Here is a 224,324-nt window from a genome sequence, read left to right as displayed (position 1 = left end):
CCATCCATCTCGCCAGCCAGGCCGGCGCCAGGGCGGAATGGAACGCAGCCCGGCAGGCCTTCCTGCCGCCGAAGCCCACACAGAAGGGGCCGACACAACAATGGCCAACACAGCAATGGATTGGTGCCGGCGCCTTTACCGGCAGTTTTTCGACGGCCGAAGCCATCGCCGAAGGCCGCGCTGCCGGGTTCACGGCGGCCGGTGGAACAGCCACGCCGCCGGCGTTGCCCACCGTTGGAGCCGCACCTGGCGATCCCGATCCGGCGCCGGTTTTCGAGATCAGGGCCAAGGGCAAGGGCTTCGTCGATTTCCAACACGACGTGACAGCGGAGGATGTGCGGCTTGCGCATCGCGAAGGCTTCGTCTCGGTCGAGCACCTCAAGCGCTACACCACGCTTGGCATGGCCACCGACCAGGGCAAGAGCTCCAACGTCCCCGGGCTCGCCATCATGGCCGAGGCGCTCGGCAAGCCTATCCCGGAAGTCGGCACGACACGCTTCCGGCCGCCCTTCGCGCCGGTGTCGATCGGCTCGCTGGCGGCCGAGCGTTTCGGCGACCTGAAGCCTGAACGGCTGACGCCGATGCATGACTGGCACCTCGCCAACGGCGCGACGATGTATTCCGCCGGCCTCTGGTACCGGCCGATGATCTACGGCCATGCCGGCGAGACGGTCGAGCAGGCCTATGTACGCGAAGCCAAGGCGACGCGCGAAAGCGCCGGCATCGTCGATGTCTCGACGCTGGGCAAGATCGCCGTGCAAGGTCCCGATGCAGCCGCTTTCCTCGACCGCGTCTATACCAACATGTTTTCGACGCTCGCCGTCGGCAAGGCGCGCTACGGGCTGATGCTGCGCGAGGACGGCTTTGCCTTCGACGACGGCACCACCTGGCGGCTTGCCGAGCAGGATTTCCTGATGACCACCACCACGGCCAATGCCGGCAAGGTGATGCAGCATCTGGAATATTTCCTCGACGTGGTCTGGCCGGAGCTGAAAGTGCACGTCACCTCGGTGACCGATGAATGGGCTGGCGCCGCGATCGGCGGGCCGAAGGCCAGGCAGATCCTTGCGGCTTGCGTCACCGGCACCGCCGTCGACAATGCGACGCTGCCCTTCATGGGCATCGTGCGTGGCGAGATCGCCGGCGTCCCGGTGATGATCTGCCGGCTGTCCTTCTCCGGCGAAATGGCCTTCGAGGTCTATTGCGGCGCCGGCCATGGCACGCATGTCTGGGAAGCGCTGATCGAGGCCGGCAAGCCGTTCGAGCTAGTCACCTACGGGCTCGAGGCGCTGGGCACGATGCGCATCGAAAAGGGCCATGTCACCGGCGCCGAGATCGACGGCCGCACCACGGCGCGCGATCTGCATCTAGACTGGATGCTGTCGAAGAAGAAGCCCTTCATCGGCTCGGCCATGATGGACCGCGAAGGCCTGATCGCGGCCGACCGGCTGGAACTAGTCGGCCTGATCGCGCTGGACAACCGGCCGCTCAACGGCGGTGCGCACATCGTCGAGGAGGTTGACGAAGCCAATCCGCACGGCTCGATCGGCCACATCACCGCCTGCTGCTACTCACCGGCGCTCGGCAAGCATATCGCGCTGGCGCTGGTCAAGGGCGGCAAGGCAAGGCACGGCACGCGTGCCCATGTCTCCGATCCGCTACGCAATCGCTTCGGACCGGTCGAGATCGTCTCCAACCATTTCTACGATCCGGAAGGGACCCGCATGCATGGTTGAGCGCAAATCTCCCCTTGAGCCGGCGTTTCATGTCGGCTCGCACGGCAATTTCGAGCACGGCGTCGAGATCCTCCTGACCGAGACAAGGCCGGGCTCGATCGTGCAGCTCGCGGCATGGCCAGGCGAGGAGAAGAAGCTGATCGCTGCCATCCGCACGGTCACCGGCCTTGCGTTGCCCGACGGTGCCGGCGGCGGCCTGAGCGACGGCGTGAAGTCGGTGTTCGGCTTCGCGCCGGGAAAATTCACCGTGGCCGACGAGGCCGAAGGCCTGGCCGCCGCCTTCGCCAAGGCGGTGACACCGGCTATCGGCACGGTGACGGACCTGTCGCATGGCCGCACCGCGATCCGCATCGCCGGGCCGAAAGCCGAATGGGTGCTGGCGAAATTCTTCGCCATCGACTTCGCGCTGCCGGCTTTTCCCATAGGCGCCGGCCGCTCGACCGCACATCACGATGTCTTCGCCCAGATCCAGCGCACCGGCGCCGACGAGTTCGACATCTACGTCTTTCGCTCGTTCGCCCGCTCGTTCTGGAAGGCGCTCTGCCATGCCAGCGAGGAAGTCGGCTACGAGGTGCAATAGAGCAATTGCTTCTGGCATCAACGCCAGCCGGTTCTGCCGCTAGAGAATCCTGCCCCGGGCGTCCATGGTGGAAAAAAACGGCCGCCCAACCGGTCCGAGGGGCATAAAAATCCCGTCTTCAAGAGTCGGCGCATTCGTTTGGTTCGAACATACCCATGACCGCAGAACTATCCGCCGGCGCCACGGATCGCGCCGATGTGTCGGCCCGAGCCTTGCTCCTGCTGCCGCTGACGGTCGCCTGCGGCGTTTTCATGACCAGCCTCGACCAGAATGTCGTGGTGACGGCACTGCCCGGCATCGGCGAAAGCCTCGGTCGTCCACCGAGCCAGCTCGGCCTGCTGATCACTGTCTATGTCGCCAGCCTGATCATCTCCATGCCGCTCGGCGGCTGGGCCGCCGACCGCTTCGGCCTGCGCAACGTCTACTGCTTTGCCCTGCTTGTGTTCGCCGCCTCATCGGCCTTGTGTGGACTGTCCGATGATATCTGGACACTGGTCGGCGCCCGCGCGCTGCAAGGCTTCGGCGGTGCGCTGATGGGCACGCTCGGCCAGGTCGTCATCCTGTCGAGCTTTCCGCGCAGCCGCACGCTCAAGATCAACATGTACATTTCGCTGGCCAGCCAGTCCGGGCCATTGGTCGGCCCGCTCGTCGGCGGCGCGCTGACCACCTACATCTCCTGGCGCTGGATTTTCTTCATCAATGTGCCGTTCGCCCTGGCGGCGGCGATCCTTGCCGCCTCGCTGTTCCCGACGGTGACCAAGCCCGTTCGCACGCGGTTCGATTTTCCCGGCTTTCTGCTGGTCGGCAGCGGCATGATCCTGCTTGTCTTCGGCATGGACTCGCTTGCCGCCAAGGATGCCGCCGGCGGCATGATTGCCGGCGAACTGGTGCTGGCGGTCATCATCGTGTCGATCGCCTCGCTCTACTGCCTGCGCGTGCCCAATCCCCTGCTCGACCTCAAGCTGCTGCGCATCCGCACCTTCCGCATCTCGTTTCTCACCGGCGGCGGCCTGGACACGATCGGCCTCAGTTCCGTCGCCTTCCTGCTGCCGCTGATGTTCCAGCTCGGCTTCGGCATGAGCGCGGTGCAGGCGGGATCGCTGACCTTCGTTGCCGCGCTCGGCTCCGTGGTCATGCGTTTCTTCATGCCGCGCGTCCTCAACCGCTTCGGCTTCCGCCGCGTGCTGGTCGTCAACACGCCGATCGTCGCCGCGATGGTTGCGGGCTTCGCCCTGATGCAGGCGGCGACGCCGGTCTGGATCGTGCTTGGCTACATCTTCGTTTTCGGCGTCTTCCGCTCGGTGCAATGGGCCTCGACCGGAAACCTCGCCTATTCCGACATCGCTCCCGACCAACTCGCCCGCTTCAGCGCGCTCTATTACATCCTCTGGCAGTTGGCGGTGGCGATCAGCGTCGGCCTTGCGGCGGCCATGCTGTCGTTCCTTGCCAGCGGCGGGCCTGCCGTGACCGGCGATTTCCGGATTCTGTTCGCGATCGAGGGCGTCATCACGCTCTGCGCACTATCAGCCTATCTCAAGCTGACGCCACAGGACGGCGCCCATGTCAGCGGTCATGGCGCGCAGATGAATACGGAATAGTGCCGCAGCCCGTCGCGGCCGCCTATTCGCTGAACGTAACCCATTCCTCGAGCGGCACGCGGTCGGTGCGGAAGGCGTTTTCGGGCTTGGAAATGTCTTCATAGCCCAGCGCCATGCCGCAGACGACGATCTCCTCGTCGGGAATGTTGAGCACGGGCCGGATCTGCCGGTGATAGGGCGCGAAGGCCGCCTGCGGGCACGTGTGCAGACCCCTGCCCCGTGCCGCCACCATGATGTTCTGCAGGAACATGCCGTAATCGATCCACGAGCCCTGGTTGAGCCGGCGGTCGATGGTGAAGATCATGCCGACCGGCGCGTCGAAGAAGACGAAGTTGCGGTCGTGCTGGGCACGCATCTTGTCGACCTCGCGGCGACCGATCCCGAGCGCGCCATAAAGGCCGAACCCGTTGGCGCGTCGGCGGGTGAGATACGGTTCGAAGAACTGCGTGGGATAGTAGCGGTACTCGTCCCAGTCGGCCTTCTCGGCGCGGATGCCGGAATTCAGGATGGCATCCGATATCTGTTGCTTGGTCTCGCCCTTGGTGACGTAGACCCGCCATGGCTGCATGTTGGTGCCGGATGGAGCACGTGCCGCAACCGTCAGTATGTCCCGGATCGTCTCGTCGTCGATCATGTCGGGCAAAAATGCACGCACCGAACGGCGCGATAGGATCGCGTCGTCGACGATCTCGGCCTCAACCGCGATTCGAGCCTTCTTTTCCAGCATGGGCCGTCCCTTAGCTATCGCGATCGGACGTCCCCACTCGCCGCTCGCGGCGGAGCCTTTGCATGAACCGTCAAAGTCCTGCAAGCAAATCTTGAGCATTGGTGAAAATCTACTTGATTTTTTCATGAGCTTGATTTCTCCTGAAATTCGGATGGGAATTTTCATGAAGAGTGTTTTGCCGCCGACGACCGCACGAACACTGCAGGGGTCCGACGAACGCGTGCTGGCCAGCGACATCAGAGCCTTGCGCCGCGTTCGCGGGCTGACGCTGGCCGAGATCGCGCTGAAACTCGGCCGTTCGGTTGGCTGGGTCAGCCAGGTCGAACGTGGCCTCTCGACGCCATCGGTCGGCGACCTCAGGGCTTTCGCCGAATTGTTCGGCGTGCCGATCAGCCTATTCTTCAGCCATGAGGTGCCTGTCGAGAGCGAGCGCGGCGTGGTGGTGCGTGCCGGCAGGCGCCGCTCGCTTGGCACCAGCGAATCCGGCCTGGTGGAAGAACTCCTGTCGCCCGATCTCAGTGGTAGTTTTGAAATGGTGCGCTCGATCTTCGCGGCGGGCGCGGAGATGAAGACCGAGCAGCTGCGGCCGACCGAGGAGGCCGGCTATATCGCCTCGGGCATTTTCGAGATCGAGATAGCGGGTGTCTGGCATCGGCTCGGCGAAGGCGATTCCTTCCGCTTCGAAGGCAAGCCCTATCGCTGGCGCAATCCAGGCACCGAGCCGGCGGTTGTCATCTGGGTGGTTTCGCCACCGGTCTATTAAGTTTCAAGTTGGGAGAAGAACATGGCGGGTTTGCCGAGCACGGCGCGCGTGGTGATCATCGGAGGTGGCGTGGTCGGCACTTCCGCGCTCTATCATCTCGCCAAGGCTGGCTGGACCGACTGCGTGCTCCTGGAGAAGAACGAGCTGACCTCCGGTTCGACGTGGCACGCGGCCGGCAATGTGCCGACGTTCTCCTCGTCCTGGTCGCTGATGAACATGCAGCGCTATTCGACCGAGCTTTACCGGGGCCTGGCCGACGCGGTCGACTACCCCATGAACTATCACGTCACCGGCTCGCTGCGCCTCGCCCATTCGAAGGAGCGCATGCAGGAGTTCCAGCGCGCCAAGGGCATGGGCCGCTATCAGGGCATGGACATCGACGTGGTCGGCGTCGACGAGATCAAGCGCCGCTATCCCTTTATCGAAACGCATGATTTGAAGGGTGCGCTCTATGATCCGAGCGACGGCGACATCGACCCGGCGCAGTTGACCCAGGCGCTGGCCAAGGGCGCGCGCGACATGGGTGCCAAGATCATCCGTTTCTGCCCCGTCACCGGCGTCCGCCGTGAGAACGACGAATGGGTGGTCGCCACGGCGCAAGGCGATATCCGTTGCGAAATCGTCGTCAATGCCGCCGGTTACCGCGCCGCCGAAGTGGGCCGGATGTTCGGGCGCGAGGTGCCGATGATGGTGATGAGCCACCAATACATCCTGTTCGAGGAAATCCCCGAACTCGCCGCATGGTCCAAGGAACAGGGCAAGAAGCTGCCGCTGCTGCGCGATGTCGACACGTCCTACTATCTGCGCCAAGAAAAGGCCGGCATGAATCTCGGCCCCTATGAGCGCAATTGCCGCGCGCATTGGGCTGATCACAACGATCCGATGCCGGACGATTTCTCCTTCCAGCTCTTCCCCGACGATCTCGACCGGCTGGAACATTATCTGGCCGATGCCGTCGCCCGCGTGCCGATCCTGGGCACCGCCGGCCTGTCCAAGGTCATCAACGGACCGATCCCCTACGCGCCGGACGGCAACCCGCTGATCGGCCCGATGCCAGGCGTTCCCAATGCCTTCGAAGCCTGCGTCTTCACCTTCGGCATTGCCCAGGGCGGCGGCGCCGGCAAGGTGCTCGCCGAATGGGTCACGCAAGGCCAGACCGAATGGGACATGTGGTCGTGCGATCCGCGCCGCTTCACCTCTTTCGCTTCGGCACCGGACTATTGCGTCGCCAAGGGCATGGAAATCTATGGCAACGAATACGCCATCCAGTTTCCACGCTATGCGTGGCCCGAAGGGCGCGATCGCAAGCTGTCGCCGATCCACGATCGCATCAAGGCGCTGGGTGCCCGCTTCGACGCTTATAATGGCTGGGAGCGCGCCACATGGTACGCGCAGGACGGCGACGACATCTCCGAGGAAGCCACGCTGACCTTCCGCCGCGACGGGCCGTGGCAGCATCGCGTGCGCGAAGAGTGCCTCGCCGTGCGAGACGCCGCCGGCATCCTCGACCTGCCTGGGTTCTCGCGCTTCAACCTCGATGGGCCGGGAGCGGCAGAATGGCTCGGTCTGCAGGTCACCGGGCTGGTGCCGAAACCCGGCCGCATCGGCCTCGTCTATTTCGCCGACGACAAGGGCCGCATCGTCACCGAAATGTCCGTGGTGCGCCACGAGGAAAATCTGATGACGCTGATCACGGCGGCGGTCGCGCAGTGGCACGATTTCGAGTGGCTGAAATCGCGCATGCCTGAAGACGCGACCTTCAAGCTGATCGACCGTACCGAGGAATTCTCCACCCAGATCCTGGCCGGACCCAATTCGCGAAAAATTCTCGCTGAAGTTTGCGACGCCGACCTGACGCTGCCATGGCTGACGCATCAGGAAACCAAGATCGCCGGCCGCTGGGCGAAGCTCGTGCGCGTCTCCTTCGCCGGCGAACTCGGCTGGGAAATCCACACCAGGGTCGACGACACCGCCGCCATCTTCGACGCCCTCTGCGCGGCAGGACAAAACCATGGGCTGAAACCGTTCGGCATGTACGCGCTGGATTCGCTCAGGCTCGAAAAAGGCTACCGCACCTGGAAGGGTGACCTGTCGACCGACTATTCCATCCTGCAGGGCGGGCTTGAGCGCTTCGTCAAATGGGAAAAGCCCGACTTCCGTGGCAAGGCCGCACTGCAGAACGAGAAGCAGCAAGGCGTGAAGAAGCGCTTCGTCACGCTGGTCGTCGAAAGCCCCGGCGATTGCGACGCACCCTACATGTCGACGCTGTGGCACGATGGCCAGATCGTCGGCGAGACTACATCCGGCGGCTGGGGCCATCGCATCGACAAATCGATCGCGCTCGGCATGCTGCGCGCCGATTTGACCGAACCCGGCACCGCCGTCGAAGTCGAAATCTTCGGCGATCGCTTCAAGGCGATCGTGCAAAAGGACGAACCCCTGTGGGATCCGAAGAACGAGAGGCTGCGCGTATGAAGACGGTCATTCTCACCGATGGCGGCATGGGCCAGGAACTGGTGCGGCGCAGCAAGTCCGAGCCGACGCCGTTGTGGTCGGCCAGGGTGCTGATCGACGAACCGGACCTCGTGCGCGGCCTGCACGCGGAATTCATCCGCGCCGGCGCGCGCGTCATCACCATCAACACCTATTCGGCGACGCCCGAACGCCTGGCGCGCGAGGGTGCCGAAGACCTGTTCAAGCCGCTGCAGAAGCGCGGCATCGAATTGGCCAGGCAGGCCCGCGATGAAGCCGGCGATGCGACGATCGCCGGCTGCCTGTCACCGCTTTTCGGCAGCTACGCCCCGGCGCTGACCATTTCCTATCAGGAGACGCTCGACATCTACCGCCGCATCGTTGCCGAGCAGGCGGATGGCGTCGATCTGTTCTTGTGCGAGACGATGGCCTCGTCCGACGAAGCGCGCGCGGCCGTCACCGCTGCATCGGAAAGCGGCAAGCCCGTGTGGGTATCATGGACACTTGCCGACCATGGCGCGCCGCGCTTGCGCAGCGGCGAGAGGATAGCCGGCGCGTCCAGCGCGCTTGATGGCCTGACCGTCGCAGCGCGGCTGCTCAATTGCTGCCGGCCGGAAGCGATCGGCGCCGCCTTGCCTGAACTGATCGACCTCGGCGGCCCGGTCGGCGCCTATGCCAATGGCTTCACCTCCACCGAAGCGCTGAAGCACGGTGGCACGGTGGATGTGCTGCACGCCCGCCATGACCTTGGCCCGGACGCCTACGCCGACCAGGCGATCGGCTGGGTCGAAGCCGGCGCTACTATCGTCGGCGGCTGCTGCGAAGTCGGGCCGCCGCATATCGCCGCCCTGCGCGACCGGCTCGAGCAGGCCGGCTATGAGATTTCGGGAGTTCAATAATGCCAAGACCATCATCGCGCATTTCCGGTATCGTCTCGTCCGGCAAGGATGGCTGGGAGGTTCATTTCGCCGCCTGGACACGCAAGGAAGCTGGCGAAGACATCATCATGCTGTCGGTCGGCGATCATGATTTCGACACGCCCTCGGAAACGATCGAAGCCTGCGTGACCGCGGTTCGCGGCAGCAATCACCACTATACCCCGCTGCCCGGCCTGCCGCGCCTGCGCAAGGCGATGGCGGCGGCCTCGAGCGCCTGCACTGGCGTCGAGACGGTGCCGGATCAGGTGATCGCCACACCGGGCGGCCAGGCCGCCCTTTACGCAGCGGTGCAGGCCGTGCTCGACCAGGGCGACCACGCCATCGTCGTGGCGCCCTACTACGCCACCTATCCCAACACGTTCAGCGCCGCCGGCGCCAGTTTCACCGTCGTCGAGACGCCGGCCGAGGATGGCTTCCAGCCCCGCGCCGACATGATCCGCGCGGCGATCAGGCCCAACACGCGCGCCATCCTGATCAACACGCCGAACAACCCGACAGGCGCCGTCTATTCGCGCGAACGGTTGGAACAGCTGGCCGAGATTTGCCGCGAGCACGACCTCTGGCTGCTGTCGGACGAGGTCTACTGGACGCTCGGCGGCGGCGAGCACGTCTCGCCGCGCTCGCTGCCCGGTATGGCCGAGCGCACGCTGGTCATCAATTCCATGTCCAAGAGCCATGGCATGACCGGCTGGCGCATGGGCTGGCTGACCGGTCCCAGCGAGATGATCACGCTGCTGATCAACCTCAACCTGGTGACGACCTACGGCCTGCCGGCCTTCATCTCGATCGCTTGCGCAGAGGCGCTGGAGAACCGCTATGGCGTCAAGGACATCGCCGAGCGCTACGCGGCGCGCCGCACCGTCTTCATCGAGGCCGTTCGCGGCATGAACGATGTCACCGTGCGCGGTTCAGAAGGCGGCATGTATGTCATGCTCGACATATCCAATGTCGAACCCGACGACGAGAAATTCGCCTGGGCCTTGCTCGACAAGGAGAATGTCGGCGTGATGCCCGGCTCCAGCTTCGGCGAGGCCGCCGCCGGCCACATCCGCATCAGCCTCTGCCAGCCTGAGCCCGTGCTGCGGGAAGCAGCGCTGCGGCTGCGCCGTTTTGCTTCCAGCTATCGCCGCGAGGCCGCATGACGACCATCGCCACCAAGGCCATCCCTGCCAAGGCAAGGGCGGTCATCATCGGCGGCGGCGTCTCCGGCTGTTCGGTCGCCTATCACCTTGCCAAGCTCGGCTGGACCGACATCGTGCTGCTCGAGCGCAAGCAGTTGACGTCGGGTACGACATGGCACGCCGCTGGCCTGATCGGCCAGTTGCGCGGCTCGCAGAACATGACGCGGCTGGCGAAATATTCGGCCGACCTCTATGTCAAGCTGGAAGCCGAGACCGAGGTCGGAACCGGCATGCGCCAGGTCGGCTCGATCACCGTGGCGCTGACCGAGGAGCGCAAGCACGAGATCTATCGACAGGCCTCGCTGGCCCGCGCCTTCGATGTCGACGTGCGCGAGATTTCGCCCAGCGAAGTCAAGGAGATGTATCCGCATCTCAACGTGTCCGACGTCGTCGGCGCCGTCCATCTGCCGCTCGACGGCCAGTGCGACCCGGCCAACATCGCCATGGCGTTGGCCAAGGGCGCTCGCCAGCGCGGCGCCACCATCGTCGAGAATGTGAAGGTGACAAAAGTCCACACCAGGGCCGGCCGCGTCACCGGCGTATCCTGGGCGCAAGGTGACGAAACGGGCATGATCGAGGCCGACATCGTCGTCAACTGCGCCGGCATGTGGGCGCGCGAACTGGGCGCCCAGAACGGCGTCACCATCCCGCTGCACGCCTGCGAGCATTTTTACCTTGTCACCGAACCCATCCCCGGTCTCGGCCGCCTGCCGGTGCTGCGCGTGCCGGACGAGTGCGCCTATTACAAGGAGGACGCCGGCAAGATGATGCTCGGCGCCTTCGAGCCGGTGGCAAAGCCCTGGGGAATGGACGGCATCCGCGAGGATTTCTGCTTCGACCAGCTTCCCGAGGACATGGACCATTTCGAACCCATCCTCGAAATGGGCGTCAACCGCATGCCGATGCTGGCCACCGCCGGCATCCACACCTTCTTCAATGGCCCCGAGAGTTTCACTCCCGACGACCGCTATTATCTCGGCGAGGCGCCGGAACTGCGGGGCTATTGGATGGCGACCGGCTACAATTCGATCGGCATCGTCTCTTCCGGTGGCGCCGGCATGGCGCTGGCGCAGTGGATCAACGACGGCGAAGCACCGTTCGACCTGTGGGAAGTCGACATCCGCCGTGCCCAGCCGTTCCAGAAGAACCGACGCTACTTGAAGGAGCGGGTCTCCGAAACGCTCGGCCTGCTCTACGCCGATCACTTCCCCTATCGCCAGATGGCGACATCGCGCAACATCAGGCGCTCGCCCCTGCACGAGCATCTGAAGGCGCGCGGCGCCGTGTTCGGCGAGGTCGCGGGCTGGGAGCGGGCCAACTGGTTCGCCCCTGAGGGACAGGAGCGCGAATACCGCTATTCCTGGAAGCGGCAGAACTGGTTCGACAACCAGCGCGAGGAACATCTTGCGATCCGCGACAAGGTCGGCCTGTTCGACATGACCTCGTTCGGCAAGATCCGCGTCGAGGGCCGCGACGCCTGCGCTTTTCTGCAAAGGCTCTGCGCCAACGACATGGACGTGGCGCCCGGCAAGATCGTCTACACCCAGATGCTCAACAAGCGCGGCGGCATCGAGAGCGATCTCACGGTCTCGCGCCTGTCGGATACCGCCTACTTCCTGGTTGTGCCGGGCGCCACACTGCAACGCGATCTCGCCTGGCTGCGACGGCATGTCGGCGAGGAATTCGTCGTCATCACCGATGTGACCGCGGCCGAAAGCGTGCTTTGCCTGATGGGTCCGGACGCCCGAAAGCTGATCCAGAAGGTCAGCCCCAACGATTTTTCCAACGAGAACAATCCGTTCGGCACGTTCCAGGAGATCGAGGTCGGCATGGGCCTCGCCCGCGCCCACCGCGTCACCTATGTCGGCGAACTCGGCTGGGAGCTTTATGTCTCGACCGATCAGGCCGCCCATGTCTTCGAGGCGATCGAGGAGGCCGGTGCCGATGTCGGACTGAAACTCTGCGGCCTGCACACGCTGGATTCCTGCCGCATCGAGAAGGCCTTCCGGCATTTCGGCCACGACATCACCGACGAGGACCATGTGCTGGAGGCAGGCCTCGGCTTCGCGGTGAAGACGGCCAAGGGCGACTTCATCGGCCGTGATGCGGTGCTGCGCAAGAAGGAGGCCGGGCTCTCACGCCGGCTCGTCCAATTCCGCCTGAAAGACCCGCAGCCGCTGCTCTTCCACAATGAAGCGATCCTGCGCGACGACAAGATCGTCGGCCCAATCACCTCGGGCAATTACGGCCATCATCTCGGCGGTGCGATCGGGCTCGGCTATGTGCCCTGCCCCGGCGAGAGCGAGGCCGATGTGCTGGCCTCGTCCTACGAGATCGAGATCGCCGGCGAACGTTTTGCAGCAGAGGCGTCGTTGAAGCCGATGTATGATCCGAAGTCGGAGCGGACAAAGATGTAGCGCCCTCTTCCTTCGCCCCGTTCCACGGGGAGAAGGTGGCCCGAAGGCCGGATGAGGGGCGGCGCCAGCATTCGAAAGTCGCGCTGCCCCTCATCTGCCTGCCGGCATCTTCTTCCCGTGGAACGGGGAGAAGGACGCTAATTTCCTCAAAACCTTTCCAGCTTCGCCCGCACCTTCGCCAGAAACGCCGTCCTCGATTGTGGCGTCGAGGCATCCATCAGATAATGCGCCAGGAAGAACGTCTTGCAGCGCGTCGCGCAGAGCGCCCGCATGCCGCGCAGCAGGGTTTTGCGCCCGGGTTGGCCGACGACGACACTCCACCAGGTCGGCGCGCCGCAGGTGGTGATGACGCCGACCTTGGTTACATGCGTCATCAGCGATTTGATCCGCCCCTTGCCCGCCGGCAGCTTGAAGGCGACGTCGGTCGCCCAGACCCGGTCGAGCCAGCCTTTCAGCATGGCCGGCAGCCCGTACCACCAGGTCGGATAGACGAAGAGGATCGCCTCGGCCCAGTTGAGCAGCTCGAAATGCGGCTTCAACGCCGGATCCCGCGGCGCCTGGTCATTGTAGCCGCGCCGCTCCTCGCAGCCCATCACCGGGTCGAATTTCTCGGCATAGAGGTCGAGCAGCCGCACCTCCCAGCCTCTTTGCGTCAACACCTCGACAGCGGCATCGCGGATCGCGGCGCAAAAACTCTCCGGCACCGGATGGCAATAGACGACCAGCGCGCGCATCAGAAGGCATCCATGCTGGCCGCGGTCTTGGCCATGAAGGCCTTGCGGCTGTCGTCGGTCGACAGGTTCATCGCGTAATGCGCGAGATAGGTCACCGGCGCGCCGGGTTTCACGGTGGCGCGCAGCATGCGCTTGATCAGCCTGCGCGGCGGATCGCCCATCAGCATGGCGCGAAACCGGCTGCCGCCGTACGTGGTGACGGCCGCGACCTTCTTGATGTTGTGCAATGACGGCTGCACCTTGCCGTCGACCAGCTTGAACGACACGCCGGGCAGGAAGACGCGATCGAAGAAGCCTTTCAGGATCGCGGGGAAGCCGTAGTTCCAGACCGGATAGGAAAGCACCAGCGCATCGGCCCGCAACAGGCGCTCGACATAGGGCGCCGCCGGGTCTTCGGGGCCGCGCCGATTGTGATAATCCAGCCTCTCCTGGTGCGTCAGCCGCGGGTCGAAATCCTCGGCGTAGAGATCACAGTCATCGACCGCATGACCCGCCGCCGTCAGCCGCTCGACGATCATCCGGTGCAGTCCGGCATTGAAGCTGGTCTCGACCGGATGGGCGTAGAGGACGAGGATGTTCACGGTGAAACATCCCCTATGTTAGCGCGAGGCGCCCCCCTCTGCCCTGCCGGGCATCTCCCCCTCAAGGGGGGAGATTGGCAGCTTTTGTGGTGCGACCAAACTGCGGCGTTGATGATTGGCGAAAGCAACGCGGCAGTCTGATCTCCCCCCTTGAGGGGGAGATGGCCGGCAGGCCAGAGGGGGGTACAACGCCATGCGCCGGTCATCGTCTCACCCTGCCTTTTGCAGCCCCTTGAAAAGGAAGGTTCGCCCCGAACGGTAGTCATAATCCGGGTTTTCCCAGGCGATCATCTTGCCGGGATTGAGCAGCCCCTGGGGGTCGGTCTCGCGCTTGAAGGCGAGCTGCACCGCGTCCGTCTGCTTCATGCCGCCCTCTTCCAGCGTGTAGCGGTGCGGGTTGAAGATCGGGCAGCCATTATCCTCATGCAGGCGGATGATCCCGTCGAGCCGCGCCTCGGTGGTGAACTTTACCAACGGCAGGCCGAAACAGGTGATGTTGCCGTCCAGCCGCACGAACTCGAGATGCGAGAACACCTCGCCGGGGAACATCGCGTCCATTTTCTCGACCAGCGCCAGCTGATTTGGAAAGGGATAGAGCGATTGCAGGTAGGTGATCGAAGGGTCAACCCGCAGCGCCCTCAGCGTTGTGTGATTCCAGGCCAGCTCATAGGCCGGCGGCAGACCCTTTTTCTCCTCCGGCGTTGCCGTCGCGGCATTGAAGATCAACTCGCCGCCGGCGCGGCGGGTGAAGGCGAGGAAAGCATCCAGCCCATGCCGCGCCACCATGACGACGCAGATGCTCTGCCCTTCCCGTAGGAATTTCTGGTGCCGCTTGAAATAGAGCTGCGGCACGGGCGCGGCGATCGGCGTGATCAGCTTGGCCAGGATGCCGTCCTGGCAGGCCAGCGCATTGCCATAGCGCGCCGCGTCCATGAACTTGTCGAAGCCGACGATGACATCGACCCACTCATAGGCAGCGGTCAGCGGCATCTCGACTTCCGTGATGATGCCGTTGGTGCCGTAGGCGTGGGTCACCTTGTGCAGATCCTCGCCGGTGAGTTCGAGCGCCTTCGGTTCGGCCTCCATGGTCACCACGCGCAGGCGCAGCACATTGCCGAAATCGCGCAACCCGCCGAAATTGATCGAGCCGACGCCGCCCGAGCCGCCGGCGATGAAGCCGCCGATCGAGGCAGTGTTGTAGGTGGAGGGCGACAGCCGCAGCTCCTGGCCGGAATGCGCCCGCGTCGCTTTGTCGATATCGGCCAGGATCGCACCGGGTCCGGTCACGACACGGCCCGGCGCGATCGACTTGATCTCGTTCATCTCGGCAAGATTGAGCACCACGCCGCCCGACAGCGGCATCGCCTGGCCGTAATTGCCGGTGCCGCTGCCGCGCGGTGTCACCGGTACGCCATGCCGATAACAGGCGGCCAGCAGGCGGACCAGTTCGGCCTCGTTCCTCGGCGTCACGATGAGATCGCCGGTGACATGGTAGAGCTGCCGCTTCAGCACCGGGCTGTACCAGTAGAAATCGCGGCTCTTCTGCTGGACGATGGCCGGATTGTCGTCGACCTTCAGGCCTTCGAGATCGCGTTTGAGCCCCGAGACGTCCATCATTCCACCATCAGTCCGTCGAGTTCGGCATAGTCGGGCAACTGCCGGTCGATCGCGCGCCCGCCGCGCACGACGATGCGATCCGATTCGGGCCGCGACAGCAATTCGGTCCAGCTCCTACCTTTGAACAGGATGAAGTCGGCATCGCCGCCGGCGGCAAGCGTGCCGAACCCGTCGAGCCGCATAACGCTGGCCGGCGTCGCGCTGACGGTTTGCGGCCAGTCCGCGACCGGATGATCGAAATGCAGGATGCGCGTCGCCATGCGGTAGACCTCCAGCATGTCGAGGTCGCCATAGGCATAGAACGGATCGCGCGTGTTGTCGGAGGCGACGGCGACCGGAATGCCCCTCGCCTTCATCTCATGCAGCAGCGTCACGCCGCGCCAGCGCGGCGTGGTCTGATCGGGGCGCCGATCCTGGAGATAGAGATTGCACATCGGCAGCGAGACGACAGCCAGCCCGGCCTTCGCCACCTTGTCCAGCGTGTCCAGCACCTCGAGATCGGGCTGCCGGGCCAGCGAGCAGCAATGGCCGACGAGAATATTGCCTTCGAAGCCGTTCCAGAGTGCCGCCTCGGCGATCTTCTTCAGCGAGACCGCGGCGGCATCGTCCGTCTCGTCGGCATGGAAATCGAGATCGAGGCCATGCTTGATCGCCTGCGCGAAGACCTGGTCGAGCAGTTCTTCCAGGTCCGGCACCATATAGGTGACGACGCCGAGCACCCCTTTGGCCGCTGCAACCCGTTTCGCCAGCCTGTCGAACCATTTTCTGTCGCGCACGCCCTCGATGCCGAGCAGGCAGGCCCCCTGCAATTCGATGCGGCCGCGCCATGCCTCGCGCATCGTCTCGAACACCGGCCAGGAGATCTCCTCCTGCGGCGCGACGCTGTCGATGTGGGTGCGCAGCGCCCTGGTGCCATGCGCGTAGGCCGAGCGCAGCGAGAAATCCATCCGGCGCGCCACGTCCTCGGCACTCCAGCGGGCCGTGCGGTCGGCGCCGGTGGCGTTCAGCGCCCCCATGAAGGTGCCGTCGGGATTGGGTTTGCGCGGCCAGATATGGCCTTTGTCGATATGAGTATGGCAGTCGACGAAACAGGGCAGGACGATGCGGCCACCGAGATCGATGGCATCGGCGGATCGGCCATGCGCGGTGATGCTGGAAATCTTGCCGTCGGCAACAGCGATATCGGCAAGCACAAAGCCGTCAGCATCGAAGGGCGCGGAAAGTCCTGGCGTCAGTGAGCGATGAAGGCGAACATTGGCGAGATGGTAAGAGCCGAAGGTTGGTATCAAGCGTTGCCCCCCTCTGCCCTGCCGGGCATCTCCCCCTCAAGGGGGGAGATTGGCAGCGTCCGCGCCGGCTCATTCTTTTCAATGTTGGAGATTGGCGAAGATCGTGACAGCGGCCAATCTCCCCACTTGAGGGGGAGATGTCCGGCAGGACAGAGGGGGGCGCCTCGCACCAACATATCAATCACGTCACACACCCTACCGCTCTTGCTTCAGTGCGCTCTCATGCCAGCGCCGCAGAATGAGATGCGAAATCAGCGACAGCACGAGGAAGATCAGGATGCCGGTCAGCGAGATCAGGAACAGCGCCGCGAATAGCCGCGGCGCGTTGAGCCGGTAACCGGCCTCGATGATGCGCGACGCAAGCCCCGACGACTGGCCGGTGGCGCCGGCGACGAACTCGGCCACCACGGCGCCGATCAGCGACAGGCCGCCGGCGATCTTCAGCCCGCCGAGGAAATACGGCATCGCCGCCGGCAGCCTGAGATAGCGCAGTTGCTGCCAGCGCGTCGCGCCGTTGAGCTTGAACAGGTCGCGCAGATTGCGGTCGACCGAGTTGAGGCCGAGCGTTGTGTTGGACAGGATCGGGAAGAAGGCGACGATCCAGGCGCACAACAGAAGCTTGGTCGTCTGGTTGTTCACGTAGATGTTGATCAGCGGAAAGATCGCTACGATCGGCGTCACCTGCAGCACGATGGCGAAGGGGAAAAATGACATCTCGACCCATTTCGACTGCGCGAACAGCACCGACAGGCCGACGCCGCCGATAACGGCCAAGGCCAGGCTGAGGAAGGTGATGCGCAAGGTGACCAGCAGCGACGAGAACAGGAGGCCGGCATCGCTATAGAGCGTCCACAGCACCACGCCTGGACGCGGCAGGATATATTGCGGGATACCGTTCCAGACGCAGATGCGGTCCCAGAGCCAGATCGCCAGGATCATGATCGCCAGCGGCAACACCCAGCGGCCGATCCGCTCGAGCCGCTCCTGACGCACGCGTCGCGCCTCCTCGGGATCGAGTTTGAGCTCGTCAATGGCCGTCATGATGCGCGCCTGCTGTTGAATTGATGGCAGTGACCAGCACATCGGAGGCTTGTCGACACAGGGCCGCGTAGTCTGGAGAGGTCCGAAACACCTCGTCGCGCGGATAGGAGGCGTCGATGGCGAGTTCGCTGAACACCCTGCCCGGCCGCGCCGCCATGACGACGACCCGGTTGGAAAGGAACACGCTTTCGAAAACGCTGTGGGTGACGAAGACGACGGTGAAGCGTTCGTCCTGCCACAGCTCCAGGAGGTCGTTGTTGAGCTTGAAACGCGTGATCTCGTCGAGCGCGGCGAACGGCTCGTCCATCAAAAGCACGCGCGGCTTGGTCACCATTGCCCGCGCGATCGAGACGCGCATCTTCATGCCGCCCGACAATTCGCGCGGCACCGCGTCCTCGAAGCCGGTCAGGTGCACCCGCGCCAGCATCTCCGTTATCGTCGGCGCCGCCTTGGCGCGGGAAATGCCTTTCAGCCTGAGCGGCAGCCAGACATTGTCGAAGACGCTGGCCCAGGGCAGCAATGTCGGCTCCTGGAAGACGAAGCCGATGTTGGCGCGGTCGAGCGAGCCGCCGCCGCGCCAATCGAGCACGCCGGAAGTTGGCGTCGACAGGCCGGCGATCAGCCGCAGAGCCGTCGACTTGCCGCAGCCGGACGGTCCGAGCAGGCTGAGGAAATCGCCTTCCCGGATCGTCAGGTCGACATCGCTCAACGCAGTCACGCCGTTGGAAAAGATCTTGCCGACGCCACGCAGCGCCAGCAAGGTCGGAGCGGTGACCAAGGCCGGCGCTTGCGCCACCTTTTCCTTTATCATTGCCGGGACCGGCCTATTTCTTCAGCTCGAGCCCGACGCCCTTGTTGACGAAGGCCAGCGTATAGGCCTTCGTGATGTCGATGCCATCGGGCGTAACCTTGGCCTTGACCATCTTGTCGTAAAAACTCTTGATCCGCGCATCGGTCATGGCGCCGATGCCGAGCTTCTCGGTGTCGCCGGAATCGGCAAGGCCGAACTTCTTCATCTGTTCGATCGAGAATGCAATCTGCTCGTCGCTCATGTCAGGATTGTCTTTCTTGATCATGTCGTTGGCGGCCTTGTTGTCGCCGTAGAGATATTTGTACCAGCCCTTGGCCGAGCCATCGACGAAGCACTGGACCACCTCCGGCTTCTTGTCGATCGTGTCCTGCATCACCTCGATCGTCGTCGAATAGGTGTCCCAGCCATAGTCGGCGAGCAGGAACTGGTTCGGCACGAAGCCGCCTTCCTTCTTGACCGCGAACGGTTCCGACGTGACGTAGCCCTGCTGGATCGACTTCTTGTTGGCCAGGAACGGAGCGGTGTTGTAGGTATAAGGCGCGCGCTTGGCGGCGTCGAAGCCGAGCGCCGTGACCATCCACTGGAAGAAGGTCTGCACGCCTTCGTCGCCCAGGATGTACTGGTCGGCGTTCTTCAGATCCTCCCATTTGTCGAGCCCCTCGCCGGGATGGGACATGATGACCTGCGGGTCTTTCTGGAAGTCTGCGGCCACCACGCGCATCGGGATGCCCTGCTGGACGGCATCGAAGGCCGACAGCAGGTTGCCGCCCATGTAGAAATCGATCTTGCCGGCCAGCAGCATCGGCCGGCCGCTGACCTGCGGGCCGCCCTGCATGATGGTGACGTCGAGGCCGCAGGCGGCATAGGTGCCGTCCGCCACGGCCTGATAGTAGCCGCCATGTTCCGGCTCGGCCAACCAGTTGGTGCCGAAGGTGACTTTTTCATTCGCCGCCGCCCCAAGCGTGCCGGCGGCAAGCAAGGCCACCACCGCCACCGAGATCTTCTGTTTTGCGTACATCGACACCACCCTTTGTTTGCTCCGGCGCGACACGCGCCAGGCTCGACACCAAAGATTCAAGAAGCAAGACACATGCCACCGGCGTCACGCGCCGGGACCCGCCCGCCTGCACCACAGCCATCTGCGAAAGCCGGAAAGGTCGTGCTGCACCGGAGGCATCGTGCCTATTTTTTGAACGCCTGTCCACAATCGCACCGGCAACATGCACCGCCATCTTGATGCTGCAATGCATCCCGCCTTACGCTGGCGGTATCCAGGAGATTGCCATGTTCAAATTCCTCACCCCGAAGTCGATCAAGCCACCCTTTGCCCGCTACAGCCACGGCGTCGAGGTGCCCTCGGGCAAGCGGCTGGTGCTATGCTCGGGCCAGGTCGCGATCACGGCGGATGACCAGATACCCGAAGACGCCGGCGCCCAGGCCGAGCTCTGCTTCCGCAACATCGCCGCGATCCTCGGCGAGGCGGGGCTTGGACTCGGCGATATCGTACGCATCAACACCTATGTGACCGACCGCGCGCATCTGCGGCCCTATATGGACGTCCGCGACCGGCTGTTTTCCAGCCCGGCACCGGCCTCGACGCTGATGATCGTCAGCGGATTCGCGCGGCCCGAATTCAAGGTCGAGATCGAAGCCATCGCGGCCGGGTGATCGACAGGCCGCCCATCCCGCGCTAGGTCTGGCCGGTTCATCGAAGAGGCATGACATGACCGTTGCAAAAAGACGCGTGTGGTGGGGCGACTACCGGACCACCGAATACGCTTCGATCGATCCCGAGGCGACCATCGCAGTGCTGCCGGTGGCGGCGATCGAGCAGCATGGACCGCATCTGCCTGTGTCGACCGACACCTCGATCATGAACGGCATGCTGGACACCGTCATTTCGCGCCTGCCCGGCGATCTCGACATCCGCATCCTGCCCGTCCAGGCGGTGGGCAAGTCGAACGAGCATCTGCACGCGCCGGGCACCCTTACCCTGCCGGCAACGACGCTGGTCGAAGCCTGGACCGAGCTTGGCCTGTCGATCGCGCGCGCCGGTGTGCGCAAGCTCATCGTCGTCAACTCGCATGGCGGCAATGAAGAGATCATGGGCATCATCACGCGCGAATTGCGGGTGCGCGAGAAGATGCTGGCGGTGAAGACCAGCTGGCAGCGTTTTGGCCGCCCGGCCGGCATGTACACCGAGATCGAGGATCGCCACGGCATTCATGGCGGCGATGTCGAGACCTCGCTGATGCTGCATTTCCGGCCGGATCTCGTCGACATGGGCAAGGCCGACAATTTCGTCTCCAACGTCGCCAAGGCCGAGCAGGAATTTTCGCTGCTGCGCCACACCGGCACCCACGCCTTCGCCTGGATCGCCAGTGATCTCAACCCGAACGGCGTGGTCGGCGACGCCAGCATCGCAACGGCGGAAAAAGGCCGGCTGACGGCTGAATATCAGGCCGATGGCTTCATCAGCCTGCTCAGGGACGTGCGCAAGGCGAAGTTGGCCGAGTGGCTGAAATAGCCGCCTAAACGTCGATCTTCAGCGCGAATGGCGTGCCCTCGAACGCATCCGCACCGCGCCCGATCGATTCGATCGCCTCGATCATGCGGCCATTGCGGCCAAGCAGCACATCGGCCACCGCGATCAGCCGCGGGTTGGGTGTGGCCGAGGGCGACAGCGCGCGCAGCGTCCGTGCCAGTTCGGCCTCGTCGCGTTTCGGCGCCAGTGCGGCGGCGATGACATACGCAGACGCCGTCGAGCGGCTGATGCCGGCATAGCAATGCACCACGATCGGCTTTGCCCGGTCCCAGCGGCGCGCGAAATCGAGCAGGCTGCGCACATGCTCCTCGCCCGGCATGGTCATGCCGTCCTGCGCCACCGCGATGTCGTGCATGACCAGATGCAGGTGGTTTTCCCGCGATATCGAGGACGGCCGAACAACCTCGGTTCCCGCCGTCAGCAAGGATAGCATACGATCGGCGCCGGTCCTGGCCACCGTTTCCTCGATCTTCGCCAGCGAACAGACATGGATCATCGCGCGATCTCCCTGACGCCATCGTCGCGCCGCATCGCCCAGCCGGCAAGAGCCGATTCGAGCCGCTGCCACTCTTCCTCGCTTCCCGGCAGGCCGGCGCGCAGGACATGCGGCCGGTCGGAGAAATGCCGGAGCAGGATGCCGTGCTCGCCAAGTGCCGAAAACAGTCCGGCGGCATCCGCCAGGCTGAAATAGCGAAACAGCGTGGTGCCGCCGCCGACAGCAACGCCGAAGCGGCCGAACAGGGCGTCCAGCCGCGCGGATGCCTTCAGGAGGGAAGCCCTCATATCCGCCTGCCAGCCGATATTGGCAAGCGCGCGAATGCCGTATTCCAGCGCCGGGCCGGCGACGGCCCATGGTCCGAACTGCGTTTCCAGCAATTCCACCGTCGGCGCATCGGAAAGCGCAAACCCGAGCCGCAGGCCGGCCAGGCCAAAGAACTTGCCGAACGAGCGCAAGACAACGATGCCACCCTGTTCGACATCGCCGGCAAGACTGTGTTCGCGCGGACCGACATCCATGAACGCCTCGTCGACGACCAGCAGCCCGCCCTTGGCGCGCAATTGCGCCGCCAGCGCCAGCAACCGGTCGCGCTCGTTGACGCGCCCGTCCGGGTTGTTCGGATTGACGATGATGGCAAGGTCAGCCTCGGCCAGCGTCGCAAAATCGCTGACTTCGCTCACCTGATGCCCCGCGATTGTTGCTGCCCGGGCATGTTCGGCGTAGGTCGGTCCCAGCACCAAAGCCTTGCCGGGCCTGACCAGCGCTGCGACGCGCGGCAGCAGGATCTGCGTGCCCGGTGCCGCCATGACATGGGCTGGCGACGGCGCACCGTAAGTGCCGGCGGCGATTGCTGTCAGTTCGCGCCCGCGCGCGGCCTCCGGCAATCGCGACAGCGAGGTGGCGGGCAGATCGAAAAGCGGGTAGGAGTGCGGATTGATACCGGTCGAGAGGTCGATGAAAGGCAGTACGGCGTTGGGGAAAAGCACCCTCGCCCGGCCAAGACTTCCACCATGGTCCACCGCTCCATCAAGAAGCTTCATGTCAGTCCTGATCGCTTTCCTGTCATTGGTCATCGAATTTTTTCTGGGTTATCCGGACTGGCTGTTTCGCGCCATCGGTCATCCAGTGACGTGGTTCGGCAGGCTGATATCCTTTCTCGACCTAAGGCTCAACCGCGCTACTGATCCCGACGCGCTGCGTCGTCAACGCGGTGTCCAGGCGCTGCTGGTTATCGTGCTGGTGCCGGCCGTGATCGGGCTCTGCGTGCAGGTCCTGCTCTGGTTCGTCCCCCTGGGCCTGTTCGTCACCGCGCTCCTGGCGACATCGTTCCTGTCGCAGAAGAGCCTTTACGAACATGTCGAGGCCGTGGCCGATGCGCTGGACTCAGGCGGTCTCGCCATGGGCCGCGTCGCCGTCTCGCGCATCGTCGGCCGCGATCCAGAAACTCTGGACAGGGCCGGTGTCTGCCGTGCGGCGATCGAGAGCCTGGCCGAGAATTTTTCCGATGGCATCGTCGCTCCCGCCTTCTGGACCGGCATCGGCGGGCTCGCCGGCGCCGCCGCCTACAAGGCCGCCAACACCGCCGATTCGATGATCGGCCACCGCACCCCCCGTCACGAAGCCTTCGGCTGGGCCGCCGCACGTTTCGACGACTGGATCAACCTCCCGGCATCGCGGCTGACCGCTCTGCTGATCGTGCTGGCGGCCTTCCTGGTCAAGGAAGCCGATCCGAACAATGCCTGGCAAGCAGTGCGGCGCGACGCAAAAAAGCACCGCTCGCCCAATGCCGGCTGGCCGGAAGCGGCGATGGCCGGCGCACTTGGCCTGGCACTCGCCGGCCCGCGCAGCTATGGCGGCGTGCTGGTCGACGACGTCTTCATGGGCGAAGGCGGCCGCCGCGAAGCCGACAGTCTAGACATCAGGCGAGCGCTGAAACTCTACCGCGTCGCCGATTATCTGCTGATCGGGCTGTTTGGTTTGATCTCCGCGATCGCAATTGTGGCGTGATCTCACCCTCCCCCTTGTGGGGAGGGTCGGCGCGCAGCGACGGGGTGGGGGCGGCGCCAAGGCCCCCACCCCGTTCCGCTTCGCGGATCGACCCTCCCCACAAGGGGGAGGGTAAGGAACGGTCAGAACTCGATCCCCTGCTGCGCCTTCACGCCCGCGGAAAAATGGTGCTTGGTCACACCCATCTCGGTGACCAAATCGGCCGCTTCAACCAGCGCCGGTTTGGCGTTGCGGCCGGTGACGACGACATGCAGGTCCTCGCGACGAGCCTTCAGCGCGGCAACCACCTTGTCGAGATCGAGATAATCGTAGCGCAGAGCGATGTTGAGCTCGTCGAGCACGACGAGACTGATCGACGGATCGGCGATCAATTCAAGCGCCTTGGCCCAGGCGGCCTCGGCCGCCGCGATATCGCGCTTCAAATCCTGCGTCTCCCAGGTGAAACCCTCGCCCATCGCGTGCCAGACGACGCGGTCGCCGAACGCGGCAAACGCATCTTTCTCACCGGTGTGCCATTTGCCCTTGATGAACTGGACGACGCCGACCCGCTTGCCATAGCCGAGCATCCGCAGCGCCAGGCCGAACGCAGCCGTGGTCTTGCCCTTGCCGGGGCCGGTGTTGACGATCAGCAGGCCCTTCTCGACCGTCTTGCTCGCAACCTCGGCGTCCTGCACCGCCTTGCGCTTGGCCATCTTGGCGCGGTGGCGCTCTTCATCCCTGTTCTCACTGGCCTTGCCGTCTATATCAGTCATCTCACTTCACCTTGAGCGGCAGCCCGGCCACCATCAAAAGCACCGTATCGGCAATCGCCGCGACCTGCTGGTTGAGCCGGCCGGCGGCATCGCGGAACCGACGTGCCAGGGCATTGTCCGGCACGATGCCTTGCCCGACTTCGTTGGACACCACGAACCAGGACCCGCGCGGCCGCGACAGCACGGCCGCCAGCCGCTCGCATTCCTGCTCGAGATCACGTTCGCCAAGCATGTGATTGGTCAGCCACAGGGTGAGGCAGTCGACGAGCACCGGCTGATTGTCCGGCAAGGCCTCGAGCGCGCCGGCGAGGTCCAGCGGCGCATCGATGGTCGACCAGCCCTCGCCGCGCCGCGAGCGGTGCAGCGCGATGCGCTCGCGCATCTCGTCGTCATAGGCTTCAGCCGTGGCGATATAGGTCCATGGCGAGGGCAACGCCGTCGCCAGGGTCTCGGCGTGCGCGCTCTTGCCGGAGCGCGCGCCACCAATGATGAAAGTCAGCTTGCCGCGATCAGGCAAAGCTGTCGCGCAGGCTGCTCGCAGCGCCCGTGAAGCGGCCGCGCACCACGCCGACGACCGCGCCGAGCACCAGCCAGAACACCAGATCGGTCACGGTCACCGCCACCACGAATTGGTGGTGCAGGCCCTCGGGAATCGGCGTCTCGAAACTGTCTGGCTGCGGCGCGCCGACCATATGCGGGGCGACGATCAAAACCACGCCAAGGATCGCGAGCGGCAGCGATTTGCGGAAGGCGATCAGCCCAAGACCGATCGCCGTGGCCGCCACCGTCGAGACCCACCAAATCTGGCGCGGCAGCAACTCGGCCGCCGGCATCGCCGGCAGTTCCGGCGGCAGGCCGAGGCCAGGTGCCAGCGTGAACACGGCAAACCCTGCCAGGCCCCAGAACACACCCTGGCGCCAATTGCCGATGCCGCCCGCGAATTCCGAGACCGCGACCAGGACCAGCGCGAAGCCGATGCCGGTGACGATGTTGGCAAGCACGCTGAAGCCGAAACGCTCGAAACCATCGGCCGGCGCCCAGCCTTCGTCTTCCGCCGGAGCGGCGGCTTCGGCCGGCGCCGGCGCGGCGGAGCTCATGGCATGTCCCGCCGGTGCGGCGGTGCTCATGGCATTGGTATCCGCGGCAATGGGCGCGGCCTGGTCATGATGGTGGCCGCCACCGGCCTGCTCGTAGACTTCGGCCTTGAGGATAAGCGGCACGGTGGCATAGGCCTGCATGCAGGCGAGAACGACGCCGGCCACAAGCCCTGCGATCGCCGCGATGAACACGACGTTGCGAAACAGGTTCATGATGTCAAATCCTCGTCAGTGGCAGGGAAACCCCATCGAATGACGATAGTCGTGGGCGGCATTGTGGACCGCATCGATATGCGAGAAGCCGACAAAGCCGACGACGAAGATGCCGAGCAGCGCGGCTAGCGCGAGCTGCATGAAGCGCGACTGCGAGGAGACCGAGGCGCCGAGGGAGACGGAAGCAGTATTCATGTCTTGTCCTTTCACCCTCCACCCGAGGGCATCGAAGTCAGTTTCCTGTCGCCGGCAGGTCTCCTGGCTCGCGGATCAGCGCCCTTCTCCACCTTCCCGAAGAAAAATCTTCAGTGGCATATGGAGAGGACTACCGCACACAGTTGCGGGGGCAGCCACGGCATTGGGCAACAATTGAGCCCGCACCGCATTCCCTCTTGGCTCCAAAACGGAACCGACGACAGCGTGACTATACGGAAAATCACGACACGCGGCAAACCAAATTCCGCCGGCAACCAGCGCGATTGCGCCATGCCGGCGGCATCGGCCGTTCTCGGCACTACAATTGACAATTATCCCGGCCGGGTGTCGGCTGGCCACTTCACAGGAAGCCAGCCATGCAGCCCCCAGCCCTGCAGCCCAATGCCAGCGACCGCGATCGCTACAACGGCCTGACCCGGGCTGAAGCGACGTTGCCGTCATCGGACTATTGGGACGACGAGAGCTATCAGCGCGACTTCGATGCGATCTGGTATCGACGCTGGCTGCTCGTCTGCCGGGAAGCCGATCTCGCCCAACCGCTGGCTTTCCGCACCTTCCGCGTCGGCACGCAGGAAATCGTCGTGCTGCGCGACGAGACCGGCGAACTGCGCGCCTTCCACAACACCTGCCGGCATCGCGGCTCGCAGCTGTGCCAGGAAAGCGAAGGCCGGCTGAAGGCGCGGCTGATCACTTGCCCCTATCATGCCTGGTCCTATTCGCTGCGCGGCGACCTCGTGCACGTGCCATCGAAATCGCTGCCCGAAGGCTTCGACAAGGCCGACCATCCGCTCTATCGCGTCGCGCTCTCGGTGTGGCGCGGCTTCGTGTTCTTCAATTTGCAAGAGGACGCGAATTTGCAGGAGGACGCGAATTTGCAGGAGGGCGCGGCGGGCTCGGCGCAGGCCTCCTTCGATCCCGCCTCCGGCGATCTCGGCAATTGGCCGCTGGAAACGCTTGTATCAGGCCATGTGCTGCGCAAGGTGATGAACTGCAACTGGAAGATTTTTTGGGAAAACTTCAACGAATGCCTGCACTGCCCCGGCGTTCACAAGGACCTGTCGCGGCTTGTGCCGATCTATGGCCGCGGCCTGATGAGCCGGCATGATGACCCCGAATGGGTGCGCCACGCCGACAATGACGCGCCGGAATTTTCCGGTGGCCTGCGCGTCGGCGCCGAAACCTGGTCGCGCGACGGCAAGACCCATGCACCGGTCTTCGCAGGCTTGACGCCGGCCGAGCGCGCCGCCGGCCAGACCTACGCCACCAGCCTGCCCTCGATGTTCATCGTCGGTCACGTCGACTATGTCCGGACCGTGCGGCTGGTGCCGCTCGGTCCCGAACAGACCGGTCTTGTCGCGGAATGGCTGTTCGCGCCCGGAGCGCTCGGCGACCCGTCGGCCGACATCGACAACATAGTCGCCTTCGGCACGCAGGTGCTGGAGGAGGACGCGGCGATCTGCGAGGTCAACCAGAAAGGGCTGCGCTCCATGCGCCACAAAGCCGGCGTGCTGATGCCCGAGGAATATGATCTGCACCGCTTCCACAAATGGGTGCGCGAGCGCCACACGGCGCTTTCGCCGTGACCGTCACAGTGACTTCGGCAGATAACGCCAGGTCACGAAGCCGCAAACCGCGGCCAGCAAGCTCAGCGTGACGAACACCGAGCCGAGCCCGAAGAAGATCAGCACCACGGAATAGACCAGCGGCGGCGTCAGCTCGGAAAAATCGAGATAGGTGCGGTAGACCGCCGCCATCTGCGCCCTTTCGTAGGAGCGTACCGAGCGCATGAAGGCGGTCGAGCCCAATGCATCCAGCGCAATCGTGAAGAACGCGCCGCCAAGCAGGAAAGCGCCGGTCAGCAGCGGCGCCGTCGCTCCCACTGTGCCCGCGGCCAGCAGCATTGCCGACATGGCGAAATAGGCAAACGTCATGGTGCGCCGGCCGCCAAAACGTTTTCCGGCCTTGCCCCAGAAGATGGCCATGAACAACAGCGCGTTGCCGGCTGAGACCAGCAGACCGCCAGCGATATCGCCCTGCCCGGTGATGACCATGAACAGCGGGCCGTAGACGAAGAACGTAGTCCAGAAGCAGGAACGTCCGAAGGCAATCAGCCACGCTAGCCTCAGCCTCGGCTGCGCGACGAAGCGGCCGATATTGGCGAGCGGATTGACCGGTCGTGTCTTGCCCGGCTGGATCGACTGGTTGTCACCCAGCCGATAGAACCAGAACAGCGCCAGCAAGGCCACGGCGAACACCGCCACCGCGCCATGCGCGGCATAGATGCCGAAATGCGCGTAGAGGAAAATGCCGAGCGTCGGCCCGCCGGTCCAGGCAAACATCGACCACGCCATGCGCAGCGATTCGGCCTGCATGAAGTCTGTCTTGCGGATGTGATCCATGATGTAGAGGTTGAGCGTGATCGACAGCGCGCTGGCGCCCATCACCCGGCACAGCATCCCCGCCAATTGTCCGGCAAGCGTGTGGGTGACGAAGAACAGCGAGCCGATGGCGAGCAGGCAAGCTCCTGCGGTATAGACCCAGCGCCGCGCAAAGCGGCGGATCAGCATCGGCATGAACAGGGTCACCGACAGGCCGAGCAGCGCCACGATGGTGTAGAGGATGGAGACCATCTGCTCGTTGTGCAGTATCTCATAGGCCTGGATCGGAATGACGCTGGACACCGTGGCGCGCGCAAAGGATTCGACTGCGTAGAGCGAGGCGAAGGTGCGCGCGTCCGCGGCCTTGAGGGCCGGGAGCCAGATCGGATGGCGCACATGGGTCGACATTGCTTCCCCAAAGCAGAATCACCGGTCAAATCTGCCTTGGCCGTTTCCGGGCCATTAAGAGGAAACCGACGCGCAGGCGGCGAAAAGCGAGTTGGTCAAAGCCTTTCCGGCGCTGGCCCAAAGCGGCATCCGACATGGCCTGCGCCCACGCGGCGCCGTGCCGAGGAACCCGGTCTTCTTCTGTCCCCGCCAACCGTGTTAGTCCTCAAGGCGGGGCTGAATCAGATCGCGAGACCATGACCATCGACACGCCGACCGCACCCGTCCAGAATCAGCCAAAACGCATCGTCGCCATCGACATCCTGCGCGGCATCGCGCTGCTCGCCATGGCGAGCTACCACTTCACCTGGGATCTGGAGTTCTTCGGCTACACCGACCCCGGCCTCACAGCCTTCGGCTGGTGGAAGATCTACGCCCGCTGCATCGCTTCGACCTTCCTGTTCCTGGTCGGCGTCAGCCTGTACCTTGCCCATGGCCGGCAAATCCGCTGGAACGGCTTCTGGAAGCGGTTCGCCATGGTTGCCGGCGCCGCGGTCGCCATCTCGATCGTCACCCGCATCGCGACGCCGGACGGCTTCATCTTTTTCGGCATCCTGCACGAGATCGCGCTCGCCAGCCTGCTCGGCCTCGCCTTCCTGCGCCTGCCGGCGTTGCTGACCCTGCTTGTGGCGGCACTGGTTATCGCGGCGCCGGTCTATCAGCGCTTCGAGGCCTTGGATCATCCCTGGCTGTGGTGGATAGGCCTGTCGGCGATCAATCCTCGTTCCAACGACTATGTGCCGCTGTTTCCATGGTTCGGCGCGGTGCTTGTCGGCATCGGCGTCGCGAAACTTGCCTCCGCTTCCGGCATACGGGCGCGCTTGGCAAGCCTGACGGCCGGCCGCTGGGCCAATCCGCTGGTCTTCATCGGCCGACACAGCCTCGCCTTCTACCTGATCCACCAACCGCTGCTGATCGGTTGCGTCTGGCTGTTCTCGCAGGTGATGCCAGCCAAGGTCGAAACCCCGCAGGTGAATTTCCTGAAGACCTGCCAGATCTCGTGCGAGCAGTCGCGCGACGCCAAGTTCTGTTCGAGCTATTGTGGCTGCATGCTCGACACGCTGGAGGGCGAATCCTCGCTTGATCGGCTCTACAACAACGATCAGACTGCGCAATGGAAGGCACATCTGGGCGATCTGGCCGGCACCTGCACCGCCCAGACCGACGACAAGATGACCGAGGGGGGACAGCAATGACCGACGCCCAACCGAAGCCAGGGAGGATACCGTGGCCGCCGGTGATCTACACCGCCGCCATCGCCATCAGCATCATTCTCGGCATGCTCTATCCCCTGCCCTGGATCGGCGACCTCCTGGGCGACATCCTGTTCGCCGCCGGCTGGGTGGCGCTGTTCGGCGTCGCGGCACTCTGGTTCACGGCGATCCGCACGATGGTCCGGGCCAAGACGACGCTCAATCCCAACGCGGTGCCCGACCATCTCGTCACGTCAGGCCCCTTCGGCATCACCCGCAACCCGATGTATCTGGCCAACACGCTGCTGTTGATCGGCGTCGCCTTCGTCACAGGCATCGTCTGGTTTCTGCCGATGGCGTTCATCGCGGCTTTCGCCACGCAGAAGGTCGCCATCGAGGGCGAGGAAAAGGTGCTGGCCGCGAAGTTCGGCAAGAAATACCGGGATTACGCAAAGAGAGTGCGGCGCTGGATCTGAGCCGGGGCCTGTATTCCGCGGCGCAGAGATTTTGACAGCTCTTGGCCGGTGGGGCGGCATACCTCGGCGATTGGCCGAACGCCTATCCCGTCGTCATCCACGGGCGGAGCAAGGAGCGCAGCGACGCAGCGCAGACCCGAGGATCCATGCCGCGACACCTGAGCGTCGCTACAGTGCAGAATTCTGCTCCGCTGCACTCAACGACGGAGGTAACGGCATGGATCCTAGGTTTCCGCGACGGAGCTTCGCTCCCTGTTCCGCCCCCTAGGATGACGAAGTTCGAAACGCTCCGGCCAGTCACGAACGTTTGTCGCTCAAACGCGCGATAGAATCTGGCCCCTCAGGTATTCACCCCAAGTTCCACCAGGCGCTCGACGCAGGACTCCTCGGCCTGGTCGAGTTCTGCCAGCGTCTCCTCGAGATCGCGGCGCTTCTGGCGCAGATCCTCGCGCTTTTCCTCGATCCGCTTGATCATCAGCTTGAGTTGCCCGACCTCGCCCGGCGGCTCCTTGTACATCTGGATGATTTCGCGGATCTCGTTGATCGAGAAGCCGAGCCTTTTTCCGCGCATGATCTGCCGGATGAGGTGGCGGTCGGAGGGACGAAACAGCCGCGTGCGGCCACGCCGCACCGGCTGCACCAGCCCCTCATCTTCATAGAAACGCAGTGTCCGCGTCGACACGTCGAATTCGCGGGTCAGTTCGGTGATCGAATAATATTCCCGCATCGTCACTCCCACACGCCGGAAACCCTGGCGATCGCCGTGCGTCGCCTTTCGTCCCAAACCAAAACCCTTGCCGCGCCGGAATCGACACGGCACCCCGCGCGAGCCTCGCACGGCATTTACGTAAAAGTCAATTGAGCTCGATCACCGGACCCCGAACCACCAACTCGCAAGGCCGAGGAAGGCAAAAAAACCAACGACATCGGTGACGGTGGTGACGAACACCGCCGACGCCACCGCCGGATCGATCTTGAATCGGTCGAGCAGCAGCGGGATCAGGATGCCGGCGAGTGCGGCGACGAACATGTTGATGATCATCGCCGCCGCGATGATGCCGCCCAGATTGGCATCGTGGAACCAGGCGGCCGCGACGATGCCGATCAGGATGGCGAAAACGATGCCGTTGATGAAGCCCACCCCCATTTCGCGGCGGATGATGCGGCCGGCATTGTAGATGTCGAGGTCCCTGGTCGCTAGTGCCCGCACGGTGACGGTCATGGTCTGCGAGCCGGCATTGCCGCCCATGCCGGCCACGATCGGCATCAGCACGGCAAGCGCCACGATCCGCTCGATCGTGTGGTCGAACAGGCCGATCACCGAAGCCGCCAGGAATGCGGTCAGGAGGTTGACCAGCAGCCAGGGAACGCGCGAGCGCGAGGTCGAAAGGATGCTGTCGGACAGCTCTTCGTCGCCGACGCCGCCCATGCGCAGCAGATCTTCCTCGGCTTCCTGCTGGATGACGTCGACGACATCGTCGATGGTCAAGACGCCGACCAGCCGCTCGTTCTCGTCGACGACGGCGGCCGAAAGCAAATCGTACTGTTCGAATTCCCGCGCCGCCTCCTCCTGGTCCATGGTGGCCGGGATGGCATGGCGCGTCTCGTGCATCACCTCCTCGACCTTGACCGTGCGCTTGGTGCGCAGGATCTGGTCGAGGTCGATGGCGCCGAGCAGCTTGAAGCTCGGATCGATGACGAAGATCTGGCTGAAGCGGTCGGGAAGGTTCTTGTCCTCGCGCATGTAGTCGATGGTCTGGCCGATGGTCCAGAACGGCGGCACCGCGACGAACTCGGTCTGCATGCGCCGCCCGGCGGTCTCTTCGTTATAGTCGAGCGAGCGGCGCAGCCTGATCCGCTCGGTGAACGGCAGCTGCGACAGGATCTCGTCCTGGTCTTCCTTCTCGAGGTCTTCGAGAATGTAGACCGCGTCATCGGAATCGAGTTCCTGCACCGCCTGCGCGATCTGCGCATTGGGCAGCTGATCGACGATCTCCATGCGGATCGCCTCGTCGACCTCGGTCAGCGCGGAAAAGTCGAAATCGGCGCCCAGGAGCTCGACCAGGGTGCGCCGCTGTTCGGGATGCAGCGCCTCGATCAGGTCGCCGAGTTCCGACTGGTGCAGGTGGTCGACTTCGTGCTTGAGCGTCGGCGTATCGCGGTCGGTGATCGCGGCCCCGATCTGGGCAAGGAAGGACGAAAGCACCGCGCCATCCTCGCCATAAATATCGGCGTGGATGTCGTCAGCCGCCTTGCCGGAGGTCGTCTGCTTGTCCTCCATCAGCGCCTCCCGCCATCCCGAAAAATTCTGTCTTAGGTCTAGAGCATCGAACCTTAAAGCGAAAACCGGTTTCGCGGAAATCCGTTGCATCTGGCTTGAAGACGCGATTCGATTTCGAGAACTTATCGTCCTAAGGCACGGAATATCAAACGAAACGCTTGTTCCACGCCACCTGGCGAGCACATCGCCGATGCCTGACCTGGGAATGCCTATCCCCATCAAAACCAGCGAATCCAGGCTTCAGACGGCGCGACAGCCGATGTCGCTGGGGAAAGAGCACCCCGGCGCGATTGCGGCAGAATTGTCATGATACGGATCCGGGCCTGAAGCCTGGCCTCCGAGTTGCGGCACGATCAGCCCAGGACAAAAACCGCCCTTGAACAGCAAGCCCGGGAAAACGAGCAAGGCAGTTGGCGACCGGCGCGTTCGCGTGGTCGTCGCCGAACGCAATCCGCTCGTCATATCGGCCCTGCGCGAAATGCTGGAATGCGACGGGCGCTTCGAACTCCTGGCATCGGTGCAGAGCGGCAAGCATTTCCTGGAACTGGCGACGGCACGCGAATTCGACGTCGCCGTCATCGGCTGGAAGCTCGCCGACATGGACGGCGCCGATGTCCTGGCCGAAATCCAGGCCAGCAAGCTCCCCGTGCGCATCGCCGTGTTTTCAAACGACCATGACATCGGCATCCTGAAGCAGTGCGTGCGGCTCGGGGCCCAGGGCTACTGCTTCCAGTTCGACGATCCGCATATCATCTTCGAGACGATCCTGGCGGTCGCGCATGGACGCATCTGCATCCCCTACATCGACATCAACAAGGTCAACGACACGCCCCTGGCGCAGCTCACGGTCCGCGAGCGCGAGCTGCTGGCGGTGCTTTCCGACGGCTGGACCAATCTGCAGATCGCGACGCGGACCGGCATTTCCGAGAACACGGTGAAGTACCACCTCAAGAATCTCTACGATAAGCTCGACGTCCGCAACCGGGCGATGGCGGTCGCGCTCTATTCACGCGAGAGGCGCACCCAGAAGCAGCCTTTCGGCTAAGGCAAGCGGGTAGGCCTACCGGGTAGGCCCACCCCACCCGCGCGCGGCGAGATGTTACCCGCCAAGGTGTTGTTGGCATTGGCCGTCGAAACGAAACTCCCCATCACCGCTTTGCTGGATCAGGAGGAGTTCGCACCATGGCCGGTTTCACCCATCTTTTCATTCCCGGGCCGACCAACATTCCCGAACAGGTCCGGCAGGCGATGAACCTGCCGATGGAGGACATGCGCGCCGCGTCCTTCCCCGATCTCACCTTGCCGCTGTTCGAGGATATCAAACGCGTGTTCAAGAACGAGACCGGCCGCGTCTTCATCTACCCGTCCTCCGGCACGGGTGCCTGGGAAGCCGCGATGACCAATGTGCTCAGCCCCGGCGACCGCGTGCTGATGTCGCGCTTCGGCCAGTTCTCGCATCTGTGGGTCGACATGGCCGAGCGGCTGGGTTTCGAGGTCGACGTCATCGACTGCGAATGGGGAACCGGCGTTCCGCTCGAACTCTATGCGGAGAGGCTGAAGGCCGACAAGACGCACCGCATCAAGGCGGTCTTCTGCACGCAGAATGAGACCGCGACCGGCGTCACCAGCGACGTCGCCGGCTGCCGCGCCGCGCTCGACGACGCAAACCACCCTGCCCTGCTCTTCGTCGACGGCGTGTCGTCGATCGGCTCGATCGACTTCCGTCAGGAAGAATGGGGCGTCGACTGCGCCGTCAGCGGCTCGCAGAAGGGTTTCATGCTGCCCGCCGGCCTCGGCTTCCTGTCGGTCAGCAGGAAGGCGCTTGTGGCTTCGAGAACCGCGACCCACCGGCACTGCTTCTTCTCCTTCGAGGACATGATCCGCGCCAACGACGCCGGCTATTTCCCCTACACGCCGGCGACGCAGCTGCTGCGCGGCCTGCGCGCCTCGCTCGACCTGATCGCCGAGGAAGGGCTGGACACCGTCTTCGCCCGCCACCATCGGCTGGCCGAAGGCGTACGCAAGGCGGTTGACGCCTGGGGCCTGAAGCTCTGCGCCAAGGCGCCGAAATGGCATTCCGACACGGTCAGCGCCATTCTCGTCCCCGAAGGCATCGACAGCGGCGACGTCGTCAAGCGTGCCTACCAGACCTACCGGACCTCGCTCGGCGGCGGTCTCAACAAGGTGTTCGGCAAGGTCTTCCGCATCGGCCATCTCGGCTGGCTGAACGAGGTGATGGTGCTGGCCTCGCTGTCGGCGGCCGAAATGGCGCTGCTCGATTGCGGCGTGCGGCTGGCGCCCGGCTCCGGCGTCGGCGCCGCAATCCAGCATTTTCGCGCCTCGGCCGCGGTGCCGGTCGCCGAAGCGGCGTGACAGGGAGCCGACGATGAGCCACACCATCAACCATTTGAAGAAACTGAGGCTGCAGCGCAGCGAGCTGGCGGTTCCTGGTTCAAGCCCGGAAATGATCGACAAGGCGGCCAACAGCGCCGCCGACTTCGTCTTCCTCGACATCGAGGACGCAGTGGCGCCGCCGGATAAGGAACGCGCCCGCAAGAACATCATCCAGGCGCTCAACGACATCGACTGGCGCGCCAAGGGCAAGACCGTTTCGGTGCGCATCAACGGCCTCGATACGCATTACATGTACCGCGACGTGGTCGACGTGATGGAACAGGCCGGCGACCGGCTGGACACCATTTTGGTGCCGAAGGTCGGCGTGCCGGCCGACCTCTACATGGTAGAGGCCATGGTCAACCAGATCGAGATGGCCAAGGGTTTCAAGACTCGCGTCGGCCTCGAAGCGCTGATCGAGACCGCGCTCGGCATGGCCAATGTCGAGGCGATTGCCGCGACCCCTGGACGGCTGGAAGCCATGCATTTCGGCGTCGCCGACTATGCGGCGAGCTGCAAGGCGCGCACCGTCAACATCGGCGGCCTCAACCCCGACTATCCCGGCGACCAGTGGCATTTCGCGCTCTCGCGGATGACGGTCGCCTGCCGCGCCTATGGGCTGCGCGCCATCGACGGGCCGTTCGGCGATTTCTCCGATCCCGAAGGCTACATCGCCGGCGCGAAGCGCGCTGCGGCACTCGGGATCGAAGGCAAATGGGCGATCCATCCCTCGCAGATCGCACTCGCCAACGACGTCTTCTCGCCGCCGGAAAAAGAGGTCACGCGCGCCAGGCGCATCCTCGAAGTGCTGAAGGAAGCCGAGGCGCAGGGCAAAGGAGCGGCCGCGCTCGACGGCAAGATGATCGACGCCGCGTCGGAACGCATGGCCAGAAACGTATTGGTGGTCAACGAAGCTATCGAGCGCGCGGGCCAACTTACCCAACGAGAGCCGCGCGTCGCAGCACTTTGACTGTTCAGGGAGGAAAAAATGGACATCCACGAATATCAGGCCAAGGAACTGCTGGCACGGCACGGCGTGCATGTGCCGCGCGGCGGGCTGGCCTACAGCCCCGAACAGGCGACCTACCGGGCGCGCGAGATCGGCGGCGGCAAATGGGTCCTGAAGGCGCAGGTGCATTCCGGCGCGCGCGGCAAGGCCGGCGGCATCAAACTGTGCGCCAATGACGAGGAGATCTCGAGTGCCGCCGAAGCGATGCTTGGGCGCAAGCTGGTGACGCAGCAGACCGGCCCACGCGGCAAGCTGATCTCCAGGCTCTATCTCGAGGAAGCCGTCGACATCGCGCAGGAGCTCTATGTCGGCTTCGTCCTCGACCGCAAGGAAGAGCGCGTCATGATCGTCGCCTCGGCCGCCGGGGGCATGGAGATCGAGGACATCGTCGAGAAGGCCCCCGATTCCATCCTGCGCACATCGGTCGATCCCGGCGTCGGCATGCAGCGCTTCCAGGCACGCGAGATCGCCTTCGGGCTCGGCCTCGACCACGATTTGATCGGCAAGGCGACCGAGACCATCTTCAGCTGCTACCAGGTGTTTCGCGACTACGACGCCTCCATGCTGGAGATCAATCCGCTGGTGGTGACCCGCGACGGCAGCCTGATCGCGCTCGACGCAAAAATGTCGTTCGACGAGAACGCACTGTTCCGCCGTCCGGAAATCTCCGAGCTGCGCGACAAGAGCCAGGAAGACCCGCGCGAGACCTTCGCCAGCGATCGCGGCCTCTCCTATGTCGGCCTCGACGGCAACATCGGCTGCATCATCAATGGCGCGGGCCTTGCCATGGCGACGATGGACATGATCAAGATCGCCGGCGGCGAGCCGGCCAACTTCCTCGATATCGGCGGCGGCGCCTCGCCCGAGCGGGTGGCGAAATCGTTCCGCGCCGTGCTCGGCGACAAGAATGTCGAGACCATCCTGGTCAACATCTTCGCCGGCATCAACCGCTGCGACTGGGTTGCGGAGGGCGTCATCAAGGCGATCCGCGAGGTCGGCGTCAACGTGCCCTTGGTGGTGCGGCTCTCCGGCACCAAGGCCGAGGAAGGACGCCGCATCCTGGCCGATTCCGGCGAGGCGGTGATCGTCGCCGACACGCTGGCCGAAGCCGCCGAAAAAGCCGTCGCCGCATGGCGCGCGGCCGCCAAGAAAAAAGCAGCCTGAGAGAGGTCGAGAAAATGGCAATCCTGCTCAATCGCAGCACCCGCGTCATCGTCCAGGGGTTTACCGGCAAGATCGGCAGTTTCCACGCCGACGACATGAAACGCTATGGCACCAAGCTCGTCGGCGGCGTCACCCCCGGCAAGGGCGGCCAGAAGCATCTCGGCCTGCCCGTCTTCAACACGGTCAAGGGGGCGGTGCGCGAGACCCGCGCCGAGGCGAGCATCGTCTTCGTGCCGCCGCCCTTCGCCGCCGATTCGATCATGGAAGCGGCGGACGCCGGGATAAAACTCTGCATCTGCATCACCGACGGCATCCCCTCGCAGGACATGATGCAGGTCAAGCGCTACATGCGCCGCTACCGCTTCGAGGACCGCATGCGGCTGATCGGGCCGAATTGCGCCGGCGTCATCACGCCAGGCCAGGCGCTGGTGGGCATCATGCCCGGCAACATCTACCTGCCCGGCCGCATCGGCATCGTCGGCCGCTCCGGCACGCTGGGCTATGAAGCCGCCTCGCAGATGAAAGCGCTCGGCATCGGTGTGTCGACCAGCGTCGGCATCGGCGGCGACCCGATCAACGGCTCCTCCTTCAAGGACATTCTAAAGCTGTTCGAGCAGGACGACGAGACCGACGCCGTGGTGATGATCGGCGAGATCGGCGGACCGCAGGAGGCGGAAGCCGCGATCTGGGCGCGCGACAACATGCGCAAGCCCCTGATCGCCTACATCGCCGGCCTTTCCGCCCCGAAAGGCCGCCGCATGGGCCATGCCGGCGCCATCATCTCCGCCTTCGGCGAATCGGCGCAGGAGAAGGTCGAGATCCTGAAAGAGGCCGGGGTGATAATCGTGCCGACGCCGTCATCGTTTGGCGAGGTTGTGGCCGATACGCTGGCCAGGATGAAGAAGGCGGCGTAACCTTCGGGAACAGCCGGCGTGCGGGCAGTTGCCGGAGCACGAGGCGGCGCGATCTGAATGCGCCGCCCAAATGGCCTCTCCCAAACAGCCGAGCGGGCCGGCGCCTTGACGCCGGTTCAGTTCAGGACGGCGGGTGGCGGGCCGGCTTGCCAGCCTGTCGTTCTGGCGGGCCGGCTCTCAAACACGCTGGCAAGATTGTGTGCCGCCCGCGGTGGGCCAGCCCTGGTCATCGGCTCGACCGGATTCGATGCCGCCGAACTAGCCGAGGCCGCCAAGACCGTCGCCATCTTGCGCTCCAGCAGCTTTTCGGTGGGGCTGAACATGCTGGTCGGATTGGTCGAAGAAGCATTGAGAGCGCTCGATCCCAACGACTGGGACGCCGAGGTCTTCGGCGGACATCATCCAGGGCCACGGCGGCAAGATCGAGTTGCAGGACAACGAGCCAAACGGCCTCGTTGTCACGATCGATCTGCCGAATGGACCAAAGGTACAGCCTTTATAGGACGGCCACGTGCTGGGGGTCCCTACATGCGCCCGCGCACGCCTTCCGGATCATAAGGAGAGTCTTCGATCACCCTTGCCGGACGTCGCTCGCCGAGGATTGAAACCTCCAGCGTTGTCCCCGGCGTGCCAAGCTCCAGCGGCAGCAGCACCAACGCTATGTCGTGGCCAAACGTATAGGAGTAGCCCGCCGAGGTGACGCGGCCGACAAGTTTGCCGTCGCGATAGACGCCCTCATAGGCAAAGGCGCTCGCACCGTCCGTGTCGATGGACAGCGTGACGATCCGGCGCGTCGTGCCCTGCTTTTGCTTCGTGGCCAGGGCGGCACGGCCGATGAAGTTGCCCTTGTCGAGCCTCACGAAGCGGTCGAGACCGCTTTCCCAGGCCGAGAGTTCGAGGTTCATGTCGCGGTACATGGCGCGGTAGGACTTGTCGAGACGCAGCGATTCCAGCGCCTGCAGCCCGACCAACCTGAGCCCATGCGCCTGTCCCGATGCCAGAAGGGCATCCAGCAAATGCCGCTGGTAGCAGAGCGGATGATAAAGCTCCCAGCCGAGTTCGCCCGAATAGTTGACGCGCATCAGCCGCACGTCGCTGGCCAGGCCAACGGTCGCCGACCGCACGCTGAACCAAGGGAAAGCCTCGTTCGACAGATCGATCTCGGTCAGCGGCTGCAGCACGTCGCGCGCTTTGGGTCCGACCACGGTGAAGCTGCCGCGATCGTTGGTGACATTGCGCAGGTGCACGCTGCCGTCCTTCGGCAGCAGCCGGCTTAGGTCGTCGTGGTTCCAGCGCTCGGCGCGCGGTGTCGAGACGAGGTAGAACAGCTCGCTCCCCAGCCGCCCCACCACATACTCGGCCTGCACGCCGCCGGTCGGCGTCAGGTGATGGGCGAGCACGATGCCTCCGAGCTTCGGCAAGCGATTGGCGAGGATGCCGTCGAGCCAGCGCTCGGCGCCCGGGCCGCCGACCTCGAACTTGGTCATCGGCGTCATTTCGACCAGGCCGGCGGCTTGCCGGACGGCCTGGACCTCCTCGCCGACATAGTTGCCCTTGGCGGTCCAGCGCCAGCTGTACGAATTGCGAGCCTCGACACCCGAAGGCGCGAACCAGCTTGGCATTTCCCAGCCGTTCAGCACATCCCACACCGCGCCGAGCTGGCTCAGCCGCTCGTAGGAAGGAGCCGTCTTCTGCGGCCGTGCCGCCGGCATGTCCTGGCCCGGATAATGCTGTGCCGCATGGGTGCCCCAGGCTTCCCGCACCTTCTCACGCGTCCAGTTCTTGTTGGCATGGTCGCCAAAGCGCCGCGGATCCAGTTCCGCCGTGTCGATGCTATTGCCGCCTTCGACAATCCGCTCGGAAAGATAGTGGCCGATCGCTCCGCCCCACAGGATGCCGCCCGGCACGCCTTCGGCGAGCCAGACATTTTGAAGCCCCCAGGCCGGCCCCATCAGCGGCAGTTCATCGGCCGTCATTTGGAAAGGTCCGCGCACATTCCGCTTGATGCCGGCGCGCCCGAGCGCGGGCACAAGTGCACTCGCCCGTTCCCAGTTCCACGAGACGGCGTCGAAATCCTCATCGAGCAGGTCGGCGCCGAACCATTCCGGCACGCCGTTCTCGGCGAACAGCTTGAGCTGTTCCGTGCGCTCGTAGGGGCCGAACATCAGCCCGTCTCCCTCTTCGCGCAGATAACCCTCGTAGCCCTCGTCCCTCAGGATCGGCATTTCCGGAAGGCCAAGCCGCTTGCGCTCCACCACTTCGGGCACCGCCTCGGTGATCCAGTACTGATGCACGATCGGGATGGCCGGAATGTCGAGGCCCAGCATGGCGCCGGTCTGGCGCGCATAATTGCCGGTGGCGAGGATGACGTGTTCGCAGATCATGTCGCCACGGGAAGTTCTGATCTTCCACTCGCCGCCCGACAGCCGCTCGAACCCCGTCACTTCGGTGCCGAGATGGATCTTGGCGCCAAGGTCGCGCGCCCCCTTGGCCATGGCCTGGGTCACGTCGGCGGGCGCGATATGACCGTCATCGGGATGATAGAGCGCGCCCAACATGTCGTTGTTGTCGAGCAGCGGCCAGATCTCGCGCGCCTCGGCGGGCGATACGATCCGCGCCCGGATCCCCTGGACCTCGGCGACATCCATGTAGCTGCGATATTCGTCGAGCCGGTCGCGTGTGTTGGCGATGCGCAGCTGGCCGCATTTGTGCCAGCCGACCTTCTGGCCGGTTTCGGCTTCGAGCCCTTCATAGATCTCGATGGACTTGGCGATCATGCGGCCGACGTTGAGGCTGCGCGCATAGGAGGGTATCAGCCCCGCCGCATGCCATGTCGAACCGGCGGTAAGCTGCGTTCGCTCGAGCAGCGCGACATCGCTCCAGCCACGCTTCGCCAGGCCGTAAAGAATGCCTGCGCCGACACAGCCGCCACCAACGACCACGGCCCGAAAATTGCCCAACATACGCGATGCCCCTGGATGGAGTTGTCCCGGGCACTATAGGCAAGCGCGATCTCGTCGGTCACGGCATTTGCGACGCTGGCGTGGCGAATGGCGATTGGTGCACCATTGCGTGCTGGCGCGCACTGTCGCCGAGGCAAGCCGGAACGGAGAGAGAAAATGGTGCGGTCGAGAAGACTCGAACTTCCACGGGTTGCCCCACAGCGACCTCAACGCTGCGCGTCTACCAATTCCGCCACGACCGCACGTGGTAGGAGCCGGAACCGACCGGCTCGCGGCGTGTAGCAAATCGTTTCCGGCGAAACAAGTGCGCCGCGAGCAATAATCTCAAGCGATTGGCATAACGGTCCACAGGATTGGAAAACTGGGCCGGAACTGGACGTTTTGCCCGTTTGAGGCCATATGGAAGCAAATGCATGTCGCCCGGAAGTGCAAGGCGGTCTTGGGCTATGGTATGCATGGGCAAAAAGCGACACGCCATGACAGAACGCAGCCAGATCGCCACGTCATTCCTGCCCCTGCCCGGGTCAGCGCCGGTCGAATGGCGTATCGAGCCGGGCCTCACCGCCTATCCCGACGCGCTTGCCTCCATGGAGGCGCGCGCCGAGGCCATCCGCAGCGGTGCCGCCGGCGAGATGGTCTGGCTGGTCGAACATCCGCCGCTCTACACCGCCGGCACCAGCGCCCGCATCGAGGACCTGATCGAGCCTGACCGCTTTCCGGTCTTTTCGGCAGGACGCGGCGGCGAATACACCTATCATGGGCCGGGCCAGCGGGTTGCCTATGTGATGCTCGACCTGAAGCGGCGCCGCGAGGATGTGCGCGCCTTCGTCGCGGCGCTCGAACAGTGGATCATCGGCACCCTCGCCGCCTTCAACGTGCGCGGCGAACGCCGCGAGGACCGGGTCGGCGTCTGGGTGGTGCGGCCCGACCGCCCCGCTTTGCCGGACGGATCGCCGGCCGAAGACAAGATCGCGGCCATCGGCATCCGGCTGCGGCGCTGGGTGAGCTTTCACGGCATCGCCATCAATGTCGAGCCGGAGCTCACCCATTTCAGCGGCATCGTGCCGTGCGGCGTCCAGGACCATGGCGTCACCAGCCTCGTCGACCTCGGCCTTCCCGTTGGCATGGCCGACCTCGATCTGGCGCTGAAATCCGCCTTCGAGGATGTCTTCGGCCCGGCCATCGCGTTGCCTGTCGAAGCGGCCCGGAAGGCCGGTTGAGCCTTTCAATCCGGGGCGGCTCAGATGAGCTGCGCCGACGCCCACAACACACCGCAGCCATGGATGACGAACACCGCCAGCAGCGCGCCGGCGATGGCGAAGCGGTCGACGATGCGGATCGGCTCCAGTTCGTGACGCGGCTTTATCCCGCTGCCCACCGTCAGCAGGCTGAGGATCGAAAAGACCGCTCCCGCCACGATCAGGAACCCTGACGAGAAGCCGGCCTGCCGGCCGAGCGCCAGGAACGCGGACAGCAGGAAGAACGAGGCCAGCGCCAGCATGATCGGCCCCGGGCAGATCTGGCGCAGCACCTGGCCGCCATCGAACTTCCACACCGGCACCAGATTGGCGATGTTGAACAGGGCAGCACAGCCGGCCAGCGCCGCCAGGAGCGCTGCGGCGGCCTTGTGCCCCTCGCCGCCGGCAAACACGCTGGCGGCAATGACGATCGGCACCAGGAAGGCGGAAAAGCCCGCCCCCATCAGCGCCACGAAGGCCACCTCGAAACGGCTGTTGTAAGGCCGGCCGCCAATGGCGATGCCGCCGAGTAGCGGGATGAAGATCATCCGCGCCTTGCGGTGGCCCATCAGCCGGAACGCGGCCATGTGGCCAAGCTCGTGCAAGGCCACGACCGACGTCAGGATCGAGGCCAGCGCCAGCCCGCCGAGGTGCAGCCCGAAGAACGGCCACAGGATCAGTGCCGACAGCACGGCGAAACCGACCTGGCTCAGCGGATGCTCGAACCAGCCGCCCTTGCGATACTGCCCGGTGACCGCCCAGCGCTGCAGCTTGGAAAGTTCGCGGCGCATGGCGAAATAACGGAACACCAGGAAGGCGACGCCACGGTAGCGGTCGGTCCGGCCGAGCGTCACCCGCGTGCCGCCGCCTTCCGAAGCGAGATCCGTGGTTTCGCTATAATCCTTCCAGAACGAGCCATCGAGAGCGGTGTCCTCGATGACGCGCATCGTGAAGCTGCTGCCTTCGACGACGTCTTCGAGCTTCGACCTGCGCTCGATCGGCTTGCCGTCGCGGCCTTCCCACGACAGCATGATGCGAGCCTCGCCCTCCCCGTCCAGCATCTGCGCCGACAGGATCTGGCCGGACCAGCCGGCATCGTTGCCGAGCGGCCACAGCGCCTGCCAGAGACGCTGCCGGTCCATGGCAACCACGCGGGTGGACCTGACCGTTCGCAAACCAAGCGGCACGGTTATCAAGAGAAAGATCAGCCCGAGATTGCTGACCACCAGAATGGCGGTGATGATGGGCGACACCTGGACGTTGCTCCTGCCTTGGTGGAGAACCCTAACGTCGCGGCGGCAAGAAAAGCTTAACGGCGGGGCGGCCTTGCGCCCGCCGGAACTGCGGCGAAAGCCGCCAAATCACATGGCTCCGATCCAGATCGCCATGGAAACGAGAAACGCACTCATGCAAACCAGCGAGACGACATCCTGAACCAGATCGGTCATAACTCTCTCCTGTTGTTGATATGTTCGCAATTTGTTCTAATTTTGTTTCAAAGTCAACGAGCAGAATCCGCCCGCGGCCGGAATCTTCGAGCGATCAAATCGGCAGGGTTAAGAAAAGGTTGACGGGTGTCAGGCAGGGCTATGTGGCAGATCACATGCCTTTGCGATTGGCTCATACGCCCATCGTTTCGTCATCCTAGGGCGGAGCAAGGAGCGGAGCGACGCGCGCAGACCCTAGGATGACGAAATGGAGCTTCACAGCGGCACCACCTTGCCGTCGGCCAGCGTGACGCGCCGGTCCATACGCGATGCCAGCTCGTGATTGTGGGTGGCGATCAGCGCGGCGAGGCCCGACTGGCGGACCAGCGCCTCCAGCGCCTCGAAAACATAGGAGGCGGTGACCGGATCGAGATTGCCGGTCGGCTCGTCGGCCAACAGCACCAGCGGCGCATTGGCGACCGCGCGCGCGATGGCGACGCGCTGCTGCTCGCCGCCGGACAACTCGGCCGGCCGGTGCGATGCGCGCTTGCCGATCTGCATGTAGTCGAGCAGTTGCGCGGCGCGCTCGGACGCTTCCTTGCGGCTCAGCCCTTTGATCAGTTGCGGCATCATGATGTTTTCCAGCGCGGAAAACTCCGGCAGCAGATGATGGAACTGGTAGACGAAGCCGACATCGTTGCGGCGTATCGAGGTGCGTTCATCGTCGGACAGCCGCCCGCAGGCCCGGCCGGACAGGATGACGTCACCGGCGTCGGGGCGTTCCAGCAGGCCCGCCGTGTGCAGCAGCGTCGACTTGCCGGTGCCCGACGGCGCCACCAGCGCCACCATCTCGCCGCGCCGCAGCGCAAAATCGGCGCCGTTCAGGATGGTGAGCTTGCGCGGCCCCTGGACATAGTGCCGCTCGACGCTCTTCAGCTCGATAATGACCTCGGCCATTATTCGTACCTCAAGGCTTCGACCGGATCGAGGCGAGCTGCCCGCCATGCCGGAAACACCGTTGCCAGGAAGGACAGGGCAAGCGCCATGATGATGACATAGGTGGTCTCGCGCGGATCCATCTTTGCCGGCAGCTGGCTGAGGAAGTAGAGCTCGGGGTTGAACAGCACCTTGCCGGTCATCCAGGAGAAGAACTGGCGGATCGATTCGATATTGGTGCAGATGACGACCCCGAGCAGCACGCCGGCGAGCGTGCCGGTGACGCCGATCGCAGCCCCTGTCATCAGGAAGATGCGCAGGATGGCGCCGCGCGAGGCGCCCATGGTGCGCAGGATGGCGATGTCGCGGCCCTTGTCCTTCACCAGCATGATCAGGCCGGAAATGATGTTGAGGGCCGCCACCAGCACGATCAGCGTCAGGATCATGAACATGACGTTGCGCTCGACCTGCAGGGCGGAAAAGAAGGTCTCGTTGCGCTGGCGCCAGTCGACCATGTCGATCGGCCGCTGTGCCGCTTCTTCCACCTTCGGTTTCAGCGCGTCGACATTATCGGGATTGTCGACATAGATCTCGATCGTCTGCGCCCGCCCGTCCATATTGAAATAGAGCTGCGCCTCTGAGAACGGCATGTAGACGATGGAAGTGTCATATTCCGACATGCCGACTTCGAAGATCGCCGAGATCTTGTAGCCCTTCATGCGCGGCGTCGTGCCGATCGGCGTCACGTCGCCATCGGGCGAGATCAGCGTGATGGTGTCGCCCAGCGTCAGGCCGAGATTCTCGGCCATGCGCTTGCCTATGGCAACGCCCTCGCCGCTGTCGAAATCGGCGAGCGAACCCTGCTTGATGTTGTTGGCGACGATGGCGATCTTGCCGAGATCCTCGCTGCGTATGCCGCGCACCAGCGCGCCGGTGCCGCCACCGACATTGCCTTGCGCCAGCACCTGGCCGTCGATCAGCGGGATGGCGTATTTGACGCCTGGCACGCCGTTGATGCGGCCTGCGACCTGGGCGTAGTCCTCGAGCGGCGAATCGATCGGCTGCACGATCAAATGGCCGTTGACGCCGAGAATCCGCGTCAACAGCTCGGCGCGGAACCCGTTCATCACGGCCATCACCACGATCAGCGTCGCAACGCCCAGCATGATGCCGAGGAAGGAGATCGAGGCGATGACCGAGATCACCGTCTCCTTGCGCCGCGAACGCAGGTAGCGCCATGCGACCGTGCGTTCGAAGACGGAAAAGGGACCGGCGCCCGCCGATCTTGCCGCGGCCGCCTCGCTCATGCGGCGGCACCGAAGCGTTTTTTCGCCTCGGCGATCGGCAGCGTCTCGCGCTCGCCGGTCTTGCGATTCTTGATTTCGACCTCGCCGGCGGCGACGCCGCGCGGCCCGACGATCACCTGCCAGGGCAGGCCGATCAGGTCGGCGGTGGCGAACTTGCCGCCCGGCCGCTGGTCGGTGTCGTCGTAGAGCACATCCTTGCCGGCATCGGCAAAGGCGGCATAAAGCTCGTCGCAGACGCGGTCGCAGTCGGCATCGCCCGCCTTCATGTTGATCACGCCGATGTCGAACGGCGCCACGGCTTCCGGCCAGATGATGCCGTTCTCGTCGTGGCTGGCTTCGATGATTGCCGCGACCAGCCGCGACGGGCCGATGCCGTAGGAGCCACCGGAGACGAAATGATCCTTGCCGTCGGGGCCGGTCACCTTGGCGCCCATGGGCTTGGAATATTTGTCGCCGAAATGAAAGATGTGTCCGACCTCGATGCCCCGCGCCGAGACCCGGTCGGCTTCGCCGATCTTGTCCCACGCCGCCTCGTCATGCATCTCGTCGGTGGCGGCGTAAGGCGTCGTCCACGTCTTGACGATATCGGCGATCTCGCCGTCATTGGCGAAGTCTGTGTTTTCGCCGGGCACCTGGAGCGACAGATAATCGCGATCGCAATAGACCTGGCTCTCGCCAGTGTCGGCCAGTATGATGAATTCGTGGCTGAGATCGCCGCCGATCGGCCCGGTATCGGCCCGCATCGGGATAGCCTGCAGGCCCATGCGCGTGAAGGTCCTGAGATAGGACACGAACATCCTGTTATAGGCCGCCTTGGCGCCCTCGAAATCGAGGTCGAAGGAATAGGCGTCCTTCATCAGGAATTCGCGCGAGCGCATGACGCCGAAGCGCGGCCGCACCTCGTCACGGAACTTCCACTGGATGTGGTAGAGATTGAGCGGCAGGTCCTTGTAGGACTTGACGTAGGCGCGGACGATTTCGGTGACCACTTCCTCATTGGTCGGACCGTAGAGCATGTCGCGGTCCTGCCGGTCCTTGATGCGCAGCATCTCCTTGCCATAATCGTCATAGCGGCCGCTTTCGCGCCACAAATCGGCCGACTGGATGGTCGGCATCAGGATTTCCAGTGCGCCGGCGCGGTTCTGCTCCTCGCGGATGATCTGACAGACCTTGTCCAGCACCCGCTTGCCGAGCGGCAGCCAGGAAAAACTGCCCTGCCCCTGCTGGCGGATCATGCCGGCGCGCAGCATCAGCCGGTGCGAGACGATCTCGGCCTCGCGCGGATTTTCTTTCAGGATAGGCAGGAAATAGCGCGACAAACGCATGGACTGGTCCGTGAATGAGAACGGCCGCGCCAGAATCGGCGCGACGCAGGTTTGCTTGCCCCGGCTTCATAGCCATTTCATGGCGGAATGGAAACCCGGCCATAGCCGCACTTCAACGCCTTCCGGCCCGGAATCCCTTGGTTCCGGGTCAGGCCGCGCTGGCAATCGAGCGTGCCAAACCACTTCGGATTTGGCCTCCAATTCTTTGCGCGCGTCAATGCAGAACATGCCGTAAAGGCTCCCTTGCACCCTGCTGGTCGTTTCGAAAGCAAAGCATGCCATACTATTGTGCAGTGCAGCACGAGAATGCCTGTTTCGAGGCAAAATTCTTCGTGACATTTTCATTCGGCTTAGGCTAATGTCCCGCGATAACCGAGAGGGCGGAGACAAATCTGCTCTCCTACGCGGTCAAAGTCTTGGGAGGATGCGATCTAGGCGCGGTTACTCGCTGCCGCCGGAAACCGGAAACAGATCGGACGCGTTTAATTGCAAGGCCTCGTGCCTTGCATTTTTTTTGTGCAATCATCTGGTTAGCGCGGCGAGTTGCCAGCTTACATGACCCAGCGTCAGCTTGCGCAGGGTGGCGGCGCGTGGCGGCATTTCAAGCCCATCCGCACCGCTCCGATCTCTTCCAAGCAGCCTTGCCGGGCGCTCTATTTCGCCGGTGTCTGGCCGAAATCTGGTACGATGTGCGGGATGTCGTTGAGGCTGTATCCCAGCCCGTGCGTCAGGCCATAGAAAATGCCCATCAGGATCGCCGTCGCGACGGTCGTGCGGATCACGGCGCGCAGCATATGCGGCCCGCGCGGCGCGCTCGGCACCGTGCCCAGCGTAACGTCCTGATCGTCGTCCTGCGTCCTCACGCTGAACGGCAGCACGGCGAACAGCACCACCCACCAGGTCGCGAAAAACAGCGCGGTGAACGAAACCCAGCTCATGATTGCTCCAGTTCGATCAGCGTGCCGAAGAAATCCTTCGGATGCAGGAACAGCACCGGCTTGCCATGCGCACCGATCTTCGGGTTGCCGTCGCCGAGCACGCGGGCGCCGGCGGCCTTGAGCTGGTCACGCGCGGCCACGATATCGTCGACCTCGTAGCAGAGATGGTGCATGCCGCCGGATGGGTTCTTCGCCAGGAACGCGGCGATCGGCGAGCCCTCGCCAAGCGGCTCCAGCAATTCGATCTTGGTGTTGCCCACATCGACGAACACCACCGTGACGCCATGCTCCGGCAAAGCCTGCGGTTCCGTCACTTCGGCGCCAAGCGTATTGCGGTAAGCAGCAATTGCCGCCGCCAGATCCGGCACCGCAAGCGCGACATGGTTCAGCCGTTCAAGCATTGGTTTTCCTCAAGGCAGCAACGCAAACGGACCGAGGGACGAGCACAACGCAACTTGCCTTCCCTATTGCCGTACTGCCCTACTCCCTTATTCCCCTGTTCGTCACCTTGTGACGAACACCGTCACCAGCGGCTTCTTGCCCCAGGCTTCGTTGGCGGCGCCGCGCACCGCGCGCCGCACCGCCTCCTGCACCAGGTCGAGGTCTTTTCGGCGCTGGCGGGGGATCGAATCCACCGCGCCCACGGCCGCATCGATCATCAGGTCTTCCAGCGTGTCGCCACGGGCATCGGCCTCGGCGACGCCGATGGCGACCAGGTCGGGATCGCCGGCCAGTTCATATTTGTCGTCGAGCACGACATTGACCGCGACATGGCCGGCAAAGGACAATTTGCGCCGGTCGCGAATGCCCATCGCCTGGTCGGTGCCGATCAAATTGCCGTCCTTGTAGATGCGGCCGAACGGCACCTGGTCGATGATCGTGGCGGGGCCGGGAGCGAGCCGCAGCATGTCGCCGTCGCGCACCTGCGCCACCTGGCCGATGCCGGAGGTCGACATCAGCGATCCCTGCGCCACCAGATGCGCGGCCTCGCCATGCACGGGAACGCCGATCTGCGGGCGCACCCATTCGTACATCTTGCGCAGTTCGCTGCGGCGGGGATGGCCCGAGACATGCACCAGCGCGTCGCCGTCCTCGATGATCTTGATGCCGAGATCGATGAGGCGGTTCTTGATCTCGAGGATCGCCTTTTCGTTGCCGGGAATGGTACGCGAGGAAAACACCACCGTGTCTCCCGCCGTCAGCGATACCGATTTCATCTCGTCGCGTGACAGCTTGGCAAGGGCTGCCAGCGGCTCACCCTGGCTGCCGGTGCAGATGATGACGAGGTTTTCGCGCGGGATGAAGCCGAAATCCTCCTCGGCGATGAACTCCGGCAGGCCGTCCATGTAGCCGAGCTCATCGGCCACATCGATGACGCGCTTCAGCGAGCGGCCAAGCACCAGGCACTGGCGCCCGGCGTCGCGTGCGGCCCTGGCAATGGAGACGATGCGCCCGACATTGGAGGAGAACGTGGTGACGGCGACGCGGCCCTTGGCGGCCTGGATGACACCCTTGAGGCCCTCGCCCACCGCGACTTCCGAAGGCGACTCGCCTTCACGCAGCGCATTGGTCGAATCGCAGATCAGCGCCAGCACGCCCTTGTCGCCATAGGCACGGAAGCGCGCTTCGTCGGTCTTCGGGCCGATCGTCGGTTCCGGGTCGATCTTCCAGTCGCCGGTGTGGATGACGGTGCCGGCCGGCGAGGTGATCGCCAGCGACATCGGCTCGGGAATCGAGTGCGCGACGGGAATGGCCTCGATCTCGAATGGGCCGACGGTGAATTTCTCGCCCGCCCGGTAGATCGTCAGCGGGATCTTCGGTGCGCCCTGTTCGCCCTGCCGCTTGGCTTCCAGCAGCCCGGCGCTGAACGGCGTCATCCACACAGGCGCCTTCAGCTTCGGCCAGGTGTCGAGCAGCGCGCCATAATGGTCCTCATGCGCATGGGTGATGATGATGCCGCGCAGGTTGGCGAGGTTCTCCTCGATGAAGCGCGTGTCGGGCAGGATCAGGTCGACGCCCGGATGCGCCGTATCGGGAAAGGTGACGCCGACATCGATGATGATCCATTCGCGCGCGCTCGGCGGGCCATAGCCGTAGAGGGCGAAGTTCATGCCGATCTCGCCAACGCCGCCGAGCGGCACGAAGACGAGTTCGGCGTTTTCCGCTTTCGCCATGATTTTTCCCTTCCTGGCCCTCAGGCCAAGCCGTTGAAGCAATTCCAGGAATAGTGTGTAACGGCTTTCCCACCGGAATTGCGTAAAAACAAAACTATACCCGCGCGGATGCGACCGCGCCGAAATGCACATCGCCGGCGGCGATCGTCAAAACAGACCCGTCATCGTCGCGGATCACGAAACGGCAGTCCTCGTCAATGGTCTCGAACACGCCACGCACCACATTACCGTCAATTCTGACAGCAACCTCACCGCCAAGGCCCGCCGCGCGTGCCAGCCAGCGCCGCCGGATGGCGGCAAGGCCGCGCCCTTCATCCCAAAGCCGGGCATTCTCGCTCCAGGCATCCGACAGCGCCAGGAACAGCGTTTCGGCGTCGCACGCAGCGCCCAATGCGTGAAGCGATGTCGCGGGATACGGCAAATCCTGCGGATGCGCCACAACATTGACGCCGATGCCGACCGCGACCGCGAAACGCCCGCCGTCCAGAACGGCCGATTCCAGCAGGATGCCGGCCAGCTTGGCGCCGGAGGCCAGCACGTCGTTCGGCCATTTCAGCTCGAAGCGGTTTTGGCCCTGGCTGGCGCCGTCGAGGCCGATGGCGATGCGGCCCTTCGGCACCACGGCGTCGAGCGCATCGGCCAGCGCCAGGCCGGCGACGAAGCCGAGTGTCGCGGCAAGGCGAAGTTCGCCGCCGGTGAGGACGAGCAATGTCGCCGCCAGATTGCCTTCCGGCGTCGCCCAGACGCGGCCACGCCGCCCGCGCCCGCTTTCCTGCTTCTTGGAAACGACCCACAGCCTGCCCGGATCGCCTGCCCGGGCATGGTCCAACGCCAGCGCGTTGGTGGAGCCGACGCTGTCATGCGCCTCGAGCCGGAACCCTTCCGACGCCGAGGTTGGAGCCAGCCGAAATGCCATGCCGTCTAGAAGAACGCCTTGGCGGCGGCTTCGGCATAGGTGCCGATCGGCCCGCCGATCAGCACATAGAACAGCACGAAGGCGCCACAGACGCCGAGCACGACGCGCAATTCCGTGGCCATCGGCACGAAACCGCCGACCGGTTCGTCAAACCACATGATCTTGATGATGCGCAGATAATAATAGGCGCCCACCACCGAGGCCAGCACGCCGATGATCGCCAGCGCATAGAGATTGGCGTTGATGGCGGCGAGGAAGACGTACCACTTCCCCCAGAAGCCGGCGAGCGGCGGAATACCGGCCAGCGAGAACATCAGGATGGTCAGGATCGTCGCCATGATCGGATTGGTCGACGACAGGCCTGCCAGGTCGCTGATCTGCTCGACATTGCCTTCCTTGCGCCGCATGGCGAGGATGAAGGCGAAGGTGCCGAGCGTCATCACCAGGTAGATCAGCATGTAGATGGCGACGCCGCGCACGCCGGCCTGGCTGTTGGCCGCAAGGCCGACCAGCGCATAGCCCATATGGCCGATCGAGGAATAGGCCATCAGGCGCTTGATGTTGGTCTGGCCGATGGCGGCAAACGCGCCAAGCGCCATGGAGGCGATCGAGATGAAGACGATGATCTGCTGCCAGTCGGCGGCGATCGGCTTGAACGCGCCCATGGTCACGCGCACGATCAGCGCCATCGCCGCCATTTTCGGCGCTGCCGCGAGGAAGGCCGTCACCGGCGTCGGTGCGCCCTCATAGACGTCCGGCGTCCACATGTGGAACGGCACCGCCGAGATCTTGAAGGCAAGGCCGGCCAGCACGAAGACGAGCCCGACGACAAGGCCAAGCTGACGCTCGCCGCCGCCAAGTGCGGTCGCGATCTCCTGGAAGCCGGTGTTGCCGGTGTAGCCATAGACCAGCGAGATGCCATAGAGCAGCATGCCCGACGACAGCGCGCCGAGCACGAAGTACTTCAGGCCGGCCTCGGTCGAACGCAGATTGTCGCGGTTGATCGCCGCCAGCACGTAGATCGCCAGCGACTGCAGTTCGAGGCCGAGATAGAGCCCGATCATGCCGTTGGCCGAGATCATCAGCATCATGCCCAGCGTGCAAAGCAGGATCAGCACCGGATATTCGAACTTGTCGAAACGCTCCGCCTTGGCAAAGCGCATCGACATCACAAGCGTCACCGCCGAGCCGACCAGCGCCAGCACCTTCATGAAGCGGGCGAAGGAATCCTGGACGAAGGCGTTGCCGTAGGCGCTGCCCTGCCCCGTGGAAAAGATCAGCCAGGCGCCGGATATCACCAGCACGGCGACGGCGAGGCCGGTCACCGTGTTGGCGGTGTTGGCGCGCGAATAGACCCCGACCATCAGCAGCGCGAGCGCGCCGATGGCAAGGATCAGCTCGGGCGTCGAGAGCGACAGGCTGGAGAGAAGGTCCGGCGTCATGGTTCGCAAAACCTCTGGTCAGTTCGCCGCCGCGGTCTGCGCGGCGCCGATGGATGCGGTGACATTGGTGACGAGCGACTTGACCGACTGGGCCGTCGCGTCGAAGACGGGAGCGGGATAGACGCCGAAGAAGATGACCAGCACCACCAACGGGTAGATGATCGCCTTCTCGCGCGGCGAAAGGTCGAGCAGCCCCTTCAGGCTATCCTTGGTCAGCGCGCCGAAGATCACCCGGCGGTAGAGCCAGAGCGCGTAGGCGGCCGACAGGATGACGCCGGTGGCGGCGAAGAACGCCACCCAGGTGTTGACCCGGAACACGCCGAGCATGGTCAGGAACTCGCCGACGAAGCCTGACGTGCCGGGCAGGCCGACATTGGCCATGGTGAAGACCATGAACACGGTGGCATATTTGGGCATGTTGTTGACGAGGCCGCCATAGGCGGCGATCTCACGCGTGTGCATGCGGTCGTAGATCACGCCGACGCACAGGAACAGCGCGCCCGAAACGAGGCCGTGGCTGAGCATCTGGAAGATCGCGCCCTGCACGCCTTCCTGGTTCATGGCGAAGATGCCCATGGTGACGAAGCCCATATGGGCGACCGACGAATAGGCGATCAGCTTCTTCATGTCCTCCTGCATCAGCGCCACCAGCGAGGTGTAGATGATGGCGACGACGGAGAGCGTGAACACCAGCGGCGCGAACATCTCGGACGCCAGCGGGAACATCGGCAGCGAGAAGCGCAGGAAACCGTACCCGCCCATCTTCAGGAGGATGGCAGCCAGGATGACCGAGCCGGCCGTCGGCGCCTCGACGTGCGCGTCCGGCAGCCAGGTGTGCACCGGCCACATCGGCATCTTCACCGCGAAGGAGGCGAAGAAGGCGAGCCATAGCCAGGTCTGCATGTTGGCCGGGAAGCTGTGGGTCAGAAGCGTCGGAATGTCGGTCGTGCCGGACTGATAGAACATCGCCATGATGGCGAGCAGCATCAGCACCGAGCCGGCCAGCGTGTAGAGGAAGAACTTGAACGAGGCATAGACGCGCCGCTTGCCGCCCCAGACGCCGATGATGATGAACATCGGGATCAGGCCGGCTTCGAAGAAGACGTAGAACAGCACGATATCGAGCGCGCAGAACACGCCGATCATCAGCGTCTCGAGCAGCAGGAAGGCGATCATGTAGGCCTTGACGCGCTTCTCGATCGATTCCCAGGACGCCAGGATGCAGAGCGGCATCAGGAACGTCGTCAGGATGACGAACAGCATGGAAATGCCGTCGACGCCCATATGGTAGGAGATGCCGGAGTCGAGCCAGGCGGCCTTCTCGACGAATTGGAAGCTGGCCTGCGAATTGTCGAAGCCGGTCCAGATGAACAGCGAGATGATGAACGTGAAGGTCGTCGTCAACAGCGCGATGGCGCGGATGTTGCGACGTGCGTTTTCGCTGTCATCGTTGATGAGCAGGATCAGCAGCACACCAACCAGGGGCAGGAAGGTGACCAGCGAGAGGATTGGCCAGGTGGTCATCAGAGCATCATCCAGGTGACGAATGCGGCAACGCCGATCAGCATGGCGAAGGCATAGTGATAGAGGTAGCCGGTCTGCAGCTTGACGACGCGGTTGGTGACGTCGACGACGCGCGCCGAAATGCCATCCGGCCCAAGCCCGTCGATGATGGTGCCATCGCCGGTCTTCCACAGGAAGGAACCAAGGCGCTTGGCCGGCCGCACGAACAGGAAGTCGTAGAGCTCGTCGAAGTACCACTTGTTGAGCAGGAAGGCGTAGAGCCCGCGATGCTGGGCGGCCAGATTGACGGGCATTTCCGGCGAGCGGATGTAGAATTTCCAGGCCAGCGCCAGGCCGATCAGCATGGCGATGAAGGGCGACAGCTCGACCCACAGCGGCAGCTCATGGATCTCGTGCAGGATGTGGTTGTCCGGCAGCGTGAACAGCGACGCCTTCCAGAACTCGGCATAGCCTTCGCCGATAAAGGAATTGTGGAAGATGATACCGGCAAACAGCGCGCCGGCGGCCAGGATGAACAGCGGCACCAGCATCACCGGCGGCGATTCATGGACATGGTGCATCACCTCGTGGCTTGCCCGCGGCTTGCCGTGGAAGGTCATGAAGATCAGCCGCCAGGAGTAGAAGGAGGTGAAGCCGGCGGCGACGACCAGCAGCACGAAGGCAAGGCCGGCGACCGAGTTGTGGCTGGCAAAGGCGGTCTCGATGATGGCGTCCTTGGAGAAGAAGCCGGCGGTGCCGATGACGGTCACCGGAATGCCGACGCCGGTCAGCGCCAGCGTGCCGATCACCATCATCCAGTAGGTGGTCGGGATCAGCTTTCTCAGACCACCCATCTTGCGCATGTCCTGCTCGTCGGAGACGGCATGGATGACCGAACCCGAGCCGAGGAACAGCAACGCCTTGAAGAAGGCGTGCGTGAACAGGTGGAAGATCGCGGCGCCATAGGCGCCGACGCCGAGCGCCACGAACATGTAGCCGAGCTGCGAACAGGTCGAATAGGCGATGACCCGCTTGATGTCGTTCTGGACGAGACCGACGGTCGCCGCGAAGAAGGCGGTGAAGGCGCCGATGAAGGTCACCACCGTCAGCGCCGAATGCGACAGCTCGAACAGCGGCGACAGCCGCGCCAGCATGAACACGCCGGCCGTCACCATGGTGGCGGCATGGATCAGCGCCGAAACCGGTGTCGGGCCTTCCATGGCGTCCGGCAGCCAGGTGTGCAGCGGCACTTGCGCCGACTTGCCCATGGCGCCCATGAACAGGAGCAGGCAGACGACGGTCATAGCCGCCTGCTTGTCCAGTGCATGGCCGAGGAAGGTGAGCACGGCCGCTCCTTGCGGCGCGCCTTCAGCGGGAACGAAGGTCGCCGCATTGGCGAAGATGGTGCCAAGGTTGACCGAGCCGAACAGCACGAACACGCCGAAAATGCCGAGCGCGAAACCGAAATCGCCGACACGGTTGACGACGAAGGCCTTGATTGCGGCGGCATTGGCCGACGGCTTCTTGTACCAGAAGCCGATCAGCAGGTAGGACGCCAGCCCCACCCCTTCCCAGCCGAAGAACATCTGCACGAGGTTGTCCGCGGTCACCAGCATCAGCATGGCGAAGGTGAACAGCGACAGGTAGGCGAAGAAGCGCGGCCGGTTCGGATCGTGGTGCATGTAGCCGATCGAATAGATGTGAACCAGCGCCGAGACGGTGTTGACCACCACCAGCATCACCACCGTCAGCGTATCGATGCGCAGCGCCCAGGATACGTCGAGGCCGCCGGACTGGATCCAGTGCAGCACCGGCACGGTGAACACCTCGCCATGGCCGAAGCCGACGCTGAAGAAGGCGACCCACGACAGCACGGCCGCAATCACGAGGAAGCCGGAGGTGATGTATTCGGACGCCTTGGCGCCGAGCGACGTGCCGAACAGGCCGACGATCAGGAAGCCGAGCAGTGGAAGGAAGACGATGGCCTGATACATGGTGGTTCCGTCAACCCTTCATCATGTTCACGTCTTCGACCGCGATCGAGCCGCGGTTGCGGAAGAAGACGACGAGAATGGCAAGTCCGATGGCGGCTTCCGCCGCTGCGACCGTCAGCACGAACAGCGCGAACACCTGGCCGACCAGATCGCCGAGCGCCGCCGAAAAGGCGACGAAGTTGATGTTGACCGCAAGCAGGATCAGCTCGACCGACATCAGGATGACGATGATGTTGCGGCGGTTCAGGAAGATGCCGAACACGCCGAGCGTGAACAGGATCGCCGATACGGTCAGATAATGTGCGATGCCGACGACCATCTCAGACTCCTTCGCCCGACTTGACCTTGCGGATTTCCATGCCGGTCGCCGGCGTGCGGCCGACCTGGGCTGCGATCGACTGCCGCTTGACCCCTTCCTTGTGGCGCAGCGTCAGCACGATGGCGCCGATCATGGCAACCAGCAGGATGAGGCCCGAAATCTGGAAGTAGTAGAGGTAGTCGGTATAGAGGATGTCGCCGAGCGCGGCCGTGTTCGAACGCGCGGCGAGATCGGGAATCGGCTTGGCGACCGTCGAGGCGAGTTGCGGCGCGAAGGTGTAGCCGCCCAGCACCACGATCAGTTCCGCCGCCAGGATCAGCCCGACCAGCGCGCCGATCGGCGCGTATTGCAAGGCGCCTTCCTTCATCTCGGCGAAGTCGACGTCGAGCATCATGACGACGAACAGGAACAGCACCATCACCGCGCCGACATAGACGACGAGCAGGATCATCGCCAGGAACTCGGCGCCGGTCAGCATGAAGAGGCCGGCGGCGTTGAAGAAGGTCAGGATCAGGAACAGCACCGAATGCACGGGGTTGCGCGACGAAATGACCATGAACGCCGATGCCACCGCGACAAAGGCGAAGAGGTAGAAGAAGGCCGCCTCTAGTCCACTCAGCATTGGGGATCCCCCGGGTTCCTATCCGAAACAGGACAACCGTCCTGTTCGAGTTTTGCGACCGCCTCCGGCCGCAAGTTGCGTGTTCCTATCGCATGTTCCGATCGGGTTGAAAGACCCGATCGACAGAAACATGCGACACTCTCTTGTTCCGGAGGATGATCTGGTCCGAAAAGTCCGCAACTTTTCGGGATCGTCCTCTGGACGAGGCCCCTCGCCCCGTCCATGCGTCGATATCAGCGGTAGGGCGAGTCCAGCGAGATGTTGCGCGCCAGTTCGCGCTCCCACCGGTCGCCATTCGCCAGCAGCCTGTCCTTGTCGTAGTAGAGTTCCTCGCGCGTCTCCGTCGCGAATTCGAAATTCGGCCCCTCGACGATGGCGTCGACCGGGCAGGCTTCCTGGCAAAAGCCGCAATAGATGCACTTCACCATGTCGATGTCGTAGCGCACCGTGCGGCGCGTGCCGTCATTGCGGCGCGGGCCGGCCTCGATGGTGATCGCCTGCGCCGGGCAGATCGCCTCGCACAGCTTGCAGGCGATGCAACGTTCCTCGCCATTGGGATAGCGGCGCAAGGCATGCTCGCCACGGAAGCGCGGGCTCACCGGCCCCTTCTCGTGCGGATAGTTGATCGTCTCCTTCGGCGCGAAGAACTGGCGCATCGACAGGAAGAAGGCGCTGACGAAATCCTGCAGCAGCAGCGATTTTGCAGCCTGGGACAAAGCGGACATCACGCAAACCCCGTGATCTTGAGGAAGGCGGCGGTGGCGACCACCATGAACAGCGAAATCGGCAGGAACACCTTCCAGCCCAATCGCATCAGCTGGTCGTAGCGGTAGCGCGGCACGAAGGCCTTGACCATGGAAATGCCGAAGAACACGAAACAGACCTTCAGCACGAACCAGATGACGCCCGGCACCCAGGTGAAGGGCGCGAAGTCGAAGGGCGGCAGCCAGCCGCCGAGGAACAGGATGGTGGCCAGCGCGCACATCAGCACGATGGCGACATATTCGCCGAGGAAGAACAGCAGGAACGGCGTCGACGAATATTCGACCATGTGGCCGGCGACCAACTCCGATTCGGCTTCGACCAGGTCGAAGGGCGGACGGTTCGTCTCTGCCAGCGCCGAGATGAAGAAGATGATGAACATCGGGAACAGGGCGAGCCAGTTCCAGTCGAGGAAGGTGTTGGGCAGGCCGAGCCGCGTTCCAAGCCCGCCTTGCTGCGACAGGACGATATCGCTGAGATTGAGCGAACCGGCGGTGAGCAGCACCGTGACGATGACGAAGCCGATCGAGACTTCATAGGACACCATCTGGGCCGCCGAGCGCAACGCGCCGAGGAACGGATATTTCGAGTTCGACGCCCAGCCGCCCATGATCACGCCATAGACCTCGAGCGAGGAGATGGCGAAAACATAGAGGATGCCGACATTGACGTTGGCGATCGCCCAGCCCTGGCTGACCGGGATGACCGCCCAGGCCGAGATCGCCAGCACCGCCGATACAAGCGGCGCCAAAAGGAACACGCCCTTGTTGGCGCCGGATGGGATGACCGGTTCCTTGAAGACGAACTTCAACAGGTCGGCGAAGGCCTGCAGCGTGCCCCAGGGGCCGACGACGTTCGGGCCACGGCGCAACTGCACCGCCGCCCAGATCTTGCGGTCGGCGTAGAGGATGTAGGCGACGAAGATCAGCAGCACGACGATCAGCACCACTGATTTCAGCAGGATCAGCAGCGCCGGCAGCACGTAGAAGGAGAAGAAGGTGTCCATGCTTATTCCGCCGCCTGCTTGAAGCCGCTCTTGGCCAGTGCCGAGCATTCCGCCATCACGGCGGACGCCCTCGCGATCGGGTTGGTCAGGTAGAAATCCTTGACCGGCGAGGTGAAGGTGCCCTTGTTCAGCCGCCCGCCGAGCTTCGCCACCCCGGCGATATCCTCGGCATTGCCGGCCGCGACCTGGTCGATGCGGGCCAGATGCGGGTATTCGCCATAAAGCTTGGCGCGCAGTTGCGGCAGCGAATCGAACGGCAGCTTCTTGCCCAGCACGTCCGACAGCGCCCGCAGGATCGCCCAGTCCTCGCGCGCATCGCCCGGTGCGAACCCGGCGCGGTTGGTCTGCTGCACGCGCCCTTCCGTGTTGACATAGGTGCCCGACTTTTCGGTGTAGGCGGCCGCCGGCAGGATGACATTGGCGCGGTGCGCGCCGGCGTCGCCATGGGTGCCGATATAGACGACGAAGGCGCCGCCGGTCTTGCCCATGTCGATCTCGTCGGCGCCGAGCAGGAACAGCACGTCCGTTTCGCCGAGCATGCCGGCGACGCTCTTGCCGCCCTCGCCCGGCACGAAGCCGAGGTCGAGGCCGCCAACGCGCCCAGCCGCATTGTGCAGCACGGCAAAGCCGTTCCAGTCCGCCCGTACGGCGTTCACCGCAGCGGCGAGCTTGGCCGCCTGGCCGAGCACGGCAGCGCCGTCCGCGCGTGCCAATGCGCCTTGGCCGACGATGATCAGCGGGTGCGTCGCCTTCTTCAGCGTCTGGAAGAACTTGCCATTGCCGTCGGCCAGATCCTTGAGCGAATCCGGTCCGGCGCCCAACAATTCGTACTCGTAGCGGGTGTCGCCGACATCGCCGATGACGCCGACCGGCAGATTGCCGACCCGCCAGCGCTTGCGTATGCGGGCGTTGAGCACCGAGGCCTCGAAGCGCGGATTGGCGCCGATGATCAGCACCGCGTCGGCCTGCTCGATGCCTTCGATGGTCGGGTTGAAGATGTAGCTGGCACGGCCGAGCGCCGGGTCGAGCGCGGCGCCATCCTGGCGGCAATCGGTGTTCCTGGAGCCGAGCGAAGCCATCAGCAGCTTCAGCGCGTAGATTTCCTCGACCGCGGCCAGATCGCCGGCAATAGCGCCGATCTTCTCGGGCGTCGTCTTCGACACCGCGTCCTTGATCGCGGCGAACGCGTCCGCCCAGCTTGCCGGAACCAGCTTTCCGTCTTTGCGGACATAGGGGCGGTCGAGGCGCTGCGTGCGCAGGCCGTCCCAGATGAAGCGGGTCTTGTCGGAGATCCACTCCTCGTTCACCTGCTCGTTGACGCGCGGCAGGATGCGCATCACCTCGCGGCCACGGCTATCGACGCGGATCGCCGAGCCGACGGCATCCATGACGTCGATGGATTCGGTCTTGGTCAACTCCCACGGCCGCGCCTGGAAGGCGAACGGCTTGGACGTCAGCGCGCCGACGGGGCAGAGATCGATGACATTGCCCTGCAGCTCCGATGTCATCGCGCTTTCGAGATAGGTGGTGATCTCGGCGTCCTCGCCACGACCGATCAGGCCGAGTTCGGAAATGCCGGCGACCTCGGTGGTGAAGCGGACGCAGCGCGTGCAGTGGATGCAGCGGTTCATCACCGTCTTGACCAGCGGGCCGATATATTTGTCTTCGACCGCGCGTTTGTTCTCGTGATAGCGCGAGGAATCGACGCCGAAGGCCATCGCCTGGTCCTGCAGGTCGCATTCGCCGCCCTGGTCGCAGATCGGGCAGTCGAGCGGATGGTTGATCAGCAGGAACTCCATCACGCCTTCCCGGGCCTTCTTGACCATCGGCGTGTTGGTGAAGATCTCCGGCGGCTCGCCATTGGGGCCCGGGCGCAGGTCGCGCACGCCCATGGCGCAGGAGGCCTGCGGCTTGGGCGGCCCGCCCTTGACCTCGATCAGGCACATACGGCAGTTGCCAGCGATCGACAGCCGCTCGTGGAAGCAGAAGCGCGGCACTTCCGCGCCCGCGTCTTCCGCCGCCTGCAGCAGCGTATAGTGGTCGGGTACAGTGATCTCTTTCCCGTCGACCTTGAGCTTTGCCATTCGCCTCAAACCCCTGCGGATTTCCCGCAATCTAATTTCCCGGGCGCGACAGACGCAGCGCCCGACATTTCATTCACTTCTTCGCGGACAGCGCAGTTGCCTGGGCAGTCCAATCGTCGCGGCCGATGCGGCCGTTGAACGACAGATAGTCGTCGACCCAGGCGATCTCCTGCGGCGACCAGGCCGCGATCTGGGCATATGTCCAGATGCCGAGCCCGTTCAGAACTTTCTCGAGCTTCGGCCCGATGCCCGATATCGCTTTCAAATCCGACGGCTTCGCCGGCTTGTCCATGGCCTTGGGCTGGCGGAAATCCTCGGGCAACAATGCGTCGGGGACGTCGCCCGTTGCCGGGCCGGCACTGGCCACCGGCGCTGTGGTGGCGGCTTCCTTGGCGGCAATGTCGGTGACTTCCTGCGCGAAGGACTGCGCCTCGGCAATCATGGTCTTCGCCGTCGCCCGCGCCTTGGTGGACGAAGAATTCGCGTCCTCGAATTGCTCTACGCGCGTCTCGAAATCCTCGATCAGCGGCTGCATGAGGCGTTGGGATGCCTCGGCGGCTCCCGAAAGCGCGCCCAGCCAGACGCCGAACGCGTGGTTGGCGAGCCCGAGGCTCAAGGCCGACATTGCAGCGGCACCCGCGACAGGGTGCGCGAAAAGGTTGACGGCACTGGCCATCTCCTTCGGCATCATCCTGGTCAGGTCCTGGTTCATCTTCTCGATCTGGTCCAAATTGGGCATCAATGAGTACGAATACGGCGCCATAGAAAGTTCTCCTGGTCGTTTCTTCGTTCGCCCCGCCCCGTTCGTCTCGTCCCGGGCTTTCGCCCGCAGTCACAAATCTATTCCGCCGCCACCATCACCGGTTCGGCCCGGTGCGCATTGCGCGAAAACTCGTCGATGCGGCGCTCCACCTCGCCGCGGAAATGCCGCATCAGGCCCTGGATCGGCCATGCCGCCGCGTCGCCCAGCGCGCAGATCGTGTGGCCCTCGACCTGCTTGGTGACGTCGAGCAGCATGTCGATCTCGCGCTTCTGCGCCTCGCCGCGCACCAGCCGTTCCATCACCCGCCACATCCAGCCGGTGCCTTCGCGGCACGGCGTGCACTGGCCGCAGCTCTCATGCTTGTAGAAATAGGACAACCGCGCGATCGCCTTCACGACATCGGTCGACTTGTCCATGACGATGACGGCCGCCGTGCCGAGACCGGACTTCAGGTCGCGCAGCGCGTCGAAATCCATCGGCGTGTCGATGATCTGCTCGGCCGGCACCAGCGGCACAGAGGCGCCGCCCGGGATGACCGCCAAGAGATTGTCCCAGCCGCCGCGAATACCGCCGCAATGCGTCTCGATCAGCTCGCGGAACGGGATCGACATCGCCTCTTCGACGGTGCACGGATTGTTGACGTGGCCGGAGATGCAGAACAGCTTGGTGCCGACATTGTTGGGCCGGCCGAACGACGAGAACCAGGCCGCGCCGCGGCGCAGGATGGTCGGCGCCACCGCGATCGACTCGACATTGTTGACGGTCGTCGGACAACCATAAAGTCCGACATTGGCCGGGAACGGCGGCTTCAGCCTGGGCTGGCCCTTCTTGCCTTCGAGGCTTTCGAGGAGCGCTGTCTCCTCGCCGCAGATATAGGCGCCGGCGCCGTGGTGCATGTAGATGTCGAAATCGTAGCCGGACGTGTTGTTCTTGCCGATCAGCTTGGCCTCATAGGCCTCGTCGATAGCGCGCTGCAGCGCCTCGCGCTCGCGGATGAACTCGCCGCGTACATAGATGTAGGCGGCGACCGCCCCCATGGCGAAGCCGGCGATGAAGGAGCCCTCGACCAGCGTGTGCGGATCGTTGCGCAAGATGTCTCGGTCCTTGCAGGTGCCGGGCTCGGATTCGTCGGCATTGACGACGAGATAGCTCGGCCGGCCGTCGCTCTGCTTGGGCATGAACGACCATTTCAAGCCGGTCGGGAAGCCGGCGCCGCCCCGGCCGCGCAGGCCCGACGCCTTCATCTCGTTGACGATCCACTCGCGCCCCTTGGCGATGATGCCTGGCGTGTTGTCCCAGGCGCCGCGTGCCATCGCGCCGGCAAGCGACTTGTCGAACAGGCCGTAGATGTTGTTGAAGATGCGGTCTTTGTCCTGAAGCATTTTTCGTCCCTCAGACCGGCTTCTTGCCGAAAACGCGGATGTATTCGGCGACACCGCCCTTGGCGAGCGCCTTGGCCTGCTTGACCCAGTCATCGCGGTCGATGCGGCCTTGGAAGGAAAGATAGCCGTCGACCCACTCGCGCTCCGCCTTCTTCCACGACGCGACCTGCGCGAAGGTGAAGATGCCCAGCGTGTGCAGGATGCCCTCGATCTTCGGACCGACGCCGGAGATCAGCTTGAGGTCGTCGACCGCGGCCGGCTTGTCGATGCCCGCCGGACGGTTCTTGTCCTCAAGCGATGGCTTTGCCGGCTTTGCCACGGGCACCTTGGCCTCCGGCGCCTTGAACGCGGTGGCCGGCGCGGCCTTGGCGATCGGACCGCTGCGCTGCTTGGAAACCTTCTCGACCTCGGGGGCCGCCTTGTTGGCATTGACGGCCGAATGCCGCGGCGCCGAAACGCTCGCCGCCTTCTCCGCCGCTGGCGCCACCTTGGTCTTCGAGGGTGTCTTCAATGCCGGGCTGGTCTCGGCCGCATCGGTCTTCGGCTTGCTGGCATTGGACGGCGCGACAGGGGCAGTGGCGGGTGCCGGAACCGGCGCCGCGATGATCGCGTCGGGCGCCGCCTTGGCGGCCTTGGCTGCTTCCCTGGCTTCCCGGTCGCGGGTCGACTTGAGGATCGCCTTTTCGTTCTTCAGCGTGGTGAGGCCAGAGGCCGGCTCCGAGCCGGTGCGGCCATTCTGCGGCCCCGGCGCCACCGAGGCGCCCTTGCCCGCGTCATAGAGGTCGATGATTTCGGCCAGCCTTTCGGGTGTCAGGTCCTCGAACGTGTCCTTGAAGACCATGACCATCGGCGCGTTGACGCAGGCGCCGAGGCACTCGACCTCCTCCCACGACAAGGTGCCCTTGTCGTTGGTGTGGAACTGGTCGTGATGGATTTTCGAGCGGCAGACATCCATCAGCGCTTCCGAGCCGCGCAGCATGCAGGGCGTGGTGCCGCAGACCTGGATGTGCGCGCGCGTGCCGACGGGATTGAGCTGGTATTGCGTGTAGAAGGTCGCGACCTCGAGCCCGCGGATACGCGGCATGCCGAGCATGTCCGAAATCGTCTCGATCGCCGCCTTGGTGACCCAGCCTTCCTGCTCCTGCGCTATCATCAGAAGCGGAATGATCGCCGACTGCTCGCGGCCCTTGGGGTATTTCTTGATCCATTGCTTCGCTACGGCCGCATTCGCCCGGTTGAAGGCGAAGGAGGCTGGCTGGACGCTGGCTTCTGCGAGACGGCGGACTGACATTTAGCGATCGACCTCACCAAACACGATGTCGAGGGAGCCAAGAACGGCGGTGACGTCGGCCAGCATGTGGCCGCGGCACAGGAAATCCATGGCCTGCAGATGCGCGAAGCCGGGCGCGCGCAGCTTGCAGCGGTAGGGCTTGTTGGTGCCGTCGGAGACCAGGTAGACGCCAAACTCGCCCTTCGGCGCCTCGACGGCCGCATAGACCTCGCCGGCCGGCACGCGATAGCCCTCGGTGTAGAGCTTGAAGTGGTGGATGAGCGCTTCCATCGAGCGCTTCATCGCCTGGCGCTTCGGCGGCACCACCTTGCCGTCGAGGTTCGACACCGGTCCGGTGCTTTCCTTGCCGAGCAGGAGATCGACACACTGGCGCATGATCTTCGCGGACTGCCGCATCTCTTCCATGCGCACCAGGTAGCGGTCGAAGCAGTCGCCGTTCTTGCCGATCGGAATGTCGAAATCCATTTCCGAATAGCATTCATAAGGTTGCGACTTGCGCAGGTCCCAAGGCGAGCCCGAGCCGCGCACCATGACGCCCGAAAAGCCCCAGGCCCAGGCATCGGCCAGCGAAACAATGCCGATATCGACATTGCGCTGCTTGAAGATGCGGTTGCCGGTGAGCAGCTTGTCGAGATCGTCGAGCGACTTCAGGAACGGATCGATCCACTTGCCGATATCCTCGACCAGCTGGCGCGGCAGGTCCTGGTGGACGCCGCCGGGGCGGAAATAGGCGGCATGCATGCGCGAGCCGGAGGCGCGCTCATAGAACACCATCAGCTTTTCGCGCTCGACGAAGCCCCACAGCGGCGGCGTCAGCGCGCCGACGTCCATGGCCTGCGTCGTCACATTGAGGATATGCGACATGATGCGGCCGATTTCGCAGTAGAGCACGCGGATCAACTGGCCGCGCCTTGGCACCTCGATGCCGAGCAGGCGCTCGGCGGCCAGCGCAAAGGCATGCTCCTGGTTCATCGGCGCGCAATAATCGAGCCGGTCGAGATAAGGCACTGCCTGCAGATAGGTCTTGGCCTCGATCAGCTTTTCCGTGCCGCGATGCAAGAGCCCGATATGCGGATCGACGCGGTCGACGACTTCGCCGTCCAGTTCGAGAACCAACCTCAAAACACCATGCGCTGCAGGGTGTTGCGGGCCAAAATTGATGTTGAAGTTACGGACGGAGGTTTCAGCCATTTACTGCTTTGCCTTCTCGTCACCCGGCAGCACGTAGTCCGTACCTTCCCACGGGGACAAAAAATCGAAATTGCGGAATTCCTGCTTGAGCTCGACCGGCTCGTAGATGACGCGCTTGGCTTCGTCGTCGTAGCGCACTTCGACAAAACCGGTCAGCGGGAAATCCTTGCGCAGCGGATGGCCTTCGAAGCCGTAGTCGGTCAACAGGCGGCGCAGATCGGGATGGCCCGAGAACAGCACGCCATAGAGATCGTAAGTCTCGCGCTCGAACCAGTCGGCACCCGGGAACACGCCGGTGATCGACGGCACCATCGTTTCCTCGTCGGCCTGCACCTTGACGCGGATGCGGACATTCTGCCTCGGCGACAACAGGTGATAGACGACGTCGAAGCGCTTGGCCCGCGACGGATAATCGGCGCCGCAGACATCGATGATCGAGATGAACTGGCAGCGCGGGTCGTCGCGCAGGAAGGTCACCACCTCGACCAGGTTTTGCGGCTCGACATGGACGGTGAGTTCGCCATAGGCGAGCACCGCGTCACTGAAGCGGCCAGGCAGCTTCTCGCCGAGATAGGTCGACAGTTCGCTAAGGGATGCGGCCATGGATTTACCGTTCGATCGTGCCGGTGCGGCGGATCTTCTTCTGCAGCAGAAGAATGCCGTAGAGCAGGGCTTCGGCGCTCGGCGGGCAGCCGGGCACATAGATGTCCACCGGCACGACGCGGTCGCAGCCGCGCACCACCGAATAGGAATAGTGGTAGTAGCCGCCGCCATTGGCGCACGAGCCCATCGATATGACGTAGCGTGGCTCCGGCATCTGGTCGTAGACCTTGCGCAGCGCCGGCGCCATCTTGTTGGTCAGCGTGCCGGCCACGATCATGATGTCGGACTGGCGCGGAGACGCGCGCGGCGCGACGCCGAACCGCTCCGAGTCATAACGCGGCATCGAGGTATGGATCATCTCGACCGCGCAGCACGCCAGACCGAAGGTCATGAACATCAGCGAGCCGCTGCGCGCCCAGGTGATCAGCGCCTCGGTCGAGGTGACCAGGAAACCCTTGTCGGCAAGCTCGTTGTTGATTTCGAGGAAGAAGGGATCGTCCTGTCCCACCGGCTTGCCGGTGTTGGGATCGATGATACCCTTGGGCTTCGGCGCGACGAGGGTGCCTGAACTGTCGTTCAATCCCATTCCAGCGCTCCTTTTTTCCATTCATAGGCAAAGCCGATGGTCAGCACTGCCAAAAACACCATCATCGACCAGAAGCCGAGCATGCCAATCTTCGAGAAGGACACCGCCCAGGGAAACAGGAAGGCGACTTCCAGGTCGAAGATGATGAACAGGATCGACACCAGGTAGAAGCGGATGTCGAATTTCATGCGGGCATCGTCGAACGAGTTGAAACCGCACTCGTAGGCGGAAAGCTTTTCGGGATCGGGGTTGCGGTACGCCACCAGGAACGGTGCGGCCAGCAGTGCCAGGCCGACAACCAGCGCCACGCCGATGAACATGACGATGGGCAGGTACGAACTGAGAAGTGCGTTCATGCAGCGGCTTTCCGTTGGCGCCAATCCACTTTGATTACAGCACCGGACCTTAATGCGGAAGCGTGACAGTTTAACCGCTGAACCGTTTTAAGGGGCCTATGCTGCAACGCGGCGAGGGTTAGCGCAGCACTTCCAGCGAAGCAAGTCAAACCTTGTTCAAAACGCGGTGCTGGACGGCATATACGGAGAAACTGGTCCGATACGCTCCCGTTTGATTTCCTTCGCTCTTTACTCCACTTTTCTCTCCTGACATGGATGCCGCCAAAACCCTGCTAGCATGGGCAGGAATCACCCATCAAACGACGGTCAACGAGTTACAAGAGTCGCATCCGAATGAAGGAAAAGATCTCGCTTGCCACCGCCCGGCGCGTCGCGCTCGCCGCTCAGGGTTTTCTCGACCCCCGCCCTAATGGCACGCCCGACCGCCGTCATTTCGCCCGCGTTCTGTCCCGCACCGGCCTGCTGCAGATCGATTCCGTAAGCGCGGTGGTGCGCGCGCATTATATGCCGCTCTATTCGCGCCTTGGCCCCTACCCGCTCGCTCTGCTCGACAACGCCGCCGTCACCCGCAAGCGCACGGTGTTCGAATACTGGGCGCACGAGGCCTCCTTCCTGCCGGTGGAGACCTGGCCGCTGATGCGCTGGCGCATGCAGCGCGCCGAGCAAGGCAAAGAGATGTATCTGGGGCTGGCCAAATGGGGCCGCGAGCACGCCGCCTATATAGAAGAGATCTACCGCGAGGTCGTCGCGCGCGGCCCGATCGCTGCTTCCGCGCTCGAAGGCCAGAAAGGCTCGGGCGGCTGGTGGGGCTGGAGCCACGCCAAGCATGCCTTCGAATGGCTGTTCTGGGCCGGGCGCATCACGACGGCGCACCGCCGCGGGTTCGAGCGCTTCTATGACCTGCCCGAGCGCGTGCTGCCGCCGGCGATCCTAGACCTGCCCGTACCGGCCGCCGAGGACGCGCACCGCGAATTGCTGCGCATCTCCGCCCGCGCCCATGGCGTGGCGACATCAGGCGATTTGCGCGACTATTTCCGCCTTTCCCCCGCCGACATGAAGGGCCGCCTGGAGGAATTGGTCGAACTCGGTGAGCTGCTGCCGGTGCGCGTCGAAGGCTGGGATAAGCCCGCTTACCTGCACAAGGATGCGCGTCTGCCCAGGAAAATCGACGCCCGTGCCTTGCTGGCCCCGTTCGATCCCGTGGTCTTCGAACGCTCGCGCTCGGAGCGGCTGTTCGATTTCCACTACCGTATCGAGATCTACACGCCGGCCGAAAAGCGCCAATACGGCTATTACGTCCTGCCGTTCCTGCTCGGCGACAGGATTGTAGCGCGCGTCGATCTCAAGGCCGATCGGCCGGCGAGTGTGCTACGCGTCCACGCAGCCTATGCCGAAGCTGGCGCACCGCCTGAAACCGCCGCCCAGCTTTTCGAGGAATTGAAGCAAATGCAGGGCTGGCTCGGGCTTGAGCGCATGGAAGTGACGCCCGCTGGCGACCTCGGACCGTCACTTGCCGACATCGCCATGTCGTAGGCCCGCGTTGACAGTCCTGCCCGCAACAGCCTAAATCCGCTCCAGACGGTCTCTTCTCTTCAATGAGAGGGGCTAAGAGGGAATGCGGTGCGGGATGAAAAAATCTCAAATCCGCGGCTGTCCCCGCAACTGTAAGCGACGAGCCAAGGCCGAAAGCCACTGGGAATTCCCGGGAAGGCGGCTAACCAAGGCGATGACCCGCGAGCCAGGAGACCTGCCGTCTGCGACAACATAATCCGATCGCCCGGCGGGTTTCCGGGCAAGGAGCCCGGTTTTTTGGACCAGAACAGCAGTTTTTCGGCTGGCACAGCGGACAATTCGTCCGCCGACAGCGATGCCTTGTCCGGCGTCACCGTGATCATCTGTGCCTCGTGCCGTGACGAAACCGGCTCCGACGCCCATCCCCGCGCCGGCGAACTGCTGGCTGAGGATACGCGCAACGCCGCCTCGGGCGAAGATATCTGCGTCCGCACCGTCGAATGCCTCGGCAATTGCAAGCGCCGGCTGAGCGCCGCGATCCTGCGCGATGGCTGCTGGAGCTATGTCATCGGCGACCTGACCACGGCCAGCGGCGCCGACCTTGTCGCCGGCGCAAAGCTCTTCGCCACTTCGACCGACGGCCTCATCCCGTGGCGTGGCCGGCCCGATAGCCTCAAGGGTGGCCTCGTTGCCCGCATCCCTCCTCTCGACATGCTGAAGGACTGACCATGACTGCTCCAGATTCGTCCGCCAACCTTTCTCGCGTTCCCTGCACCGTCGTCACCGGCTTTCTCGGCGCGGGCAAGACGACACTGGTCCGCCATCTCCTGGAAAACGCCGGCGGCAAACGCATTGCCATCATCGTCAACGAGTTCGGCGACATCGGCATCGACGGCGAGATTTTGAAGGGCTGCGGCATCGACACCTGTCCGGAGGAAAACATCGTCGAATTGGCCAATGGCTGCATCTGCTGCACCGTCGCCGACGATTTCGTGCCGGCGCTCGACCAGATCCTGGCGCTGACGCCGAAGGTCGACCACATCCTGATCGAGACCTCGGGCCTGGCTCTGCCCAAGCCGCTGGTCCAGGCCTTCCAGTGGCCGACGGTGAAAAGCCGCGTCACGGTCGACGGCGTCATCGCCGTGGTCGATGGCCCGGCGCTGGCCGAAGGCCGCGTCGCCAACGACATGGACGCGCTGCAGGCGCAGCGCGCTCAGGATGAGAGCCTCGACCATGACGACCCGGTCGAGGAAGTGTTCGAGGACCAGATCGCCTGCGCCGACCTGATCATCCTGTCGAAGAGCGACCTGATGGACGCCGCAGGCTCAGCCCGCGCCAACGCCATCATCAACGAACACTCCGCCCGCGCCGTGAAGATCGTGCCGACCTCGCATGGCAAGGTCGATCCCTCCGTGCTGCTCGGCCTCGGTCTCGCAGTCGAGGACGACATCGAGAACCGCAAGTCCCATCATGACGGTGCGTTCGACCACGAGCATGACGACTTCGACACCTTCATCGTCGACATTCCCTCGATCGCCAATCCCGACGAGCTGGCAAAGCGCGTCGCCAACGCCGCCGAACAGGAAAACGTCCTGCGCGTCAAAGGCTTCGTCGAGGTCGGCGGCAAGCCGATGCGGCTCTTGCTCCAAGCCGTCGGGCCGCGCGTCAATCATTACTATGACCGCGCCTGGACGGCTGAGGACGATCGTCGTTCGCGCCTCGTCGTCATCGGTCTCAAGGGGCTGAACCGCCCGGCGATCGAACGCATACTCGCCGGCTGATCTCGGACAGGCCGCGATGCACATCCTCACCACGACTTCCGCCTCGCTCGACGATCTCGCCGAGCCGGTCGACCTGCGGCAGACGCCGGCGGATATCGTGGCGCTGTCCTTCACCGACAGCGATCTGGCCGGATTGGCGGAGGCGTGGAAGGCCGATGCTGGCCGCTTGCCCTCGATGCGGCTCGCCGCACTGCGCGACCTGCGTCATCCCATGTCCGTCGACCTCTGGGTCGACAGCGTCGCCCGCCATGCCAAGATCATCCTCGTGCGCATCCTCGGCGGCCACGACTGGTGGCGCTACGGCTGCGACCAGCTCGCCGCGACCGCCCGCGCGCACGGCATTAAACTGGCGCTGCTGCCGGGTGAGAGCCACGACGAGGATCTCCGCCTCATCAAAGCCTCGACGCTGCCGCGCGAGGAGTTGGATAGCCTGCTCGGCTATTTCCGCGAGGGCGGCCCGGCCAATATGAGTGCGCTGATGCGGAGGCTGGCGGGGCTGGCTGGGCAGGATGCGGAAATTGCCGAGCCGGTCGAAGTTCCAAAAGTCGGCTACTACGAGCCCACACGCGGCATCGTCCCCCTCCCCCGAGGGGAGGGTCCGGCCGCAGGCCGGGGTGGGGTCCTCTCCGGAGCGCGCCGACTCAAGGAAACGTCGCCCCCGGTCGTACCGACCCCACCCGGCCCTGCGGGCCACCCTCCCCTCGAGGGGGAGGGAAACGCCACGCCAGTCATCCCCATCCTCTTCTACCGCTCGATGCTGCTAGCCGCCGATGTCGCGCCGATCGATGCCCTTTTCGAAGCACTCACCCAACGCGGCATAACCCCCGTCCCGATCTTCGTCTCCAGCCTCAAGGACCCGGCATCCCTGGCCTTCGTGGAAACCGCGCTCGCCACGCTGAAACCTGCCGCCATCATCGCCGCGACCGCCTTTGCCTCCGGTGCCGAACCCGGCGTCGAAACCCTGTTCGACCGCGCCGGCGTGCCCGTCTTCCAGGTCATCGTCGCCACCACCCGCCGCGACGTGTGGGAAAACAACCAGCGCGGCTTGGCGCCCGCCGACCTCGCCATGCACGTCGTGCTGCCCGAACTCGACGGCCGCATCCTGGCCGGCGCCATTTCCTTCAAGGGCGAGAGCGAGACCGATCCGGCACTTGGTCATCGCGCTTTCGCCAATCGGCCGGAACCGGATCGTGTCGCCCAAGTCGCGGACCGCGTTGCGGCTTTCATCAAGCTGCAGCAAACGCCCAGCACGACCCGCAAACTGGCGATCCTCATCCCGGACTATCCAAGCGCCCCCGGCCGCACCGGCTACGCCGTCGGCCTCGACGTGCCCTCCAGCGTGCTGGCCATGCTGCACGACCTGAAGGAGCAGGGTTATGGGGTTGAGGGGATTCCTGAGACGCCGCGTGAGTTGCTGGGTTTGCTGGAGCGGGGCGAGGATGGGCTGGGGCTGGAGGAATATCTGGACTTCTCGAAGAGCCTGCCAACCGCGGCAATTGCCGCGGTAGAGGCTGCATGGGGAAAAGCCGAAGGGAGAGGCTTGCGTGAGGCGCCCCCCTCTGTCCTGCCGGACATCTCCCCCTCTAGGGGGGAGATTGCGCTCCCATCTCCGCCTTCGCCAATCTCCGATCTTGTAAAGGGAGAGCCGGCGACTAAACTGCCAATCTCCCCCCTTGAGGGGGAGATGTCCGGCAGGACAGAGGGGGGCGCCTCGCTCCAATCTTCACAAAAGGCCGCCGCCCACTTCCCCTTCCGCGCCGCCACCTTCGGCAACATCACCGTAGCCCTCGCCCCCGATCGCGGCCGCTCCGCCGACCGCCGCGCCGACTATCACGACCCGACGCTCCCGCCCCGCCATGCGCTCCTCGCCTTTGGCCTCTGGCTGCGCAAGTCGCTCGGCGTCCATGCCCTTATCCATGTCGGCGCCCATGGCACGCTGGAATGGCTGCCGGGCAAAACCGTCGCGCTTTCGCAAAACTGCTTTCCCGAGATCGTCACCGGTCCGCTGCCTGTCATCTATCCCTTCATCGTCTCCAATCCCGGCGAGGCAGCGCAGGCCAAGCGGCGCATCGCCGCCGTCACGCTTGGCCATCTGCCGCCGCCGCTGACCGGTGCCGGGCTCGACGAAAACCAGCACAAGCTTGAACGGCTGGTCGACGAATACGCCCAGGCCGATGGCCTCGACCGCCGCCGCCGCGATCGTCTGGTCAAGCTGATCGTCGAGACCGCGCAGAAAACCGGCCTCGCCTCGGAAGCCGGCGTCGCCAGGACCGACGCACCCGACGAAGCGCTGCGCCGCATCGACGCCTGGCTTTGCGATCTCAAGGATTTTGCCATCAAGGACGGGTTGCATGTCTATGGCCGTGCGCCCGAGGAGGAGCCCGACGCCATGCGCCGCCAAAGTGCCGAGGCCGAGAAGGCGGCGCTGCTCGCCGCGCTCGATGGCCGCCACGTCAAGGCCGGTCCGGCCGGCGCGCCGGCGCGGGGCCGTTCCGACGTGCTGCCCACCGGCCGTAACCTGTTCACGTCGGATCCGCGCACCATGCCGACGCCGACCGCCTATGATCTGGGCAAGGCTGCGGCGGAAGAAGTGGTGCGCGGCTACATGCAGTCGCATGGCGACTGGCCGCGCTCGCTGGTCATCGACCTCTGGGGCTCGGCCTCGCTGCGCACCGGCGGCGAAGAGATTGCTCAAGGTCTGGCATTGATGGGCTGCCGCCCGCAATGGGATGCTGCCACCGGCCGCATCACCGGCATCGAGGTGTTGCCGCCGGCCACGCTCGGCAGGCCACGCGTCGATGTCACCTGGCGCATATCGGGCCTGTTCCGCGACATGTTCCCGACCCAGATCGCGCTAATCGATGCCGCCGCCAATGCCGTCGCCGGCCGCGACGAGGAGGATGCGGAAAACCCGCTCGCAGCCAAAACCCGCGCCGACGGCAAGATCAGCCCGCGCATCTTCGGCACCTCGCCCGGCACTTACGGCGCCGGCGTCGAGGATCTGCTGTCGAGCGGCGACTGGAGCGCGCGCGAGGAGATCGGCCGCGCCTATCTCGACGCCACCTCGCATGCCTATGGCGGTGCCGGCGGCGAAGGCGTCTCCGCGCCCGGCGCTTTCGAGGGCCGCATCGCCGAGGCCGACCTTCTCGTCCACACCGGCGACGACCCCGGCCGCGACATCCTCGAAGGCTCCGCCGACGTCGCCTTCATCGGTGGATTTTCGGCAGCCCTCGCAGCGCTCGGCAGGAATGCCGACGTCATCGTGCTCGACACCACGGATCCGCAAAAGCCGAAGCCACGCTCGGTTGGTGAGGCCGTGTCGCGGGTGGTGCGCGCTCGCGCCGTCAATGCGCGTTTCATCGCCGGCCAGATGCGCCACGGCCCGCGCGGCGCCTCCGAATTCGCCGAGACGGTCGATCGGCTGGTCGGTTTTGCCGAGACCACCCATGCCATATCGGGCGCGCTGATCGAGGCCGTGCACGACGCCTATGTCGGCGACGCCGAAGTTCGCGCCTTCATCCTGCGCGAAAACCCGGCGGCCGCGAAAATCATTGCCGAGCGTTTTCTCTCGGCGCGCCGGCGAGGCCTCTGGCATCCGCTGCGCAACTCCGTCGACGACGACCTCGCCGCACTCATTGCCGAGGCGGAAGCGCTCGGGGTGGCGGCATGAACGCTTTCTCGCGCCGTGGTGCCTGTCCGGCTCTGTCGGCGCCGATGCTGACCGGCGACGGGCTATTGGTGCGGCTCAACCCGGTTGCTGGAGGCCTGTCGCCGAAGCTTTTGATCGGCCTGGCCGAATCCGCCCTGCGACACGGCAACGGCATCATGGAGGTGACCGCGCGCGGCAGCCTGCAAATACGCGGGCTAACGGCGGACAGCGCCGCGCTGCTGGCAGCGGAGGTCGATGCGCTGGGCATTGCGGTGCGCACAGGCGTGCCGGTCGAGACGGGACCGCTGGCGGGCATCGATCCGCAGGAGATCGCCGATCCGCGGCCTATGGCTGAGCGGATCAGGGTGGCGGTCGATGAGGCTGGGTTGACGCAACGGCTAGGGCCGAAGGTTTCGGTCATCGTGGACGGCGGCGGGCAGCTGTCGATGGATGCAGTGACAGCTGATGTGCGGCTGAAGGCGGTGCGAGCCGATCCGGGAATCCAGTGGCAGATGTCTGTCGCGGGCGATGGACAGAATGCGAGGCTGCTCGCCACGGTGAGAGACGACTCAGCGCGCGACATTGCCGTTGCCGCGCTAAGAATGGTGGCCGAGAAAGGCCGTGAGGCTCACGCAAGGGATTTGTCGGAGAGGCAGTTGGTGTCTCTGGCAGGCTGGCTATGCTTGACAAGTTTGCGCGAGGCGCCCCCCTCTGTCCTGCCGGACATCTCCCCCACAAAGGGGGAGATTGGCAGTTCGGGCGCCGGCTTTTCCTTAACAAGACCGGAGATTGGCGAAACCATCGGTGACAGCGTAATCTCCCCCCTAGAGGGGGAGATGTCCGGCAGGACAGAGGGGGGCGCCTCGCGCAAACCTATCGGCCTTTTCCCTTTGGCCGGCGACATTTTCACCCTCGGCATAGCCCTCCCCTACGGCAGCATGCCGGCGGACAAAATCATCGCCCTCGCCCAAAGCGCCCTCTCCCTCGGCACCACCGAAATCCACCTCGCCCCAGGCCGCGCTTTGCTCTTCCTCGGCCAGCCACCGGCCGCCAACCAGCCCCTTCAAGACACAGCCGCCGCCCTCGGCTTCGTCACCTCCCCCACCGATCCGCGCACGCGCATCGCGGCTTGCCCCGGCACCCCGGCCTGCGGTTCCGGCCGCATCGCCACGCGCGACATAGCCGGGACGATCGCCGCCGAAAACGCCGACATCCTCGACTTCACGCTGCACATTTCCGGCTGCGCCAAGGGCTGCGCGCATCCCGGCCCGGCGGCGCTGACGATCGTCGGCGGCGAAAATGGAGCCGGACTTGTCGTGAACGCGACGGCAAAGGCCCTTCCTGCCGGGTACAGGCCGGGCTATGACGCCGCGCGTGGTTTCAGTCGCGTCGCCGCAGTGATCCGCAGCGCACGATTTCAGGGCGAGACCGCCGCCGCTTGCCTGACAAGGCTCGGGCCGGCCGGCATCGCCGAGGCTTACCGACAGGCCCAAACTAAAAAACGGAAATGAGCATGGCCGCCCACGACTACATTCACGACGGCACGGCGATCTACGAGCGCTCCTTCGCCATCATTCGCGCCGAGGCCGACCTTTCCCGCTTCTCGGAAGCCGAGGCCGATGTCGCCATCCGCATGATCCATGCCTGCGGCCAGGTCGAAGCATCCAGCCATTTCGTTTTCTCCCCCGATTTCGTTGCCGCCGCCCGCACCGCTCTGGCGGCCGGCGCGCCGATCTTCTGCGACGCGGAGATGGTCTCGCATGGTGTAACCCGCGCCCGGCTGCCGGCCGGCAACGAGGTGATCTGCACCTTGCGCGACCCGCGTACGCACGACATCGCCAGGGAAATCGGCAACACCCGCTCTGCCGCGGCGATAGACCTGTGGGGCGAACGCATGGCGGGCTCCGTCGTCGCCATCGGCAACGCGCCGACTGCGCTGTTCTATCTCCTGGAGAAACTGCGCGACGGCGCGCCCAAGCCGGCCGCCATCATCGGCATGCCGGTCGGCTTCGTCGGTGCTGCCGAATCCAAGGATGCGCTGGCCGAAAATTCCTATGGCGTGCCCTACGCCATCGTGCGCGGCCGGCTCGGCGGCAGCGCCATGACCGCCGCCGCGCTCAATTCATTGGCGAGGCCCGGCCTGTGAACGCCATTGCAAAAGGCCGTCTCGTCGGCGTCGGCACCGGTCCCGGCGACCCCGAGCTGTTGACGCTGAAGGCCGCGCGGGCCCTGGCCGAGGCCGACGTGGTGGCCTATTTCGCCAAGCGCGGCAACAACAGCAATGCGCGCGCTATCGTTGAAACGCGGTTCCGTCCGGACATGACGGAACTGCCCCTGCTCTATCCCGTGACCACGGAAATCGACAAGGATCACGACGACTACCGGTCGCAGATCACGGCTTTCTACGAAGAGTCCGCCGAGACGGTGGCCGGCCACCTCGAAGCGGGCAAGATGGTCGCCGTGCTGTCCGAAGGCGACCCGCTGTTCTACGGCTCCTACATGCACCTGCATGTGCGCCTCGCCCATCGCTTCCCGACCGAAGTCATTCCCGGCATCACCGCCATGTCCGGCTGCTGGTCGCAGACCGGTGTTCCGATCGTCCAGGGCGATGACGTGCTGACCGTGCTGCCGGGCACGATGAGCGAGTTCGAGCTGAGCCGCCGGCTCGCCGACACCGATGCCGCCGTGATCATGAAGGTCGGCCGCAACCTTCCCAAGATCAGGCGCGCGCTGGAGGCGACCGGCAAGCTGGCGCGCGCCGTCTATGTGGAGCGTGGCACCATGGCCGGCAGCGTTTCGATGAGGCTTGCCGACAAACAGGATGACAAGGCGCCCTATTTCGCCATCGTGCTGGTGGCCGGCTGGTCCGGCCGGCCCGGTGCGCTGGGAGCGCAGACATGAGCGGCCGCCTCACCGTCATCGGCCTCGGCCCCGGCAATGCCGACCAGGTTACGCCGGAAGCCAGCCGTGCTGTGGCGCAAGCGAAATACTTCTATGGCTACAAGCCCTATCTCGACCGGCTGGAGCTTCGCGCCGACCAGACCTGCGTCGCCTCCGACAATCGCGAGGAACTCGCCCGCTCCAAGGATGCCCTGATCAAGGCCGCGGAAGGCTATGACGTCGCCGTGGTCTCCGGCGGCGACCCCGGCGTGTTCGCCATGGCGGCCGCCGTCTGCGAGGCGATCGAGGCCGGCCCGGCCGAATGGCGCGCCGTCGATGTCGCGGTCGTTCCCGGCATCACCGCCATGCTGGCGGTCGCCGCCCGCATCGGCGCACCACTTGGCCATGATTTCTGCGCCATCTCGCTGTCCGACAATCTGAAGCCATGGGAATTGATCGAGCTGCGCCTGCTGGCAGCCGCCGGCGCGGGCTTCGTCATCGCGCTCTACAACCCGATCAGCAAGGCGCGCCCCTGGCAGCTTGGCCGCGCCTTCGAGTGCCTGACCGCCATCCTGCCCGGCACCACGCCAGTCATTTTCGGCCGCGCCGCCGGCCGCCCGGACGAGCGCATCGAGGTCTATCTGCTGGCAGATGTCGAGGCTGAGAAGGCCGACATGGCGACCTGCATCATCATCGGCTCTCCGGAAACCCGGATCATCAAGCGCGGTGACAAGCCGGCGCTGGTCTATACGCCGCGTTCGGCAGCGGGCCCGACAAAATGATCGATCCCAAATTGATCAACAAGCGCGGCCAGAACTTCGACGGTTTCCGCCGAGGGAACATCCGGCAGATCAGGCCTTTGGACCATGACAACCTCGATGCCCAGCGCCCGCGCCGCGGCGATCTTGCCGTAGGTGGCCGCGCCGCCGCTGTTCTTGGACACGACAAATTCGATACGATGCGTTTCGAGCAGGGCGCGTTCGTCGTCCTCCCGGAACGGCCCGCGCGCCAGCAGATAGGTCGCATCGGGCACAGCCAGCTTCGGTTCGACCGGATCGACGCTCCGAATGAGATAATGGTGCTGGGGCGCGGCATCGAAGGCACCGACCTCTTGCCGGCCCAGCGCCAGGAACACGCGGCGCGGCGCCGCTCCCAGCGCTTGCACGGCATCATCGACCGTATCGACATCAGTCCAGCGGTCGCCTTCTACCGGTTCCCAGCCTGGGCGGCGCAAGGCGAGGATCGGCACGCCGGCCACACGCGCGGCTTGCGCGGCATTGGCGGAGATTCGCGCCGCGTAGGGATGCGTGGCGTCGATCAGCAGATCCGTGCCCGTCTCCCCGAGATAAGCGGCCAGCCCGTCGGCGCCGCCAAATCCTCCGCTTCGCACCGGCACGCCTTGCGCGACCGGACTTTCGGTCCGGCCGGCCAGCGACAGTGTCACCAAGCAGTCGTCGCGCGCAGCAAGTGTTCCGGCCAGTTGCCGGGCCTCCGTCGTGCCGCCAAGGATCAGAATGCGGTGGGTCATCATGCCTGCTGAGGGTCCGCGCGGCGCCAAGCTCAACGCGAGGTGGCTCACCATCGTCGGCATCGGCGAGGACGGTTTAGCGGGTCTCGGCGACGAGGCCAAGCAGCGGATTGCCGGGGCGGAAATCATCTTCGGCGGCAAGCGGCATCTGGCCCTGGTCGCTTCCTTCGCCAAGGGCGATGCGCGGCCCTGGCCGGTTCCTTTCGATCCGGAGATGCGCGATGTGCTGGCGCTTGCCGGCAGAAACGTCTGCGTGCTCGCCTCCGGCGATCCCTTTTTCCATGGAGTCGGCGCCACCCTCGCCCGCAAGGTCAAAGCGCGTGAGATGCATGTCATCCCCGCTCCGTCAGCCGTTTCGCTTGCAGCCGCCCGCCTTGGCTGGGCGCTGCAGGAGATCGAGACCGTCTCGCTGCATGGCCACTCGATCGACCTGATCCGCCCCCTGCTGCAACCCAACGCGCGCATTCTGGCGCTGACATCCGATGGCGACGCACCGGCCGCCATTGCCCGCCTGCTCACTGAACTCGATTTTGGCGCCTCGCGGCTGACGGTTCTGGAGGCGCTGGGCGGTCCGATGGAGACCACGCGCTCCACGCGAGCCGATGCCTTCGACATCGAAAACATCAATCCACTCAACGTTTTGGCGATCGAAATTGATTCTAGCCCGCAAGCCCGTGTGCTGCCGCTCACGGTTGGCCTTGCCGATCATCTATTCGACCATGACGGGCAGATCACCAAGCGCGAAATCCGCGCCATCACCCTGTCCGCGCTGGCGCCAAGGCGCGGCGAACTGCTGTGGGACATCGGCGCCGGCTCCGGTTCCATCGGCATCGAATGGATGCTCGCCCACCCCCTGATGCGCACGATTGCCATCGAAGCCGACCCGATCCGTGCCGCTCGCGTCGCTCATAACGCCGCTGCTTGCGGCGTTCCCGGCCTCGTCGTGGTGGAAGGCAGCGCGCCCAGGGCGCTTGCCAAACTGGACACGCCCGACGCCATCTTCATCGGTGGCGGCGGCAGCGACGCCGGCGTGTTGAAGGCGGCCATAGAGGCACTGCGCCCCGGCGGCCGGCTCGTCGCCAATGCGGTGACATTGGAAATGGAGGCCCTGCTTCTCGCCCAGCACATAAAACTGGGCGGCGATCTCACGCGCATCGCCATTTCGCGCGCTTCGCCGGTCGGCTCGATGCAGGCCTGGCGGCCGGCCATGCCGGTCACCCAATGGAGCTGGGTAAAACCATGATGGTCGCGGGCATCGGCAGCCGAAAAGGCGTGAACGTTGAAGACGTGCTTGCGGCGATCGAAACCGCTCTCGAAGCGCATGGGCTGGCGATGACGGCGCTTTCCGCACTGGCGACCGCCACGCTCAAACAGGATGAGGATGCGATCGCCGCCGCCGGCCGCGCGCTGAACCTACCGGTCATCATCGTCGATGACACAGCGCTTCAGGCCGTATCGACGGACACGCTCAGCCATTCCGATCTCTCGCAAGAGCTGGCCGGCACGCCGTCGGTTTCCGAAGCATCGGCCCTCGCGGTGGCCGGCAAGGGCGCCAGGCTGCTCGGCCCCCGAACGGTGCTCGGCCCGGTCACCTGCGCCATCGCCATCAGCGGAGACGCGCCATGACCGTTCATTTCATCGGCGCCGGTCCTGGCGCCGCCGACCTGATCACGCTGCGCGGCGCCAAACTGTTGGCAAGCTGCCCGGTCTGCCTCCATGCCGGCTCGATCGTCGCGCCCGAATTGCTGCAGCACTGTGCGCCGGGAACGAAATTGATCGACACCGCGCCGATGTCGCTCGACGAGATCGAAGCCGCTTATCTCGATGCCCACAGGGCCGGCCACGACGTCGCCCGCCTGCATTCCGGCGACCTGTCGGTGTGGAGTGCGGTTGCCGAGCAGATCCGCCGGCTGGAAAGGCACGGCATACCCTACACGCTGACGCCGGGCGTGCCCTCCTTCGCTGCCGCTGCCGCCACCCTTCGCCGCGAATTGACCATTCCCGAAGTTGCCCAAAGCCTGGTGCTGACCCGAATCTCCGGTCGCGCTTCAAAAATGCCGCCGGGCGAAACGCTGGCCGGCTTCGGCCGCACCGGTGCCACGCTGGCCATTCATCTGGCCATCCACGCCATCGACCGCGTGGCCGCCGAGCTGACGCCGCACTATGGCGGTGATTGCCCGGTAGCGATCGTCTTCCGCGCCTCATGGCCGGATGAGCGCGTGCTGACGGGAACGCTGGAGACGATCGAGGCACAGCTTGCGGCCGATCCGATGGAGCGCACGGCGATCATCTTCGTCGGCCGCTCGCTTGCAGCGGAAGGATTTGGCGAGAGTTCTCTTTACGACGCCCATTACCAGCGGCGTTTTCGCGGACGGGACGGATTGTGAGCGGCACCAGCAAAAACAAGGGCGGCAACACCACGCTCGAACAGGCCTTGTCGCGGCTGAACTTCAAGCCGCGCCCGCTCGATCCGGGCCATGTCTGGCTGGCCGGCGCCGGCCCCGGAGATCCCGGCTGCCTGACCTTGGAAGTGCTGGCCGCACTGGCCGAAGCGGATGCGCTGGTCTACGACGCTCTGGTCTCGCCTGATGTCGTCGCGGTTGCCGAAAACGCCGAGCTTTTCTTTGCCGGCAAGCGCGGTGGAAAACCGTCGATGAAGCAGGACGACATCACCGCACTGCTGGTGCGGCTGGCCCGCGAAGGCCGTCGCGTCATGAGGCTGAAGGGCGGCGATCCCTATATTTTCGGCCGTGGCGGTGAAGAGGCGTTGGCGCTGGTGCGCGAAGGCATTCCTTTCCGCGTCCTGCCCGGCCTGACATCGGGTCTCAGCGCGCTGGCCGCAACCGGCATCCCGGCCACCATGCGCGGCATCAACAAGGCGGTGATCCTGGCGACCGGCCATGCCGCCGGCACCGACGACGACATCGACTGGGCGGCGATCGCCCGCACCGGCCAGCCTGTCGTCGTCTATATGGGAATGGCCAATCTGCCTCTGATCGCAGCGGCACTGCTCGATGGCGGGCTGGCGCCGTCGACACCGGCGGCGGTGATCGTCGCCGCCACCACGCCGCAGGAGCGGACCGTCGTCGCTACTCTCGCCACCATCGCCGAGCAAGCGGCCGCAGCCGGGCTCGCCTCGCCGGCTCTGATCGTCGTCGGCGGCATTGTCGCCATGCGCGCGGCACTGGCGGGCGGGGCATGACGGCACGGGCCATCATCATCGGTGCGCCGCGCTCCGGCTCCGGCAAGACCAGCGTCACCATCGGCATCCTGCGCGCGCTCACCCGGCGTGGGCTCAAAGTGCGCGGCGCCAAATCCGGTCCTGACTATATCGATCCCGGTTTTCACACTGCCGCCACTGGACTATCCGGCGTCAATCTCGACAGCTGGGCTATGCCGCCATCGCTGCTCAACGCGCTCGCCGCGCAACAGGCAGACGATACGGACTTCGTCATCCTCGAAAGCGCCATGGGCCTGTTCGACGGCATTCCGGCCGCGCCGGGCCGCACCGGCTCGGCGGCGGATCTTGCCCGGCTCTACGGCCTGCCGGTGCTGCTGGTGCTCGACGTGTCCGGCCAATCGACCACGGCGGCGGCCGTCGCCAAGGGGTTCGCCACCTACGATCCAGACGTGCGCATGGCTGGCGTCGTGCTCAACCGGCTGGGCAGCGAGCGCCACCGGCGGCTGTCCGGCGACGCCATCGAGGCGATCGGACTGCCCGTCGTCGGCGCCATCCTGCGCGATCCCACGCTCAATTTACCAGAACGCCATCTCGGCCTCGTCCAGGCCGGCGAATATGATGATCTGATGGCGCATCTCGACCGGCTGGCCGACATGGCGGAGAAATCGCTCGACCTCGACGCCGTGATGAGGCTGGCAAGACCCCTCGCCCCGGCAGAAGGCGGCTTTGAAGACGCGCTGCAGCCGCCCGGCCAACGCATCGCGCTGGCGGAAGATGCCGCCTTTACCTTCCTTTACCCGCATGTGGTGGCCTACTGGCGCAAGGCCGGCGCCGAGGTCGTTCCGTTCTCGCCGCTCGCCGATGAAGCACCTGACGACAGCTGCGATGTCTGTTGGCTGCCCGGCGGCTATCCCGAACTCCATGCCGGCCGCCTGGCAGCAGTGGATACTTTCAAAGCAGGAATGGCACGTTTCGCGGCGACGAAGCCAATCCATGGCGAGTGCGGAGGCTTCATGGCGCTCGGCGAGGCGCTTGAGGATGCATCGGGCGAAACGCATCGCATGCTCGGACTGCTCGGTCATTCGACCAGCTTCGCCAAACGCAAGATGAACCTCGGCTATCGCGAGGCGCGGCTGCGTGCGGATTGTCCGTTGGGCTCACCGGGTGCGCTGATCCGGGGCCACGAATTCCACTATGCGCAGATGACGGCCACCGGCAATGACGAGCCGCTGGCCGACCTCGCCGACGGCCAGGGCAATCCGATCGGCGCTTCGGGCTATCGGCGCGGCCATGTCAGCGGCACCTTCTTCCACGCCATTGCGAGGGGCTAGGCCATGAAGAAGCTCCCCAACTTGACCTTCTCACCCCGGCAAATCCTTGATGACATTGCGCTCTGCCTGGTCTTCTTCACCAGGCTGCCGCTGCCCGTGTTTGACTTTCGCGGCCGCGGCCTTGCCGCCGCGATCTGGGCGGCGCCCGTCGCCGGCGTCGTGGTCGGCCTGATCGGCGCGATCGTCTTTGCCACGGCGGAACGGTTTGGCCTTGCCATGGGGCCGGCGGCGGCGCTTGCGCTGGTTGCAACGGTGGTCACCACCGGCTGCTTGCATGAGGACGGGCTGTCCGATGTCGCCGACGGTTTTGGCGGCGGCAAATCGCGCGGCCGCAAATTGGAGATCATGCGCGACAGCCGCATTGGCGCTTACGGCGCCATGGCGCTGGCACTGTCGCTCTTGATCCGCTGGAGCGCGCTCTCCGAACTCGTCGACCCGACGCAGGCGCTCTTCGCCCTCATTGCCGCGCACGCGGTCTCGCGCGGCGTGCTCGGCGCCTTCATGCACATCTTGCCCCCGGCCCGCGACGACGGCCTTTCGGCCGGCGCCGGCACCGTCTCACGGGAAACGGCAATCGCCGGCGCCGTGCTCGGCGCCATCCCGCTCTTCCTGCTCGGGATCGGCGGCGCCGTCGCCGCGCTGATCCTGCTTGCCCTGCTGTTTGCCGCCTTCCACGCCCTTTGCCTCAACCAGATCGATGGCCAGACCGGCGACACGATCGGCGCCTTGCAGCAGGTGAACGAAATCGCGGTGCTGCTCGTCGCTTCCGTCGCCCTCTCTTGATTTCCCTTAGCTTGATTCCCTTTTGGAGATTTTGCCCCCATGTCCTTCAAATCACTTGATGAACTGCGCGCTGCTTGCCTCGACCTGCCCACCGGCAGCGACACGGCCGCCAATGCGGTCGCCCGCCGCCAGGACACGCTGACCAAGCCGCAAGGCAGCCTCGGCCGGCTGGAAACCATCGCCGCATGGCTGGCGCGCTGGCAGGGCCGCGACATGCCGAAACTCGACCGGGTGAAAGTCTTCGTTTTCGCCGGCAATCATGGCGTCACCGCGCAAGGCGTGTCGGCCTACCCTTCGGAAGTCACCGTGCAGATGGTGGCGAATTTCGCCGGCGGCGGCGCGGCCATCAACCAGCTTGCCCGCATTGCCGGCGCCGAACTGGATGTCATCCCGCTCGACCTCGACCATCCGACCGGCGATTTCACGCAAGTGCCGGCCCTGGACGAGGAAGCGTTCCTGGCCGCCGTCTCGGCCGGCCATGACGCGGTGACGAAGGATTTGGACCTGATCTGCTTCGGCGAGATGGGGATCGGCAACACCACACCGGCCGCAGCCATTTCAGCCGCCCTGTTCGGCGGCGGTGCGGAAAAATGGACCGGGCGCGGCACCGGCGTCGACGATGCCGGCCTGAAGCGCAAGGTGGTCGCCATCGAGGCCGGCCTGAAGCGTCACGCCGCCGCTCTTGCCGATCCGTTGGGCGTGGCCGCAACGCTCGGCGGGCGCGAACTCGCCGCCATCTTCGGCGCCACGCTGGCCGCCCGTCATCTCGGCATACCCGTGCTGCTCGACGGCTTCGTCTGCACTGCCGCAGCGGCCCCGCTGGCAAGGCTGCATCCGACAGGCCTCGCACACACGATCGCTGCCCATGTCTCGGCCGAATCCGGCCATCGCGGCCTGCTCGAAGCGCTCGGCCTGCCGCCGCTGCTCGATCTCGGCATGCGGCTCGGCGAAGGCTCCGGCGCCTGCCTCGCCGTCAACATTGTTCGCTCGGCACTGGAGTGCCACGCGAGAATGGCAAGTTTTGCCGAGGCTGGTGTTTCGGAGAAGTAATCAGGGGATTTCCGGTGGGTGAGGCCGACAGGGCTGCCCCACAGGACGGCAGCTTTCGTTCCCGGCGATTCTCCAATAGAGTTTTAGGATGAAAAAGCTACCTCCAGTCGCTGCTGCTGCAACCATCGCTGCAATATGTGCTGGTGTGCTTTGGCGCAGCGGATACTCCACCTACGGCCCAATCGACACCGGGATTCTTGTTCTTTTCCTGATTTTCTTCTGGTGGCTCATCAGCGATCTTTCAGGAGGAAAGGCCGGCAGTGACGTCGACGGACATCAAAGCGTAAACGGTGGTATCGCTTTTCGATTCGGCAGGTTTCTGGGCCGCGTTTTTGGGCGTGGCAACAATCGCCTTTGAACGCCGATGGCTCACCTTGGATGAGCCTCATCGGTTTCCCGCTTTCAGGGTCTTTCCACCAAGTCTTCAAGGAATTTGGTGGGTGCGCACAGGATTGAACTGTGGACCCGCTGATTAAGAGTCAGCTGCTCTACCAACTGAGCTACGCACCCACTCGGCCGGCAAAAACCGGCGTTGGCGGGCATATAGCCGCCACCATCCGTCATGTCCAGCCCTGCCGGAGTCATTTCCCGACAAATCGCTTTCAGCCCATCGCAATCAGACGAAAAGCTTGCCTTCCGCCACCTTGACCGCGTTGCCGCCAATGCGCGCCGAGGCCAGTTTTCCGCCCTGCACGGTCAGTTCGAGGCGGATGCGCGACGGCCGTCCCATCTCCAACCCCTGCTCTATCCACAGCTGCGAAACCCCGTCCGTCGGGCCGTCGAAATGCATGATGGCGCCCGCGAAGGCGGCCGCCGCCGAGCCGGTCGCCGGATCTTCGTAGGAAGGCGTGCCGGGCACGATCATGCGCACATGGAACGCGCTTTCGTGATTCACCGTCTCGCGGCAGTAGACATAGGGGCTGGCGAAGGCCCAGTCGCTCTTGCGCGGCGCCAGTTCCGACCACGCCTGGTTGTCCAGCCGGATGCGGCCCGCCGCTTCGAGATTGGCGACCGGGATGGTCACATAGGGCACGCCCGCCGACCAGAACCCAACGCGGTGATTCTCGAAGCCGATCTCATGCGGCGTCAGGCCAAGGGCGGCACCGATCGCCTCCGGATCGGCTTCGAGCTTCAGCGGCTCCGGCAATTTCGCCAGGTCGAACTCGGCGAAAGTCGCGCCATCGTGCCTGCTGACGGCGCAGCGCACCGGGCCGATGTTCTCCTCCAGCACGAAGATGCCGGCCGCGCCCTCGCCGGCAAGCTCGGCCAGTGCGATTGCCGACCCCACCGTCGGGTGGCCGGCGAACGGCATTTCATAGTCCGGCGTGAAGATACGGATGCGGTTTTTATGCTTGGGATTGTCCGGCGGCAGCACAAAGACCGATTCGGACAGATTGAACTCGCGCGCGATGGCCTGCATCGCCGCCGTGTCCAGACCTTTGCAATCCAACACCACGGCCAGCGGATTGCCGGCCAGTCGCTCGGTCGTGAACACATCGTAAAGCAAGTAATTCCGGGTTTGCATTCCTGCCTCGATCCAAACATGGGCGAAATTTAATTTGATATTTGAACCATCAAGCCTGATCTGTACGCAGATAGGGACATTGCGCTTCATAGGGGTCCGGCGTGGACCAGATTGTCAATCTGCCAAAGACGGAATCGGATTCCGCCATCGAGACGGCGCTTGGGCTCGACCGACAAGGTCTGCGCAAGACGCGCCGGCGTGGCTGGCTCTATGCGTTGCTGACCCTGATCGTGCTTGCCGCCGGTCTCGGCCTCTACCAATGGTATGCCGGCACGCCGGCCAAGATCGACTACACCACCGTACCGGCCGCCAAGGCCGACCTCACCGTCCAGGTGTCCGCCACCGGCACGCTGCAGCCGCTCACCCAGGTCGACATTTCCAGCCAGCTCTCCGGCATCATACGCTCGGTTTCGGTCAACGAGAACCAGCAAGTGAAGAAGGGCGACGTGCTTGCGGCCCTCGATACCGCCAAGCTGCAGGTCCAGATCGAACGGGCTGAAGCGTCCGCCAAGGCGGCGGCGGCCAATGTCGAGGACGCCAAGGTAACGCTTGCCGAGAATGAACGCGCGCTGGCGCGCGCGGCGGCCTTGACCAAGCGCGGCATGGCAACCGACCAATCGCTCGAGGCGGCGACCGCGACGCGCGACCGCTCCAAGGCGGCGCTCGACAGCGCCGAGGCCAATCTCGCCATCGCCAATGCCGATCTGAAGTCGCAGCAAACCGACCTTGCCAACAGCACCATCTACGCGCCGATCGACGGCATCGTGCTGACGCGTTCGGTCGATCCCGGCCAGACCGTCGCCTCCTCGCTGCAGGCGCCGGTGCTGTTCATCATCGCCGCGGATTTGAGGAACATGGAACTTGTGGCGGCGGTCGACGAAGCCGACATCGGCGCCGTCAAGCCGGGCCAGCATGCGCGTTTCACGGTCGACGCATTTCCGGACCGGCCGTTCGATGCCGAGATCCGCGATATCTCCTATGCCTCGGTCACCACCGACGGCGTCGTCACCTACAATGCGCGGCTCGAGGTCGACAATTCCGAACTGCTGCTGCGTCCCGGCATGACCGCCACGGTTTCAGTCGTGACGCGGCAGGCCAAGGATGTGCTCACCGTGCCCGCCGGCGCCTTCCGCTACCGCCCGGCGCAGCAGGCCCCGCGACCCTGGAGTTTCAGCGACCTGTTCACCGGCCGCATGGGCCGCCCAGGCGGCAATCGCCAGCGCCAGGCAGCGACGGCCCCCACCGATGGATCGCGCACGCTCTACGTGCTGGAAAACGGCCGGCCGCATGCGGTCAACGTCAAGATCGGCTCGACCGATGGCGAACTGACCGAGATCACCTCCGGCCTGGAGGAAGGCGCGCAGGTCATCACCGCCTCGCAGCAGCGGAACTGAGGCCGTGGCCGCCGGTGCTGCCCTCATCACCTTCGACAAAGTCTGGAAGAGCTATGGCCAGGGCGAGGCCAAGGTGCATGCGCTGGCCGGCGTCGATCTCGCGATCCGCAGCAGTGAATTCGTCGCCATCATGGGCCCGTCCGGCTCCGGCAAGTCGACGGCGATGAACATAATCGGCTGCCTCGACACGCCGACGGCCGGAACCTATTCGTTCATGGGCATCGACGCCGGCCGCCTCGACCGCAACCGCCGCGCCATGCTGCGCAACCTCTATGTCGGCTTCGTCTTCCAGGGCTACAATCTCTTGGCCCGCACCACGGCGGCCGAAAATGTCGAACTGCCGCTGATCTATCGCGGCGTGGCCGCCCGTGAGCGCCGCGACCTTGCCATGCAGGCGCTGGCCGAGGTCGGCCTCGTCGGCCGCGAGCATCACACGCCGGCCGAGCTCTCCGGCGGCCAGCAGCAGCGCGTGGCGATCGCGCGCGCCATCGTCACCAGGCCGACCCTGCTTGTCGCCGACGAGCCGACCGGCAACCTAGACACCGCACGCACGCACGAAATCATGGAGTTGCTGACGCGGCTCAACAAGGAGCTTGGCCTGACCATCGCCATGGTCACCCACGAGGCCGACGTCGCCGAATATGCCGAGCGCACCATCCGCTTCCTCGATGGGCATGTCGCCTCAGACACCATGAATCTGGAGACGGCATAAATGATCTGGGAAACCGTCCGCCTCTCACTGCGCTCGATCCGCCGCAATGTGCTGCGCTCGTTCCTGACGCTGCTCGGCATTGTCATCGGCGTCGCCGCCGTCATTGCCATGCTGACCATCGGCTCCGGCACCACGCAGAAGGTCAAGGCTGACATCTCCAAGCTCGGCAGCAATTTGCTGGTCGTTCGCGCCGGGCGGCCCGCCGGTCCCGGCGCCCCCGGCGGGCTCGACCAGGCGGTGCGGCCGCTGGCCGAGAAGGACGTGGCGGCGCTGGTCGCGCATCTCACCGGCGCACGCGCCATTTCGCCGGCCTCGCAGAAGCAGGTCCGCGTCATCTTCGGCACCGAGAGCCTGACCTCCGGCGTCACCGGCACCGACAGTGCCTATCTCGACGCGCGCGACTGGAAGCTGGTATCAGGCCGGCCGTTCAGCGATTCCGAAACCCGTTCCGGCACCGGCGTGTGCCTGATCGGCGAGACGGTGCGCCAGCAATTCTTCGGCGCCGGCGATCCCGAGGGCGAGATCATCCGCGTCAACCGCACCTCCTGCAAGATCATCGGCCTGCTCGAACCCAAGGGCTATACCGGCTTCGGCCAGGACCAGGACAATGTCGTGCTGATGCCGCTGCACGCCTACCAGCGCCGCATCGCCGGCAACCGCGACATCGACAACATCTACATCGCCGCCGACGACCGCACGCCGACCACGGAACTGCAGCCGCGCGTCGAGGACATCTTGCGCGACGCACGCCGCATCACCCCCGACCGCGAGAGCGATTTCGGCATCCGCGACATGACCCAGATCGCCGACGCCATGGCCAGCGCCACCACCACCATGACCGGCATGCTGGGCGCGGTCGCTGGCGTCAGCCTTTTGGTCGGCGGCATCGGCATCATGAACATCATGCTGGTCTCGGTCACCGAACGCACCCGCGAGATCGGCATCAGGCTTGCCATCGGTGCGCATGAAAAGCACATCCTGATCCAGTTCCTGGTCGAGGCGACGGTGCTGTCGCTGCTAGGCGGCATCATCGGCATCATGATCGGCCTGGCGCTGGCCGGCCTCGCCTCGGCGACGCTCACCATCCCCTTCGCGCCAAGCCCGGCGGTCATCTTGCTCGCCGTCGGCTTTTCGGCGCTGATCGGCATGGTGTTCGGCTTCTTCCCGGCCCTGCGCGGCGCCAGGCTCGACCCGATCGACGCGCTCCGGCACGAATAGGCAATCCCAATCGGAAAGCGTGTCCGGCGCTTCGATCTGGTTTTGCACAATCTTCGACGTTTCCCCCTCTCCCGCCACGCCGCTCGCAATGTTAGGCCAGGGCATCCCTGGTTGTGGAATGACGCATGAGCAAGAAGTCACGATTGATCCTGGTGATGGTCATCATCGAAGCCGCCCTGGCCGGCATCTGGTGGTATCTCGCCCGCTACGGCATGGCCAATCCCGACCGCGTCACCTCGGATTTCCAGGCAATCGTCGGCCAGACCATGGGCATGGCGATGGGCGGCTTGCTGGGTATCGGCTTCATCTTGTTCTTCGTCGCGGCCCGCAACGATCGCAAGGCGGCGCAGGGCAAGACGCGCCCCTAACCCTCGCCGGAAAAATGCCACTCGATCAGCGGCTTCATGTGCGGCGACAGCCCCTCCGGCAGGTCGGCGGCATGGCGGATGATGACCGGCCCCTCGATCTCCGGATCGGTTTCGCTGGCGACGAAGGCTGAGATTCGTCGCGCGATCTCGTCGGCCGGCGCCGTCACGTGATAGCGGCGGAAGATCACCGTGCCGCTTGCCGTCGAAAGGGCGTGATAACGCACGCCGCGCCTGGCAGCCGACAAGTCGAGCCCGGTCTCCTCGCGCACCTCGCGGATCATGTTGAAATCGACGTCGACCAGCCCGTCGCGAAAGTCGATCGGCTCGAACGATCCGGCGGCAAAATAGACGCGGCCCGCGCTCACGGTATGCGGCCCCATGCGGATCGCCACCAGCGCATTGTCGCCGGCCACCAGCATGGCATGGGCGTAGGCATGCTCGGCACCGGTATTTTCGCGCCGCTTCCGCCAAAGCATGAAGGTGGAGTAGTTGATCGCATGACAGCGGCCGACGAGCCGTTTGTCGCGCCAGGCAAGTTGCGACAAAAGCACGACCGTGCCGTCGAACAGCGCCGGATTGGCCGCGATCTCACGCTGCCAGTTCTCGGCAATCGCGTCGGCGTTTTCCAGCGCGAAAGGGTGCGGGCCAGGATCGAGCCGGACCTCGACGGCATCGACAGGCAGGATGATATTGCGCGGCAGATCGAAACGCATGCTCACTGGACAATATCCAGCGTGATCGCCACCGGGCAGTGGTCCGACGCTTTCGGCCGGTCCCAGCCGGCGCGCGGGAAACGCTCGACTTCCTGGCCCGCGGGAAAGATCGTGCGCCAGGGCTGGCCGTTGCGGATGATGTCGGGAACGGCGGTGGCATTTTTCGCCGCCAGCCCCTTGGAAAGCAGGATATAATCGAGCTGGCAGAGATGCCGCTCCTCGGGTCCGCGTGTGTGGTAGAAGGTCCAGCGGTTCATTTCCGGCCGCCGTTCGACGATGTTTTCACTGAAGCCGCCCGCCGTCAGCACGTCGATGCAGGACTTGGCCTCGTCGACCACCTCGAAACGGTAGCCGTCGAATTCATCGCCGGCGATCTTCACGCGCTGGCGGTAATCGTTCATGTCGCCGCAGATCGCCCACCGCTTGTCGGCGGCATGATCCGTGCCGAAACGCTGCTCTATGATCCGGCGCACCGCTTGCGCCTCGGCGATCCGCACCGGCATCGTCGCCTCGCGCCCGTCGAGCCCGTTGCGCGGCGAGCCCATCGACTTGAAGTGCACGAGATAGAGCGTCAGCGGCACGCCGCCCACGGTGATATCGATTTCCAGGCAGTCACGCCGGAAGACGCGTTCATTGGCCTGGTTGCCGAGGGCCGCCAGTTCCGGCGTATGCAGCCCGAACTGCTCGTAGGTGACATGGGCGTAGCTGGTCATGCGAACGAATTCGATCGGCTGGCCCTGCGCGGTCTCGTTGCGCATCATGATGGCGACATCGATGCCGCGCGAATCATTGCCCGACGTGATGTATTTCTGGCGGTAGCCCTGCCCCACCATCTTGAACAGATAGCCGTATTCGAAGGCCTTCAGCGCCTCGATGTTGTCGACCTCCTGCATGCAGATGACATCGGCACGGGTGGCGGCGATCGCCAGCGCCGTGAGCTGGCGCATGTCGTCGGACTGGGCGATCGCCCGGGCCTGCTCCAGCATCTTGTATTCGGCCTCGCTCTGGATATCGAACAGCGCCAGCGTCCGGTCTTCGTTGAGCTGGTTGCGATAACCGGAAAAATCGAACCTGTTCATCAGGTTCTCGACATTGAAGGTGGCAAGGCGCAGCGACATGCCCCGACCTTTGCCCGCAAGTGCGCCAGAAGACAAGATCGCAGGGACCACAAGCGGAGATCGATTGGTCCTGCGGTGTTCGCGTCATGGTTGACGGAACCTTTCCGTTCATCCGCCGTTCAGATGCGAACATCCACAGTAGGCCCATTCCAGGCTAGGCGTGGGGCCTGTGTCTCTTGGAGAGTGCAATGAATTCGCTCTTTTCTTTCACGATGAAATCCGGGCTGATAGCGCTCGGAATTGTCTCCGGCATCACGGCGCCGTCCGCTGCCGGTCCGATCCTTCAGCCGAACCTGTCGGTTCCCGCCAGCACGGCAGCACCCGCGGTCACTCCGGTGCGCGACAGCTGGGCAGGCGGCAACGACCGCTCGTTCAACAACGACTGGAGATGGCGCCGGTCGGGCCGCTGGAATGGAAACCGGCACTGGAACGGGGGCAATTGGAACGGCGGCGGCAACTGGAACGGCGGCGACAACTGGCGCTGGCGTCACGGCCGCCGCCACTATCACGGCGGCTATTATGATGACGGCGCCGCCGCGGTCCTGGGCCTCGGCTTGGGGCTCGGCCTTGGCAGCATGTACAACAACTACGATTATTATAGGCCTGCGCCGCGCCGTTATTACCGCGCGGGACGGCTTTCGAACGCCCATGTGCAATGGTGCTACAACAGGTACCGGTCGTATCGCGCCTGGGACAACACGTTCCAGCCCTACAACGGCCCGCGCCAGCAATGCTGGTCGCCCTATAGCTGAGTTGTAAGCTAGGTCAAAACGGCGCCGTCTGGCGCCGTTTTTTTTGCGAGGTGGGAATTGGCAGCATGCATTCCAGCGGCGCCGACTGAAGCCGAGTCGGCAATACGGCTAGGGCCAGAACTATCGGGCGTTAATCCTTCGTGCTTCTCATGACCTCACGATTCGTCAAAGGGCAAGCAGTCACTTTGGTCACATTGAGTTCACGAGACCGGATCATGAATCTGACGAGTCAGACTCTGTTGATGTGCTAGGACTGGTACACTCGCTCTTTTCCACATCAACAGCTAGAGATTGCGGAAAAAACCATTGAACTTTTCCCCAGGTTAGCGCAACCTCTCAAATGCGATTCGACTCTCAGAGTATGCTATGACATACTTGAGTCATGTCGAACGTTGCCCGTCTTCCCAATGCATCGTCGAAGTCAATTGTCCCGCAGGAAACTGTGCTGGCGCAACAGACCCTTGCACTCGTCAAGACCTTGCTTTCGTCCCTGCCAGAGGCAGAAAGAGATCTCGTCGCCCGTGAGCTTTTGAAGGTTGTTGGCACACCAGACTCGCCCAAAGCTGGCGACGTACTCTCCAGCGTTGTGTCGTTGATGAAGCGCCGGGACGAGTTCACAGTGGCGGAAGTAAGGCAGCATGTGGAGGATCGAGTAGGCGCTGCCCCCAAGGAAATTTACAACGCACTTGGCTATTTGACACGGAAGGGGCGTCTAAAGCGGATCGGCTACGGTCGATATGTAGTGGATGGAATCGGTCTCTCCACCTCCGATAATCTCGGAGGTGAAATGGATCGACACGAAGATTTGTCAGACGACGAAAGATAAAACGAAGGTGACCGGCAAGCCGGCCACCTTCGAGATCGAGTGTGATGCGGTGAATGCCTCGCGAGCGGCCGCATCACAGAACCAAAACCACAAGGAGGCGGCAAGGACCGCGAAGCCTATGGCTTTAATTGCCTCATTTTAGCCGTGCTTGGTTGACGGTGCGTTAGCGCCGTCAGCCAATTCGACTCCTCCATTTTACACGACTGAATCCAACTCACAACCGCAGTGACGATGCGTCACGCGGGAAAGGAAAAGTTATGTCTAAAAAAAATCCGTGGCATTCCAAAGCGAACAACGATCGCAAGGTTTACCACGACGAAACGACTTGCACGGAAGGAAACAACATCGAAGCCAAAAACGTGGTTTCTGGGACCGGTGGTTTGCCGAAGTGCGATCATTGCCGTCGTATCAGCGGCTAGCATGTTGGGAGATGCGGGGGGCACCATTTTTGCCCCCCGCACATTTTGATCGCTCAGTTCTTGGCCTTGTCGACCAGCTTGTTCTTCGAAATCCACGGCATCATGGCGCGCAGCTTGGCGCCGACTTCCTCGATCTGGTGGCTGTCGTTGTTGCGGCGGATGCCCTTGAAGCGCGACATGCCGGCGCGGTATTCCTGCATCCACTCCGAGGTGAACTTGCCGGTCTGGATGTCCTTCAGCACGCGCTTCATCTCGGCCTTGGTCTCGGCGGTGATGATGCGCGGGCCCGAGACGTACTCGCCCCATTCGGCGGTGTTCGAGATCGAGTAGTTCATGTTGGCGATGCCGCCCTCATAGATCAGGTCGACGATCAGCTTGACCTCGTGCAGGCACTCGAAATAGGCCATTTCGGGCGCATAGCCGGCTTCCACCAGCGTTTCGAAACCGGCACGGATCAGTTCGACCAGGCCGCCGCACAGCACCACCTGCTCGCCGAACAGATCGGTTTCGCATTCCTCGCGGAAATTGGTCTCGATGATGCCCGAACGGCCGCCGCCGACGCCGCAGGCATAGGAGAGCGCCAGGTCGAGCGCGTTGCCCGAAGCGTCCTGGTTGACGGCGACCAGGCACGGCACGCCGCCGCCCTTCTGGTATTCGCCGCGCACGGTATGGCCGGGGCCCTTCGGCGCGATCATGACCACGTCGACCGTCGACTTCGGCTCGATCAGGCCGAAATGCACGTTGAGGCCGTGCGCGAAGGCAATCGCGGCACCGTCGCGGATGTTCGGCGCGATCTCGTTCTTGTAGATGTCGGCCTGCAATTCGTCGGGCGTCGCCATCATCATCAGGTCGGCCCATTTGGCGGCGTCCGCCACGCTCATCACCTTGAGCCCGTCGGCCTCGACCTTCTTGGCGGTCGCCGAGCCGGCCTTGAGGCCAATGGCGATCTCCTTGGCTCCGGAATCCTTGAGGTTGAGCGCATGCGCCCTGCCCTGGCTGCCATAGCCGATGATGGCAACCTTCTTGCCCTTGATCAGGTTGAGATCGGCATCACGATCGTAATAGACGCGCATTTTGTCTTCCTTCCCGTTTGACATCAGAGGCCTTGCGGCCCGGTTTTTGCTCCGAAAAGAGCGAGAAACTGCTGCGTCGCCCGCGCGGCGTCGCCGCCGATCGCCGCCTCAGTCAATTCCAGCCGGTCGCCGAGCAAGAGACGGATCTGCACGTCGCGGGCGACCAGCCCGAAAAAGGTACGGAACGCCGTCTCGGCATCCGCGAAATCCAGAAGTCTTGCCTCGCGGCCTGCCTCCAGCACCGGCTTCAGCCGCTTGGCCAGCGCGAAGCGGCCATTGTCCAGCACGACGGCGCCAAGGTTGTCCTTGCCCGACCCGGCATGGCCAACAGCGACACGATTGAGCGCTATCGAGGTATCGCTCGAAATCACTTTCAGCCAGTCGGAAGCGAAACGCTCGAGGCTTGCCGCCAGCGAGGCAAGATCGAGCCCCCTGCCATCGACCGGCGCCACCCGCACCTTGGAGGCCTGCCACTGTACCGTCGCCGTCAGCAGCCCGTCGCGGTCGCCAAACCATTTGTAGAGCGTTTCCTTGGAACAGCTTGCGCGCCTGGCCACGGCGGTCATGGTCAGCTGATCGCCCTCCTCGACCAACAGCCGCAATGCCGCATCCAGAACGGCCTTCTGCCGCTCCGTCAGCATCTCGCTGGTGTCGATGTCGGCATTTGCTAGCAACACGATCATTCCCAAACGGCAAGGCTGGTCGCCAATCCGGCAGCCGTACCGTACGTTACGGTTCGGCATATTGCGCAATCCGGTCCTCGGCGCAAGGGGGACAAAGAAAAAACTGCAAGTCCCTGCGATGCCACGCATCGCATGTGTTAGTCTCCGGCAGGCGGGTGACGCAGCCGGCCAAGCAGTGCCGACAGCGCGTTCAGCTCATCCGCGCGGAGTTTGGCACCAACCAGTTCCGCGATCGACCGGCCATAGACCGCCCACATCCGCCGGCGCATCTCCAGCCCCTTGGCCGTGATGCGGATCGTCTGGCCGCGACCGTCATCGGCCACCGGCAGTTTCTCGACCAGCCGATCCGCTTCGAGCCGCGCCAGCAGCCGCGAGATGTTGTACTGCGCAAAAAGGGTGCGCTCGATCAGCTGAAACGGCCGCAAGCCACCCTCGCCCGCCTCGGCGAGTTCATGCAATACATCGTACCAGTCGAGCGATGGCAGGCCGCCTTGCTTCAGCGCGTCTTCGGCACTCTCCACCAGTTGGCGTGAAACGCGCATCAGGCGAGCCCATGACTTGATGGCGTCCGGCGAAGGCGTGGTGTTCTCGGTCATGGCCCACACTAGGCGATAGATGCAGATGCATCAAGCTTGACGATCGATGCAGACGCATTTACATAGATGCAATTGCATCAATACTGAAAGACAAATCCATGAAGCACGACAAACTCGTTCTTGTCAGCCACCCTCTCTGCCCTTATGTCCAGCGCGCGGCGATCTCGCTGACCGAAAAAGGCGTGCCGTTCGAACGCGTCGACGTCGACCTCGCCGACAAGTCGAACTGGTTCAAGGCGATCTCGCCGCTTGGCAAGGTTCCGTTGCTGCGCGTGCCGCGGAATGGCGAGGAAACGGTAATCTTCGAGTCGGCTGTCATTCTCGAATTCCTCGAAGAGACACAGGCCAATCCCCTCCACCCCGCCGACCCCCATGCCCGCGCCCGGCATCGGGCCTGGATCGAATTCGGCTCGGCCATCCTCAACGCCATCGGCCGCTTCTATTCGGCCCCCACCGAAGCCGGCTTCCTTGCCGAGACCAGCACGCTCTCGGCCATGTTTGGCCGTCTTGAAGACGAACTGGCGAACGAAGCCCGGCAGGGTGGGCCATGGTTTGCCGGCCACTGTTTCTCGCTCGTCGATGCTGTTTATGGCCCTGTTTTCAGATATCTCGACGCCTTCGACCGGATCGGCGATTTCGGCATCCTGGACGGCCAGCCGCGCGTCCAGGCCTGGCGAAAAGCATTGAGCGAACGCCCCTCCATCAGGGACGCCGTTGCACCGGATTATCCGCAGCGTCTGGATACCTTCCTGCGGGCGAAGGATTCATTTCTGTCGAGCCATCGAAACGATCCGCCCATCGCGCTTCCGTCAGCCCAATCCGCTTGAACGGATCGATCGCCGTGCCGGCCACCATCGACGCCAGGAACTGCGGCGCCGGAGGGATTTTCGCGATGGTTGCCACCAGCCGGTCACGGATGAAGGGCAGCGCCACGGAATCCGACTGGTAGAACGGTGTGAACGCCAGCGACAGCGCCTGGAAGACACGCACATGCCAGCGCCGCGCCCTGGCATACGCTTCGAGTGCAGCCTGGATATTGTCGGTCCGTGCCAGCGCATGGCTGAGTGCCGCGGCGTCGAGCAGCGCCATGTTGGCCCCTTGCCCGAGCTGCGGGCTGGTCGAATGCGCGGCATCGCCGATGATCGCGAGCCGCCGGCCAACCGGAAGCTTCATCGTGTGATGGCCGTAGCGGGCCAGCGACAGCTGGTCGAAACTATCGATCTGGCTGGTGTACGCCTGGCTTTGCGGCCACAGCCGGACCACCCTCTCCTGCCAGGCGTCCAGGCCCTGAGCACGCACCGCGTCGGCATCATCAGGCTTCAGGCTCCAGAAGAAGGCCGCCATCTTTTCAGCACCCGGTTCCGGCCGGCCGATCGGCAGCACGCCGATCATCACGCTGGCCCTGTCGTAGCGCTGCGAAAGCGCGTGCTCGTCGAAGCCCTCGCCGCGCCAGCCGAGCGATGCCCAGAACGCGCCATAGGTGAGCGGCCGCGGCGCGCCTCCATTATCAGAGCATTGCCGCAGTTTCGAGCGCGAGCCGCTGGCGTCGACGATCAGATCGAACGGCCCTGCCCTTCGTCCGTTGCCACAGACCAGCGTCGCCCGTTCGCCGGCCTCCACGGCCTCGATCTCGACGCCGGTCTCGATGGCGATGGCCTCGCGCCGGGCGGCGCGGAAAAGCACGCCGAACAGGGCAGCCCGATGCACCGCCAGGCCGAAACGGCGGCCGCGCTGCGCATCGTAGCGGACGTCGAGCACGGTGCGGCCGGTCGAGGCGTCGGCGCCATGCAGCCGGTCGATGCGGGCGCCGAGCGCCAGTATGTCGTCGAGCAGGCCGAGATCGGCCAACACGGTCAACCCGGTCGGCTGCAGGATCAGCCCGGAGCCGACCGGTTTCGGTTCCTCGAAGCGCTCGAAGACGGTGACCCTGTGCCCGGCGCGCTTGAGATAGAGCGCCATCGCGAGCCCCGCCGGGCCGGCGCCTGCAATTGCGATATCGTAGGAAATGCGAGTGCCCCCAAGCCGATCTGGCCGGGACAATCCTTCAGCGGCCGGATGAAATCAAGTCGCGGCGGCCCTTCGGCTGTTCAGCCTTGGGCGGCATCAAAATCGGCACGAGCCTCGCGCACCGCATCATGGTTGCGTTCGGCCCACAGGATCAATTGATGAAAGGCGCCGAACATCGAGCGCCCGAGATCGGTCAGGCTGTATTCGACGCTCGGTGGCTTGGTCGGAAACACCTCGCGATGCACATAGCCATCGCGCTGCAGATCGTACAGGGTCTGGGTCAGCATGCGCTGCGAAATGTCGGGCACGAGGCGCCGCAACTCGCCGAAGCGATAGGGTTGTTCTGCCAGCGCCATCATCAGCAGCGACCTCCATTTGCCGCTGACGCCCTGGATGACATCGCGAACCGGACAATTGGCAATATTTCCGCCGCCGCTGATCGCTTTGTAGATCTCCATCTTCGATTTCAGATTGATGATCTTGCCGTCCATGGCTGGTTCCCTGCGCGTGCCTACCTCCCAAAAAACTGCCTTCTTTACGGCACCGGGTCAATTCCTATTTTAGTGCCGGTCTCTTTCTGAGACTACCACTCGACCGCCGTTGCGGTACAATGTCAGGATCTCCCATGACCGAAACCCTCCTCGTTACAGGCGCCTCCGGCCAGCTTGGCCGCGGCGTCATCAACTTTCTCTTGGACACGCACAAAGTTCTGCCGGCAAACATCATCGCCACCACACGCAATCCAGAAAGCGTTGCCGATCTGGCGGCGCGCGGCGTCGTCGTCAGGGCGGCCGACTTCAACGACGCGGCCTCGCTGGAGACCGCATTCAAGGGCGCCGACAAGGTGCTGATCATTTCGACCGGCGATCTCGATTTAAAAAGCGGCAGGCGCCTGAAGCAGCACGAAAATGCCGTCGCCGCGGCCAAGAGCGCCGGCGTTTCGCATTTGCTCTACACCTCGATGCCCAATCCGGAGCCGGTATCGCCGGTCCTGTTTGCCGATGACCACTACAGCACCGAGCAGGCGATCAAGGCGAGCGGCATTCCCTACACGATCTTCCGCAACGGCTGGTACCAGGAGAACCTGTTCCTGGCATTGCCGCACGCGATCGCCTCGGGACACTGGTATACGTCCGCCGGCGAAGGCCGCATCGCGCACGGCGCACGCGACGATATGGCGGCGGCTATCGCCGCAGGCCTCGTTTCCAGCTCGACCGAGAGCAAGACCTACACGCTGACCGGTCCGCATGCCTACACCACGGCCGAGATCGCGGCCCTGGTAAGCGAGGTTACCGGCAAGCCGCTGGAAGTCATTCAGGTTCCGGACGCGGCGCTGGCCGAAGGTGTGAAGGCGGCCGGCATTCCCGAGGATTTCGCCGACGTCGTCGTGTCCTTCGACGCCAACACGCGCTCCGGCCGGATCGCCATGGTGACCGACGCGATTGAGACGCTTTCCGGCAGGACGCCGAAGACCTTGAAGCAATTCCTCGAGGCCAACAAAGCCGCGTTGGCTGGCTGAAAGCAGCGCGGCGGCAGGTCTTTCTCCCGCCGCGTTACTTCGAACTCTTGAGCAGGCCGAGCCGGATCAGGCCTTCTCCGGTGGCCGCCAGTGCGTCTTCGCGCGATCGTGGCGCCCAGCCGAGCATGCGCAGCGCCTTGGCGTTGGTGGCATTCTTGACCTTGCCCAATTCCGTCACCAGCTGCGCCGCTTCCGGGTTGAACAGGCCGATGATCCGCACCAGCCAATCGGGAAGCTGCCGCGTGGAGACGCGCGACGCCGCGCCGCCGAGCCGCGTTTTCAAGGTCTGCGCGATTTCCCGCACGGTCATGAAATCGCCCGATACCGCCAGGAAGCGCTCGCCGCTCGCGGCGGGATCGGTCATGGCGCGCATATGCAGGTCCGCCACGTCACGTGCGTCGACGACGCCGAAGGATAGGCGCGGCAACCCGGGCATCGCACCGTTCATCATGCGCTGGACAAGTTCCGTGGAGGTCGAATGGTCGGCCCCGAGCACCGGGCCGAAGATGCCGACCGGATTGACGACCGCCAGCTCCAGTCCGCTACCCTCGGCGGCGATAAAATCCCAGGCGGCGCGCTCGGCAAGCGTCTTCGACTTGACATAGGCGCTGACCTTGCCGGTCGGATCGGCCCAGCTCTCCTCCGTGAACGGCCGGCCATCGGGTGGCATCTGGCCATAGCCGATGGCGGCGAAGGACGAGGTCAGCACGACGCGTTTCACACCAGCGTCGCGCGCCGCCCGCAACACGCGCAGCGCGCCTTCACGAGCCGGAACGATCAGGTCATCCTCGTGCTTCGGCACGCCGGGCGGGAATGGCGAGGCGACATGAAGCACATAGTTGCATCCGGCGACCGCTTGCGGCCAGCCCGCGTCCCTCATGAGATCGGCGATAGCAAAGGAGAGGCTGCCGCCCGGCTCGGCGCCACCGGCCTGGAGCATGGCCAGAACGTCGGCCTGCCGCTTGGCGGAGCGCACGGTCGTGCGCACGCTGTAGCCCGCCTTCAAGAGTGCGAGGATACAGTGGGCGCCGAGGAAGCCAGACCCGCCGGTGACAAGCACCAATTCGCCCCTCATGCCCGCCTCCCAACGTCGTCAGGTCAGGCCTTCAGATCGCCACCTGCGTGCCGATTTCTACCACACGTCCGGTCGGGATCTGGAAATATTCGGTCGCATCGGCCGCCGTGCGCGCCAAGCCGATGAACAGCCGGTCCTGCCACACCGGCATGCCGGAATTGGGCGAGGCTTTAAGCGAACGGCGCGACAGGAAGAACGACGTCGTCATGATGTCGAACTTCCAGCCCTGCTTGCGGCAGATCGCCAGGGCGCGCGGGATGTTGGGCTGCTCCATATAGCCGAAGGTCAGCGTCACCCGCATGAACAGCTCGTTGACCGTCTCCATCTTGACGCGGTCGCTGTCTGGCACCACCGGCTGCGGCGCGGTTACCACCGAAAGGATGACATTCTGCTCATGCAGCACCTTGTAATGCTTCAGGCTGTGCATCAGCGCGGTCGGCGCGCTCAATGGATCGCTGGTCAGGAACACCGCGGTGCCGGACACCAGTTGCGGCTTCTTCTTCAACAAATTGCCGGCGAGGAAATCGAGCGGGATCTCGTTGCGGCGGGTCTTGTCGAACAGATAGCGGCTGCCGCGTACCCATGTCCACATGCCCAGCACGATGGTGAAAGCAACCGCTAGCGAAGCCCAGCCGCCCTCGAACACCTTGACGATGTTGGAGGCGAAGAAACCAATATCGATGAAGGCAAACAGGGCCGTCAGGCTGATCGCAACCCAGAGCCGCCATTTCCAGATGCGGGTCATGACGACATAGAGCAGCACCGTCGTCACCAGCATGTTGCCGGTCACCGAGATGCCATAGGCCGAGGCGAGCTTGCTGGACTCGCCGAAGCCGACCACCAGCATCATCACCACCAGCGCCAGCAACAGGTTGACGCGCGGCATGTAGATCTGGCCGGACTGTTTTTCCGATGTATGCAGGATTTCGAGCCGCGGCAGCATATTGAGCTGCACCGCCTGCCGGGTCAGCGAGAAGGCACCCGAGATGACTGCCTGGCTGGCGATGACCGTCGCCGCGGTCGCCAGCACGACCATGGGAATAAGAGCCCAACCCTCGTTCATCTCGAAGAACGGATGGCCGACGACGCCGTTCTTGGCCAGCACGAAGGCGCCCTGCCCGGCATAGTTGAGCAGCAGGCAGGGAAACACGATCGACAGCCAGGCGAGCACGATCGGCTTGCGGCCGAAATGGCCGAGATCGGCGTAGAGCGCCTCGGCGCCAGTGACGGCGAGGAAGATGGCACCGATCGTCACGAAGGCAACGTCGGGCGAATGGATCAGGAAGGCGACGATGTAGTGGGGGCTGATCGCCCACAGGATTTCCGGATCGGCGATGATGTGGTTGAGGCCCGAAAGGCCGATTGCCAGGAACCATACCGCCGTCACCGGACCGAAGACCAGTCCCACGCCGCCCGTGCCGAAACGTTGCACCGCGAACACCATGGCGAGAATGACCAGTGTCAGCGGCACCACATAGGGCTGGAAGGTGGGGGTGACGACATTCATGCCCTCCACCGCCGACAGCACCGAAATCGCCGGCGTGATGACCGCGTCGCCGAAAAACAGCGAGGCGCCGACGATGCCGATGCCCAGTATGACCGCCGAGCGCTTTGGAAAACTGCCGCGAGCCAGTGCCATCAGCGACAGCACGCCGCCCTCGCCGCGATTGTCGGCACGCAGCACGAACATGATGTATTTGATGGTGACGATGATCGTCAGCGACCAGATGATCAGCGACAGCACGCCGAGAATATCGCCGCGATCCGCGACGGTGCCGTGGGACGACGCCACCAGCGCTTCGCGAAAGGCATAGATCGGGCTGGTTCCGATATCCCCATAGACCACACCAAGAGCACCCAGCATCAGCACCTTGGTGCTATGCTGTTCGATCTCCGGATGGCTCGACTGTTCGACGGGTTCTGCCTCACTACCAGCATTGGTAAGGGCCATGGGACGACACTCCGATAAGCGCGCGGTGCTCTACGCTTGCTGCAATGCAATATCAAGTGCCGTCGCGTAATGGCTCCCATGCTGGCAGCGCCAGGCTCCTTGCGAGACGGCCTGAAATCCAATGGTCGCGGGCTGAATTCGCGGCTCGGGGCAGCAGGTTTTATGGGCGTATCAGCCTTAGATAGCGACTTGCGTGCCGATTTCCACGACGCGTCCGGTCGGGATCTGGAAATATTCGGTCGCATCGGCCGCCGTGCGTGCCAGGCCGATGAACAGCCGGTCCTGCCACACCGGCATGCCGGAATTGGGCGAGGCCTTGAGCGAGCGCCGCGACAGGAAGAACGACGTCGTCATGATATCGAACTTCCAGCCCTGCTTGCGGCAGATCGCCAGCGCGCGCGGGATGTTGGGCTGCTCCATATAGCCGAAGGTCAGCGTCACCCGCATGAACAGCTCGTTGACCGTCTCCATCTTGACGCGGTCGCTGTCTGGTACCACCGGCTGCGGCGCGGTCACCACCGACAGGATGACATTCTGCTCATGCAGCACCTTGTAATGCTTCAGGCTGTGCATCAGCGCGGTCGGCGCGCTCAATGGATCGCTGGTCAGGAACACCGCGGTGCCGGACACCAGCTGCGGCTTCTTCTTCAACAGATTGCCGGCGAGGAAATCGAGCGGGATCTCATTGCGGCGGGTCTTGTCGAACAGGTAGCGGCTGCCGCGTATCCAGGTCCACATGATCAGCCCCATCAGGCAGGCAACCGTGATCGATACCCAGCCGCCTTCGAATATCTTCACGATGTTTGCCAGGAAGAAGCCGCTGTCGATGACACCGAACAGCACGGTCAAGGCCAGGGCAAGCGCCAGCTTCCACTTCCACAGCTTGCGCATCACCACGAACAGCAGGATGGTCGTCATCAGCATTTCGCCGGTGACCGAGATGCCATAGGCGGAAGCCAGCGAGCTCGAGCTGCCGAAACCGACGACCAGCAGCATCACCCCCAGCGCGATGAGCAGGTTGACGCGCGGCATGTAGATCTGACCGAGTTGCATTTCGGACGTATGCTGCACCTCGATGCGTGGCAGAAGGTTGAGCTGCACCGCCTGGCGGGTCAGCGAAAAGGCACCCGAGATGACGGCCTGGCTGGCGATGACGGTCGCGGCCGTCGCCAGTCCCACCATCGGCATCAGAGCCCAGTCGGGCAGCATCTGGAAGAATGGATCGGTCGGCCTTCCGCCATTGGCCAGCACAAAGGCACCCTGCCCGAAATAGTTGAGCAGGAGGCAGGGGAAGACCACGGAAAACCACGCCAGCACGATAGGCTTGCGCCCAAAATGGCCGAGATCGACATAGAGCGCCTCGGCCCCGGTGACCGCCAGGAACACAGCGCCGACGGTGACGAAGGCGGCCGTGGGTGTGCTGGCGAGATAGACGACCGCGTAATAGGGATTGATGGCCAACAGGATCGATGGATCGTCCGTCAGATGATAGAGCCCCGCGACGCCGATGGCCAGGAACCACAGCGCGGTCACCGGCCCGAACACCGCCGCCACCTTCCCCGTGCCGAAGCGTTGCACCGAGAACAGCACGGCCAGGATGACCAGCGTGATCGGCACGACGTAAGCGTCCAGTGTCGGGGTCACCACCCTGAGGCCTTCGACCGCCGACAGCACGGAGATGGCCGGCGTTATGATCGAATCGCCGAAAAACAACGCTGCGCCGCAAAGACCGATCGCCAGGATGAGCCTCGCTCCCTTGGGATAGGCGCTGCGCGCCAGCGACATCAGCGACAGCGTGCCGCCCTCGCCCTTGTTGTCGGCACGAAGCACGAAGGCGACATATTTTATGGTCACGATGATCGTTAGCGCCCAGACGATCAGCGACAGCACGCCAAGCACGTGAACGCGCGTATCGATACCGGGCGAAGCGTGAAGCGCCTCACGGAAGGCGTAGATCGGGCTGGTGCCGATATCACCATAGACGACGCCGAGCGCCCCCAGCATCAGAACTTTGGTGCTTTGCTTTTCGGCCCCCGAATGGCTCGATTGCTCGACGGTTTCGGCCTCGCTAACGCGAGTGGCAAGGTCCATGGACCACTCCCCGACAAGCGCGCGGTGCTTCATGCATGCTGCGATGCGATGTCAATTGCACGCTATGGCTGCCATACCTGCAAAGCGACGCTCTCTACCCCTACCAGCCGCAAGCCTTTAGAAACCGACCCACCGTGCCGGCCATGCCATACTCCAACGCGTCGGCTGTCAACCCGTGTCCGATCGACACTTCGGCCAATGCCGGAATACGCCTTGCCAACGCAGGCAGATTGTCCACTGTCAGATCGTGCCCGGCATTGACCTGAAGGCCGGCGGCGATTGCCGCATCGGCGGTTTTTCCCAATCTTTCCAGCTCTTTGGCGGCCTTTTCGGAATCCGAATGGTAGCTGCCGTAAGGGCCGGTATAGAGTTCGATCCGGTCAGCGCCAGTGTCACGCGCGGCCGCCATGCCGACAGGATCGGCATCCGAAAACAACGACACCCTGAAACCGCTCTTCTTCAGACGCCTGACGACCGGTGTCAGGAACGCCGAGTCGGCGGCAAAGTTCCAGCCATGATCGGAAGTTGCCTGTGCCGGGTCATCGGGAACCAGCGTCACCTGTTCGGGCTGATGTTTTTCCACAAGCGCCAGGAAATCCTCGCTCGGATAGCCCTCGATGTTGAACTCGGCTTGCGGAAACTCATCGTCGATCAGCGCCCTGATCTCGGGCAGGTCGGAATGCCTTGTGTGACGTTCGTCGGGACGTGGATGGACCGTCAGCCCATGTGCCCCGGCGGCAAGGGCAAGGCGGCCGACGCCGATCACGCTTGGCCATGGCAGGTCGCGCCGGTTGCGCAGCATGGCGATGGCGTTGAGGTTGACGGAAAGCTTTGCGGGCATGGGCTGCGTCCGTGAAATCAGGCGGTTGGCGTGCGCCGTTCAGCCGCGGCGCGCTTGAGACCGGGCATCTATAGCGCCTTTGACGGGAACAGATAGGGGGTTTCCGGTGTTCCAGAAGACCGCTATTTCCGCCAAAGGAGGCTCCGCCCGTGAATTTCCTGCAATCCGTGCCGGCGATCCGTCGCATCGACACCGATCGCGACGACCTGTTCGCAATCGATGTGGTCGGGCATGTCGCGGCGGCCGATGCGGAAAACCTGTTCGGCCTGCTGGAGGCGGCGTACGCGCTCCACCAGCGAATCGACGTGGCCGTGCGCATGGTCGATCACGACGGCGTCGATTGGACCGACATCTCCGACGAAACCCTCAAGCAGGGCGCCGTCCACGCACTGGAGCACATAGGCAGGTGCGCGGCTATCGGCACGCCCGACTGGACGGCGGACGCACGACACGCCTTGCCCGCGTCGTCACCCATCGAATTCAGGCATTTCAAGGCCGAGGACGAAGCCGACGCCTGGGAATGGCTCGGGGTCCAGCGGGTCGGTGCGCGAGAAAAGCCATCGTCGTAACGCTACCTGACGATGGTCAGCCGCTCGGCGGCCCGGGTGATCGCGGTATAAAGCCAGCGCTGGCGCGTTTCCTTGAAGGCCCAGCTTTCATCGAACAGCACGATCTCGTTCCATTGCGAGCCCTGCGCCTTGTGCACGGTCAGCGCGTAGCCGTAGTCGAAATCGTCGAAGCGCTTCTTCTGCTGCCAGGGGATTTCGGCGTCCGGATCCTCGAATGCCGCCTTGAGCAGCTTGATCTTGGCGACGCCGCGGTCCGGATCGTCCTCTTCGGGCGAAACCAGAAGGTTGATGCCGGGCTTCACCGTCTCGCGCGACGAGGTCATCACCTTCCACAGCGAACCGTTGAGCAGCCCTTTGGCGGGATCGTTGCGCAGGCAGACCAGCTTGTCGCCTGCCTGCGGATAGTCGGCATTGAAGCCCTTGAGCTCGCGCAGGCGCTGGTTGTAGCGGCGGCGCGTGCGGTTGGTGCCAACCAGCACCTGGTCCGCCCTGAGCACCAGCTCCTGGTTGACGTCTTCCTTGCCGATCACCTGCGCCGTGCCGTAGTCGCCGCGCATGAATTCTCGGCCCTCGCGCACGTCGAGCGCCAGCCGCAGGATCGGATTGTCGCGCGCCTGCCGGTGGATTTCGGTGAGCAGGAAATCCGGCTCGTGGTCGGTGAAGAAACCGCCGCCCGAGATCGGCGGCAACTGGCCGGGGTCGCCCAGCACCAGGATCGGCGTGCCGAAACTCATCAGGTCGCGGCCGAGCTGCTCGTCGACCATCGAGCATTCGTCGATGACGACCAGCTTGGCTCGCGAGATCGGGCTCTGCCGGTTGAGCGAGAAGGTCGGCGACATCGAGGTCTTGCCGGTCACCTCGTCCTCCACCGATTCCTCGCCCTTGGGCCGGTAGATCAGCGAATGGATGGTGCGGGCATTGACTGCCCCCTTGGAGCGCAGCACCTGCGCCGCCTTGCCGGTGAAGGCGGCGAACTGCACCTGGCCGTCGACATGCTCGGCGAAATAGCGCGCCAGCGTCGTCTTGCCGGTACCGGCATAGCCGAACAGACGGAACAGCTGCGGCCGGCCCTCTTTGAGCCAGCGGGCAACCGCTTGCAGCGCCTCGTCCTGTTGGGGTGAAAATTCCATCAGTGCGACAGACCGGATTCGCAAGACAAAGACAAGATAGCCGTCACCGTGCTTAGTTGCGAGATAGCTAATGAACGTGCTTCAATGCGTCCTTTCGCGGAGGAAAGGGCAATGGCAGCATATCTTATCGCTGACGTGGACATAACAGACGCCGCCGTTTTCGAAGAATACCGCCGGGATGTCCCAGCAACAGAAGCGCGCTACGGGGGAAGGTACATTGCCCGCGGCGGAGCCACCAAGGTGTTGGAAGGTGATTGGGAACCTCATCGCCTGGTGATTGTCGAGTTCCCAAACATGGCTTCCCTCATGGAATGGTATGATTCTCCAGAATACGGACGGCTCAAAGCCATCCGCGAACGCTCCGCCAGGACGAGGATCATTGCTCTCGAAGGCATGATCCCCACCGATTAAGATTGGCCAAGACGAGAACAAGGCGTACCGGGAAGGCAGTTATCTGCTCGCTTGATCGGTCGGATCGTTCTCCAGCAGGATCGGCTTGCCGTGTGGGGTGGCATGCGCGGCGCGTTCCCAGGCCTGCGCCATCGCGTCGACATCGGATTTGGCGGCCAGCCCTTTCGACGCGAGGAGGCTTTCCAGTGCTGCCAGCCAATGTTCGTAATAATCGTGGCCGTCAGCCGCGGCGTCCGGCTTCTTCACCTGCGCCGACAAGGCATCTGCCCATTCGCTCCAAGAGAACAGGCCCTTGTCGTGCAGGGCCACCGTCAAGGCGAATGCCTCGGCCTGCCATGGCTCGGCAAACACCGGGGCATCGACCCCCGGCGGCAAATCGGCCGCAGCCCCTTCAGGCCGGTTCAAGATAGCTCTCCCAGGCGTCGATCGACACGGTCAGCGTCGGGTCGGCGCCCTCGCCCCAGATCTCCGTGCCATCGAGAACCACCGTATAGACCCATTGCGGGTTCTCGCCTTGCCCGTGCGCGTTGGTGTCGGGAAAGACGAAACCGTCGCGCACCGCCTCGATCGTGCCCCGTTTGCCACGCGCATAGCGCGGCAGCCTGGTGTGGCCGGTCGGGTTGAAATTCTTCGTCCGCACGGCGTCGTCGGCCTTAAAGCGCGGCGCCGTCTCGACCGGCCGGTTGCAGGGGCCGCCCTTGGCGAGCACGGCCGGAACGTTTTCCGCCTTCAGCACCCTTTTGGGCGTCGCAGCCGGATCGACCGCCCTGCCCTCCGTCAGATCGCGCTGGCTGATGAAGCCGTGGCGCGTCAGCAGCACCTCCAGCGCCTTGATCCATATCTGGTAGTAGCTCGACGAATAGTAGACCGCCGGATGCAGCGATTCCCGCGCGTGCCGGCTTTCGTCGATGTTCCAGGCTCCCATGGCGCCGGCTGTCAGCGTCACGCCGAGCGCGCGCCGCTCCCAATCCGCATGGAAATAGGGTTCATCTTTTTCAGGGGCCACAGGCCCGAACCCCATCTGTCCGCCGAGATCCTGGGGACCGTTCATGCCGGCCTCCTCGTTTGTGAAGGTTCTTGGGCCAGCGCGGTGCCGATCATGGCGTCGCGGCTTACCAGTTCGGCCAGTTGCTCCTCGCTCCAGCCTTCGGTGCCCTGTGGCCGCTGCGGCACGACGAGGTAGCGCAGTTCCGCGGTCGAATCCCAGACGCGGATCTTCTTGTCCACCGGCAGCGTCAGCCCGAATTCTTCGAGTACGCCGCGCGGGTCGATGACCGCGCGCGAACGATAGGGCGGCGCCTTGTACCAGACCGGCGGCAGCCCGAGCACCGACCACGGATAGCAGGAGCACAGCGTGCAGACGACGAGATTGTGCGTGTCATCGGTGTTGAACACCGCCTGCATGTGCTCGCCCTGCCGGCCGGTGTAGCCGAGCGATTCGATGGCCGCCGTCGCGTCGCGCCTCAGCCAGTCGGCATAGGCAGGATCGCTCCAGGCTTTCGCCACCACCCTGGCGCCGTTGCGCGGACCGATCTTGGTCTCGTAGGTATCGACGATGACGTCGATCGCGGCCGGATCGATCAGCCCCTTGCGGGCCAGGATTGTCTCCAGCGCCCGCACCCGGGCGGCAAACGGATCGAGTTCGTTGTCGTGATCATGATCGTGGGGCATCGCCACAAACTATGGCTCCGATCCGCCGGCCGCAAGCATGACGGCTTGGGCCAGCTTTTATCGGGACCGCATCAAGCCGTTACTCGGCGGCCGTTTTCTGCGGCTCGCCCTGGATGTCGTCGTTGGTACCGAACAATGACGGCTGATCGCCCACGTCGACAACGGGCAACTCGGGCTTGCGCTTCGCCATCAGCCCGACCAGCCAGCCCGAGAAATTCTCCATGTAGACATAGATCACCGGCGTCACGAACAGGGTCAGCGCCTGCGAGGCGAGCAGGCCGCCGACGACCGCGACACCCAGCGGCTGGCGCAGTTCCGCGCTGGCGCCGGTACCGAGCGCGATCGGGAAAGTGCCCATAAGTGCTGCCAGTGTCGTCATCATGATCGGCCTGAAACGCATCAGGCAGGCCTTGTGGATGGAATCGGTAGCCGACATGCCGTCCCGTCGCAGTTCGAGCGCGACATCGACCATCATGATGCCGTTCTTCTTGACGATGCCGATCAGCATCAGGATGCCGATCACCGCGATGACGGACAGATCCATACCGGCGAAGCGCAGGGCAACGACGGCGCCAAGCACCGCCGACGGCAGGCCGGTCAGAATGGTGAGCGGGTGGATGAAGCTCTCATAGAGGATGCCGAGCACGATGTAGATGGTCAGGATGGCGCCGCCGATCAGCAGGCCCTGGTTGGCAAGCGAATCCTGGAACGTCTTGGCCGTGCCGGCAAAGGACGTCGTGATCTCCGTCGGCATGCCGATCTGCTCCTTCAGCGCGCTGATGCGGGCCGTACTGTCGCCGAGCGCTACGCCCTGCGGCAAATTGTAGGAGATGGTCACCGCCGGAAGCTGGCCGAGCTGGTTGACCGTCAGGGCGCCGGCCGTGCGGTCGACGCGGGCGAAGGCGCCAAGCGGAACCAGGCTGCCGCTCGCCGTCCGCATCTGGATGGCGAGCATCCGCTCGGGCGACCATTCGATCTTGGGATCGAGTTCGGTGATGACCTCATAGCTGTCGGCCGAGCCGAAGATCGTCGAAACCTGGTCGGTGCCGAACCCGCCATAGAGAGCGCTGCGCAGCGTGTCGGTGTCGATGCCGAGTTGGGCGGCCTTGTCGCGATTCACCACCAGCGATGCCTGCAGCGCATTGTTCTGCAAATCGCTGGTGACATCGGTAAAGGTTGCATGGTCGGCCGCCATCGCGTCATTGAGTTTCTGTGCCCAGATATCGGTCTGGCCGGTGTCCAGCCCCTGAACCACCAATTGGTAGGCGCTGGCCGACGAGCGCGAACCCAGTCTCAGGTTCTGCACCGGCTGCATGTAGGTCTCGATGCCCGCCACGCCGGCCAGTTGCTTGCGCAGGTCCGAAAGCACCTTCTCGATATTGGGACGCTGGTCCTTGCCCTTGAGCTGGACGAAAAGCTGCCCCTGGTTGAGCGCATTGTTGCCGCTGCCCGCCGACCACGCGACATGATCGACATAGGGCGAGTGCGAGAACACGCTGGCCACCTGCCCCTGCAGCTTGGCCATGGCATCGAACGATATGTCCTGGCGCGCGATGGTGGTCACCGAGATCTGGCCGATGTCCTCCTGCGGGAAGAAGCCCTTCGGCGATACCTGGATCAGCCACACCGACGCCGCCGCGGTGCCGACGAACACGAGGAATACCAGGAAGGTGTGCCGCAGGCAGAAGCTCAGGACGCGGTCGTAGCCGCGCGTGATGAGATCGCGCTTATGGCCGTCGCCGTGTGCTTCGCGGTCGGCCTTGGTCACCGACAGCAGCCGCGAGCACAGCATCGGCGTCAGCGTCAGCGAGACGAACATCGACGCCAGGATGGCAACCGTCACCACGACGGCGAACTCGTTGAAGATGCGCCCGATCACGCCGCCCATCAGAAGCACCGGGATGAACACGGCGACCAGCGAGATCGAGATCGAGATGATGGTGAAGCCGATTTCGCGCGCCCCCTTCAGCGACGCGTCGAAGGCCGACAGCCCATCCTCCTCCATATGGCGGAAGATGTTTTCGAGCATCACGATGGCATCGTCGACGACGAGGCCGACCGCGAGCGTCAGGCCCATCAGCGAGATGTTGTCGATGGAAAAGCCGAACAGGAACATGGCGCCGAGCGTGGCGATCAGCGAGATCGGCACCGCCACGGCCGGGATGATGGTCGCCGTCACCCGGCGCAGGAACACGAAGATCACCATCACCACCAGCGCGATGGTCAAAAGCAGCGTGAACTGCACGTCGTCGACGGCCTGGCGGATCGAGGTCGAGCGATCGTTGAGCAGCTTGATCTGGGCCGCGGCCGGCATCTGGTCCTGGAAGGACGGCAGCATCGCCTTGACCTTGTCGACGACGTCGACCGTGTTGGCGTCGGGCTGGCGCTGGACGGCCATGATGATCGCGCGGGTACCGTCATACCAACTCGCCGTCGTCGTGGTCTGCACGGAATCGACGACGCGGGTCACCTCGCCCAGCCGCACCGGGTGGCCGTTCTTGGTGGCGATGATGAGGTTGGAGAAGCCGGCGGCGTCGGTCAGCTGGGTGTTGGCGGTGATGGTCAGCTGCTGCTTGTTGTTCTGCAGTACGCCGAGCGGCGTGTTGCTGTTGGCGGACGCGACGGCCGCCTGCAGCTGATCGATCGAGATGCCGCGGGCGGCAAGCGCGGTCGGGTCGATCTGGATGCGCACCGCGTATTTTTGCTGGCCGAAGATCGAGACCTGCGCCACCCCGTCAATGGTCGACAGCGATGGCGAGATGACGTTTTCGGCGAAAGCATCGAGGTCGGTCAGCGGAACCGTGTCGCTGACCAGCGACATCAAAAGGATCGGCGCGTCGGCCGGATTGACCTTGCGATAGCTCGGCGGCGACGTCATCTGCGGCGGCAATGATTTCTGCGTGCGCGCTATCGCCGCCTGCACGTCGGCCGCCGCCGCGTCGATGTCGCGGTTGAGCACGAACTGGATGGCGATCGAGGTCTGGCCGAGCGAGTTCGTGGTCGAAATCGAATCGATGCCGGCGATGGTCGCGAACTGCTTGATCAGCGGCGTCGCCACCGATGTCGCCATGGTTTCCGGCGAGGCGCCGGGCAGCGAGGCCGAGACGTTGACCACCGGGAATTCGGCGCTGGGCAGTGCGGCCACCGGCAGGAATTTGTAGGCGAACAGTCCGCCCAGCACGAGAGCGAACGACATCAGGAGCGTGGCGACGGGCCTGCGAATGCAGAATTCGGAGATCATTGGGCCGCCCCGCCGGCATTGCTCGCCTCGGCCACCTTGGGCGCTGCCGTGGTGGCGCCCTCATGCACGGCGGCGCCGTTCTTGAGCCTCGTCTGGCCTTCGGTGACCACCTTCTCGCCGGCCTTCACTCCCTGGCTGATGGCGCTGTTCTCGCCTTCGGTCAGTGCCACCTGCACCGGCCGCATCTCGACGGTGTTATCGGGTTTGACCACATAGACGAACGGCCCCTTCTGGCTCGGCTGCACCGCGACCGTGGGAACCGAGGTCATCCGCGGCATGATGCCGGCGTCGAGGACGACATTCACATATTGGCCCGGCCACAGCGAAAGATCGGCGTTCGGTATGCTGGCTCTCGTGGCGATGGTGCCGGAAGCCGTGTCGACGCTGGAATCGACGAAATCGAGCGTACCCTTGCCGATCGGCGTCGGGTCGCCGTCCTGGGTCAGCGTCACTGCCCCTTGCTGCGGATTGGCCAGCGCCTTGTGCAGCAGCGCAAGGTTGCTTTCCGGCAGGTTGAAGTTCACCTGCAGCGGGTCCATCTGGGTGATGGTCACCAACGGTGTCGCCGTGCTGCTGTTGCCATTGCTGACGGTGACAAGATCGCCGACGGCGACATTGACGGCACCCAGCCTGCCGGCGATCGGTGCCGTGATGGTGGCAAAGCCAAGCTGGACGTTGTCGGCATCGATCGTCGCCTTGTCGGCATCGACGGTCGCCGCCGCGGCCTTCTGCGCGGCAACCGCCTGGTCGTAGGTTTGCTGCGTGCCGGCCTGCTTGGCGACAAGATCCTTGGCGCGCTGAAGATCGGAATTCGAGCTGGCGAGCAGGGCCTGGTCCTTGGCGAGGGTCGCCTGGTCCTTGGCGAGCTGCGCCTTCAGGGCACGGTCATCGAGCGAAAACAGGAGATCGCCGGTCTTCACCATCTGCCCGTCCTTGACGTCGATGGAGACGATCTGGCTGGACACCCGCGCGTTGATGTTGACCACCGCCGGAGAGGAGACGAAGCCGATGGCAAAGCGCCGGATCGGGAAATCAGCCGTCGTCGCCGTCGCCGAGACGATCGAGGCCGAACGCGCACCATTACCGCCAGCCGCCTGCTTGCCGCCTGCCTGCTTGCCGCCTGCCTGTTTGTCCCCAGCCTGCTTGTCAGATGCCTGCTTTTCTAATGCCGCCGCGACCTGCTTTGCGCCGATCAACTGTTGAGCCCGGCTCAGCGCATCGGGAGACAGATAGAGCCAGGCAGCACCCGCGCAGGCGACCGCCAGCAAAGAAAGAATGACTTTTCCACGCATCGACAAAAGGCCCTCTCTGTCCGACACGCCATAGCCAGGTGGTCGTATTCTATCGCAACTCACGGCTCCCTGCCGCGATTTCGCCGAATAGATAGGACACGCCTTTGTCGGAAAAGGGCCAAAACACGGCATTACGAAGATTTAATGTGCACTGCACAATGGATGTGCACCCGGCATGGCCGCTGGCCGAAGCTACCGCCAGTCCCGAGGAAATCCTATTTCAACATCGGCCAAAGCGTCGCCGCCAGCATCACGCCCATGGCGATGTTGAACCATTTCAGCCGCACCGGATCCGACAGGAAACCGCGCAGCGCCGTGCCGAATCCCGCCCATACCGAGACGCTCGGCAGGTTGACGATGGTGAAAGCCACCGAGATCAGCGCCACCGACAGGAACGGGTGCTCCGGATTGCTGTAGACGGCCATGGCGGTGATCGCCATCACCCAGGCCTTGGGATTGACCCACTGGAACGCCGCCGCATCGATGAAGCGCATCGGCCGCCCGCTTGCATCGCCCTTGCCTGCGAACGAGCTCGACATGGCGATCTTCCAGGCGAGGTAGAGCAGATAAAGGGCACCGGCGATCTTCAACGCCGTATGCAGCGCCGGAAACGCCGTCAGCACGGCGCCAAGGCCAAGGCCGACGGCAAGCAGCAGCACCAGGAAACCGATGCTGATGCCAAGCATATGCGGCACGCTCCGGACCAGGCCGAAATTCACACCTGAAGCCAGCAGCATCAGATTGTTCGGCCCCGGCGTGATCGAGGTGACGAAGGCGTAGACCAAAAGTGCGAGGAATGCGTCGAGGGTCATGACGGCTCACAAAGGTCAGTAATGCTGACTAAATCGACCGGGCGCCGGACGCAACTTCATTCGATTGGTCCAATGCGCCTGCCGCGATCCGACGGCTGATTTCCCGGGCACGCCCGACCGGATAAATTCGGGCGATCAGTCTCGACGACGGCTATACTTCAGCCAGCAAAGAAACCAACTGAAGACGACGATGCATCCGGCATGGAAGAAGATTCCATCCCAGAATCTCGTTGGATTGTCTGCATAGGCGACCCATTCAACGGTTCGTCCGACAGGGACAGTCATCGTCACCCAGGCATGGGCAAGCACCCAAATCGAGAATGCGATCATGGCGTACATCATCACATGTATCGCCAGTTCTTGTCGCGGGGTCATGCCCACCAATTCTCAAACCGTCTTTCGGACTGCCTTGTCCTAAACGTGAATGCAGAATCTGAACGCCGTATGAATTCTTACATCCCCTGCGGGCCGCGGTTCATCGCCGCCACGCCGGTGCGGCAGATCTCGACCAGGCCGAGCGGCTTCATGATGGCGATGAACTGGTCGAGCTTGGAGCCCTTGCCGGTGATCTCGAAGATGAAATGCTCGGTGTTGGCGTCGATGACCGAGGCGCGGAAGGCGTCGGCCAGCCGCAGCGCCTCGACGCGGGCCTCGCCGGTGCCGGCGACCTTGACCAGCGCCAGTTCCCGCTCCAGCGGCCGCTCCTGGCCGAACTCGTGCGAACGCACGGTAAGGTCGACGACCCGGTGCACCGGAACGATGCGCTCGAGCTGATGCTTGATCTGCTCCAGCACGTGCGGCGTGCCGCGGGTCACGATGGTGATCCGCGACAGGTGCTTTTCATGTTCGGTCTCGGAAACGGTCAGGCTCTCGATGTTGTAGCCGCGCCCGGAAAACAGCCCGATGACCCGGGCAAGCACGCCCGGCTCGTTGTCGACCAGCACGGAAAGCGTGTGGTTTTCCGGCCGCTCCGTTTCCTTGGCGATGAAGTAGGCGGAGCCGGTCGGTTGAAGGTGCTGTGCGTTCATGACATGAATCTCGATTTCAACTCTTGATCTAACGATCTGTTTCCGCACGGCTTCTCGCGACAGCCCTGCCCTGGCTTCGCGCTTTAGACCAGTTCCCTGCCCTTGGCGTCGATGGCGTTGGCCACGACTTCGTCGGTCGCCTCGTCCGGCAGCAGCATCTCGTTATGTGCCTTGCCCGACGGGATCATCGGGAAGCAGTTGGCGAGCGTCGCCACGCGGCAGTCGAACAGCACCGGCTTCCTGACCGAGATCATCTCCTTGATGGCGTCGTCCAGCTCGTCGGGCTTTTCGCAGCGGATGCCGTGGCCGCCATAGGCTTCGGCCAGCTTGACGAAGTCCGGCATCGCCTCGGTATAGGAATGCGACAGCCGGTTACCGTGCAGCAGCTGCTGCCACTGGCGCACCATGCCCATGTACTGGTTGTTGAGGATGAAGATCTTGATCGGCGCATCATGCTGCACCGCCGCGCTCATCTCCTGCATCGTCATCTGCACCGAGGCGTCGCCGGCGATGTCGACGACCAGCGCATCGGGATGCGCGATCTGCACGCCGAGAGCCGCCGGCAAGCCGTAGCCCATCGTACCCAGCCCACCGGACGTCATCCAGCGGTTCGGCTTCTCGAAATGATAATGCTGCGCCGCCCACATCTGGTGCTGGCCGACCTCGGTGGTGATGTAGGTGTCCATGTCCTTGGTCAGCTCGTAGAGCCGCTGGATGGCGTATTGCGGCATGATGACCTCATGGTTCATCTTGTAGGCGAGTGAATCGCGACCGCGCCATTTGGCGATCTGCTCCCACCAGGGATAGAGCGCCTTCTTGTCGGCCTTGGCGGTCGCCCGCCACAGCCGCACCATGTCCTCCAGCACCCGGCCGACATCGCCGATGATAGGCACTTCGGTGTGCACGTTCTTGTTGATCGAGGATGGATCGATGTCGATGTGGATCTTGCGCGAGTTCGGCGAGAACGCCGTCAGCCGGCCGGTGATGCGGTCGTCGAAGCGCGCGCCGATGCAGATCATCACGTCGCAATCATGCATGGCCATGTTGGCTTCGTAGGTGCCGTGCATGCCGAGCATCCCCAGCCAGTTCTTGCCCGATGCCGGATAGGCGCCGAGCCCCATCAGCGTCGAGGTGATCGGGAAACCGGTGAGATCGACCAGTTCGCGCAAGAGATGGCTCGCCTCCGGGCCGGAATTGATGACGCCGCCGCCCGAGTAGATGATCGGCTTCTTCGCGGTCGCCATCAGCTCGACCGCCGCCTTGATCTTCTCCAGATCGCCCTGGACCTTGGGCTGGTAGCTGGTGCGCGGCGCGATCTGCGGCGGGACATAAAATCCCTTGGCGAACTGCACGTCCTTCGGAATGTCGACGACCACCGGACCGGGACGGCCGGTCGTGGCGACATGGAAGGCCTCATGTATCGTCGCCGCGAGTTCGTTGACGTCCTTCACCAGCCAATTGTGCTTGGTGCAGGGGCGCGTGATGCCGACCGTGTCGCATTCCTGGAACGCGTCGGAGCCGATGAGCGACGTCGGCACCTGCCCGGTCAGGCAAACCAGCGGGATCGAATCCATCAAGGCGTCCTGCAGCGGCGTCACCGCATTGGTGGCGCCGGGGCCGGAGGTCACCAGCATGACGCCGGCCTTGCCCGTCGAGCGCGCATAGCCTTCGGCCGCGTGGCCCGCACCCTGCTCGTGCCGCACCAGAATGTGCTCGACCTCGTCCTGCTGGAAGATCTCGTCGTAGATCGGGAGAACCGCGCCGCCGGGATAACCGAAGACATGCTTGACGCCATTGTCCTTCAGCGCCTGCACCACCATTTCGGCGCCCGTCATTTCGGCTCTTGGCATTTCGCGCCGTTCACTTTGTCCGTTGCTCATCGGTTTGGTCCCGTACTGTCGCCCTTTGGGCGTTGCCATCTGGCTGCTGCTGGTCGTTTAGTCGTGTTTTAGGCAATAAAAAAGGCCCCCGAGGGAGCCTGTGTGTTGCGCATGGGAGGTTTTCGCCCGGCGGTTACACCGCCTTGCCCACGCGCCTTCCTACGAGAATGAGTGCCTTTTTCATGATGGCGGACACTAAGGGCGGGCAAGGCAGGCTGTCAACGGCAAAAATCGCGGCGCCGATGAAGCCGCTTCCCAATTTGAAAAATACCCGTCACGATTTCGCGACGGACACTGCGTTAAACCGGCTTGGCAGCATATTTTCCGGATAAGTCATTGAAGCCACGCGAAACTATGGTGGGGCGTGACGAAGGCTATTCTCATTGCCAATACTTGATTGTCCGGCTTTGCAAGTCGGGAGGAGCAACCATGACGGCCTGGATTTCACGGAGGAAAACTTATGCTCGACAAGGCCCCAAACAAGAAACTGTCCGACCTGCTCGATCAATTCGGCGCCGCCCTCGCCGCCAATGACATCGAGAAGGCGGTCGGCTGCTTTCAGGAGGACTGCTACTGGCGCGACCTCGTCACCTTCACCTGGAACATCAAGACGATGGAGGGCAAGGACCAGGTCCGCGACATGCTGAAGAGCCAGTTGTCGAAGACAAAGCCATCGCATTGGGCGCTCGCCAATGGTGAGGACGCGACCGAGAGCGACGGGCTGATCGAGGGCTGGATCAGTTTCGAGACCGAAGTGGCGCGTGGCTTTGGCCATGTCAGGCTGAAGGACGGCAAGATCTGGACGCTGCTGACCACCATGGTCGAATTGAAGGGCCACGAGGAACCGGCCGGCTTCGCGCGGCCCATGGGCGCCAGGCATGGCTCGGGCAAGAACCGCCCGACATGGAAGGAAGAACGCGAGAAAGAGGCGGCCGAACTCGGCTTCAAGACGCAGCCCTACACGGTCATCATCGGTGGTGGCCAAGGCGGCATCGCGCTCGGCGCGCGGCTGCGGCAGCTCGGCGTGCCGACCATCATCATCGAGAAGAACGAGCGCGCCGGCGACAGCTGGCGCAAGCGCTACAAGTCGCTCTGCCTGCACGATCCGGTCTGGTACGACCATCTGCCCTATATCGATTTCCCGAAGAACTGGCCGGTCTTCTCGCCCAAGGACAAGATCGGCGACTGGCTGGAAATGTACACCAAGGTGATGGAGCTGAACTACTGGTCCTCGACCGAGGCCAAGAGCGCCACCTATGACGACGAGAAGAAGGAATGGACGGTCGTGGTTCACCGCGACGGCAAGGACATCACCCTGAAACCCAAGCAGCTGGTGCTGGCCACCGGACAGTCCGGCAAGGCCAATCTGCCGAACTTCAAGGGCATGGAGAATTTCAAGGGCGACCAGCATCACTCCTCGAAGCATCCCGGCCCCGATGCCTATGCCGGCAAGAAGGCGGTTGTCATCGGCTCCAACAATTCCGCCCACGACATCGCCGCCGCGCTTTGGGAAGCCGGCGCCGACGTCACCATGGTGCAGCGCTCGAGCACCCATATCTCCAGATCCGACACGCTGATGGAAATCGGCCTGGGCTCCCTCTACTCGGAACAGGCGGTTCAGAACGGCATTACCACGGCCAAGGCCGATCTGATCTTTGCCTCCCTGCCCTACAAGATCCTGCATGAGTTCCAGATCCCGGCCTATGCCGAGATGAAGAAACGCGACGCGGCGTTCTACAAGGGACTGGAAAAGGCCGGTTTCATGCTCGACTGGGGCGACGACGAGTCAGGCCTGTTCATGAAATACCTCAGGCGCGGCTCCGGCTACTATATCGACGTCGGCGCTTCCCAGCTGGTCATCGACGGGTCGATCAAGCTGAAGAGCGGTGTCGACGTCGAAGAGATCAAGCAGCATTCGGTTCTGCTCAGCGACGGGTCGGAACTGCCTGCCGACCTTATCGTCTACGCCACCGGCTACGGCTCGATGAATGGCTGGGCCGCCGATCTGATATCGCGCGAAACGGCGGACAAGGTCGGCAAGTGCTGGGGCCTCGGCTCGAACACCACCAAGGATCCCGGTCCTTGGGAAGGCGAGTTGCGCAACATGTGGAAGCCGACGCAACAGGAGGCGCTGTGGTTCCACGGCGGCAATCTGCACCAGTCGCGCCACTATTCGCAGTTCCTGTCGCTGCAATTGAAGGCCAGGCATGCCGGATTGTCGACGCCGGTCTACGGACTTCAGCGGGTGCACCACAAAGGCTAACGGCACACCCAGCCTTCTTGAATCTCCGCGCGGCATGTTCGCCGCGCGGGCCTTCGTTTCAGCCGCGCAACGTCACGCCGCTCGCCTTGGCCCAGCGCTCGATAACCTTGCGCTCGTCGGGCAAGGCGGGGCGGGCCGGCCGGGCCGCCCCCGCGATCGATCGGCGATGCGGTGGGGCGGCGCCAGTCAGGCGATCGCGGCACGCATCCGGCCGGTATGCGGCGACCGCATTGTCGCCGTCGAAGCAGAAACACATGGGCGATCTCCTCCGGGTGACTGGTTGCGTCAGGCGCGGTTGGCGAAGTCGCGCACGACGCGCTGCAGCAACGGCACATAATCGCGAAACGCCCGCGTCTTCATGTCGGCGACCTTGCCGCCCTCGTCCCAGATGCGAACCCGAACCGCTTCCTCATGGAACGGGTTCTTGCGGAACTCGGCCACCTCGTCGGCGTTCATCGGTCCGCCCTGCAGCGACAGCGTATGAACCGAAGCCGGCGACAGCTTGGAGAAATAGGTCGGGTCGGTGGCGCAGAGATAGCGCTTGGCCGCCACATGCAGCCTGACGCATTCGACGACGACAGGCGGAAAGAACGGCGCCAGCACCTCGCCGCCGGCTTCGTCATGGTGCTTGTCCTCGACATCCTCGGGCGAGTAGGTGCCGAACTCGCTGGTGTAGTGGCCGATGTCGTGCAGCAGCGCGGCCGCCACCAGCACCTCGGGCGCACCGTCCTGCTCCGCCAGCCATGCCCCCTGCAGCATATGCTCGGACATCGTCACCGGCTCGCCCAGATAGGATTCCGCACCCCGGCGCTCGAAAATGTCGGCGATGAATTCGACGATGTTGTCCGCGTTCAAATCCCGGCCGCTCATTCCGCGGCCTCCTTGAAACCTTGCTCGATCGCGGCGAGCGTCGACAACAGACCGTCCTTGTCGGCGTAGCACCCTTGCAGCCAGCGCTTGCCGGTGCCCGAAAACGCCTTGCGGGCATGCATGACGCGCGTGTTGTCGACGATGAAGGCCTGGCCGGGCTCGAGCTTGAAGGTAACTTCGAAGGACGGATCCTCGATCAGCTCGGCGAACCGGCGATAGGCGGCGTAGTAGGCCTCCATCTCGGCGAAGGGGACGTCGACGGTCGGCGCCAGCGAGCGGTTGTTGAAGCGGATGCAGATCAGTTCGCCATCGGGACCGAGCTCGATCATCGGACGCTTGGCCTGCAGCCGCACGCCCGACGAGCCGGCATATTCGAAACGCGCCGGGCATGCACTCAGCAGCCGGAAGCCTTCCGGGTTCTCGGCCTGCAAGGCAGCCGCGACGGCAAAACCGTCGACAACGCTCGATTCGCCGCCCTCCACCGTATTCTCGATGCAGGACAGGATCTGCAGCGTCGGCACCGGATCGCGATAGGGATTGTCGGTGTGTGCCTGGAGGCCGAGATTGGTGTAGGCAAGATTGTTCGGATTGACCTCGGCGCGCACCTCGAACCAGCGGCCGTAATTGGTTTCCCTGATGTAGCCGAACAGGTCGGACACTTTGCAAAGGGCTCCGGATTCGGCCGGCAGGCCGTCCATCACCGCAAAGCCATAGGTCCTCACCGCCGAAAGCCATTCCCGCAGGACACCGCGGCTGTGACTGGCTGCCGGGTAACTGGCGCGCGGCACCGAATTCTGCATCGTCGCTTTGGTCCAGCGCTCGATGATATCGCCCGTCCAGCCGGGCTGGCGGAGCTCATCGCGGTCATAGGCGTTGGCACTCAGCCATGGCGCGGGAAAGCTGACCGTTTTTCCTTCCGGCACGAAGCTGACCTCCAGCATGCCGGCCTTGATCGCCGCCGCGCCAATTCTCGTCTCGGCCGGAATGTCGAGAATAGTGATGAGGCGCTGGCCGTTGCCGGCGCTGCGAGTCTTGTCGTCGAGCGCGTTGTCGCGCAGCCAGATGGCGTGAAAGCGGGTGCGCCTCCCGTCCTTCCAGCCGAGTTCGATGGTTCTGCCTTCGTCGCCGACCAGCGCGTGGGTGAGCATGGAATCCGTCCTGTCCGCTACACCCCACGGTCCGATCCGCAGGGTTTCGATTGCATGTTCGGCCCATGAAAGGCATAACTCCAATTATCATTTTTTGGCCAAAGACCGTGGATAGCTAATGGCTCGAAAAACCATTCCCGCCTTGCCGCCGCTCGACTGGCTGCGCAGTTTCGAGGCCGCTGCGCGGCTGTCGAATTTCACGGCGGCGGCGGCCGAACTCGGACTGACCCAAGCGGCCGTCAGCCAGCACATCCGGTTTCTGGAGGAGCGGCTGAAGACCCGGCTGTTCTCGCGGCTGGCGCGAGGCGTCGCGCTGTCGCCGGAAGGTGCCGCCTACCTGCCTCACATCCAGTCGGCCTTCGCCACCATCTCCAGCAGCACGACCGAACTGTTCGAGCCGCGCGCCGTCCAGACCGTCTCGATCCGGGTGCCGATCTCCTTCGCCTTGCTGGTGCTGGTTCCGGCACTTCCCGATCTCGCCGGCGCACTGCCGCGCATCCAGCTCGATCTTGTGACGATCCATCGCCCGACCGACTACGATCTGCCGGGCTCCGCGCTGGACATCCGCTTCGGCAACGGCGCCTTTCCCGGGCGCGAGGCCGACAGGCTGACCGCCGAGCGGCTGGTGCCGGTGGCGGCTCCAGCCTTGGCCGCCGACGCCGACTGGACATCCCTGCCGCTGCTTCTGGTCGCCGGCGCACGCGAAATGTGGGCGGAATGGTTCGCTGCGGCCGGATTGGCCGGCCACCTCCAGCGATCGCACCGCTTCGACAGTTTCGTCGCCGCCATGGAAGCGGCGAGCGCCGGCGCCGGCGTGCTTTTGGGGTCGCGCCCTCTGATCGATGCGGCGCTCGACAGCGGAACGCTGGTCAGGCTCTCGGACTTCGAGCTTTCCAGCACCTCGGGGCATTTCCTGACAAAGGCATCGACCGCACGGCTCACCACCGCCGAGCGGGATTTCCGCACCTGGCTGCTGGGGCGCTTCTCCGGTGTGGCCTCGTCCTGACTATACCCCTACCCGTGTGCCGATACGCTTCCAGTAGATCAGCGTGCCGGTCAGGCCGCCATGCGGTTTCAGCGCATAGTCCGGGATTTCGCCGGCCAGGGTGAAACCAAGCTTCTCGTAGAGGCCCGCAGCGCCTTCCTCCGTCGCCGTATCCAGAACCAGCAGCGTGCGCCCCTTCTCGACGGCGACACGCTCCGCAGCCCGCATCAGGCTCGTCCCGATAGCCCTGCCCCGGTGTTCGACCGATGTCATCAGCTTGGCGATCTCGGCCCGGTGCGGCTGGTTGGGTGGGCAGTCGAGCAGCAGGGTGACGGTGCCGACCAGGGCCTTGCCGTCCCAGGCGCCAAGCACCGCCCTTTCCCCTTTTGCCGCCGCTGCCAGCGATCTCTCCCAGAATGCGGTCGCCGCTTCCGGCGCCAGCGGATGCATGAAGCTGACCGATCCGCCGGCGGCAACCGTTTCGACCAGCAGGTCAGTCAGCATCGACAGCGTGTCCGGACGTGCGCCGAGGGCTTCGATTTCTATGGAATTCATGCCTTCGATATCCTTTGGAAGCAGTGAAATGAGTGAAGCAAGCTTGCCCCGGTCAGCCCAGTTGGCGCACACGGCGCCGTTTGCGCGCGGCCTTGATGGCGCTGATGCGGTCGGTGTCTTCTTGCCCGAGATGGCGCCCGCGCTCCAGGATCTCGAGCGTGTATTCCTCATAGGTCAGGCCCAGCCGCTCGGCCTTGTCCATGCGCATCAGCATGACATCGCGGCTCGGCGCCTTCCATGCCTTGGCATGGGCCGCCTGCCAGGCGAGGAAGATGTAGGGATCGCCCTTGCCCCATGGCGGTCCTTTGTACTCATCGAGAGGCGGCCCCCCATTGTGGGAGCGCTTTGGCCGTCTTGCCATGATCTCAGCCCCTGACCAGCGCGACGAGATAGTCGGCGCCCGGCTCCAGCGCATGGAAGGTGCAGTCCGACGGCGCTCCGAGCGCCAGGCAATCGCCGGGCTCGAGCCGGTGCGCCACATCGCCCTCGACGAATTCCAACCGCCCGGAAATCAGCCATATCTGCTGTTTGATGAAGGCGTAGGATGCTGCCGGAAAGCTGACCTTGGCGCCCGCCGGCAGATGCACCTTGATCAGTTCGAGCGGCATGTCGCAGGCCGGTGAAAGATGCCGCCTGACATAGCCGGTATCGGGATCGCGCCACATAGGCTGGTCGCTCTCGCGCAGCAGCCCACCACCCTGCAATTCCGCCCGTGCGATCAAGGTCGACAGCGTCATGCCGAACGCCGCGGCGATCCGCACCAGAAGAGCCGCGGTCGGGCTGGTCTTGCCGCGCTCGATCGTGCTCAACATCGCCTTGGAAACCCCCGATCGCTCGGCAAGCTCCGCCAGCGACCAGTCGCGCATGACCCTCTCGGCGTGTATGCGCCTGCCGATAGTGGAGGAAATGTCGTTCGCTATATCATCCATTCGTCCAGTATAGCGAAATTCCAAGATTGGAGACAAGATGGGAGAAGAGCCATACCGCGACAATTTTAGCCGGATCTTTAATCCTCTCTACACCATCCGACCTCACCCGACCTTAACCCCGTTCCCTGTAGGGTCGATGCTCAAGGGAAATGGGGATTGTCCTGTCCATGTTTGTCGAACGCGAAGCTTCCGTCGGAGAACCGACATCGCAGGAGCGCCGCCACGCAGAGCAGAACGACAGGCGCATCCTTGGCAATGTCGTGCAATGCGACGGCGCCCGCGCCACCATCAGCGCCTTTGCCGACGAAGTCGACGGCGCGGTCACCGGCCTGTGGACGGTCGGCAAGATGATCTCGATCAATCTGGGCACGACGCGCACCGTTGGTCTCGTCTATGCGATCGGCAAGTCGGACCGCGCCTGGAACAATGAAGGCCAGAACGCCATCGAGGTCAGCATCGAGTTGATCGGCGAAGTGCGTGACGGCGCCGAGCCCGGCGCCAAGCCGATCTTCGACCGCGGCATCACCACCTATCCGCATATCGGCGCCGTCGCGCACCGCATCCGCAGCCGGGATCTGCAGGCGGTCTACGATCTGGCCGGGCGCCATTCCATCACCATCGGTTCGCTGTCGCAGGACGAGACGATCGCCGCCAACATCGCTATCGACGACACGCTGGCGCGCCACTTCGCCATCGTCGGCACCACCGGCGTCGGCAAGTCCACCGCAGTCTCGCTCCTGCTGCGCAAATCGATCGCGGCGCGGCCGGACCTGCGCATCCTGATCCTCGACCCGCACAACGAGTTCGCGGCATCGCTGCCCGAATATTGCGTCAGGGTCGATTCCAAGACGCTCGACCTGCCGTTCTGGATGTTCAAGCTTGAGGAGTTCGCCGAGGTGCTGTTTCGCGGGCGCGAGACGGTGCCGGAGGAGATCGACGCGCTGCGCGACCTCATTCCGCTCGCCAAGAACCTCTACCGCAACCCGAATTCGGGCGCCTACCTCAGGCGCGGCAACGATGCGCTGACCGCCGATACGCCGGTACCCTACCGCATCGCCGACCTGCTCAAGCAAATCGACGAGCGCACGGGCATGCTCGAAAGCAAGAACGAGCGCCCGACGCTCAAATCGTTGAAGACGCGCATCGAATCGGCGGCCGCCGATCCGCGCTACCGCTTCATGTTCAGTTCGCGCCTGATCGAGGACACCATCCACGAGACGATCGGCAACATCTTCCGCGTGCCGCATCATGGCCGGCCGGTGACCTGCTTCGAGATGGCCGGCATGCCCTCCGAAGTGGTCAATTCCGTCTGTTCGGTGCTGGCGCGCCTGGCTTTCGACCTTGCTTTGTGGAGCGAAGGCAAGCTGCAGCTCCTGCTGCTGTGCGAAGAGGCGCATCGCTACATGCCGGCCGATGCCCGCCTCGGCTTCGCGCCGACCAGGCACGCGCTGTCGCGCATCGCCAAGGAGGGCCGCAAATACGGTTGCTATCTCGGTGTCGTCACTCAGCGTCCGGGCGAACTCGACCCGACCATCCTGTCGCAATGCTCGACCTTCTTCGCCATGCGCCTCGCCAACGAGCAGGACCAGGCGATCATCCGTTCGGCCATCGCCGACTCGTCCGCCTCCACACTCGCCTTCCTGTCGTCCATGGGCCAGCGCGAAGCCATCGCCTTCGGCGAAGGCGTGGCGACAACCATGCGGCTGAAGTTCGAAAGACTGCCCGCCGAGTTGCTTCCAGGCGCTGCGAAGCGAGAGCAGCAGGAGGCAGCGAAATTAAACGACGACGTCGATCTGGTGGCGATCGTCGAGCGGCTGCGTAACGTGCCCAAGCCGCAGCCGCAAGGCATGCCGTTCGCCGAAGTGGTCGATTCCGGCAGGCAGGCAGGCGATCCCGACTACCGCAAGCCGCCGGCCACCACCCGCGTCCAATCGGACGACGATTTCGACATGCGCTACGGCCTCAAGCCCGCCACCTTCGGCCTGCGCCCTCAGAACGATTGAGCCTGGCGTCAAGTCCATCCGTCGATAGCTCCGAGCAACATCCAAGGGCCAGCTTCGTTGGCCAGCTTGGGCAAATCCCATCAGGGAATTCGTCAGGCTGAGTCCGGGTGGTGCTGTTTTCGAGAACCGGAGCGGAGCGGACATTCAGTCCGTGAGCACCGGAAGCGCAGAAAACAGCGGCAAACGGCCAGCCTCACGAATTCAATGATGGGATTTTAGGCGCAGACGCGGTTGCGGCCTTGCCTCTTCGCCTCATAGAGCTGGCGGTCGGCGCGGCGATAGAAACCTTCCGCCGTTTCCTGCCTGTCCCAGACGGCAAGGCCGACGCTGGTCGTGATCTTGAGCCGGACATTGCCTGTCAGCACCGACATGTTGGCGATCGCCTTGCGAATGCGCTCGGCAAACTTGCCCAGAAGCTCCGCGTCCATGTTGGGCGTAACCACGGCAAACTCCTCGCCGCCCAGTCGCGCCACCACGTCGTGGTAGCGTGTCATGTCCTTCAGGCAGCTGGCCACCGCCCTCAGCACCTCGTCGCCGACGTCGTGGCCGTGTGTGTCGTTGACCTGCTTGAAATGATCGAGGTCGAGGATCATCAGCCCGACCGGCTTTTCGATGCGCCTGAACTCTTCCAGATATTCCTTCAGCGCGTCATCGAAATAACGCCGGTTCTGCATCCCGGTCAGGCTGTCGGTCAGGGCCGCGTGCTCGAGCGTTTCGGAGCGCGCGCTGAGCGAAACCGTCATGGCGCGCAGCTTGCCCTCCTCCGTCGCCTGTTTGCGGATCAGCGGGTAGATGAAGAAGATGCCGAAAAACAGTGCGGTCGCAAGCAACACGCCGGTCGCGAACAAGAGCTTGTTGAGGTAGATGACCTTGTCCAGGCCCGAAGCCGTATGGAGTTCCGTGGCGAAGGATTGCAGTTGTCCATAGGCATGCAGCGTCACCAGGCCCGCGGCCAGGATCACGAAGATAAAGACGAAAAATGCTGATTCCGCCTTATGGAAACGCATCTGCTCCCCGATGGAAAAGTGCCCATCGACTTTATGGCACGGACCGACTTACGGAGCGTTAACTTGGACAACCTCGGCGGGAACTCTTTCCTTGGGGTCAACTTTTCAGGTTGTATTAGCAACAAGTGCTTGGATCGTGGTTTCGAGATCGTCACCAGGGCGCAATCTTTGCCATTCCGGCCCCAGTTGATGCCGGAACCAGGTCGCCTGTCGCTTGGCATATTGCCGGGTCGCGATCTTGGCGCGTTCGATCGCCTCGGGAAAACTGGATTGCCCGGCCATCGCGCCCTGCAGCTCACGAACGCCGATCGCCTTCATCGCCGGCAGGTCCGGATCGAGACGAAGGGCCGCAAGTTGCCTGACTTCCTCCAGCGCACCTTTGTCCAGCATCTGGTCGAAACGCCTTTCGATGCGATCGACCAGCATGGCCCGGTCGGGCTCGATGACCAGGAAATGCGCCGTCTGCCTGTCGATGAGCGGCCGGCCGCGCTCGGCTTGCCATTCCAGGATCGATCGGCCGGATGCGTCGAGCACCTCGAGCGCGCGCACGATGCGCTGGCTGTCGGTGGGCTTCAATTGCATGGCGGTTCTCGAATCCTCGCGCAGCAGGATGCCATGCAGCTTGACCGATCCCCGTTCCTTCAGCTCGTAGCGCCAACGGTCGCGCACCTGCTGGGGAATATCAGGCATGTCCGAAATGCCCTCTGCCAGCGCGCGGAAGTAAAGCCCTGTGCCGCCGACGAAGATCGGCCGCCGCGAGAGCGCGCCGTCATCGATCAGCTTCGTCACGTCGCGCAGCCATGCTCCCGTCGAGTAGGCGGTGCCGGGATGGACATGCCCATAGAGAAAATGCGGCGCCCGTGCGAGGTCGGCCGCCTCCGGCCTGGCGGTCAGCACGTCGAGAACCGAATAGCCTTGCATGGAATCGGTGTTGACGATGACGCCGCCCGTGCGTTCGGCCACGTCGAGCGCCAGTGCCGACTTGCCGCTGGCGGTCGGCCCGGCTATCAGGATCGCGTTCGTCACGCGGCCTTGGCCCGCACCCGCGCCGGAATTCTCGATGCCGCTCATTGCCACGCTTGTTTCCCGTCCCGCTGACCGCGCTCTGTCGCCGTCGCTTGCGAATATGGCCTCACGGTCGGTGGGCGCAAGCGCCGTCGTCTGGCTGGCCGAAGGGATTGCCTGCGATCTTGCCCTGCCGCAAGAAGCCGACGCCGCCGAAACGACCGCCGTCCTGCGCGCCGCGCTGGCCGCGGAGCCGGTCGACGTGATCGTCCAGCAGGCTGACGCAAGGCGAAAGAAGATCCTCATCGCCGACATGGATTCGACCATGATCGACCAGGAATGCATCGACGAACTGGCCGACGAGATCGGCGTCAAGGATCGTGTTGCCGTCATCACGGCGCGGTCGATGAATGGCGAGATCGCTTTCGAACCAGCGCTGCGCGAACGCGTGGCGCTGCTGAAGGGCCTCGAAGCCGCCGTGGTCGATCGCATCGTCACCAACCGGCTGACATTGGCCTCGGGCGGCCGCGCCCTTGTCCAGACCATGCGCGCCAACGGCGCCTGGACGGCGCTCGTGTCTGGCGGCTTCGAAGTCTTCACCACACGTATCGCGGCCATGCTTGGGTTCCAGGAGCACCGCGCCAACCGCTTGCTTGAACAGGACGGATGCTTCACCGGGCTGGTTGGCGAGCCGATCCTTGGCCGCGCCGCCAAGGCCGACGCGCTGCTCGAAATCACCGCCCGCCTCGGCCTGACGCCGGCTGATGCGATCGCTGTCGGCGATGGCGCCAACGATCTCGACATGATCCGCCTGGCCGGCACCGGTGTCGCGCTCCATGCCAAGCCGACCGTGGCGGCCCAGGCCAAGGTTCGCATCGACCATGGCGACCTGACCGCATTGCTCTATTTGCAGGGCTATCGCCAGGAAGAATTCGTGCAATGAAACCAATGCGAACCGAGCGCCTGATCCTGCGCAACTGGGAAGATCGCGACCGCGACCTGTTCCATCGCATCAACTCCGACGAACGGGTCATGGAGTTCTTCCCGTTCCGACGCGACCGCGCCCAGGCGGACGCCAAGATGGATGAGTTCCGCGCCTGGATCGCTGAGGATGGTTACGGTTTCGCGGCAGCCGAAATTGTCGCCACGGGCGAGTGCATCGGCTTTGTCGGCCTGCTCGACACCGATCATGTGCCGTCGCTGCCGGCCGGCACCGTCGAGATCGGCTGGCGGCTGGCGCCCGAATTCTGGGGCAAGGGCTATGTCACCGAGGCAGCCGAGGCGTGGCTGGCCTACGGCTTCGAGACGCTTGGCCTCGATGAAATCGTCTCATTCGCCGTCGCCGCCAACCGCCGCTCCACGGCGGTCATGGAACGTCTCGGCATGTCAGCCGATCCATCGGCCGATTTCGATCATCCCGACATTCCCGACAGCCACCCCGCACTCAAGCGGCATGTGCTCTACCGGCTTTCGCGCAAGGACTGGCAAGCAAGAAAAAAGGCGGCCGGTTAGCCGCCTTTTTGAATCGCCGGATTGAAATCTCAATCCATCCTGATCGTCACGAAGCGCAACTCTCCGGTCTTCGACGCCAGCATCAGCAGCGCGTTCTTGCGCCCCTGCTCCTTAAGGGCGCCGATCCGGTCCATGACGTCCTTGGGCGTAGCGACCGATTCCTGGGCGATCTCGGTGATCACCTCGCCGGGCTGGATGCCGCGCTCCGAGGCAGCCGAATCCTTGGCGACATCGGTGATGACGACGCCCGACACATCGGCCGCGATGCTGAACTTCTTGCGCGTCTCGTCATTGAGTTCGCCGACGGTCATGCCGAGCACGGAAGCCGTCGAGACGGCCGGAGCCTTGTCGCCCTTGTCCTGGTCGGTGTTGCCGCCTTCCTCGGCGCTGGCAGCTTTCTCGCCATCCTCGAGCCGGCCGAGCGTCACCTTCACGGTCTGCTCGACGCCCTTGCGCACGATCAGCACGTCGACCGCCTTGCCGACCGGGCTTTCGGCGACCACGCGCGGCAGGTCGCGCATTTCATGGATATCCTTGCCGTCGAACTTGAGGATGACGTCGCCGGCCTGGATGGTGCCGTTGTCGACAGGACCGCCCTTGATGACGCCGGCGACAAGCGCGCCCTTGGCGGTCGCCATGCCAAGGCTCTCGGCGATGTCGTCCGTCACCGGCTGGATGCGCACGCCAAGCCAGCCGCGCCGTGTCTCGCCATACTGGCGCAGTTGTTCGACAACGCCCGAGGCGAGCTGCGAGGGGATTGAGAAGCCGATGCCGATCGAGCCGCCGGACGGCGAAATGATTGCCGTGTTGATGCCGATGACCTCGCCGGCGCTGTTGAACAGCGGGCCGCCGGAATTGCCGCGATTGATCGCGGCGTCGGTCTGGATGAAATCGTCATAGGGACCGGAATTGATGTCGCGGTTGCGGGCCGAGACGATGCCGACGGTGACCGTGCCGCCAAGGCCGAACGGATTGCCGATCGCCATCACCCAGTCGCCGACGCGCATCTTGGTGGAATCGCCGAACTTCACCGCCGTCAGCTTGTGGCCTTTCGGATCGACCTTCAGCACCGCGACATCGGTCTTGGTGTCGGTGCCGACCAGCGTCGCCTTCAACGTGATGCCGTCGGAGAAATTGACCTCGATGTCGTCGGCGTCGGCGATCACATGGTTGTTGGTGACGACGATGCCCTGTTCGGCGTCGATGACGAAACCGGACCCCAGCGACTGCACTTTCTGCGCGCCATTGTCCTTGTCGCCGCCGCGGTTCTTGAAGAAATCGTCGAAGAAGTCCTGGAAGGGCGAGCCCTCGGGCAGCTGCGGCATCGGCACCGCGCCCGGACCTTCCGTGCCCTTCACCGTCTGCGAGGTCGAGATGTTGACCACCGCGCCGAGCAGTCCTTGCGCAAGGTCCGCCACCGAGGCCGGTCCGTCGGCGGCCAATGTCGGGGTCACGAAGGACGGGACAGCAACGGCGCCGACGAGAAGCGCCGCCGCGCCAGCGATGAACGTCCGCCGTGCCGCGCGCAAGAAGAGTGTGGATGTCATCGAGAAGCCTCCCGGCATGTCTGAAAAAGAAAGCGCAATGGCCAAGATACCGCGTTGCGCCATGTTGGCAAAAAATACGGCACGTTTGCGGCTATGACTGTCGGCAGAGGATAAATCCTCCATTATTCCGGAGACGAAAGCCGGCCGCTCTCATCCGCCGCGCACCAGCCAGACGATGCCGACACCGATGGCGATCGCCACCAGGCCGCCGATCCGCAACGCATTTTCCGGCATGGACAGCACCTCGCCCGCGAGCTTCCTCGCAAAGCCGGGGAAACCGCCATAGACCAGGCCCTCTATGACAAGGACCAGGCCTATCGCCGCGAAGAAATCCTGCACCGGCCCGTTACTGGCCGGTGCTGGGTTGTGTCGCCGGTGCGGCGGGCGCCGGTGCCGGGTTTGCCGGCCCTTCCTTACCGTCGGGATTGCGGAAGAAGCGGAAGAACTCGGAGCTCGGCGACAGCACCATCGTCGTCCCTGTGTTGTCCAGCGCGGTGCCATAGGCATTCATCGACCGGTAGAAATCGAAGAAGGCCGGGTCGCGCTGGTAAGCTCCCGCGAAGGTGGCGCTGCGCTGGGCTTCGCCCTCGCCGCGCAGGATCTCGGACTCCTTCTGCGCTTCGGCCACGATCTCGACGACCTCACGATCGGCGCGTGCCGTGATGCGCTGTGCCGCTTCGTTGCCGCGTGCCCGCAGCCTGGCGGCCTCGGCCAGCCGTTCCGCCTTCATGCGATCGTAGGTCTGCTGCGAAACCTCGGCCGTCAGGTCGGTACGGCGGATGCGGACATCCTCGATCTGCAGGCCAAGCGACGTGGCGTCGGGCCGGAGCTGATCGCGCACTTCGCGCATCATCACCGCACGCTGTTCCGAAAGCGCGGCCTCGAAGTCGCGCAGACCGTAGACGCGGCGCAAGGCAGCGTCGAGACGCGTCCTGAGCCGCGCTTCCGCCAGTTCGATCTGGCCGGACACGGCGGCACGGAAGACGCGCGGGTCCGAGATGCGATAGGCGATGAAGGCATCAACTTCGTAGAACTTGCCGCCCGACACCTGGACGCGGATGTTGTCCAGGTCGAAGCGCAGCACCCTGTTCTCGATCAGTTGCACCGTGTCGGCGTCGAAGAACGAGAACGGCGCCTTGAAATAGATGCCGGGTTCGCTCTTGACGTCGACGATCTCGCCGAACCTCAACACCAGCGCCTGCTGGCGGGCATTGACCACGAAGACAGAGGAATAGATCAGGAAGAGGATGACCGCCGCGACGACGGCGACGATGGGAAGACGGTTGGCCATCACTGGTTCCCTCCCGTGCTCGCGGCAGGCGCGGCCGGTGCCGGCGGCTTTGGCTGCAGTGCCGGCAGCGGCAGATAGGGCACGACACCTTGTCCGTTGCCCTGCTCGACGATGACCTTGCTCGAGTCCTTCAGAACCCTCTCCATGGTTTCAAGATAAAGGCGTTTGCGGGTGACGTCGGGCGCTTTGACATATTCGTCATAGACCGAGATGAAGCGCTGGGCCTCACCTTCGGCTTCCTGCACGACCCTGTTCTTGTAGGCGGCCGCGTCTTCGCGAACCTGTGCCGCCTCACCGCGCGCCTGGCCAAGCTTCTGGTTGGAATACTGATTGGCCTGCTCGACGAACTTGTCCTCGTCCTGCTCGGCACGCTGCACCTCGTCGAAGGCGTCGGCCACTTCGCGTGGCGGTGCCGCATCCTCTATCGAGACGGCGTTGACGTTGAGACCGGCCTTGTAGCCGTCCAGCGTCGTCTGGATGATTTCGCGCACCGACGCCGCTATGCCCTGGCGGTCGTCGCGGAAGATGTCTTGTGCCGGCCTGCGGCCAACGGCTTCGCGCATAGCGCTTTCGGCGACCTGCCGCAGCATGCCGTCAGGGTCGGAGACGTCGAACAGATAGGCCCGGGGATCGGACACCTGATAGGCCACCGAAAACTGCACGTTGACGATGTTCTGGTCGCCCGAAAGCATCAGGCCGTTGCCGCTGGTGTTGCCGCCGCCAATGTCGACGAGCTGCTCGGAAATCTTTGCCGTCTCGACGGTTTCAAGCGGCCACCAGTGAAAATGCAGGCCGGGCTGGGAGAGTTCAGGCTTCGGCTTGCCGAAGCGCAGTTCGACCGCGACCTCGTCCGGCTGAACGGTATAGACCGCCTGGAACGCCCAGAGAACGACAAGTACAGCGGCGATCAGCCCGAACACGGCCGGGCTGGCGCCGCCTCCGCCGGGCAGCGCGCGCCGCAGCCTGTCCTGGCCGCGGCGGATGATGTCTTCGAGGTCGGGAGGCGAGCCCTGCGGGCCGCTCGGTCCCTTTGGCCCCTGCCCCCAGGGTCCCTGATTGTTGCCGCCGCCGCCCCACGGGCCGCCGCCTCCGCCACTCTTGTCGTTCCAGGGCATGAATGTCCTTTCGCTTGGAATTCCCTCAAGCGCCGGAGTTACGGCGCAAATCCAGTGTTGTTCTTCTATAGGGACGCCACGGCACGCTTTCAACGCGATGCGCCGCCGACTTCGTCCGATTTGGACCCGTCGCGACCCTTTGTCGTCTTTCAATGCCCTTTTTGTCTATCAATGTATCTCGCGGCGGCGCTCGTAAACCGAATAGCGCGTCGCGTGGCTGTCCTTTTCCCCGGCGGGAACCTCCTGCGCACTCACCATACGCCAGGATTTCGGGTCGATCGGCGGAAAATGCGCGTCGCCATCGACCGTGGCCAGAACATGGGTGACGTGCAGCCGGTCGGCCAGTGGCAGTGCCTGGGCATAGATCTCGCCGCCGCCGATGACGCAGACCTCGTCCACGCCGGTCATGCAGCGTCCGCGCACATTCGCCAGCTGGATCGCGGCTTCCAGCGTATGCGCCACCTCGACGCCCTCGGCGCGCCAGGCCTTGTCACGCGTGACGACGATGTTCAGCCTGCCCGGCAGGGGCCGGCCGATGCCTTCAAAGGTCTTGCGGCCCATGATGATGGGCTTGCCCATCGTGTCGGCCTTGAACCGCTTGAGATCGGTGGAGAGCCGCCAGGGCAGCCCGCCATTCCGGCCGATCACGCCATTCTCGGCGATGGCAACGTAGATCGCGACATGCATCAGTTCGCGTCCCCGCCGCTGCTGTCCGACGGTTCGAGCAGGAGGATGTCGATGTCGCGCTCGGGATAGAAATCGTCAGCGGTCATCTCGAAGCTCGTCGGCCCAACCTTTTTGACATTGTCGCCGCAGAACGAGACCAGCGCCTTCGGGTTGCCTTTGTCGATGGTCAGTTTGAACTTGCCGATGGTGCCCGCCGCCCAGTTGCCGCCCGTGGTCAGGATATAGGCGATGCGGCTTTCATAATATCTCGGGTAGCCGTCGGGGCTGTCCTTCGCGGCTTTCCGCACCGCTTTCTCGAACGTGTCGTCCATGCAGTAGCGGGTCTTGTAGGCCGCATATGCGCCCTGGAACTGGCCCTCGTTGAAAAAACTGACCGAAGAGGTGCCGCCGACGCTCGGCTTGTAGCGGTGCGCGACATGAACGTCCTTGTTGGCGGGAAACGTCGAGCGCCACCAATAGGTCGAGCGCAGCTGCCAGAACGGCGCATAACTGGACTTCATACCGCTCCCGTCATCGGCGGTGTCCTCGATGATGATGCCGCGATTGACCCAATCGTCGGCCACCGCTTGCGGCAGCTTCGCCAGGGCCGCCTTGGCCGCGTCGCCGAACGGATTGAACGGCACATTCTGCGCCTTCAAATCGGCGCTGATGTCGATGCCGAGCGCGAACACCTTCTGCTCGAGCTGCGGCTTTGCCGCGACACCGTCGATCGTCACCTCGAAGCCGAGGAAGTTGTCGCTCTGGTTCTCGGGAATGGCCGGCATCTCTTCGGGATTGCCGGAAATGTCGGGCATCGGGAAGGCGACGATCGCATCGACATCCTTGTCGGTGTTGTTGTGGAAGACGTAGTCGACCGTCACCTTTTCGGGCGAGATGAAGAGATCCTCGCTTTGCATCGCCACGGCGTCGCTGCGCGACAGGATCAGGCCGCCGGTGCCGAGTTCGGCGACGGAATCATTGGCGAATGCGGGCACGGTCGAGAAGGCCAGCACCGCGCTCAGCATATATCGCAACATGAAAGCTCCCTCGGCGAGAATGTCGCGATGACCCTAGCCGTTTCAACGTGGCGTTTCAAAGCCCTTCCATATCCCATGACCGCGCCACGGTGTCTGGACTAACAGGCTCCGATCGGGCAGGAGTTCGCTTCATGCGCACGCTTCTCGTCATCGGCATCGGCGCCGGCAATCCCGACCACATGACTGTGCAGGCCATAACCGGCTTGAACAGGGCGGACGTCCTGTTTATTCCCGACAAGGGCGCGAAGAAAAACGAACTCGCCGACCTGCGGCGCGGGATCTGCGACCGCTTCGTCACCAATCCGAAATCGCGCCGCGTCGAGTTCGACGTGCCGGTGCGCGCCGAGCCTGCGCCCTCCTACCGCTCGACCGTCGACGACTGGCACGAAGCCATCGCCGCCATCTACGAAGCCCTGATCCGTGACGAGATCGCCGAAGGCGGCTGCGGCGCCTTCCTGATCTGGGGCGATCCGTCGCTCTACGATAGCGCCTTGCGCATTCTCGAGCGCGTGCGGCTGAGGGGCAATGTCGCCTTCGAACTGGAGGTCATCCCCGGCATCACCGCCATCCAGGCGCTGGCGGCCAGCCACAAGATGGCGCTGAACCGCATTGGCGATTCCATCCTGGTCACCACCGGCCGCAGGCTTACCGAAGAGGGCCTGGCCGGCAATGCCGGCAGCACCGTCGTCATGCTGGACGGCAAATGCGCCTTCAACACGCTGACCGACCAGGATGTCACCATCCATTGGGGCGCCTATCTCGGCACGCCGGACGAGATCCTCATTTCAGGCCGCCTCCGCGATGTCGGCGCCAGGATCGAACAGACCCGCGAGGAAGCCCGCCGGAAAAAGGGCTGGATCATGGATACGTATCTGCTGCGCAAGCCAGGCGAATAGGAAGGCAATAAGGCAGTAGGGCAGTAGGGCAGTAGGTGAAGGATTTTTTGTGCTGGAAAAAACAGCTACGAATTACTGCCCTACTGCCCTACCCCGCATCGATCTCCGCCTGCAATGCCTCCATATGCGTCGCTGCCGCCGCGGCCGCTGCGCGCTCGATGGCGCGGAAGCGGCTGACCACCGCCAGGCCGACCGCCGTCAGTTGCGCGCCGCCGCCCTTGCGGCCGCCGGTCTGTGCCGAAACCAGCGGCTTGCCGAACACGCGGTTCATGTCCTCGACCAGGTCCCAAGCATGCTTGTAGGACATCTCCATGCCGCGCGCGGCGGCCGAAATCGAGCCGAAGGAGGCGATCTGCTCCAGCAGCTCGATCTTGCCCGGCCCAATTCGCCCGTCCGGATCGAGATTTATCCGCAAGCTCAACGACGGCATCTTTGCTCCTCCGCAATCACCCAGCCTTGCTATCAAAGTTGCCTCGACGTCAAAGCAGCCTTGGCGATACCGTTATTCCAAATCAACATAGCGCCAATGGCGGCGCCTGTCAGCCATCGACCTCGAACGGCAAACCGGCGCTGGTGTTGGCCCGATCGAAGCTCACCGTCTTGACCACCGCGAAAACGTTGCCGCCCAGCCGCAGCTTCAGCGCCTGCCGCGACTGCTCGGTGATGCGGGCAAGCACCGTTGCGCCATTGCAGTCGATACCGACCTCGACCGCGGGCCCCTCGCCCGGGCTGATCGCCACGATCGTTCCGGGCAGGATGTTGAGCGCGCTAAGGCCCTTGGGTTGCTCGGTGGCGATCATGACGTCGCGGGCGCGGATGCGGATGCGCACCGGCGCTCCCGCCCTCACGGCCAATCGCGGCACGCGGATCTCGCCGGCGGCCGAGCCGAGCACGGTCATGCCGAAAGCCTCGTCATGGCGCAGCACCTTCGTGTCGAGCACGGCGCCGCCCTCGCCGCGCTCTTCCGCCGGCAGCAGGTCGAGCCTTTGCATGACGGCCTCGGTCGGGCCGCTGGCAACGACCTTGCCTTGCGCCATCGTCACCACATCGCTGGCCAGCCGCGCCACTTCGGCGATCGAATGGCTGACATAGACGATCGGGATCTTCGTCTCGTCGCGCAGCCGTTCGATATAGGGCAGGATATCGGCCTTGCGCGCCTCGTCCAGCGAGGCCAGCGGCTCATCCATGAGCAGCAGCCTGGGGCTGGCCAGCAGCGCCCGGCCGATCGCCACGCGCTGTCTCTCGCCGCCCGACAGCTTTGCCGGCCGCCTGTCCAGAAGCGGAGCGATGCCGAGCAGGTCGACAACCGCGTCCATGTCGGCATAGCGCTCCCCGGCCGGCGTGAACCAGCGGCCATAACGCAGATTGCCGCCCACGCTCATATGCGGAAACAGCCGCGCATCCTGGAACACCATGCCGATGCGGCGCCTGTGCCTCGGCACGAAAATGCCGGCATTCGTGTCGACCAGCACGCGGCCGTCGACCTCGATGCGCCCCTTGCCGGGCCGGATCAGCCCGGCGATCATATTGATCAGCGTCGTCTTGCCCGAACCGGACGGGCCGAACAGTGCCGTCAGCCGCCCGGCGCTCTCGAAGCGGGCGTCGATGGCGAAATCGCCAAGCCGGTGGCCGATGTCGACGAGGACGCTCATTCGATATCCATCCGCCGCCCGACGCGCCGCGCCAGCACTTCCGAGGCGACGAGCGCCGCCATCGAGATGACGATCGAGATCAGCGTCAGCCGCAGTGCCCCTTCATCGCCACCGGGCACCTGGGTGAAGGTGTAGATCGCCGACGGCAGCGTCTGCGTCTCGTTGGGGATGTTGGAGACGAAGGTGATCGTCGCGCCGAACTCGCCCATCGCCTTGGCGAAGGAGAGGATCGCGCCGGCGATCAGCCCGGGCAGGATCAGCGGCAGCGTGATGGTGGCGAACACCCACAGAGGATTGGCGCCGAGCGTTCCCGCCGCCGCCTCGATTCTGCGGTCCACCGCTTCGATCGACAGTCGGATCGCCCGCACCATCAGGGGAAAGCCCATGACGCCGCAGGCAAGAGCCGCACCCGTCCAGCGGAAGGAGAAAACAATGCCGAAATGCTCGGCCAGGAAGGCGCCGGCCGGCCCGCGTTTGCCGAAAGTCAGCAGCAGCAGATAACCGGTCACCACTGGCGGCAGGATCAGCGGCAGGTGCACCAGCCCGTTGAGCAGCGTCTTGCCCCAGAATTTTCCCCGCGCAAGCACAAACGCGATCAATATGCCGGGCGGGAGGCTGGCGAGCATCGCCACCGTCGCCACCTTGATCGACAGCCGGACCGCATTCCATTCGTCGGGAGTGAGGTCCAGCAGCCAGTTCATATTGCGATATCAGGGCCTTTTCAGAGTCAGTTGCTCGGCGTGAGCACGGTAAAGCCCTGCTCCTTGAAGAGCGCGCCGGCCTTGGCGGATTGCAGGCACTTCAGGAAGGCCATCGTATCCTTGTCCTTCGAATCGGCGGTCTGGGCAACCGGATAGACGATCGGCGGATGCGAATCCTCCGGGAAGGTGCCGACCACCTTGACGCCCTTTTCGGCATGCGCGTCGGTGGCATAGACGATGCCGAAAGCCGCTTCGCCGGTCGAAACCAGCTTCAGCGCCGCACGCACATTCTCGGCCTGCGCCACTTTGCCTTCGACCGAAGACCAGACGCCGAGCGATTCCAGTGCCGCCTTGCCATATTTGCCGGCCGGCACTGCCTTGACGTCACCCATGGCGAGCTTGCCGTCGCCCACCAGCCTGGCGAGGTCAAACCCCTTCTCGATCTTTGCTTTAGCAGTCGAATCTTTCGGCGCCACCAGCACGATCTCGTTGCCGAGCAGCTTCACTTCGGTGTCGGGCTTGATCAGCTTCTTGTCGGAGAGATATTTCATCCAATCGAGGTCGGCCGAGATGAAGACATCTGCCGGCGCCCCGCTCTCGATCTGCTTGGCCAGCGCCGAGCTTGCGGCATAAGAGACGGTCGCGGCCTCGCCGACATCGGCTTCGCAGGCCTTGTTCACCGCGTCGAGCGCGTCCTTGAGGCTGGCGGCCGCAAACACCACGACCTTGTCTTCCGCGTACGCCACCGGCACCGCCGCCATCAACGCCGCCGCAAAACCGCCAATGGCGATCACCCTCAACCCGAGACCTTTGCGCTTCATCGAAACTCTCCCTGGTTTGAAATCCGTGCGGCTCGATGCCTGCCAACCGATATATCCGCATGAATATAACAAGGGAAGGCCCAGCAGCTTGTGAAACCCCTTTGCGGCACCGATTGATTGGCGGCGGCGCCATCGTCACCGCCTCGATCACCAACGAGGCCGTTGCCGACCTGAAGCTCGAAAAAGGCAGGCAGGCCTACGCCGTGGTCAAGGCCTCGGACGTGATGATCGGAGTAGATTGAAGCCGCGGTTCAGACCGCGATCGGCGCCTTGATCGACGCGTCGGCGACGTAGTTTTCCAGCCGAAAATCCTCGAAGCGGAAGGCGAACAGGTCCTTCACCTCTGGGTTGATCCACATCGTCGGCAGCGCCCTCGGCGTGCGCCGCAACTGCTCGCGCGCCTGCTCGAAATGGTTGGAGTAGAGATGCGCGTCACCCAGCGTGTGGACGAAATCGCCCGGCTTCAGCCCGGTCACCTGCGCCACCATCAGCGTCAGCAAGGCGTAGGACGCGATGTTGAAGGGAACACCGAGGAAGATATCGGCGGAGCGCTGATAGAGTTGGCAGGAAAGCCGTCCCTCCGACACGTAGAACTGGAACAGGCAGTGGCACGGCGGCAGCGCCATGGCTTCCACCTCGGCCGGATTCCAGGCTGAGACGATCAGCCGCCGCGATTGAGGATTGCGGCGTATCTCCTTCAAAAGATTCGCGATCTGGTCGATCGAGCCGCCATGGCCGTCCGGCCAGGAGCGCCATTGCTTGCCATAGACCGGACCGAGGTCGCCATTCTCGTCGGCCCATTCGTCCCAGATGGAAACGCCGTTGTCAGTCAGGTATTTGATATTGGTGTCGCCGGCCAGGAACCACAGCAGTTCATGGATGATCGACTTCAGGTGCAGCTTCTTGGTGGTGGTGACCGGGAAGCCGCGCGCCAGATCGAAACGCATCTGGTAGCCGAAGACGGAACGCGTGCCGGTGCCCGTGCGGTCGCCGCGGTCGGCGCCGTTTTCCAGCACATGCTGCAAGAGGTCGAGATACTGGCGCATCGGTTCCGGCTCGATTCGAGAGTGCAGGCATTATAGCTGCCGGGCAGGCGGTCGAACACATTAAAACGCTGCAAGCGTTGCTTGCACCACCATTCTTCCCCAGCGTTTGCGCCGCCCCTCATTGCCCTACCGGGCATTTCTCCCCGTATAGTGACGGGGAGAAAGGTGCTGGCCGCAACGCTGGCGCCCTACTTGCAACGCTCGAGATTGGCGAAAATGTCAAAGACAGCGCCCTTCTCCCCGTCACTATACGGGGAGAAGGTGGCGGCAGCCAGATGAGGGGCGGCGCTGACGCCTGGTGAAGTGAAGGTCAACCTGAACCGACTGCCCAGCCCCGCGTCAGCCAGTTGGTGCGATCGTCAGAGCGAGCCGAGCTTGCCCAGATCCTTGGCCACCAGATAATAGAAGGTCACGCGGCTCTTGGTGTTGTCCGCCTGCATTGCCGTGCAGGTCTTCTGGATCGCGGCGTCGGCTTTGGCGGCATCGCTGACGCCGAGTTTCTTGGCCGCCCAGCTCTCCCGGACGCGTTCGAGTTCCTTCGGGTCCGTACAGGACACCAGCGAGGAATCGCGGTTTCTCAGCGCGATGCCGAGGTGCTTGACGATCTTTTCGACCGCTTCGGCACTGGCACCGGCGTCATACTTCTTCACATCCGCAAGATAGTCGGCCATCAAAATTCCCCTCGTCGGCGCCACCGATCCGATCGATGAGGGCTGTGGCGCGCTTCGCAACTGGTGCGCTCGGTCGATAACTCCTCACCGCGGCAAAGCTTCGGTTGAGACCGTGTCCAAGTCAACCCTAAGGCGTGGCGATTTGACATGAGCGACAAAGCACCATTGCGCCCTTTCATTTCTGGCGTCAGCCCCCTATATTCGGTTTGTCGGCTTGACCGACTATGGCGATAAATGGGCGATGAAATAAGCCGTTCGGACCCGGGGGCGGTACCCGGCGCCTCCACCAAAAGCCGCTGTTAAGGACAGAGCGGTTTTTGCTGGGGGCGAAATAGGATCGACGAAGGTGTAAAGATCGTACTTTTGCCCGGCATTGTACCACCGTCATCGGGCTAAACTTATAGTTGCCAACGACAACTATGCGGAAGCACGTCTCGCTGCTTAATGCAGTGCGATAGCTTCAAATCAAGCCCTAGGGGTTCGCACTTCTAGGCGGGGTTCGGAGGTACCTGGCAACAGAAACCTCCACTTCTCCCCCTCTTTGACATCGGCCCCTCTCTCGACATCCGAGATGTGCAACGGCAGCTTCGCTGCCCGGTCCTTCGCTCGATTTGCGGCCGCGAAGCCGCCGCGTTGCGTGTCTCCTTTCCAAGGTCAAAAAATGCAGGACGATTCCGATCGATTCTTCGTGCTGACCGGCGGTCCCGGTTCCGGCAAGACCACGCTGATCGAAGCCTTGCGCCAGGCAGGCTACGCGACATCGGTCGAGGCCGGGCGTGGCGTCATCCGCGACCAATCGGCCATCGGTGGATCCGCCCTGCCCTGGCACGATCGCGCCCTGTTCGCCGAACTGATGCTGTCATGGGAGATGTGCTCATATCGGCACGCGATCGAACGGAAGGGGCCAGTGTTCTTCGATCGCGGCGTACCCGACACGCTTGGCTATCTCCGGCTGAGCGGCTTGCCGGTGCCAGAGCACGTCAGCGCCGCCGCCAAGCACGTCCGCTACAATCCACGCGTCTTCCTCGCTCCGCCTTGGCCGGAAATCTTCGCGCAGGATCAAGAGCGCAAGCAGACGTTCGATGAGGCCGAGCGCACCTATCATGCGCTGGTCGGCGTCTACGGGGAATTGGGTTATGAACTGGTTCCGCTGCCCCTGGCGCCGGTCGAAGCGCGGCTGCGCTTCGTATTGGCCGAGACAGGATTGGTATGAAAAAAGGCCGGGAAAACCCGGCCTTTTCAGCTGCTTGCGCCTGCCTATTCGGCCGGCGCTTCGACCGCCTCGCGCGATCGGCCGAGCGTGACCTTGGCCAGCGTGAAGGAAATCACAGCACACAGCGTGATGCCGGCGACCATCGGCAGCGGCGTGCCGTCGAAGAACACGCCGGCGACGCCCATGGCGAGCGCGCCGATGGCAAAGTGCAGCGTGCCCATCAGAGCCGACGCCGTGCCCGCGATCTCGCCATGCTCTTCCATGGCCAGCACCGACGTGGTCGGGATGACCAGGCCGAGGAAGCCGTAACCGACGAACAGCAGTGCCGCCATCACGTCGAGCCGGTCGATGCCCGTCGCCATCACCGCGAACAGCACCACCATCGTCGTCGCATAGCCGGTCACCGCGACACGCACCACGCGCCGCAGCCCGAACCGCTCGGCCAGCAATCCCGTCAGCTGCGACATGCCGATGAAGGCCACCGCGTTGATCGAGAAGAACACACTGTAGACCGAAGGCGACAGCCCGTAATGGTCGATCAGGATGAAGGACGAGCTCGACAGATAGACGAAGAAGCTCGCAATGCCGAAGCCGGCGATCGCCACCAGGCCAAGGAAGTTGCGGTCACCCATCAGGAAGCGGTAGCCGGCAAGCGCGGTTCCGAAGGAGGAACCAACGCGTTCCTCCGCCGGCCGCGTCTCCTTGAGCGAGGTCGCGAGCAGGATCGTGGCAAGGACTGCCGCGCCGGTTACCGTCCAGAATACGGCGCGCCAGCCGAAACTCTCGATGATCTGGCTGCCGGTCAGCGGCGCCAGGATCGGCGACACCGAAAACACCAGCATCAACAGCGACATCAGCTTGGCGGCCTCATTGCCGGTGTGCAGGTCGCGCACGATGGCGCGCGGCACGGCCATGCCGGCGCTGGCGCCAAGCCCTTGCAGGAAGCGGAAGGCGATCAGCCACTCGATGGTCGGCGCCATGGCCGAGCCGATACCACCGACCATGAACAGCGCAAGGCCGCCATAGAGCGGCAGCTTGCGGCCGACCATGTCGGAGATCGGCCCGACGACGATCTGGCCGAAGCCCATCGACAGGAAGAAGATCAGCAGGCTCATCTGCACGGCAGCCGTGCCGGCATGCAAATCCTCGCCGATCGACGGCAGGGCCGGAAGATACATGTCGATCGCGAACGGGCCGATGGCGGACAACAGGCCAAGCACGACCGCGATGCGGAGGAATTTGGGACTCATGATATTGGCTTCTTTCGAATCTGGTTGCCGCCGCTGGGCGACGTCTAACCCTAGGACGTTCCATCCCGTGAGATTCCGACTCTCCAAGAGCGAATTTCTTCGCCCCCCAGGAGTGAAATCCCTTTGTATCGTGTCCACAAATTTAGACACTCTTGTCTAAATCGTCAATCACCTCTATATAGATTTTCATGAGACTGGGCGTTTCTCCTGACACTTTCCCGCCACGCGGCCATGAGGCCAAGCGCATATCGATCGTCGATGCCGCTGCGGGCGTGTTTTGCCGCGAGGGTTTCGCAGGCGCCAATATCGACCTGATCTCCGCCGAGGCCGGCGTGTCGCGGCAAACCGTCTACAATCACCATGGCGACAAGGAAAAGCTGTTCATGGCGGTGGTGCGCGACCTCACCGAGCGCTGTAACGCCGGCATCTTTGCCACCATTGCCACCTTTCCCGACCAGCCCGGCGATCTCGAAGCGGACCTGATCGGCTTTGCCGTGCGCCTGAACCAGAATTGCATCTGCAACCGCGACGGAAAATTCCTGCGCAAGCTGATCCAGACCGAAGGCGAGCGCTACCCGGAACTTTTCGCCGAGTGGCGCGAACAGGGACCGGGCAGGACATGGCCGGCGATTGCCGCCCGCTTCGCCCGCCTCGCCTATGGCGGATACCTCACGATCGAGGATCCCGACGTGGCGGCGCGCCAGTTCCTTGGCCTCGTCAACGCCGAACTGCAGACGACGTTCATGCTTGGCGGCACGCCGGGCGAAGACGAGGTCGTGCAATCGGCGACGAATGGCGTGCGCACCTTCCTGCGCGCTTTCGGCAAGCGCCCTTCCCCGACCGGCGTCAAGAAGCACACTGCGCTGGCTAACGCCTGACATTTTGCGATTGCCGCGAAGAGCCGGCTTGCCGATCAAATCGTTGGCAATAGTCCTCGCTTAGACGCGGCGGCGGTCTATATGCGGTTTACGCCGCGCTCAAGCTTGATTACAGCTATGCGGACGATTCAACGGAACCCGACCACCACATGGCCGACGACCATATCCGCTACGACATTCTGGCCCAGGAGGCGTTGCGCGGCGTCATGCGCAAGGTCCTGGCCGAGGTCGCGCGCACCGGCCTCCCCGGCAACCATCATTTCTTCATCACCTTCCTGACCGGCGCGCCCGGCGTACGCGTATCGTCGCGCCTGCGCGAGCGCTATCCCGAGCAGATGACCATCGTCATCCAGTTCCAGTATTGGGACCTGAAGGTGACCGACACAGGTTTCGAGGTTGGCCTGTCCTTCTCCGATGTTCCGGAGAAACTCGAAATCCCGTTCTCCGCCGTGCGCGGCTTCTACGATCCATCGGTCAACTTCGAGCTCGAATTCGACGTCAAGACCGAAGGGGCGGCGACCGAGGAACCGGAAGACCAGGCCACGCCCGAACCGCTGACCATCGTCTCCGAGAAAAAGACCAAAGCCGAGAAGAAGGCGGCCGCCGATCCGGAGAAGAAGCCGGCCGCGGCCGACGCCGCCACCAAGGGCGCCGAAGTGGTTTCGCTCGACGCTTTCCGCAAGAAATAAGCCCACGGTTCGCGCCATGGCCGACATCGTCAACCTCCGCCAGGCTCGCAAGCAGAGGGCGCGGGACGAGAAGGTTCGCGTCGCTGAGCAGAATCGGGCGCTGCACGGCCGTTCCAAGGCGGACAAGCAGCGCGACCGGCTGATCGCCGACAAGGCCGATAAATTCGTCGCCGGCCATCGCCTCGAGCCGTCCGACAGGGATGACCGATGAGCGTCCGGCCGTGAGCGTCGTCGAAAAGCGCTCCGTGACCATTCGCGGCCATCGCACCAGCTATTCCCTCGAAAAGCCCTTCTATGACGACCTCGTCGCCATCGCCGCGGCCAGGAAGCTGACGCTCGCCGCTCTCGTCGCCGAAGTCGACGAGACGCGACCGCGCGACACCAACCTGTCCTCGGCGCTGAGACTGCATGTCCTGGAATGGGCGAAGCGCGAGGCCTAAGCTAGAGGCTCTCGACCACGTCTTCCTTCTTTCTGCGCCTGCCGCCGAAGCCAAGCAAGGTCGAACGCTCACGCTCTTCCGCCTGCTTGCGCGACCGCACGCGCATCAAATCCTTCCAACCGACATAGCCGACCAGTTGCAGGCCTTCGCGGGTGACGACCGGCAGGTGCGACACGTTGGCCGTCAGCAGCTTGTCGGAGAGGCCTTCCAGATATTCGTCCGGATAGGCCAGCGTCACCTTGCTCCCGGCCAGCAACGCGCCGAGCGCCGTGGTGCGGTGTGTTCCTGCGCGCCGCCAGCGCAGGATCGCCGGCGGATCGATGAGGCCGAGCACATGCCCGTTCTCGTCGATCACCGGAAAGCTCGGATGCCGCGTTTCCGGGGCGGTCAGGAAGGCCGCCGCGCCATGCAACGTCATCGTCGCCGGCACGCTCTCGACCTGCGTGGTCATCACCTCGCGCACTCTGGTCAGCGCAAAGGGATCGACGCGATATTCGCGCACCAGATGGTGCCCTCGCCTGGCGATCTTCTCGGTCAGGATCGAACGCTTCATCAGGAGCACGGTGACGGCGTGCGCCGCCGCACAAGCCGCGATCAGCGGCACCAGCACATGCGTGTTGCCGGTCAACTCGACGGCGAAGAAGGTCGCGGTCAGCGGCGCCCGCATTGTGCCGCCCATGGTGGCGGCCATCGCCAGCAATGCCCAGAAGCCCGGATCCGCCGCCGGCAGGAAGCCGGCAAGCACCGCCCCCATCGCACCGCCCATGATCAACAGCGGCGCCAGCACGCCTCCCGACGTTCCCGAACCGAGCGCCACCGACCAGATGATGGCCTTGACCACCAGCATGATGAGTGCGGCGGTGGCAAGCGTGTGGCCGTCCAGCATGTCCGAAATGTTGTCATAGCCGACGCCGAGTGCCCGCGGCTCGATCAACCCGCCAATGCCGACCACCAGGCCGCCGATCATCGGCCACCACATCCAGTGGATGGGCAGTTTCTGGAAGGCGTCCTCGCAGGCATAGACCATCTGCGTCAAAAGCCCCGACAACAGGCCGGCGCAGATGCCGACCAGAACCCAGCCGCCAAGCCCGGTGAACGAGACCGCCATGCCGCCCTCAAACGGGAAGATCGGCCCGGGTAGATGCAGCAGGGTGCGCTCGACCTCGGCGATGATTGCCGCGACCGCCACGGGAATGAAGCTGCGCGGTGTCCATTCGAAAAGCAGCAGTTCGACCGCCAGCATGATGGCGGCGATCGGTGTGCCGAACACGGTCGTCATGCCAGCCGCGGCGCCCGCCACCAGCAGCGTCTTGCGTTCATTGTCGCTGACCGGCAGCATCTGCGCGATCAGCGAGCCGATCGCGCCGCCCGTCATGATGATCGGGCCTTCGGCGCCGAAGGGACCGCCGGAGCCGATCGAGATCGCCGACGACAGCGGCTTCAGGATCGCCACCTTGGCGTCGAGTTTCGAGCGCCCGAGCAGGATCGCCTCAATGGCTTCGGGAATGCCGTGGCCGCGGATCTTCTCGCTGCCGTAGCGCGCCATCAGGCCGATGATCAGCGCACCAACGACCGGAACGATGACGGCCGCATAGCCGAGCGGCGTATCCTGCAGCTTCAGGTCGGCAAGCGAGAACTGGCCGAAATAGGCAATGTTGGTGGCAAGCCGGATCAGCTTCAAAAGCACGATGCCGGCAAACAGCCCCGCTGTCGCCACCACGACGGCTATGGCGGCAACCAGCAGCACTCTGGCGTCGGTCGTAAAATCCCTGAGATGATCGGGATTGGGTTGATGGGTCTTCATGATGGTTTTGCTTCCTGGCACCGGGCCGTATCTCGCAAGCGCGGCACGGTCGAGGCGGCCAGCTGGCTTGTCGGCTGGCTATGTATCGTAACACGATATAAATATTCAAGCGAGTTCTGATCGAAATCCGTTTGAGCTTTCGCCGGAAACCGAACAAATGTCCGCTATGACGCAGCCCAGGAAATCACGCCCCGCCATCAAGCAGTCCGACTACCAGCGGCTGTCGGAGTTTCGCTACCTGATCCGCCGCTTCCTCGAATTCAGCCAGATCCAGGCGGAAGACGCCGGCCTGACGCCGCGCCAGCACCAGGCGCTGCTGGCGATCAAGGGTTTTCCGGGCGGTGGACCGGTGACGGTCGGCGACCTGGCGGAGCGCCTGCGCATCCGCCACCACAGCGCCGTCGAACTGGTCAACCGCCTCGGCGAGGCGGGGCTGGTCGTGCGGGATCAGGACAAGGACGACCATCGCCGCGTGCTGCTGCGGCTGACCGAGCGCGCCGACGATCGCCTGGCCGAGCTGTCGGCGGTCCATCTCGACGAACTCTCGCGCATAGAGCCCATGCTGCGGCGCCTGCTCGATCGGGACGGCGAGTGACGTTTTCTCCGCCTTGCGCGAGCGGCGCCTATATTTTCACGACGCCCCGCATCCTTTGGCTTCTCCGCAACGTCTCGGTGGTGAGAGCCCGAAAGGGGCGCAAGACAATCGGAGGAAGCCAGAGATGAAACGTCATCTGATACGCTACAAGACGAAACCGGAACGGGCCGACGAGAACGAGCGGTTGGTCAAGGCCGTCTTCCAGGAGTTGCACGACAAATCGCCGGACGGCGTTCGCTACATGACATTGCGGTCCGGCGACGGGACATTCGTCCATCTGGTCGAGACGCAAACCGATGCGCATGCCGACATCATCACCGGGCTGGCCGCATTCGAGGCATTTCAAAACGGCATCCGGGATCGTTGCAGCGAACGTCCGCAGCGCGAGGAGATGACCGTGGTGGGCAGTTACCGGATGCTGGATGCGTAACCGAGGACGTCGCAGGATGGGAGACGCATGACCATTCCCGTTGCTGACCGGCACAGCGCGCTTTTCGAGCGCCTGTCTGGGGAGTTACGCCCCAAGCTGCACCGTTACTGCGCCCGCATGACGGGCTCGGTCATCGACGGCGAGGACGTGCTGCAGGAGGCGCTGGCCAAGGCATTCCAGGCCTTGGCCGATGCCGGGCCGATCGCCAACCCGGAAGGCTGGCTGTTTCGCATCGCCCACAACACGGCGCTCGACTTCCTGCGCCGCCGCGCCCGTGAAAAGGTCCATTCCGATGAGGATCCGGACATGATCGTCGACCCGGCAAACCCTACCGTCGACCGCCAGGCCGCTTCTGCCGCGCTGCACACGTTCATGCGCCTTCCCGTCGCGCAGCGAAGCAGCGTCATCATGATGGATGTTCTCGGCTATTCGCTGCAGGAGATCGGCGCCATGCTCGGCACCAGCATCCCGGCGATCAAGGCCGCGCTGCATCGCGGCCGGGGTCGGCTGCGCGAACTCGCTGACGAACAGGACGACCGCCCTGTTCCGAGATTGAGCGCGGCGGAACGTCTGCTGCTCGATGCTTACATCGATCGCTTCAACGCCCGCGATTTCGACGCGGTGCGCGACATGCTGGCCGATGAAGTCCGGCTCGAACTGGTGGCCAGGACGCGGTTGAACGGCCGCAAGGAAGTCGGCACCTATTTCAGCAACTATTCCCGGGTCCAGGACTGGCATTTCGTGCTCGGCTTCGTCGAAGACAGGCCGGCAATCCTCGTCCGCGACGCCAACGACCCGGCCGCACGGCCCACCTATTTCATCCTGCTGGCCTGGCAGGACGGCAAGCTTGCAACCATCCGCGACTTCCGCCACGCCCGCTACATCACCGACGGCGCCGAACTGCTGGTTCTTTAAAACGATTTCGAGTGGTAAGACACTGCCCTACTGCCCTACTGCCCTACCGCCTACTCCAACGACTTCAACAAATTGTCGATCGTGAACGGATTGGCCTTTGGCTTGGCGGGCGGATTGTCGTTGGCCTCCGGCTGTGGCGCCCGCTCGACCTTGGGCGTCGGTTCCTCGGCTTTCTGATCGGTCTCCTGCTTTGCCTTTTCCTGCGAGGCGATGCGCTTTGCCTCGTCCGCCTTCTGGCGCTCCTGCTCCGCCTGCGCCTTGGCCGCCTCGTCGGCCGCCTGCTGCTCGGCCGCGGCCTTGGCGTCTGCATCCGCCTTTGCCTTGGCGTCGGCATCCGCCTTGGCTTTCGCCTCGGCGTCGGCTTGCGCCTTGGCGTCCGCTTCAGCCTGGGCCTGTGCGTCGGCCTCCGCTTTCGCCTTGGCGTCCGCCTCGGCCTTCAGCCGCGCTGCTTCCTCCTGCTGGCGAAGTTCCTCGGCGGCCTTGTCGCGCGTATCCTGAAGTGCTGCGTAGTAGCGCACCTCACGCCGCAGCCGCTGCTTCTCCAGCAGCGCCGCCTGCATCGCCTCGACGCGCTGCTGCTCCTTTTCCAGCGCTCGCTGGGTCAGGAACTGCGCCAGCGGCTCGCTGTCGAACTGCCGTTTGATGGCGCCGAGCGGACCTTCGGCGGTGAAATTCATGACCGGCTCGGAACCGACCAGGGCCTCGTCGCCGGGCTTGTAGGTGATCGCGCCCTTGGCCGACACCGTGCTGGCGTTGAGATCGGCCATGATGTCGGCGGACAGGGTCGCCGCCGGATTTTCAAAACTGATCGGCGGCGCCCGCAGCGTGCCGCCGGCAACCGTGAAAGCAACCTCGGCATCCCCGGCGGCAAAGCTGCCGTCCGCGGCGATGTCAGGCGCGAAGCCCGTGGTCTTGGCCGCGTCGATGTCGCGCCCGATCGCATCGGCCTTGGCAAGCAAGGCGCTGAACGCATCGGGATTGACGCCGGCGACCTGCAACCCCTTCAGCGTTGCCGTGCCGGAGCCCGACAAAGCGGCGACCATCGCATCCACCGACTTGCCGCTGGTCGACAGCGCTGCCGAGAAATCGCTTTTGCCGCTGATGCCGGCATCCGGCAGCACGGTCCCCAAATCGGATCCGGCCAGTTTCATCTGGCCGCTGAAAAGGCCGGTGCCGTCATTGTTCTTCAATTCGAACAGGCCGGTCAGCGCCCCGCCCAGAAATTTCGCCTTGAGATCGGAAACGCGGATGCCCTCCTGGTCGAGCTTGAGCGAAAAAGCGGCATCGTAAGCGGTGGCGAATGAGCCGGCGGCGAGTGCCGCCGTCGTCAGGTCGAGGTCGGCGGTGAACGGCAGGCTGGATTTCTGGCTGAAGGGCGCATCCGGCCAAGCGCCACGCTTGTCGCCCCCGCTCTTGTCAGCCCCGCCCTTGTCAGCAAGAAAGGCGGAATCGCCGAACAGCGCCACCGCCATCGGATCGAGGTCGAGTTCGTCGAGTGCCAGCGCGCCGGCCAGATGCGGCACGCCGTCCTTGACATCGACATTGACGTCGCCGGACACCGCCGCCTCGTTGATGGCGCCGCTGAGATTGTCGAGCACCAGCAGGCCGTTGCCATAGTCGCCCTGCGCCGCAAGCGTCGCCGACATGCCGGCGCCCATGCCCGGCAGGCCGATACCCGATGTCATCAGCCAGGGTTCGATGTCGGCGGCGTCGAGGCTGACCTTGCCCTTGGCGGTGGGCCCTTGTGGCGTGTCCGCCACGGTTCCCTCGAAGCCGGCCTTGAAGTCGTTGCCCGTGACGCTGAAACTTGTCGCCAGGCCGCCGCTGAGCGTGCCTTTGGCCTGGATATCGGTGCTGGCCTCGCCCAGCATGCCGAGCGGCAGCGCCGGCAGGCCGTAAAGCGCCAAGAGAGCGGTGGCGTCAGGGTTTTTGGCGTTGAAGGTCAGTGTCACCGGCGCGTCGAGAAGATCGTCCATCGCCCCCTTCCCCGACAGCGAGGCCGAAAAAGCCGAGCCGCCGGCCTTGCCCTGCCCGCTCACCGCCAGGCCCGTCGTGCCATCGCCATTGTCGGCGGCACTTGCCACGAGGTCGACGCGGGCATCCTGAAACAGGTCGGGATAGGCGGCCACACGGCTTGCCAGGCCCTTCAGCACGGCGCTGTCCGGATAATGCTGCGCGGCGACGTCGATCAGCGGCTTCAGGTCGACGGCGACCACGGAAGCATCCAGCTTGCCGGTCGGGCTCGCCGGGAAATCCTTGATCCGGCCCGTGGTGCTAATCGAGGCGCCGGCCAGTCCGCCCACCGACAGGCGGTCGATTTCGAGCAAGCCCTCGCGCAGCCTCAGCGCCGTGTCGACCGTGTCGGCGGTCAACCCGCCGGCGCTGACCGGCCCGGCCTTGATCTGGAAATCGAGATCGCGGTCAGCGAAGCGGTTGGCGCCCTTGTCGCTGACGAAGATCGAGGCGAACGCCGCCAGCCCGTCGACATCGAGCTCGCCGCCATCGAGCCGCATCAGCACCGAGGGCCTGGCGTCGTCGGGCTGGCTGGAATCGATGCGCCCGGAAAACTTCGCCTTGCCCAGGATCAGTTCGAGGTCGCTGAAAGACTGGTGGTTTTCCGAGAGATCGACCTTCGCCTTGAAGCCGGCGGCAGGCAGGCGGCGGATCGCCTCGTCGACATCCTTCGACAGCCAGGCGGCGAAGCCCGAGGGTTGCGCCACGGCAAGCAGCAACGAGCCGGTGAAGTCGAAATGGCTCTGTACGTTGAGCACCAGCATGCCATCGGCTTCCAGCGTGGTGCGGCCCGGCAGCGTCGCTGCAAGCGACTTTATCTTCCAGCCGCCGTCGACCGGCTCGGCGGAAAGATGTACATCGCGAACCGTGGTGTCGCCGGCCACCACCGCCGGCAGCTTGACCTCGACCGTGCCGGGAATGGTCGGCTTCGGCAGGTCGAGCAGCGCCTGCTCCAGCCCGGCAATGCGCTGGTCGAGCGTCAGGCCCGCGCCGGCCTGAGCGCCCACGGCCTCGTCGAACTGCACCTGCGCGCCATTGGCCTCGATGGCGAAGCTCGGTTTCTGGCCGAGATCGACCGAGGCCTTGCCGTCGGCGGTATAGGGATTGTCCAGCGGCCCCGTCTCGAAACGGAATTCGTCGACGCCGAGCTTCTGGTGGTCGAGCGAGAATTTGCCGTTCAGCCGAAAGCCCGGATCGGGCTTGCCGGTCGAGACCTTCACCGTTTCACCATCGGTGCCGCGCAGCTCGGCTGAATTCTTGTCGGCACCATTCTTGTCGGAGGCAGCAATCTTGAACTGCCCGGAATAACCAGCGGCGCCGTTGACGATGCCGGCGTTGCCGTCGGTTTCGATCACCAGCGGATAGGCATCGGGGTCGGCCTTCAGGCGAATGCGCATTTGCCCGGAGGGTTCGGCCTTGCCGGTCGACGCAGCAACCGTGGTGCGCAAGCCGTCCAGCCGCAACGTGCCGTCCAGGCGCCACGGACCGGCCAGCGACTTGGCCGAAATGGTCGAATTGATCTCCGAAAAGATGTGACTGCGCCCGCCGGCGGCATGGCGCAACTCGATCTGCCCTTCCGTCACCGTCAGCTTCTCGATCGAGATCTGGCCGGGGTTGAAGGGCGAGGATGGGCGCATGGCCCAGTCGACAGTGCCATCCCTGGCGATGTCGATGGTCGCCCTCGGCCGTACCAGCCGCATGTCGAAGATCAGCACCTCGCCGCGCAGGAAGGGCGCGAGTTCGGCATCCATCGAAAACGTCTCGACGGTCACGGCCGGCTCGCCGTTCGGGCCGCCGGCGACGGCGACGTTGGAGAAGGTCACCGAGGGAAACGGCAACAACCTTGCCGTGGCGTCGCCCTGGACGGTCACCTTGCGGCCGAGGATAGCGCTCGCCTCGCGTTCGAAATCGGCGCGATAACCGGTCCAGTCGATAAAATACGGCACCACCAGCGCCGCACACAGCACCAGCACGAACAGGCCACCGAAGATCACGAACAGGCGTGCGAGCATCAGCTCCGAACAGGTTGTTTGAATTTCCGCCGCACTCTACCCGCATCCGCGTGTCGATAAAGAGGCAATTCTTCGAGTGTTGCGTCCTGTCGGACGATCTGAAACAAATCCTGGAAATAGCGGAGATTTTCGGATGTCAGGCAAGAACTGGGACCGCGTGCCGATTGATGCGCAAAGCGTCGATGCCCCGCTTTCGCAGTCGGCGATTTTTCTGGTCGTCACCGTCGCCGATGAACGACCAGCTCTCGCCAGGATTTGTTCCGCGCTCGGCGACCTTGACGACCTGGTCAAGAATGTCGGGTTCCGCGACCTTGGCGGCCGCTTGTCCTGCATCGCCGGGATCGGCCGCGACCTCTGGGATCGCCTCAGCCCCGGCCGGCGGCCGCTGGAGCTGAAACCGTTCGCGCCGATTAAGGGAGCGGTTCATTCGGCCCCGTCGACACCGGGCGACCTTCTCTTCCACATCCGCGCCGAACGATCAGACATGTGCTTCGAGTTCGAACGTATCCTGCTCGACAGGCTTGGTCCTGATGTGACCATCGTCGACGAAGTCACGGGCTTTCGCTATTTCGACGCCCGCGACCTGCTCGGCTTCGTCGATGGCACGGCCAACCCGACCGGCCTCGACCTGCCCGCCTCGGCGCTGGTTGGTGACGAGGATGCCGACTTTGCCGGCGGCAGCTATGTCGTCGTCCAGAAATACCTGCACGATCTCCAGGCCTGGGCGCGCATTCCAACGCCCGAGCAGGAGGCGATCATCGGCCGCACCAAGATCGACAACATCGAAATCGACGATGACGACGCGCCACGCAAGTCGCACAAGTCGCTGGCCACTATCGAGGATGCCGACGGCAACGAATACGACATATTGCGCGACAACATGCCGTTCGGCAGGCCCGGGCAGAACGAGTTCGGCACCTACTTCATCGGCTATTCCCGGTATCTCTGGGTCACCGAAAAGATGCTGCAGCGCATGTATCTCGGCGACCCGCCGGGCGCCTACGACCGGCTGCTCGATGTCTCCACGCCGCACACCGGCACGACATTCTTCGCCCCGACACGACCCATGCTGCAGGCCCTTGTCCAGGACGCGCAGGAGCAGCCTGCGGCCGCACGCTAGCGCTCCGGATTCGGCTTCCAGCGGGGCCAAATGGCTTCCGGCCATCGGGACTAGCTTCTTTGGAACGTGTCCGCGCTGGTCGACATCGAACGCCACCAATTCAGTTTTTCGATTTTCGCGGGTTGGCCCTCGCCGTTGGCCCTTATCGCCGCATCCGAGACGACAAACCACAACGTCTCCATTTTTCCCTCCCGAAGAAGGCCGGTGTAGGAAACGACCGCATCCCCAACCGGCGTTTTCCCGCCGCCGGCAAAACTGATGCAGTCGCCGCGATGGACGCCAAAAACCGGAATTTCCTGGCCATGGAAACCGCTATCCGGCAGCGCGGTTCGAAACGATCCCGATATACGATTGTCCGCATCATCGGTGATCTCGACGATGGAACCGTATTGATTCTTCCAGACGCCTTTCCAGTCCATGGGCGGCCGCTCCGCTTTGACGATATCCGTTGGTTGCCGCAACGTGAAAGCCGGGAATCGGTTCCGAATGTGCGAGCAGTTTCAGGCCTCAACGTGCGGCCGGTGCAGGTGCCGTCCGAACCGAACGGCGGCGCGTTCGACAAGCCTTTTCGTGCCAACGCATTCACGGGTTGTCTTCACCAACGAGCCTGCGAGATTTTCGCCTATAACGTTCAGGCTCGCCGTCCGACACCCTCCATCAACACGGTCAAAACGGTTCCGTTGTGAAGACTGGTCGAGAAACTCTCCGCAATAAATTCCAGCATCGAATCATGAAACGTCAGGATGAAGTGCCGATAGTTTGAAAACAGTTCCGGCGTGTGTGACGGATGAACCCGATTTGTCTTTTCAAGGGACGCGATCCACGCTGAGTTGCGGACTTCGAATGCCTCATAGGGTCGCAAGCCCAGTGCATAGAGCCGGTGGCCGCTGATGGTTTCATCATTCGGCGGGCCGAACTGAAATGCCAGATAAGGATCTGCCGTCAGGACGACGACATGCTGGTTGACTGTTGCCGGTGAAACCGAGCGCGGATTCGTGCCATCGAAGGACGTATCCGGAGCATTGGCGATATAAGCGACGAGCAGCCTGCTTTCATCCGCAAACACATGAGGCAATGGCGCGCCGGGGGAAGACGGCGGCGCCTCGATCGGCAGCAGGGTCTCGGCACCCGACATTTAATGGCCCTCGCTCGGCAATATCTTGCCCGGATTCATGATGTTTTGCGGGTCAAGCGCCTGCTTGATGGTGCGCATGATGTCGACGCCGTGGCCGAGTTCGTGGCGCAGGAAGCCGATTTTGCCCTGGCCGATGCCATGTTCGCCGGTGCAGGTGCCGTCCATGGCGATGGCACGCATGTTGAGCCGCGCGACGAATTTCTCCGACAGCGCGATCTCCTTGGGGTCGTTCACATCCATCAGCACCAGCACGTGGAAATTGCCGTCGCCGGCATGGCCGACGATCGGCGCGATCAGCCCCATCTCGGCGATGTCGGCTTCGGTTTCGGTGACGCATTCGGCAAAGCGCGAGATCGGCACGCAGACATCGGTCGACAGGCCCTTGGCGCCCGGTCGCAGCGTCAGTGACGACCAGTAGGCGTCGTGCCTCGCTTTCCACAATTTCGTCCGCTCCTCGGCGACGCTGGTCCACAGGAAGGGTCCGCCGCCATTTTCCTCCGCGATCATGCCGAAGGTTTCGGCCTGCTCGGCGACACCGGCATCGCTGCCGTGGAATTCGACGAACAGACACGGGCTTTCCGGATAATCGAGCTTGGAATAAGTCTTCATCGCCCGCATCTGCAGCGCATTGACCAGTTCGATGCGCGCCACCGGAATGCCCATCTGGATCGTCGCGATGACGGCGTTGCAGGCCGACTCGACGCTCGGAAACGGACAGACGCCGCCGGAGATGGCCTGCGGAATGCCTTGCAGCCTCAAGGTCAGCGAGGTGATGATGCCGAGCGTGCCTTCCGAGCCGACCAAGAGCCGCGTCAAGTCGTAACCGGCCGAACTCTTCTTCGCCCTTTTGCCGGTGATCACCGTCTCGCCGTCGGCCATGACGGCGGTCAGCGACAGCACGTTCTCGCGCATCGTGCCATAGCGCACGGCGTTGGTGCCGGACGCCCGCGTCGCGGCCATGCCACCCAGCGAGGCATTGGCGCCCGGATCGATCGGAAAGAACAGGCCGGTGTCGCGCAGATGCCGGTTGAGATCCTCTCGCGTCACCCCGGGCTCGACCGTGCAGTCGAGATCCTGCGGATTGACCGAAAGAATCCGGTTCATGCGCGACGTATCGACCGAGATACCACCGCCCGGTGCATTGGTGTGGCCCTCCAGCGACGAACCGACGCCGAAGGCGATCACCGGCACGCGATGGGCGGCGCAGGCGCGCACGATCTCCTGCACCTCGGCAGCCGTCTCCGGGAAAGCGACACCGTCCGGCGCCTGCGTCGGGATGTAAGTGGTGGTGTGCGCGTGCTGCGAGCGGATAGCCTCGCCGGTCTGGAAGCGCTCGCCGAGCCGCTGCTTGAGGATGCCGAGCACCGCCGCGAGGCCTGCCTCGTTGCGTTCGACGGGATTGAGGTCGCTCAGAGCCATGAATTCCTCCGCGAATGGACCAGCGTCCACGCTTGTTATGCGATCATGGATGCGTAGTCTCACCATGCACGCTCTGTCCAGCGCCAGAACAAGGAAGTTTCCATGTCCATCCCCGCCCCCTTCGTCTCCAGGCCCATGGACATCGAAAAGGACTGGATCGACTACAACGGCCATCTCAACATGGCCTATTACAACGTGCTGTTCGACCGCTGCTCGGACGAGGCCTTCGAGGCGATGGGCATGGGGCTGGACTATGTGAAAGAGCGGCGGCTCACCATCTACACCGCCGAAGTCCATGTCTGCTACGTGCAGGAGCTGCATCTGGAGCACAAGGTCCAGGTCTCCTTCCAACTCATTGACCATGACGAGAAGCGGCTGAGAGCCTATCAGGAAATCCGCCATGTCGACGGCTGGCTCGCCGCCACCTCCGAGACCTTGTCGCTGCATGTCGACATGTCGGGACCGAAGGTCGCCCCCTTCCCCGCCGATGTGCTGGCCAAGGTCGAAGCCATGCGTTCAGCCCATTCGGTGCTGCCGATGCCGGAGCGTGCCGGCCGCTCGATCGGGATCAAGCGCAAATAGGGCGGGCTGTCACTGTCACCGCGTCCAGCGAAGTGGGCATCAAAGCCACACCGGCAGCTCAAAAATGGAGGAACCTGCAAATCGGCTGGCGCCGGTTCTTGAAGCAGCCTCGCCCCGGCGTTAACCTTACCGAGGTTTTAACGGGAACAAGCCAATTGGGCCGTTGAACGACTCAGCGGAGCGGCAGAAAAGGTCCGCACGGGTTGTTATACGGGCGGCGGGCGGAGCCGGTTCGAGGGACGTGCATGAAAACCGACATCAAGGTCGAGGTGGACAGGCTGGCCGCCGATCCGCGCATTACCGACTATGATTTCTGGCGTTCGCTCAAGAACGTCGACAACGAGATCTTCCACATCGCCAACAATAACGAGCCGATCCCGTTCGACATGATCCGCTGGCGCAGCATTCTGAAGCGCGCCCGCCTGAAGCGCGGGCATGCCTGACGCAGGCAAACCGGCGTGGTGCCGGTACCGCGCTTTCCTAGTCACCTGACGAGAACGGCTGAACTCATCGCGCCGTCTCACGACGATCGCTTCACCGCCGCCAGCGGCGAACGCGCCACCACTGGTGACGACTGGATGATGGCCGTGTTGGTCATCGCATAGGGGATGATGCGGTCGATCACCCGTTCCAGCTCCGCCACCGAGCCGACATGCGCGAGCGCAATGAAACAATCCTCGCCGGTCACCCGGTCGCATTGCGCGATCTCCGGCAGCTCGCGGATGATGTCGGCGACGACGGACAATTGCCCCGGCACCGGCCGGATCCGCAGCCAAGCCGACAGCTTCAAGCCAAGAGCGGCGGGATTGATCCTGACGCAATAGGCTTCGATCACGCCGTTCTCCTGCAGCCTCTTGATGCGCTCGGCGACACTCGGCGCCGACAGGCCGACCGAGCGTGCAAGCTCCGCCGTGCTGGCGCGCGCATCCTTTTCCAGCAGGCACAGGATCTTCATATCCGCGGCATCGAGATCGACATTTTCAGTTCGAAGGCGTTTCACGGAAAAATCCTTGCTTCCGATAAGGAACATGCCAGCCAGGCGGGTCATCTTCCATATGAATAGGGAAAACTGCCTGCGATACTGATCCGATGACCGATCGAACGCAAGCGCCTGCCAGCAGCCCTGCCCCCGGCCCCATGCTCCTGGCGGCAAAACTGCCGCCGCATGTCTGGTTCGGCGTCAGCGCCGTCTTCCACTATCTCGGCCCGGCTTTCGCGGTGCTGCTTTTCCCGCATGTCGGCGTGCTCGGCATGGCGTGGCTGCGCATCGCCACCGCCGCGCTGGTCTTCGCACCGCTGACGCGCCCTTGGCGGACCTTCGCCCGCGCCGATCCCCCGGCGCGGCTGCTGTTGCTGGCCTTCGGCGCTTGCCTGGCGGTGATGAACTGCGCGTTCTACCTGGCGCTCGACCGGTTGCCGATCTCGCTGGTGGCGGCGATCGAATTCGTCGGCACCATCGGCGTCGCGCTGGTCGGCCTCAGGAGCACCCGCAACCTCACCGCCCTTGCCGTTGCCGTCACCGGCACCGTGCTGCTGATCGACGTCAAATGGTCCAGCGATCCGCTCGGGCTGTTCTGGGCCTTCCTCAACGGCGCGCTCTTTGTCGGCTACATCGTGCTTGGCCACCGCGTCGCCCGCGCCGGCGCAGGTGACGGTATCGCAGGCTTGGGAGCGGCCATGGCAGTCGCCTTCGTCGTCGTGCTTCCGATCGGCTTAGCCGACGCGCTGCCTGTCTTCTTCTCGCCGCTGCTGCTCATCGCCGCCATCGGTGTCGGCATCTGTTCCTCGGTCATTCCCTACATCTGCGATCAGCTCGCCATGTCGCGGCTGCCGCGTTCGAGCTTTGCGCTGATGCTGTCGCTGCTGCCGGTCACGGCAACGCTGATCGGCGTCATCGTGCTGCACCAGATACCCGGCTTCAGCGATTGTGTGGGCATCGCGCTGGTCGTCGCCGGCGTCGCCATCCACAGGCCGGTGAGGACGGATTAGACACCCTAGGCCAGTTTTTGCTTCAGGCCAATTTCTCCTTCAGGAAAGCGATCGTCCGGCCCCAAGCGAGATCGGCCGCCTTCTTGTCGTAGCGCGCCGCCGAGGTGTCGTTGTTGAAGGCATGGTTTGCGCCTTCATAGACATAAACAGTGTATTCGATATGGGCGGCATCGAGTTCCTTCTTGAAGGCGTCGATGCCGGCATTGGTGCGATCGTCGAGCCCGGCATAGTGCAACAGCAATGCCGCCTTGATCTTCGACACGTCCGCGGCCTTCGGCTGCATGCCGTAATAGGCGACGCTGGCTGCTAGGTCGGGCGCATTGACGGCCAGCATGTTGGCGGTGCCGCCGCCCCAGCAGAAGCCGATGGCGCCGACCTTGCCGTTGCCGTCCTTGTCGGCCTTGAGGAAGGCGACGGTGGCAACGCCGTTGGCGGCGGTCTGTGCCGCGTCGAGCGTGGTGAACATGTCGCGCGCCTTGTCCTCGTCGGCGGGCGTGCCGCCGAGCGGCGACAGGAAATCGGGCGCAAGCGCCACGAACCCTTCCAGCGCCACGCGTCGGGCGACGTCGCGTATATGCGGGTTGAGCCCTCTGTTCTCGTGGATGACGATGACGGTGCCGAGCTTGCCGGCTGGCTTTGCCGGCTCAACCAGATAGCCCTTCATCTCGCCGCCGCTGCCTGGATAGGTGATGTCCTCGCCTTTCACGCGGGCATCGTTTTCGGCAACGATCGCCGCCTGGGCGGAGTTCGCCGCCAAAAGCGGCGCGACCGCGGCCGCCGCCGCACCCGACCCGGCAAGCCTGCTCAGCTGTTCCATGAAGCGGCGGCGGTCGAGCGTCAGATGCGTGTATTCGTCATAGGCGTCGATCATCGCTTGGGTGATCACGGGTGTGGTGGTGACGTCGGTCATGGCGCACTCCTCGGGCCTCGGTGCCGGACTGTTCCTGCCGTCCGCAAGATAGGGGCGAGCCTCTCATCGTCCAGTCACGGGACAGTGACATCGTTCCGCCCAGCGATCGGCGCCCGGGCGACGGATCTCATCTCCCATCACGTTTTTGTCATCGGCGACAATCTTGATGGCGCTGCCACAATAGTAGGGGAAACTGGCTGATCGGCCGCCCAATGGCGGGGCCTGGAGGAAACGACGCCGATGACCATGCCGATCTTGGCAACAGCCTTCATGATTGCCGCGGCCGCCATGCTGGCGATGCGCACGGCTGTTGTTGCCTCGAGCCGCGAGTCCATGGTCAAGAAGTCGATGGTCAAGGTTCGCAGCCAGCGCCATCCGGCAAACACGAAAACCCAAGGTTGAGGTGAAGTCATGGACGTACAGGACATCGTGAACACCGTTTCGCAGAAGGCTGGCCTCGACCAGGCAACGACGGAAAAAGTCGTCGGCACCATTTTCTCGGTGCTCGAGCATGAGGCGGAAGGCACCAGCGCCTCGTCATTCTTCGCCAAGATCCCGGGCGCCGATGCGCTGGCGCAGAAATATGACGTCATGGCCGCCGCGCCTGCCGGCGGTGGTGGCGGCTTCCTGTCGTCCCTGCAGGGCGCGCTTGGCGGCGTCCTCGGCGAAAAGGCCGGCGCGCTGGTCAACGGCCTCGCCGCGCTCAAGGCATCCGGCCTCGACATGGCACAAATCCAGAAGGCCGGCGAAACACTGGTCCAGCAGGCCGAAGCCGCCGCTGGTCCCGATCTGACCAACCAGGTGCTCGGCTCGGTGCCCAGCCTGAAGGGCCATCTGGGGCTCGGCTAGAGCCGACGGTTTGGTGTCACTCCCCTACTTCGGCAGCGCGTAGGCCATCACGTAATCCCCGGGCTTGGTGCCGACCGAGCCGTGGCCGCCCGCGACGATGACCACGAACTGGCGCCCGTCCGCCACCGTATAGGTCATCGGCGTCGATTGCCCGCCGGCCGGCAGCCGTGCCTGCCAGAGCTGCTTGCCCGACGTCAAATCATAGGCGCGCAGGTAATCGTCGACCGCCGCGCCCAGGAAGGCGACGCCGCCGGCGGTGATCATCGGCCCGCCAATGCCGGGCACCCCGACCTTCAGCGGCAGCGGCAGTGGCGTCATGTCGTAGACGGTGCCGTTGCGGTGCTTGTAGGCGATCGCGCCGGTCCTGAGATCGACGCCGGCGACATAGCCCCAGGGCGGCGCCTGGCAGGGAATGCCGAGCGGCGACAGGAACGGTCCCATCACCACCGCATAGGGAGCGCCATCATTGCGGTTCAGCCCCTGCTCGCTGCCCTTGGTGTCGTCGCCCGGCGCCGGCACGTCCGCGCGGGGAACAAGTCTCGACGTGAAGGCAAGATAGGTCGGCATGCCGAACATCACCTGCCGCACCGGATCGACCGCCACGCCGCCCCAGTTGAAGGTGCCGAAATTGCCGGGATAGACCAGCGATCCCTGCAACGAGGGCGGCGTGTAGCGGCCTTCATAGCGCAATTTGTGGAAGGCGATCCGGCAGGCCAGCTGGTCGAACATGGTGATGCCCCACATGTCGGCATCGGTCAGCGGCTTCGGGTTGAAGGAAAGGTCCGACGCCGGCTGAGTCGGTGATGTGTGGTCGCCTTCGATGGCGCCGCCCGGCGCCGGCACTTCCTTGACCGCGATCACCGGGTCGCCGCTGCGCCGGTCGAGCACATAGAGATCGCCCTGCTTGGTCGGCCCGACCAGCGCCGGCACGATCGAGCCGTCAGCCTTGGTGATGTCGATCAGGGTCGGCTGCGCCGGCACGTCCATGTCCCACAGGTCATGATGTACGGTCTGCCGCACCCATTTCAACTGTCCGGTGTTGAGGTCGAGCGCGGTGATCGAGGAGGAGAACTTCTCGACATTGTCGCTGCGGCCCATGCCGAGCTGGTCCGGCGTCTGGTTGCCGAGCGGCACATAGAGCAGGCCGAGCTTCTCGTCGGCGCTCGGCGTCGACCACATGTTGGGCGAGTTGGCGGTGTAGGTCTGGCCCGGCGCCAATGGCGTCGTCTGGTCCGGATTGCCGGAATCCCAGTTCCATAGCAGTTTGCCGGTGGCGGCATCATAGGCGCGGATGACGCCGGACGGCTCCTGCGTCGAATAATTGTCGTTGACCGCGCCGCCGACGATGATCTTGCCGCCCGCGATCAGCGGCGCCGAAGTCGAGTAATAATAGCCCGACTTCGGGTACGGCATCCCTGTCAGAAGGTTGAGCGTGCCGCCCTCGGCGAAGGCGGGGCAGACCTGCCCGTTGGCGGCGTCGAGCGCGATCAGGCGGGCGTCGGAGGTCGGCAGGTAGACACGCGTCGCACAGGATTGCCCGGCGGCGCCGCCGGCATCGGCATAATAGGATACCCCACGGCAGGTCTGGTGCTGGCGATCCTTGTCGAGCTTGATCTTGGGATCGTAGCGCCACTTCTCCTTGCCGGTCGCCGCATCGACAGCGATGGCGAAATTGTGCGGCGTGCAGATGTAGAGCGTGTCGCCGATTTTCAGCGGCGTCACCTGGTAGGTGGTCTCGCCGACGTCGTCGGGCCCCTTCACGTCGCCGGTCCGGTAGGTCCAGGCCGGCTTCAGATTGGCGACGTTGTCCGGCGTGATCTGGTCGAGCGGCGAATAGCGCTGGCCGAATTGCGTGCGGCCGTAATAGTGCCACTCGCCGGCTGGCACATCGCCGCCAAGATTGGCGTTGGGGGTCACCTTGTCGGTGTCGAGCGAACCGGCGATGTCCTTGGGGTCCGTGGTCATCGAATAGCCGGCCACCGCCAGCGATGCCAGCACCGCCAGGATCAGCGGCGCGCGCCCGTCGGGACCGGCAAGCCCTCGCCTCGCCCACGGCGTCAGCAGCCACAGCGCCACCAGCACGATGATGCCGCCGCGCGGGCCGAGTTCCCACCAGTCGAAGCCGGTCTCCCAGACCGCCCAGGCCAGCGTGCCGATCACGATCGCAGCATAGAGCCACAGTGCCGTGGAGCGGCGCCGGTAGAGCAGCCAGGCGGCGATCAAGAAGGCGAGACCGGCGATGATGTAATACCAACTGCCGCCCAGCGAAGCCAACCAGGTGCCGCCGGCGCCAAGCGCCAGGCCAAGCAGAAAAAGAACGAGGGAGGTGATGGTGACAGCCAAGATGATACTCCTTCGACTGTTCGCGCGCCGCGCGCGGCCACGGGTAACCCCGCGTTGCGTTGCTGCCCGGAACACAACTTTCCCCTGACGGTCCCGCCTGTCAAGCACGCGCCATAAGCGCAGGCGGTAATGTTTGTTCCATCGCAATTGGCTGATAAGGCCGACGGTAGTGCGGGCGTGGGGCAGCCAAATCAGCCACTTTACCGGGAACAAAACGTAGACACTTCTGGTCTTTCCCTCCCGAATCACTACATTCGGGGGAAGATGTCCGGCTTTTCCGAAGACATGCCCTTTTTCGACGAACCCAATGCGCGGCCCACGGCCCCGTCGGGCATTGCCGCGCGCGCGATGGCAGCCCGCAGCGGCCACAACAACGCGCCCGACTATCTCAAGGGTTTGAATCCCGAACAGCGGCTGGCGGTGGAAACCACCGAAGGCCCGGTTCTGGTGCTGGCCGGTGCCGGCACCGGCAAGACGCGGGTGCTGACCACCCGCATCGCCCACATCCTCGCCACCGGCAAGGCCTTCCCGTCACAGATCCTAGCGGTGACCTTCACCAACAAGGCCGCGCGTGAGATGAAGCAGCGCATCGGCATCCTGATCGGTGAAGGCAATGTCGAGGGCATGCCGTGGCTCGGCACCTTCCACTCGATCGGCGTGAAGCTGCTCCGCCGCCACGCGGAACTCGCCGGCCTGAGATCCGACTTCACCATCCTCGACACCGACGACGTCGTGCGGGTGATCAAGCAGCTGATCCAGGCCGAGGGCCTGGATGACAAGCGCTGGCCGGCCAAGCAGTTCGCCCAGATGATCGACGGCTGGAAGAACAAGGGCCAAGGCCCGGCCGACATTGCCGAGGGCGACGCGCGCAGCTTCGCCAACGGCAAGGGCCGCGAGCTCTACAAGGCCTACCAGGAACGCTTGCAGACGCTGAACGCCTGCGATTTCGGCGACCTTCTGTGCCATCCGATCCGCATCTTCCGCGCCAATCCGGATGTGCTGAAGGACTACCACAGGCGATTCAAATACATCCTCGTCGACGAGTACCAGGACACCAACACCGCCCAGTACATGTGGCTGCGGCTATTGGCTCAGCGGCCCGAAGGCAAGCCGATCTCCCCCCTTGAGGGGGAGATGTCCGGCAGGACAGAGGGGGCGCCTCGCGCCGACAGGCCGGTGGGGCACCGCCCCCTCTGTCGGCTCCGCCGACATCTCCCCCCTCAAGGGGGAGATTGGGCGCTCTTCGGCGGAGGGCCGTGCCACCGTCAACATCTGCTGCGTCGGCGATGACGACCAGTCGATCTACGGCTGGCGCGGCGCCGAGGTCGACAACATCCTGCGCTTCGACAAGGATTTTCCCGGCGCCACCATCATAAGGCTGGAGCGCAACTACCGCTCCACCGCGCACATCCTGGGTGCCGCCTCCCATCTCATCGCCCACAATGAGGGCCGCTTCGGCAAGACGCTGTTCACCGACCGCAACGATCCCGAGGATGGCAAGGTCAACGTCCACGCTGCCTGGGATTCCGAGGAGGAAGCCCGCGCCATCGGCGAGACGATCGAGGCCTATCAGCGTCAGAAGCACAACCTCAACGACATGGCGATCCTTGTCCGCGCGTCTTTCCAGATGCGCGCCTTCGAGGACCGCTTCATCACGCTCGGCCTCAACTACCGCGTCATCGGCGGCCCGCGCTTCTACGAGCGCATGGAAATCCGCGACGCGCTGGCCTTCTTCCGCGTCGTCGCCAATGGCGGCGACGACCTCGCCTTCGAGCGCATCGTCAACGTGCCCAAGCGCGGGCTGGGCGAAGCCACCATCCGCCAGATCCACGACACGGCGCGCGCGCTGCGCATCCCGATGCTGGAGGCTGCCGCCAACCTCGCCGAAAGCGACGAGTTGAAGCCGAAACCGCGCGCCGCGCTGCGCGAGGTCGCCGCCAATTTCGAACGCTGGCAGAAGGCGCTGGAAACCACGCCGCATACCGAACTCGCCGAGACCATTCTCGAAGAGAGCGGCTACACCGACATGTGGAAGAACGACCGCTCGGCCGAAGCCCCCGGACGGCTGGAGAACCTCAAGGAGCTGGTCCGTTCGATGGAGGAGTATGAGTCGCTGCGCTCCTTCCTCGAGCATGTCGCGCTGGTCATGGACGCCGAGCAGAATGCCGGGCTCGACGCCGTCTCGATCATGACGCTGCATTCGGCCAAGGGCCTCGAATTCGAGACCGTCTTCCTGCCCGGCTGGGAGGAAGGCCTGTTCCCGCACCAGCGCGCGCTCGACGAAGGCGGCCGCTCAGGGCTGGAGGAAGAGCGGCGGCTCGCCTATGTCGGGCTGACGCGGGCCAAGAAGAACCTGCATATCTGGTTCGTCTCCAACCGCCTCATCCACGGCCTGTGGCAATCGACCATCCCGTCGCGCTTCCTCGAAGAACTGCCGAACTCCCACGTCGAGGTCGCCGAAGCCGGCAATTCCTATGGCGGCTACGGCAATCCCTATGGCGGCGGCTCGTTCGCATCGGGCCGTGGCCAGGGACCAGGAAGGCAGAACCCCTACGGCGCCTCGCGCTTCGACAATGTCGGTGCCGATACCGAAAAATCCGGCGCCTTTTCCAATACTTATTCGACGCCGGGCTGGCAGCGCGCGCAGGCCAACCGCACCGAGGCGACCGACCGCAACTGGGGCACGCGCTCCGGCCATCAGGTCGAGCGCATCGGCTATGGCGAGACCGACTCGGGCTACGGCGCCGGCCGCACCTCGGTCAAGGGCCGCACCATCGATGGCGAACTGGTCGCCAAATCCGTCTCCGACACGTCCTCCGCCTTCAGCGTCGGCGACCGCGTCTTCCACCAGAAATTCGGCAACGGCAACATTGCGGCCATCGAGGGCAACAAGCTGACCATCGACTTCGACAAGGCCGGCCAGAAACGCGTGCTGGACGGGTTTGTAGCGGCGGTGTGAGCGATGGCTACTCACTCACGCAAGGAACTGGTCGAAAAATATGTTAGGGCGGCGTGGATACTGAAAATCCGATTGATGAGCGCCCGACGTCACCTATGGGACAACGAAGCCTCGTTGATTCATATTGAAACTGCCTGCCTTCAAATACGAAAGGTATGCGAGACCATCGCATACCTTTGTGTCATCGCAGCCGAGATTGAGTTTGATGAGCCGCTTAGCCTAAGGGCCAACTACAAAGTCGGAGAGGTTTTCAAACGTCTTGCAAAAAACTCGAAACTTCTGTTTCCGGCTTACGCACGACTAACAGAAACTGACCAGCTCAACGATCAAACTATTTGGGTATTAGACATCAAGAAAGCAAAAGACGAAGATATTGAGCGCGTGAAGCGTATTCACAATAATATAGGCAACATTATGCACGAATTTTCTCCATTCAGAGAATTTCCGGCAAGAGGCGTATTGTCGCAAGCCCTTTTTCGCGATCTGAATGCCGTTCGAGCCGACCATCAATGGCTCTGGAATCAATTCTGGCAACATGCAAATCAGCTGAAGGGCACATTATTTTTTATAAACCTCGGCGATATGACAGAATCTACACAACCGATGATGATAAAAATCGAAGGATTTTTAGACGAAGCGATCGATATCGATTTTGACCCTAATTATATCGCCGATTTTACTGGTAGAATCAATTGGTCAGATTTCCAGTAGTTCGGATGCCGACCAGGGAGCCTCGTTAAGTATTTATAGCCTCCCACCCCTTCACCTATACCTTGCCTGGTTCCACTTGTGCCCGAGCAGCGACAGGATGATGATCAGGCCGTTGAAGAACTGCACGTAGAAGCCGCTCAGGCCTGCCGCCACGACGCCGGTCTGGATGAAGGACACAGTCACCGCGCCGATGGCGCCGCCTGCGACCGTGCCGATGCCACCCCAGGTCGGGGTGCCGCCGACGAACACCGAGGCCAGCACCGGCAGCAGGTAGCCATCGCCGGCGGTCGGCCACCAGGTGAAGTTGATCATCACCGAAAACGTGCCGGCAATCGCGGCCCCGATGCCGACGAAGACGAACACCTTCACCCGCACCCATTTGACGTCGATGCCCATCTGCTTGGCGCTGTCGGGGTTGTCGCCGACCACCTTCACCTGCGCGCCGAAGCGATGGCGGTTGTAGAGCATCGCCGACAGCACCACGAAGGCGATGGCCCAGAAGATCTGCACCGGGATGCCGTAGACCTGGCTGGAGAAGATCTTGTAGGCCGAGCTGTCGGCAAGGCCGGTCAGCGCCATCGACCTGCCCTCGTTGATGATCTGGATCAGGCCGCGCAGCAGAAAGTTCATGCCGAGCGTGGCGATCAGCGACGACAGCCCGCCATAGACGACCAGCGACCCGACGAGGAAGCCGAGCAGCACGCCGGTGACCAGTGCGGCGGCAATGCCGAGGAACGGATCGTAGCCGGCCTGCACCACCAGCGCGAACACCCAGGACGCAAAGCCCATCGTCGCCGGAAACGACAGGTCGATCTCGCCGCAGGTGACGACGAAGACCAGCGGCACCACCACGAACAGCGCGACTGGAAGCGTCGTCAGCACGGAGCTGTAGAGATACCAGGTGGTGAACACGGTCGGGTTGGCGATCATGAACACCGCCATCATGACGATGAACACGGCGAGCGTGCCGAGCGAGGCGCGGTTGTCGATGATGAAGCCGCGCAGCCAGTGGTCGGATGGATGCCTCCATTCCTTGCCGGCGGTATCGCCGCTTGAACCGCTGAAAGGGCTTTGCAGATCGGGTTCCATGGCCTTGCTCATCGCGCTCTCTGCTCCGTTTCGCCGCCATCGTGCAGTCCGGGCAGTCCGCCCGGATGCGCCACGTCTTCCATGAAGTTGATGAGCTCCTCCGCCGACTTGACCTCGCTGCGGTCAGTGGTCAGCGCCACCTTGCCGCGGTCCAGCACCACGAAACGGTCGGCGATGTCGAAGACATGATGGATGTTGTGGCCGATGAACAGGATCGAGCGGCCGCTCGCCCGCACCTGGCGCACGAAATGGAAGACCTTGGCGGTCTCGGTCAGCGACAGCGCCGTCGTCGGCTCGTCGAGGATGATCAGCTCCGCCTGCTTGTAGATGGCGCGCGCGATCGCCACGCCCTGGCGTTCGCCGCCCGACAGCTGGCCGACGATCGAATGCGGCGTGAACACCTTCGAGGTGAAGCCGATCTCGCGCATCAGCCGGCTCGCCTCCTCGATCTCCTTGTTAACCCTGAGAAAGCCCATGAAGCCGGTGAGCTCGCGGCCCATGAAGATGTTGCGCACGATGGTCTGCTGCACCGCCAGCGCCCGATCCTGGAACACCGTCTCGATGCCGGCGTCGCGCGAGCGCGCCGCACTCCATCCGGTCACCGGCTGGCCGCGCACCAGTATGTCGCCGCTGGTCGGCCTGACGACGCCCGACAGGATCTTGATCAGCGTCGACTTGCCGGCGCCATTGTCGCCGATCAGGCCGACCACCTCGCCACGGTCGACGCTGAGATCGACCCCGCCCAGCGCATAGACCTGGCCGTAGGACTTCTTGATGTCGCGCAGTTCGATGATGCGTTCGGCCATCGGATCCTCGCTTTTCATTGTCGCTTGCCGGCCTCGTCGCCAGCGGTCCTGCCGGCCGGGCTAAACCCGGCCGGCAGCCTTGGGAGGTCAGCGCAGCGCCTGCTTGGCGAGCTCTGAGACGATCTCGTAGTTCTGCGGCGTGACGAAGCCGGCGCCGGTGTCGACATTCATCGGCGCCAGACCCAGCACCACTTGCTGGCAAAGGCTAAGGATTGGCAGATAGCCCTGCATGAACGGCTGCTGGTCGGCCGTCAGCTGCACCCAGCCGCCCTTGAAGGCCTCGACGATCTGCGGGCTGGTGTCGAAGCCGAAATTGAAGATGTCGCCGGGCTTCCTGCCCGCCGACTGCATATAGGTCGGCACATTGCCGAGCATCTGGCCGCCCGGATAGCCGACCGCCTTTACATCGGGATTGTTGAGCAGCGCCGCCGTGATCACCGGTATCGCCAGATTGGGGTCGGATGCCCATTCGCCGCTCGGCGGAGACGACAGCTGGATGACCTCGACGCCGGCTTCCTTGAGTGCCGCCACCGTGCCACGCTCGCGTGCGCCACGGGCTTCGTTCTCGAACGGGCCGATCATGATCGCCTTGTCGCCGGCCTTGAGCTTACCAAGCTTGAACGCCTCGGCGCCGAGCGCACGGCCCTGCTGCTCCTGCTGGGCGCCGATATAGCCGCCGCCGAACGCTTCCACCACCTTCGGCACCGGGACGTTCTGGTACATCACCTTGATGCCGTCCTTGTGCGCCTGTTCGGCCAGCGGCATGATCGCGGCGTCGCCGGGATGGCCCATCATGGCGATACCGTTTGGCTTTACGGCGACGGCTTCGCGCAATTGCTGCACCATCTTCTCGACGTCCCACTGAGAGAAGATGTAGTCGACCTTCGGGCCGAGATCGGCCGCCGCCTGCTTGGCGCCATTATAGACGATGGTGCCGAAGGCGTCGCCCTCGGCGCCGCCGACGAAGAAGCGGATGTGGACGTCCTTGCACCATTGCGCGTCGAGCGCGTGGGCCGGCAGTGTCGAGATGGCGGCGGCGAGCGCCGTGGCGGCTGCCGCGACGGTCAGGCGAAATGTCGTTCTCTTGGCGATGCTCATGCACGTTCCTCCCTTTTTTGTCCTCGCAAGCGCGAGGGTTTCGACATTTGCTTCGGCAATGCGCCGCGCTTGGCTGGCCGGCTCCTCCCGCCGGCTTTCCTCACATCGGGTTCGGCAGGTAGCTCGCACCTCCCCGGCATTGCTTGAGATATTCCAGCGCTCGCACCTGCCCGGTGATCTCCAGGTCGCCGCGATAGACCGGATCGTGCCAGCCCTCGATGTCGATGGCGCCCTTGTAACCGGCAAGCCGCAATTCGCTGATCACCCGCGCCCAGTCGCTGTCGCCGAAGCCTGGCGTGCGCATCTGCACGAAGGGCAGCCGGCCGAACACGCCGTGCTCGCGGATGACATCCCAGCGCACCGTCGCGTCCTTGCCGTGGACATGGAAGATGCGCGGCGCCCATTTGCGGATCTGCGGCATCGGATCGATCAAATAGACGAGCTGGTGGCAAGGCTCCCATTCCAGCCCGAGATTGTCGTCGGGCAATTCGTTGAACATCAGCTCCCAGGCGTCGGGATTGTGGGCGATGTTCCAGTCGCCGGCGGCCCAGTTGCCGTCCATGGCGCAATTCTCGAAGGCGATGCGCACGCCCTTGTCGGCGGCGCGTTTTGCAAGCGGCCCCCACACCTCGCGGAAGCGCGGCAGGCTGTCGGTCAGCTTCTTGCCGCGCAGGCGCCCGGTGAAGCCGCTGACCGTCGAAGCGCCGAACAGATGCGCGTTGTCGATCACCGTTTCCCAGGCCTCGAGCACGCCGCGATCGACCTCGCCGCTCTCCAGCGGATTGCCGAACACGCCGAGCGAGGACACGGTGACGTCGGCGTCGCCGATCGCCTCGCGGATCTGCCCGGCCAGCCGCGGCAAATCCTTGCCGCCAAGCGTCTGCCAGAAGAAGGGCTGGATGCTCTCGAAGCCGAGCGGCAGGATCTGCTTGATATAACCAGCCGGGTCGTCGAGATTGGCCCGCACCATGGTGCCGATCCGAATGTCGAGAAGCGGGTTGGGCATCACTATGCTTCCTCTGCGATGGCGATGCGCCGTCCGGTCTCGGCGCTTTCGATGGCGCCGAAGACCATGGCCAGGCTCTTGATGTTGTCGGCACCATGCGTCTCCGGCTCGGTGCCGGTCTCGATGGCGTGCATGAAATCCTTGATGATGCCGAGATGGCCGTCGATGCGGTCGGCGGGATCGAGCGGCGGCACCTCGACCGGCTCGGTCTTGTCGAGCAGCCCGTCGCGGCCCGGCACCACCATTTCAGCCTTCAGCACATCGTGGCCATCCCAGATGAGGCAGCCGCGTTCGGCGACGATGCGCCAGCTGCCCTCCCAGCTGGTGCGGAAACCGGCGGCGCACCAGGAGCCGGCATAGGTGAAGACCTTTCCGCCGCCGAGGTCGAAGACGGCGCTGGCCGACGAGCCCTGCCGGTACCAGGAATTGGCCGGCTCCCATTCCTGGCAATGGACGCTGGCCGGCTCGCCGGCGACCATGTAGCGGGCGGCGTCGAATGTGTGGATCGCCATGTCGAGCAGCAGCACATGCGCCATCTCCTCGCGAAAGCCGCCGAAATGCGGCCCGATGAAGAAGTCGGCATGGATGCTGGTCGGATTGCCGATGGCGCCCGACTGAAGAAACCGCCGGATGCGCCTGACATTGGCGACGTAACGGCGGTTCTGCACCACGGCGTGCACGCGTCCTGCCTGTTTGGCTGCCTCGATGATGGCGCGGGCGTTCTGCGGACTGTCGGCCAGCGGCTTCTCGGTCAAGAGATGGCAATGATGCGCAAAGGCGGCAAAAGCGACATCGCGCCGGGCGGCGGGGACAACGACATCGAACACCGCATCAGGCTTTGTCTGCTCGAGCACCGCGTCGAGGCTGGTGCCGATGACGGCGCTGGTGAGATTGTATTCGCCCGCCCTCGCCTTCGCCCGTTCGGCGTCGAGATCGACAAGCCCGACAATGGCGAGCCCGTCGACCTGCCTCGCGGCATCGAGCCACTGTCTGCTCATCGCTCCACAGCCGACGAGGACGGCTTTCATCATCCGGCATTCCTCCCGTCCGGCCCCTCCAGGCCGAATGTCACGGCATCCACGGCGTCACCGTAAACGTTTTTCCGTAAACGTTTACGAGAACACACCCGATAGCGTAGAATGTCAATCGGCTGCTTCTCGAAAATCATCCCGAAGCCTTGGCCTGAATGGCAGCCGGTGCTAGAGCAGTTCAGCCTTTCAAGAAACGGCGAACTGCTCTAACTCTTTGTTTTGACGCAATTCCGGGCGAAAACCGCTTCGCACTTTTCGTGGAATTGCGTCGGCCAAGGCGGGGGAATTGTCCTTTGGCGTCCAGCATTCATGACCTTGCCCGTCACCTGAACATTTCGATCGGCACCGTGTCTCGGGCGCTGAACGGCCGCGCCGATGTCAATGCCGACACGCGCCAGCGCGTGCTCGAAGCCGCCAAGAAGCTGAACTATTCCCCGAACCAGTCGGGCCGCAGTCTCAGGCAAGGCGCCACCCATTCGATCGCCTTCATGCTGCAGCCGCATCCGGGCGACCAGCAATATGGCGAACCCTTCTTCATCCCGTTCCTGATCGGACTGCAGGCGAAGCTCGCCGAGCATGGCCTCGATCTGATGGTCGTCATGGGTGAGCCCGGCCAATATCAGCAGGAGCGGTTGCGCCGCGTGGTTGAGACGCGCTTGGTCGATGCGGTCGTGTTGGCCAATACACGAAGGGAAGACGATCGGATTGATTATCTCAGCAAGGCAGGCTTTCCCTTCGTCACGCTTGGCCGAAGTCAGTCCGGTGGCGACACCTATCCTTCTCTCGATATCGATTTCGAGAGGGCGGGTGATGAAGCCGTCGACCGCCTGGTGGCGCGTGGACACCGGCGCATTGCCGCCATCCGCCCTTCACTTGATCTCAACTTCGGCTACCTGTTTCTCGACGGCTACCGCAAGGCGCTGAAGCGGCACGGCATCGAGGTCGACCCCGACCTGATCGCCGACGGCTTCATCAACGAGGCCGGCGGCTACCAGGTGACGCCGCAAGTCATGCGCTCCAAGGACCCACCGACGGCCATCATCTTCAACAATGACGCGATGGCGCTTGGCGGCTGCAAGGCGCTGGCCGAGATGGGAATCAAGCCGGGCCATGACATGGCCGTGATCGTCATCGTCGACACGCCGCTCTGCCGCTACTTCTCGCCGACGCTGACCGCCTTCCGTCCGGCACTGGAGGCAATGGGCCGGCGGCTGGCGGAAATGCTGCTGGCCTCGCTCCCCGCCTTCGCCGGCCCCGAAGGGCCGCGCATCATCCGCGAGGTCTGGCCGCTGGAGCTGATCGCGCGCGACAGCGATTGATGGAGGCGAAGAAGGTGCTCAGTCCACCTTCTTCTCGCCCTTCTCGCCGGCCTCGACGATATCGCCCGTGGTGAACAGGATTTCCTTCAGTTCCGCCCGCCAATCCTCCTTCTGGCGCAGCAGGAATTCCAGGTCCATGCCGAAATGCTTGAACTCCTCGCCTTGCGCGTTCTTCATGATGGCGCGAGCCTGCGGATCTTTCTCCACCGACATGCGCTGTTCGTACCAGGAGATCGCTTCCGCCTCCTCGATCAGCGAAGTGATCATGCGCGCAAAGGTCCGCACCTTCTGCGACAGTTCCTCAGGCGGTTCGTGATACTGGTCGAAACCCATGGTGTCGGTCCTCCCCTCAAAATGGCTCGCCGGTGCCGATGGGCACCGGCCGCAAACCATGAATGCGGGGAAGGCACTGCAAGTTCCGGATCGCACCACAACCGGGACGGTCGGCCTTATGACACGGGCGGCGCTCCGCCTTCTTCGGTGCGCCGCGCGATGAACTCGTCGAGCACCCCGGCTGTGGCGGCGGCTGTCGCCGGAGCTTCGAAATCGGCAAGGATGCGCCTCCAGACGCCGGTGGCGCGCTCGCTCGCCGTCTTCGATCCGCTTTGCGTCCAATTGCCGAAATTCGACCAGTCCGCCACCAGCGGTTCGTAGAAAGCCGTACGATAGCGCGCCATCGTGTGGCCGGCCGAGAAGAAATGGCCGCCCGGCTGCACCTCGGCGATTGCCTCGAAGCCGATGGAATCGTCGTCGCCGGGCGTCGCCGCACAGAGTTCGGCGACCGTCTGCAACGCCTCGACGTCGGTGACCAGTTTCTCCAGGGAAACGCTCAAGCCGCCTTCCAGCCAGCCGGCGGCATGAATGCAGACCGTGGCGCCGGCCAGAACCGAACCCCACAATGCGAATTGCGTCTCATGCGCGGCCTGCGCATCCGAGATATTGGCCGCGCTGCCGCCGCCGGACCGCCACGGCAGGCCGATGAAGCGCGCCAGTTGGCCGGCGCCCAGCGTTGCCTTGACATGTTCGGGCGTGCCGAAGGCCGGCGCTCCGGACTTCATGTCGACATTGGAGGAGAAGGAGCCATAGACGACTGGCGCGCCGGGCCGCACGATCTGCGCCAGCGTCAGCCCGGCCAGCGCTTCGGCATGCTGCAGCGTCAGCGCGCCGGCAACGGTGATCGGCGCCATGGCGCCCGCCAGGCAAAACGGCGTGATGATCGAGACCTGCCCCGCTTTGGCGAAATCGATGATGCCTTGCGCCATCGGTATGTCGAGCTGACGCGGCGAGTTGGTGTTGATGACGGTATAGCACCAGGCGTTCGAGCGGAACGCCTCCTCCGAAAGGCCGCGCGCCAGCCGCAGCATCTCGAAACCGTCCTCGACCTGCGGCGTGCCGCGCGCGAACACGAAGGGAAACTTGTCGGACAGCGTCAGCTGCGCACGATTGACGGCATAGTGGCGAAACCGGTTGTCGACATCCTGCGGCTCGACGCAGGGACCGAGCATATGCAGGACATCGAAATGCTGCACCAGCTTGATGAACTCCTCGAAGGCGGCGAGCGTGCCTGGCCGCCGGCCGCGCTCGAGATCGGTGACATTGGGCGCCCCGCTTCCGGCAAGAAACGTCATCGACCCGAGTTCGAGCGTCAGATCGCGGGAAGGATCGCCACTACGGGCATGGATCGACCTCGGCGCCGAGGCCAGCGCCGCCGCCACCATGTCGCGGCCGATGCGCACCATGTCGGTGTCCGGGTCGACCAGGGCGCCGGCGCGGGCGAGAACCTCGCGTGCCTGCGGCAGCAGTACCTTGATGCCGAGTTCTTCCAGCACGCGCAGCGCCGTGTCGTGGATCGAGGCGACCTGGTCGTCCGAAAAGATCGGCTGCGGCAGGAACGGGTTCTTCAGCGACCGGTAATTCGGCCGGCGGCTGCTTTCGCTGCCGGCCTCGCCCGTGCGTCCGCGCCTGCGCTCGCGCCTGGCCTCACGTGCCGCCTCATCGATCATCGGAAATCCTCCTCATTGCCGCATCGCCTTGCCCAACGGATCGTAGGGCGAGGCCGCGATGACCCGCGCCGGCCGCTCGACGCCGACAATGTGCACCGAAAGCGCCGTCTCCTCCTCGGCAGAATCGTCGTCCACCAACGCCAGCGCGACGCTCTTGCCGATCGTGTAGCCAAATCCGCCCGACGTGACGAAGCCGACGCGCCTTCCGTCGCGCCAGATAGGCTCGAAGCCGCTGGCGTCGGCGTCGAGCGCATCGATCTCCAGCGTCACGATCCGTTGAGACGTGCCCGTCTGGCGCTCCCTCAGCGCCGCCTCGCGGCCGATGAAATCACCCTTGTCGAAGGCGATGAAGCGGTCGAGCCCGGTCTGGCCAGGCCTGTAGCCCTGCGTGAATTCGCGCGACCAGATGCCGAAGCTTTTCTCCAGCCTGAGCGCATTGAGCGCGTAGTAGCCGATCTCGGCCAGGCCGAGATCTTCGCCTGCGGCAAGCAGCGTCTCGCGCAGCGTCGCATGCATGGCCACCGGGCAACTGATTTCGAAGCCCAGTTCGCCGGCGATGGACAGCCGGGCAACCCGCGCCCGCACCACGCCGACATCGAACGCCCCGCACGACATGAACGGCAACGCCTTGCCGGACACGTCCTGGTGCGTTGTGCGTTCCAGGATCTTGCGCGCGTTCGGCCCGGTCAGCAGGAAGCCGCTCATCGCGTCGGAAAGATCGGTGACCGAAACACCGTCGGCCGCGTGGCTCTCGAACCAGCGCATGTGGAATTCCCTGAGATAGTAGGAGCCCATCAGCCAATAATCGCCACCGCCCCAGTTGATCACGGTGATATCGCCTTTCAGCCGCCCATCTGGCCCCAGCATCGGCGCGAGCCGCGCCTGTCCCGCTTTCGGCAGGTTGCAGGCGAGCAGCCGGTCGAGCCATGCCTGGGCGCCTGGCCCCGACACCGCGTAGCGCGAATAGGCCGAGATATCGACGAGGCCGGCGGCCCGCCGCACCTGCAATGCTTCGTCGCCGACGATGTCGAAGGCATTGGAGCGCTTGAGCGTGGTGTTCTCGCGAAAACCCATCGGCGCGAAATAGGCCGGAATTTCCAGCCCCCACGACGCCGTCCATTCGCAGCCCGCCGCGCTCATGCCGTCATAGGCGCCGGGGCGCTTCAAGGGTCGGCCCGCGGGCAGCCGCTCATTGGGAAAGGTCATGACGAAACGGCGCGAATAGAACTGCCGCGTCGTCTGCCTGAGATATTCCCGGTTGGCGGCGAAGGCGCCATAGCGGGCGATGTCCATGCCGAAGATATCGGCCTGCGGCTCGCCGAAAATCATCCACTCGGCCAGCGACTTGCCGACGCCGCCGCCCTGGCTGAAGCCGGCCATGACGCCGCAGGCGACCCAATAATTCTTGAGACCGCGCACCGGCCCGACGATCGGATTGCCATCCGGCGTGAAAGTGAAGGCGCCATTGACCCATTTGCGGATGCCGGCCGTCGCCAGGCACGGAAAGCGCTCATGCGCCTTGGCGAGTTCCGGGCTGATGCGGTCTATATCTTCCGGGATGAGCTCGATGCCGTAGTCCCATGGCGCCCCATCCATGTTCCAGTGCTTCGGGTTCTGCTCGTAGACACCGAGCAGCACGCCCTTGCGCTCCTGGCGCAGGTAGGAAAAGCCGTCGAGATCGACGGCGATGCCGATTTCCCGGTCCAGCGCCGCGATCTCCGGAATGTCCTCGGTGATGAAATAGTGATGCTCCATGGGCGTCACCGGCAGGTCGACGCCGGCCATGCGGCCGAGCTGCTTTGCCCACAACCCGCCGGCGTTGACGACATGCTCGGCGACGACGGTGCCCTGCTCGGTAACGACGTCCCAGTGGCCGTCGGCGCGCGACTTTAGCTCGACGACCAGGTTGCGCAGGATGATGTCGGCGCCGCGCTTCTTCGCCGCGCCAGCATAGGCATGGGTGGTGCCGTAGGGATCGAGATGGCCCTCGTTGGAATCGTGCAGTCCGCCGAGCACGCCGGTGACGTCGACGATCGGGCAGAGTTCTCTGATCTCTTGCGGGCCCACCAGCCGGGCGGTCTCGATGCCGACCGACTGGAACACCGCCCAGGCCGATTTCAGCCACTCCCAGCGCTGGGGATCGCTGGCGACGTTGACGCCGCCGGTCATGTGCAGGCCGATGTCCTGGCCGGATTCGGCTTCGATCTCGCGGTAGAGGTTGATCGTGTAGTCCTGCAGCGCCGCCACATTGGGGTCGGCGTTGAGCGCATGGAAACCAGCCGCCGCATGCCAAGTCGAACCGGCGGTCAGTTCGGCGCGCTCGATCAGCGCCACATCCGACCAGCCGAACCGCGTCAGATGGTAGAGCACCGAGGCGCCGACCACGCCACCTCCGATGACGACTGCGCGGTAGTGCGACTTCAAGGCTTCCCTCCCCTGTTCGAGGGCGGCACCATAGACGTACTGGACATATGTGTCTAGTCCGGGCTGCCGACTTGCCGCACTGGGCGAAACTCCGCGTGGCAAAGCGCCATCGATTCGGTCACACGAATGCGCTTCTTTGCTGGTGCACGAACAAGCCGGCGGGCACGCACCGCCGCTGTCACGCAAGCATCATGTTCACGACGTAGATCGCTTTCGGGGAGGCGCGCGCGGCATCATCGAGGTGACGCCTCCTTCAGCTTTCGGCCGCTCCGGCACGCTTCGTCACAAAGAGGATTGTCCATGAAACACCTGCACCGAACCGCGTCGCTTGGCGTCGCGCTGGCCTTGTTCACAGCCTTGACGCCGGCGCTCGCCGACGGCACCGCGACCGTCGGCGGCCTTGTCAACAAGGGCCCCGTCAACAAGGGCCTCGTCGGCGTCGGCCGCATCCCGGCCGCCCAGCGCGACAAGTTCGGCGAAACCTTCGGCTCGGGCTCCGGCATGTCGATCGACACATCGGGCTGGACGCATGACGCTGCCGGCTACAAGGGCTCGCTCTGGCTGCTGCCGGACCGCGGCTACAATGTCGCCGGCACCACCGACTATCGCCCGCGCCTCAATACGATCGGCATCGAGTTTAACCCCGTCGCGCCGGGCGCCGCCCCAGCTACCGGCCAGGAACAGACCGGCGTCAAGGCGACGCTCGCCGACAGCATGCTGCTCACCGACGACAAGGGCGCCGACGCCACCGGCCTCGATCCGCTGTCGGACGTGCGCGCCGCCGCCGGCGACTTGCCGATGCTGCCCGCCGCCACCAACGGCAAGCTCGCCCTCGACAACGAGGCGATCGTGCGACTGCCCGACGGCTCGATGTTCATCTCCGACGAATATGGCCCCAATATCTACCGTTTCTCCGGCGAAGGCCGCCTGATGTCGGCGACCCAGCCGCCGGCTGCCCTGGTGCCGATGCGCAAGGGGACACCGAACTTCTCCTCCGACAATCCCGGCCCCGGTGCCGCCGAGCCCGATCCCAAGGATCCGGAAACCGGCCGCCAGAACAACCAGGGCCTCGAAGGCATGGCGATGACGCCGGACGGCAAGTTCCTGATCGCCGTGCTGCAGTCCGCGACCCGGCAGGATGGCGGCGATTCTCCTGCGACGCGGCAGAACACCAGGGCCTTGGTCTATGACGCGTCCGATCTCGCCCACCTGAAACTGGCACATGAGTATGTCGTGCCGCTGCCGGTATTCAAGGATGCCAAGGGCAAGACCAAGGTCGCCGCGCAAAGCGAGATCGTGGCGTTGTCGGACACATCCTTCCTGATGCTGGCGCGCGACAGCGGCAACGGTCAGGGCGTGAAGGGCGACACCTCGCTCTATCGCGAAATCAGCATCGTCGACGTCTCCACGGCCACCGACATCGCCGGCACGGATTTTGACAAGGACAGGCCGGTCGCCCCCAAGGGTGTGCTCGATCCGTCGGTGACGCCGGCCAAGCTGACGCCGTTCATCGACATCAACGACAATGCCCAGCTCGGCCGCTTCGGCCTGCACAATGGCGCGCCGAACGACCACGACAACCTCTCGGAAAAATGGGAAGCGATGTCGCTGGCAAGCGTGCTCGATCCGAAACTGCCCGACGACTATTTCCTGTTCGTCGCCAACGACAACGACTTCCTGGCCCAGGATGGTTTCCAGGTCGGCGCGCCCTACAAGGCCGACGACGGCGCCAATGTCGACACCATGTTCCTGGTCTATCAAGTGACGCTGCCCGGCCTCGCCAAGAAGTAGCGATCACAGCTCAGGCGGGCGGGCCTGGCGCGCCCGCCTGGGCTGCCGCGAATAATTGAGCCTTGCTAGGGACCCCGCGAAGGCGCTTACTTCAAGAACTCCGCGTCTTTCGGCACGCCCGCATCGATCGGCTCGGCTGTCCTGCTCGACACGGCCATGATCTTGCCGGCGGACGACAAATTGGGGCGCACGAAGACCTGGGCCGGACCGTTGACGCGGCTGTAGAGGTCGATGATGTCCTGATTCATGAAGCGCACACAGCCGGACGACGCGTTCTTGCCGATGGAATCCCACTCCGGCGTGCCGTGCAGCCGGTACATCGTGTCCTTGCCGTCGCGGAACAGATAGAGCGCGCGGGCGCCGAGCGGGCTCTGCGGACCGGGCGGCATGCCGTCCTTGTATTTCGCCAGTTCCGGCCGGCGCTGGATCATTTCCGGCGGCGGAGTCCACACCGGCCACTTCTTCCTCGCCTGGACCACGGCGCTGCCGGTCCAGCCGAAACCGGCCTTGCCGAGGCTGACGCCGTAGCGGACGGCCTTGCCGCCATCTTGCACCAGATAGAGGAAGTGCTCTGACGTATCGACGACGATCGTGCCGGGCTTTTCGCCGGTCGGGTCGGCCACGACCTGGCGCACGAACTTCGGATCGAGCTTGGTGACCGGGATTGCCGGCAGTTGATAGCCCTCGTCGGTGCGCGCCGCGTACATGCTCGCGGCGTCACCGAAAGCCGCATCGGGCGGCGCGGCGGCCACCGGCGGCGGCGGCGCAACATCCGTCGTGGAGCACGCCGAAAGGGCCATCGCGGCCGCGCCCAAAGCGGACGCACTCAGAAACGCTCGCCGGTTCAGGCGCTCGGAAAACAGCGGAATATCGGACATGACCCCCCCAGCTCAACCGCAAGATCCAACAGGAACGCGGCCCCCATCAGGATCAATATCCCATTCCGGAAGCTTTGAGAACATGATTAGATCGAGGCGCGCCAGAAGACCCGATGCCAATCTTTTCCGGCACCGCATCGACCTGTCCCGCTGAATCGGCGATCATCGCGGATCGGTCTCAAGATCAAGCCTTCGCCGGATTGCCAGACATGGACGAAAAAATGCCCACGCGCCGGCGCACCGGCGACCTGACCAGCGGACCGATCCCACGCACGCTGCTGCTGTTCGCCCTGCCGGTGCTCGGCTCCAACGTTCTGCAGTCGCTCAACGGTTCGATCAATGCCGTCTGGGTCGGCCGCTTCCTCGGTGAATCGGCGCTGACCGCCACCTCCAACGCCAATCTGGTGCTGTTCCTGATCCTCGGCACCGTGTTCGGAATCGGCATGGCGGCGACCATCCTCGTGGCGCAGTCGGTCGGCGCCCGCGACCTGCCCGAGGCGCGCCGCATCGTCGGCACCAGCGCCACCTTCTTTTTCCTCGTCTCGATCATCTTCGCGGTCTGCGGCTGGATCTGGGTCGACGCCATCCTCAACACGCTCGGCACCCCGGCCGACGCCTTGCCGCTGGCCCGTTCCTACCTGCGCATCATCTTCGTGGCCGTGCCGATGATGAACCTTTTGTCCTTCGTCATGACCGTGCTGCGCGGCGCCGGTGACTCGCGCACGCCCTTCATCTTCATGGCGCTCGCGGTCGTCCTCGACATCGTCCTCAATCCGCTGCTCATCCGCGGCATCGGGCCGTTTCCCGAACTCGGCATCGCCGGATCGGCGACCTCCACACTGATCGGCCAGACGGTGAGCGTCATCGCCATCCTCGTCGTGCTCTATGTACGCAAGCATCCGTTGCGGCTGGCCGGCGCCAACCTCGCCCTGCTGCGGCCAGACGCTGCCTTGCTGCGCATCGTCGTCTTCAAGGGCGTGCCGATGGGCCTGCAAATGGTCGTCATCTCGGCGGCGGCACTGACGGTGATGGGCATCGTCAATTCCTACGGTTCGCAGGTCGCCGCCGCCTACGGCATCGCCGCGCAATTGTGGACCTATATCCAGATGCCGGCGCTCGCCATCGGTGCCGCGGTCTCCTCCATGGCGGCGCAGAATGTCGGTGCCGGCCGCTGGGACCGGATCGGCCGGGTCGCTGCCTCCGGCGTCGGCTTCAACCTCGTCCTGACCGGCGCCCTCGTCGCGCTGCTGTGGTTCTTCGACCGCTCCATCCTCAGCCTGTTCCTGAGCAGCGACAGCGCGGCGATCGATATCGCCGCCCACATCAACAGTGTCGCGTCCTGGTCATTTGTCCTGTTCGGCATCACCATCGTGCTGTTCGCCACGGTCCGAGCCACGGGCGCGGTGATGCCGCCGCTGATCATCCTGGTGATCTCGGTGCTGGTCGTGCGCACCGGCTTTGCCTATTTCATGCGCGGCGTGCTCGGCGAGGAAGCGCTGTGGTGGAGCTTTCCAGCCGGCTCGATCACCTCACTCGTGCTGGCCGCGGCTTACTACCGCTTAGGCGGCTGGCGCACCTTGCACATGATCGAGAACAGGCCGGCTGCCGGCGAGCCGCCTGACACCGGACTTGGGGTGCCGCGCCAGCGCGCCAACATGGCGCCTGAAATGCCAAACGGCTGAGATTCGGCCGGGCCCTTGTCATCTCAGCGCCGATGTTTCAGCCCGAAAGCCAGCGCTACCACCGCGAATACGATAATCATGGCGGCGAATGCCAGGCTTGCGGCGATCGGACTGGCATAGGTCGAGACGATCCCGATTCCGATGACCGGCAAGGCGTTGCCGACGAAGCAGCAGACGAAGAAGCTCGACACAATTTCGGCGCGACGATCATCCGGCGCGATCTCGTTCACCACCTGCAGGCCGCCGCGATAGCCAAGCGCCGCCACGACGCCGCAGCAGGCGGTGGCCGCGATCATCAGCACCATCGATGCCAGCATCTGTGCCGCCACCACCAGCAGGACGCTGGGGACCATCAGGGCAAGCGCGGCCAACATGACCTTGCTGCTCTGCACCTGCTTCAGCACCACGATGCTGACCGCGGCGACGATCGCCAGTTCGAAGAACAGCGCGCCGGCGACGGCGTGGTTGGTTTCCTGCAGCTGCTGCGCCAGAATACTGGGAGCCAGGGCGGCATAGAAACCGACCAGCGCCATCGCGCCGAAGCCGGTCACCGCCGGCGCAACGAAGCGCGCGCGTATCTCCTGCGGAACGGAGAGTTGCGGCCGCATGGAAATCTGATTGACGCCACCCGGCTTCGCGATCGTTTCAGGGGTGCGCCAGACCAGGATCGTCACCACCACGAGTGCCGCCAGAAAGACGATGAAGACCAGCCGCAACGGCCAGGGCTCATATTGTGCCAGCAGTCCCGAAACGAGCGCGCCGAATCCGAGGCCGAGGAAATTGGTGCCGGTGGCAATGACGCTGGCGCGCGACTTGTCGGCATTGGGGAGAAGCTCGGCGATCCACGCGGTTCCTGTCCCTGCGCCAATGCCTATGCCAAGCCCGCTCAGGATGCGCGCTATGTCGAGCGACAGAACATTTTCGGCAAACAGGAAGACAAGCCCGCTGACGATGGCGACGCCCATCGCCGCCAGGGCCGCTGGCCGGCGCCCGACAACGTCCGATGCGCCGCCAAACACCAGCAAGGCGGCGAGATTGCCAACGACATAGACCGCATAGATCAGCGTCAGCGTGATCTGCGAAAAACCGAATTGCTGCTTGTAGATGATATAGAGCGGTGTCAGTGCCGTGCTGCCGGCAAACAGCACGGCAATCATCGCGGCGACAGTCGGAATCGCAAGAGCGTCGCCGCGAGCCGCTTCTTGCGTATGCGCCAAATCGCGAAATGTCATGGCCAACCTCCCTTCCAGCCTCGGGATCGCGATCTTAACGCGTCCTCATTCCCGACGTTCCGGCCGGCTGGCAGGCTCCTGACACCACGGTGGGCTGAGAGCAATTCCAGGAAAGTGTGAAGCGGTTTTCCGGGGAAAGCGCATTTGCGCTTTCCCTTGGGAATTGCGTCAAAACAAAAAACCAGAGCCTCAACGGGAGAGCCGCCGACTGAAGAAGGTTCGGATCGAGGCCGGCGGCCTCTTGCCGGGCGCGATCTTGCATTTGCCGGGGCGCGGCCTGTGCGGCGGCCGATGCGGCGGGCGCACGATGATGACTGGCGGACGAACGACATGGGCCCGCGAGAGATAGCCGGAACTGACCCAGCCGCTGTGCCACGGTTTCCACCGACATAGTTGAGGAATTTCCCAAGCGCCGTTTATCGGCTCGGCAACATAGGCTAACAATTTACTTTCTTTCGACAATTCCTTGCGGGCAAGGGGCGGGATCATGGGCAAAGGCAGGGTCGAGGCATTCACCGACGGCGTGGTGGCCATCATCATCACCATCATGGTGCTGGAACTGAAAGTGCCGCATGGCGAGGATTTTTCCGCCCTGGCACCGTTGTGGCCGATCTTCTTCTGCTACGTGCTGTCGTTCATCAACGTCGGCATCTACTGGAACAATCTGCACAACATGTTCCATACCGTGCAACGCGTCGATGGCCGCGTGCTGTGGGCCAATCTCAACCTGCTGTTCTGGCTGTCGCTGATGCCGGCAACGACCGCCTTCATGGGCGAGAACCACTTTGCGCCGGTGCCGGTCGCCGTCTATGGCGCCGATCTCGCACTCTGCGCCATCGCCTATACGATCCTGGCCGCCGCGCTGCACCGCCTGCACGGCAACGACACAGCCTTTGCCAAGGCACTGGGACACGATCGCAAGGGAAAGATCTCGCTCGCCGTCTATATCGCGGCCGTCGTGCTGACCTTCGTCAGCCAGTGGATCGGCGTAGCGCTCTATGTGCTGGTCGCCTTGATCTGGCTGGTGCCGGATACGCGTTTCGCGCGGATGATCGAAAAGTAGACCTTCCCGGAATTGCTCTTTGTTTGACGCAATTCAGGACGGAAAACCGCTTAACACTTTTCCTGAAATTGCTCTTTGTTTGACGCAATTCCGAACGGAAAACCGCTTAACACTTTTCCTGGAATTGCTCTTTGTTTGACGCAATCCCGGACGGAAAACCGCTTCACACTTTTCCTGGAATTGCTTTTTGTTTGACGCAATTCCGGACGGAAAACCGCTTCACACTTTTCCTGGAATTGCTCTATCTGCGCATCGCTTTCAGCTTTTCCGCCACCGAAGCGGCCAGGTCGGCATAGCGCTCCTCCAGCCGCTCCGCCGCCTTGATGATCAAAAAATCATGGCCGAACTTTTCCAGCGCCATGCGCAGTTTCTCGACGAACTCGGCCTGTTTCTCCAGCGCGGAAAACAGCGTCTTCACCTGCGCTTCGCTGATATCGGGATTGGCCAGCATCTGCGGCACCTCGCGTCCCATCTGGTCGCCGGTGGCGGTCTGTTCCTTCAGAATTGCAATCCAATCCGTCAATCGAAAAATCTCCGTTGATCCCGGCAAAAGTCTCCTTTGCCTCGACAAAAGTCTCCTTTTGCCCCGGCAAAAACTCCTTTTTGCCCTGGCAAAAGTCTCCTTTTGCCGAGGGCAGCATGCGCAGCCTCGACCGGCATGGTCAACCCGAACACACGCTGACGGAGGCTTGCGCAAGCCCGTTGCGGCGCTAAGTTCGGCGCCATCGAAAGAAGGAACCCATCACCATGATCCCCGACGCTGAAATCCAGACCGCCCTGCCCGCGCTTGCGCCGGGCAACACCGCCGTCATCACCGGCGCCGCCAGCGGCATTGGTCTGGCAGCGGCAAAGCGGCTTGCGCTGATGGGCATGAAGATCGTGCTTGCCGACATTGGTGGCGCGCGTCTTGACGATGCCTCCCGGGCGGTCTCCGCCATTGCCGGCGACGACGCTGTGCTGGCCGTTGCCGCCGACGTCTCGAAGGCCGATGAGGTCGATCGTCTCGCCGACCGGGCATTCGGCGCCTTTGGCGATGTTTCGCTGCTGATGAACAACGCCGGCGTCGGCGACAATCCCGGCAAACCCTGGGAGAACCGCGAGGACTGGAAGCGGCTCCTCGACATCAATTTCTGGGGCGTCGTGCACGGCGTCGGGGCCTTCGCGCCGCGCATGCTGGCGTCGGCCAGGCCGGGCCTGATCGTCAACACCGGCTCCAAGCAAGGCATCACGACGCCGCCCGGCAACCTTGCCTACAACGTCTCCAAGGCCGGCGTGAAGACGTTCACCGAGGGCCTGGCGCACGCCTTGCGCAACGAGCCCGGCGCACGCCTGTCGGCGCATCTGCTGATCCCCGGCTTCACCTATACCGGCCTCACCGAAGGCGCGAAGGAAAAGCCGGCCGGGGCCTGGACCGGCGAACAAGTCATCGATTTCATGCTGGAATCGCTGGTCAGGGGCGACTTCTACATCCTGTGCCCGGACAATGACGTGGCGCGCCCGCTGGATGAAAAGCGCATGGCCTGGGCGATCGGCGACATCATCGAAAACCGCCCGGCCCTGTCGCGTTGGCACCCCGACCACAAGGATGCTTTCGCGGCCTTCATAAAAGGCTGACCGTCAAGCGGCCTGCTTCTTCGTCCCGCGCTTTTGCGCCGTGGCCTTCTTCGCAGCCGTGGCGGCGATCTTCTGGTCATGCCGCCGCGCCGCCCGTTCGCATTTGGAGCGAATTTCCTCGACCTCGGACTCCGTCAGATGCTCGATGCCAATGAAATGATTGTGGGCACGGCTCACCCGGATCAGTTCGTCGAGCTTGGCCTGGATTGCCGCGCCGTCACGGTTCTGGGTGTTCTGGATCAGAAACACCATCAGGAAGGTGATGATGGTCGTGCCTGTGTTGATCACCAATTGCCAGGTGTCCGAGAAACCGAAGTAGGGTCCGGTTACCGCCCAGACGACGACGATCAGACAGCAGACGGAAAATGTCAGCGGCAGGCCGGCTACATGGGCGACCCAGTTGGCGATCTTGGTGAAATGCTTTTCCATGTGTCGAAATCCCTCGATGGCTGCCGCGATGAGAAACATCCGGCGGCCGTTTCGGGTTCCAACCGGGCGACAAATGCGTCAGGCGCAATTGAATACACGCAAAGCGCGCATGTGAGGGAAAACACGCCTTATCGGGTTAAATGTCATGGTGACCGTGCAGGCAAAAGTGCCTGTTCCTTCCGCTTCACGGCGGTTTACCTCCAGCCCCTTCCGCCGCGCCACCCCCGCATGGCGGAAGGGGTTTCAGTCCGGAGAGCGCGGAAAATGGCAGCTTGCTTCGCAGCGCCGCCTCAACCTGCGGATTGCCTCGCTCAACGGAGTGCGGAACTTCGAGACAACGGCAGGATGCCGGCCTAAAAGGCCTGGTTTTCCCAGCGATCGAGGAACGCCTCGATCGGCATCGCCTGGATATCGGGAACCGCCCGGGCGAGTTTCTCGACCGGCCAGTCCCACCAGGCAAGAGCTTCGATTCGCCCCGCGACGGCAGCGGAAAAGCGTGCCCTGAGCGGCTTCGCCGGCATGCCGGCGACGATGGTGTAGGACGGCACATCATGGGTCACCACCGCATTGGCGCCGACGACGGCGCCATTGCCGATGGTGATGCCGGGCATGATCACCGCGCCGTGGCCGATCCAGACATCATGGCCGATGGTCACGGCTTTCGACTGCCGCCGATCGCGGAAGGCGGCGTCGACGCCCAGCCAGCGGAAATACTCGTTCGGCCGATAGCTGACCTTGTGCTGGGTCAGTCGCTCGATCGGATGCTCCAGCGCGTTGATGCGGCTGTTGGCGGCGATCGAGCAGAATTTGCCGATGGTGGTGTAGATAGCCTCCGAATGGCGCTCGAAATAGGAGAAGTCGCCGACATTGACTTCCCGCAACACCACCCGTTCGCCGATCGCGGCATAGCGGCCGAGCTTGCACGCCTTCAGTTCCGCGGTCGGATGGATGCGCGGCTCGGAGTCCTTCAGCACGAGATCTTGGGAACGGTCCATGACGGCGGCTTTACGTCAGAGCAACCACGCCCGCAAGCCGCGAACAATTGGCCGTCAGGCCAATCGCGCGAATCTAATTCGGCTTGCCTTTGCTCCACACCACGTTCTGGCCGTAGAGCGGCACTGTCGTGACCGACATTTTGGCCGAGCCGTTCTGCACCTGGCGCGAATGCGAGAGATAGATCAGCGTATCGTTGGCCTTGTCATAGATGCGGTTCACCACCTGCTTCTTCCAGATCAGGCTGATGCCTTGCTTGAAAACCTCCTCGCCGCCCTCGCCCATGTCGATGTCGCCGATGGTGATCGGCCCGGTCTGGCGGCAGGAGATCGAGGAATCAGAGGGATCCTCGAACCAGTTGCCCTTGTGCAGGCGGTCGATGATACTGCGGTCGAAATAGGAGACGTGGCAGGTCACGCCTTCCACGTTCGGATCCTTGATCGCCTCGACGATGATGTCGTTGCCGACCCAGTCGACACCAACCTTGCCGACTTCCTCGGCGACCGCAGCGCCGGTGCCAAGTACGACGCACGCAGCCAACGCGCCGATCAGTTTTCGCCCAATCCGTCCGCGCCCAATCGATTCGAGCAAGTGGAGCCTCCTGCGGTTCGAGTTGCCGGTCTCAGGTGGGGCGAGGACCAATACATTGCAAGGTGCGATCGAAACGCCGGGTACTGCCACGGCCGGTTGCGTCAACGCGGCATCTTTGCGTGTACCCGGTCGAACCGCTAAGACTGTCGGCCGAACAAGGGAGCGTGGCTTCGGCCGGCACCCGATGAAAGTTACAGACGGACTTTTCTGATGATGCGTTCTATCCTGGTCGGCATTCTCATCCTCATGGCGGCCGGCATCGGCTGGCTGACTTTCGACTGGTATCGCGGCCACTATGGCGGCGAACCGTTCGGCGCCCCCTTCACCCTGGTCGACCAGAAGGGCGCGCCGATCACCGAGGCCGCGTTCCGGGGCCAGCCCAGCGTTGTCTTCTTCGGCTTCACCCATTGTCCGGAAGTCTGCCCGACCACGCTGTTCGAACTCGCCGGCTGGCTGAAGACGCTCGGCGACGACGGCAAGAACCTGCATGCCTATTTCGTCTCTGTCGATCCCGAGCGCGACACGCCGGCGGTGATGAATGCCTATGTCAGCAATTTCTCCGACCGCATCATCGGCATCTCCGGCGATCCGGACAAAGTCCACGCCATGGCCAAGTCGTTCGGCATCTACTGGAAGAAGGTCGACACCGGCGACGGCGACTACACGATGGACCACACCGCCTCGGTGCTGCTGCTCAACGGCAAGGGCGATTTCGCCGGCACGATCGCCTATGGCGAAAGCGCCAGCACCGCTGTCGAAAAACTGAAGCGCCTCGCGGCCAAGGGCTAGAGCCTGATCCCGAACCAAAGGACCGCGTCAGCGAAAAGTGGAAGCCGGTTTTTCGGACAAGATCATGCTCAAAGAGAAACTTAACCTGATGACCCAGACACGGCTCCATTTCACCACCGGCAAGGTCGAGGCGGAGCGTATTTTTGTGGCCCTTGAGATGGCCTTCGAGGATGAAGGCCTGCCGATCGCGGTGCTGGAGGTCGACGAAGACAAGGACATTCACGAAGTCTCGCTCTATGCCGACGGTGACGTCGACGCAATCGAGGCGCGGATGAAGGACATTCTCGCCGGCCTCACCCTGTCCAAGCCCGTCGAGCGCGAGGCGCTGCCCGACATCGACTGGGTAGCGCGTTCGCTGGAAGGGTTGAAGCCGGTGCGCGCCGGGCGTTTCTTCGTCCATGGCGCGCATGACCGCAGGAAGCGCCACAGCGGCGAACTCGCCATCGAGATCGAGGCCGGCCTCGCCTTCGGCACCGGCCACCACGGCACCACCTCGGGCTGCCTCGAAATGCTGGAACGGGTGGTGCGGCGCGAACACCCGCGCAATGCGCTCGACCTCGGCACCGGCAGCGCCGTTCTGGCGATCGCCGTTGCCAAGCTGGCGCATATTGCGGTGCTCGCCACCGACATCGATCCGGTGGCGGTAAAGGTCGCCGCCGCCAATGCGCGGCTCAACCACGTCAAGGCTCTCGTCGAGACGGTAACGGCGCCGGGCTTTCACCACCCGATCTTCGGCAAGCGCGCGCCCTTCGATCTCATCATCGCCAACATATTGGCGCGGCCGCTGATGCGGCTGGCGCCGCAAATGGCCGGGCACATCGCGCTTGGCGGCTCGATCGTGCTGTCAGGCATTCTCGAGCGCCAGCGCGACGCGGTCATCTCGGCCTATGTCGGCCAGAACTTCCGCCACGTGCGCACGCTGCACCGCGAAGGCTGGGTGACCATCCACCTTAAGCACTGACCGCGGAGTTCGCACGGCGCTGGACCAAGCCCACTCGGTTGTCAGCCAGGCGAGGCTGTAGCAGTTTGCGCCGCTGGAAATCGATTCCGATTTCCCAAGCCATAAGCTACGCTCGGGCGTGCAAGGAGGCCCATCATGTTCCAGACCTTCGATTCCGCGGGTGACCTGGCAGTCGGCAAGCCGCGCGTGGCGCTGCTGCGTCAATGGCTGAGCGGCAATGGCCTCGACGGCTTCATCGTTCCGCGCGCCGACGAGCATCAGGGCGAATATGTCGCCGATCGCTCGGCGCGGCTGAAATGGCTGACCGGCTTCAGCGGCTCGGCCGGTGTCGCCATCGTCCTGCGCGACCGCGCCTTCATCTTTGTCGACGGGCGCTACACGCTGCAGGTGCGCAGCGAGGTCGATCTCGACATCTTCTCGGTCGAAAGCCTGGTCGACAACCCGCCCCCGGTCTGGCTCAAGGACAATATCGGCAAGGGCGCGCGGCTGGGCTTCGATCCATGGCTGCACACGGTCGGTGAGGTCAAGGCGCTGCAGGCAGCGGCCGACAAGATCGGCGCCGTGCTGGTGCCGCTGACCAGGAACCCGATCGACATCATCTGGAAGGATCAGCCCGCGGCACCGGTGGCTCCCGTCGAGTTGCACCCGATCGGCTTTGCCGGCGAACTTGCCAAGGACAAGCTGGCGCGGCTGGCGGAGGCGATCGGCAAGGACGGCGCCACCCATGCGGTGCTGACCGACCCCTCCTCCATCGCCTGGGCCTTCAACATCCGCGGCGGTGACGTGCCGCACACGCCGCTGGCGCTTGGCTTCGCCATCCTCGCCGCCGACGGATCGCACCAGCTGTTCATGGACAAGCGCAAGTTCTCGCGCCAGGTCGCCGCCTATCTGACCCAACTCGCCGATTTGCATGAGCCCGGCGAATTCGAAGCCGCCATCGTGGCGCTTGCCAAGGGCGGCGCCAGGATCGCGCTCGACCCGGTGCTGACGGCCGACCGGCTGCGCATGCTGGTCGAGGACAATGGTGGCACCGTGGTTGCCGCGCCCGACCCGGCCCGCATCCCGCGCGCCACCAAGAACCAGGCCGAGATCAACGGTTCGCGTGCCGCGCATCGCCGTGACGGCGCGGCGGTAGCGAAGCTTTTGTGCTGGCTGGAGCGCCAGAAACCCGGCTCCCTCGACGAGATCGCGGTCGTCACCCGGCTGGAGGAAACGCGCCGGCAGACCGGCGAGGAAACCCAGATGCCGCTGCGCGACGTCTCCTTCGACACCATTTCCGGCGCCGGGCCGAACGGCGCGATCATGCATTACCGCGTGTCGCGTGCCACCAACCGCAAGCTCAAGGCTGGCGAGCTGTTCCTGCTCGATTCCGGCGCGCAATATCAGGACGGCACCACCGACATCACCCGCACCGTGCCCATCGGCCAGCCGACCGAGGAAATGCGCGAACGCTTCACGCTGGTGCTGAAGGGCATGATCGGCATTTCCACGCTGCGCTTCCCCGCCGGCACGCGCGGCTCGGAGATCGACGCCGTCGCCCGCATGGCGCTGTGGAAGCACGGCTGCGACTTCGCCCACGGCACGGGACATGGCGTCGGCTCGTATCTCGCCGTACACGAAGGCCCGCAGCGCATCGCCCGCACCGGGACGGAGAAGCTGCTCGAAGGCATGATGCTTTCGAACGAACCCGGCTACTACAAGGAAGGCTCCTACGGCATCCGAATCGAGAACCTGATCCTGGTGACGCCGGCGGCAGAAATCGAGGGCGGCGACATCGCCATGCACGGCTTCGAGACGCTGACGCTGGCGCCGATCGACATCAGGCTGGTGCGATCGGATCTGCTGACACGCGACGAGTTGCACTGGCTTGACGCCTACCATGCCCGCGTGCTGGCCGAAATCGGCCCGATGCTCGACGGCGAAACGCTGGCCTGGCTGGAAAAGGCAACAGCGCCATTGCCGCACGACGCCAAGATTTGAGGTGAGCTTCTTTCTCCCGGTTTTACGGGGAGAAATGCCCGGCAGGGCAATGAGGGGCGGCGCGGACGGTCGAAACGTTCGCGCCGGCAAAATCACCCCACAAACTGCCGGGCCGCTATGAGCACCGCCGCCCCCGCCAGAAACATTGCCATCAGCCCGCCGCGCAGCGAAACCACCGCAGTAACGACCAATGCCGCCCATTCCGCCACTCCGGCGTTCAACAGTTCCGGCGCTACCAGCGTCGTCAGCACCGCCGCGGGCACGGCATTGAGGCCTGCCTCGACCCGAGGATGGATGTTGTCGAAGCGCGAGATGACCAGATGCCCGCCGATGCGCGTCAGATAGGTCGCGACCGCGCCGGCGATGATGATCCAGAATGTTGTGCTCATGGCCGCTCTCCCACGCCGCTATGGTGCGGCGGCAGGACGACGGCGAGCAGCACGCCGGCAATGGCGCCGATCGAGACGTGCCAGGGCGAGCCGACCGTCTTGTAGGCGATGATCGAGGCGGCGCCACTGGCGATCACCACCGGCAGCCACAGCGGCCGCTTGCGGAAGCCCATCACCAGGCCGAGGAAGTAGATCGGCAGCAGGAAATCGATGCCCAGCGCATGGGTGTCGGGAATGAGCTTGCCGAACATCGCACCAAGTGCGCTTTCGATCACCCAAAACACGTAGACGGGCAGGCCCAGTCCCAGATACCAGGCAAAACCGACCGTCTTTCCGGATTGCGCCCTCGCCTCGGCCACCGCGAATTGCGGATCGGTGAGAATGAAATAGCCAAGCGCTTGTTGGATGATCGGCCAGTGCGCGATGCGCCGGCCGATGCCGGCGGAATAGAGCACATGGCGGAAATTGACGGCAAAGATCGACAGCACGATCAGCGACGGCGCGACGTGCTGGCCGAACAACTGGATGCCGACCATCTGGCTGGCGCCGCCATAAACCAGCGCGCTCATCAGGAACGCTTCGAGGACCGAAAAGCCCTGGTCGACGGCAAGCGCCCCAAACAGCACCGCGAACGGCGCTGAAGCGACCACGACAGGCATTGAGAGCCGCACGCCCTGCCAGAAATCGCTTCGATCGCCGCCCTGCGAAATCACGTCCGTCGCCATAAACCACTCCTGATGCATGTGGCCCAAAAATGCGTAGCGGTTTTGGGATTACGACATGCACAACAACTAATGCATGTCGCCCAAAAGTGACCCGGTTTTGGGGGAACGACATGCACAAAAACAAAGACCTAAAGCGCGTCGCATGAATCCGCTTCAGCGCGACGCGCTTTAGGAGTGGCGGTATGTAGGTGGCATGCCCGGCCTTGTCACACGAATTCGCTTGAGCCAAACGATCAGCGGAAATGATCGTGGCGGCGTTCGAGTAACGCTTAATCCCTCTCGGTTTTGCCCTCGATCGCCCTGCCCCAATCGAGCAGCGGCTTGGCGCGCAAGGTGAAATCGACGAGCTCCTCGACCAGTTCCGGCCCGTGAATGCCGGCCGGATCGATCACGTGGCGAACGACGAAATGCCGGTTGCGAATGGCCGCGGCAAGGTCTTTGTCGATGACGTGTTCGAAGCCGCGCGGCGTGCGTTTCATGGCGCCTTCGGTATCGAGTTCGAGGCCATTCTTGTTCAACGCCTTCACCATGGCGCGAAACCTCTCGGGCCATGTCTCGATGGAACGGCGTATCGCCAGCAGCAGTACCGCCTCCGGCTGCCACCAGGCGACGCCGGCGAAGCAACCCTCCAGGCCGATATGCACGTAGAACACGCCTTGTTCCATCTTGGTGCCGTCGGGCGAAAGGATTGCCGACAGGTGGCGGTTGTAGGGTCGCTTATCCCTAGCGAAGCGCACGTCGCGATTGATGCGAAACAGCGACTTCTTGCGGTCGCCGCGCAAACCCAGCCCCGCCTCCGCAAAACGCGACGTCAGCGTGTCGACGAGATCGCCCAGTGGATCGCGCAATTCCGTTTCGAACAGGTCGCGGTTCACCAAAAACCATTCCCGGCTCTGGTGGAAATCCAGCGCCTTCAGGAACGGAATGGCCTTTTGGCCGAACCCTTTGAAGGTGCTTTCCATCAGGACTTGCCGACCCGCTGCAGCCAGGTGTCCTCGTCGATGACCTCGACGCCGAGTTCGCTGGCAAGCTTGAGTTTCGAGCCCGCACCAGGCCCGGCCACCAGCAGGTCGGTCTTCGCCGAAACCGAGCCGGCGACCTTGGCGCCGAGCCGTTCGGCCATCGCCTTGGCTTCGGAGCGGGTCATCTTCTCCAGCGTGCCGGTGAACACGATCGTCTTGCCGGCAACCTCGCTGTCGGCCGAGACGGTGACGATGTACGGCTTCGGCTTGACCTGCTCGAGCAGCTTCTCAAGGACGTCGTCATTGCGCTGATTGCCGAAGAAATCGCGCAGCGCGTCGATCACCGTGTCGCCGATGCCGTTGATCGACGGGAACACGGTGTGCGGATCTTCCGCAGCGGCCGTCTCCTTGCCGACGCGGATCAGTTCCTCGATGGTCGAGAAGGTGCGGGCCAGCAAAGCCGCCGTCGTCTCGCCGATGTGGCGGATGCCCAATGCGAAGATGAAGCGGTCGAGTTCCGGTTCTCGGCGCGAATCGATGGCTGCGAAGAGCTTGTCCAGGCCTTCATAGTTGCGGTCCTCGACGCTGCGGACATTCTTGCGCGTCTTGCCGGATGCCGCCTCGCGCTGCCTGGCCTGCTCCTCGCGCCGCTCGGCCAGCGCCTTGGTGACGGCTGGCCGGCGATCCCTGAGCGTGAAGATATCGGCGGCCGTCTTGATCAATCCGGCATTGAAGAAGGTATCGATGTTTTCCGCGCCAAGGCCTTCGATGTCCAAGGCGCCGCGCGAGACGAAATGGCGCAATCGTTCCACGGCTTGCGCGGCACAGATCAGTTCTCCCGTGCAGCGTCGCCGAGAATCCTCCTTGCCGGTCTTCTCGTTGATTTCGCGCGTCGCCGGCGAACCGCAAACCGGGCAGGTGTGCGGGAACTCGTAAGGGGTAGCGTCGGCCGGACGCTTGTCGATGACGACGCTGACGATCTGCGGAATGACGTCCCCTGCGCGCTGGATCACCACCGTGTCGCCGATGCGCACGTCGATGCCGTCGCGGATCGGCTGGCCATTGCTGTCGAAACCCTTGATGTAATCCTCATTGTGCAGCGTGACGTTCTCGACCACCACGCCGCCGACCGTCACCGGTGCCAGACGCGCCACCGGCGCCAGCGTGCCGGTACGGCCGACCTGAATGTCGATCTTCTGCACGGTCGTCATTGCCTGTTCGGCGGGGAATTTGTGCGCGATAGCCCAGCGCGGTTCGCCGGTGACGAACCCCCACCGGCGCTGCAGTTCCAACTGGTCGACCTTGTAGACGACGCCGTCGATGTCGTAGCCCAGCGAGGAGCGCTGCTCTTCGATCCGGTGATAGTGCGCGACCAGTTCCTCGACAGACTTCGCCCGCACCATCAACGGGCTGATCTTGAACCCCCAATCCGCGAATTTCTGCACGGCGCCGTACTGGGTCGGTGCCGGATCTTCCGTCGTGTAGCCCCAGGCGTAGGCGAAGAATTTGAGGTTACGGCTGGCGGTGACGGAGGCGTCCTTCTGGCGCAGCGAGCCGGCAGCCGTGTTGCGCGGATTGACGTAGTCCTGGCCGCCGGCCGCCGCCGAGCGTGCCTTCAGCGCCTCGAACTCGGCATAGGTCATGTAGACCTCGCCGCGTATCTCGATGATTTCTGGCCAGCCCGAGCCTTTCAGCTTCGCGGGAATGTCGGCGATGGTCCTCAGATTGGCGGTGATGTCCTCACCCACCGCACCGTTGCCACGCGTCGCGCCTTGCACGAACACGCCTTTCTCGTAGCGCAGCGATGCCGACAGCCCGTCGATCTTCGGCTCGGCGGTGAAGGCGATGTCGAGGTCCTTGTCGCGGTCGAAGAACCGCCGGCCGCGCTCGATGAAATCGGTGACGTCCTCGTCGGTATAGGCCTTGGCGAGGCTGAGCATCGGCACCGCGTGGCGCACCTTGGCGAAACCTTCCGCCGGCGCGGCCCCTACCCTGAGCGTCGGCGAATCCTCGCGTACAAGGCCGGGAAAGCGCTCCTCGATGGCCAAGTTTCGACGCCGAAGCGCATCATATTCGGCGTCCGTGATCGTTGGTGCGTCTTCCGTGTGATAACGCCGGTCATGCTCGGCGATCTCCTCGGCCAGCCGCTGGAGCTCGGCTTCGGCCTCACTTTCGCTGAGCGAATCGACAGGTTTTTCGGCCATGTTTTTTGTCCCCGAACGATGCCGCGTCACAATAGAACATGATCCCGAAACGTGGGAACCGGTTTTCGGAAAAGATCATTCCTGACCAGCAGGATGGAGCCATATCCTGACTCGATCCATCACACCGGATATTCCTATGCCGCGTTTGTGTTTTCGCGCAACAACCGCTCGGCGGCGGCGCGTGCCTCATCGGTGATCGTGGCGCCGGCCAGCATGCGGGCGATCTCTTCCTGCCGCGCCGTCCGATCCATCTCGGCAATGCCGGTCGCCACGCGATCGGTGCCGCCCGATTTGGAGATCAGGAAATGCGTCGCCGCGCGCGCCGCCACCTGCGGCGCATGGGTGACCGAGAGCACCTGCACGCGCTTCGACAGCCGCGCCAGCCTTTGACCGATGGCGTCCGCCACGGCGCCGCCCACGCCGGTGTCGATTTCGTCGAAAACCAGCGTCGGCGCCGAGCCACGGTCGGCCAGCGCCACCTTCAGCGCCAGCAGGAAGCGCGACAGCTCGCCACCGGACGCCACCTTCATCATCGGGCCGGGCCGCGTGCCGGGGTTGGTGCGCACCCAGAACTCGATCTGGTCGATGCCCTCTTCCATGCGGGTCTCGGCCTCGCTCTTCATCTCGACGATGAAGGCGGCGCGCTCGAGCTTCAGCGCCGGCAGTTCGGCCATGACGGCCTTGGTCAGGCCGATCGCCGCCGCGTGGCGCAGCGAGGAGAGCTGTGCGGCGGCGATGTCATAGGCCTCGCACGCGGCAGCGGCCTGCTTTTCCAGTCCATGCAGGCGTTCCTCGCCGGCATCGAGATCGGCAAGATCGGCAACCATCGTGTCACGCAACTGCGCCAGGTCATCGACGGCAACGCTGTGCTTGCGTGACGCGGCACGCAGCGAAAATAGCCGCTCCTCCGCTTTTTCCAGCCGTTGCGGATCATATTCGGTGGCCCGCAATGCGGCCTCGACGCCCGACTGCGCCGCGTCGAGCGACAGCATCGCCTCGTCCAGCGACTTGACCACGTCCTCGAGCAGGCCGGGCGCCTCCGTTGCCTTGCGTTGCAGGCGTCTCAGCAGGCTGGCCAGTTGTGGCAACGGCGAGGACGGGCCGGACAACACGTCCTGCGCGTCATGGATTTCGGACGCGATCTTCTCGGCGCGCATCATGTGGGCGCGCAATTCGGCAAGTTCCGTTTCCTCGCCGGGCTGCGGATCGAGCCTGGTCAGCTCAGTGACCGCCGCGCGCAGATAGTCGGCCTCGCGCGCCGCCGCCGCCACCTTGGCTCGGTGGCGCGTAAGCTCCTGCTCGCAGGCGCGCCAGTCCCGCCATGCCTCGCCGGTCGAACGAACGGCGCCGAGATGGCCACCGAAAGCGTCGAGCACGTCGCGATGGGCACCGGGATCGACCAGGGCCCGTTCATCGTGCTGGCCGTGGATCTCGACCAGTGCGTGGCCGACATCGCGCATCAAGGTCACGCTGGATGGCTGGTCGTTGACGAACACCCGGGTGCGGCCGTCCGCCGTCTGCACGCGGCGCAGGATGATGTCCCCATCATCCTCGATGGCATTTTCGGCAAGCAGCGCGCGCACCGGATGGTTGCGCGGCACATCGAACACGGCGATGACCTGGCCTTGCGCCGCGCCATGGCGCACCAGCGAGGCATCGCCGCGCGCGCCGAGCGCCAGCGACAAAGCATCGAGCAGGATGGATTTGCCGGCACCGGTTTCGCCGGTCAGCACGGACAGACCGGGCTGGAAGTCGATATCCAGCTTCTCGATCAGGACGATATCGCGGATCGATAGTCTGGCAAGCATCAGAACCCGGACCTCAAGCAATTCCAGGAAAAGTGCGTAGCGGTTTTCCCACGGGAATTGCGTAGAACAAAAAGTTAGGACGGCTCAGCGCTTCAATCAAACCACCGAACCGCCATGGAGCGGCATGCGACCAGTGGAGTCGCAGCGCCGCACTATCTTTTTGTTTCAGCGTCGGATCAATCCAAAAACGCGCGCTTCGGTTCGAGGCCTGGCGGTCAGGCGCCGGTGATCAGTTTTCCGGCCTTCGATATCCACGATCCGGCATTCTCGCGCGGTGCAAGCCCGTTGCTCTGCAGCAGCTTGTAGGAATCCTTGTACCATGGGCTGTCGGGATAGTTGGTGCCGAGCACAGCGGCGGCCGTCTGGGCCTCCGAGGTCAACCCCATCGCGTAATAGCTTTCGGTGAGACGGGCGAGTGCTTCCTCGACATGGCGCGTATTGGAATAGTTCTCCACCACGGTGCGGAAGCGCTTGACGGCAGCGATGTATTCGCGGCGCTCCAGATAATAGCGGCCGATCTGCATTTCCTTGCCGGCGAGCTGGTCGTTGGCGAAGCGGATCTTCTCCTTGGCGTCGTCGACATATTCCGAAGTCGGCCAGCGCGTGACCAGATCCTGCATCGTCTGCAAGGTCTGGCGTGCTTCCTTCTGATCCTGCGTCACGTCCTTGATCTGGCGGTAGTAGCTGAGACCAATGATGTACTGCGCATAGGGCGCGTCCTCGGTGGACGGATAAAGCGCCAGATAGCGCTTGGCCGACGAGATCGCTTCGTCGTAGCTGCCTTTGCGATAGTCGGCGAAGGCGCCCATCACCATCGATTTGCGGGCCCATTCCGAATAGGGATGCTGGCGGTCGACAGCGTCGAACTTCTTGCTCGCCTCGTCCAGGCGACCGGCATTCAGATTGGCGAGACCCTGGTTGTAGAGAACGTCGGCCGGCTCCGTCTGGTCGACATAGGTCGACAGGTCGATGTCTTTCTCGGACGACATGCAGGCCGACAGAAAGAGCGATGGAACAACCACCGAAAGCGCCAGGAAAACAGACCGCTGCGGCGCTTTCGATTGACCGACTCGCTTGAAAAACATGATTGGATTGCGCCCTTTCGGCGTTATTTTAATGCCTCTTGCATGCTGTTGTCCCAAAACTGGTCCCCACTTTTGAGCGACATGCACTAATCGACGGCAGCAGCCATAGACCATAACCGCCTTGCCCGGCAACGCTATGTCCAGCCAATCGCGCATTTTTGTGGCGGCTGGTCCGAGTCGGATTATCGCTGCGATTTCGCCGGCGGGTGGTGCATTCATGCAACACTCACCGTCCCGAAACGTCGAGGAATTCAGATCATCCAGGGTGCGTAGAGCGGCGCATTGACGGCGCTCATCTCGGCGGCGCGGCCGCGCTCGCGGCGCGTCGTCTCGACGATTTCGAAAGCCGTGCGGTCCGACAGCAGCCGCCGCAGCGCCGCGGCGTTCAACCTGTGGCCGCCGCGATAGGAGCGGAAACAGCCGATGAAGCGGGCGCCGGCCAGCGCCAGGTCGCCCATGGCGTCGAGCGTCTTGTGGCGCACGAATTCGTTGGGGAAGCGCAAGCCCCCTATGTTGATGACGCGGTTGTCGTCACCGATCACCAGCGAATTCTCAAGCGAGGATCCCAGCGCATAGCCGGCGGCCCACAGCCGCTCGACATCCTTCATGAAGCCGAAGGTGCGAGCCCGCGCGATGTCGCGGCGAAAAATGTCCGCATTGATGTCGGAAGCGAAGAGTTGGCGTCCGATCGCCGGGCTTTCGAAGTCGATCTCGACCTCGAAACGGGTGCCGTCATAGGGCCTGAACTCGGCCCAGGAAGCACCGTTTTCGATGCGGACCGGCTTGACGACCCTGATGTAGCGCCGCTTGACCGGCAAGGTCTCGATGCCCGCCTGGTCGATGGCTTCCACGAACGCCATGGCGCTGCCGTCGAGGATGGGAACCTCGTGACCGTCGATCTCGATGAGGACATTGTCGATGCCGAGGCCTAACAAAGCGGCCATGATGTGCTCGACGGTGGCGATATGCTCGCCTGCCGGATCGCCAAGCATGGTGCACAGGTCGGTGGCGCCGATCTCGGAAAACAGGGCGCGGAACTCACGGCCCTGCCCCTCCTCGCTGACAAGCTGGAACACGATGCCGGTATCGGCATCCGCGGGCACGAAACTGACGGAAACTTCTTTGCCGCTGTGAACGCCGGTGCCCGTAAGCGACGCGCGCGCCTTCACTGTCGTCTGGTAGTCGTGCAAGACAATCCCCATAAGCCCGTAATGCCTAGGTCCGCTTCTCCAGCCCGAGGGCGCGGCTCTTGTTGAATCGGCTGGCAGGGCGACTTCCCCCGAAATCCCGGCAGACCGACTGTGGTAGGCAGCGAAGATAGTGTCCCGGCAGGGAGACTCCAAATCACGGTTTCTTACTCTTTGTAACCGCGAATAGGAATTCAAACGGCGTCGTAAGCCCTTGTTTTTGCGACGGTTTAAACGTTAACAGGCAAGCAATTTCTTGCTTGCCTGTTAACAATTGTTACAGTCCGTTAACCGCTCAGTTGGCCTGGCGGCGCAGGAACGCCGGAATCTCCAACTGATCGTCGTCCTGAGTCGCCCGCGTCTGCGGCGTCAGGCGGCCCTGGTCGTCCAGCTGGCCGCGGCGCGGCGCGTAGAGCTGGGCGTCCTGGCTGGCGAGACGGCGCACTTCCGGTGCCGCCTGGCGCAGCTTGGGCTCGCGCGGTTGCGCCGGCTGCAGCCGTGCGGGCTCCTCCTCGCGGCGGGTCAGGCCGTTGGTCAGGCGCTTCAACAGGCCCATCGGCCCGCTGTTGTTCTCATGGTCGGCCGGGCGGCTCTTGGCGTCCACCTCGGCCTTCACGACCGGCGGAAAGTCCTCGACGCGCGGCATGCGCTGCGGCGCCATCGCCACCGGCTGTTGCACCTCACGCAGCATTTCGCGCGGCTGCGGAGCCGGCTGCATCATCTGCTGGACCACCGGCTGTGCCATCGGCTGCGGCTGTGCCGGCGGCGCCTGGAAGATCTTGCTCTGCGGACGGAAATCGTCCGCATGGGCGACAGGTGCCGGACGAGCCTGCGCCATGGCCGCGGCGTTTGCCTCGGCGAGCTGGATGGCTTCGGCGACCGGGTCCGCTGCGCGCGGCTCGTAGGCGGTCTGCTGCACCGGCGCCGGGCGGCTTTCCACCGCTGCCACGGCCGGACGGGCGGCCGGCTTCTGCGGTGCGGTGCGGATCGCGATCGGCGCGGCGGCGATTTCAGCCGCCGACTTGTCGATGCCGGTTGCGACCACCGAGACGCGGATGACGCCTTCGAGTTCTTCGTCGAAGGTGGCGCCCAGGATGATGTTGGCGTCCTGGTCGACTTCCTCGCGGATACGGGTCGCCGCTTCGTCGACCTCGAACAGGGTGAGGTCGCGACCGCCGGTGATCGAGATCAGCAGGCCCTTGGCGCCCCTCATCGACGTCTCGTCGAGCAGCGGGTTGGCGATCGCTGCCTCGGCGGCGGCCATTGCGCGACCCTCGCCCGAAGCTTCGCCGGTGCCCATCATGGCCTTGCCCATCTCGCGCATCACCGAACGCACGTCGGCGAAGTCGAGGTTGATCAGGCCTTCCTTGACCATCAGGTCGGTGATGCAGGCAACGCCGGAATAGAGCACCTGGTCGGCCATGGCGAAGGCGTCGGCGAAGGTGGTCTTGTCATTGGCCAGCCGGAACAGGTTCTGGTTGGGGATGACGATCAGGGTGTCGACGCATTTCTGCAGTTCCTCGATGCCGAGGTCGGCCGTCTTCATGCGGCGCTGGCCTTCGAAATGGAACGGCTTGGTGACGACGCCGACGGTGAGGATGCCCCTTTCGCGGGCGGCCCGCGCCACGACCGGAGCAGCACCGGTACCCGTGCCGCCGCCCATGCCCGCGGTGACGAAGCACATATGGGTGTTGGACAGGTGATCGATGATCTCGTCGATGCACTCTTCGGCCGCCGCACGGCCGACTTCAGGCTGCGAGCCGGCGCCGAGACCCTCGGTGACATGCGCGCCAAGCTGGATCAGCCGATCGGCCTTCGACATGGTCAGCGCCTGGGCGTCGGTGTTGGCGACTACGAACTCGACACCGCGCAGACCGGCGGTGATCATGTTGTTGACGGCATTGCCGCCGCCGCCGCCGACGCCGAACACGGTGATGCGGGGCTTAAGCTCGGTGATGTCCGGCTTCTGCAGATTGATGGTCATTGTCTCCGTCCTTTGCCTTTCACGCCGCTTCGCCGCCGCGGCCGCCTATGGGGCTGTCCCCGTCAATTAGAAACTGTCTCTCAACCACTGACTCATGCGATGCAGTTTTCCGCCCGTCCCGGTCATCCTGAGACCGGAAATTCCTTTCGCCGGATGGCTCTCGAAGCTCGCCATCTGCGGATAGATCAAAAGCCCGACGGCGGCCGAAAAGGCTGGCCCCTTCGCCGCCTCGGGCAGGCCCGCCACGCCGAGCGGGCGGCCGATGCGCACATTGCGCCCCAGGATGCGGCGCGCCGCTTCCGGCAGGCCGGCAAGCTGGCTGGCGCCGCCGGTCAAGACGACGCGCTTGCCCACCGCATTGCCGTAGCCGGACTTGTTCAGCCGGTCGCGCAGCAGTTCGAGCGTTTCGTCGATGCGGGCGCGCACGATGCGAGTCATCACCGAACGCGGTATCTGCAGCGGCACGTCGCCATCGTCCCCGATCGGCTGGATCGAGACCAGGTCGCGGTCGTCGGCACTGCCCGGCAGCGCCGAGCCATGCATCACCTTCAGCCGTTCGGCGGCATCGAGCGAGGTCGAGAGCCCCTTGGCCATGTCGAGCGTGACATGGTTGCCGCCGATGGCGATGGCGTCGCCGTGAACGAACTTGCCTTCCGAAAATACCGAGATCGTCGTCGTGCCGCCGCCCATGTCGATGCAGGCAGCGCCAAGCTCCAGCTCGTCGTCGACAAGTGCCGCCAGCCCGCTGGCATAGGGTGTCGCCACCATTCGCTCGACCGACAAATGCGAGCGGTTGATGGAGAGTTCCAGATTGCGCATCGGGGCGGCGTCACCGGTCAGCACATGCATGTCGACGCCAAGCGCATCGCCGACCATACCGCGCGGGTCGCGCACGCCGCGCTCGGCGTCCAGCGAGAAGCCGACGGGCAGCGAATGGATCACCTCGCGCTCGGCCTTGAGCGCCTGTTTGGCGCCGGCGCCGAGCACGCGCTTGATGTCGGCTTCGTCGGCCTCGTGGCCGCCAAGATTGATGGTCGCGGCGAAAGCTTCGCTCTTCAGCCGGCCGGCGGTCATGTTGACGATAAGCGAATCGACCGTCAGCCCCGCCATGCGCTCGGCAGCGTCGACGGACAGCCGGATAGCATGCTCGGCCCGGTCGAGATCGACGACCACGCCAGACTTCACGCCTTGCGATTTCTGATGGCCGATACCGATCACCTGGATCCGGTGCGAGCGGCCGCGCAGCAGCTTGCCGTCATCGCACGGCTTCAGCTTCGCCACCATGCAGCAGACCTTGTTCGAGCCGACATCCAGCACCGTCAGGGTGCCGGAACGGCGCGACGAGGCATCGCCATGACCGCCAAGCCAGCTCATATCTTCGTCTCCGGCTTACGCTTGAGGGTTTTCGGCTTCTCGTTGAGTGCGGCCTCGCGCTGCGTCACCGCCTCGGGCGTCAGCTGCACGACCAGCCGGTCGGTCAGGCGCATGTCGACGGCGGCGATGTCGCGCGACAACAGCCCCTTGTCATGGTCCATCTTGACGAGCTCGGCGAGCGCCTGGTCCTCGTCATCCTCGGGCAGCTTGACGGTAATGCCGTTGTCCAGCTTCAGGTCCCAGCGCCGCTCACCGACACGGATGTAGCCTTTCACGCGGGAAGCAAGATCCGGATACTTTTCGATCTTGGCCAGGAAGTCCGGCGCCTTGGCCGGCGCACCGGTCCCGATCAGCAACGGCAGCAGCACCTGCTTGCCGCCCGAGAACGGCGCGATGACGGCGCCATCCTTCTCGATGACCGAAAGAGCATCGCCCTGCTGCCAGAGCGCGAACGCCTCGCGCTCCCCAACGCGCACTTCCAATGTGTGGGGATAGACCTTGCGCACCGCTGCGACCTCGATCCACGGCAGACCCGAGATGCGCTCGCGCGCGGCCTCCGCGTCGAAGCCGATCAGCGACGTCCAGCCATCCAGTTCGAGCCTGTCGAGAATATCGATCTCCGAGGTCTGTCGGTTGCCGACCACCTTGACCTGATCGACGGCGAAGCCGGTTCGGGCGGTAATGCTCTGGATGATGCCGTCGGCATGGCCGCCAAGATAGGCGCCATAGGCGCCGCTCGAAGCGAGCAGCACGGCGGACATCATCGCGGCTGAGAAACGCGGCGCCTGGAACTCGCCGTCACCCAGGCGCGCCAGGATGCGCACCGGGCGGCGAAGCATGCGCGGCAGGACGAAATGGTCGAACGAAAGCGACAGGCCAAGCAGCGACGGCCCGGCCGCGCCCTTCCCCTTGCTCTGTCCCCATTTCAACGCAGACACGAAGCGTCCTCCACCATCCAACTCAACAGATCGCCAAACGAGTGCCCGGCATGGGCGGCGATTTCAGGCACCAAGGACGTCGGTGTCATGCCCGGTTGGGTATTGACCTCGAGCCATACAACCTCGCCATTTTCGGAGTGACGATCGTCATAACGGAAGTCCGACCGGGAAACGCCCCGACAGCCGATCACTTGGTGAGCCTTGAGCGCCAGTGTTTGTATTTTTTGGTAAATATTCGGTGAAACTTTTGCGGGGCATTCGTGCTTTGATCCGCCAGCGACATATTTTGAATCATAGTCGTAGAAGGAATGGCCGGTCGGGATGATCTCGCAGACCCCGAGCGCGACATCGCCCATCACCGCGCAGGTCAGTTCCCGGCCGTGGATGTAGCGCTCGACCATGACCGTATCGCCATATTTCCACTCGGACGAACCGATGACCTGCGGCGGATGCGACTGGCCCTCGCTCACGATGACGACACCGAAGCTCGAGCCCTCGCTGACCGGCTTGACCACATAGGGCGGCTTCATCGGATGCTTGTCCTGGATGGCGAAGCGGCTGGTGACCTTCGATTCGGCTACAGGCATGCCGACCGATTTGGCAACTCGCTTGGCCTGCTCCTTGTTCATGGCCAACGCCGAGGCGAGCACGCCCGAATGGGTGTAGGGAATGGCGAGATATTCGAGGATGCCCTGGATTGTGCCATCCTCGCCGAACGGACCATGCAGCGCATTGAAAGCGACATCGGGCTTGAGTTCGGCGAGCACCGAGCCGACATCGCGCCCGACATCGACACGCGTGACCTGGTAGCCTTCCTTCTCGAGTTCATCGGCGCAAGCCTTTCCCGAAGACAGGGACACGGGCCGCTCGGACGAGAAACCTCCCAGCAGTACGGCCACATGCTTGCTCTTCATTCCCCGTCATCCCCTCTCGTGGCGGACCAAAACCAGGATTTCCGCAACATTGAGTCCGAGTCTCCCGGCAGGTTGCCCCCCAGACGGAAAACGCGGGTAACGCGTCGAACGACTCAAATCAGGAAACGCTTTCGAGCAGAGAATCAGAGAGTTGATTCACTGGCAAGTGCTTATGATTCCGAGAGATTCACTTTCTGAGAAAATCGCTGCGAAAACCGCGTCGGTGAGTCCTGGGAGCAACGGTTTTGCGCGTTTGGGGAACACGTTGAAGTTCATGCATCACATGAACTTCAACGGCGGCTACAGGAGTTGACCGAGAAACTCCTGCACGGCATGCCCGGAGCGGAAATTGCCGATGCGCTTGATCTCCCAGTGCAGGCGGATGCCCGAATGTTCGAGCACGCGGGCACGCACGGTCTCGCCGAGATATTCGAGATCGTAACCGGTCGCAGTGCCAGTGTTGATCATGAAGTTGCAGTGCATCGGCGACATCTGTGCACCGCCGATCATCAGGCCGCGGCAGCCTGCCTTGTCGATCTCCTTCCAGGCCGACGTGCCTTCCGGATTCTTGAAGGTGGAGCCGCCGGTCTTTTCGCGGATCGGCTGCACGGTCTCGCGGTGGTTCTGGACTGCATCCATCGCCGCCTTGATCACCGCCTTCTCCTCGGCAAAGCCTTCGAACACCGCCGAAGTGAAGATCAGCCCGGACGGGGCTCCGGAATGGCGATAGGCATAGCCCATCTCGGCATTGCTCAACGTCAGGAGATTGCCCTTGCGGTCGAGCGCCCGCACCTCGACGACGCGCTCGCGTGTCTCGACACCATTGGCACCGGCATTCATCCTCAGCGCCCCGCCAATGGCGCCTGGGATGCCGTGGTAGAAATGGAAGCCGCCAATGCCTGCCTCGAGCGCCGCCGCGGCTACCCGCTTGTCGGGCGTGGCCGCGCCGGCCTTGATCCTGATCGGCGAAATGACTTCGGCCTCGCCAAAGCCCTTGGCTGAAAGCCGGATGACAAAGCCGGGAATGCCGCCGTCGCGGACCAGCAGGTTCGAGCCGACGCCGACGATCGTCAGCGGCACCTCTTCGGGAACCGCCTTGAGGAACGCGGCCAGGTCCTCCTCGTCGGCCGGCTGGAACAGCGCCTCGGCAAGGCCGCCGGCGCGGAACCAGGTGATCTTGTCCATCTCGGCATTCGGCGTGATGCGGCCGCGCAGGCCGGCAAGCCGGTTGCCAAGTCTGTCGATCAAGGCCTGGCCGTGCATCATGAAACAGTCCCGCCGAGCTCCTTGGGCAGCGCGTAGGCCCATTGGGTGATGTTGCCGGCGCCGAGGAAGACGACGAAATCGCCAGGTTTCGCCAGATCGCGGATAACCGGCGCGATCGCCGTCGGCCCCTCTATGTAGCGGGCATCGCGATGGCCGCCGGCACGGATGCGAGACACCAGCTCGTCTGACGTGACACCGTCGATCGGCTCTTCGCCGGCAGCGTAAACCGGGGCGACCATCACCGTGTCGGCGTCGTTGAAGCAGGCGGAGAACTCGTTGAACAGATCATGCAGCCGGGTGAAGCGGTGCGGCTGGGCAATGGCGATGACGCGGCCCTTGGTGGCGCTACGCGCCGCCTTCAGCACCGCAGCGATTTCGACGGGATGGTGGCCATAATCGTCGAACACGTCGACGCCGTTCCACGAGCCGGTATGGGTGAAGCGCCGCTTGACGCCGGCGAAGGACGACAGGCCCTTCTTGATCGCCTCGGCCGACAGGCCAAGTTCGTGCGCGACCGCGATCGCGGCGGTGGCGTTGGAGACGTTGTGACGGCCGGGCATCGGCAGCCGCAGGTCCGATATCGCTGTCTGGCCGCCCGTCTTGCGGTTGCGGATCACCACGTCGAATTCCGAAATGGCGCCGGCCATGCGGTGGTTGGTGAAGCGCACGTCGGCCTGCGCGTTCTCGCCATAGGTGATGACGCGGCGGTCCTCGATCCTGCTGACCAGCGCCTGTACTTCAGGGTGATCGGTACACATCACGCCAAAACCGTAGAACGGCACGTTCTCGACGAACTGGCGGAACGCCTCGCGCACCTTGTCGAAGCTGCCATAGTGATCGAGATGCTCGGGATCGATGTTGGTGACCACCGCGATCTCGGCCGGCAGTTTCAGGAAGGTGCCGTCGCTCTCGTCGGCCTCGACCACCATCCACTCACCATCACCCATGCGGGCATTGGTGCCATAGGCGTTGATGATGCCGCCATTGATGACGGTCGGGTCGAGCCCGCCGGCTTCCAGCAGCGTCGCGACCATCGAGGTCGTCGTCGTCTTGCCATGCGTGCCGCCGATCGCCACCGCCTGGCGGAAGCGCATCAGTTCGGCCAGCATCTCGGCGCGGCGCACGATGGGCAGCAGCTTTTCGCGCGCGGCCTTCAGCTCCGGATTGGATTTCTTGATCGCTGTCGAAACGACCACCACCTCGGCCTCGCCGAGATTCTCGGCCTTGTGGCCGACGAAGCATTCGATGCCCTTGTCGCGCAGCCGTTGCACATTGGCGCTGTCGGCCTGGTCGGACCCTTGCACCTTGTAGCCGAGATTGTGCAGCACTTCGGCGATGCCGCTCATGCCGATGCCGCCAATACCGATGAAATGCACAAGGCCGATGGTCTGCGGCATCTTCATGCGTGCGTCCCCTTCCTGAAATCCGAGACGGTTTTTTCGGACGCAATAGCCTCTGTGAGATCGGCGAGCAACCGTGCCGCGTCCGGTCTGCCGGCCGATTTCGCGCCCGCAGCCATCGCCGCCAGCCGCTCGGGGTTGTCCATCAGCCCACCAATGAGCGCCGCGATGCGCTCGGGCGACAGCGAGGATTGCGGGTGCACCTCGCCGCCTCCGGCAGCGGCAAGGGCCGCCGCGTTCGCCGCCTGGTCATGGTCGAGCGCGTAGGGATAAGGTACCAGCAGCGCCGGCCGGCCGATGACGGCGATCTCCGAAACGGTCGATGCGCCGGAGCGCGAGATCACCAGATGCGCGGTCGCGATGCGCGCCGCCATATCGGTGAAGAAGGGTGAGACCTCGACAGCGACGCCAAGAGCGGCATAGGCGGCCTTCACCCGCGCCACATCATCCGCGCGCGCTTGCTGCGTGATCACAAGCCGCTTGCGCTGCGCATCCGAAAGCAGCGCGACGGCCCCCGGCACGGCGTCGGAAAAGAACTGCGCACCCTGGCTGCCGCCGAACACCAGGAGGCGGAATGGCTGTTCGCCGGCCGATGCCGCATAAGGCGTCCTGGCCGCTTCCAGCACGGCCGGCCGGACCGGATTGCCTGTCGTCACCGTCTTGGCGCCCGCGGCACTCGTATCCTGCGGCAGGAAGCCGCCGGCGATCGCGTCCACGCGGCCGGCCAGCGCCCGGTTGGCGCGCCCCATCACAGCGTTCTGTTCATGGATCAGCGTCGGCACCTTGCGCCGGGTCGCCGCATAGAGCGGCGGCAAGGTCGGATAGCCGCCGAAGCCGACGACCGCATCCGGCTTGATCCTGGCGATGACAGCGGACGCCTGGCGCACGCCGCGCCAGATTTTCCAGAAGGCGCCGAGCATGGCAATGGGGTTCTTCGAGCCCATGGTCGCCGACTGGATGGGATGGATGGCGGCGGCCGGGAAATGGCCGGCAAACCGCTCGGCGCGGTCGTCGGTCGCCAGATGCACCGACCAGCCGCGCTCGTTCAGCTCATGCGCCAGCGCCTCGGCCGGAAACAGGTGTCCGCCGGTTCCGCCCGCCGCAAGAAGGATGACGCCTCTCGCCATGTCACTCCGCCGGCATCGCGCGCTGCGGCAGCGTAAAGCCCATTTGCTTGCGCTTTTCCGGCCGCTTGCGCGTCAGCGCCAGCACCATGCCCATCGAGATGGCGATGGCGATCTGCGAGGAGCCGCCATAGGAGATGAAGGGCAATGTCATGCCCTTGGCTGGCACCAGCTGCAGGTTGACGCACATGTTGATGACCGCCTGCAGGCCGAACACGGTGACGAGACCGCCGACCGCATAGCGGGTGAAATCGTCATGTTCCTTGAGCGCCGTGTTTAGACCGCGCAGCACGATGAAGGCGAAGATCGACATGATGAAGAAGCACATGATCAGGCCGAATTCCTCGCCCGCGACCGAAAAAACGAAGTCGGCATGGCTGTCCGGAATGACCCGCTTGACGGTGCCCTCGCCCGGCCCGACGCCGAACCAGCCGCCATTGATCAGGGCGTCGCGTCCCATGTCGACCTGGAACGTATCGCCTTCGCCGGTGAGGAACTTGTCGATGCGCAAGGCAACGTGCGGGAACACCGTGTAGGCGGCGAAGACGCCGCCGACGCCGGCCGCGCCCAGCACGATGATCCACAGCCATGGCAACCCCGCCATGAAGAACATGATGCCCCAGGTGCCTGTCGTCAGCATGGTCTGGCCGAGATCCGGCTGCGCCACCAGCAGCGACACGACCAGCACCAGGAGCAGCATGGCGAACAGATTGCCGGGAATGTCGGGCTGACGCTTGTGTTCGGCGAACAGCCAGGCGCACATGATGACGAAGGCCGGCTTGAGGAATTCCGACGGCTGGATCGACAGGCCGGCAATCGACACCCAGCGCCGCGCGCCCTTCACCTCGATGCCGATGTAGAGCACCGCCACCATCAGCACCAGCATCAAGCATAGCATGATCAGTGCCATGCGCCGGATCTGCCGGGAATCGAGGAAGGAGACGGCCAGCATCACGCCGAGCGCCGGCACGGTGAAGATGATCTGCCTGGTGGCGAAGTGGAAGCTGTCGAGACCGATGCGTTCGGCCACCGCCGGGCTGGCGGCGAACGACAAGACGATGCCGAGCCCCATCAGCGACAGGAATGCCGCCAGGAACCAGCGATCGATCGTCCACCACCAGGTTGCAACCGGGCTTTTGTCGAGACGGCTCTGCATTATCGTGCCCCTCCGATGGGTTTCACGCCCTCGATAGCATTCGCAGCTTGCCTGAAGGCTTCGCCGCGGACTTCGAAATTCTTGAACTGGTCGAAACTGGCGCAGGCCGGCGACAACAGCACCACAGCCTCGCCGCCGTCGTCCCTGGCCGCATCATGCGCGGCGTGTTCGACCGCGGCGGCCAGCGTGCCCGATATCTCGTAGGACACCGCCTCGCCCAGCGTCGCCGAGAAGGCGGGCGCCGCCTCGCCGATCAGGTAGGCCTTGGCGATACGCGGGAAGAAGCCGCGCAGCGGCTCGATGCCGCCTTCCTTGGGCAGGCCGCCGGCGATCCAGTAGATGCGGCTGAAGCTCGACAGGGCGGGCGCCGCCGCATCGGCATTGGTCGCCTTGGAATCGTTGATGAACAGCACATGGTCCTTGCGGCCGACCTGCTCCATGCGATGCGCGAGGCCTGGGAAGCTTTCCAGCCCCGACTGGATCTCACCAAGCTCCATCCCAACCCTCAGGCACGCGGCGACCGCGGCAAGCGCGTTCTGCGCATTGTGCTGGCCGCGCAGCGAACCGATGCCTTCGAGGAAGGCGACCCGGCTGTAGCGGCCGTGCACGGCTTCCATCAAATTGCTGCCGTCGGCGAAATAGCCGTCGGTCAAAGGCAGCCGCTTGGAGATGCGGATGACCTGCCGCCCGGCCCGCTCCAGCCGTTCGGCGATCTGCGCGCACCAGGAATCGTCGATGCCGATGATCGCCGTCTCGCTACCCGCCACCAGCCGTTCCTTGATCGAGGCGTAGTGCTGCATGGTGCCGTGGCGGTCGAGATGGTCGGGCGTCAGGTTGAGCAGGATGCCGGCCGTCGGGTTGATCGAGGGTGCGAGGTCGATCTGGTAGGACGAGCATTCCACGACATAGTGGCGATCGGGCTTCGGCGGATCGAGCGTCATCACGGCGCGGCCAATATTGCCGCCCATCTGCGTGTCGCGGCCCGCCGATTTGAGGATATGCGCCGTCAGGGCGGTCGTCGTCGACTTGCCGTTGGTGCCGGTTATCCCGATGAAGGGAGCTGTCGGCGCACTGAGCGTCCGTTCCCGACAGAACAGTTCGATGTCGCCAATCACCTCGACGCCGGCGCCGCGCGCCAGCTCCACCGTCCAATGCGGCTTGGGATGTGTCAGCGGCACGCCCGGCGACAGCACGAAGGCCGAGAATTTCGCCCAGTCGGCGCCGCGCAAATCGGCGGTTTCAATGCCGGCGGCGGCCGCCTTGGCGACGCTGTCGGGATTGTCGTCCCAGGCCAGCACCTCAGCACCGCCCTCGATCAGCGCGCGCGCCGTCGCTATCCCCGAGCCACCGAGCCCGAAGAGCGAAACGCGCTTGCCTGCGAAGGATGCGGCGGGGATCAAGGGGCCTCCTACCTGAGCTTGAGGGTGGAGAGGCCGACCAGCGCCAGGATGACGGCGATGATCCAGAAACGGATCACCACCTGGCTTTCGGTCCAGCCGAGCTTTTCGAAGTGATGGTGGATCGGCGCCATCAGGAACACCCGCTTGCCGGTCATCTTGAAGTAGCCGACCTGGATTATGACAGACAGGATTTCCACGACAAACAACCCGCCGACGATGACCAGCACGATCTCGTGCTTGGTGGCGACCGCGACGGTGCCGATCAGGCCACCCATAGCCAGCGAGCCGGTGTCGCCCATGAAGATCGCCGCCGGCGGCGCGTTGAACCAGAGGAAGCCGAGGCCGGCGCCGATGACGGCGCCCAGCACGACCGCCAGTTCGCCGGTGCCCGGCACGAAATGGATCTGCAGATATTCGGCGAACACCGCGTTGCCGGAGAGATAGGCGATGACGCCGAAGGACGCCGCCGCGATCATGATCGGCACGATCGCAAGTCCGTCGAGGCCGTCGGTCAGGTTCACCGCATTGCCGGCGCCGACGATGACGAAGCAGGAGAACGGAATGAAGAACCAGCCGAGGTTGATGATGAATTCCTTGGCGAAAGGAAACGTCAGCGACGACGAGAACGGCGCCTGGCCATTGTGCATGATTACCCAGGCGGCGATGCCCGCGATGACGAATTCAAGCGCCAGCCTTGCCTTGCCGGAAAAGCCGAGATGCGACTGCTTGGTCACCTTCAGATAGTCGTCGTAGAAGCCGATCGAGCCGAAGCCGAGCGTCACCAATAGCACCACCCAGACATAGATGCTCGACAAGTTCGCCCACAGCAGAGACGAACCGATGATGCCGGACAGGATCATCAGGCCGCCCATGGTCGGCGTGCCGGCCTTCTTGAAATGCGTCTGCGGCCCGTCGGCACGGATCGGCTGGCCCTTGCCCTGGCGCAGCCTGAGCGAATTGATGATCGTCGGTCCGAAGATGAAGACGATCAGCGCCGATGTGATCAGCGCCCCGCCGGTGCGGAAGGTGATGTAGCGGAAGACATTGAAGACCGAGATCTTGTCCGCAAAATCGACGAGCAGTGTGAACATGCGCTTTCGTCCCCCGACCTGGTCTAGGTCTGTTTGCTGGTTGTGGATTCCGCCGGGAATTTGCCCAGCAGCGCATCGACCAGTTTTGCGAAACCGATGCCCTTCGACGATTTGATCATCACCACGTCACCCGGCTTCAGCGCGGCAAGCAGCACCGGCTTCAACTCGGCGACGCCGGCGCGGTATTCCGTCTGGATCTCGGCCGGAAGCGCTTCCGCCAGCGCTTTCATTTCCGGGCCACCGAGAAAGACTGTTTGCGTGGCGGTACCGACGATGAGGTCGGCAAGTGCGGCATGCAGCTTGGCCGAATGATCACCGAGCTCCAGCATGTCGCCGAGCACGGCGATGCGACGACCCTCGCCCGTCACCGGCGTCGTGTTGAGCAATGCCATCGCGGCGGCCATCGATGCCGGGTTGGCATTGTAGCTCTCGTCGATCAGCGTGATCGGGCCGCCAGGGTGCCGAAGCACGTGGCGCTTGCCGCGCCCGCGCTCGGCGGAGAGATCGGCCAGCGCCAGCACCACTTTGTCGAGCTCGGCGCCGACCAGATGCGCCGCGCCCAGCACGGCCAGCACGTTCTGCACCATATGACGGCCGGGCGCGCCGATACGGGCGATCATATCATGACCGCCGATCCTGGCGGCGATGTCGGAATGGTCGGCGTGGAGTTCGCATTTGGTGAGCTTGAAGGTCGAGCGCGCATTCTCGCCGAAGCCGTAGACATGCTCGACACCAGCAGCATGCGCCATCTTGTCCAGAAGCTTGAAGCGCGCATCGTCGCGGTTGAGGATGGCCGCACCATCGGGTTCGATGCCCTCGAAAATCTCGGCCTTGGCCTTGGCGATCTCGTCGAGGTTGCGGAAGAAGCCGAGGTGCGCCGCCGCGATCATGGTGACGATGGCGACATGCGGCCGCACCATTTTGACCAGCGGCCGGATTTCGTCGGGATGGTTCATGCCGATCTCGAACACGGCGTAATCGCAATCCACGGGCATGCGCGCCAAGGTCAGCGGCACGCCCCAATGGTTGTTGAAGGACTGCGCCGAGGCATGCACCTTGCCCATCGCCGACAGCACGTGGCGCAGCGCTTCCTTGGTGGTGGTCTTGCCGGCCGAACCGGTCACCGCGATGATCTTGGCCTGCGAGCGGGCTCGTGCCGCGACACCGAGTTTTTCCAATGCGACCAGCACGTCCTCGACGACGACAATCGGCGCCGTCAGCCGGCCGAGCGACGGCAGCTTGCCTTCCGCCACCACCAATACGCCGGCGCCGGCCTTGATCGCAGCGGTGGCGAAGTCGTGCCCGTCCATCGCCTCGCCCTTGATGGCGAAAAAGGCATCGCCGGGCTGCAGGCTGCGGCTGTCGATCGAAATGCCCGATATGCCTTCCGGCATCGGACCGAGCGGCCGCCCGTCCATGGCGGCAACCAGCGCTTCGGAAGTCCACAAGAGGTTCATGCGGCACGCTCCCGCAGCGCGGCGCGAACTTCCTCATGATCGGAGAAATGCAGCGTCTCGGAGCCGATCGTCTGGCCTTCCTCGTGGCCCTTGCCGGCCACGATCAGTGTGTCGCCGGCATGAAGCATGGCGACTGCATCGTGGATCGCCTTGCGCCGGTCGCCGATCTCGATGGCGCCAGGTGCCGCGGCCATGATGGCGGCGCGGATGGTCTCGGGCACTTCCGAACGCGGATTGTCGTCGGTGACGATGACGACATCGGCAAGCCGGGTCGCGATTTCGCCCATGATCGGCCTTTTTCCCCGGTCGCGGTCGCCGCCGCAGCCGAACACGACCATGACGCGGCCTGTGGTGAACGGCCGCACCGAGGCCAGCACGTTTTCCAGCGCATCGGGCTTGTGGGCATAGTCGACATAAACGGGCGCACCATTGGCGGTGGTCCCGACGAGATCGAGCCGGCCCGGCGCGCCCTTCAATTTCTCCAACGACATCAAAGCCTTGGCAGTGGGTGTTCCCGTGGAAATGGCGAGCCCCGCGGAAACCAGCGCGTTCGAAATCTGGAAATCGCCGGCCAGCGGCAGGTCGATCTCGTAAAGCACACCGTCGGCCTCGACCTCGGCGCGCTGGCGATGACGCTCATGCTCGACCCGCTTCAGCCGGAGGAAATCGCCATGGCGCCCAACGGTCAGCACCTCGAGCCCGGCGGCCCGCGCCGCCTGGATCGTCGGCGCCGACCACGGATCGTCGGCAGAGATGACCGCCGGCGCGCCCTTCGGCAGCAGCGTGTCGAACAGGCGCAGTTTGGCGCGGTGATAATCCTCGACCGTTGGATGGTAATCCATGTGGTCGCGGCCAAGATTGGTGAAGCCGCCGGCCGCGAGCTTGACGCCGTCGAGGCGACGCTGGTCGAGCCCGTGGCTGGAAGCCTCCATCGAGGCGTGGGTAACGCCGGCGTCGGCCAATTCCTTGAGCAACTGGTGCAAGGCGACCGGATCGGGCGTCGTCAGCGAACCATATTCGTTGCGGCCCGGCGCCACCACACCAGTGGTGCCGATCGAGGCGGCGGCGTAGCCGGCCTGCTCCCAGATCTGCCTGGTGAAGGCGGCGACCGATGTCTTGCCGCTGGTACCGGTCACCGCAACCATGGTTTGTGGCTGCTTGCCGAAAAAGCGGGCGGCACCGAGCGCCAGCGCCAGGCGCGGATCGTCCACCGCCAGCACTGGCACCGGATGCGCGCCAATGGCGGTGCCCTTGGCTGTCACGATCGCCACGGCACCGCGCTTGGCGGCATCGGCGGCATAGGCCGAGCCGTCGGCTTTGCTTCCCGCAAGCGCGAAGAAGATGACGCCGGGTTTAACCTGCCGGGAATCCGACGAGATGCCGGTAACCTCCAGATCGGCGGAAGCTGTTCCTTCGACTGGCAGGATACCGTCTAGATCTCTGAGCTTCATCGAGTTCCGTTCACCGCAACAAAATAGCGCGCAGTTACCGGCGCGCCCCAAGAATCACTGATAGGACACCAGCGTTGCACCATTTTCATGGCTGAAATCTGGCTTCACGCCAAGCATGGCCGCTGAACGCCTGATGATATTACCGGCTATAACCCCGGCATTCGCCGCCGCGACGTCGGTCATCCCGGGCTTTTCGGGGTGCGGGGCATCGGCAATCGTAAACACGAGATATTGCGGATCGTCCATCGGGAAGGCGGCGACGAAGGTGTTGAAATTCAAATCCTTAGAATAGCGGCCGTTGATCACCTTCTCGGCCGTTCCGGTCTTGCCGCCGACGCGGTAGCCGGGGACCCTGGCGTTTCTGGCCGAGCCCTTCTCGGCGTTGAGCGTATAGAGGTAGCGCATGCCTTCGACGGTTTTGTCGTTGACCACTTTCTTGGCCGTCGCCATCGCTTCCTGCTCGCTGCGGACCAGGAACGTCGGCTCCATCAAGTAGCCGCCATTCATCAGCGCCGCGCAGCCGACAGCCGCCTGCAGCGGCGTCGTCGACACGCCATGGCCGAAGGCGATGGTGAACGAATTGACCTGTTTCCAGACCTTCGGTTCCGTCGGGCGGGCGACTTCCGGCAGTTCGGTCTGCATCTTGTCCAGGATGCCAAGGCGATGCAGGAATTCCCGGTGCCCGGCGATGCCGACCAGTTCGGCCTCTCGGGCCGACCCGATGTTGGACGAATAGAGGAACACCTCCGGCAACGACAGCACACGGTTCTTGCCGTGGAAATCGTGGATGGCCTGATGGCCGACCCGGATTGGATGCGAAGCGTCGAAGCGGCTTGCCATCGTCGCCTTGCCGGAATCGAGCGCCATGGCCGAGGTGAAGCTCTTGAAGGTCGAGCCCATCTCATAGAGCCCCGCCGACATCCGGTTCAGCCGGTCCTTTTCCTGTGCATTGTAGGGATTATTCGGATCGAAATCCGGCACCGAAGCCATGGCCACCACTTCGCCAGTCTTGACGTTGAGCACGACGGCTCCGGCGCCCATGGCGCGATAGCGCTCCAGGCCGGCGGCGATCTCGTCGCGCACCACATGCTGGATGCGCAGATCGATCGAAAGCTTCACCGGCTTGAGATCCTTGGCCACCGCCAGGCCCGACGCCTGCAGGTCGCTCAGGCCCTGCTCGTCGATGTACTTCTCCATGCCGGAGATGCCCTGGTTGTCGATGTTGGTCAGGCCGACAATGTAGGACGAGGTCTCGCCGCTCGGGTAGAAACGGCGCTTTTCGGTGCGGAAGCCGAAGCCGGGAATGCCGAGCTGCATGATGTCGGCCTGCTGCTTGGGCGTCAGCTGGCGCTGCAGCCAGACGAAGCCAGCGCCGCTCTTGAGCTTCTGGTAGGTCTGCTCGTAATCGATCTCGGGCAGAACGGTCGACAGTTTTTCGATCGCCTCGTCGGCATCGACGATGCGGCGCGGCTCGGCGAACAATGACGCCGTCTTGATGTCGGTCGCCAGCACTTCGCCATTGCGGTCGACGATGTCAGGCCGCGAGGCGGTGACGCGGCTCTGCGGGCCGCCCGACAGGTCGGGTGTCTGGAAGCCGAGATAGACCAGCCGCCCGGAAATGACCGAGAAGATGCCGAAGAACACCGCCATCGTCATCACGATGCGCGCCTTGCCCTTGCCGCCGGTCGCCTTGCGGGCGCCCTCGACGACGATGGACCCGTCCTCGACCGTCCTGGCCCGGCGCTTCAGCAGTTTGCCGATCATTGGGCGATGCCTCCGGTGACGACGGGGTCCTTGTCGCCCGGGGGCGCCTTGTCGGAATTGTCGGCCATGCCGCCTTGGCGGCCGTTCAGTATGTCCTGGATGTCCAGGGCCTTGGCCGGCAGGTCGCCCAGGCCCACGATCTGGCGCGCGCTGACCGGCTCGAGGGCGAGCTGCGCCTTGTAGAGTTCGGCGAGCTTCTGCAGCCGCGACGGCTGGGTGAGCAGGCTCCAGTCGGCCTTGAGCAGGTCGATCGTCTCCTCCTCGTAGCGTATCTGGGTATGGATCTTCTGCACCGCCGCCAGTTGGTCCTCGGCCTCGCGCTTGATTTTGTAGGTCAGAGCCGCCGCCGAAACCATGACGGCGATCAGGACAATGTCGCTGGTACGGAACACGTGCTTACCTCTCCCCCTGCCGGTCGATACCGGGAAGCTTTGGAAGGCCGAAAATCGAAAAATCGCCGGGGCGAGCCGGCGCCTCGGTGCGGATCGCGGCGCGCAGCCTCGCCGAGCGGGCGCGTGGATTGGCCGCGATCTCGGCGTCACCAGGTGTCACGCCGCCGCTATCCTTGCGGAAGGTGGCGCTACGCGCCTGCGCCTCGGGCAAGTGGCGCGAACCGCTCGCGGCATCGGCGCGGTCGGCTATGAAGCGCTTGACGATACGGTCTTCCAGCGAATGGAACGTCACCACGACGAGGCGTCCGCCCGGCTTCAGCGCGCGTTCGGCGGCGAACAGGGCCTTGGCCAGCTCGCCAAGCTCGTCGTTGACGAAGATGCGCAGCGCCTGGAAGACGCGGGTGGCCGGATGGATCTTGTCCTTCGGCGCGCGGCCGATATGTGTCTCGATGGCGTCGGCGAGTTCCAGCGTGCGTTCGAACGGCCGCTTTTCGCGGCGCGCCTCGATCATGCGGGCGATACGCCCGGCGTGACGCTCCTCGCCGAGAAAGCCGAAGATGCGTGCAAGGTCGCCCGGCTTGAAGCCGTTGACGACATCGGCGGCACTGAGGCCCGCCTGCGCCATGCGCATGTCGAGCGGCCCGTCGGAGCGGAAGGAAAACCCGCGTTCGGCCTGATCGAGCTGCATCGAGGACACGCCAATGTCGAGCACGACGCCATCAACGCTTTCGGCATGCTCGTCCAGCGTCGAGAACGGCGCCTGCACCAGCCTCAGCCTGCCGCCCGACTGTGCCTCGAGATCGCGTCCGGCGGCGATCGCGTCCGGGTCGCGGTCGATGGCCACCACCGAAGCCCCCGTCGCCAGGATGGCTTTGGTGTAGCCGCCGGCGCCGAACGTGCCGTCAATGATGATGTCGCCTTCCGCCGGCGCCAGTGCCTTTAGCACTTCGCCAAGGAGGACCGGAATGTGGCGGGCCGATCCGCCAACGGCGTTGATGTCATCGCCGTGGCCCGCCGTCATTCCGGTCGCTCCCCAGGCTTCGTCCCCTGCCGAAGCTGCAAAAGCCGGGCCCGCGCCTGCGCGCCATAGGCAGCAAGCCGTCCCGGCTCCCAGATCTGAAAGAAATTGCCGCGGCCGACAAAGGTCGCCTCCGCCGAGATGCCGGTGTGCTCGCGAATGAAATCGGTCATGGTGATGCGGCCATCCTGGTCGAGTTTCAGGAACGCGCCATCGCCATGACAGAAGAAGGACATGTCGTCCGCCGTCTGCAGGAAGGGATCCTCGAGCGCGATGCGCTGCTCGTACCGATCGAGCAGGTCGAGCCCACCGACATCCATCGCCGGGAGATCCAGGCAACGCAGCGCGTAGAGTTCCGAATAGCCGCGCTTCTGCACGACGGCACGGAAATGCGCCGGAACGGACACCCGTCCCTTCGCATCGATCCTGCTCACCGTGTTCGAAAGAAACCGGTCCATCACGCGTTACAGCCGCTTGCGCCGCCGCACCCCTCTTCATCGTGTCGCACGCGCCGCCGCAGCGCGTTCCCTGCCTCGCACCCACCTCGTTTACGCGGGCAAAAACCGGCAAACGCGCAGCCGCCGCGGCTGCCCGATTGGCGTACGCTTTACCCTGACGCGGAACGAAGGCTTGAGTATCGAAATGGGATATCATGGGGCACTATGGGCGTCAACGGGAATAGGCTTCACAAACACGCGCATCGCGACCGATGAGGGCAGCCGTTACGGCACGTCTCGTCTTTATGATCCATTAAGCCTAACGAAGCGTTTAGAGCGCTTGGCCCAACCGGAGGCGGCTTGCTGGGGCGCGTTGCCGGGCATAGCGTTCGCTCGCGTCCGGCTGGTCACCAGGAGGGTTTGAGAATCGATGCCTAAATCAGCGAACACACGCGCTGCAGCACTTCCCCATCTGCGCAAAAACGGGCTCGCCATGGGCGACCCGATCCCGCTGCCGCTGACCATGGCCGCGATCTACCATGCGCCTGGCGATGCCACCGGCTACGATCAGTATGGCCGCTTCAGCAATCCGACCTGGGACGCGGTCGAACATATGCTGGCGCATCTGGAAGACGCGCCCTGCGTGGCCTTCCCTTCCGGAATGGGCGCGATCTCGGCCGTGTTCTTCGGACTGCTCAAGACTGGCGACCGTATCCTGCTGCCGTCGGACGGCTATCACACGACAAGGGCACTGGCCGATCGCTTCCTGAAGCCTTTCGGCGTCAGCTATGATGTCCGTCCGACCTCGGCGTTCCTCGATGGCGGCTTCGATGGCTACCGGCTTGCTTTCGTCGAAACCCCGGCCAATCCGGGACTGGATATCTGCGACATAGCGGCCGTTGCCGCGGCGGTTCACAAAGCAGGTGCGCTGCTGGCGATCGACAACACAACGATGACGCCGTTCGGCCAGCGCCCGCTCGACCACGGCGCCGATATCGTCGTCGCCGCCGACACCAAGGCACCGAACGGTCATTCGGACGTGCTGTTCGGCCACGTCGCCAGCCGCAACGCCGACATCATCGCCGCCGTGACCGGCTGGCGTGAAATTTCAGGCAGCATTCCCGGACCGTTCGAAGCCTGGCTGGTGCACCGTGGCCTGGAGACACTCGATGTGCGCTTCGACCGCATGTGCACCTCCGCGGAAGTGATCGCGCGGCGACTGCAGGGCCACCGGTCGATCAGCGGCCTGCGCTTTCCCGGACTGGAGAGCGATCCGTCGCACAACCTTGCCCGCGCCCAGATGGAGCGCTTCGGCTTTCTCATCTCGTTCGAGCTTGCCTCGGAACAGAAGGCCGAGGATTTCATCAACAATTGCGACCTGATGCAGGCAGCGACATCCTTCGGCGGCGTCCACACCTCGGCCGAGCGGCGCTTGAAGCGAGGCGATGCGGTTGCGCCTGGCTTCGTACGCCTCTCGGTCGGATGTGAACCGGTGGAAGAACTCTGGAAAGCAATCGAGATGTCGCTGGACGGGATCAGAGGCTGACAGGATCGATCACGAACCGAGATCGTCGGCTTCGATGTCGCGATGGCCGTGCAGCACGCGAAGAATTTCGATCGCTTCGCCACCGACGCGATACAGGGTGAGATAATCGCCGACCACCAGATGACGGATGCCGGGCGCAATATCGTCGCGTGGCGCACCTGAGAGGGGAAAGATGGCCAGTTGCTGCCATCGCGCTTCGATGCGATCGAGGAGCCGATCGGCTGCAGCCTCGCTGTCCTGGGCAATATGCAGCCAGATCGCGATCAGATCGTCTTCAACGCGTGCATTCCGGACGATGGACAACAGATTCATGCTGCGTCGTCAGATCGCAACCGTCTCCGCGCCTCGGCTTTGATTTCATCCATCGATGCAAATCGACCAGGCCCGCTATCGATCCCTTCCTGCACCAGCTTGCGCAGTTCCTCGACCGTATAGCCGAGCAGATCGCGGCGGTCCTTCCATTGCCGCAGCGCATCGCGGATCACTTCGCTCGCCGAAGCATATTCGCCGGCGGCAACCACATCGTCCACCGCTTGCGCCAGTTCCGGCGACAGCGTGATGCTGCGTTTATCGACATGTCCCATGATAGGCTCCCGATGCTTTCGTCGATCCAATGGTACGATTAAATCATACCAGCTTCAAGCAATGGCTTGGTGTCGATCCAGCCGGCAAAGCCGCACCAACTTGAATCGGCAGGCGCGCTGGAGGGCGCAACCTGCTGATCTCAAACGTTTTCTTTTCGAAGGAAAACTGCCAGCCGGCCTGTAAGCCGGGTTTTGTATGGCCCTCGCCCCTTGCGGGACGAGAACGTGGCGGCCATTCATCTTGGGCGCATGTTGCCATGCGCCTCACGCAACCTACCCGGACGGTGAGCCGGAAACAGCCCTCGAGGGTTTCCCCTCGCACCGCCCCTATTCGGTCTTGCTCCCGGTGGGGTTTACCGTGCCGCTCCTGTTGCCAGTCGCGCGGTGGGCTCTTACCCCACCCTTTCACCCTTACCACGGTGAAACCGTGGCGGTTTGCTTTCTGTGGCACTTTCCCTGGGGTCGCCCCCGCCGGCCATTAACCGGCACCGTGTCTCCATGGAGCCCGGACTTTCCTCACCCGCGACCTTTCGGCGTTTGCGAGTGCGGCCGCCCGGCCAGCTGGCAAGGCGTATAAAGGGGTTCAGCCCAGAAAACGCAACCGAAAAAGCCGCTTGCGGCCAGCTCTTCTCACGCCAGCTCTTCTCAGGCAGGCGCACCAACGGCGGCCAACTGCACCTTGACCTTGCTGCAATAGGCGGCCGAGACAGGGTTCATCCGTGTCGCGCCATGGCCGGCATTGTATTTCAGGATCGTGCCGCAGGTCGTGCCACCGCCGAGATCCCGTGCCATGGCGAGATACTTCATGCCGTATTTGATGTTGGTGTCGGGATCGAAGAGGCCCTTGGCCGAACCGTTGTAACCCATCATCCGCGCCGTCGCCGGCTTGATCTGCATCAGGCCGATCTCGCCGGCGCCGCCGACCATGTTCGGCCGGTAATTGCTCTCGATCTTGATGACGGCATTAGCCAGTGACACCGGGATGCCGTAGCTCGCCGCATAGCGGGCGACGATCGCGGAATACTGGCCGCTGCTGGCCACCGCTGCCGTCGACGCGGCTGCATTCCCGAGGCCGATCGATGCCGTCGTCATCATGTCGACGGTCTTGCGTCCGCGCTTGGTCTGCTTTTTGGCGGTGGATTTCTTCGCGTTGGTCCAGCTTGCCTTTTCCACTTTCGCGGAAGCCTGCTTCTTCGCCGTCTTCACACTCCTGCTGCTTTTGGCCGAAATGGCCTTGCCTTTGGCGGTTGCCACTACGAGCCCTTGATCGGCCCGTGGGCTTAACGGCGCAGCATTGGCCGCACCAAAGGCAAAAGTCATTACGCCGGCAGCAAGAGCTGCCGTTACAACGGTCAATTTCTGCATGTGATCCTGTTCTGTTTGGACCACGCGAAGATCATCGCGTGGCACGCCTTGATTAATATCGGAACATCCGGGGGGATAGACGTCCGACAAACTGTACGAATTGCCCTTTGAAGTCCGAATTGGCGCCAATGAAGGCGGGGCAAGTCACTTTAGGTGACAGTTTGTAACCTGAAAGGCGAAAAGGATTACTTGGGCAGGCCTTGACCCTGGGTCAGCGGCTCATGGAGGCAAGCAGTTTTTGCAGCGTACGCATCGTCGAGCCGTCGGCCAGCCCGTCAACCAGGCGGGGACGGAAATGCCGTTGGAAAGCCTCGACGACAATCCGTGTCTGATGATCGAAAACGCCCGATATCTCGACACCATAGCCATAGAGCGCGAGCATCGACTGCAGTGCCTCGACATCGGCGCCGCTGTCGCCGGGCTTCAGCGCGGCTCCACGCCTCACGGGAGCGGCCGGCACGAGATGGCCGACGCCGGCGTCGAACAGCGCGCGCCACGGAAACTTCTCGCCTGGATCGACTTTGCGCCCAGGCGCCACGTCCGAATGGGCCAGCACCCGCGTGGCGGGGATCGCATGCCGCGCGGCAATGCCTTTGCACAGGCCGATCACCGCGTCGATCTGGCGCTGGGGAAATCCGCGATAGCCTAGCGAATGTCCCGGATTGACGATCTCGATGCCGATCGAACAGGAGTTGATGTCGCTGCGTCCGAACCAGGAACTCTTGCCAGCGTGCCAGGCG

209 protein-coding genes, 2 tRNA genes, 2 other RNA genes, 4 pseudogenes and 2 riboswitches (2 of these 219 running past the window's edge) are annotated in these 224,324 nt (G+C 64.0%); of the genes and pseudogenes, 80 read left to right on the top strand and 137 right to left on the bottom strand.

The window, feature by feature from the left end:
* The 3 genes from AC0NIH_RS17440 to AC0NIH_RS17430 all read left to right on the top strand — a co-directional run.
* Positions 1–1,736: the 3' portion of a sarcosine oxidase subunit alpha gene (locus AC0NIH_RS17440; protein WP_473461799.1), read on the top strand. The gene continues 1,288 nt to the left of window position 1, outside the view; only the last 1,736 of its 3,024 coding nucleotides appear in the window; the start codon falls outside the window, past its left edge; the stop codon is at positions 1,734–1,736.
* Positions 1,729–2,316, top strand: coding sequence for a sarcosine oxidase subunit gamma (locus AC0NIH_RS17435; protein ID WP_023763366.1), 588 nt, complete (start codon positions 1,729–1,731; stop codon positions 2,314–2,316). The genes AC0NIH_RS17440 and AC0NIH_RS17435 overlap by 8 nt, the downstream gene beginning before the upstream one ends.
* A gap of 155 nt (positions 2,317–2,471) precedes the next feature.
* Positions 2,472–3,914 carry an MFS transporter gene (locus AC0NIH_RS17430; protein ID WP_473461802.1) on the top strand — a complete coding sequence of 481 codons (1,443 nt, stop codon included), beginning with the start codon at positions 2,472–2,474 and terminating at the stop codon, positions 3,912–3,914.
* Between the two features lie 22 nt (positions 3,915–3,936).
* Here AC0NIH_RS17430 and AC0NIH_RS17425 read toward each other — a convergent pair whose 3' ends face one another.
* Entirely contained in the window at positions 3,937–4,641 is a 705-nt protein-coding gene (locus tag AC0NIH_RS17425; RefSeq protein WP_473461804.1) for a nitroreductase, read from the bottom strand.
* 163 nt (positions 4,642–4,804) lie between these two features.
* Between AC0NIH_RS17425 and AC0NIH_RS17420 the strand changes: the two genes are divergently transcribed.
* The 5 genes from AC0NIH_RS17420 to AC0NIH_RS17400 are packed head-to-tail and all read left to right on the top strand — an operon-like array spanning position 4,805 to position 12,412.
* Entirely contained in the window at positions 4,805–5,404 is a 600-nt protein-coding gene (locus AC0NIH_RS17420) for a helix-turn-helix domain-containing protein (RefSeq protein WP_198028397.1), read from the top strand.
* Positions 5,405–5,425: 21 nt separating this feature from the next.
* Positions 5,426–7,879 (top strand): GcvT family protein, encoded by a 2,454-nt coding sequence (locus AC0NIH_RS17415; protein WP_473461807.1) that lies wholly within the window; start codon positions 5,426–5,428, stop codon positions 7,877–7,879.
* Positions 7,876–8,775 carry a homocysteine S-methyltransferase family protein gene (locus AC0NIH_RS17410; protein ID WP_473461810.1) on the top strand — a complete coding sequence of 300 codons (900 nt, stop codon included), beginning with the start codon at positions 7,876–7,878 and terminating at the stop codon, positions 8,773–8,775. Before AC0NIH_RS17415 ends, AC0NIH_RS17410 begins: the two co-directional genes overlap by 4 nt.
* On the top strand, positions 8,775–9,956 hold the full coding sequence (locus AC0NIH_RS17405) for a pyridoxal phosphate-dependent aminotransferase (protein WP_473461813.1): 1,182 nt from the start codon (positions 8,775–8,777) through the stop codon (positions 9,954–9,956). Before AC0NIH_RS17410 ends, AC0NIH_RS17405 begins: the two co-directional genes overlap by 1 nt.
* A complete protein-coding gene (locus tag AC0NIH_RS17400) occupies positions 9,953–12,412 on the top strand; it encodes a GcvT family protein (RefSeq protein ID WP_473461816.1) in 2,460 nt (819 codons plus the stop codon). Before AC0NIH_RS17405 ends, AC0NIH_RS17400 begins: the two co-directional genes overlap by 4 nt.
* 146 nt (positions 12,413–12,558) lie before the next feature.
* Here AC0NIH_RS17400 and AC0NIH_RS17395 read toward each other — a convergent pair whose 3' ends face one another.
* The 7 genes from AC0NIH_RS17395 to AC0NIH_RS17365 form a co-directional block, all read right to left on the bottom strand.
* Positions 12,559–13,146, bottom strand: coding sequence for an NAD(P)H-dependent oxidoreductase (locus AC0NIH_RS17395; protein WP_473461818.1), 588 nt, complete (start codon positions 13,144–13,146; stop codon positions 12,559–12,561).
* Positions 13,146–13,727, bottom strand: a complete 582-nt coding sequence (locus tag AC0NIH_RS17390) for an NAD(P)H-dependent oxidoreductase (RefSeq protein ID WP_023780453.1) — start codon at positions 13,725–13,727, stop codon at positions 13,146–13,148. The genes AC0NIH_RS17395 and AC0NIH_RS17390 overlap by 1 nt, the downstream gene beginning before the upstream one ends.
* Positions 13,728–13,937: 210 nt before the next feature.
* The gene (locus AC0NIH_RS17385) at positions 13,938–15,341 is read right to left on the bottom strand and encodes an FAD-binding oxidoreductase (RefSeq protein WP_473462186.1); all 1,404 of its coding nucleotides are present in this window, start codon (positions 15,339–15,341) and stop codon (positions 13,938–13,940) included.
* Positions 15,341–16,633: a cytosine deaminase gene (locus AC0NIH_RS17380; protein WP_473461820.1), complete on the bottom strand. Its 1,293-nt coding sequence runs from the start codon at positions 16,631–16,633 to the stop codon at positions 15,341–15,343. The genes AC0NIH_RS17385 and AC0NIH_RS17380 overlap by 1 nt, the downstream gene beginning before the upstream one ends.
* Positions 16,634–16,828: 195 nt before the next feature.
* Positions 16,829–17,674, bottom strand: coding sequence for an ABC transporter permease (locus AC0NIH_RS17375; protein ID WP_023779213.1), 846 nt, complete (start codon positions 17,672–17,674; stop codon positions 16,829–16,831).
* Complete coding sequence (locus AC0NIH_RS17370) at positions 17,661–18,485, bottom strand: ABC transporter ATP-binding protein (RefSeq protein ID WP_473461823.1); 825 nt, start codon at positions 18,483–18,485, stop codon at positions 17,661–17,663. Before AC0NIH_RS17370 ends, AC0NIH_RS17375 begins: the two co-directional genes overlap by 14 nt.
* A gap of 13 nt (positions 18,486–18,498) precedes the next feature.
* On the bottom strand, positions 18,499–19,503 hold the full coding sequence (locus AC0NIH_RS17365) for an ABC transporter substrate-binding protein (RefSeq protein ID WP_023763352.1): 1,005 nt from the start codon (positions 19,501–19,503) through the stop codon (positions 18,499–18,501).
* Positions 19,504–19,769: 266 nt separating this feature from the next.
* On the opposite strand from AC0NIH_RS17365, the gene AC0NIH_RS17360 reads away from it, so the two are divergent.
* Together AC0NIH_RS17360 and AC0NIH_RS17355 are read left to right on the top strand one after the other, a co-directional pair.
* On the top strand, positions 19,770–20,153 hold the full coding sequence (locus AC0NIH_RS17360) for a RidA family protein (RefSeq protein ID WP_473461827.1): 384 nt from the start codon (positions 19,770–19,772) through the stop codon (positions 20,151–20,153).
* A gap of 55 nt (positions 20,154–20,208) precedes the next feature.
* Complete coding sequence (locus AC0NIH_RS17355) at positions 20,209–21,012, top strand: creatininase family protein (protein ID WP_287272507.1); 804 nt, start codon at positions 20,209–20,211, stop codon at positions 21,010–21,012.
* Between the two features lie 4 nt (positions 21,013–21,016).
* Here AC0NIH_RS17355 and AC0NIH_RS17350 read toward each other — a convergent pair whose 3' ends face one another.
* Together AC0NIH_RS17350 and cobD are read right to left on the bottom strand one after the other, a co-directional pair.
* Positions 21,017–21,526: a tyrosine phosphatase family protein gene (locus tag AC0NIH_RS17350; RefSeq protein WP_287272508.1), complete on the bottom strand. Its 510-nt coding sequence runs from the start codon at positions 21,524–21,526 to the stop codon at positions 21,017–21,019.
* On the bottom strand, positions 21,523–22,569 hold the full coding sequence (cobD, locus tag AC0NIH_RS17345) for a threonine-phosphate decarboxylase CobD (protein ID WP_473461830.1): 1,047 nt from the start codon (positions 22,567–22,569) through the stop codon (positions 21,523–21,525). Before cobD ends, AC0NIH_RS17350 begins: the two co-directional genes overlap by 4 nt.
* On the opposite strand from cobD, the gene cbiB reads away from it, so the two are divergent.
* Entirely contained in the window at positions 22,568–23,536 is a 969-nt protein-coding gene (gene cbiB, locus AC0NIH_RS17340; RefSeq protein ID WP_287272510.1) for an adenosylcobinamide-phosphate synthase CbiB, read from the top strand. The genes cobD and cbiB overlap by 2 nt on opposite strands.
* A 122-nt stretch (positions 23,537–23,658) precedes the next feature.
* Here cbiB and cobO read toward each other — a convergent pair whose 3' ends face one another.
* From cobO to AC0NIH_RS17320, 4 genes are read right to left on the bottom strand one after another with little or no spacing between them, the layout of a single operon-like run.
* Positions 23,659–24,288 carry a cob(I)yrinic acid a,c-diamide adenosyltransferase gene (cobO, locus tag AC0NIH_RS17335; protein ID WP_023763345.1) on the bottom strand — a complete coding sequence of 210 codons (630 nt, stop codon included), beginning with the start codon at positions 24,286–24,288 and terminating at the stop codon, positions 23,659–23,661.
* 1 nt (position 24,289) lies between these two features.
* Complete coding sequence (gene cobU / locus AC0NIH_RS17330; RefSeq protein ID WP_473461833.1) at positions 24,290–24,805, bottom strand: bifunctional adenosylcobinamide kinase/adenosylcobinamide-phosphate guanylyltransferase; 516 nt, start codon at positions 24,803–24,805, stop codon at positions 24,290–24,292.
* On the bottom strand, positions 24,798–25,598 hold the full coding sequence (locus tag AC0NIH_RS17325) for a CbtA family protein (protein WP_473461836.1): 801 nt from the start codon (positions 25,596–25,598) through the stop codon (positions 24,798–24,800). Before AC0NIH_RS17325 ends, cobU begins: the two co-directional genes overlap by 8 nt.
* A gap of 15 nt (positions 25,599–25,613) precedes the next feature.
* On the bottom strand, positions 25,614–25,793 hold the full coding sequence (locus AC0NIH_RS17320) for a CbtB domain-containing protein (RefSeq protein WP_023779202.1): 180 nt from the start codon (positions 25,791–25,793) through the stop codon (positions 25,614–25,616).
* A 36-nt stretch (positions 25,794–25,829) separates the two neighbouring features.
* Positions 25,830–26,027, bottom strand: a riboswitch (cobalamin riboswitch).
* 143 nt (positions 26,028–26,170) lie between these two features.
* On the opposite strand from AC0NIH_RS17320, the gene AC0NIH_RS17315 reads away from it, so the two are divergent.
* Positions 26,171–27,397, top strand: a complete 1,227-nt coding sequence (locus AC0NIH_RS17315) for an aromatic ring-hydroxylating oxygenase subunit alpha (protein ID WP_473461839.1) — start codon at positions 26,171–26,173, stop codon at positions 27,395–27,397.
* Between the two features lie 3 nt (positions 27,398–27,400).
* Here AC0NIH_RS17315 and AC0NIH_RS17310 read toward each other — a convergent pair whose 3' ends face one another.
* A complete protein-coding gene (locus AC0NIH_RS17310; protein WP_473461841.1) occupies positions 27,401–28,600 on the bottom strand; it encodes an MFS transporter in 1,200 nt (399 codons plus the stop codon).
* Between the two features lie 236 nt (positions 28,601–28,836).
* Between AC0NIH_RS17310 and AC0NIH_RS17305 the strand changes: the two genes are divergently transcribed.
* Positions 28,837–29,835 (top strand): heparan-alpha-glucosaminide N-acetyltransferase, encoded by a 999-nt coding sequence (locus AC0NIH_RS17305; protein WP_287272516.1) that lies wholly within the window; start codon positions 28,837–28,839, stop codon positions 29,833–29,835.
* Complete coding sequence (locus AC0NIH_RS17300; RefSeq protein ID WP_473461843.1) at positions 29,832–30,308, top strand: methyltransferase family protein; 477 nt, start codon at positions 29,832–29,834, stop codon at positions 30,306–30,308. Before AC0NIH_RS17305 ends, AC0NIH_RS17300 begins: the two co-directional genes overlap by 4 nt.
* 340 nt (positions 30,309–30,648) lie before the next feature.
* On the opposite strand, the gene AC0NIH_RS17295 is transcribed toward AC0NIH_RS17300, so the two are convergent.
* On the bottom strand, positions 30,649–31,035 hold the full coding sequence (locus AC0NIH_RS17295) for a MerR family transcriptional regulator (protein WP_006203215.1): 387 nt from the start codon (positions 31,033–31,035) through the stop codon (positions 30,649–30,651).
* A gap of 141 nt (positions 31,036–31,176) precedes the next feature.
* The gene (gene mgtE / locus AC0NIH_RS17290; protein WP_473461848.1) at positions 31,177–32,589 is read right to left on the bottom strand and encodes a magnesium transporter; all 1,413 of its coding nucleotides are present in this window, start codon (positions 32,587–32,589) and stop codon (positions 31,177–31,179) included.
* A 376-nt stretch (positions 32,590–32,965) separates the two neighbouring features.
* Between mgtE and AC0NIH_RS17285 the strand changes: the two genes are divergently transcribed.
* The 6 genes and pseudogenes from AC0NIH_RS17285 to AC0NIH_RS17260 all read left to right on the top strand — a co-directional run.
* Complete coding sequence (locus tag AC0NIH_RS17285) at positions 32,966–33,634, top strand: LuxR C-terminal-related transcriptional regulator (RefSeq protein ID WP_023779197.1); 669 nt, start codon at positions 32,966–32,968, stop codon at positions 33,632–33,634.
* A gap of 137 nt (positions 33,635–33,771) precedes the next feature.
* Positions 33,772–34,962, top strand: coding sequence for an aminotransferase class V-fold PLP-dependent enzyme (locus AC0NIH_RS17280; RefSeq protein ID WP_473461850.1), 1,191 nt, complete (start codon positions 33,772–33,774; stop codon positions 34,960–34,962).
* Positions 34,963–34,975: 13 nt separating this feature from the next.
* Complete coding sequence (locus AC0NIH_RS17275) at positions 34,976–35,953, top strand: HpcH/HpaI aldolase/citrate lyase family protein (protein ID WP_473461853.1); 978 nt, start codon at positions 34,976–34,978, stop codon at positions 35,951–35,953.
* Between the two features lie 18 nt (positions 35,954–35,971).
* A complete protein-coding gene (locus AC0NIH_RS17270) occupies positions 35,972–37,156 on the top strand; it encodes a malate--CoA ligase subunit beta (RefSeq protein ID WP_473461855.1) in 1,185 nt (394 codons plus the stop codon).
* A 14-nt stretch (positions 37,157–37,170) separates the two neighbouring features.
* Positions 37,171–38,070 carry a succinate--CoA ligase subunit alpha gene (sucD, locus tag AC0NIH_RS17265; RefSeq protein ID WP_473461857.1) on the top strand — a complete coding sequence of 300 codons (900 nt, stop codon included), beginning with the start codon at positions 37,171–37,173 and terminating at the stop codon, positions 38,068–38,070.
* 177 nt (positions 38,071–38,247) lie between these two features.
* A pseudogene (locus AC0NIH_RS17260) lies at positions 38,248–38,472 on the top strand (4-hydroxy-tetrahydrodipicolinate reductase); the annotation flags it as partial.
* Between the two features lie 122 nt (positions 38,473–38,594).
* On the opposite strand, the gene AC0NIH_RS17255 reads toward AC0NIH_RS17260, so the two are convergent.
* Together AC0NIH_RS17255 and AC0NIH_RS17250 are read right to left on the bottom strand one after the other, a co-directional pair.
* The gene (locus AC0NIH_RS17255) at positions 38,595–41,033 is read right to left on the bottom strand and encodes a GcvT family protein (protein ID WP_473461859.1); all 2,439 of its coding nucleotides are present in this window, start codon (positions 41,031–41,033) and stop codon (positions 38,595–38,597) included.
* A 157-nt stretch (positions 41,034–41,190) separates the two neighbouring features.
* Positions 41,191–41,275: transfer RNA gene (locus tag AC0NIH_RS17250), tRNA-Leu, on the bottom strand.
* Between the two features lie 234 nt (positions 41,276–41,509).
* Between AC0NIH_RS17250 and lipB the strand changes: the two genes are divergently transcribed.
* Entirely contained in the window at positions 41,510–42,253 is a 744-nt protein-coding gene (gene lipB, locus AC0NIH_RS17245; RefSeq protein WP_473461862.1) for a lipoyl(octanoyl) transferase LipB, read from the top strand.
* 20 nt (positions 42,254–42,273) lie between these two features.
* Here the strand turns inward: lipB and AC0NIH_RS17240 are convergent, their stop codons facing one another.
* From AC0NIH_RS17240 to AC0NIH_RS17130, 23 genes are all read right to left on the bottom strand, one after another.
* The gene (locus AC0NIH_RS17240) at positions 42,274–43,524 is read right to left on the bottom strand and encodes a site-2 protease family protein (RefSeq protein WP_473461864.1); all 1,251 of its coding nucleotides are present in this window, start codon (positions 43,522–43,524) and stop codon (positions 42,274–42,276) included.
* 450 nt (positions 43,525–43,974) lie between these two features.
* Complete coding sequence (locus tag AC0NIH_RS17235; RefSeq protein ID WP_023763668.1) at positions 43,975–44,658, bottom strand: ABC transporter ATP-binding protein; 684 nt, start codon at positions 44,656–44,658, stop codon at positions 43,975–43,977.
* Entirely contained in the window at positions 44,655–45,941 is a 1,287-nt protein-coding gene (locus tag AC0NIH_RS17230; protein ID WP_023763326.1) for a lipoprotein-releasing ABC transporter permease subunit, read from the bottom strand. The genes AC0NIH_RS17235 and AC0NIH_RS17230 overlap by 4 nt, the downstream gene beginning before the upstream one ends.
* Complete coding sequence (gene proS, locus AC0NIH_RS17225; protein WP_287272525.1) at positions 45,938–47,266, bottom strand: proline--tRNA ligase; 1,329 nt, start codon at positions 47,264–47,266, stop codon at positions 45,938–45,940. The genes AC0NIH_RS17230 and proS overlap by 4 nt, the downstream gene beginning before the upstream one ends.
* Before the next feature lie 653 nt (positions 47,267–47,919).
* On the bottom strand, positions 47,920–48,204 hold the full coding sequence (locus AC0NIH_RS17220; protein WP_352708571.1) for a DUF1467 family protein: 285 nt from the start codon (positions 48,202–48,204) through the stop codon (positions 47,920–47,922).
* Positions 48,201–48,605, bottom strand: a complete 405-nt coding sequence (gene mce / locus AC0NIH_RS17215; protein ID WP_473461867.1) for a methylmalonyl-CoA epimerase — start codon at positions 48,603–48,605, stop codon at positions 48,201–48,203. Before mce ends, AC0NIH_RS17220 begins: the two co-directional genes overlap by 4 nt.
* A 102-nt stretch (positions 48,606–48,707) precedes the next feature.
* A complete protein-coding gene (locus AC0NIH_RS17210) occupies positions 48,708–50,378 on the bottom strand; it encodes a ribonuclease J (RefSeq protein ID WP_473461869.1) in 1,671 nt (556 codons plus the stop codon).
* Positions 50,379–50,472: 94 nt separating this feature from the next.
* A complete protein-coding gene (locus AC0NIH_RS17205) occupies positions 50,473–51,294 on the bottom strand; it encodes a biotin--[acetyl-CoA-carboxylase] ligase (RefSeq protein WP_013894823.1) in 822 nt (273 codons plus the stop codon).
* 5 nt (positions 51,295–51,299) lie between these two features.
* The gene (gene nuoN, locus AC0NIH_RS17200; protein ID WP_473461872.1) at positions 51,300–52,736 is read right to left on the bottom strand and encodes an NADH-quinone oxidoreductase subunit NuoN; all 1,437 of its coding nucleotides are present in this window, start codon (positions 52,734–52,736) and stop codon (positions 51,300–51,302) included.
* 18 nt (positions 52,737–52,754) lie between these two features.
* Positions 52,755–54,260 carry an NADH-quinone oxidoreductase subunit M gene (locus AC0NIH_RS17195; protein ID WP_473461874.1) on the bottom strand — a complete coding sequence of 502 codons (1,506 nt, stop codon included), beginning with the start codon at positions 54,258–54,260 and terminating at the stop codon, positions 52,755–52,757.
* A complete protein-coding gene (nuoL, locus tag AC0NIH_RS17190) occupies positions 54,260–56,233 on the bottom strand; it encodes an NADH-quinone oxidoreductase subunit L (RefSeq protein ID WP_473461877.1) in 1,974 nt (657 codons plus the stop codon). Before nuoL ends, AC0NIH_RS17195 begins: the two co-directional genes overlap by 1 nt.
* 10 nt (positions 56,234–56,243) lie before the next feature.
* Positions 56,244–56,552, bottom strand: a complete 309-nt coding sequence (gene nuoK, locus AC0NIH_RS17185) for an NADH-quinone oxidoreductase subunit NuoK (RefSeq protein ID WP_013894819.1) — start codon at positions 56,550–56,552, stop codon at positions 56,244–56,246.
* A gap of 1 nt (position 56,553) precedes the next feature.
* Positions 56,554–57,174: an NADH-quinone oxidoreductase subunit J gene (locus AC0NIH_RS17180; protein ID WP_013894818.1), complete on the bottom strand. Its 621-nt coding sequence runs from the start codon at positions 57,172–57,174 to the stop codon at positions 56,554–56,556.
* A 233-nt stretch (positions 57,175–57,407) separates the two neighbouring features.
* Complete coding sequence (nuoI, locus tag AC0NIH_RS17175) at positions 57,408–57,899, bottom strand: NADH-quinone oxidoreductase subunit NuoI (protein ID WP_023763316.1); 492 nt, start codon at positions 57,897–57,899, stop codon at positions 57,408–57,410.
* Positions 57,899–58,942 carry an NADH-quinone oxidoreductase subunit NuoH gene (nuoH, locus tag AC0NIH_RS17170; RefSeq protein ID WP_023763315.1) on the bottom strand — a complete coding sequence of 348 codons (1,044 nt, stop codon included), beginning with the start codon at positions 58,940–58,942 and terminating at the stop codon, positions 57,899–57,901. Before nuoH ends, nuoI begins: the two co-directional genes overlap by 1 nt.
* Positions 58,943–58,944: 2 nt before the next feature.
* Complete coding sequence (gene nuoG, locus AC0NIH_RS17165) at positions 58,945–61,026, bottom strand: NADH-quinone oxidoreductase subunit NuoG (RefSeq protein ID WP_473461881.1); 2,082 nt, start codon at positions 61,024–61,026, stop codon at positions 58,945–58,947.
* Positions 61,027–61,099: 73 nt separating this feature from the next.
* Positions 61,100–61,789, bottom strand: a complete 690-nt coding sequence (locus AC0NIH_RS17160; RefSeq protein ID WP_473461883.1) for an NADH-ubiquinone dehydrogenase — start codon at positions 61,787–61,789, stop codon at positions 61,100–61,102.
* 77 nt (positions 61,790–61,866) lie between these two features.
* Positions 61,867–63,171 (bottom strand): NADH-quinone oxidoreductase subunit NuoF, encoded by a 1,305-nt coding sequence (gene nuoF / locus AC0NIH_RS17155; RefSeq protein ID WP_013894812.1) that lies wholly within the window; start codon positions 63,169–63,171, stop codon positions 61,867–61,869.
* 10 nt (positions 63,172–63,181) lie between these two features.
* A complete protein-coding gene (locus tag AC0NIH_RS17150) occupies positions 63,182–64,462 on the bottom strand; it encodes an NADH-quinone oxidoreductase subunit E (RefSeq protein ID WP_473461886.1) in 1,281 nt (426 codons plus the stop codon).
* Positions 64,463–65,653: an NADH-quinone oxidoreductase subunit D gene (locus AC0NIH_RS17145; protein WP_013894810.1), complete on the bottom strand. Its 1,191-nt coding sequence runs from the start codon at positions 65,651–65,653 to the stop codon at positions 64,463–64,465.
* On the bottom strand, positions 65,654–66,256 hold the full coding sequence (locus tag AC0NIH_RS17140) for an NADH-quinone oxidoreductase subunit C (RefSeq protein ID WP_023763311.1): 603 nt from the start codon (positions 66,254–66,256) through the stop codon (positions 65,654–65,656).
* Between the two features lie 4 nt (positions 66,257–66,260).
* Positions 66,261–66,842 carry a NuoB/complex I 20 kDa subunit family protein gene (locus AC0NIH_RS17135; protein WP_013894808.1) on the bottom strand — a complete coding sequence of 194 codons (582 nt, stop codon included), beginning with the start codon at positions 66,840–66,842 and terminating at the stop codon, positions 66,261–66,263.
* Complete coding sequence (locus AC0NIH_RS17130) at positions 66,833–67,198, bottom strand: NADH-quinone oxidoreductase subunit A (RefSeq protein WP_473461890.1); 366 nt, start codon at positions 67,196–67,198, stop codon at positions 66,833–66,835. Before AC0NIH_RS17130 ends, AC0NIH_RS17135 begins: the two co-directional genes overlap by 10 nt.
* A 333-nt stretch (positions 67,199–67,531) precedes the next feature.
* Between AC0NIH_RS17130 and AC0NIH_RS17125 the strand changes: the two genes are divergently transcribed.
* The 8 genes from AC0NIH_RS17125 to AC0NIH_RS17090 all read left to right on the top strand — a co-directional run bounded on the left by AC0NIH_RS17125 (position 67,532) and on the right by AC0NIH_RS17090 (position 77,802).
* Entirely contained in the window at positions 67,532–68,731 is a 1,200-nt protein-coding gene (locus tag AC0NIH_RS17125) for a winged helix-turn-helix domain-containing protein (RefSeq protein ID WP_473461891.1), read from the top strand.
* 29 nt (positions 68,732–68,760) lie between these two features.
* Positions 68,761–68,967, top strand: a riboswitch (cobalamin riboswitch).
* Between the two features lie 40 nt (positions 68,968–69,007).
* Positions 69,008–69,436, top strand: coding sequence for a DUF1636 family protein (locus tag AC0NIH_RS17120; RefSeq protein ID WP_473461892.1), 429 nt, complete (start codon positions 69,008–69,010; stop codon positions 69,434–69,436).
* Between the two features lie 2 nt (positions 69,437–69,438).
* Positions 69,439–70,491: a cobalamin biosynthesis protein CobW gene (gene cobW, locus AC0NIH_RS17115; RefSeq protein ID WP_023763308.1), complete on the top strand. Its 1,053-nt coding sequence runs from the start codon at positions 69,439–69,441 to the stop codon at positions 70,489–70,491.
* A gap of 16 nt (positions 70,492–70,507) precedes the next feature.
* On the top strand, positions 70,508–74,161 hold the full coding sequence (locus AC0NIH_RS17110; protein WP_474024998.1) for a cobaltochelatase subunit CobN: 3,654 nt from the start codon (positions 70,508–70,510) through the stop codon (positions 74,159–74,161).
* Positions 74,158–75,651: a precorrin-3B synthase gene (gene cobG, locus AC0NIH_RS17105; protein WP_473461897.1), complete on the top strand. Its 1,494-nt coding sequence runs from the start codon at positions 74,158–74,160 to the stop codon at positions 75,649–75,651. Before AC0NIH_RS17110 ends, cobG begins: the two co-directional genes overlap by 4 nt.
* Positions 75,652–75,653: 2 nt before the next feature.
* On the top strand, positions 75,654–76,286 hold the full coding sequence (locus AC0NIH_RS17100) for a precorrin-8X methylmutase (protein WP_473461899.1): 633 nt from the start codon (positions 75,654–75,656) through the stop codon (positions 76,284–76,286).
* On the top strand, positions 76,283–77,041 hold the full coding sequence (locus AC0NIH_RS17095; protein ID WP_473461901.1) for a precorrin-2 C(20)-methyltransferase: 759 nt from the start codon (positions 76,283–76,285) through the stop codon (positions 77,039–77,041). The genes AC0NIH_RS17100 and AC0NIH_RS17095 overlap by 4 nt, the downstream gene beginning before the upstream one ends.
* Complete coding sequence (locus tag AC0NIH_RS17090) at positions 77,038–77,802, top strand: precorrin-3B C(17)-methyltransferase (RefSeq protein WP_473461904.1); 765 nt, start codon at positions 77,038–77,040, stop codon at positions 77,800–77,802. Before AC0NIH_RS17095 ends, AC0NIH_RS17090 begins: the two co-directional genes overlap by 4 nt.
* On the opposite strand, the gene AC0NIH_RS17085 is transcribed toward AC0NIH_RS17090, so the two are convergent.
* On the bottom strand, positions 77,766–78,548 hold the full coding sequence (locus AC0NIH_RS17085; protein ID WP_473462189.1) for a cobalt-precorrin-6A reductase: 783 nt from the start codon (positions 78,546–78,548) through the stop codon (positions 77,766–77,768). The two genes, AC0NIH_RS17090 and AC0NIH_RS17085, sit on opposite strands and share 37 nt — an antisense overlap.
* 1 nt (position 78,549) lies before the next feature.
* Here AC0NIH_RS17085 and cbiE point away from each other — a divergent pair, with 1 nt between their 5' ends.
* The 8 genes from cbiE to AC0NIH_RS17045 all read left to right on the top strand — a co-directional run bounded on the left by cbiE (position 78,550) and on the right by AC0NIH_RS17045 (position 85,251).
* The gene (gene cbiE / locus AC0NIH_RS17080) at positions 78,550–79,791 is read left to right on the top strand and encodes a precorrin-6y C5,15-methyltransferase (decarboxylating) subunit CbiE (RefSeq protein ID WP_473461907.1); all 1,242 of its coding nucleotides are present in this window, start codon (positions 78,550–78,552) and stop codon (positions 79,789–79,791) included.
* Positions 79,788–80,174: a cobalamin biosynthesis protein gene (locus AC0NIH_RS17075; protein ID WP_473461909.1), complete on the top strand. Its 387-nt coding sequence runs from the start codon at positions 79,788–79,790 to the stop codon at positions 80,172–80,174. Before cbiE ends, AC0NIH_RS17075 begins: the two co-directional genes overlap by 4 nt.
* Positions 80,171–80,935: a precorrin-4 C(11)-methyltransferase gene (cobM, locus tag AC0NIH_RS17070; protein WP_473461912.1), complete on the top strand. Its 765-nt coding sequence runs from the start codon at positions 80,171–80,173 to the stop codon at positions 80,933–80,935. The genes AC0NIH_RS17075 and cobM overlap by 4 nt, the downstream gene beginning before the upstream one ends.
* Positions 80,932–81,750, top strand: coding sequence for a uroporphyrinogen-III C-methyltransferase (gene cobA, locus AC0NIH_RS17065; protein WP_473461914.1), 819 nt, complete (start codon positions 80,932–80,934; stop codon positions 81,748–81,750). Before cobM ends, cobA begins: the two co-directional genes overlap by 4 nt.
* The gene (locus AC0NIH_RS17060) at positions 81,747–83,060 is read left to right on the top strand and encodes a cobyrinate a,c-diamide synthase (RefSeq protein WP_473461916.1); all 1,314 of its coding nucleotides are present in this window, start codon (positions 81,747–81,749) and stop codon (positions 83,058–83,060) included. Before cobA ends, AC0NIH_RS17060 begins: the two co-directional genes overlap by 4 nt.
* 3 nt (positions 83,061–83,063) lie before the next feature.
* Positions 83,064–83,843, top strand: coding sequence for an adenosylcobinamide-GDP ribazoletransferase (gene cobS / locus AC0NIH_RS17055; RefSeq protein WP_473461919.1), 780 nt, complete (start codon positions 83,064–83,066; stop codon positions 83,841–83,843).
* A 39-nt stretch (positions 83,844–83,882) separates the two neighbouring features.
* Positions 83,883–84,893 carry a nicotinate-nucleotide--dimethylbenzimidazole phosphoribosyltransferase gene (gene cobT, locus AC0NIH_RS17050; protein WP_473461920.1) on the top strand — a complete coding sequence of 337 codons (1,011 nt, stop codon included), beginning with the start codon at positions 83,883–83,885 and terminating at the stop codon, positions 84,891–84,893.
* Between the two features lie 88 nt (positions 84,894–84,981).
* Positions 84,982–85,251, top strand: coding sequence for a hypothetical protein (locus tag AC0NIH_RS17045; protein WP_473461922.1), 270 nt, complete (start codon positions 84,982–84,984; stop codon positions 85,249–85,251).
* Between the two features lie 76 nt (positions 85,252–85,327).
* Here the strand turns inward: AC0NIH_RS17045 and AC0NIH_RS17040 are convergent.
* Together AC0NIH_RS17040 and AC0NIH_RS17035 are read right to left on the bottom strand one after the other, a co-directional pair.
* A tRNA-Lys gene (locus AC0NIH_RS17040) sits at positions 85,328–85,403 on the bottom strand.
* A 106-nt stretch (positions 85,404–85,509) separates the two neighbouring features.
* Complete coding sequence (locus tag AC0NIH_RS17035) at positions 85,510–86,418, bottom strand: PhzF family phenazine biosynthesis protein (RefSeq protein WP_473461924.1); 909 nt, start codon at positions 86,416–86,418, stop codon at positions 85,510–85,512.
* Between the two features lie 101 nt (positions 86,419–86,519).
* Between AC0NIH_RS17035 and AC0NIH_RS17030 the strand changes: the two genes are divergently transcribed.
* The 4 genes from AC0NIH_RS17030 to AC0NIH_RS17015 all read left to right on the top strand — a co-directional run bounded on the left by AC0NIH_RS17030 (position 86,520) and on the right by AC0NIH_RS17015 (position 90,110).
* Positions 86,520–87,812 (top strand): efflux RND transporter periplasmic adaptor subunit, encoded by a 1,293-nt coding sequence (locus AC0NIH_RS17030; protein WP_473461926.1) that lies wholly within the window; start codon positions 86,520–86,522, stop codon positions 87,810–87,812.
* 4 nt (positions 87,813–87,816) lie between these two features.
* Entirely contained in the window at positions 87,817–88,524 is a 708-nt protein-coding gene (locus tag AC0NIH_RS17025) for an ABC transporter ATP-binding protein (RefSeq protein ID WP_224686040.1), read from the top strand.
* The gene (locus AC0NIH_RS17020; protein WP_473461929.1) at positions 88,525–89,742 is read left to right on the top strand and encodes an ABC transporter permease; all 1,218 of its coding nucleotides are present in this window, start codon (positions 88,525–88,527) and stop codon (positions 89,740–89,742) included.
* A gap of 125 nt (positions 89,743–89,867) precedes the next feature.
* A complete protein-coding gene (locus AC0NIH_RS17015) occupies positions 89,868–90,110 on the top strand; it encodes a hypothetical protein (RefSeq protein WP_352708658.1) in 243 nt (80 codons plus the stop codon).
* Here AC0NIH_RS17015 and AC0NIH_RS17010 read toward each other — a convergent pair.
* Positions 90,107–90,823 carry an NUDIX hydrolase gene (locus AC0NIH_RS17010; RefSeq protein WP_473462192.1) on the bottom strand — a complete coding sequence of 239 codons (717 nt, stop codon included), beginning with the start codon at positions 90,821–90,823 and terminating at the stop codon, positions 90,107–90,109. The genes AC0NIH_RS17015 and AC0NIH_RS17010 overlap by 4 nt on opposite strands.
* Positions 90,824–90,825: 2 nt before the next feature.
* Positions 90,826–91,941 (bottom strand): endonuclease/exonuclease/phosphatase family protein, encoded by a 1,116-nt coding sequence (locus tag AC0NIH_RS17005; protein WP_473461931.1) that lies wholly within the window; start codon positions 91,939–91,941, stop codon positions 90,826–90,828.
* A 188-nt stretch (positions 91,942–92,129) separates the two neighbouring features.
* Between AC0NIH_RS17005 and AC0NIH_RS17000 the strand changes: the two genes are divergently transcribed.
* Together AC0NIH_RS17000 and AC0NIH_RS16995 are read left to right on the top strand one after the other, a co-directional pair.
* Positions 92,130–92,693: a BA14K family protein gene (locus tag AC0NIH_RS17000; protein ID WP_473461934.1), complete on the top strand. Its 564-nt coding sequence runs from the start codon at positions 92,130–92,132 to the stop codon at positions 92,691–92,693.
* Positions 92,694–93,075: 382 nt separating this feature from the next.
* Positions 93,076–93,519, top strand: a complete 444-nt coding sequence (locus AC0NIH_RS16995) for a hypothetical protein (protein WP_473461936.1) — start codon at positions 93,076–93,078, stop codon at positions 93,517–93,519.
* A gap of 472 nt (positions 93,520–93,991) precedes the next feature.
* Here AC0NIH_RS16995 and ilvC read toward each other — a convergent pair whose 3' ends face one another.
* From ilvC to AC0NIH_RS16980, 3 genes are all read right to left on the bottom strand, one after another.
* Positions 93,992–95,011 (bottom strand): ketol-acid reductoisomerase, encoded by a 1,020-nt coding sequence (ilvC, locus tag AC0NIH_RS16990; RefSeq protein ID WP_013531065.1) that lies wholly within the window; start codon positions 95,009–95,011, stop codon positions 93,992–93,994.
* A gap of 23 nt (positions 95,012–95,034) precedes the next feature.
* Positions 95,035–95,694: a TetR/AcrR family transcriptional regulator gene (locus AC0NIH_RS16985; protein ID WP_473461940.1), complete on the bottom strand. Its 660-nt coding sequence runs from the start codon at positions 95,692–95,694 to the stop codon at positions 95,035–95,037.
* 137 nt (positions 95,695–95,831) lie between these two features.
* A complete protein-coding gene (locus AC0NIH_RS16980) occupies positions 95,832–96,290 on the bottom strand; it encodes a MarR family winged helix-turn-helix transcriptional regulator (RefSeq protein ID WP_473461942.1) in 459 nt (152 codons plus the stop codon).
* A 98-nt stretch (positions 96,291–96,388) separates the two neighbouring features.
* Between AC0NIH_RS16980 and AC0NIH_RS16975 the strand changes: the two genes are divergently transcribed.
* Positions 96,389–97,117: a glutathione S-transferase family protein gene (locus tag AC0NIH_RS16975; protein ID WP_473461945.1), complete on the top strand. Its 729-nt coding sequence runs from the start codon at positions 96,389–96,391 to the stop codon at positions 97,115–97,117.
* On the opposite strand, the pseudogene AC0NIH_RS16970 reads toward AC0NIH_RS16975, so the two are convergent.
* Both AC0NIH_RS16970 and AC0NIH_RS16965 read right to left on the bottom strand, forming a co-directional pair.
* A pseudogene (locus AC0NIH_RS16970) lies at positions 97,080–98,330 on the bottom strand (FAD-dependent oxidoreductase); the annotation flags it as partial. The gene AC0NIH_RS16975 and the pseudogene AC0NIH_RS16970 sit on opposite strands and share 38 nt — an antisense overlap.
* A 47-nt stretch (positions 98,331–98,377) precedes the next feature.
* Positions 98,378–98,788, bottom strand: coding sequence for a winged helix-turn-helix transcriptional regulator (locus tag AC0NIH_RS16965; RefSeq protein ID WP_023763283.1), 411 nt, complete (start codon positions 98,786–98,788; stop codon positions 98,378–98,380).
* A gap of 134 nt (positions 98,789–98,922) precedes the next feature.
* On the opposite strand from AC0NIH_RS16965, the gene AC0NIH_RS16960 reads away from it, so the two are divergent.
* Positions 98,923–99,816, top strand: coding sequence for an SDR family oxidoreductase (locus tag AC0NIH_RS16960; RefSeq protein WP_473461947.1), 894 nt, complete (start codon positions 98,923–98,925; stop codon positions 99,814–99,816).
* 34 nt (positions 99,817–99,850) lie between these two features.
* Here AC0NIH_RS16960 and AC0NIH_RS16955 read toward each other — a convergent pair whose 3' ends face one another.
* From AC0NIH_RS16955 to AC0NIH_RS16940, 4 genes are all read right to left on the bottom strand, one after another.
* Entirely contained in the window at positions 99,851–100,891 is a 1,041-nt protein-coding gene (locus tag AC0NIH_RS16955; RefSeq protein ID WP_473461950.1) for an SDR family oxidoreductase, read from the bottom strand.
* A 31-nt stretch (positions 100,892–100,922) separates the two neighbouring features.
* Entirely contained in the window at positions 100,923–102,842 is a 1,920-nt protein-coding gene (locus AC0NIH_RS16950) for a potassium transporter Kup (RefSeq protein ID WP_473461952.1), read from the bottom strand.
* A gap of 177 nt (positions 102,843–103,019) precedes the next feature.
* Positions 103,020–104,933, bottom strand: coding sequence for a potassium transporter Kup (locus tag AC0NIH_RS16945; RefSeq protein WP_023779144.1), 1,914 nt, complete (start codon positions 104,931–104,933; stop codon positions 103,020–103,022).
* Between the two features lie 100 nt (positions 104,934–105,033).
* Complete coding sequence (locus AC0NIH_RS16940) at positions 105,034–105,774, bottom strand: pyridoxine 5'-phosphate synthase (RefSeq protein ID WP_224686051.1); 741 nt, start codon at positions 105,772–105,774, stop codon at positions 105,034–105,036.
* A 149-nt stretch (positions 105,775–105,923) separates the two neighbouring features.
* Between AC0NIH_RS16940 and AC0NIH_RS16935 the strand changes: the two genes are divergently transcribed.
* The gene (locus AC0NIH_RS16935) at positions 105,924–106,343 is read left to right on the top strand and encodes a SpoIIAA family protein (RefSeq protein WP_013894772.1); all 420 of its coding nucleotides are present in this window, start codon (positions 105,924–105,926) and stop codon (positions 106,341–106,343) included.
* 2 nt (positions 106,344–106,345) lie between these two features.
* Here the strand turns inward: AC0NIH_RS16935 and AC0NIH_RS16930 are convergent, their stop codons facing one another.
* Positions 106,346–107,473 carry an ATP-dependent DNA helicase gene (locus AC0NIH_RS16930; protein ID WP_013894771.1) on the bottom strand — a complete coding sequence of 376 codons (1,128 nt, stop codon included), beginning with the start codon at positions 107,471–107,473 and terminating at the stop codon, positions 106,346–106,348.
* 111 nt (positions 107,474–107,584) lie between these two features.
* On the opposite strand from AC0NIH_RS16930, the gene AC0NIH_RS16925 reads away from it, so the two are divergent.
* A complete protein-coding gene (locus AC0NIH_RS16925) occupies positions 107,585–107,884 on the top strand; it encodes a DUF1330 domain-containing protein (RefSeq protein ID WP_023779142.1) in 300 nt (99 codons plus the stop codon).
* A 39-nt stretch (positions 107,885–107,923) separates the two neighbouring features.
* On the opposite strand, the gene AC0NIH_RS16920 is transcribed toward AC0NIH_RS16925, so the two are convergent.
* From AC0NIH_RS16920 to AC0NIH_RS16880, 9 genes are all read right to left on the bottom strand, one after another.
* Positions 107,924–108,289: a nitrile hydratase accessory protein gene (locus AC0NIH_RS16920; protein ID WP_473461958.1), complete on the bottom strand. Its 366-nt coding sequence runs from the start codon at positions 108,287–108,289 to the stop codon at positions 107,924–107,926.
* Positions 108,276–108,935, bottom strand: coding sequence for a nitrile hydratase subunit beta (gene nthB / locus AC0NIH_RS16915; protein ID WP_473461959.1), 660 nt, complete (start codon positions 108,933–108,935; stop codon positions 108,276–108,278). The genes AC0NIH_RS16920 and nthB overlap by 14 nt, the downstream gene beginning before the upstream one ends.
* A complete protein-coding gene (nthA, locus tag AC0NIH_RS16910) occupies positions 108,932–109,555 on the bottom strand; it encodes a nitrile hydratase subunit alpha (RefSeq protein WP_473462194.1) in 624 nt (207 codons plus the stop codon). The genes nthB and nthA overlap by 4 nt, the downstream gene beginning before the upstream one ends.
* 79 nt (positions 109,556–109,634) lie before the next feature.
* Positions 109,635–112,796 (bottom strand): efflux RND transporter permease subunit, encoded by a 3,162-nt coding sequence (locus AC0NIH_RS16905; RefSeq protein ID WP_473461962.1) that lies wholly within the window; start codon positions 112,794–112,796, stop codon positions 109,635–109,637.
* Complete coding sequence (locus AC0NIH_RS16900; protein WP_473461963.1) at positions 112,793–114,088, bottom strand: efflux RND transporter periplasmic adaptor subunit; 1,296 nt, start codon at positions 114,086–114,088, stop codon at positions 112,793–112,795. Before AC0NIH_RS16900 ends, AC0NIH_RS16905 begins: the two co-directional genes overlap by 4 nt.
* Positions 114,089–114,303: 215 nt before the next feature.
* Positions 114,304–114,900 (bottom strand): LysE family translocator, encoded by a 597-nt coding sequence (locus AC0NIH_RS16895; protein ID WP_473461966.1) that lies wholly within the window; start codon positions 114,898–114,900, stop codon positions 114,304–114,306.
* A gap of 135 nt (positions 114,901–115,035) precedes the next feature.
* Positions 115,036–115,275, bottom strand: coding sequence for a hypothetical protein (locus AC0NIH_RS16890; RefSeq protein WP_474024996.1), 240 nt, complete (start codon positions 115,273–115,275; stop codon positions 115,036–115,038).
* Between the two features lie 77 nt (positions 115,276–115,352).
* The gene (gene ilvN / locus AC0NIH_RS16885; protein WP_013894763.1) at positions 115,353–115,928 is read right to left on the bottom strand and encodes an acetolactate synthase small subunit; all 576 of its coding nucleotides are present in this window, start codon (positions 115,926–115,928) and stop codon (positions 115,353–115,355) included.
* A gap of 83 nt (positions 115,929–116,011) precedes the next feature.
* On the bottom strand, positions 116,012–117,763 hold the full coding sequence (locus tag AC0NIH_RS16880) for an acetolactate synthase 3 large subunit (protein ID WP_023779134.1): 1,752 nt from the start codon (positions 117,761–117,763) through the stop codon (positions 116,012–116,014).
* 505 nt (positions 117,764–118,268) lie between these two features.
* On the opposite strand from AC0NIH_RS16880, the gene AC0NIH_RS16875 reads away from it, so the two are divergent.
* Positions 118,269–120,071, top strand: a complete 1,803-nt coding sequence (locus AC0NIH_RS16875) for an NAD(P)-binding domain-containing protein (RefSeq protein ID WP_473461972.1) — start codon at positions 118,269–118,271, stop codon at positions 120,069–120,071.
* A 58-nt stretch (positions 120,072–120,129) separates the two neighbouring features.
* Here AC0NIH_RS16875 and AC0NIH_RS16870 read toward each other — a convergent pair whose 3' ends face one another.
* The 3 genes from AC0NIH_RS16870 to tmpA are packed head-to-tail and all read right to left on the bottom strand — an operon-like array spanning position 120,130 to position 122,089.
* The gene (locus tag AC0NIH_RS16870; protein WP_023779131.1) at positions 120,130–120,327 is read right to left on the bottom strand and encodes a hypothetical protein; all 198 of its coding nucleotides are present in this window, start codon (positions 120,325–120,327) and stop codon (positions 120,130–120,132) included.
* 29 nt (positions 120,328–120,356) lie between these two features.
* Positions 120,357–120,941, bottom strand: coding sequence for a (R)-1-hydroxy-2-trimethylaminoethylphosphonate oxygenase (gene tmpB / locus AC0NIH_RS16865; RefSeq protein ID WP_473461974.1), 585 nt, complete (start codon positions 120,939–120,941; stop codon positions 120,357–120,359).
* Positions 120,938–122,089 carry a 2-trimethylaminoethylphosphonate dioxygenase gene (gene tmpA, locus AC0NIH_RS16860; RefSeq protein ID WP_473461976.1) on the bottom strand — a complete coding sequence of 384 codons (1,152 nt, stop codon included), beginning with the start codon at positions 122,087–122,089 and terminating at the stop codon, positions 120,938–120,940. The genes tmpB and tmpA overlap by 4 nt, the downstream gene beginning before the upstream one ends.
* Before the next feature lie 118 nt (positions 122,090–122,207).
* Here tmpA and AC0NIH_RS16855 point away from each other — a divergent pair, with 118 nt between their 5' ends.
* On the top strand, positions 122,208–123,095 hold the full coding sequence (locus AC0NIH_RS16855; RefSeq protein WP_473461978.1) for a LysR family transcriptional regulator: 888 nt from the start codon (positions 122,208–122,210) through the stop codon (positions 123,093–123,095).
* On the opposite strand, the gene AC0NIH_RS16850 is transcribed toward AC0NIH_RS16855, so the two are convergent.
* Genes AC0NIH_RS16850 through AC0NIH_RS16840 form a run of 3 tightly spaced genes read right to left on the bottom strand, consistent with a single transcriptional unit; the run spans position 123,096 to position 124,558 of the window.
* The gene (locus AC0NIH_RS16850; RefSeq protein WP_473461981.1) at positions 123,096–123,629 is read right to left on the bottom strand and encodes a GNAT family N-acetyltransferase; all 534 of its coding nucleotides are present in this window, start codon (positions 123,627–123,629) and stop codon (positions 123,096–123,098) included.
* A 52-nt stretch (positions 123,630–123,681) separates the two neighbouring features.
* Positions 123,682–123,990 carry a hypothetical protein gene (locus tag AC0NIH_RS16845; RefSeq protein WP_023765049.1) on the bottom strand — a complete coding sequence of 103 codons (309 nt, stop codon included), beginning with the start codon at positions 123,988–123,990 and terminating at the stop codon, positions 123,682–123,684.
* Positions 123,991–123,994: 4 nt separating this feature from the next.
* On the bottom strand, positions 123,995–124,558 hold the full coding sequence (locus AC0NIH_RS16840) for an XRE family transcriptional regulator (protein ID WP_023765050.1): 564 nt from the start codon (positions 124,556–124,558) through the stop codon (positions 123,995–123,997).
* Between the two features lie 167 nt (positions 124,559–124,725).
* On the opposite strand from AC0NIH_RS16840, the gene AC0NIH_RS16835 reads away from it, so the two are divergent.
* Entirely contained in the window at positions 124,726–126,561 is a 1,836-nt protein-coding gene (locus AC0NIH_RS16835; protein ID WP_023765051.1) for an ATP-binding protein, read from the top strand.
* Between the two features lie 215 nt (positions 126,562–126,776).
* Here the strand turns inward: AC0NIH_RS16835 and AC0NIH_RS16830 are convergent, their stop codons facing one another.
* Positions 126,777–127,568 (bottom strand): GGDEF domain-containing protein, encoded by a 792-nt coding sequence (locus AC0NIH_RS16830; protein WP_023765052.1) that lies wholly within the window; start codon positions 127,566–127,568, stop codon positions 126,777–126,779.
* Positions 127,569–127,673: 105 nt separating this feature from the next.
* Positions 127,674–128,639: a tRNA (adenosine(37)-N6)-dimethylallyltransferase MiaA gene (miaA, locus tag AC0NIH_RS16825; RefSeq protein ID WP_352708982.1), complete on the bottom strand. Its 966-nt coding sequence runs from the start codon at positions 128,637–128,639 to the stop codon at positions 127,674–127,676.
* Between miaA and serB the strand changes: the two genes are divergently transcribed.
* Together serB and AC0NIH_RS16815 are read left to right on the top strand one after the other, a co-directional pair.
* A complete protein-coding gene (gene serB / locus AC0NIH_RS16820; protein ID WP_287272350.1) occupies positions 128,629–129,516 on the top strand; it encodes a phosphoserine phosphatase SerB in 888 nt (295 codons plus the stop codon). The genes miaA and serB overlap by 11 nt on opposite strands.
* Positions 129,513–130,085 (top strand): GNAT family N-acetyltransferase, encoded by a 573-nt coding sequence (locus AC0NIH_RS16815; RefSeq protein WP_473461986.1) that lies wholly within the window; start codon positions 129,513–129,515, stop codon positions 130,083–130,085. Before serB ends, AC0NIH_RS16815 begins: the two co-directional genes overlap by 4 nt.
* 29 nt (positions 130,086–130,114) lie before the next feature.
* Here AC0NIH_RS16815 and AC0NIH_RS16810 read toward each other — a convergent pair whose 3' ends face one another.
* From AC0NIH_RS16810 to AC0NIH_RS16785, 6 genes are all read right to left on the bottom strand, one after another.
* Entirely contained in the window at positions 130,115–131,632 is a 1,518-nt protein-coding gene (locus AC0NIH_RS16810) for a DegQ family serine endoprotease (protein WP_023779121.1), read from the bottom strand.
* Positions 131,633–131,782: 150 nt separating this feature from the next.
* Entirely contained in the window at positions 131,783–131,971 is a 189-nt protein-coding gene (locus AC0NIH_RS16805; RefSeq protein ID WP_013894746.1) for a DUF2065 domain-containing protein, read from the bottom strand.
* Positions 131,972–131,978: 7 nt separating this feature from the next.
* Positions 131,979–132,923 carry a protease modulator HflC gene (gene hflC / locus AC0NIH_RS16800; protein WP_023765057.1) on the bottom strand — a complete coding sequence of 315 codons (945 nt, stop codon included), beginning with the start codon at positions 132,921–132,923 and terminating at the stop codon, positions 131,979–131,981.
* Complete coding sequence (gene hflK, locus AC0NIH_RS16795) at positions 132,923–134,038, bottom strand: FtsH protease activity modulator HflK (protein ID WP_287272347.1); 1,116 nt, start codon at positions 134,036–134,038, stop codon at positions 132,923–132,925. The genes hflC and hflK overlap by 1 nt, the downstream gene beginning before the upstream one ends.
* Positions 134,039–134,206: 168 nt before the next feature.
* Positions 134,207–134,725 (bottom strand): dihydrofolate reductase, encoded by a 519-nt coding sequence (locus AC0NIH_RS16790; protein WP_023779120.1) that lies wholly within the window; start codon positions 134,723–134,725, stop codon positions 134,207–134,209.
* The gene (locus AC0NIH_RS16785) at positions 134,725–135,741 is read right to left on the bottom strand and encodes a DUF4424 domain-containing protein (protein ID WP_473461991.1); all 1,017 of its coding nucleotides are present in this window, start codon (positions 135,739–135,741) and stop codon (positions 134,725–134,727) included. The genes AC0NIH_RS16790 and AC0NIH_RS16785 overlap by 1 nt, the downstream gene beginning before the upstream one ends.
* A gap of 131 nt (positions 135,742–135,872) precedes the next feature.
* Between AC0NIH_RS16785 and cobF the strand changes: the two genes are divergently transcribed.
* Complete coding sequence (cobF, locus tag AC0NIH_RS16780; RefSeq protein WP_023779118.1) at positions 135,873–136,637, top strand: precorrin-6A synthase (deacetylating); 765 nt, start codon at positions 135,873–135,875, stop codon at positions 136,635–136,637.
* An 88-nt stretch (positions 136,638–136,725) separates the two neighbouring features.
* Here cobF and AC0NIH_RS16775 read toward each other — a convergent pair whose 3' ends face one another.
* The 4 genes from AC0NIH_RS16775 to modA all read right to left on the bottom strand — a co-directional run bounded on the left by AC0NIH_RS16775 (position 136,726) and on the right by modA (position 139,811).
* Positions 136,726–137,067 carry a winged helix-turn-helix domain-containing protein gene (locus tag AC0NIH_RS16775; RefSeq protein ID WP_023765062.1) on the bottom strand — a complete coding sequence of 114 codons (342 nt, stop codon included), beginning with the start codon at positions 137,065–137,067 and terminating at the stop codon, positions 136,726–136,728.
* A 109-nt stretch (positions 137,068–137,176) separates the two neighbouring features.
* Positions 137,177–138,289, bottom strand: coding sequence for a molybdenum ABC transporter ATP-binding protein (modC, locus tag AC0NIH_RS16770; RefSeq protein WP_473461993.1), 1,113 nt, complete (start codon positions 138,287–138,289; stop codon positions 137,177–137,179).
* Positions 138,286–138,990, bottom strand: coding sequence for a molybdate ABC transporter permease subunit (modB, locus tag AC0NIH_RS16765; RefSeq protein WP_287272342.1), 705 nt, complete (start codon positions 138,988–138,990; stop codon positions 138,286–138,288). The genes modC and modB overlap by 4 nt, the downstream gene beginning before the upstream one ends.
* A 26-nt stretch (positions 138,991–139,016) precedes the next feature.
* Positions 139,017–139,811 (bottom strand): molybdate ABC transporter substrate-binding protein, encoded by a 795-nt coding sequence (modA, locus tag AC0NIH_RS16760; protein WP_473461995.1) that lies wholly within the window; start codon positions 139,809–139,811, stop codon positions 139,017–139,019.
* A gap of 116 nt (positions 139,812–139,927) precedes the next feature.
* On the opposite strand from modA, the pseudogene AC0NIH_RS16755 reads away from it, so the two are divergent.
* Positions 139,928–140,053 (top strand): annotated as a pseudogene (locus AC0NIH_RS16755) (TOBE domain-containing protein); the annotation flags it as partial.
* 9 nt (positions 140,054–140,062) lie between these two features.
* On the opposite strand, the gene AC0NIH_RS16750 reads toward AC0NIH_RS16755, so the two are convergent.
* Positions 140,063–140,857: a thymidylate synthase gene (locus AC0NIH_RS16750; RefSeq protein ID WP_473461998.1), complete on the bottom strand. Its 795-nt coding sequence runs from the start codon at positions 140,855–140,857 to the stop codon at positions 140,063–140,065.
* A 359-nt stretch (positions 140,858–141,216) separates the two neighbouring features.
* On the bottom strand, positions 141,217–141,528 hold the full coding sequence (locus tag AC0NIH_RS16745) for a DUF2853 family protein (RefSeq protein WP_023765070.1): 312 nt from the start codon (positions 141,526–141,528) through the stop codon (positions 141,217–141,219).
* A 169-nt stretch (positions 141,529–141,697) separates the two neighbouring features.
* Between AC0NIH_RS16745 and ssrA the strand changes: the two genes are divergently transcribed.
* Positions 141,698–142,058: a transfer-messenger RNA gene (gene ssrA / locus AC0NIH_RS16740) on the top strand.
* A 131-nt stretch (positions 142,059–142,189) separates the two neighbouring features.
* Entirely contained in the window at positions 142,190–142,741 is a 552-nt protein-coding gene (locus tag AC0NIH_RS16735; RefSeq protein WP_473462000.1) for an AAA family ATPase, read from the top strand.
* Positions 142,742–142,785: 44 nt separating this feature from the next.
* Here AC0NIH_RS16735 and AC0NIH_RS16730 read toward each other — a convergent pair whose 3' ends face one another.
* Entirely contained in the window at positions 142,786–143,991 is a 1,206-nt protein-coding gene (locus tag AC0NIH_RS16730) for a multidrug effflux MFS transporter (protein ID WP_473462001.1), read from the bottom strand.
* 188 nt (positions 143,992–144,179) lie between these two features.
* On the opposite strand from AC0NIH_RS16730, the gene AC0NIH_RS16725 reads away from it, so the two are divergent.
* From AC0NIH_RS16725 to AC0NIH_RS16710, 4 genes are all read left to right on the top strand, one after another.
* The gene (locus tag AC0NIH_RS16725) at positions 144,180–144,869 is read left to right on the top strand and encodes a TetR/AcrR family transcriptional regulator C-terminal domain-containing protein (protein WP_473462004.1); all 690 of its coding nucleotides are present in this window, start codon (positions 144,180–144,182) and stop codon (positions 144,867–144,869) included.
* Between the two features lie 149 nt (positions 144,870–145,018).
* Complete coding sequence (locus AC0NIH_RS16720) at positions 145,019–145,558, top strand: SspB family protein (RefSeq protein ID WP_473462006.1); 540 nt, start codon at positions 145,019–145,021, stop codon at positions 145,556–145,558.
* A 16-nt stretch (positions 145,559–145,574) separates the two neighbouring features.
* On the top strand, positions 145,575–145,769 hold the full coding sequence (locus tag AC0NIH_RS16715; protein WP_473462009.1) for a DUF4169 family protein: 195 nt from the start codon (positions 145,575–145,577) through the stop codon (positions 145,767–145,769).
* A 10-nt stretch (positions 145,770–145,779) separates the two neighbouring features.
* Positions 145,780–145,998 (top strand): ribbon-helix-helix domain-containing protein, encoded by a 219-nt coding sequence (locus tag AC0NIH_RS16710; protein WP_473462010.1) that lies wholly within the window; start codon positions 145,780–145,782, stop codon positions 145,996–145,998.
* Between the two features lies 1 nt (position 145,999).
* Here the strand turns inward: AC0NIH_RS16710 and AC0NIH_RS16705 are convergent, their stop codons facing one another.
* Positions 146,000–147,802 (bottom strand): chloride channel protein, encoded by a 1,803-nt coding sequence (locus tag AC0NIH_RS16705; RefSeq protein WP_473462011.1) that lies wholly within the window; start codon positions 147,800–147,802, stop codon positions 146,000–146,002.
* Positions 147,803–147,959: 157 nt separating this feature from the next.
* On the opposite strand from AC0NIH_RS16705, the gene AC0NIH_RS16700 reads away from it, so the two are divergent.
* The 3 genes from AC0NIH_RS16700 to AC0NIH_RS16690 all read left to right on the top strand — a co-directional run bounded on the left by AC0NIH_RS16700 (position 147,960) and on the right by AC0NIH_RS16690 (position 149,742).
* Positions 147,960–148,397, top strand: coding sequence for a MarR family winged helix-turn-helix transcriptional regulator (locus tag AC0NIH_RS16700; protein WP_473462013.1), 438 nt, complete (start codon positions 147,960–147,962; stop codon positions 148,395–148,397).
* A 124-nt stretch (positions 148,398–148,521) separates the two neighbouring features.
* The gene (locus AC0NIH_RS16695; RefSeq protein WP_023765077.1) at positions 148,522–148,827 is read left to right on the top strand and encodes a hypothetical protein; all 306 of its coding nucleotides are present in this window, start codon (positions 148,522–148,524) and stop codon (positions 148,825–148,827) included.
* Positions 148,828–148,854: 27 nt separating this feature from the next.
* Positions 148,855–149,742 carry a sigma-70 family RNA polymerase sigma factor gene (locus tag AC0NIH_RS16690; RefSeq protein WP_473462015.1) on the top strand — a complete coding sequence of 296 codons (888 nt, stop codon included), beginning with the start codon at positions 148,855–148,857 and terminating at the stop codon, positions 149,740–149,742.
* 50 nt (positions 149,743–149,792) lie between these two features.
* Here AC0NIH_RS16690 and AC0NIH_RS16685 read toward each other — a convergent pair whose 3' ends face one another.
* Positions 149,793–153,767 carry an AsmA family protein gene (locus AC0NIH_RS16685; RefSeq protein WP_473462016.1) on the bottom strand — a complete coding sequence of 1,325 codons (3,975 nt, stop codon included), beginning with the start codon at positions 153,765–153,767 and terminating at the stop codon, positions 149,793–149,795.
* A 133-nt stretch (positions 153,768–153,900) separates the two neighbouring features.
* Between AC0NIH_RS16685 and AC0NIH_RS16680 the strand changes: the two genes are divergently transcribed.
* Positions 153,901–154,887: a Dyp-type peroxidase gene (locus AC0NIH_RS16680; protein ID WP_473462017.1), complete on the top strand. Its 987-nt coding sequence runs from the start codon at positions 153,901–153,903 to the stop codon at positions 154,885–154,887.
* A 50-nt stretch (positions 154,888–154,937) separates the two neighbouring features.
* On the opposite strand, the gene AC0NIH_RS16675 is transcribed toward AC0NIH_RS16680, so the two are convergent.
* The 3 genes from AC0NIH_RS16675 to AC0NIH_RS16665 all read right to left on the bottom strand — a co-directional run bounded on the left by AC0NIH_RS16675 (position 154,938) and on the right by AC0NIH_RS16665 (position 157,441).
* Positions 154,938–155,306 carry an avidin/streptavidin family protein gene (locus AC0NIH_RS16675; protein ID WP_473462019.1) on the bottom strand — a complete coding sequence of 123 codons (369 nt, stop codon included), beginning with the start codon at positions 155,304–155,306 and terminating at the stop codon, positions 154,938–154,940.
* Positions 155,307–155,518: 212 nt separating this feature from the next.
* Positions 155,519–156,022, bottom strand: a complete 504-nt coding sequence (locus AC0NIH_RS16670) for a hypothetical protein (RefSeq protein ID WP_473462020.1) — start codon at positions 156,020–156,022, stop codon at positions 155,519–155,521.
* Positions 156,023–157,441, bottom strand: a complete 1,419-nt coding sequence (locus AC0NIH_RS16665; protein ID WP_473462023.1) for an FAD-binding oxidoreductase — start codon at positions 157,439–157,441, stop codon at positions 156,023–156,025.
* Between the two features lie 102 nt (positions 157,442–157,543).
* Between AC0NIH_RS16665 and AC0NIH_RS16660 the strand changes: the two genes are divergently transcribed.
* Both AC0NIH_RS16660 and AC0NIH_RS16655 read left to right on the top strand, forming a co-directional pair.
* Positions 157,544–158,023, top strand: a complete 480-nt coding sequence (locus AC0NIH_RS16660) for a thioesterase family protein (protein WP_352708786.1) — start codon at positions 157,544–157,546, stop codon at positions 158,021–158,023.
* A gap of 245 nt (positions 158,024–158,268) precedes the next feature.
* Entirely contained in the window at positions 158,269–158,466 is a 198-nt protein-coding gene (locus tag AC0NIH_RS16655; RefSeq protein ID WP_013894716.1) for a hypothetical protein, read from the top strand.
* A 77-nt stretch (positions 158,467–158,543) separates the two neighbouring features.
* Here the strand turns inward: AC0NIH_RS16655 and AC0NIH_RS16650 are convergent, their stop codons facing one another.
* Positions 158,544–159,023, bottom strand: coding sequence for an Lrp/AsnC family transcriptional regulator (locus tag AC0NIH_RS16650; protein WP_473462026.1), 480 nt, complete (start codon positions 159,021–159,023; stop codon positions 158,544–158,546).
* Positions 159,024–159,112: 89 nt separating this feature from the next.
* Here AC0NIH_RS16650 and AC0NIH_RS16645 point away from each other — a divergent pair, with 89 nt between their 5' ends.
* Entirely contained in the window at positions 159,113–160,012 is a 900-nt protein-coding gene (locus AC0NIH_RS16645; protein WP_473462029.1) for an EamA family transporter, read from the top strand.
* Between the two features lie 22 nt (positions 160,013–160,034).
* Here the strand turns inward: AC0NIH_RS16645 and AC0NIH_RS16640 are convergent, their stop codons facing one another.
* Positions 160,035–160,922, bottom strand: coding sequence for a dienelactone hydrolase family protein (locus AC0NIH_RS16640; RefSeq protein ID WP_473462030.1), 888 nt, complete (start codon positions 160,920–160,922; stop codon positions 160,035–160,037).
* Positions 160,923–161,162: 240 nt separating this feature from the next.
* Between AC0NIH_RS16640 and AC0NIH_RS16635 the strand changes: the two genes are divergently transcribed.
* The gene (locus AC0NIH_RS16635) at positions 161,163–161,324 is read left to right on the top strand and encodes a hypothetical protein (protein ID WP_473462032.1); all 162 of its coding nucleotides are present in this window, start codon (positions 161,163–161,165) and stop codon (positions 161,322–161,324) included.
* A 9-nt stretch (positions 161,325–161,333) separates the two neighbouring features.
* Positions 161,334–161,771 (top strand): hypothetical protein, encoded by a 438-nt coding sequence (locus AC0NIH_RS16630; RefSeq protein ID WP_013894711.1) that lies wholly within the window; start codon positions 161,334–161,336, stop codon positions 161,769–161,771.
* A gap of 24 nt (positions 161,772–161,795) precedes the next feature.
* On the opposite strand, the gene AC0NIH_RS16625 is transcribed toward AC0NIH_RS16630, so the two are convergent.
* Positions 161,796–164,114, bottom strand: a complete 2,319-nt coding sequence (locus tag AC0NIH_RS16625; RefSeq protein WP_473462035.1) for a glucose/quinate/shikimate family membrane-bound PQQ-dependent dehydrogenase — start codon at positions 164,112–164,114, stop codon at positions 161,796–161,798.
* A gap of 264 nt (positions 164,115–164,378) precedes the next feature.
* Here AC0NIH_RS16625 and AC0NIH_RS16620 point away from each other — a divergent pair.
* A pseudogene (locus tag AC0NIH_RS16620) lies at positions 164,379–167,073 on the top strand (ATP-dependent helicase).
* Positions 167,074–167,076: 3 nt separating this feature from the next.
* Positions 167,077–167,784, top strand: a complete 708-nt coding sequence (locus AC0NIH_RS16615) for a hypothetical protein (RefSeq protein WP_473462040.1) — start codon at positions 167,077–167,079, stop codon at positions 167,782–167,784.
* 51 nt (positions 167,785–167,835) lie between these two features.
* On the opposite strand, the gene AC0NIH_RS16610 is transcribed toward AC0NIH_RS16615, so the two are convergent.
* The 5 genes from AC0NIH_RS16610 to AC0NIH_RS16590 form a co-directional block, all read right to left on the bottom strand.
* Positions 167,836–168,885 (bottom strand): ABC transporter permease, encoded by a 1,050-nt coding sequence (locus AC0NIH_RS16610; RefSeq protein ID WP_473462042.1) that lies wholly within the window; start codon positions 168,883–168,885, stop codon positions 167,836–167,838.
* The gene (locus AC0NIH_RS16605; RefSeq protein ID WP_473462198.1) at positions 168,882–169,679 is read right to left on the bottom strand and encodes an ATP-binding cassette domain-containing protein; all 798 of its coding nucleotides are present in this window, start codon (positions 169,677–169,679) and stop codon (positions 168,882–168,884) included. The genes AC0NIH_RS16610 and AC0NIH_RS16605 overlap by 4 nt, the downstream gene beginning before the upstream one ends.
* 87 nt (positions 169,680–169,766) lie before the next feature.
* A complete protein-coding gene (locus tag AC0NIH_RS16600) occupies positions 169,767–170,777 on the bottom strand; it encodes a substrate-binding domain-containing protein (RefSeq protein ID WP_473462045.1) in 1,011 nt (336 codons plus the stop codon).
* 100 nt (positions 170,778–170,877) lie between these two features.
* Positions 170,878–171,783, bottom strand: a complete 906-nt coding sequence (locus tag AC0NIH_RS16595) for a sugar phosphate isomerase/epimerase family protein (protein WP_473462047.1) — start codon at positions 171,781–171,783, stop codon at positions 170,878–170,880.
* A gap of 2 nt (positions 171,784–171,785) precedes the next feature.
* Positions 171,786–172,814 carry a Gfo/Idh/MocA family protein gene (locus AC0NIH_RS16590; protein WP_473462049.1) on the bottom strand — a complete coding sequence of 343 codons (1,029 nt, stop codon included), beginning with the start codon at positions 172,812–172,814 and terminating at the stop codon, positions 171,786–171,788.
* A 293-nt stretch (positions 172,815–173,107) separates the two neighbouring features.
* Between AC0NIH_RS16590 and AC0NIH_RS16585 the strand changes: the two genes are divergently transcribed.
* On the top strand, positions 173,108–174,133 hold the full coding sequence (locus AC0NIH_RS16585) for a LacI family DNA-binding transcriptional regulator (RefSeq protein ID WP_023765099.1): 1,026 nt from the start codon (positions 173,108–173,110) through the stop codon (positions 174,131–174,133).
* A gap of 18 nt (positions 174,134–174,151) precedes the next feature.
* Here AC0NIH_RS16585 and AC0NIH_RS16580 read toward each other — a convergent pair whose 3' ends face one another.
* The 3 genes from AC0NIH_RS16580 to AC0NIH_RS16570 all read right to left on the bottom strand — a co-directional run bounded on the left by AC0NIH_RS16580 (position 174,152) and on the right by AC0NIH_RS16570 (position 178,560).
* Positions 174,152–174,466 (bottom strand): ferritin family protein, encoded by a 315-nt coding sequence (locus AC0NIH_RS16580; protein WP_140575523.1) that lies wholly within the window; start codon positions 174,464–174,466, stop codon positions 174,152–174,154.
* Between the two features lie 116 nt (positions 174,467–174,582).
* On the bottom strand, positions 174,583–176,136 hold the full coding sequence (locus tag AC0NIH_RS16575) for a trimethylamine methyltransferase family protein (RefSeq protein WP_473462052.1): 1,554 nt from the start codon (positions 176,134–176,136) through the stop codon (positions 174,583–174,585).
* 12 nt (positions 176,137–176,148) lie between these two features.
* Complete coding sequence (locus AC0NIH_RS16570) at positions 176,149–178,560, bottom strand: GcvT family protein (protein ID WP_473462054.1); 2,412 nt, start codon at positions 178,558–178,560, stop codon at positions 176,149–176,151.
* A gap of 300 nt (positions 178,561–178,860) precedes the next feature.
* Here AC0NIH_RS16570 and AC0NIH_RS16565 point away from each other — a divergent pair, with 300 nt between their 5' ends.
* Complete coding sequence (locus AC0NIH_RS16565) at positions 178,861–180,351, top strand: esterase-like activity of phytase family protein (protein ID WP_473462057.1); 1,491 nt, start codon at positions 178,861–178,863, stop codon at positions 180,349–180,351.
* Positions 180,352–180,437: 86 nt separating this feature from the next.
* On the opposite strand, the gene AC0NIH_RS16560 is transcribed toward AC0NIH_RS16565, so the two are convergent.
* Positions 180,438–181,229, bottom strand: coding sequence for a L,D-transpeptidase (locus AC0NIH_RS16560; protein WP_473462059.1), 792 nt, complete (start codon positions 181,227–181,229; stop codon positions 180,438–180,440).
* 209 nt (positions 181,230–181,438) lie between these two features.
* On the opposite strand from AC0NIH_RS16560, the gene AC0NIH_RS16555 reads away from it, so the two are divergent.
* Positions 181,439–182,911, top strand: coding sequence for an MATE family efflux transporter (locus AC0NIH_RS16555; protein WP_473462061.1), 1,473 nt, complete (start codon positions 181,439–181,441; stop codon positions 182,909–182,911).
* 23 nt (positions 182,912–182,934) lie between these two features.
* On the opposite strand, the gene AC0NIH_RS16550 is transcribed toward AC0NIH_RS16555, so the two are convergent.
* Positions 182,935–184,143 carry an MFS transporter gene (locus AC0NIH_RS16550; protein ID WP_473462064.1) on the bottom strand — a complete coding sequence of 403 codons (1,209 nt, stop codon included), beginning with the start codon at positions 184,141–184,143 and terminating at the stop codon, positions 182,935–182,937.
* Between the two features lie 487 nt (positions 184,144–184,630).
* On the opposite strand from AC0NIH_RS16550, the gene AC0NIH_RS16545 reads away from it, so the two are divergent.
* The gene (locus tag AC0NIH_RS16545; RefSeq protein ID WP_287272275.1) at positions 184,631–185,206 is read left to right on the top strand and encodes a TMEM175 family protein; all 576 of its coding nucleotides are present in this window, start codon (positions 184,631–184,633) and stop codon (positions 185,204–185,206) included.
* A gap of 241 nt (positions 185,207–185,447) precedes the next feature.
* On the opposite strand, the gene AC0NIH_RS16540 is transcribed toward AC0NIH_RS16545, so the two are convergent.
* On the bottom strand, positions 185,448–185,729 hold the full coding sequence (locus AC0NIH_RS16540; RefSeq protein ID WP_023765108.1) for a hypothetical protein: 282 nt from the start codon (positions 185,727–185,729) through the stop codon (positions 185,448–185,450).
* A 224-nt stretch (positions 185,730–185,953) separates the two neighbouring features.
* On the opposite strand from AC0NIH_RS16540, the gene AC0NIH_RS16535 reads away from it, so the two are divergent.
* On the top strand, positions 185,954–186,820 hold the full coding sequence (locus AC0NIH_RS16535; protein WP_287272272.1) for an SDR family NAD(P)-dependent oxidoreductase: 867 nt from the start codon (positions 185,954–185,956) through the stop codon (positions 186,818–186,820).
* 3 nt (positions 186,821–186,823) lie between these two features.
* Here AC0NIH_RS16535 and AC0NIH_RS16530 read toward each other — a convergent pair whose 3' ends face one another.
* The 3 genes from AC0NIH_RS16530 to AC0NIH_RS16520 form a co-directional block, all read right to left on the bottom strand.
* The gene (locus tag AC0NIH_RS16530) at positions 186,824–187,249 is read right to left on the bottom strand and encodes a low affinity iron permease family protein (protein ID WP_473462068.1); all 426 of its coding nucleotides are present in this window, start codon (positions 187,247–187,249) and stop codon (positions 186,824–186,826) included.
* 353 nt (positions 187,250–187,602) lie between these two features.
* On the bottom strand, positions 187,603–188,244 hold the full coding sequence (locus tag AC0NIH_RS16525) for a DapH/DapD/GlmU-related protein (RefSeq protein WP_473462070.1): 642 nt from the start codon (positions 188,242–188,244) through the stop codon (positions 187,603–187,605).
* A gap of 73 nt (positions 188,245–188,317) precedes the next feature.
* Positions 188,318–188,833: a CreA family protein gene (locus AC0NIH_RS16520; RefSeq protein WP_473462073.1), complete on the bottom strand. Its 516-nt coding sequence runs from the start codon at positions 188,831–188,833 to the stop codon at positions 188,318–188,320.
* Between the two features lie 210 nt (positions 188,834–189,043).
* On the opposite strand from AC0NIH_RS16520, the gene AC0NIH_RS16515 reads away from it, so the two are divergent.
* The 3 genes from AC0NIH_RS16515 (at position 189,044) to AC0NIH_RS16505 (ending at position 192,563) form a co-directional block, all read left to right on the top strand.
* Positions 189,044–189,622, top strand: coding sequence for an SCO family protein (locus tag AC0NIH_RS16515; protein ID WP_023778054.1), 579 nt, complete (start codon positions 189,044–189,046; stop codon positions 189,620–189,622).
* Between the two features lie 88 nt (positions 189,623–189,710).
* Positions 189,711–190,583, top strand: a complete 873-nt coding sequence (locus AC0NIH_RS16510) for a 50S ribosomal protein L11 methyltransferase (protein ID WP_473462200.1) — start codon at positions 189,711–189,713, stop codon at positions 190,581–190,583.
* 135 nt (positions 190,584–190,718) lie between these two features.
* The gene (locus AC0NIH_RS16505; protein WP_473462076.1) at positions 190,719–192,563 is read left to right on the top strand and encodes an aminopeptidase P family protein; all 1,845 of its coding nucleotides are present in this window, start codon (positions 190,719–190,721) and stop codon (positions 192,561–192,563) included.
* A gap of 92 nt (positions 192,564–192,655) precedes the next feature.
* Here the strand turns inward: AC0NIH_RS16505 and AC0NIH_RS16500 are convergent, their stop codons facing one another.
* From AC0NIH_RS16500 to mraZ, 23 genes are all read right to left on the bottom strand, one after another.
* Positions 192,656–192,952, bottom strand: coding sequence for an AzlD family protein (locus tag AC0NIH_RS16500; RefSeq protein WP_473462078.1), 297 nt, complete (start codon positions 192,950–192,952; stop codon positions 192,656–192,658).
* Entirely contained in the window at positions 192,949–193,677 is a 729-nt protein-coding gene (locus tag AC0NIH_RS16495; protein WP_473462080.1) for an AzlC family ABC transporter permease, read from the bottom strand. Before AC0NIH_RS16495 ends, AC0NIH_RS16500 begins: the two co-directional genes overlap by 4 nt.
* A gap of 269 nt (positions 193,678–193,946) precedes the next feature.
* Positions 193,947–194,639 carry a DUF2461 domain-containing protein gene (locus tag AC0NIH_RS16490; RefSeq protein WP_473462083.1) on the bottom strand — a complete coding sequence of 231 codons (693 nt, stop codon included), beginning with the start codon at positions 194,637–194,639 and terminating at the stop codon, positions 193,947–193,949.
* Positions 194,639–196,843 (bottom strand): NAD-dependent DNA ligase LigA, encoded by a 2,205-nt coding sequence (ligA, locus tag AC0NIH_RS16485; RefSeq protein WP_473462085.1) that lies wholly within the window; start codon positions 196,841–196,843, stop codon positions 194,639–194,641. Before ligA ends, AC0NIH_RS16490 begins: the two co-directional genes overlap by 1 nt.
* A gap of 134 nt (positions 196,844–196,977) precedes the next feature.
* Positions 196,978–198,651, bottom strand: coding sequence for a DNA repair protein RecN (gene recN / locus AC0NIH_RS16480; RefSeq protein ID WP_473462087.1), 1,674 nt, complete (start codon positions 198,649–198,651; stop codon positions 196,978–196,980).
* Between the two features lie 215 nt (positions 198,652–198,866).
* On the bottom strand, positions 198,867–199,736 hold the full coding sequence (locus AC0NIH_RS16475) for an outer membrane protein assembly factor BamD (RefSeq protein ID WP_224686126.1): 870 nt from the start codon (positions 199,734–199,736) through the stop codon (positions 198,867–198,869).
* 251 nt (positions 199,737–199,987) lie between these two features.
* A complete protein-coding gene (gene lpxC, locus AC0NIH_RS16470) occupies positions 199,988–200,938 on the bottom strand; it encodes a UDP-3-O-acyl-N-acetylglucosamine deacetylase (protein WP_473462090.1) in 951 nt (316 codons plus the stop codon).
* 280 nt (positions 200,939–201,218) lie between these two features.
* Positions 201,219–202,907, bottom strand: coding sequence for a cell division protein FtsZ (gene ftsZ, locus AC0NIH_RS16465; RefSeq protein ID WP_023765122.1), 1,689 nt, complete (start codon positions 202,905–202,907; stop codon positions 201,219–201,221).
* A gap of 66 nt (positions 202,908–202,973) precedes the next feature.
* Entirely contained in the window at positions 202,974–204,281 is a 1,308-nt protein-coding gene (gene ftsA / locus AC0NIH_RS16460) for a cell division protein FtsA (RefSeq protein ID WP_013894675.1), read from the bottom strand.
* A complete protein-coding gene (locus tag AC0NIH_RS16455; RefSeq protein WP_473462094.1) occupies positions 204,278–205,219 on the bottom strand; it encodes a cell division protein FtsQ/DivIB in 942 nt (313 codons plus the stop codon). Before AC0NIH_RS16455 ends, ftsA begins: the two co-directional genes overlap by 4 nt.
* Positions 205,207–206,133, bottom strand: a complete 927-nt coding sequence (locus tag AC0NIH_RS16450) for a D-alanine--D-alanine ligase (RefSeq protein WP_224731009.1) — start codon at positions 206,131–206,133, stop codon at positions 205,207–205,209. Before AC0NIH_RS16450 ends, AC0NIH_RS16455 begins: the two co-directional genes overlap by 13 nt.
* 300 nt (positions 206,134–206,433) lie before the next feature.
* Positions 206,434–207,399, bottom strand: coding sequence for a UDP-N-acetylmuramate dehydrogenase (gene murB, locus AC0NIH_RS16445; protein ID WP_473462097.1), 966 nt, complete (start codon positions 207,397–207,399; stop codon positions 206,434–206,436).
* Positions 207,396–208,802 carry a UDP-N-acetylmuramate--L-alanine ligase gene (murC, locus tag AC0NIH_RS16440; RefSeq protein WP_224686131.1) on the bottom strand — a complete coding sequence of 469 codons (1,407 nt, stop codon included), beginning with the start codon at positions 208,800–208,802 and terminating at the stop codon, positions 207,396–207,398. The genes murB and murC overlap by 4 nt, the downstream gene beginning before the upstream one ends.
* Entirely contained in the window at positions 208,799–209,926 is a 1,128-nt protein-coding gene (gene murG, locus AC0NIH_RS16435) for an undecaprenyldiphospho-muramoylpentapeptide beta-N-acetylglucosaminyltransferase (protein ID WP_023778040.1), read from the bottom strand. Before murG ends, murC begins: the two co-directional genes overlap by 4 nt.
* A gap of 1 nt (position 209,927) precedes the next feature.
* Positions 209,928–211,079, bottom strand: coding sequence for a putative lipid II flippase FtsW (gene ftsW, locus AC0NIH_RS16430; RefSeq protein WP_013894669.1), 1,152 nt, complete (start codon positions 211,077–211,079; stop codon positions 209,928–209,930).
* Positions 211,079–212,479, bottom strand: coding sequence for a UDP-N-acetylmuramoyl-L-alanine--D-glutamate ligase (gene murD, locus AC0NIH_RS16425; RefSeq protein WP_473462100.1), 1,401 nt, complete (start codon positions 212,477–212,479; stop codon positions 211,079–211,081). Before murD ends, ftsW begins: the two co-directional genes overlap by 1 nt.
* Before the next feature lie 8 nt (positions 212,480–212,487).
* Entirely contained in the window at positions 212,488–213,570 is a 1,083-nt protein-coding gene (mraY, locus tag AC0NIH_RS16420) for a phospho-N-acetylmuramoyl-pentapeptide-transferase (RefSeq protein WP_023765130.1), read from the bottom strand.
* 23 nt (positions 213,571–213,593) lie between these two features.
* A complete protein-coding gene (locus AC0NIH_RS16415; RefSeq protein ID WP_352708896.1) occupies positions 213,594–215,027 on the bottom strand; it encodes a UDP-N-acetylmuramoylalanyl-D-glutamyl-2,6-diaminopimelate--D-alanyl-D-alanine ligase in 1,434 nt (477 codons plus the stop codon).
* Positions 215,024–216,478: a UDP-N-acetylmuramoyl-L-alanyl-D-glutamate--2,6-diaminopimelate ligase gene (locus AC0NIH_RS16410; RefSeq protein WP_473462104.1), complete on the bottom strand. Its 1,455-nt coding sequence runs from the start codon at positions 216,476–216,478 to the stop codon at positions 215,024–215,026. The genes AC0NIH_RS16415 and AC0NIH_RS16410 overlap by 4 nt, the downstream gene beginning before the upstream one ends.
* Positions 216,479–216,532: 54 nt before the next feature.
* Positions 216,533–218,242, bottom strand: coding sequence for a peptidoglycan D,D-transpeptidase FtsI family protein (locus tag AC0NIH_RS16405; protein WP_473462108.1), 1,710 nt, complete (start codon positions 218,240–218,242; stop codon positions 216,533–216,535).
* A complete protein-coding gene (gene ftsL / locus AC0NIH_RS16400) occupies positions 218,239–218,634 on the bottom strand; it encodes a cell division protein FtsL (protein ID WP_287272235.1) in 396 nt (131 codons plus the stop codon). The genes AC0NIH_RS16405 and ftsL overlap by 4 nt, the downstream gene beginning before the upstream one ends.
* 4 nt (positions 218,635–218,638) lie before the next feature.
* A complete protein-coding gene (gene rsmH, locus AC0NIH_RS16395) occupies positions 218,639–219,655 on the bottom strand; it encodes a 16S rRNA (cytosine(1402)-N(4))-methyltransferase RsmH (RefSeq protein WP_473462110.1) in 1,017 nt (338 codons plus the stop codon).
* Positions 219,652–220,110, bottom strand: coding sequence for a division/cell wall cluster transcriptional repressor MraZ (gene mraZ, locus AC0NIH_RS16390; RefSeq protein WP_352708987.1), 459 nt, complete (start codon positions 220,108–220,110; stop codon positions 219,652–219,654). Before mraZ ends, rsmH begins: the two co-directional genes overlap by 4 nt.
* A gap of 409 nt (positions 220,111–220,519) precedes the next feature.
* Between mraZ and AC0NIH_RS16385 the strand changes: the two genes are divergently transcribed.
* Positions 220,520–221,635 (top strand): cystathionine gamma-lyase, encoded by a 1,116-nt coding sequence (locus AC0NIH_RS16385; protein WP_473462114.1) that lies wholly within the window; start codon positions 220,520–220,522, stop codon positions 221,633–221,635.
* A 9-nt stretch (positions 221,636–221,644) separates the two neighbouring features.
* On the opposite strand, the gene AC0NIH_RS16380 is transcribed toward AC0NIH_RS16385, so the two are convergent.
* From AC0NIH_RS16380 to AC0NIH_RS16360, 5 genes are all read right to left on the bottom strand, one after another.
* Positions 221,645–221,947 (bottom strand): type II toxin-antitoxin system RelE/ParE family toxin, encoded by a 303-nt coding sequence (locus AC0NIH_RS16380; RefSeq protein ID WP_023765138.1) that lies wholly within the window; start codon positions 221,945–221,947, stop codon positions 221,645–221,647.
* Positions 221,944–222,219 (bottom strand): type II toxin-antitoxin system ParD family antitoxin, encoded by a 276-nt coding sequence (locus AC0NIH_RS16375; RefSeq protein WP_023778033.1) that lies wholly within the window; start codon positions 222,217–222,219, stop codon positions 221,944–221,946. Before AC0NIH_RS16375 ends, AC0NIH_RS16380 begins: the two co-directional genes overlap by 4 nt.
* Positions 222,220–222,384: 165 nt before the next feature.
* Positions 222,385–222,784, bottom strand: an RNA gene (rnpB, locus tag AC0NIH_RS16370) — RNase P RNA component class A.
* Between the two features lie 80 nt (positions 222,785–222,864).
* Positions 222,865–223,584 carry a lytic transglycosylase domain-containing protein gene (locus AC0NIH_RS16365; protein WP_287272226.1) on the bottom strand — a complete coding sequence of 240 codons (720 nt, stop codon included), beginning with the start codon at positions 223,582–223,584 and terminating at the stop codon, positions 222,865–222,867.
* Between the two features lie 211 nt (positions 223,585–223,795).
* Positions 223,796–224,324: the 3' portion of a peptidoglycan recognition protein family protein gene (locus AC0NIH_RS16360; protein WP_287272223.1), read on the bottom strand. The gene runs 227 nt beyond the window's last position; only the last 529 of its 756 coding nucleotides appear in the window; its start codon lies beyond the right edge, outside the window; it ends in the stop codon at positions 223,796–223,798.

Source organism: Mesorhizobium sp. WSM1386 (assembly GCF_055901595.1).
This window is presented reverse-complemented; position numbering and strand designations above follow the sequence as displayed.

What these genes read in the sequence shown, in the direction of transcription:
- AC0NIH_RS17435 (WP_023763366.1), top strand. Translation starts at nt 1,729, where the DNA reads ATGGTTGAGCGCAAATCTCCCCTTGAGCCGGCGTTTCATGTCGGCTCG.
- AC0NIH_RS17430 (WP_473461802.1), top strand. Translation starts at nt 2,472, where the DNA reads ATGACCGCAGAACTATCCGCCGGCGCCACGGATCGCGCCGATGTGTCG.
- AC0NIH_RS17425 (WP_473461804.1), bottom strand. Translation starts at nt 4,641, where the DNA reads ATGCTGGAAAAGAAGGCTCGAATCGCGGTTGAGGCCGAGATCGTCGAC.
- AC0NIH_RS17420 (WP_198028397.1), top strand. Translation starts at nt 4,805, where the DNA reads ATGAAGAGTGTTTTGCCGCCGACGACCGCACGAACACTGCAGGGGTCC.
- AC0NIH_RS17415 (WP_473461807.1), top strand. Translation starts at nt 5,426, where the DNA reads ATGGCGGGTTTGCCGAGCACGGCGCGCGTGGTGATCATCGGAGGTGGC.
- AC0NIH_RS17410 (WP_473461810.1), top strand. Translation starts at nt 7,876, where the DNA reads ATGAAGACGGTCATTCTCACCGATGGCGGCATGGGCCAGGAACTGGTG.
- AC0NIH_RS17405 (WP_473461813.1), top strand. Translation starts at nt 8,775, where the DNA reads ATGCCAAGACCATCATCGCGCATTTCCGGTATCGTCTCGTCCGGCAAG.
- AC0NIH_RS17400 (WP_473461816.1), top strand. Translation starts at nt 9,953, where the DNA reads ATGACGACCATCGCCACCAAGGCCATCCCTGCCAAGGCAAGGGCGGTC.
- AC0NIH_RS17395 (WP_473461818.1), bottom strand. Translation starts at nt 13,146, where the DNA reads ATGCGCGCGCTGGTCGTCTATTGCCATCCGGTGCCGGAGAGTTTTTGC.
- AC0NIH_RS17385 (WP_473462186.1), bottom strand. Translation starts at nt 15,341, where the DNA reads ATGGACGTCTCGGGGCTCAAACGCGATCTCGAAGGCCTGAAGGTCGAC.
- AC0NIH_RS17375 (WP_023779213.1), bottom strand. Translation starts at nt 17,674, where the DNA reads ATGACGGCCATTGACGAGCTCAAACTCGATCCCGAGGAGGCGCGACGC.
- AC0NIH_RS17370 (WP_473461823.1), bottom strand. Translation starts at nt 18,485, where the DNA reads ATGATAAAGGAAAAGGTGGCGCAAGCGCCGGCCTTGGTCACCGCTCCG.
- AC0NIH_RS17365 (WP_023763352.1), bottom strand. Translation starts at nt 19,503, where the DNA reads ATGTACGCAAAACAGAAGATCTCGGTGGCGGTGGTGGCCTTGCTTGCC.
- AC0NIH_RS17360 (WP_473461827.1), top strand. Translation starts at nt 19,770, where the DNA reads ATGTTCAAATTCCTCACCCCGAAGTCGATCAAGCCACCCTTTGCCCGC.
- AC0NIH_RS17355 (WP_287272507.1), top strand. Translation starts at nt 20,209, where the DNA reads ATGACCGTTGCAAAAAGACGCGTGTGGTGGGGCGACTACCGGACCACC.
- AC0NIH_RS17350 (WP_287272508.1), bottom strand. Translation starts at nt 21,526, where the DNA reads ATGATCCATGTCTGTTCGCTGGCGAAGATCGAGGAAACGGTGGCCAGG.
- cbiB (WP_287272510.1), top strand. Translation starts at nt 22,568, where the DNA reads ATGTCAGTCCTGATCGCTTTCCTGTCATTGGTCATCGAATTTTTTCTG.
- cobD (WP_473461830.1), bottom strand. Translation starts at nt 22,569, where the DNA reads ATGAAGCTTCTTGATGGAGCGGTGGACCATGGTGGAAGTCTTGGCCGG.
- cobO (WP_023763345.1), bottom strand. Translation starts at nt 24,288, where the DNA reads ATGACTGATATAGACGGCAAGGCCAGTGAGAACAGGGATGAAGAGCGC.
- AC0NIH_RS17325 (WP_473461836.1), bottom strand. Translation starts at nt 25,598, where the DNA reads ATGAACCTGTTTCGCAACGTCGTGTTCATCGCGGCGATCGCAGGGCTT.
- AC0NIH_RS17320 (WP_023779202.1), bottom strand. Translation starts at nt 25,793, where the DNA reads ATGAATACTGCTTCCGTCTCCCTCGGCGCCTCGGTCTCCTCGCAGTCG.
- AC0NIH_RS17315 (WP_473461839.1), top strand. Translation starts at nt 26,171, where the DNA reads ATGCAGCCCCCAGCCCTGCAGCCCAATGCCAGCGACCGCGATCGCTAC.
- AC0NIH_RS17310 (WP_473461841.1), bottom strand. Translation starts at nt 28,600, where the DNA reads ATGTCGACCCATGTGCGCCATCCGATCTGGCTCCCGGCCCTCAAGGCC.
- AC0NIH_RS17305 (WP_287272516.1), top strand. Translation starts at nt 28,837, where the DNA reads ATGACCATCGACACGCCGACCGCACCCGTCCAGAATCAGCCAAAACGC.
- AC0NIH_RS17300 (WP_473461843.1), top strand. Translation starts at nt 29,832, where the DNA reads ATGACCGACGCCCAACCGAAGCCAGGGAGGATACCGTGGCCGCCGGTG.
- AC0NIH_RS17295 (WP_006203215.1), bottom strand. Translation starts at nt 31,035, where the DNA reads ATGCGGGAATATTATTCGATCACCGAACTGACCCGCGAATTCGACGTG.
- mgtE (WP_473461848.1), bottom strand. Translation starts at nt 32,589, where the DNA reads ATGGAGGACAAGCAGACGACCTCCGGCAAGGCGGCTGACGACATCCAC.
- AC0NIH_RS17280 (WP_473461850.1), top strand. Translation starts at nt 33,772, where the DNA reads ATGGCCGGTTTCACCCATCTTTTCATTCCCGGGCCGACCAACATTCCC.
- AC0NIH_RS17275 (WP_473461853.1), top strand. Translation starts at nt 34,976, where the DNA reads ATGAGCCACACCATCAACCATTTGAAGAAACTGAGGCTGCAGCGCAGC.
- AC0NIH_RS17270 (WP_473461855.1), top strand. Translation starts at nt 35,972, where the DNA reads ATGGACATCCACGAATATCAGGCCAAGGAACTGCTGGCACGGCACGGC.
- sucD (WP_473461857.1), top strand. Translation starts at nt 37,171, where the DNA reads ATGGCAATCCTGCTCAATCGCAGCACCCGCGTCATCGTCCAGGGGTTT.
- AC0NIH_RS17255 (WP_473461859.1), bottom strand. Translation starts at nt 41,033, where the DNA reads ATGTTGGGCAATTTTCGGGCCGTGGTCGTTGGTGGCGGCTGTGTCGGC.
- lipB (WP_473461862.1), top strand. Translation starts at nt 41,510, where the DNA reads ATGACAGAACGCAGCCAGATCGCCACGTCATTCCTGCCCCTGCCCGGG.
- AC0NIH_RS17230 (WP_023763326.1), bottom strand. Translation starts at nt 45,941, where the DNA reads ATGAGCGAGGCGGCCGCGGCAAGATCGGCGGGCGCCGGTCCCTTTTCC.
- proS (WP_287272525.1), bottom strand. Translation starts at nt 47,266, where the DNA reads ATGCGTTTGTCGCGCTATTTCCTGCCTATCCTGAAAGAAAATCCGCGC.
- AC0NIH_RS17220 (WP_352708571.1), bottom strand. Translation starts at nt 48,204, where the DNA reads ATGAGCTGGGTTTCGTTCACCGCGCTGTTTTTCGCGACCTGGTGGGTG.
- mce (WP_473461867.1), bottom strand. Translation starts at nt 48,605, where the DNA reads ATGCTTGAACGGCTGAACCATGTCGCGCTTGCGGTGCCGGATCTGGCG.
- AC0NIH_RS17210 (WP_473461869.1), bottom strand. Translation starts at nt 50,378, where the DNA reads ATGGCGAAAGCGGAAAACGCCGAACTCGTCTTCGTGCCGCTCGGCGGC.
- AC0NIH_RS17205 (WP_013894823.1), bottom strand. Translation starts at nt 51,294, where the DNA reads ATGGCATTTCGGCTGGCTCCAACCTCGGCGTCGGAAGGGTTCCGGCTC.
- nuoN (WP_473461872.1), bottom strand. Translation starts at nt 52,736, where the DNA reads ATGACGCCGGACCTTCTCTCCAGCCTGTCGCTCTCGACGCCCGAGCTG.
- AC0NIH_RS17195 (WP_473461874.1), bottom strand. Translation starts at nt 54,260, where the DNA reads ATGACCACCTGGCCAATCCTCTCGCTGGTCACCTTCCTGCCCCTGGTT.
- nuoL (WP_473461877.1), bottom strand. Translation starts at nt 56,233, where the DNA reads ATGTATCAGGCCATCGTCTTCCTTCCACTGCTCGGCTTCCTGATCGTC.
- nuoK (WP_013894819.1), bottom strand. Translation starts at nt 56,552, where the DNA reads ATGGTCGTCGGCATCGCACATTATCTGACCGTATCGGCGATCCTGTTC.
- AC0NIH_RS17180 (WP_013894818.1), bottom strand. Translation starts at nt 57,174, where the DNA reads ATGCTGAGTGGACTAGAGGCGGCCTTCTTCTACCTCTTCGCCTTTGTC.
- nuoI (WP_023763316.1), bottom strand. Translation starts at nt 57,899, where the DNA reads ATGTCCGCTTTGTCCCAGGCTGCAAAATCGCTGCTGCTGCAGGATTTC.
- nuoH (WP_023763315.1), bottom strand. Translation starts at nt 58,942, where the DNA reads ATGGACACCTTCTTCTCCTTCTACGTGCTGCCGGCGCTGCTGATCCTG.
- nuoG (WP_473461881.1), bottom strand. Translation starts at nt 61,026, where the DNA reads ATGGCAAAGCTCAAGGTCGACGGGAAAGAGATCACTGTACCCGACCAC.
- AC0NIH_RS17160 (WP_473461883.1), bottom strand. Translation starts at nt 61,789, where the DNA reads ATGGCGCCGTATTCGTACTCATTGATGCCCAATTTGGACCAGATCGAG.
- nuoF (WP_013894812.1), bottom strand. Translation starts at nt 63,171, where the DNA reads ATGCTTCAGGACAAAGACCGCATCTTCAACAACATCTACGGCCTGTTC.
- AC0NIH_RS17150 (WP_473461886.1), bottom strand. Translation starts at nt 64,462, where the DNA reads ATGTCAGTCCGCCGTCTCGCAGAAGCCAGCGTCCAGCCAGCCTCCTTC.
- AC0NIH_RS17145 (WP_013894810.1), bottom strand. Translation starts at nt 65,653, where the DNA reads ATGGCTGAAACCTCCGTCCGTAACTTCAACATCAATTTTGGCCCGCAA.
- AC0NIH_RS17140 (WP_023763311.1), bottom strand. Translation starts at nt 66,256, where the DNA reads ATGGCCGCATCCCTTAGCGAACTGTCGACCTATCTCGGCGAGAAGCTG.
- AC0NIH_RS17135 (WP_013894808.1), bottom strand. Translation starts at nt 66,842, where the DNA reads ATGGGATTGAACGACAGTTCAGGCACCCTCGTCGCGCCGAAGCCCAAG.
- AC0NIH_RS17130 (WP_473461890.1), bottom strand. Translation starts at nt 67,198, where the DNA reads ATGAACGCACTTCTCAGTTCGTACCTGCCCATCGTCATGTTCATCGGC.
- AC0NIH_RS17125 (WP_473461891.1), top strand. Translation starts at nt 67,532, where the DNA reads ATGAAGGAAAAGATCTCGCTTGCCACCGCCCGGCGCGTCGCGCTCGCC.
- cobW (WP_023763308.1), top strand. Translation starts at nt 69,439, where the DNA reads ATGACTGCTCCAGATTCGTCCGCCAACCTTTCTCGCGTTCCCTGCACC.
- AC0NIH_RS17110 (WP_474024998.1), top strand. Translation starts at nt 70,508, where the DNA reads ATGCACATCCTCACCACGACTTCCGCCTCGCTCGACGATCTCGCCGAG.
- cobG (WP_473461897.1), top strand. Translation starts at nt 74,158, where the DNA reads ATGAACGCTTTCTCGCGCCGTGGTGCCTGTCCGGCTCTGTCGGCGCCG.
- AC0NIH_RS17100 (WP_473461899.1), top strand. Translation starts at nt 75,654, where the DNA reads ATGGCCGCCCACGACTACATTCACGACGGCACGGCGATCTACGAGCGC.
- AC0NIH_RS17090 (WP_473461904.1), top strand. Translation starts at nt 77,038, where the DNA reads ATGAGCGGCCGCCTCACCGTCATCGGCCTCGGCCCCGGCAATGCCGAC.
- AC0NIH_RS17085 (WP_473462189.1), bottom strand. Translation starts at nt 78,548, where the DNA reads ATGACCCACCGCATTCTGATCCTTGGCGGCACGACGGAGGCCCGGCAA.
- cbiE (WP_473461907.1), top strand. Translation starts at nt 78,550, where the DNA reads ATGCCTGCTGAGGGTCCGCGCGGCGCCAAGCTCAACGCGAGGTGGCTC.
- AC0NIH_RS17075 (WP_473461909.1), top strand. Translation starts at nt 79,788, where the DNA reads ATGATGGTCGCGGGCATCGGCAGCCGAAAAGGCGTGAACGTTGAAGAC.
- cobM (WP_473461912.1), top strand. Translation starts at nt 80,171, where the DNA reads ATGACCGTTCATTTCATCGGCGCCGGTCCTGGCGCCGCCGACCTGATC.
- AC0NIH_RS17060 (WP_473461916.1), top strand. Translation starts at nt 81,747, where the DNA reads ATGACGGCACGGGCCATCATCATCGGTGCGCCGCGCTCCGGCTCCGGC.
- cobS (WP_473461919.1), top strand. Translation starts at nt 83,064, where the DNA reads ATGAAGAAGCTCCCCAACTTGACCTTCTCACCCCGGCAAATCCTTGAT.
- cobT (WP_473461920.1), top strand. Translation starts at nt 83,883, where the DNA reads ATGTCCTTCAAATCACTTGATGAACTGCGCGCTGCTTGCCTCGACCTG.
- AC0NIH_RS17045 (WP_473461922.1), top strand. Translation starts at nt 84,982, where the DNA reads ATGAAAAAGCTACCTCCAGTCGCTGCTGCTGCAACCATCGCTGCAATA.
- AC0NIH_RS17035 (WP_473461924.1), bottom strand. Translation starts at nt 86,418, where the DNA reads ATGCAAACCCGGAATTACTTGCTTTACGATGTGTTCACGACCGAGCGA.
- AC0NIH_RS17020 (WP_473461929.1), top strand. Translation starts at nt 88,525, where the DNA reads ATGATCTGGGAAACCGTCCGCCTCTCACTGCGCTCGATCCGCCGCAAT.
- AC0NIH_RS17015 (WP_352708658.1), top strand. Translation starts at nt 89,868, where the DNA reads ATGAGCAAGAAGTCACGATTGATCCTGGTGATGGTCATCATCGAAGCC.
- AC0NIH_RS17010 (WP_473462192.1), bottom strand. Translation starts at nt 90,823, where the DNA reads ATGCGTTTCGATCTGCCGCGCAATATCATCCTGCCTGTCGATGCCGTC.
- AC0NIH_RS17005 (WP_473461931.1), bottom strand. Translation starts at nt 91,941, where the DNA reads ATGTCGCTGCGCCTTGCCACCTTCAATGTCGAGAACCTGATGAACAGG.
- AC0NIH_RS17000 (WP_473461934.1), top strand. Translation starts at nt 92,130, where the DNA reads ATGAATTCGCTCTTTTCTTTCACGATGAAATCCGGGCTGATAGCGCTC.
- AC0NIH_RS16995 (WP_473461936.1), top strand. Translation starts at nt 93,076, where the DNA reads ATGTCGAACGTTGCCCGTCTTCCCAATGCATCGTCGAAGTCAATTGTC.
- ilvC (WP_013531065.1), bottom strand. Translation starts at nt 95,011, where the DNA reads ATGCGCGTCTATTACGATCGTGATGCCGATCTCAACCTGATCAAGGGC.
- AC0NIH_RS16985 (WP_473461940.1), bottom strand. Translation starts at nt 95,694, where the DNA reads ATGATCGTGTTGCTAGCAAATGCCGACATCGACACCAGCGAGATGCTG.
- AC0NIH_RS16980 (WP_473461942.1), bottom strand. Translation starts at nt 96,290, where the DNA reads ATGACCGAGAACACCACGCCTTCGCCGGACGCCATCAAGTCATGGGCT.
- AC0NIH_RS16975 (WP_473461945.1), top strand. Translation starts at nt 96,389, where the DNA reads ATGAAGCACGACAAACTCGTTCTTGTCAGCCACCCTCTCTGCCCTTAT.
- AC0NIH_RS16965 (WP_023763283.1), bottom strand. Translation starts at nt 98,788, where the DNA reads ATGGACGGCAAGATCATCAATCTGAAATCGAAGATGGAGATCTACAAA.
- AC0NIH_RS16960 (WP_473461947.1), top strand. Translation starts at nt 98,923, where the DNA reads ATGACCGAAACCCTCCTCGTTACAGGCGCCTCCGGCCAGCTTGGCCGC.
- AC0NIH_RS16955 (WP_473461950.1), bottom strand. Translation starts at nt 100,891, where the DNA reads ATGAGGGGCGAATTGGTGCTTGTCACCGGCGGGTCTGGCTTCCTCGGC.
- AC0NIH_RS16950 (WP_473461952.1), bottom strand. Translation starts at nt 102,842, where the DNA reads ATGGCCCTTACCAATGCTGGTAGTGAGGCAGAACCCGTCGAACAGTCG.
- AC0NIH_RS16945 (WP_023779144.1), bottom strand. Translation starts at nt 104,933, where the DNA reads ATGGACCTTGCCACTCGCGTTAGCGAGGCCGAAACCGTCGAGCAATCG.
- AC0NIH_RS16940 (WP_224686051.1), bottom strand. Translation starts at nt 105,774, where the DNA reads ATGCCCGCAAAGCTTTCCGTCAACCTCAACGCCATCGCCATGCTGCGC.
- AC0NIH_RS16930 (WP_013894771.1), bottom strand. Translation starts at nt 107,473, where the DNA reads ATGGAATTTTCACCCCAACAGGACGAGGCGCTGCAAGCGGTTGCCCGC.
- AC0NIH_RS16925 (WP_023779142.1), top strand. Translation starts at nt 107,585, where the DNA reads ATGGCAGCATATCTTATCGCTGACGTGGACATAACAGACGCCGCCGTT.
- nthB (WP_473461959.1), bottom strand. Translation starts at nt 108,935, where the DNA reads ATGAACGGTCCCCAGGATCTCGGCGGACAGATGGGGTTCGGGCCTGTG.
- nthA (WP_473462194.1), bottom strand. Translation starts at nt 109,555, where the DNA reads ATGCCCCACGATCATGATCACGACAACGAACTCGATCCGTTTGCCGCC.
- AC0NIH_RS16905 (WP_473461962.1), bottom strand. Translation starts at nt 112,796, where the DNA reads ATGATCTCCGAATTCTGCATTCGCAGGCCCGTCGCCACGCTCCTGATG.
- AC0NIH_RS16900 (WP_473461963.1), bottom strand. Translation starts at nt 114,088, where the DNA reads ATGCGTGGAAAAGTCATTCTTTCTTTGCTGGCGGTCGCCTGCGCGGGT.
- AC0NIH_RS16895 (WP_473461966.1), bottom strand. Translation starts at nt 114,900, where the DNA reads ATGACCCTCGACGCATTCCTCGCACTTTTGGTCTACGCCTTCGTCACC.
- AC0NIH_RS16890 (WP_474024996.1), bottom strand. Translation starts at nt 115,275, where the DNA reads ATGACCCCGCGACAAGAACTGGCGATACATGTGATGATGTACGCCATG.
- ilvN (WP_013894763.1), bottom strand. Translation starts at nt 115,928, where the DNA reads ATGAACGCACAGCACCTTCAACCGACCGGCTCCGCCTACTTCATCGCC.
- AC0NIH_RS16880 (WP_023779134.1), bottom strand. Translation starts at nt 117,763, where the DNA reads ATGACGGGCGCCGAAATGGTGGTGCAGGCGCTGAAGGACAATGGCGTC.
- AC0NIH_RS16875 (WP_473461972.1), top strand. Translation starts at nt 118,269, where the DNA reads ATGCTCGACAAGGCCCCAAACAAGAAACTGTCCGACCTGCTCGATCAA.
- AC0NIH_RS16870 (WP_023779131.1), bottom strand. Translation starts at nt 120,327, where the DNA reads ATGTGTTTCTGCTTCGACGGCGACAATGCGGTCGCCGCATACCGGCCG.
- tmpB (WP_473461974.1), bottom strand. Translation starts at nt 120,941, where the DNA reads ATGAGCGGCCGGGATTTGAACGCGGACAACATCGTCGAATTCATCGCC.
- tmpA (WP_473461976.1), bottom strand. Translation starts at nt 122,089, where the DNA reads ATGCTCACCCACGCGCTGGTCGGCGACGAAGGCAGAACCATCGAACTC.
- AC0NIH_RS16855 (WP_473461978.1), top strand. Translation starts at nt 122,208, where the DNA reads ATGGCTCGAAAAACCATTCCCGCCTTGCCGCCGCTCGACTGGCTGCGC.
- AC0NIH_RS16850 (WP_473461981.1), bottom strand. Translation starts at nt 123,629, where the DNA reads ATGAATTCCATAGAAATCGAAGCCCTCGGCGCACGTCCGGACACGCTG.
- AC0NIH_RS16845 (WP_023765049.1), bottom strand. Translation starts at nt 123,990, where the DNA reads ATGGCAAGACGGCCAAAGCGCTCCCACAATGGGGGGCCGCCTCTCGAT.
- AC0NIH_RS16840 (WP_023765050.1), bottom strand. Translation starts at nt 124,558, where the DNA reads ATGGATGATATAGCGAACGACATTTCCTCCACTATCGGCAGGCGCATA.
- AC0NIH_RS16835 (WP_023765051.1), top strand. Translation starts at nt 124,726, where the DNA reads ATGTTTGTCGAACGCGAAGCTTCCGTCGGAGAACCGACATCGCAGGAG.
- AC0NIH_RS16830 (WP_023765052.1), bottom strand. Translation starts at nt 127,568, where the DNA reads ATGCGTTTCCATAAGGCGGAATCAGCATTTTTCGTCTTTATCTTCGTG.
- serB (WP_287272350.1), top strand. Translation starts at nt 128,629, where the DNA reads ATGCCGCTCATTGCCACGCTTGTTTCCCGTCCCGCTGACCGCGCTCTG.
- miaA (WP_352708982.1), bottom strand. Translation starts at nt 128,639, where the DNA reads ATGAGCGGCATCGAGAATTCCGGCGCGGGTGCGGGCCAAGGCCGCGTG.
- AC0NIH_RS16815 (WP_473461986.1), top strand. Translation starts at nt 129,513, where the DNA reads ATGAAACCAATGCGAACCGAGCGCCTGATCCTGCGCAACTGGGAAGAT.
- AC0NIH_RS16810 (WP_023779121.1), bottom strand. Translation starts at nt 131,632, where the DNA reads ATGACATCCACACTCTTCTTGCGCGCGGCACGGCGGACGTTCATCGCT.
- hflC (WP_023765057.1), bottom strand. Translation starts at nt 132,923, where the DNA reads ATGGCCAACCGTCTTCCCATCGTCGCCGTCGTCGCGGCGGTCATCCTC.
- hflK (WP_287272347.1), bottom strand. Translation starts at nt 134,038, where the DNA reads ATGCCCTGGAACGACAAGAGTGGCGGAGGCGGCGGCCCGTGGGGCGGC.
- AC0NIH_RS16790 (WP_023779120.1), bottom strand. Translation starts at nt 134,725, where the DNA reads ATGCATGTCGCGATCTACGTTGCCATCGCCGAGAATGGCGTGATCGGC.
- AC0NIH_RS16785 (WP_473461991.1), bottom strand. Translation starts at nt 135,741, where the DNA reads ATGTTGCGATATATGCTGAGCGCGGTGCTGGCCTTCTCGACCGTGCCC.
- cobF (WP_023779118.1), top strand. Translation starts at nt 135,873, where the DNA reads ATGCGCACGCTTCTCGTCATCGGCATCGGCGCCGGCAATCCCGACCAC.
- AC0NIH_RS16775 (WP_023765062.1), bottom strand. Translation starts at nt 137,067, where the DNA reads ATGCCGTCGTTGAGCTTGCGGATAAATCTCGATCCGGACGGGCGAATT.
- modC (WP_473461993.1), bottom strand. Translation starts at nt 138,289, where the DNA reads ATGAGCGTCCTCGTCGACATCGGCCACCGGCTTGGCGATTTCGCCATC.
- modB (WP_287272342.1), bottom strand. Translation starts at nt 138,990, where the DNA reads ATGAACTGGCTGCTGGACCTCACTCCCGACGAATGGAATGCGGTCCGG.
- modA (WP_473461995.1), bottom strand. Translation starts at nt 139,811, where the DNA reads ATGAAGCGCAAAGGTCTCGGGTTGAGGGTGATCGCCATTGGCGGTTTT.
- AC0NIH_RS16750 (WP_473461998.1), bottom strand. Translation starts at nt 140,857, where the DNA reads ATGCGCCAGTATCTCGACCTCTTGCAGCATGTGCTGGAAAACGGCGCC.
- AC0NIH_RS16745 (WP_023765070.1), bottom strand. Translation starts at nt 141,528, where the DNA reads ATGGCCGACTATCTTGCGGATGTGAAGAAGTATGACGCCGGTGCCAGT.
- AC0NIH_RS16735 (WP_473462000.1), top strand. Translation starts at nt 142,190, where the DNA reads ATGCAGGACGATTCCGATCGATTCTTCGTGCTGACCGGCGGTCCCGGT.
- AC0NIH_RS16730 (WP_473462001.1), bottom strand. Translation starts at nt 143,991, where the DNA reads ATGAGTCCCAAATTCCTCCGCATCGCGGTCGTGCTTGGCCTGTTGTCC.
- AC0NIH_RS16725 (WP_473462004.1), top strand. Translation starts at nt 144,180, where the DNA reads ATGAGACTGGGCGTTTCTCCTGACACTTTCCCGCCACGCGGCCATGAG.
- AC0NIH_RS16720 (WP_473462006.1), top strand. Translation starts at nt 145,019, where the DNA reads ATGGCCGACGACCATATCCGCTACGACATTCTGGCCCAGGAGGCGTTG.
- AC0NIH_RS16715 (WP_473462009.1), top strand. Translation starts at nt 145,575, where the DNA reads ATGGCCGACATCGTCAACCTCCGCCAGGCTCGCAAGCAGAGGGCGCGG.
- AC0NIH_RS16705 (WP_473462011.1), bottom strand. Translation starts at nt 147,802, where the DNA reads ATGAAGACCCATCAACCCAATCCCGATCATCTCAGGGATTTTACGACC.
- AC0NIH_RS16700 (WP_473462013.1), top strand. Translation starts at nt 147,960, where the DNA reads ATGTCCGCTATGACGCAGCCCAGGAAATCACGCCCCGCCATCAAGCAG.
- AC0NIH_RS16695 (WP_023765077.1), top strand. Translation starts at nt 148,522, where the DNA reads ATGAAACGTCATCTGATACGCTACAAGACGAAACCGGAACGGGCCGAC.
- AC0NIH_RS16690 (WP_473462015.1), top strand. Translation starts at nt 148,855, where the DNA reads ATGACCATTCCCGTTGCTGACCGGCACAGCGCGCTTTTCGAGCGCCTG.
- AC0NIH_RS16685 (WP_473462016.1), bottom strand. Translation starts at nt 153,767, where the DNA reads ATGCTCGCACGCCTGTTCGTGATCTTCGGTGGCCTGTTCGTGCTGGTG.
- AC0NIH_RS16680 (WP_473462017.1), top strand. Translation starts at nt 153,901, where the DNA reads ATGTCAGGCAAGAACTGGGACCGCGTGCCGATTGATGCGCAAAGCGTC.
- AC0NIH_RS16675 (WP_473462019.1), bottom strand. Translation starts at nt 155,306, where the DNA reads ATGGACTGGAAAGGCGTCTGGAAGAATCAATACGGTTCCATCGTCGAG.
- AC0NIH_RS16670 (WP_473462020.1), bottom strand. Translation starts at nt 156,022, where the DNA reads ATGTCGGGTGCCGAGACCCTGCTGCCGATCGAGGCGCCGCCGTCTTCC.
- AC0NIH_RS16665 (WP_473462023.1), bottom strand. Translation starts at nt 157,441, where the DNA reads ATGGCTCTGAGCGACCTCAATCCCGTCGAACGCAACGAGGCAGGCCTC.
- AC0NIH_RS16660 (WP_352708786.1), top strand. Translation starts at nt 157,544, where the DNA reads ATGTCCATCCCCGCCCCCTTCGTCTCCAGGCCCATGGACATCGAAAAG.
- AC0NIH_RS16655 (WP_013894716.1), top strand. Translation starts at nt 158,269, where the DNA reads ATGAAAACCGACATCAAGGTCGAGGTGGACAGGCTGGCCGCCGATCCG.
- AC0NIH_RS16645 (WP_473462029.1), top strand. Translation starts at nt 159,113, where the DNA reads ATGACCGATCGAACGCAAGCGCCTGCCAGCAGCCCTGCCCCCGGCCCC.
- AC0NIH_RS16640 (WP_473462030.1), bottom strand. Translation starts at nt 160,922, where the DNA reads ATGACCGACGTCACCACCACACCCGTGATCACCCAAGCGATGATCGAC.
- AC0NIH_RS16635 (WP_473462032.1), top strand. Translation starts at nt 161,163, where the DNA reads ATGACCATGCCGATCTTGGCAACAGCCTTCATGATTGCCGCGGCCGCC.
- AC0NIH_RS16630 (WP_013894711.1), top strand. Translation starts at nt 161,334, where the DNA reads ATGGACGTACAGGACATCGTGAACACCGTTTCGCAGAAGGCTGGCCTC.
- AC0NIH_RS16615 (WP_473462040.1), top strand. Translation starts at nt 167,077, where the DNA reads ATGGCTACTCACTCACGCAAGGAACTGGTCGAAAAATATGTTAGGGCG.
- AC0NIH_RS16610 (WP_473462042.1), bottom strand. Translation starts at nt 168,885, where the DNA reads ATGAGCAAGGCCATGGAACCCGATCTGCAAAGCCCTTTCAGCGGTTCA.
- AC0NIH_RS16605 (WP_473462198.1), bottom strand. Translation starts at nt 169,679, where the DNA reads ATGGCCGAACGCATCATCGAACTGCGCGACATCAAGAAGTCCTACGGC.
- AC0NIH_RS16600 (WP_473462045.1), bottom strand. Translation starts at nt 170,777, where the DNA reads ATGAGCATCGCCAAGAGAACGACATTTCGCCTGACCGTCGCGGCAGCC.
- AC0NIH_RS16595 (WP_473462047.1), bottom strand. Translation starts at nt 171,783, where the DNA reads ATGCCCAACCCGCTTCTCGACATTCGGATCGGCACCATGGTGCGGGCC.
- AC0NIH_RS16590 (WP_473462049.1), bottom strand. Translation starts at nt 172,814, where the DNA reads ATGATGAAAGCCGTCCTCGTCGGCTGTGGAGCGATGAGCAGACAGTGG.
- AC0NIH_RS16580 (WP_140575523.1), bottom strand. Translation starts at nt 174,466, where the DNA reads ATGGGTTTCGACCAGTATCACGAACCGCCTGAGGAACTGTCGCAGAAG.
- AC0NIH_RS16575 (WP_473462052.1), bottom strand. Translation starts at nt 176,136, where the DNA reads ATGATCGATGAGGCGGCACGTGAGGCCAGGCGCGAGCGCAGGCGCGGA.
- AC0NIH_RS16565 (WP_473462057.1), top strand. Translation starts at nt 178,861, where the DNA reads ATGAAACACCTGCACCGAACCGCGTCGCTTGGCGTCGCGCTGGCCTTG.
- AC0NIH_RS16560 (WP_473462059.1), bottom strand. Translation starts at nt 181,229, where the DNA reads ATGTCCGATATTCCGCTGTTTTCCGAGCGCCTGAACCGGCGAGCGTTT.
- AC0NIH_RS16555 (WP_473462061.1), top strand. Translation starts at nt 181,439, where the DNA reads ATGGACGAAAAAATGCCCACGCGCCGGCGCACCGGCGACCTGACCAGC.
- AC0NIH_RS16550 (WP_473462064.1), bottom strand. Translation starts at nt 184,143, where the DNA reads ATGACATTTCGCGATTTGGCGCATACGCAAGAAGCGGCTCGCGGCGAC.
- AC0NIH_RS16545 (WP_287272275.1), top strand. Translation starts at nt 184,631, where the DNA reads ATGGGCAAAGGCAGGGTCGAGGCATTCACCGACGGCGTGGTGGCCATC.
- AC0NIH_RS16535 (WP_287272272.1), top strand. Translation starts at nt 185,954, where the DNA reads ATGATCCCCGACGCTGAAATCCAGACCGCCCTGCCCGCGCTTGCGCCG.
- AC0NIH_RS16530 (WP_473462068.1), bottom strand. Translation starts at nt 187,249, where the DNA reads ATGGAAAAGCATTTCACCAAGATCGCCAACTGGGTCGCCCATGTAGCC.
- AC0NIH_RS16525 (WP_473462070.1), bottom strand. Translation starts at nt 188,244, where the DNA reads ATGGACCGTTCCCAAGATCTCGTGCTGAAGGACTCCGAGCCGCGCATC.
- AC0NIH_RS16515 (WP_023778054.1), top strand. Translation starts at nt 189,044, where the DNA reads ATGATGCGTTCTATCCTGGTCGGCATTCTCATCCTCATGGCGGCCGGC.
- AC0NIH_RS16510 (WP_473462200.1), top strand. Translation starts at nt 189,711, where the DNA reads ATGACCCAGACACGGCTCCATTTCACCACCGGCAAGGTCGAGGCGGAG.
- AC0NIH_RS16505 (WP_473462076.1), top strand. Translation starts at nt 190,719, where the DNA reads ATGTTCCAGACCTTCGATTCCGCGGGTGACCTGGCAGTCGGCAAGCCG.
- AC0NIH_RS16500 (WP_473462078.1), bottom strand. Translation starts at nt 192,952, where the DNA reads ATGAGCACAACATTCTGGATCATCATCGCCGGCGCGGTCGCGACCTAT.
- AC0NIH_RS16495 (WP_473462080.1), bottom strand. Translation starts at nt 193,677, where the DNA reads ATGGCGACGGACGTGATTTCGCAGGGCGGCGATCGAAGCGATTTCTGG.
- AC0NIH_RS16490 (WP_473462083.1), bottom strand. Translation starts at nt 194,639, where the DNA reads ATGGAAAGCACCTTCAAAGGGTTCGGCCAAAAGGCCATTCCGTTCCTG.
- ligA (WP_473462085.1), bottom strand. Translation starts at nt 196,843, where the DNA reads ATGGCCGAAAAACCTGTCGATTCGCTCAGCGAAAGTGAGGCCGAAGCC.
- recN (WP_473462087.1), bottom strand. Translation starts at nt 198,651, where the DNA reads ATGCTTGCCAGACTATCGATCCGCGATATCGTCCTGATCGAGAAGCTG.
- AC0NIH_RS16475 (WP_224686126.1), bottom strand. Translation starts at nt 199,736, where the DNA reads ATGTTTTTCAAGCGAGTCGGTCAATCGAAAGCGCCGCAGCGGTCTGTT.
- lpxC (WP_473462090.1), bottom strand. Translation starts at nt 200,938, where the DNA reads ATGGGGATTGTCTTGCACGACTACCAGACGACAGTGAAGGCGCGCGCG.
- ftsZ (WP_023765122.1), bottom strand. Translation starts at nt 202,907, where the DNA reads ATGACCATCAATCTGCAGAAGCCGGACATCACCGAGCTTAAGCCCCGC.
- ftsA (WP_013894675.1), bottom strand. Translation starts at nt 204,281, where the DNA reads ATGAGCTGGCTTGGCGGTCATGGCGATGCCTCGTCGCGCCGTTCCGGC.
- AC0NIH_RS16450 (WP_224731009.1), bottom strand. Translation starts at nt 206,133, where the DNA reads ATGAAGAGCAAGCATGTGGCCGTACTGCTGGGAGGTTTCTCGTCCGAG.
- murB (WP_473462097.1), bottom strand. Translation starts at nt 207,399, where the DNA reads ATGATGCACGGCCAGGCCTTGATCGACAGACTTGGCAACCGGCTTGCC.
- murC (WP_224686131.1), bottom strand. Translation starts at nt 208,802, where the DNA reads ATGAAGATGCCGCAGACCATCGGCCTTGTGCATTTCATCGGTATTGGC.
- murG (WP_023778040.1), bottom strand. Translation starts at nt 209,926, where the DNA reads ATGGCGAGAGGCGTCATCCTTCTTGCGGCGGGCGGAACCGGCGGACAC.
- ftsW (WP_013894669.1), bottom strand. Translation starts at nt 211,079, where the DNA reads ATGCAGAGCCGTCTCGACAAAAGCCCGGTTGCAACCTGGTGGTGGACG.
- mraY (WP_023765130.1), bottom strand. Translation starts at nt 213,570, where the DNA reads ATGTTCACACTGCTCGTCGATTTTGCGGACAAGATCTCGGTCTTCAAT.
- AC0NIH_RS16415 (WP_352708896.1), bottom strand. Translation starts at nt 215,027, where the DNA reads ATGAACCTCTTGTGGACTTCCGAAGCGCTGGTTGCCGCCATGGACGGG.
- AC0NIH_RS16410 (WP_473462104.1), bottom strand. Translation starts at nt 216,478, where the DNA reads ATGAAGCTCAGAGATCTAGACGGTATCCTGCCAGTCGAAGGAACAGCT.
- AC0NIH_RS16405 (WP_473462108.1), bottom strand. Translation starts at nt 218,242, where the DNA reads ATGATCGGCAAACTGCTGAAGCGCCGGGCCAGGACGGTCGAGGACGGG.
- rsmH (WP_473462110.1), bottom strand. Translation starts at nt 219,655, where the DNA reads ATGACGGCGGGCCACGGCGATGACATCAACGCCGTTGGCGGATCGGCC.
- mraZ (WP_352708987.1), bottom strand. Translation starts at nt 220,110, where the DNA reads ATGGACCGGTTTCTTTCGAACACGGTGAGCAGGATCGATGCGAAGGGA.
- AC0NIH_RS16385 (WP_473462114.1), top strand. Translation starts at nt 220,520, where the DNA reads ATGCCTAAATCAGCGAACACACGCGCTGCAGCACTTCCCCATCTGCGC.
- AC0NIH_RS16380 (WP_023765138.1), bottom strand. Translation starts at nt 221,947, where the DNA reads ATGAATCTGTTGTCCATCGTCCGGAATGCACGCGTTGAAGACGATCTG.
- AC0NIH_RS16375 (WP_023778033.1), bottom strand. Translation starts at nt 222,219, where the DNA reads ATGGGACATGTCGATAAACGCAGCATCACGCTGTCGCCGGAACTGGCG.
- AC0NIH_RS16365 (WP_287272226.1), bottom strand. Translation starts at nt 223,584, where the DNA reads ATGCAGAAATTGACCGTTGTAACGGCAGCTCTTGCTGCCGGCGTAATG.